This is a genomic window from Allobosea sp. GW821-FHT03A12 (genome assembly GCF_058986765.1).
On sequence record NZ_JBYSVZ010000003.1, the window covers coordinates 1069799 to 1286467 of the forward strand.

Annotated in this window: 223 protein-coding genes and 1 tRNA gene (2 of these 224 only partly in view); 106 read left to right on the plus strand and 118 right to left on the minus strand. The window is 67.0% G+C overall.

Features of this window, described 5'->3' with window-relative positions:
- The 12 genes from AC3WLC_RS12580 to AC3WLC_RS12635 form a co-directional block, all read right to left on the minus strand.
- Positions 1–31, minus strand: the beginning of a protein-coding gene (locus AC3WLC_RS12580) for a DUF1236 domain-containing protein (protein ID WP_493684246.1). The gene continues 386 nt to the left of window position 1, outside the view; 31 of the gene's 417 nt are visible here — the first part of the coding sequence; it begins with the start codon at positions 29–31; its stop codon lies beyond the left edge, outside the window.
- A 177-nt stretch (positions 32–208) separates the two neighbouring features.
- Entirely contained in the window at positions 209–655 is a 447-nt protein-coding gene (locus AC3WLC_RS12585) for a DUF1236 domain-containing protein (RefSeq protein ID WP_346361298.1), read from the minus strand.
- Positions 656–759: 104 nt separating this feature from the next.
- The gene (locus tag AC3WLC_RS12590; protein ID WP_493684247.1) at positions 760–1305 is read right to left on the minus strand and encodes an ureidoglycolate lyase; all 546 of its coding nucleotides are present in this window, start codon (positions 1303–1305) and stop codon (positions 760–762) included.
- A 79-nt stretch (positions 1306–1384) separates the two neighbouring features.
- Entirely contained in the window at positions 1385–2356 is a 972-nt protein-coding gene (locus AC3WLC_RS12595; protein WP_493684248.1) for a tripartite tricarboxylate transporter substrate-binding protein, read from the minus strand.
- A 65-nt stretch (positions 2357–2421) separates the two neighbouring features.
- Positions 2422–3924: a tripartite tricarboxylate transporter permease gene (locus AC3WLC_RS12600; RefSeq protein ID WP_493684249.1), complete on the minus strand. Its 1503-nt coding sequence runs from the start codon at positions 3922–3924 to the stop codon at positions 2422–2424.
- Positions 3925–3927: 3 nt separating this feature from the next.
- Entirely contained in the window at positions 3928–4446 is a 519-nt protein-coding gene (locus tag AC3WLC_RS12605) for a tripartite tricarboxylate transporter TctB family protein (protein WP_493684250.1), read from the minus strand.
- Positions 4446–5435, minus strand: coding sequence for a LysR family transcriptional regulator (locus AC3WLC_RS12610; RefSeq protein ID WP_493684251.1), 990 nt, complete (start codon positions 5433–5435; stop codon positions 4446–4448). Before AC3WLC_RS12610 ends, AC3WLC_RS12605 begins: the two co-directional genes overlap by 1 nt.
- A gap of 233 nt (positions 5436–5668) precedes the next feature.
- Positions 5669–6610 carry a DMT family transporter gene (locus tag AC3WLC_RS12615; RefSeq protein WP_493684252.1) on the minus strand — a complete coding sequence of 314 codons (942 nt, stop codon included), beginning with the start codon at positions 6608–6610 and terminating at the stop codon, positions 5669–5671.
- Positions 6611–6695: 85 nt separating this feature from the next.
- Entirely contained in the window at positions 6696–7358 is a 663-nt protein-coding gene (locus AC3WLC_RS12620; RefSeq protein ID WP_493684253.1) for a glutathione S-transferase family protein, read from the minus strand.
- 172 nt (positions 7359–7530) lie between these two features.
- Positions 7531–8688, minus strand: a complete 1158-nt coding sequence (locus AC3WLC_RS12625) for an acyl-CoA dehydrogenase family protein (RefSeq protein WP_493684254.1) — start codon at positions 8686–8688, stop codon at positions 7531–7533.
- A gap of 113 nt (positions 8689–8801) precedes the next feature.
- Complete coding sequence (locus AC3WLC_RS12630; protein ID WP_493684255.1) at positions 8802–10514, minus strand: GGDEF domain-containing protein; 1713 nt, start codon at positions 10512–10514, stop codon at positions 8802–8804.
- A 169-nt stretch (positions 10515–10683) separates the two neighbouring features.
- Positions 10684–13698: a PAS domain-containing sensor histidine kinase gene (locus AC3WLC_RS12635; RefSeq protein ID WP_493684256.1), complete on the minus strand. Its 3015-nt coding sequence runs from the start codon at positions 13696–13698 to the stop codon at positions 10684–10686.
- A 255-nt stretch (positions 13699–13953) separates the two neighbouring features.
- Between AC3WLC_RS12635 and AC3WLC_RS12640 the strand changes: the two genes are divergently transcribed.
- The 6 genes from AC3WLC_RS12640 (at position 13954) to AC3WLC_RS12665 (ending at position 17215) form a co-directional block, all read left to right on the plus strand.
- A complete protein-coding gene (locus AC3WLC_RS12640) occupies positions 13954–14349 on the plus strand; it encodes a phasin (protein WP_092155557.1) in 396 nt (131 codons plus the stop codon).
- A 162-nt stretch (positions 14350–14511) separates the two neighbouring features.
- Complete coding sequence (locus AC3WLC_RS12645) at positions 14512–15573, plus strand: hypothetical protein (RefSeq protein WP_493684257.1); 1062 nt, start codon at positions 14512–14514, stop codon at positions 15571–15573.
- 126 nt (positions 15574–15699) lie between these two features.
- Positions 15700–15776: transfer RNA gene (locus AC3WLC_RS12650), tRNA-His, on the plus strand.
- Between the two features lie 104 nt (positions 15777–15880).
- Complete coding sequence (locus AC3WLC_RS12655; protein WP_493684258.1) at positions 15881–16285, plus strand: RidA family protein; 405 nt, start codon at positions 15881–15883, stop codon at positions 16283–16285.
- Positions 16286–16422: 137 nt separating this feature from the next.
- On the plus strand, positions 16423–16851 hold the full coding sequence (locus AC3WLC_RS12660; RefSeq protein ID WP_091831716.1) for an Hsp20 family protein: 429 nt from the start codon (positions 16423–16425) through the stop codon (positions 16849–16851).
- 109 nt (positions 16852–16960) lie between these two features.
- Positions 16961–17215, plus strand: coding sequence for a BQ00720 family protein (locus AC3WLC_RS12665; RefSeq protein WP_091831714.1), 255 nt, complete (start codon positions 16961–16963; stop codon positions 17213–17215).
- A 10-nt stretch (positions 17216–17225) separates the two neighbouring features.
- Here AC3WLC_RS12665 and AC3WLC_RS12670 read toward each other — a convergent pair whose 3' ends face one another.
- Entirely contained in the window at positions 17226–18008 is a 783-nt protein-coding gene (locus AC3WLC_RS12670) for an alpha/beta hydrolase (protein ID WP_493684553.1), read from the minus strand.
- Between the two features lie 127 nt (positions 18009–18135).
- Here AC3WLC_RS12670 and AC3WLC_RS12675 point away from each other — a divergent pair, with 127 nt between their 5' ends.
- Both AC3WLC_RS12675 and infC read left to right on the plus strand, forming a co-directional pair.
- A complete protein-coding gene (locus AC3WLC_RS12675; protein WP_493684259.1) occupies positions 18136–19359 on the plus strand; it encodes a glycosyltransferase in 1224 nt (407 codons plus the stop codon).
- A gap of 87 nt (positions 19360–19446) precedes the next feature.
- Positions 19447–19989, plus strand: a complete 543-nt coding sequence (infC, locus tag AC3WLC_RS12680; protein ID WP_092155826.1) for a translation initiation factor IF-3 — start codon at positions 19447–19449, stop codon at positions 19987–19989.
- A 98-nt stretch (positions 19990–20087) separates the two neighbouring features.
- On the opposite strand, the gene AC3WLC_RS12685 is transcribed toward infC, so the two are convergent.
- The 6 genes from AC3WLC_RS12685 to AC3WLC_RS12710 all read right to left on the minus strand — a co-directional run bounded on the left by AC3WLC_RS12685 (position 20088) and on the right by AC3WLC_RS12710 (position 25177).
- Positions 20088–20381, minus strand: a complete 294-nt coding sequence (locus AC3WLC_RS12685; RefSeq protein ID WP_493684260.1) for a GYD domain-containing protein — start codon at positions 20379–20381, stop codon at positions 20088–20090.
- A 144-nt stretch (positions 20382–20525) separates the two neighbouring features.
- Positions 20526–21158 carry an aspartate/glutamate racemase family protein gene (locus tag AC3WLC_RS12690; protein WP_493684261.1) on the minus strand — a complete coding sequence of 211 codons (633 nt, stop codon included), beginning with the start codon at positions 21156–21158 and terminating at the stop codon, positions 20526–20528.
- A gap of 9 nt (positions 21159–21167) precedes the next feature.
- Positions 21168–22190 carry an amino acid ABC transporter substrate-binding protein gene (locus AC3WLC_RS12695; protein ID WP_493684262.1) on the minus strand — a complete coding sequence of 341 codons (1023 nt, stop codon included), beginning with the start codon at positions 22188–22190 and terminating at the stop codon, positions 21168–21170.
- Positions 22191–22248: 58 nt separating this feature from the next.
- A complete protein-coding gene (locus AC3WLC_RS12700) occupies positions 22249–23586 on the minus strand; it encodes an aspartate aminotransferase family protein (protein WP_493684263.1) in 1338 nt (445 codons plus the stop codon).
- Positions 23583–24476: a MurR/RpiR family transcriptional regulator gene (locus AC3WLC_RS12705; protein ID WP_493684264.1), complete on the minus strand. Its 894-nt coding sequence runs from the start codon at positions 24474–24476 to the stop codon at positions 23583–23585. The genes AC3WLC_RS12700 and AC3WLC_RS12705 overlap by 4 nt, the downstream gene beginning before the upstream one ends.
- A gap of 110 nt (positions 24477–24586) precedes the next feature.
- A complete protein-coding gene (locus AC3WLC_RS12710) occupies positions 24587–25177 on the minus strand; it encodes a TetR/AcrR family transcriptional regulator (RefSeq protein ID WP_493684265.1) in 591 nt (196 codons plus the stop codon).
- A 116-nt stretch (positions 25178–25293) separates the two neighbouring features.
- Between AC3WLC_RS12710 and AC3WLC_RS12715 the strand changes: the two genes are divergently transcribed.
- The gene (locus tag AC3WLC_RS12715) at positions 25294–26502 is read left to right on the plus strand and encodes an MFS transporter (protein ID WP_493684266.1); all 1209 of its coding nucleotides are present in this window, start codon (positions 25294–25296) and stop codon (positions 26500–26502) included.
- A gap of 83 nt (positions 26503–26585) precedes the next feature.
- Here AC3WLC_RS12715 and AC3WLC_RS12720 read toward each other — a convergent pair whose 3' ends face one another.
- Entirely contained in the window at positions 26586–27623 is a 1038-nt protein-coding gene (locus AC3WLC_RS12720; protein ID WP_493684267.1) for an amino acid ABC transporter substrate-binding protein, read from the minus strand.
- A 278-nt stretch (positions 27624–27901) separates the two neighbouring features.
- On the opposite strand from AC3WLC_RS12720, the gene rpmI reads away from it, so the two are divergent.
- Together rpmI and rplT are read left to right on the plus strand one after the other, a co-directional pair.
- The gene (gene rpmI / locus AC3WLC_RS12725) at positions 27902–28102 is read left to right on the plus strand and encodes a 50S ribosomal protein L35 (protein ID WP_091831700.1); all 201 of its coding nucleotides are present in this window, start codon (positions 27902–27904) and stop codon (positions 28100–28102) included.
- A 28-nt stretch (positions 28103–28130) separates the two neighbouring features.
- The gene (gene rplT, locus AC3WLC_RS12730; protein WP_057187775.1) at positions 28131–28505 is read left to right on the plus strand and encodes a 50S ribosomal protein L20; all 375 of its coding nucleotides are present in this window, start codon (positions 28131–28133) and stop codon (positions 28503–28505) included.
- Positions 28506–28668: 163 nt separating this feature from the next.
- Here the strand turns inward: rplT and AC3WLC_RS12735 are convergent, their stop codons facing one another.
- The 4 genes from AC3WLC_RS12735 to AC3WLC_RS12750 form a co-directional block, all read right to left on the minus strand.
- A complete protein-coding gene (locus tag AC3WLC_RS12735; RefSeq protein ID WP_493684268.1) occupies positions 28669–29430 on the minus strand; it encodes an LOG family protein in 762 nt (253 codons plus the stop codon).
- Positions 29431–29523: 93 nt separating this feature from the next.
- Entirely contained in the window at positions 29524–30150 is a 627-nt protein-coding gene (locus AC3WLC_RS12740) for an SCO family protein (RefSeq protein WP_493684269.1), read from the minus strand.
- Positions 30147–30662 (minus strand): hypothetical protein, encoded by a 516-nt coding sequence (locus AC3WLC_RS12745; RefSeq protein WP_493684270.1) that lies wholly within the window; start codon positions 30660–30662, stop codon positions 30147–30149. Before AC3WLC_RS12745 ends, AC3WLC_RS12740 begins: the two co-directional genes overlap by 4 nt.
- A gap of 4 nt (positions 30663–30666) precedes the next feature.
- Positions 30667–31248, minus strand: a complete 582-nt coding sequence (locus AC3WLC_RS12750) for a hypothetical protein (RefSeq protein ID WP_493684271.1) — start codon at positions 31246–31248, stop codon at positions 30667–30669.
- Here AC3WLC_RS12750 and pheS point away from each other — a divergent pair.
- The 7 genes from pheS to AC3WLC_RS12785 all read left to right on the plus strand — a co-directional run bounded on the left by pheS (position 31247) and on the right by AC3WLC_RS12785 (position 39714).
- A complete protein-coding gene (gene pheS, locus AC3WLC_RS12755; RefSeq protein WP_493684272.1) occupies positions 31247–32329 on the plus strand; it encodes a phenylalanine--tRNA ligase subunit alpha in 1083 nt (360 codons plus the stop codon). The genes AC3WLC_RS12750 and pheS overlap by 2 nt on opposite strands.
- A gap of 30 nt (positions 32330–32359) precedes the next feature.
- The gene (locus tag AC3WLC_RS12760; protein ID WP_493684273.1) at positions 32360–33547 is read left to right on the plus strand and encodes a glycosyltransferase; all 1188 of its coding nucleotides are present in this window, start codon (positions 32360–32362) and stop codon (positions 33545–33547) included.
- The gene (pheT, locus tag AC3WLC_RS12765; protein ID WP_493684274.1) at positions 33544–35967 is read left to right on the plus strand and encodes a phenylalanine--tRNA ligase subunit beta; all 2424 of its coding nucleotides are present in this window, start codon (positions 33544–33546) and stop codon (positions 35965–35967) included. The genes AC3WLC_RS12760 and pheT overlap by 4 nt, the downstream gene beginning before the upstream one ends.
- A 226-nt stretch (positions 35968–36193) precedes the next feature.
- Complete coding sequence (locus AC3WLC_RS12770) at positions 36194–37096, plus strand: alpha/beta fold hydrolase (RefSeq protein ID WP_493684275.1); 903 nt, start codon at positions 36194–36196, stop codon at positions 37094–37096.
- On the plus strand, positions 37093–38172 hold the full coding sequence (locus tag AC3WLC_RS12775) for a tartrate dehydrogenase (RefSeq protein ID WP_493684276.1): 1080 nt from the start codon (positions 37093–37095) through the stop codon (positions 38170–38172). The genes AC3WLC_RS12770 and AC3WLC_RS12775 overlap by 4 nt, the downstream gene beginning before the upstream one ends.
- 72 nt (positions 38173–38244) lie before the next feature.
- On the plus strand, positions 38245–38949 hold the full coding sequence (locus tag AC3WLC_RS12780; protein WP_493684277.1) for a TerC family protein: 705 nt from the start codon (positions 38245–38247) through the stop codon (positions 38947–38949).
- 21 nt (positions 38950–38970) lie between these two features.
- Positions 38971–39714 carry a TerC family protein gene (locus tag AC3WLC_RS12785; protein WP_493684278.1) on the plus strand — a complete coding sequence of 248 codons (744 nt, stop codon included), beginning with the start codon at positions 38971–38973 and terminating at the stop codon, positions 39712–39714.
- A 4-nt stretch (positions 39715–39718) separates the two neighbouring features.
- Here AC3WLC_RS12785 and AC3WLC_RS12790 read toward each other — a convergent pair whose 3' ends face one another.
- Positions 39719–40333: a 4'-phosphopantetheinyl transferase family protein gene (locus tag AC3WLC_RS12790; protein ID WP_493684279.1), complete on the minus strand. Its 615-nt coding sequence runs from the start codon at positions 40331–40333 to the stop codon at positions 39719–39721.
- A 256-nt stretch (positions 40334–40589) separates the two neighbouring features.
- On the opposite strand from AC3WLC_RS12790, the gene AC3WLC_RS12795 reads away from it, so the two are divergent.
- From AC3WLC_RS12795 to AC3WLC_RS12825, 7 genes are all read left to right on the plus strand, one after another.
- On the plus strand, positions 40590–41294 hold the full coding sequence (locus tag AC3WLC_RS12795) for a hypothetical protein (RefSeq protein WP_493684280.1): 705 nt from the start codon (positions 40590–40592) through the stop codon (positions 41292–41294).
- Positions 41295–41469: 175 nt separating this feature from the next.
- Entirely contained in the window at positions 41470–43557 is a 2088-nt protein-coding gene (locus AC3WLC_RS12800; RefSeq protein ID WP_493684281.1) for a hypothetical protein, read from the plus strand.
- 67 nt (positions 43558–43624) lie between these two features.
- Complete coding sequence (locus tag AC3WLC_RS12805) at positions 43625–44953, plus strand: hypothetical protein (protein WP_493684282.1); 1329 nt, start codon at positions 43625–43627, stop codon at positions 44951–44953.
- Positions 44954–45219: 266 nt separating this feature from the next.
- Positions 45220–45951, plus strand: coding sequence for an AzlC family ABC transporter permease (locus AC3WLC_RS12810; RefSeq protein WP_493684283.1), 732 nt, complete (start codon positions 45220–45222; stop codon positions 45949–45951).
- Entirely contained in the window at positions 45938–46255 is a 318-nt protein-coding gene (locus AC3WLC_RS12815; RefSeq protein ID WP_493684284.1) for an AzlD family protein, read from the plus strand. The genes AC3WLC_RS12810 and AC3WLC_RS12815 overlap by 14 nt, the downstream gene beginning before the upstream one ends.
- 164 nt (positions 46256–46419) lie before the next feature.
- Complete coding sequence (locus AC3WLC_RS12820) at positions 46420–47286, plus strand: branched-chain amino acid aminotransferase (RefSeq protein ID WP_493684285.1); 867 nt, start codon at positions 46420–46422, stop codon at positions 47284–47286.
- A 121-nt stretch (positions 47287–47407) separates the two neighbouring features.
- Entirely contained in the window at positions 47408–48388 is a 981-nt protein-coding gene (locus tag AC3WLC_RS12825) for an NAD(P)H-dependent flavin oxidoreductase (protein WP_493684286.1), read from the plus strand.
- Between the two features lies 1 nt (position 48389).
- Here the strand turns inward: AC3WLC_RS12825 and murJ are convergent, their stop codons facing one another.
- Positions 48390–49916, minus strand: a complete 1527-nt coding sequence (gene murJ / locus AC3WLC_RS12830) for a murein biosynthesis integral membrane protein MurJ (protein ID WP_493684287.1) — start codon at positions 49914–49916, stop codon at positions 48390–48392.
- Positions 49917–50108: 192 nt separating this feature from the next.
- Positions 50109–51143, minus strand: a complete 1035-nt coding sequence (locus AC3WLC_RS12835) for a glycosyltransferase family 2 protein (RefSeq protein ID WP_493684288.1) — start codon at positions 51141–51143, stop codon at positions 50109–50111.
- Between the two features lie 91 nt (positions 51144–51234).
- Here AC3WLC_RS12835 and AC3WLC_RS12840 point away from each other — a divergent pair, with 91 nt between their 5' ends.
- Both AC3WLC_RS12840 and AC3WLC_RS12845 read left to right on the plus strand, forming a co-directional pair.
- Complete coding sequence (locus tag AC3WLC_RS12840; protein WP_493684289.1) at positions 51235–52062, plus strand: ChbG/HpnK family deacetylase; 828 nt, start codon at positions 51235–51237, stop codon at positions 52060–52062.
- Between the two features lie 134 nt (positions 52063–52196).
- A complete protein-coding gene (locus AC3WLC_RS12845; RefSeq protein ID WP_493684290.1) occupies positions 52197–53894 on the plus strand; it encodes a methyl-accepting chemotaxis protein in 1698 nt (565 codons plus the stop codon).
- Positions 53895–53958: 64 nt separating this feature from the next.
- Here AC3WLC_RS12845 and AC3WLC_RS12850 read toward each other — a convergent pair whose 3' ends face one another.
- Positions 53959–54558, minus strand: a complete 600-nt coding sequence (locus AC3WLC_RS12850; protein ID WP_291680586.1) for a superoxide dismutase — start codon at positions 54556–54558, stop codon at positions 53959–53961.
- Positions 54559–54841: 283 nt separating this feature from the next.
- On the opposite strand from AC3WLC_RS12850, the gene AC3WLC_RS12855 reads away from it, so the two are divergent.
- Positions 54842–56329 (plus strand): hypothetical protein, encoded by a 1488-nt coding sequence (locus AC3WLC_RS12855; protein WP_493684291.1) that lies wholly within the window; start codon positions 54842–54844, stop codon positions 56327–56329.
- On the opposite strand, the gene AC3WLC_RS12860 is transcribed toward AC3WLC_RS12855, so the two are convergent.
- Complete coding sequence (locus tag AC3WLC_RS12860) at positions 56326–58467, minus strand: S9 family peptidase (protein WP_493684292.1); 2142 nt, start codon at positions 58465–58467, stop codon at positions 56326–56328. The two genes, AC3WLC_RS12855 and AC3WLC_RS12860, sit on opposite strands and share 4 nt — an antisense overlap.
- A gap of 397 nt (positions 58468–58864) precedes the next feature.
- Here AC3WLC_RS12860 and AC3WLC_RS12865 point away from each other — a divergent pair, with 397 nt between their 5' ends.
- The 3 genes from AC3WLC_RS12865 (at position 58865) to AC3WLC_RS12875 (ending at position 60821) form a co-directional block, all read left to right on the plus strand.
- A complete protein-coding gene (locus AC3WLC_RS12865) occupies positions 58865–59281 on the plus strand; it encodes a Ros/MucR family transcriptional regulator (protein WP_346357212.1) in 417 nt (138 codons plus the stop codon).
- Between the two features lie 317 nt (positions 59282–59598).
- Complete coding sequence (locus tag AC3WLC_RS12870; RefSeq protein WP_493684293.1) at positions 59599–60018, plus strand: helix-turn-helix domain-containing protein; 420 nt, start codon at positions 59599–59601, stop codon at positions 60016–60018.
- Positions 60015–60821 carry a DUF6456 domain-containing protein gene (locus tag AC3WLC_RS12875; RefSeq protein ID WP_493684294.1) on the plus strand — a complete coding sequence of 269 codons (807 nt, stop codon included), beginning with the start codon at positions 60015–60017 and terminating at the stop codon, positions 60819–60821. Before AC3WLC_RS12870 ends, AC3WLC_RS12875 begins: the two co-directional genes overlap by 4 nt.
- A gap of 94 nt (positions 60822–60915) precedes the next feature.
- Here the strand turns inward: AC3WLC_RS12875 and AC3WLC_RS12880 are convergent, their stop codons facing one another.
- Both AC3WLC_RS12880 and AC3WLC_RS12885 read right to left on the minus strand, forming a co-directional pair.
- On the minus strand, positions 60916–61341 hold the full coding sequence (locus tag AC3WLC_RS12880; RefSeq protein ID WP_493684295.1) for a SufE family protein: 426 nt from the start codon (positions 61339–61341) through the stop codon (positions 60916–60918).
- Between the two features lie 90 nt (positions 61342–61431).
- Positions 61432–61713 carry a hypothetical protein gene (locus AC3WLC_RS12885; RefSeq protein WP_493684296.1) on the minus strand — a complete coding sequence of 94 codons (282 nt, stop codon included), beginning with the start codon at positions 61711–61713 and terminating at the stop codon, positions 61432–61434.
- A 351-nt stretch (positions 61714–62064) separates the two neighbouring features.
- On the opposite strand from AC3WLC_RS12885, the gene AC3WLC_RS12890 reads away from it, so the two are divergent.
- Genes AC3WLC_RS12890 through AC3WLC_RS12900 form a run of 3 tightly spaced genes read left to right on the plus strand, consistent with a single transcriptional unit; the run spans position 62065 to position 64785 of the window.
- On the plus strand, positions 62065–63870 hold the full coding sequence (locus tag AC3WLC_RS12890) for a sensor histidine kinase (RefSeq protein ID WP_493684297.1): 1806 nt from the start codon (positions 62065–62067) through the stop codon (positions 63868–63870).
- An 18-nt stretch (positions 63871–63888) separates the two neighbouring features.
- The gene (locus AC3WLC_RS12895; RefSeq protein ID WP_493684298.1) at positions 63889–64440 is read left to right on the plus strand and encodes a hypothetical protein; all 552 of its coding nucleotides are present in this window, start codon (positions 63889–63891) and stop codon (positions 64438–64440) included.
- 9 nt (positions 64441–64449) lie between these two features.
- Positions 64450–64785, plus strand: coding sequence for a DUF1491 family protein (locus AC3WLC_RS12900; protein ID WP_493684299.1), 336 nt, complete (start codon positions 64450–64452; stop codon positions 64783–64785).
- Positions 64786–64788: 3 nt separating this feature from the next.
- On the opposite strand, the gene AC3WLC_RS12905 is transcribed toward AC3WLC_RS12900, so the two are convergent.
- Positions 64789–65913 carry a hypothetical protein gene (locus AC3WLC_RS12905; protein ID WP_493684300.1) on the minus strand — a complete coding sequence of 375 codons (1125 nt, stop codon included), beginning with the start codon at positions 65911–65913 and terminating at the stop codon, positions 64789–64791.
- Positions 65914–66092: 179 nt separating this feature from the next.
- On the opposite strand from AC3WLC_RS12905, the gene AC3WLC_RS12910 reads away from it, so the two are divergent.
- From AC3WLC_RS12910 to AC3WLC_RS12930, 5 genes are all read left to right on the plus strand, one after another.
- Complete coding sequence (locus AC3WLC_RS12910; protein WP_493684301.1) at positions 66093–66293, plus strand: hypothetical protein; 201 nt, start codon at positions 66093–66095, stop codon at positions 66291–66293.
- Entirely contained in the window at positions 66290–67057 is a 768-nt protein-coding gene (locus AC3WLC_RS12915; protein WP_493684302.1) for a hypothetical protein, read from the plus strand. Before AC3WLC_RS12910 ends, AC3WLC_RS12915 begins: the two co-directional genes overlap by 4 nt.
- 138 nt (positions 67058–67195) lie before the next feature.
- Entirely contained in the window at positions 67196–68245 is a 1050-nt protein-coding gene (corA, locus tag AC3WLC_RS12920) for a magnesium/cobalt transporter CorA (protein WP_493684554.1), read from the plus strand.
- A 172-nt stretch (positions 68246–68417) separates the two neighbouring features.
- A complete protein-coding gene (locus AC3WLC_RS12925) occupies positions 68418–69725 on the plus strand; it encodes a dicarboxylate/amino acid:cation symporter (protein ID WP_493684303.1) in 1308 nt (435 codons plus the stop codon).
- 61 nt (positions 69726–69786) lie between these two features.
- A complete protein-coding gene (locus tag AC3WLC_RS12930; RefSeq protein WP_493684304.1) occupies positions 69787–70686 on the plus strand; it encodes an amino acid ABC transporter substrate-binding protein in 900 nt (299 codons plus the stop codon).
- A gap of 180 nt (positions 70687–70866) precedes the next feature.
- Here AC3WLC_RS12930 and AC3WLC_RS12935 read toward each other — a convergent pair whose 3' ends face one another.
- The 7 genes from AC3WLC_RS12935 to AC3WLC_RS12965 form a co-directional block, all read right to left on the minus strand.
- Positions 70867–71517, minus strand: a complete 651-nt coding sequence (locus AC3WLC_RS12935; RefSeq protein ID WP_493684305.1) for a hypothetical protein — start codon at positions 71515–71517, stop codon at positions 70867–70869.
- Entirely contained in the window at positions 71514–72089 is a 576-nt protein-coding gene (locus AC3WLC_RS12940) for a DUF1214 domain-containing protein (RefSeq protein WP_493684306.1), read from the minus strand. The genes AC3WLC_RS12935 and AC3WLC_RS12940 overlap by 4 nt, the downstream gene beginning before the upstream one ends.
- Before the next feature lie 30 nt (positions 72090–72119).
- Positions 72120–74333, minus strand: a complete 2214-nt coding sequence (locus AC3WLC_RS12945) for a transglycosylase domain-containing protein (RefSeq protein ID WP_493684307.1) — start codon at positions 74331–74333, stop codon at positions 72120–72122.
- Positions 74334–74495: 162 nt separating this feature from the next.
- Positions 74496–75278, minus strand: a complete 783-nt coding sequence (locus tag AC3WLC_RS12950; protein WP_493684308.1) for a class I SAM-dependent methyltransferase — start codon at positions 75276–75278, stop codon at positions 74496–74498.
- A 31-nt stretch (positions 75279–75309) separates the two neighbouring features.
- On the minus strand, positions 75310–76107 hold the full coding sequence (locus AC3WLC_RS12955; RefSeq protein WP_493684555.1) for an ABC transporter ATP-binding protein: 798 nt from the start codon (positions 76105–76107) through the stop codon (positions 75310–75312).
- Positions 76104–77204 carry a FecCD family ABC transporter permease gene (locus AC3WLC_RS12960; protein WP_493684309.1) on the minus strand — a complete coding sequence of 367 codons (1101 nt, stop codon included), beginning with the start codon at positions 77202–77204 and terminating at the stop codon, positions 76104–76106. Before AC3WLC_RS12960 ends, AC3WLC_RS12955 begins: the two co-directional genes overlap by 4 nt.
- The gene (locus AC3WLC_RS12965) at positions 77201–78343 is read right to left on the minus strand and encodes an ABC transporter substrate-binding protein (protein WP_493684310.1); all 1143 of its coding nucleotides are present in this window, start codon (positions 78341–78343) and stop codon (positions 77201–77203) included. Before AC3WLC_RS12965 ends, AC3WLC_RS12960 begins: the two co-directional genes overlap by 4 nt.
- Positions 78344–78526: 183 nt before the next feature.
- Between AC3WLC_RS12965 and AC3WLC_RS12970 the strand changes: the two genes are divergently transcribed.
- The 8 genes from AC3WLC_RS12970 to AC3WLC_RS13005 all read left to right on the plus strand — a co-directional run bounded on the left by AC3WLC_RS12970 (position 78527) and on the right by AC3WLC_RS13005 (position 85811).
- Positions 78527–79021: a YcgN family cysteine cluster protein gene (locus tag AC3WLC_RS12970; protein ID WP_346357232.1), complete on the plus strand. Its 495-nt coding sequence runs from the start codon at positions 78527–78529 to the stop codon at positions 79019–79021.
- Between the two features lie 184 nt (positions 79022–79205).
- Positions 79206–81890, plus strand: a complete 2685-nt coding sequence (gene ppdK / locus AC3WLC_RS12975; protein WP_493684311.1) for a pyruvate, phosphate dikinase — start codon at positions 79206–79208, stop codon at positions 81888–81890.
- A gap of 107 nt (positions 81891–81997) precedes the next feature.
- The gene (locus AC3WLC_RS12980) at positions 81998–82696 is read left to right on the plus strand and encodes an HAD family hydrolase (RefSeq protein ID WP_493684312.1); all 699 of its coding nucleotides are present in this window, start codon (positions 81998–82000) and stop codon (positions 82694–82696) included.
- A gap of 28 nt (positions 82697–82724) precedes the next feature.
- Positions 82725–83069 carry an MmcQ/YjbR family DNA-binding protein gene (locus AC3WLC_RS12985; protein WP_493684313.1) on the plus strand — a complete coding sequence of 115 codons (345 nt, stop codon included), beginning with the start codon at positions 82725–82727 and terminating at the stop codon, positions 83067–83069.
- A gap of 215 nt (positions 83070–83284) precedes the next feature.
- Positions 83285–83494: a cold-shock protein gene (locus tag AC3WLC_RS12990; RefSeq protein WP_291675242.1), complete on the plus strand. Its 210-nt coding sequence runs from the start codon at positions 83285–83287 to the stop codon at positions 83492–83494.
- A 195-nt stretch (positions 83495–83689) separates the two neighbouring features.
- A complete protein-coding gene (locus tag AC3WLC_RS12995; RefSeq protein ID WP_493684314.1) occupies positions 83690–85192 on the plus strand; it encodes a DEAD/DEAH box helicase in 1503 nt (500 codons plus the stop codon).
- A 74-nt stretch (positions 85193–85266) separates the two neighbouring features.
- Positions 85267–85536, plus strand: a complete 270-nt coding sequence (infA, locus tag AC3WLC_RS13000) for a translation initiation factor IF-1 (protein WP_057187732.1) — start codon at positions 85267–85269, stop codon at positions 85534–85536.
- Between the two features lie 5 nt (positions 85537–85541).
- Positions 85542–85811, plus strand: coding sequence for a hypothetical protein (locus tag AC3WLC_RS13005; protein ID WP_493684315.1), 270 nt, complete (start codon positions 85542–85544; stop codon positions 85809–85811).
- A gap of 257 nt (positions 85812–86068) precedes the next feature.
- Here the strand turns inward: AC3WLC_RS13005 and AC3WLC_RS13010 are convergent, their stop codons facing one another.
- The 5 genes from AC3WLC_RS13010 to AC3WLC_RS13030 all read right to left on the minus strand — a co-directional run bounded on the left by AC3WLC_RS13010 (position 86069) and on the right by AC3WLC_RS13030 (position 89779).
- Positions 86069–86689 (minus strand): hypothetical protein, encoded by a 621-nt coding sequence (locus tag AC3WLC_RS13010; protein ID WP_493684316.1) that lies wholly within the window; start codon positions 86687–86689, stop codon positions 86069–86071.
- A gap of 248 nt (positions 86690–86937) precedes the next feature.
- Positions 86938–87243 carry a hypothetical protein gene (locus tag AC3WLC_RS13015; RefSeq protein ID WP_493684317.1) on the minus strand — a complete coding sequence of 102 codons (306 nt, stop codon included), beginning with the start codon at positions 87241–87243 and terminating at the stop codon, positions 86938–86940.
- Between the two features lie 98 nt (positions 87244–87341).
- Positions 87342–88385 carry a phosphate ABC transporter substrate-binding protein PstS gene (gene pstS, locus AC3WLC_RS13020; RefSeq protein ID WP_493684318.1) on the minus strand — a complete coding sequence of 348 codons (1044 nt, stop codon included), beginning with the start codon at positions 88383–88385 and terminating at the stop codon, positions 87342–87344.
- Positions 88386–88563: 178 nt separating this feature from the next.
- Complete coding sequence (locus AC3WLC_RS13025) at positions 88564–88770, minus strand: CsbD family protein (RefSeq protein WP_493684319.1); 207 nt, start codon at positions 88768–88770, stop codon at positions 88564–88566.
- 94 nt (positions 88771–88864) lie between these two features.
- A complete protein-coding gene (locus AC3WLC_RS13030; protein ID WP_493684320.1) occupies positions 88865–89779 on the minus strand; it encodes a LysR family transcriptional regulator in 915 nt (304 codons plus the stop codon).
- A 128-nt stretch (positions 89780–89907) separates the two neighbouring features.
- Here AC3WLC_RS13030 and AC3WLC_RS13035 point away from each other — a divergent pair, with 128 nt between their 5' ends.
- The 3 genes from AC3WLC_RS13035 (at position 89908) to AC3WLC_RS13045 (ending at position 94539) form a co-directional block, all read left to right on the plus strand.
- A complete protein-coding gene (locus tag AC3WLC_RS13035) occupies positions 89908–90873 on the plus strand; it encodes an MBL fold metallo-hydrolase (protein WP_493684321.1) in 966 nt (321 codons plus the stop codon).
- Positions 90874–91025: 152 nt separating this feature from the next.
- Positions 91026–91307: a hypothetical protein gene (locus AC3WLC_RS13040; protein WP_493684322.1), complete on the plus strand. Its 282-nt coding sequence runs from the start codon at positions 91026–91028 to the stop codon at positions 91305–91307.
- 439 nt (positions 91308–91746) lie between these two features.
- A complete protein-coding gene (locus AC3WLC_RS13045) occupies positions 91747–94539 on the plus strand; it encodes an autotransporter family protein (protein ID WP_493684323.1) in 2793 nt (930 codons plus the stop codon).
- 146 nt (positions 94540–94685) lie between these two features.
- Here the strand turns inward: AC3WLC_RS13045 and AC3WLC_RS13050 are convergent, their stop codons facing one another.
- Both AC3WLC_RS13050 and AC3WLC_RS13055 read right to left on the minus strand, forming a co-directional pair.
- Complete coding sequence (locus AC3WLC_RS13050; RefSeq protein WP_493684324.1) at positions 94686–94877, minus strand: hypothetical protein; 192 nt, start codon at positions 94875–94877, stop codon at positions 94686–94688.
- A gap of 470 nt (positions 94878–95347) precedes the next feature.
- Complete coding sequence (locus AC3WLC_RS13055; RefSeq protein WP_493684325.1) at positions 95348–96616, minus strand: cell wall hydrolase; 1269 nt, start codon at positions 96614–96616, stop codon at positions 95348–95350.
- Positions 96617–96848: 232 nt separating this feature from the next.
- On the opposite strand from AC3WLC_RS13055, the gene AC3WLC_RS13060 reads away from it, so the two are divergent.
- On the plus strand, positions 96849–98522 hold the full coding sequence (locus AC3WLC_RS13060; protein WP_493684326.1) for an acyl-CoA dehydrogenase family protein: 1674 nt from the start codon (positions 96849–96851) through the stop codon (positions 98520–98522).
- Positions 98523–98537: 15 nt separating this feature from the next.
- On the opposite strand, the gene AC3WLC_RS13065 is transcribed toward AC3WLC_RS13060, so the two are convergent.
- The 4 genes from AC3WLC_RS13065 to AC3WLC_RS13080 all read right to left on the minus strand — a co-directional run bounded on the left by AC3WLC_RS13065 (position 98538) and on the right by AC3WLC_RS13080 (position 102135).
- Positions 98538–99056 carry a winged helix DNA-binding protein gene (locus AC3WLC_RS13065; protein ID WP_493684327.1) on the minus strand — a complete coding sequence of 173 codons (519 nt, stop codon included), beginning with the start codon at positions 99054–99056 and terminating at the stop codon, positions 98538–98540.
- Between the two features lie 205 nt (positions 99057–99261).
- Positions 99262–100248, minus strand: coding sequence for a TRAP transporter substrate-binding protein (locus tag AC3WLC_RS13070; RefSeq protein ID WP_493684328.1), 987 nt, complete (start codon positions 100246–100248; stop codon positions 99262–99264).
- A 34-nt stretch (positions 100249–100282) separates the two neighbouring features.
- Positions 100283–101587, minus strand: coding sequence for a TRAP transporter large permease (locus AC3WLC_RS13075; RefSeq protein ID WP_493684329.1), 1305 nt, complete (start codon positions 101585–101587; stop codon positions 100283–100285).
- Complete coding sequence (locus AC3WLC_RS13080) at positions 101587–102135, minus strand: TRAP transporter small permease (RefSeq protein ID WP_493684330.1); 549 nt, start codon at positions 102133–102135, stop codon at positions 101587–101589. The genes AC3WLC_RS13075 and AC3WLC_RS13080 overlap by 1 nt, the downstream gene beginning before the upstream one ends.
- A 232-nt stretch (positions 102136–102367) precedes the next feature.
- On the opposite strand from AC3WLC_RS13080, the gene AC3WLC_RS13085 reads away from it, so the two are divergent.
- Positions 102368–105967 carry a hydantoinase B/oxoprolinase family protein gene (locus tag AC3WLC_RS13085; RefSeq protein ID WP_493684331.1) on the plus strand — a complete coding sequence of 1200 codons (3600 nt, stop codon included), beginning with the start codon at positions 102368–102370 and terminating at the stop codon, positions 105965–105967.
- An 80-nt stretch (positions 105968–106047) separates the two neighbouring features.
- Here AC3WLC_RS13085 and AC3WLC_RS13090 read toward each other — a convergent pair whose 3' ends face one another.
- Entirely contained in the window at positions 106048–106473 is a 426-nt protein-coding gene (locus AC3WLC_RS13090) for a type II toxin-antitoxin system VapC family toxin (protein ID WP_493684332.1), read from the minus strand.
- Entirely contained in the window at positions 106470–106715 is a 246-nt protein-coding gene (locus AC3WLC_RS13095; protein WP_493684333.1) for a type II toxin-antitoxin system VapB family antitoxin, read from the minus strand. Before AC3WLC_RS13095 ends, AC3WLC_RS13090 begins: the two co-directional genes overlap by 4 nt.
- A gap of 160 nt (positions 106716–106875) precedes the next feature.
- Between AC3WLC_RS13095 and AC3WLC_RS13100 the strand changes: the two genes are divergently transcribed.
- Positions 106876–107571, plus strand: a complete 696-nt coding sequence (locus tag AC3WLC_RS13100) for an SDR family oxidoreductase (RefSeq protein WP_493684334.1) — start codon at positions 106876–106878, stop codon at positions 107569–107571.
- A gap of 5 nt (positions 107572–107576) precedes the next feature.
- Here AC3WLC_RS13100 and AC3WLC_RS13105 read toward each other — a convergent pair whose 3' ends face one another.
- On the minus strand, positions 107577–108194 hold the full coding sequence (locus AC3WLC_RS13105) for a LysE family translocator (RefSeq protein ID WP_493684335.1): 618 nt from the start codon (positions 108192–108194) through the stop codon (positions 107577–107579).
- Positions 108195–108285: 91 nt separating this feature from the next.
- On the opposite strand from AC3WLC_RS13105, the gene AC3WLC_RS13110 reads away from it, so the two are divergent.
- From AC3WLC_RS13110 to AC3WLC_RS13120, 3 genes are all read left to right on the plus strand, one after another.
- A complete protein-coding gene (locus tag AC3WLC_RS13110) occupies positions 108286–108870 on the plus strand; it encodes a GNAT family N-acetyltransferase (RefSeq protein WP_493684336.1) in 585 nt (194 codons plus the stop codon).
- 143 nt (positions 108871–109013) lie between these two features.
- Entirely contained in the window at positions 109014–110690 is a 1677-nt protein-coding gene (locus tag AC3WLC_RS13115) for a methyl-accepting chemotaxis protein (protein ID WP_493684556.1), read from the plus strand.
- 67 nt (positions 110691–110757) lie between these two features.
- A complete protein-coding gene (locus tag AC3WLC_RS13120) occupies positions 110758–111849 on the plus strand; it encodes an ATP-dependent DNA helicase (protein ID WP_493684337.1) in 1092 nt (363 codons plus the stop codon).
- Here the strand turns inward: AC3WLC_RS13120 and AC3WLC_RS13125 are convergent.
- Entirely contained in the window at positions 111833–112303 is a 471-nt protein-coding gene (locus AC3WLC_RS13125; protein ID WP_493684338.1) for a hypothetical protein, read from the minus strand. The genes AC3WLC_RS13120 and AC3WLC_RS13125 overlap by 17 nt on opposite strands.
- Positions 112304–112698: 395 nt before the next feature.
- On the opposite strand from AC3WLC_RS13125, the gene AC3WLC_RS13130 reads away from it, so the two are divergent.
- On the plus strand, positions 112699–113883 hold the full coding sequence (locus AC3WLC_RS13130; RefSeq protein WP_493684339.1) for a MalY/PatB family protein: 1185 nt from the start codon (positions 112699–112701) through the stop codon (positions 113881–113883).
- Positions 113884–113896: 13 nt separating this feature from the next.
- Here the strand turns inward: AC3WLC_RS13130 and AC3WLC_RS13135 are convergent, their stop codons facing one another.
- The 3 genes from AC3WLC_RS13135 to AC3WLC_RS13145 all read right to left on the minus strand — a co-directional run bounded on the left by AC3WLC_RS13135 (position 113897) and on the right by AC3WLC_RS13145 (position 116039).
- A complete protein-coding gene (locus AC3WLC_RS13135) occupies positions 113897–114646 on the minus strand; it encodes an SDR family oxidoreductase (protein ID WP_493684340.1) in 750 nt (249 codons plus the stop codon).
- Positions 114647–114726: 80 nt separating this feature from the next.
- The gene (locus tag AC3WLC_RS13140) at positions 114727–115479 is read right to left on the minus strand and encodes an anti-sigma factor (protein ID WP_493684341.1); all 753 of its coding nucleotides are present in this window, start codon (positions 115477–115479) and stop codon (positions 114727–114729) included.
- Complete coding sequence (locus AC3WLC_RS13145) at positions 115476–116039, minus strand: sigma-70 family RNA polymerase sigma factor (protein ID WP_493684342.1); 564 nt, start codon at positions 116037–116039, stop codon at positions 115476–115478. Before AC3WLC_RS13145 ends, AC3WLC_RS13140 begins: the two co-directional genes overlap by 4 nt.
- Positions 116040–116244: 205 nt before the next feature.
- Between AC3WLC_RS13145 and AC3WLC_RS13150 the strand changes: the two genes are divergently transcribed.
- The 3 genes from AC3WLC_RS13150 (at position 116245) to AC3WLC_RS13160 (ending at position 119877) form a co-directional block, all read left to right on the plus strand.
- Positions 116245–117033 carry a DUF4394 domain-containing protein gene (locus tag AC3WLC_RS13150; RefSeq protein ID WP_493684343.1) on the plus strand — a complete coding sequence of 263 codons (789 nt, stop codon included), beginning with the start codon at positions 116245–116247 and terminating at the stop codon, positions 117031–117033.
- 139 nt (positions 117034–117172) lie between these two features.
- Positions 117173–118636 carry a DUF1800 domain-containing protein gene (locus AC3WLC_RS13155; RefSeq protein WP_493684344.1) on the plus strand — a complete coding sequence of 488 codons (1464 nt, stop codon included), beginning with the start codon at positions 117173–117175 and terminating at the stop codon, positions 118634–118636.
- A gap of 2 nt (positions 118637–118638) precedes the next feature.
- On the plus strand, positions 118639–119877 hold the full coding sequence (locus tag AC3WLC_RS13160) for a DUF1501 domain-containing protein (protein WP_493684345.1): 1239 nt from the start codon (positions 118639–118641) through the stop codon (positions 119875–119877).
- 102 nt (positions 119878–119979) lie between these two features.
- On the opposite strand, the gene leuD is transcribed toward AC3WLC_RS13160, so the two are convergent.
- From leuD to AC3WLC_RS13185, 5 genes are all read right to left on the minus strand, one after another.
- Entirely contained in the window at positions 119980–120582 is a 603-nt protein-coding gene (gene leuD / locus AC3WLC_RS13165) for a 3-isopropylmalate dehydratase small subunit (RefSeq protein WP_493684346.1), read from the minus strand.
- 44 nt (positions 120583–120626) lie between these two features.
- On the minus strand, positions 120627–121085 hold the full coding sequence (locus AC3WLC_RS13170; RefSeq protein ID WP_493684347.1) for a metallopeptidase family protein: 459 nt from the start codon (positions 121083–121085) through the stop codon (positions 120627–120629).
- Positions 121085–121330, minus strand: coding sequence for a hypothetical protein (locus tag AC3WLC_RS13175; RefSeq protein ID WP_493684348.1), 246 nt, complete (start codon positions 121328–121330; stop codon positions 121085–121087). Before AC3WLC_RS13175 ends, AC3WLC_RS13170 begins: the two co-directional genes overlap by 1 nt.
- A 26-nt stretch (positions 121331–121356) precedes the next feature.
- Positions 121357–122775, minus strand: coding sequence for a 3-isopropylmalate dehydratase large subunit (gene leuC, locus AC3WLC_RS13180; RefSeq protein WP_493684349.1), 1419 nt, complete (start codon positions 122773–122775; stop codon positions 121357–121359).
- A gap of 90 nt (positions 122776–122865) precedes the next feature.
- Positions 122866–123042 carry a hypothetical protein gene (locus AC3WLC_RS13185; protein WP_291675146.1) on the minus strand — a complete coding sequence of 59 codons (177 nt, stop codon included), beginning with the start codon at positions 123040–123042 and terminating at the stop codon, positions 122866–122868.
- Between the two features lie 151 nt (positions 123043–123193).
- Between AC3WLC_RS13185 and AC3WLC_RS13190 the strand changes: the two genes are divergently transcribed.
- Positions 123194–123592: a hypothetical protein gene (locus AC3WLC_RS13190; RefSeq protein WP_493684350.1), complete on the plus strand. Its 399-nt coding sequence runs from the start codon at positions 123194–123196 to the stop codon at positions 123590–123592.
- Between the two features lie 104 nt (positions 123593–123696).
- Here the strand turns inward: AC3WLC_RS13190 and kynA are convergent, their stop codons facing one another.
- Entirely contained in the window at positions 123697–124545 is an 849-nt protein-coding gene (gene kynA / locus AC3WLC_RS13195; RefSeq protein ID WP_493684351.1) for a tryptophan 2,3-dioxygenase, read from the minus strand.
- Positions 124546–124645: 100 nt separating this feature from the next.
- Between kynA and AC3WLC_RS13200 the strand changes: the two genes are divergently transcribed.
- Both AC3WLC_RS13200 and AC3WLC_RS13205 read left to right on the plus strand, forming a co-directional pair.
- Complete coding sequence (locus AC3WLC_RS13200; protein WP_493684352.1) at positions 124646–125857, plus strand: aminotransferase class V-fold PLP-dependent enzyme; 1212 nt, start codon at positions 124646–124648, stop codon at positions 125855–125857.
- Between the two features lie 55 nt (positions 125858–125912).
- A complete protein-coding gene (locus tag AC3WLC_RS13205; RefSeq protein ID WP_493684353.1) occupies positions 125913–126326 on the plus strand; it encodes a hypothetical protein in 414 nt (137 codons plus the stop codon).
- Between the two features lie 17 nt (positions 126327–126343).
- Here the strand turns inward: AC3WLC_RS13205 and AC3WLC_RS13210 are convergent, their stop codons facing one another.
- From AC3WLC_RS13210 to rplS, 4 genes are all read right to left on the minus strand, one after another.
- A complete protein-coding gene (locus AC3WLC_RS13210) occupies positions 126344–127384 on the minus strand; it encodes an HlyD family secretion protein (RefSeq protein ID WP_493684354.1) in 1041 nt (346 codons plus the stop codon).
- Positions 127381–129021, minus strand: a complete 1641-nt coding sequence (locus tag AC3WLC_RS13215) for an efflux MFS transporter permease (protein WP_493684355.1) — start codon at positions 129019–129021, stop codon at positions 127381–127383. Before AC3WLC_RS13215 ends, AC3WLC_RS13210 begins: the two co-directional genes overlap by 4 nt.
- Positions 129018–129467 carry a MarR family winged helix-turn-helix transcriptional regulator gene (locus AC3WLC_RS13220; protein ID WP_493684356.1) on the minus strand — a complete coding sequence of 150 codons (450 nt, stop codon included), beginning with the start codon at positions 129465–129467 and terminating at the stop codon, positions 129018–129020. Before AC3WLC_RS13220 ends, AC3WLC_RS13215 begins: the two co-directional genes overlap by 4 nt.
- A gap of 270 nt (positions 129468–129737) precedes the next feature.
- Entirely contained in the window at positions 129738–130130 is a 393-nt protein-coding gene (rplS, locus tag AC3WLC_RS13225; protein WP_092159431.1) for a 50S ribosomal protein L19, read from the minus strand.
- A gap of 174 nt (positions 130131–130304) precedes the next feature.
- Between rplS and AC3WLC_RS13230 the strand changes: the two genes are divergently transcribed.
- The gene (locus tag AC3WLC_RS13230; protein ID WP_493684357.1) at positions 130305–131048 is read left to right on the plus strand and encodes a sulfite exporter TauE/SafE family protein; all 744 of its coding nucleotides are present in this window, start codon (positions 130305–130307) and stop codon (positions 131046–131048) included.
- Between the two features lie 65 nt (positions 131049–131113).
- Entirely contained in the window at positions 131114–131902 is a 789-nt protein-coding gene (locus AC3WLC_RS13235; RefSeq protein WP_493684358.1) for an SDR family NAD(P)-dependent oxidoreductase, read from the plus strand.
- On the opposite strand, the gene AC3WLC_RS13240 is transcribed toward AC3WLC_RS13235, so the two are convergent.
- Positions 131899–132762, minus strand: a complete 864-nt coding sequence (locus tag AC3WLC_RS13240) for an NmrA family NAD(P)-binding protein (RefSeq protein ID WP_493684359.1) — start codon at positions 132760–132762, stop codon at positions 131899–131901. The two genes, AC3WLC_RS13235 and AC3WLC_RS13240, sit on opposite strands and share 4 nt — an antisense overlap.
- 90 nt (positions 132763–132852) lie before the next feature.
- Here AC3WLC_RS13240 and AC3WLC_RS13245 point away from each other — a divergent pair, with 90 nt between their 5' ends.
- The 3 genes from AC3WLC_RS13245 to AC3WLC_RS13255 all read left to right on the plus strand — a co-directional run bounded on the left by AC3WLC_RS13245 (position 132853) and on the right by AC3WLC_RS13255 (position 137565).
- Complete coding sequence (locus AC3WLC_RS13245) at positions 132853–133197, plus strand: winged helix-turn-helix transcriptional regulator (protein ID WP_493684360.1); 345 nt, start codon at positions 132853–132855, stop codon at positions 133195–133197.
- A gap of 215 nt (positions 133198–133412) precedes the next feature.
- Positions 133413–135491, plus strand: a complete 2079-nt coding sequence (locus AC3WLC_RS13250; RefSeq protein WP_493684361.1) for an elongation factor G — start codon at positions 133413–133415, stop codon at positions 135489–135491.
- 355 nt (positions 135492–135846) lie between these two features.
- Positions 135847–137565, plus strand: coding sequence for an AMP-binding protein (locus tag AC3WLC_RS13255; protein ID WP_493684362.1), 1719 nt, complete (start codon positions 135847–135849; stop codon positions 137563–137565).
- A 75-nt stretch (positions 137566–137640) separates the two neighbouring features.
- Here AC3WLC_RS13255 and AC3WLC_RS13260 read toward each other — a convergent pair whose 3' ends face one another.
- From AC3WLC_RS13260 to dapF, 3 genes are all read right to left on the minus strand, one after another.
- The gene (locus AC3WLC_RS13260) at positions 137641–138210 is read right to left on the minus strand and encodes a hypothetical protein (protein ID WP_493684363.1); all 570 of its coding nucleotides are present in this window, start codon (positions 138208–138210) and stop codon (positions 137641–137643) included.
- Between the two features lie 73 nt (positions 138211–138283).
- Entirely contained in the window at positions 138284–139561 is a 1278-nt protein-coding gene (mtaB, locus tag AC3WLC_RS13265; protein WP_493684364.1) for a tRNA (N(6)-L-threonylcarbamoyladenosine(37)-C(2))-methylthiotransferase MtaB, read from the minus strand.
- The gene (gene dapF, locus AC3WLC_RS13270; protein WP_493684365.1) at positions 139561–140445 is read right to left on the minus strand and encodes a diaminopimelate epimerase; all 885 of its coding nucleotides are present in this window, start codon (positions 140443–140445) and stop codon (positions 139561–139563) included. Before dapF ends, mtaB begins: the two co-directional genes overlap by 1 nt.
- A gap of 171 nt (positions 140446–140616) precedes the next feature.
- Between dapF and AC3WLC_RS13275 the strand changes: the two genes are divergently transcribed.
- Positions 140617–141453 carry a GyrI-like domain-containing protein gene (locus tag AC3WLC_RS13275; protein ID WP_493684366.1) on the plus strand — a complete coding sequence of 279 codons (837 nt, stop codon included), beginning with the start codon at positions 140617–140619 and terminating at the stop codon, positions 141451–141453.
- A gap of 60 nt (positions 141454–141513) precedes the next feature.
- Here AC3WLC_RS13275 and AC3WLC_RS13280 read toward each other — a convergent pair whose 3' ends face one another.
- From AC3WLC_RS13280 to AC3WLC_RS13300, 5 genes are all read right to left on the minus strand, one after another.
- Entirely contained in the window at positions 141514–142572 is a 1059-nt protein-coding gene (locus AC3WLC_RS13280) for an MBL fold metallo-hydrolase (RefSeq protein WP_493684367.1), read from the minus strand.
- A 53-nt stretch (positions 142573–142625) separates the two neighbouring features.
- Positions 142626–143225: a class I SAM-dependent methyltransferase gene (locus AC3WLC_RS13285; protein WP_493684368.1), complete on the minus strand. Its 600-nt coding sequence runs from the start codon at positions 143223–143225 to the stop codon at positions 142626–142628.
- A gap of 10 nt (positions 143226–143235) precedes the next feature.
- Positions 143236–143862: a LysE family translocator gene (locus AC3WLC_RS13290; protein ID WP_493684369.1), complete on the minus strand. Its 627-nt coding sequence runs from the start codon at positions 143860–143862 to the stop codon at positions 143236–143238.
- 98 nt (positions 143863–143960) lie between these two features.
- Positions 143961–144380: a hypothetical protein gene (locus AC3WLC_RS13295; RefSeq protein ID WP_493684370.1), complete on the minus strand. Its 420-nt coding sequence runs from the start codon at positions 144378–144380 to the stop codon at positions 143961–143963.
- A gap of 67 nt (positions 144381–144447) precedes the next feature.
- Positions 144448–145035, minus strand: coding sequence for a CAP domain-containing protein (locus AC3WLC_RS13300; protein ID WP_493684371.1), 588 nt, complete (start codon positions 145033–145035; stop codon positions 144448–144450).
- Between the two features lie 90 nt (positions 145036–145125).
- On the opposite strand from AC3WLC_RS13300, the gene AC3WLC_RS13305 reads away from it, so the two are divergent.
- The 7 genes from AC3WLC_RS13305 to trmD all read left to right on the plus strand — a co-directional run bounded on the left by AC3WLC_RS13305 (position 145126) and on the right by trmD (position 150560).
- Positions 145126–145509, plus strand: coding sequence for a YybH family protein (locus tag AC3WLC_RS13305; RefSeq protein ID WP_493684372.1), 384 nt, complete (start codon positions 145126–145128; stop codon positions 145507–145509).
- Positions 145510–145748: 239 nt separating this feature from the next.
- Complete coding sequence (gene ffh, locus AC3WLC_RS13310; RefSeq protein ID WP_493684373.1) at positions 145749–147320, plus strand: signal recognition particle protein; 1572 nt, start codon at positions 145749–145751, stop codon at positions 147318–147320.
- A 31-nt stretch (positions 147321–147351) separates the two neighbouring features.
- The gene (rpsP, locus tag AC3WLC_RS13315; RefSeq protein WP_291673750.1) at positions 147352–147705 is read left to right on the plus strand and encodes a 30S ribosomal protein S16; all 354 of its coding nucleotides are present in this window, start codon (positions 147352–147354) and stop codon (positions 147703–147705) included.
- A 96-nt stretch (positions 147706–147801) separates the two neighbouring features.
- A complete protein-coding gene (gene rimM, locus AC3WLC_RS13320; RefSeq protein ID WP_493684374.1) occupies positions 147802–148329 on the plus strand; it encodes a ribosome maturation factor RimM in 528 nt (175 codons plus the stop codon).
- Entirely contained in the window at positions 148319–148990 is a 672-nt protein-coding gene (locus tag AC3WLC_RS13325) for an HAD family hydrolase (protein ID WP_493684375.1), read from the plus strand. The genes rimM and AC3WLC_RS13325 overlap by 11 nt, the downstream gene beginning before the upstream one ends.
- A gap of 177 nt (positions 148991–149167) precedes the next feature.
- Positions 149168–149803: a type B chloramphenicol O-acetyltransferase gene (gene catB, locus AC3WLC_RS13330; RefSeq protein ID WP_493684376.1), complete on the plus strand. Its 636-nt coding sequence runs from the start codon at positions 149168–149170 to the stop codon at positions 149801–149803.
- Positions 149804–149864: 61 nt separating this feature from the next.
- Positions 149865–150560, plus strand: a complete 696-nt coding sequence (gene trmD, locus AC3WLC_RS13335; RefSeq protein ID WP_493684377.1) for a tRNA (guanosine(37)-N1)-methyltransferase TrmD — start codon at positions 149865–149867, stop codon at positions 150558–150560.
- 84 nt (positions 150561–150644) lie between these two features.
- Here the strand turns inward: trmD and AC3WLC_RS13340 are convergent, their stop codons facing one another.
- The 4 genes from AC3WLC_RS13340 to AC3WLC_RS13355 form a co-directional block, all read right to left on the minus strand.
- Positions 150645–151028, minus strand: coding sequence for an ACT domain-containing protein (locus AC3WLC_RS13340; RefSeq protein WP_493684378.1), 384 nt, complete (start codon positions 151026–151028; stop codon positions 150645–150647).
- Between the two features lie 307 nt (positions 151029–151335).
- Positions 151336–151755 (minus strand): rhodanese-like domain-containing protein, encoded by a 420-nt coding sequence (locus tag AC3WLC_RS13345; RefSeq protein WP_493684379.1) that lies wholly within the window; start codon positions 151753–151755, stop codon positions 151336–151338.
- 74 nt (positions 151756–151829) lie between these two features.
- Positions 151830–152429, minus strand: a complete 600-nt coding sequence (locus AC3WLC_RS13350; protein WP_493684380.1) for a sugar O-acetyltransferase — start codon at positions 152427–152429, stop codon at positions 151830–151832.
- Positions 152430–152478: 49 nt separating this feature from the next.
- Positions 152479–153681, minus strand: coding sequence for a pyridoxal phosphate-dependent aminotransferase (locus AC3WLC_RS13355; protein ID WP_493684381.1), 1203 nt, complete (start codon positions 153679–153681; stop codon positions 152479–152481).
- Positions 153682–153908: 227 nt separating this feature from the next.
- Between AC3WLC_RS13355 and AC3WLC_RS13360 the strand changes: the two genes are divergently transcribed.
- A complete protein-coding gene (locus AC3WLC_RS13360; protein ID WP_493684382.1) occupies positions 153909–154724 on the plus strand; it encodes a transglutaminase-like domain-containing protein in 816 nt (271 codons plus the stop codon).
- A gap of 12 nt (positions 154725–154736) precedes the next feature.
- Here AC3WLC_RS13360 and AC3WLC_RS13365 read toward each other — a convergent pair whose 3' ends face one another.
- The 5 genes from AC3WLC_RS13365 to AC3WLC_RS13385 all read right to left on the minus strand — a co-directional run bounded on the left by AC3WLC_RS13365 (position 154737) and on the right by AC3WLC_RS13385 (position 155946).
- Positions 154737–154940: a hypothetical protein gene (locus AC3WLC_RS13365; RefSeq protein WP_493684383.1), complete on the minus strand. Its 204-nt coding sequence runs from the start codon at positions 154938–154940 to the stop codon at positions 154737–154739.
- Positions 154937–155071 (minus strand): hypothetical protein, encoded by a 135-nt coding sequence (locus AC3WLC_RS13370; RefSeq protein WP_493684384.1) that lies wholly within the window; start codon positions 155069–155071, stop codon positions 154937–154939. The genes AC3WLC_RS13365 and AC3WLC_RS13370 overlap by 4 nt, the downstream gene beginning before the upstream one ends.
- Before the next feature lie 216 nt (positions 155072–155287).
- Positions 155288–155521, minus strand: coding sequence for a hypothetical protein (locus AC3WLC_RS13375; RefSeq protein WP_493684385.1), 234 nt, complete (start codon positions 155519–155521; stop codon positions 155288–155290).
- Positions 155522–155525: 4 nt separating this feature from the next.
- Entirely contained in the window at positions 155526–155756 is a 231-nt protein-coding gene (locus AC3WLC_RS13380) for a hypothetical protein (protein WP_493684386.1), read from the minus strand.
- A 10-nt stretch (positions 155757–155766) separates the two neighbouring features.
- Positions 155767–155946 (minus strand): hypothetical protein, encoded by a 180-nt coding sequence (locus tag AC3WLC_RS13385; protein WP_346357311.1) that lies wholly within the window; start codon positions 155944–155946, stop codon positions 155767–155769.
- Positions 155947–156078: 132 nt separating this feature from the next.
- On the opposite strand from AC3WLC_RS13385, the gene AC3WLC_RS13390 reads away from it, so the two are divergent.
- Positions 156079–156558: a YaiI/YqxD family protein gene (locus AC3WLC_RS13390; protein ID WP_493684387.1), complete on the plus strand. Its 480-nt coding sequence runs from the start codon at positions 156079–156081 to the stop codon at positions 156556–156558.
- 5 nt (positions 156559–156563) lie between these two features.
- Here the strand turns inward: AC3WLC_RS13390 and AC3WLC_RS13395 are convergent, their stop codons facing one another.
- A complete protein-coding gene (locus AC3WLC_RS13395; RefSeq protein WP_493684388.1) occupies positions 156564–157544 on the minus strand; it encodes a hypothetical protein in 981 nt (326 codons plus the stop codon).
- Positions 157545–157745: 201 nt separating this feature from the next.
- Here AC3WLC_RS13395 and AC3WLC_RS13400 point away from each other — a divergent pair, with 201 nt between their 5' ends.
- The 3 genes from AC3WLC_RS13400 (at position 157746) to AC3WLC_RS13410 (ending at position 161366) form a co-directional block, all read left to right on the plus strand.
- Entirely contained in the window at positions 157746–158720 is a 975-nt protein-coding gene (locus AC3WLC_RS13400) for a Bug family tripartite tricarboxylate transporter substrate binding protein (RefSeq protein ID WP_493684389.1), read from the plus strand.
- Between the two features lie 134 nt (positions 158721–158854).
- On the plus strand, positions 158855–160159 hold the full coding sequence (locus AC3WLC_RS13405) for an NAD(P)H-dependent oxidoreductase (RefSeq protein WP_493684390.1): 1305 nt from the start codon (positions 158855–158857) through the stop codon (positions 160157–160159).
- An 85-nt stretch (positions 160160–160244) separates the two neighbouring features.
- On the plus strand, positions 160245–161366 hold the full coding sequence (locus AC3WLC_RS13410; protein WP_493684391.1) for a PQQ-dependent sugar dehydrogenase: 1122 nt from the start codon (positions 160245–160247) through the stop codon (positions 161364–161366).
- A gap of 107 nt (positions 161367–161473) precedes the next feature.
- Here the strand turns inward: AC3WLC_RS13410 and AC3WLC_RS13415 are convergent, their stop codons facing one another.
- Genes AC3WLC_RS13415 through AC3WLC_RS13430 form a run of 4 tightly spaced genes read right to left on the minus strand, consistent with a single transcriptional unit; the run spans position 161474 to position 163231 of the window.
- On the minus strand, positions 161474–161776 hold the full coding sequence (locus tag AC3WLC_RS13415; RefSeq protein WP_493684392.1) for a hypothetical protein: 303 nt from the start codon (positions 161774–161776) through the stop codon (positions 161474–161476).
- Between the two features lie 31 nt (positions 161777–161807).
- Positions 161808–162569, minus strand: a complete 762-nt coding sequence (locus tag AC3WLC_RS13420; RefSeq protein ID WP_493684393.1) for a class I SAM-dependent methyltransferase — start codon at positions 162567–162569, stop codon at positions 161808–161810.
- Between the two features lie 3 nt (positions 162570–162572).
- Entirely contained in the window at positions 162573–162929 is a 357-nt protein-coding gene (locus tag AC3WLC_RS13425) for a DMT family protein (protein WP_493684394.1), read from the minus strand.
- A gap of 41 nt (positions 162930–162970) precedes the next feature.
- Positions 162971–163231 carry a SemiSWEET family sugar transporter gene (locus tag AC3WLC_RS13430; protein ID WP_137884256.1) on the minus strand — a complete coding sequence of 87 codons (261 nt, stop codon included), beginning with the start codon at positions 163229–163231 and terminating at the stop codon, positions 162971–162973.
- A 144-nt stretch (positions 163232–163375) separates the two neighbouring features.
- Here AC3WLC_RS13430 and AC3WLC_RS13435 point away from each other — a divergent pair, with 144 nt between their 5' ends.
- The 5 genes from AC3WLC_RS13435 to leuB all read left to right on the plus strand — a co-directional run bounded on the left by AC3WLC_RS13435 (position 163376) and on the right by leuB (position 167088).
- A complete protein-coding gene (locus tag AC3WLC_RS13435) occupies positions 163376–164557 on the plus strand; it encodes a lytic murein transglycosylase (protein ID WP_493684395.1) in 1182 nt (393 codons plus the stop codon).
- Positions 164558–164625: 68 nt separating this feature from the next.
- Positions 164626–165012: a RidA family protein gene (locus AC3WLC_RS13440; protein WP_493684396.1), complete on the plus strand. Its 387-nt coding sequence runs from the start codon at positions 164626–164628 to the stop codon at positions 165010–165012.
- An 85-nt stretch (positions 165013–165097) separates the two neighbouring features.
- Positions 165098–165316 (plus strand): hypothetical protein, encoded by a 219-nt coding sequence (locus AC3WLC_RS13445; RefSeq protein WP_493684397.1) that lies wholly within the window; start codon positions 165098–165100, stop codon positions 165314–165316.
- Complete coding sequence (locus AC3WLC_RS13450) at positions 165313–165885, plus strand: Fic/DOC family protein (RefSeq protein ID WP_493684398.1); 573 nt, start codon at positions 165313–165315, stop codon at positions 165883–165885. The genes AC3WLC_RS13445 and AC3WLC_RS13450 overlap by 4 nt, the downstream gene beginning before the upstream one ends.
- Before the next feature lie 93 nt (positions 165886–165978).
- Positions 165979–167088, plus strand: a complete 1110-nt coding sequence (leuB, locus tag AC3WLC_RS13455) for a 3-isopropylmalate dehydrogenase (protein WP_493684399.1) — start codon at positions 165979–165981, stop codon at positions 167086–167088.
- Positions 167089–167270: 182 nt separating this feature from the next.
- Here the strand turns inward: leuB and AC3WLC_RS13460 are convergent, their stop codons facing one another.
- From AC3WLC_RS13460 to AC3WLC_RS13500, 9 genes are all read right to left on the minus strand, one after another.
- Positions 167271–168995 (minus strand): ABC transporter ATP-binding protein, encoded by a 1725-nt coding sequence (locus AC3WLC_RS13460; protein ID WP_493684400.1) that lies wholly within the window; start codon positions 168993–168995, stop codon positions 167271–167273.
- 96 nt (positions 168996–169091) lie between these two features.
- Positions 169092–170141: an ABC transporter ATP-binding protein gene (locus AC3WLC_RS13465; RefSeq protein WP_493684401.1), complete on the minus strand. Its 1050-nt coding sequence runs from the start codon at positions 170139–170141 to the stop codon at positions 169092–169094.
- Positions 170138–171724 carry an ABC transporter permease gene (locus AC3WLC_RS13470; protein ID WP_493684402.1) on the minus strand — a complete coding sequence of 529 codons (1587 nt, stop codon included), beginning with the start codon at positions 171722–171724 and terminating at the stop codon, positions 170138–170140. The genes AC3WLC_RS13465 and AC3WLC_RS13470 overlap by 4 nt, the downstream gene beginning before the upstream one ends.
- Positions 171725–171746: 22 nt before the next feature.
- Complete coding sequence (locus AC3WLC_RS13475) at positions 171747–172760, minus strand: iron ABC transporter substrate-binding protein (protein WP_493684403.1); 1014 nt, start codon at positions 172758–172760, stop codon at positions 171747–171749.
- 350 nt (positions 172761–173110) lie between these two features.
- A complete protein-coding gene (locus tag AC3WLC_RS13480; protein ID WP_493684404.1) occupies positions 173111–173386 on the minus strand; it encodes a hypothetical protein in 276 nt (91 codons plus the stop codon).
- Positions 173387–173432: 46 nt separating this feature from the next.
- On the minus strand, positions 173433–175391 hold the full coding sequence (locus AC3WLC_RS13485; protein ID WP_493684405.1) for a bifunctional 2',3'-cyclic-nucleotide 2'-phosphodiesterase/3'-nucleotidase: 1959 nt from the start codon (positions 175389–175391) through the stop codon (positions 173433–173435).
- Between the two features lie 178 nt (positions 175392–175569).
- Positions 175570–176409 (minus strand): HTD2 family dehydratase, encoded by an 840-nt coding sequence (locus AC3WLC_RS13490; RefSeq protein WP_493684406.1) that lies wholly within the window; start codon positions 176407–176409, stop codon positions 175570–175572.
- 201 nt (positions 176410–176610) lie between these two features.
- The gene (locus tag AC3WLC_RS13495; protein ID WP_493684407.1) at positions 176611–177768 is read right to left on the minus strand and encodes an acyl-CoA dehydrogenase family protein; all 1158 of its coding nucleotides are present in this window, start codon (positions 177766–177768) and stop codon (positions 176611–176613) included.
- A 7-nt stretch (positions 177769–177775) separates the two neighbouring features.
- Positions 177776–178918 carry a CaiB/BaiF CoA transferase family protein gene (locus tag AC3WLC_RS13500; RefSeq protein ID WP_493684408.1) on the minus strand — a complete coding sequence of 381 codons (1143 nt, stop codon included), beginning with the start codon at positions 178916–178918 and terminating at the stop codon, positions 177776–177778.
- 216 nt (positions 178919–179134) lie between these two features.
- On the opposite strand from AC3WLC_RS13500, the gene AC3WLC_RS13505 reads away from it, so the two are divergent.
- From AC3WLC_RS13505 to AC3WLC_RS13535, 7 genes are all read left to right on the plus strand, one after another.
- Positions 179135–180430, plus strand: a complete 1296-nt coding sequence (locus AC3WLC_RS13505) for an ABC transporter substrate-binding protein (protein ID WP_493684409.1) — start codon at positions 179135–179137, stop codon at positions 180428–180430.
- A gap of 141 nt (positions 180431–180571) precedes the next feature.
- On the plus strand, positions 180572–181477 hold the full coding sequence (locus AC3WLC_RS13510) for a branched-chain amino acid ABC transporter permease (protein ID WP_493684410.1): 906 nt from the start codon (positions 180572–180574) through the stop codon (positions 181475–181477).
- Positions 181477–182430 carry a branched-chain amino acid ABC transporter permease gene (locus AC3WLC_RS13515; protein WP_493684411.1) on the plus strand — a complete coding sequence of 318 codons (954 nt, stop codon included), beginning with the start codon at positions 181477–181479 and terminating at the stop codon, positions 182428–182430. Before AC3WLC_RS13510 ends, AC3WLC_RS13515 begins: the two co-directional genes overlap by 1 nt.
- Positions 182427–183176, plus strand: coding sequence for an ABC transporter ATP-binding protein (locus AC3WLC_RS13520; protein WP_493684412.1), 750 nt, complete (start codon positions 182427–182429; stop codon positions 183174–183176). Before AC3WLC_RS13515 ends, AC3WLC_RS13520 begins: the two co-directional genes overlap by 4 nt.
- 3 nt (positions 183177–183179) lie before the next feature.
- Positions 183180–183875, plus strand: coding sequence for an ABC transporter ATP-binding protein (locus tag AC3WLC_RS13525; protein WP_493684413.1), 696 nt, complete (start codon positions 183180–183182; stop codon positions 183873–183875).
- Positions 183876–183913: 38 nt separating this feature from the next.
- Positions 183914–185347 carry an aldehyde dehydrogenase family protein gene (locus AC3WLC_RS13530; protein ID WP_493684414.1) on the plus strand — a complete coding sequence of 478 codons (1434 nt, stop codon included), beginning with the start codon at positions 183914–183916 and terminating at the stop codon, positions 185345–185347.
- Positions 185348–185453: 106 nt separating this feature from the next.
- Positions 185454–186182: a class I SAM-dependent methyltransferase gene (locus tag AC3WLC_RS13535; protein ID WP_493684415.1), complete on the plus strand. Its 729-nt coding sequence runs from the start codon at positions 185454–185456 to the stop codon at positions 186180–186182.
- Positions 186183–186185: 3 nt separating this feature from the next.
- Here AC3WLC_RS13535 and AC3WLC_RS13540 read toward each other — a convergent pair whose 3' ends face one another.
- The gene (locus tag AC3WLC_RS13540; RefSeq protein WP_493684416.1) at positions 186186–186740 is read right to left on the minus strand and encodes an Lrp/AsnC family transcriptional regulator; all 555 of its coding nucleotides are present in this window, start codon (positions 186738–186740) and stop codon (positions 186186–186188) included.
- A gap of 48 nt (positions 186741–186788) precedes the next feature.
- Between AC3WLC_RS13540 and AC3WLC_RS13545 the strand changes: the two genes are divergently transcribed.
- Positions 186789–187982 (plus strand): MFS transporter, encoded by a 1194-nt coding sequence (locus AC3WLC_RS13545; protein ID WP_493684417.1) that lies wholly within the window; start codon positions 186789–186791, stop codon positions 187980–187982.
- 3 nt (positions 187983–187985) lie between these two features.
- Here the strand turns inward: AC3WLC_RS13545 and AC3WLC_RS13550 are convergent, their stop codons facing one another.
- Positions 187986–189110, minus strand: a complete 1125-nt coding sequence (locus AC3WLC_RS13550) for a zinc-dependent alcohol dehydrogenase family protein (protein ID WP_493684418.1) — start codon at positions 189108–189110, stop codon at positions 187986–187988.
- 74 nt (positions 189111–189184) lie between these two features.
- On the minus strand, positions 189185–190147 hold the full coding sequence (locus AC3WLC_RS13555; RefSeq protein ID WP_493684419.1) for a LysR family transcriptional regulator: 963 nt from the start codon (positions 190145–190147) through the stop codon (positions 189185–189187).
- A 204-nt stretch (positions 190148–190351) separates the two neighbouring features.
- On the opposite strand from AC3WLC_RS13555, the gene AC3WLC_RS13560 reads away from it, so the two are divergent.
- A complete protein-coding gene (locus tag AC3WLC_RS13560) occupies positions 190352–191338 on the plus strand; it encodes an MBL fold metallo-hydrolase (RefSeq protein WP_493684420.1) in 987 nt (328 codons plus the stop codon).
- Here the strand turns inward: AC3WLC_RS13560 and AC3WLC_RS13565 are convergent.
- A complete protein-coding gene (locus tag AC3WLC_RS13565; protein ID WP_493684421.1) occupies positions 191305–191742 on the minus strand; it encodes a winged helix-turn-helix transcriptional regulator in 438 nt (145 codons plus the stop codon). The two genes, AC3WLC_RS13560 and AC3WLC_RS13565, sit on opposite strands and share 34 nt — an antisense overlap.
- A gap of 89 nt (positions 191743–191831) precedes the next feature.
- Between AC3WLC_RS13565 and AC3WLC_RS13570 the strand changes: the two genes are divergently transcribed.
- Positions 191832–192821, plus strand: a complete 990-nt coding sequence (locus tag AC3WLC_RS13570) for an NADPH:quinone reductase (protein WP_493684422.1) — start codon at positions 191832–191834, stop codon at positions 192819–192821.
- Positions 192822–192896: 75 nt separating this feature from the next.
- Here the strand turns inward: AC3WLC_RS13570 and AC3WLC_RS13575 are convergent, their stop codons facing one another.
- The 7 genes from AC3WLC_RS13575 to AC3WLC_RS13605 all read right to left on the minus strand — a co-directional run bounded on the left by AC3WLC_RS13575 (position 192897) and on the right by AC3WLC_RS13605 (position 199712).
- A complete protein-coding gene (locus tag AC3WLC_RS13575; protein WP_346361492.1) occupies positions 192897–193634 on the minus strand; it encodes an ABC transporter ATP-binding protein in 738 nt (245 codons plus the stop codon).
- A gap of 228 nt (positions 193635–193862) precedes the next feature.
- Positions 193863–194606 (minus strand): ABC transporter ATP-binding protein, encoded by a 744-nt coding sequence (locus AC3WLC_RS13580; protein WP_346361493.1) that lies wholly within the window; start codon positions 194604–194606, stop codon positions 193863–193865.
- Positions 194603–195616, minus strand: a complete 1014-nt coding sequence (locus AC3WLC_RS13585; protein ID WP_493684423.1) for a branched-chain amino acid ABC transporter permease — start codon at positions 195614–195616, stop codon at positions 194603–194605. Before AC3WLC_RS13585 ends, AC3WLC_RS13580 begins: the two co-directional genes overlap by 4 nt.
- Positions 195613–196491, minus strand: a complete 879-nt coding sequence (locus tag AC3WLC_RS13590) for a branched-chain amino acid ABC transporter permease (RefSeq protein ID WP_493684424.1) — start codon at positions 196489–196491, stop codon at positions 195613–195615. The genes AC3WLC_RS13585 and AC3WLC_RS13590 overlap by 4 nt, the downstream gene beginning before the upstream one ends.
- Before the next feature lie 111 nt (positions 196492–196602).
- Positions 196603–197739, minus strand: coding sequence for an ABC transporter substrate-binding protein (locus tag AC3WLC_RS13595; RefSeq protein WP_493684425.1), 1137 nt, complete (start codon positions 197737–197739; stop codon positions 196603–196605).
- 65 nt (positions 197740–197804) lie between these two features.
- Entirely contained in the window at positions 197805–198680 is an 876-nt protein-coding gene (locus AC3WLC_RS13600) for a shikimate dehydrogenase (RefSeq protein WP_493684426.1), read from the minus strand.
- Positions 198681–198797: 117 nt separating this feature from the next.
- Complete coding sequence (locus tag AC3WLC_RS13605) at positions 198798–199712, minus strand: LysR family transcriptional regulator (protein ID WP_493684427.1); 915 nt, start codon at positions 199710–199712, stop codon at positions 198798–198800.
- 152 nt (positions 199713–199864) lie between these two features.
- Here AC3WLC_RS13605 and AC3WLC_RS13610 point away from each other — a divergent pair, with 152 nt between their 5' ends.
- Together AC3WLC_RS13610 and AC3WLC_RS13615 are read left to right on the plus strand one after the other, a co-directional pair.
- Positions 199865–200320 (plus strand): hypothetical protein, encoded by a 456-nt coding sequence (locus AC3WLC_RS13610; protein WP_493684428.1) that lies wholly within the window; start codon positions 199865–199867, stop codon positions 200318–200320.
- A 12-nt stretch (positions 200321–200332) separates the two neighbouring features.
- Entirely contained in the window at positions 200333–201565 is a 1233-nt protein-coding gene (locus AC3WLC_RS13615) for an HlyD family secretion protein (RefSeq protein WP_493684429.1), read from the plus strand.
- Positions 201566–201695: 130 nt separating this feature from the next.
- Here the strand turns inward: AC3WLC_RS13615 and AC3WLC_RS13620 are convergent, their stop codons facing one another.
- The 3 genes from AC3WLC_RS13620 to AC3WLC_RS13630 form a co-directional block, all read right to left on the minus strand.
- Complete coding sequence (locus tag AC3WLC_RS13620) at positions 201696–203291, minus strand: bifunctional aspartate transaminase/aspartate 4-decarboxylase (protein WP_493684430.1); 1596 nt, start codon at positions 203289–203291, stop codon at positions 201696–201698.
- A gap of 17 nt (positions 203292–203308) precedes the next feature.
- On the minus strand, positions 203309–204994 hold the full coding sequence (gene aspT / locus AC3WLC_RS13625) for an aspartate-alanine antiporter (protein ID WP_493684431.1): 1686 nt from the start codon (positions 204992–204994) through the stop codon (positions 203309–203311).
- A 214-nt stretch (positions 204995–205208) separates the two neighbouring features.
- Positions 205209–205895 carry a GntR family transcriptional regulator gene (locus AC3WLC_RS13630; RefSeq protein ID WP_493684432.1) on the minus strand — a complete coding sequence of 229 codons (687 nt, stop codon included), beginning with the start codon at positions 205893–205895 and terminating at the stop codon, positions 205209–205211.
- A 242-nt stretch (positions 205896–206137) separates the two neighbouring features.
- Between AC3WLC_RS13630 and AC3WLC_RS13635 the strand changes: the two genes are divergently transcribed.
- The 6 genes from AC3WLC_RS13635 (at position 206138) to AC3WLC_RS13660 (ending at position 211912) form a co-directional block, all read left to right on the plus strand.
- Positions 206138–207166 carry a 4-hydroxythreonine-4-phosphate dehydrogenase PdxA gene (locus AC3WLC_RS13635; protein ID WP_493684433.1) on the plus strand — a complete coding sequence of 343 codons (1029 nt, stop codon included), beginning with the start codon at positions 206138–206140 and terminating at the stop codon, positions 207164–207166.
- A 62-nt stretch (positions 207167–207228) separates the two neighbouring features.
- Entirely contained in the window at positions 207229–208224 is a 996-nt protein-coding gene (locus AC3WLC_RS13640) for a tripartite tricarboxylate transporter substrate binding protein (RefSeq protein ID WP_493684434.1), read from the plus strand.
- 92 nt (positions 208225–208316) lie between these two features.
- On the plus strand, positions 208317–208805 hold the full coding sequence (locus AC3WLC_RS13645) for a tripartite tricarboxylate transporter TctB family protein (protein WP_493684435.1): 489 nt from the start codon (positions 208317–208319) through the stop codon (positions 208803–208805).
- Between the two features lie 22 nt (positions 208806–208827).
- Positions 208828–210345, plus strand: coding sequence for a tripartite tricarboxylate transporter permease (locus AC3WLC_RS13650; RefSeq protein ID WP_493684436.1), 1518 nt, complete (start codon positions 208828–208830; stop codon positions 210343–210345).
- A gap of 75 nt (positions 210346–210420) precedes the next feature.
- Positions 210421–210954, plus strand: a complete 534-nt coding sequence (locus AC3WLC_RS13655; RefSeq protein WP_493684437.1) for an O-acetyl-ADP-ribose deacetylase — start codon at positions 210421–210423, stop codon at positions 210952–210954.
- 40 nt (positions 210955–210994) lie between these two features.
- Positions 210995–211912, plus strand: coding sequence for a dihydrodipicolinate synthase family protein (locus AC3WLC_RS13660; protein WP_493684438.1), 918 nt, complete (start codon positions 210995–210997; stop codon positions 211910–211912).
- A 45-nt stretch (positions 211913–211957) separates the two neighbouring features.
- Here the strand turns inward: AC3WLC_RS13660 and AC3WLC_RS13665 are convergent, their stop codons facing one another.
- Both AC3WLC_RS13665 and AC3WLC_RS13670 read right to left on the minus strand, forming a co-directional pair.
- On the minus strand, positions 211958–212092 hold the full coding sequence (locus AC3WLC_RS13665; protein ID WP_326873459.1) for a hypothetical protein: 135 nt from the start codon (positions 212090–212092) through the stop codon (positions 211958–211960).
- A gap of 69 nt (positions 212093–212161) precedes the next feature.
- Positions 212162–212512 carry a VOC family protein gene (locus AC3WLC_RS13670; RefSeq protein ID WP_493684439.1) on the minus strand — a complete coding sequence of 117 codons (351 nt, stop codon included), beginning with the start codon at positions 212510–212512 and terminating at the stop codon, positions 212162–212164.
- Between the two features lie 248 nt (positions 212513–212760).
- Here AC3WLC_RS13670 and AC3WLC_RS13675 point away from each other — a divergent pair, with 248 nt between their 5' ends.
- Complete coding sequence (locus AC3WLC_RS13675; RefSeq protein WP_493684440.1) at positions 212761–213996, plus strand: MFS transporter; 1236 nt, start codon at positions 212761–212763, stop codon at positions 213994–213996.
- Positions 213997–214025: 29 nt separating this feature from the next.
- Here AC3WLC_RS13675 and AC3WLC_RS13680 read toward each other — a convergent pair whose 3' ends face one another.
- Positions 214026–214442, minus strand: coding sequence for a hypothetical protein (locus tag AC3WLC_RS13680; RefSeq protein WP_493684441.1), 417 nt, complete (start codon positions 214440–214442; stop codon positions 214026–214028).
- Positions 214439–214690 carry a type II toxin-antitoxin system prevent-host-death family antitoxin gene (locus AC3WLC_RS13685; RefSeq protein WP_493684442.1) on the minus strand — a complete coding sequence of 84 codons (252 nt, stop codon included), beginning with the start codon at positions 214688–214690 and terminating at the stop codon, positions 214439–214441. Before AC3WLC_RS13685 ends, AC3WLC_RS13680 begins: the two co-directional genes overlap by 4 nt.
- Positions 214691–214884: 194 nt before the next feature.
- On the opposite strand from AC3WLC_RS13685, the gene acuI reads away from it, so the two are divergent.
- On the plus strand, positions 214885–215871 hold the full coding sequence (acuI, locus tag AC3WLC_RS13690; RefSeq protein ID WP_493684443.1) for an acrylyl-CoA reductase (NADPH): 987 nt from the start codon (positions 214885–214887) through the stop codon (positions 215869–215871).
- Positions 215872–215874: 3 nt separating this feature from the next.
- Here acuI and AC3WLC_RS13695 read toward each other — a convergent pair whose 3' ends face one another.
- Positions 215875–216669 carry the 3' portion of a Bug family tripartite tricarboxylate transporter substrate binding protein gene (locus AC3WLC_RS13695; protein ID WP_493684444.1) on the minus strand. Its footprint extends 180 nt past the window's final position, so the window shows 795 of its 975 coding nt (coding positions 181–975); its start codon lies off the right edge, out of view — the gene reads right to left on this strand; its stop codon occupies positions 215875–215877.

Below are 216669 nucleotides of genomic sequence, written 5' to 3' on the forward strand. Positions count from 1 at the left end.
GAGCGGCAGCAAACAGAATCCGCTTGATCATGATCGACCTCCGATATCTGCGTAGCCCCACAGCGAGAATGCGTGTCGCTTGCGGCAGTTCCGTGCTTCGGCAATCACAAAAACGCGAATGGCCCGCCCCGTTGCCGGGGCGGGCCTTGCGATCCGGGGATGGTCACTCAGGTCGTGATGACGCGAGCAGCCAGCGGACCTGCCTCGATCATTCAATGATCTGGACGATGCGGCGGGTCTGCGGCTCGACCAGCACGGCGCGGTTGTTCACCACCGTGTAGCGATAGCCGCTGGCGCGCTCGCCGAACTCGGCCGGCACCTCGCGATAGACCACGCCCTGCTGCGGCAGCACGGTGCCTACGGCGACCGGCTCGGCATAGGTGTAGGACGGCACGCGCTGCTCGACCACATAGGTTCGGAAGCGCGGGGCGTTGTCGCCGATCACCGCGCCGGTGAAGCCGCCGACCACGGCGCCGCCGACGCCGCCGACCACCGCGCCGACCGGGCCGCCGACCACGGCGCCACCGACGGCACCGGCGGTCGCGCCGCCGACGATGCCGCTGGCCGCGCCGCCCTGGGCGCCGTCAGGATTCTGGGCAAAGGCCGCCGCCGGAACGATGGCGAGGGCGGTGACGAGAGCAAGCTTCTTGAACATGTCCGTTTTCCTTCCAGAGTGGAAACCTCGGAGGGAGGAACGGGAAGCTACCGGGCTGGGTTCCGCCGTATCGGTCACAAGCTGTGAACGATCGTGACCAGCAGCTACGGATTCGGCTTTTTGAACAAGGCGTTGACGTCGATCACGATTTCGATCCCAGCGGCTCGAAAATCGCAGACTTGCGTGCGTTCCGGCATGCGTCCGGGGTTGTCGAACAGCTCGCTGACCGTCGCCTCCTCCGACAGGAACAGGAAATCGGCATGGCTTCCATGCTCGGGATAGGCGTCGATCGCGTGCCAGGTGCCGCGATGGAACAGCACGCCTTCGCCGTCGAGCCGGAAGGCGCACAGCGACTCGGGCACCGGCGGCGTGTCGGACGGTTCGGCGACGACGATGATGGCGGGCGGGCCACCGAGCGGCTGGCGCGCTTCGGTGACATGCAGATGCCGCTCGACCAGCGCGACGATGAAGGGGCGTGCATGGTAGCGCACGATCTGCAGCCGCGGCCGGCTTTCGGCGGCGAAAGGCTGGATCCAGATGTCGTAGCCTTCGCGGCCGGTATCGCGCGCTCCCGCGGGAGACAGGACGCGGCCATAGGGGGCAAAGGCTTCGGTGGAGATCGGGGAGACGGGCAGGGGGATGCGGCGCATCTGCGCATCGTAGAACGTCGCCGCCAAAAGAAAACGGCGGGCCGAAAGCCCGCCGTCCGCAAGTCCATGCGCGGTGCGCTTACTGCTTCGGCGCGGCGGCGAGCACCGGCGAGAGCTTGTCGGCATCGCGCTTGATGATGGCGGCGAAGCCGGCCGGGGTCCGCTCTTCCTTGGTCGGCATCACGGTGCCGAGATCGAGCAGGCGCTTCTTGACGCCCTCGTCGTTCAGCGCCTTGTCGAGCGCGTCGACCAGCTTGTCGACGACATCCTTCGGCAGGCCCTTCGGCGCCGCGATGCCGTTCCAGGCTTCGATCTGGTATTCGGGCAGCCCGGCTTCCTTGGTGGTGGGCACGTCTGGCAGGGCAGGGGAGCGCTCCGCCGAGGCGATAGCATAGGCCTTGATCGTGCCAGCCTTGATCTGCTCGGCGACGCTGACGATCTGGTCGCACATGAAGTCGACCTGGCCGGAGACGAGATCGTTCAGCGCCGGGCCGGTGCCGCGATAGGCGACCGAGTTCAGCTTCGGCACGCCGAGCTGACCCTTGAGCAGGGTGCAGGTCGTCCACGACACCGAGCCGACGCCGGCATGGGCCTCGTTCACCTTGTCGGTGTTGCCCTTCACATAGGTGACGAACTCCTTGAGGTCCTTCGGCGCGAAGGCCTTCTTGGCGACGATCAGGATCGGCGTGCCGCCGGCGAGGCCGATCGTCGTCATGCCGTTGATCGGGTCGTATTTCAGGCCGGGGTAGGTGGCCGGCGCCGCGGAGAAGGTGCCGAGGTGTCCCATCGCGATGGTGTAGCCGTCCGGCGCAGCCGACACCGCGCGAGCGATGCCGGTGGTGCCGCCGGCGCCAGCGACGTTCTCGACCACGATCTGCTGGCCGAGCGTCTTCGACATGTTCTCGCTGACGATGCGGGCGATGATGTCGGTCGGTCCGCCAGCGGCGAAGGGCACGATCATGGTGATCGGCCGCTCCGGATATTTTGACTGGGCCTGTGCCGGCAGCGTGAAGGCGAGCGCTGTGGCAAGACCGAATATGAGTTTCTTCATGATCAATCTCTCTCCCTTGAAATGATGTGGCGAGAATGCCGGCGCCGGGGCGCCAGGCAACCCCGTCATTCGGTGAAGACCTCGTCGCGCTTTTTCGACATCGACGGCAGCAGCGCGATGACGAGGATGGCGACGGCGACCAGCAGCAGACCGGCCGAGATCGGCCGCTCGATGAAGGTCATGAACGAGCCGCGCGAGATGATCAGCGCCTGCCGGAGCTTCTCCTCCATCAGCTTGCCGAGCACGAAGCCGAGCAGCATCGGGGCGGGTTCGAAGCCGAGCTTGATCAAGAGGTAGCCGAACAGGCCGAACAGTGCCGTGAAGGCGACGTCGACGGGCTGGTTGTTCACCGAGTAGATGCCGATCGAGCAGAAGATCAGGATCGCCGGGAACATCAGCCGGTAGGGCACCTGCAGCAGCTTCACCCAGACACCGACCAGCGGCAGGTTGATGATCAGCAGCATCAGGTTGCCGATCCACATCGAGGCGATCATGCCCCAGAACAGGTCGGGGTTCTTGGTCATGACCTGCGGGCCGGGGATGATGCCGTGGATCGTCATGGCGCCGACCATCAGCGCCATCACCGCATTCGGCGGGATGCCGAGGGTGAGCAGCGGGATGAAGGCGGTCTGCGCGCCGGCATTATTGGCCGATTCCGGTCCGGCGACGCCCTCGATCGCGCCCTTGCCGAAGCGCGAGGGATCCTTGGCGAGCTTCTTCTCGATCGTGTAGCTCGCGAAGGGCCCGAGCACCGCGCCGTTGCCGGGCAGGATGCCGAGGATGCCGCCGATGAAGGTGCCGCGCAGGCACGGCGCCGCCGACTGCTTGATGTCGTTCCAGTCCGGCAGCAGCTTGCCGATCTTCGACTTGACCACGTCGCGCGCTTCCGGGTTCTCCAGATTGCGCAGCACCTCGGCGAAGCCGAACACGCCCATCGCCAGCACGGCGAAGTCGATGCCGTCCGAGAGCGGCGGGAAGCCGAAGGTCATGCGCTCCTGGCCGGTCTCAAGGTCGGTGCCGATGGTCGAGAGCAGGAGGCCGAGCATGATCATGCAGAAGGCCTTGAGGATCGAGCCGCGCGCCAGCACGACCGCGAAGCACAGGCCCATCACCATCAGCGAGAAGTATTCGGCCGGGCCGAACAGCAGCGCGAGCCGGGTCAGCGGCGCACCGAGCGCGGCGATGATCACGGTCGCGACGCAGCCGGCGACGAAGGAGCCGATCGCGGCTGTGCCGAGCGCGACGCCGGCGCGGCCCTGCTTGGCCATCTGGTGGCCGTCGAGGGTCGTGACGACGGCGGTGGCCTCGCCGGGGATGTTGACCAGGATCGCGGTGGTCGAGCCGCCGTATTGCGCGCCGTAATAGATGCCGGCGAGCATGATCAGCGCGCCGACAGGGTCGAGCCCGAAGGTGATCGGCAGCAGCATGGCGATGGTGGCGACCGGGCCGACGCCGGGCAGCACGCCGATCAGCGTGCCGACCAGGCAGCCGACGAAGCAGAGCGCGATGTTCTTCAGCGTCAGCGCAACGCCGAAGCCGAGCGAGAGGTGTGCGAGCATCTCACTCATGGATCAGATTCCCAGCAGCCAGGGCGCCAGCGGGATCGGCAGACCCAGCGCGTATTTGAACATCAGGGCGCAGCCCGCCGTCATCGCGATCGCGAAGATGATCAGCTCCTTGGGCTTCACATCCTCTGCCGCGAGGCCGGAGATGATCACGACCAGCGGGCCGGAGACGAGCATGCCGAGCTGCGGCACTTTGAGCGGGCCGATCTCGAAGCCGCGGATGGTCAAGCCGAACACGACCGCCGCACCGAGCACGAAGATCACGCCGCGCCAGGACCAGCCGGCGAGCTTCTCGCCATTGTAGCGCAGCGAGTTGAAGGCGAGCAGCGCGCCGAGGCCGGCGCAGATCCAGGCGAAGGCCTTGGGCAGCATGCCCGGGCCGATCTGGCGCAGCGTCCCGGTCGGAAGGTCGCTCGACAGGATGAGCGCCAGCCCGGCGAGCGCGATCATGAACAGGCCGGCGGCCAGGTCCTGGGTCGAACGGACGCGCCAACCTCGCGCGGCCTCGATCTTGTTCAGACTCATCAATGTCCTCCGGCTCGGGTGGTTGCTGTGCGGATGGCAGGTTTCCTGCCACGCCCGTTGACGCTGAACGGCAGGACGTGGCCCTCGTCGATCAGGGTCACGCTCTCGCGCAGGATGGCGAGGAAATCGTCGCGGGCGGCGAGCTTCTGGTGCGGGCGCCAGGCGACGCCGACGAGCGCGCCGGGCGGCGGCGGGTCGAGCAGCGCGCCGCGCAGGCGCCGCATGGTGACTCCGGGAAAGCTCAGCCGCGAGACCCAGTCCGGCGCCAGCGCCATGCCGAGCCCGGCTGCGACCGCCGACATCATCGCCGGCTTCTCGGTCGCCTCGATGGTGACGTTGGGCACCGCGCCGACGCTCTCGAAATAGGCCATGACGAGGTCATAGGCGAAAGGGCGGATGCGCTTGGAAGGCACGACGAAGGGCTCGCCGACCAGGTCCTGCATGGTCAGGTACTCGCGCGCGGCCAGCGGATGGCTCTCGCTCAGCACCACGATCGGCCGCTCGACGCGCAGGATCTCGAAGGCGCAGTCGGTCGGCTTGCGGGGCGGGCGCAGCAGAGCGAGGTCGAGCTTGCCGGCCTCCAGCATCTGCACCAGCGGCGCCGTCATCGCCTCGACGAACTTGATCTCGATGCCGGGATGGCGTGAGCGGAACGTCACCAGCGCTTCCGGCACGAAGCTCGACGAGGCCGCGTCGATCGCGCCGACACGCAGCACCTTGCTGGAAGCCAGCGACGCCTCGCGCACCGAGCGCGAGGCGCGTTCCATCCGGACGAGGATAGCCTTGGCCTCCTCGAGCATGATCAGCCCGGCGCGGGTGAGCGCGACCTGCCGGGTGGTGCGGGTCAAAAGGCTGACGCCGAGCTCGTCCTCGAGCGCGCTGATCTGGCGTGAAAGGGCTGGTGGTGCGAGGCCGAGCCGCTCGGCCGCCCGGCCGAAATGCAGCTCTTCCGCCACCGCGATGAAGCATCGCAGTTGCCGCAGGTCCATGGTTGTCGCGCTCCCCTCTGGCGTATCGCTTTTTGTGATATCTGCCAGTCGTTTCGGTTATGCCCTTTAGCGCCTGGCGCCAGTTTTGCGACCCTAGAGCAATTCATAATTTATTGGCAACAAAGCCCGCGACAATGAACGCGGCATCCACAGAGGTGAATACCGCTTCAGCATCCGGGCAAAGTCGTAGTGAATTGATTTTTCGGGAGTTTATGGGTCTTGGCTGAGGCCGGTCAAGCCGTCGGGGCGTCCGCTCGCCTCGTGCTCCACAATCCGGCCACGCGGCCGTCGATCAGGGCGAGTCCGACGAAGATCGCGGCCATGCCGGCGAAATGGCGCGGCAGCAGCTCTTCGCCGAGCAGACCGGAACCAAGCAGGATGGCGCTGACCGGGATCAGGAAGGTCACCAGCATGACATTGCTCGCCCCGGCAGCGCGCATGATCCGGAAGAAGATGATGTAGGCGAGCGCTGTCGAGATCAGCGCAAGGCCGATTGCGGCGAGAATAGCCTGCTGCGAGGGCATCGGCAGCGTCCAGGGCGGGTGCAGGACAAAGACGATGGGGACGATCATCACCGTCGAGGCCGTGAGCTGCCCGGTGGCGGCGACCAGCGGCGGCATGCCGCGGAAACGCCGCCCGAACAGGCCGGAGAAAGCGTAGGAGACGGCGGCGAGGATGCAGGCGAGCTGCGCCGCGAGGTTGGAGCCGAGCCCTCCGAGCGCATCGGGGCCCATCAGGATGCCGACGCCGATCAGGCCGGCGAGGACGCCTCCCAACTTCAGCCCGGTCGCTTTCTCGCTGGCGAAGCAGTGCATCACCAGCACCGAGAAGATCGGCGTGGTCGCGTTCAGGATCGAGGCGAGGCCACTGGCGATCTGCTGCTGCCCCCAGAGGAACAGGCTGAACGGGATCAGATTGTTGAGGATGCCCATGCCGAAGAAGGCGAGCCAGAGGCTGCGCCCGACCGCCATGGAGTGGCCGGTGATCCGCACCACCAGCAGCAGGGCCAGCGCCGCCAACCCGACGCGGACCTGCACGACGGCGAAGGGCGGCCATTCCGCCACGGTGAGCTTGTTGAAGAAGAACGAGCCGCCCCACAGGATCGAGAGGGCGATTAGCAGGAGCCACTCGGTCGGGCCCATGCGGAGCGAGGGAGCAGGAGTCGGCTGTGTCATGGCGCAATCTGTCCTCGCAGGGCGGGTCATCCTGCGTCAGTAGGCGGCCGGGCAGGGCCCGGCCACCCGATTTCCGCCAAGCGCCTCAGGCTGGCTCAGCGTCGCGCAATGCCCACATCGCCTTGAAGGCCGGGCGCTGGTGCAGCTTGTCGAGCCAGGCCTTGACGTTCGGAGCGGCGTCGAAGAGCTGCGTCGCCGGCTTGGCGTAGCGGATGATCTCGGCGGTGTTGATGTCGGCCACGGTGAAGCGCCCGCCCATGACATAGCCGTTGCCGTCCGCCAGCGTCTTGTCGAGCACGGCGAATGGCGCGGCGAGTGCCTCAAGTGCCTTGCCGACGAGGGCCGGATCGCGCTTCTCCGGCGGATAGGCGGCGAGATGGTAGGTCAGGTTGAGCGCATGGGTCTCGCATTCGGTCGCGGCCCAGAGCGCCCACATCGCGGCGAGCCCTTCCTCCTGGACGTCCTTCGGCGCGACCGGGCCGCCATGCTTGCGGGCGAGGTAGAGGTTGATCGCCAGCGATTCATGCATGACGAAGCCGTCATCGTCGATCGACGGGATATGGCCGTTCGGATTGACGACCATGAACTCGGGGCTGCGGGTATGCACGGGCGCATCGGCCGCCTTCGGGTCGGGCAGGCGATAGGCCTGGATCACCGGCACGTGCTTGAAGGTGATGCCGAGCTCGTTGGCGAGCCAGACGTTGCGCGTCGCGCGCGAGCGATAGCAGCCATAGATGGTCAGTGACATGGGCAGGATTCCGGCGGGCGGGAAGGGGCTCCGAATCCGGCGGATGCGGAGAAGAAAATTCTATAGCATCGGACCGAAAAGTGGAATCCGCTTTTCGGGCAAATCCGATGCGATAACAATGTGCTAGATCATCGTGATCGCGTCCGTTCGAACGCGCGATGATCTCGGAAGCTCAGCCCAGCTGACGCAAGGTCTCGCGGGCAATGATCAGCCGCTGGATCTCGGAGGTGCCTTCGTAGATTCGGGTGATGCGGGCGTCGCGCGCATAGCGCTCGACCGGGAAGTCGCGGCAGTAGCCGGCGCCGCCATGGATCTGGATCGCCGCGTCAGTGCAGCGATGCGCCGCCTCCGAGGCGAAGAGCTTGGCCATCGAGGCTTCCTTGGCGAAGGGCTCGCCGCGATCCTTCTTCGCGGCAGCGTCGAGGATGAGCAGCCGCGCCGCATGCAGGTCGAGCTCGCGGTCGGCGATCATCCACTGCAGCCCCTGGAACTCCGAGATCGCCTGCCCGAACTGCTTGCGCTCGCGGGCATAGGACTTGGCGGCGTCCATCGCGGCGCGGGCGATGCCGAGCGAGACCGAGGCGACGCCGATGCGCCCGCCGGCGAGCTCGCCGACCGCAACGCGGAAGCCGTCATTCTCCTTGCCCATCAGATTGGCGGCAGGAACGCGCGCACCATCGAAATGGATCGTGTTCGTCGCCGAGCCGGTCTGGCCCATCTTCTTTTCGGCCTTGCTGACGCTGACCCCTGGCGTATCGGCCGGCACCAGGAAGACCGAGATGCCTTTGCCCTTGGGGGCCTCAGGGGCGGTCACGCCCCAGACCACGAAGAGCCCGGCATATTCGCCGGAGGTGATGAAGATCTTCTGGCCGTCGAGGACGTAGTCGTCGCCGTCGCGCCGGGCACGCAGCTTCATGCCGGCGGGGTCGGAGCCTGCTCCGGCCTCGGTCAGGCAGAAGGCGCCGGCCGGATAGGTGCCGTCGGCGAGCTTGGGCAGATAGGTCGATTTCTGCGCCTCGTTGCCAACGGCCTGGATGACTTCCCCGACCATGTTGGTGACCGAGGTCGTGACCGCCGTCGAGGCGCAGGCGGCGGCGAGCTCCTCCAGCGCCAAGGCGAAGGAGACGGTGCCGGCTTCGGTCCCGCCGAACAGCCCCTTGACGTTCAGCGCCATGAAGCCGTTCTCGGCGAGCAGCCTGAGGTTGGCGAGGAACTCGTTCCGGCCCTCGCCGCGGTCGAGCCGCTCGGCCAATGGCGCCAGCCGGTCGGTCGCGAGCTTGCGCGCGCTCTCGCGGATGAGCTCTTCCTCCTCGGTCAGGGCAAAATGCATGGCGGCTGCTCACTCATCGGGGACGGAAACCCCGACCTTAGAGCGCGCGGCGATGGCCGCCAATGCGCGACAGCGCCCGCCGGGGCGTGCGCAGGCGGGCGCTGTGGCTCCGTTCAGGCGGCCGGGCGCGCGACCACGCGATTGCGGCCGGCCGCCTTCGCCTCGTAGAGCGCCTGATCGGCGGCTTCGACGAGATCGAGCCAGCTCCCGGCTGCCGGGACCATTGCGGCGACACCGAAGCTCGCGGTCACGTCGAGCGGCGCGCCGTTGTCGAGTGTGAAGGGCCTGGCGAGGAGGGCGCTCCTCAGGCGTTCCGCGATCTGGTCGGGCTTCGCCGTTGGGTCGGGCAGAATGACGGCGAATTCCTCGCCGCCGAAGCGGGCGATGATGTCGGTCGGTCGCAGGGCCGCCTGCAGCCGGCGGGCCGTCTCCTTCAGCACCTCGTCGCCGGCGACATGGCCGTAGCGGTCGTTGATGCCCTTGAAATGGTCGATGTCGAGCAGGATCAGCGGCAGGGGCTGCTGCGCCGGGCGTTCGGCCAGCAGGCTCGCCGCCCGCTGTTCGAGGGCGCCGCGGTTGAGGATTCCAGTCAGCCCGTCCGTTTCCGCCAGTTGCCGGAGCTGGGCGGTCAGCCTCAGTTTTTCCTGATCGAGCGCGTCACGTTCGATCAGCTTGCTGCGTAGCGTATCCAGCGCCTTGAACAGGCTGCGGACTTCACCGCGCGCCCCAGGCGCGACGTAAGGCTGCCCTGTCTTGCCTGCCGCCAGGGCCATGACGGCGTCGCGAGCCGAGAGCAGCGGACGGAACAGCAATGTCTGGCTGGCGGCGACGAGGACGAGCTCGAGCAGTAGGGCGATCAGGGTGATGGCGCTGATGATGATCAGGAGCTGGCGCGCATGCTCACCATCGGCCTTCGTCCGCGCCATGGCGGAGTCCAGATACATGTCGCGCAGCCGTTCCAGCGAGGCGAAGGTCGGCACGATCTGGTTGGTGAAGCTGATCGTGTCGAAGCCGTAATTGCCGTCGCGGCCAGTGGCGAGGATGTCGCGATAGATCGCCATGCCCCGGCCGAAGAAATCCTCGTTCACGGCGCGCCGCATCGCTGCGATCTGCGGATCGGAGTTCTCGCCGCTCTGCTGCTCGACCAGTTGCCAGAAGCCGAGCACGCGGCCATAGGCGATGTCGTGCGCCGTGCGCTGCTCGGGGGTGATCGGCAGGCGCGCCGCGATCGAGGGGATGATGTTGGAGCCCATGCGGCCGACCTGCTCGCGAATGTCGCTGAGCATCCGGGCGATCAAGGCGGTGCCGACGAGATGGTCCGATGCGGTCGTGTTGAAGTCGCCGATCGCGGCGTCGACCAGCGCCTGAGCCGTGTCGACGACGGCGAACATCGCCTGGACGACGTCGCGGAAGTCCTGCGGTTTGCGGGCTTGCAAGGGCTGGCGGTCAAGGGTGTCGGCCAGTTGCCGAGCATGGGCCAGCGATCGTCTCGTCTCGGCCAGCTGCCGCGAAAAGCCGAGGATCGCGGAGAGGCGGTCCAGCGCCGCGTCGGTATTGGCTCGGAAGCTGGCGAGGCGCTTGCGCGAGGGACTGTCGCTGCCCGGCTCCTCACCGAGCACGCTGTTGACCGGGCCGCGCTCGGCCGAGAGATGGTTCACGGCGCGCATCACCAGCTGGAAATGCTCGAGCCGCGTCTCGCTGAGGCGGGTGGCCCGGAGCTCGCGGTAATAGGTCGTGATCAGGATCGCGCCGAGAACCACGGAGCAGCCGAGGATCACCGCGAGGGCCGCCCAGAATCGGTAGCTCAGACTATGACGCTTCGACATGCTGTGACCGGCACGAGTTCGACGCTCGCTTTGCGAGCGTGTCGACGCCGTCGAGCCGGATGGACACATGGTGTCCGCCCGGCTCCAGCTACGGCATCCTCGAAAGCTGTGTGGTGCCTTCCTTAAGATTCTGCTTCCGTCGGCCCGCGTTCCGAGCCGCTTGGCGCAGTCAGCTCGCCAGCACTCGCTGCGGCGGGAAGGTGACCTCGACCAGCGTGCCTTCCTTCTTGACGCTGGTGATGGAGAGCGCCGCCCGGTTCGCTTCGACCAGCGCCTTGGTCAAGGGCAGGCCAAGGCCGGTTCCGCCGGACTTGCGCGTCGTCGGCACCTGCCGGAACGGCTCCAGCGCCAGCTTGATCTCGTCATCGTCCATGCCGATGCCGGTGTCGCGGACCCGCAGGATCGCCTCGCCCTGGTCGCCGAGCGCGGTCGAGACGATCACCTGTCCGCCGGCATCGGTGAACTTCACCGCATTGGAGAGCAGGTTGATCACGATCTGGCGCAGCGAGCGCTCGTCGGCGACGACCGGCGGCAGCTTCGGCGCCAGCCCCGAGCGCAGCACGACGCGGCCACGCTGCGCCTCCGGCTGGAGCAGGTTCACCGCCGACAGCGCGATCTCGTTGAGATTGACGCTGCCGAAGTCGAGGTCGAGCTTGCCGGCCTCGATCTTGGCGAGGTCGAGCAGATCGTTGACCAGGCTGATGACGTAGCCGCCGGACTGGTGGATGTCGCGCAGATATTCCTTGTAGCGCTCGTTCTCGATCGGTCCGAAGCGCTCCTCGGCCATCACCTCGGCAAAGCCGATGATGGCGTTGAGCGGGGTGCGGATCTCGTGGCTGATCTTGGCGAGCACGTCGGATTTCTGCGCGCTCGCCTTCTCGGCCGCCTTGCGGGCCTCGACCAGCTCGCCTTCGGTCTTCTTCCAGGCGGTGATATCGCGCAGCACCGCGCAGAACTTGCTGTCCGGCCCCTCGGCGATGCGGCCCATGGTCATGAACAGCGGGATGCGCCCGCCCTGGCGCACGCGGCCGATGACCTCGCGGCCATCGTTCATCAGCGAGGCGACGCCGCCGCCGATCAGCCCGTCCAGATAGTCGAGCGCCGGCGAATGGCTTTCCGGCGCGAAGAGCAGGGTGAAGAGCTCGCCGGCGACCTCGCGCTGGTCATAGCCGAACAGCGCCTCGGCGCTCTTGTTGAGCGCGAGGATGCGTCCGCGCCCGTCCACGGTGACGACGCCGTCGGTGGCGGTGTCGAGCATGGCGGCGAGCTCGGAGACGCGAGCGTCGTTCGCCTGCCCCTCCAGCCGGAGCTGCTCGAGGCGCGAGGCGGCCTCTTCTTCTTCTGCCGCGAACTCGGCCGCGAGCTCCTGCTCCTCGGCCTCCTCCGGCGTCAGTATCTTGAGGTCGCCGCCCGGGACGCTGTTGCGGAAGGCCATCAGCGTCGCCGCCTCGCCTTGCCAGCTCACGCTGGAGAGCCGGCCGTCGACGCTGATCAGCCCGCCCTTGCGGTCGACCAGGATCATCGCGCCGTCGCTGCTGTGGCTCACGCCCCTGATCAGCTTGCTGACGCCGCCCGCCGCAGTGAGATCGTCGAGATCGGCATAGTCCAGCAGGTCGAGCAAGGTGCGGTTGGCGTAGAGCGCGGTCTCGTCGCGATTGACCAGCACCGCGATCGGCAGGCGGTCCAGGATCTCGGCATGGGCGTTGGCGACGCGTGCGCGCCGTTCCGAGGTCGCGGGCGGCGACGGAGCCGCGGCCGCTGTGACGGTGGGCTCCTCCTTCGCCTCGTTCGCGTCCTTTTCCCGCACGCGCAGCGGCGTTGCGGCCGGCAGGCGCGGCTCCCCGGGCTCGTTCTCCTCGCCGGCGATGCGGGCGCCGAGCGCCTTGGCGATCTCGCGGAAGGCGTTGCGCTCGGCCGAGGAGAGCAGGGTCTTCGACGGTTCGAGCACCGGGCGGACGGCAGCCAGATGGCCGTTGCGCAGCGGCACGACATTGGCCGCCGGCGCCTCAGGAGCCGGCTGTGGCGGCTCGCTCGCCTCGGGGGTATCGCCACTGTCTTCGGCTTGCTCCGCCAGGGCGTCGTCGATCGAAGCCGTGGGCTCGGCCTGCACGTCCTGGGCTTCTGCCGGCGCAGTTGCTTCAGCGGGTACGTCCGCATCAGCCGGTTCGCGGTCAGTCTCGCCCTCGTCGACCTCTGCGCGAGCCGACTCAGCCGGCATCGCCTCGACGGCTTCGTTTGAAGGAGCAGCAGCCGCGGTGTCTTCCACAAGAGCCGCGACCGGCAGTTCTGCCGCCGGGACATCGATCTCCGGCGCTGCGGACGCAGCTTCTTCTTCCGGCGCTTCCCGCTCGGGAAAGGCCTCGTTGGCTTGCGAGCGCGTCAGGCCGAAGCCGCGAAAGCCGGCGGGATTGCGCTCGCCGTCGAACAGCGGAAAGCCCGAGAGCTCGACACGCGCGCCTTCGGCGGGGGACACGCGCCACAACACCGCCCGGCCGCTCCAGGTCGAGGAGGTCGCGAGGCGCGTCGCCAAGTCGCCATCGAGGTCGACGATGTCGCTCGCGAGCAGTGCGGGCCAGTTGCGCCCCTGTGTGGTGCACGCAGTCTCGGGGCCGACGAGCTCGGCGAAGTCCTGCGACAGGCTGACCAGCGTCCCGTCGAGATCGCTTTCCCAGAGGAAGCGTAGATTGGCGCGGCGTTGCCGCATAGGTGATTCGGCTTCGGCACCCGTCGCGGGCGATGCCGTCGCGGGCACAGCAGAGGAGGGCGCGCCAGCTGCCGGCTGGGCCAGCGCGTCCTCCTTCGGAACGACGATGCCGAGGCGGCGCAATTCGGAAGCGGTGACGCCGATGGCGAGCGCCGGACCGGAACCGGTCTCGACACGCTTGCAGCCGCAGGTCACGAGCCCCGCCAGCGAGGCGCCGAGCCGCAATCTTTCCAGCCTCAGTGCCGTCGGCGAGGCAAGTCCGCCGGCGAGCAGGCGCAAACGCTCGCGCGTCGCTGCCGGCAGCCGCGCCGCTCCGCCGAAGGAGTCGAGCAGCGCCCGGCCGCCGGCATTGGCGAAGGCCGGCGCATCGGCGCCGGCTGGCCAGAGCAGCAGTGCCCCTTGACCGGCGAAGCCCGCGAGTGCGGGATCCTGCGCCAGGGCGCCGGCAAGGCCGTTCCAATCCTGTCCGGATTCGCTCATTCCGCTCCGCTCATCTGCTGGCGACTCCAGCCCGCGCGAATATACCTAACAAATCTTTAATAGACGCGCGAGCAGGGCGAATCCATGTGGGAACCTGCCCTCTCCCCTGACGTTTCCAAACAGCGTTAATATGCCCCCGCTGCCTTCTCGCGGGCGGCATTGTCATTGCACTGCAATAATGATATTGCAGTGCACAATAGCGGCGCGACGTCGGAGACGGCGCGAACGCCAGGCTCGGTCGCAGGAGGACCCACCATGGACGGCAAGCTTCCCTACGAAGTTCCCACCGAGATGCGCGAGTTCGCCGAGAAGAGCGTCGACCAGGCCCGCAAGGCGTTCGACGGCTTCATTGGTGCCGCCCAGAAGGCGGTCGACAGCGCTCACGGCTCGGCCGAGTCGGCCCGCGTCAACGTGCAGGACATGACCAAGAAGGCGATGTCCTATGCCGAGAACAACATCGCGGCGGCCTTCGATCTCGCCGACAAGCTCGTCAAGTCGAAGGACATGAACGAGGTGCTCCAGCACCAGTCCGAATTCCTCAAGGCCCAGATGGCCGCGCTGCAGACGCAGCTCAAGGACGTCGGCACCAGCGTGCAGGACGCCGCCAAGAAGGCGGCCGAGACCGCCGCCAAGGCGACCAAGCTGAAGTGAGGCCTTGAGCGCCGCGGGCGCGGAGCAGGCTTTCACGACGAAACGGCCGGGCGCCGGCGCATGATTCTGCGAGCGGTTGATACATCCCGCCGGAGCATGCCCGGGGTCCGGTTTTGTCGATCGCGCAGGCGCGCCCTGCCGGAACCGTGAAGGAGAGATCCGATGGCTAAGCAGACTATCCCTGGCAAGGCGCCGATCAGCCTCGCGCCGGTCAAGGCCCTGAGCGAGCCGAAGCCGGCTGCGCCGGTCGTGCCGGTCAAGGCTCCCGAAGCCAAGCCGGCGGAAGCCGCGCCGGTGGCGGCGGTGAAGCCCACGGCCGCGCCTGTCGCAGTTGCGCCCGTCGCCAAGGCCGAGGCCAAGCCCGCTGCCATCGTTCCCCAGTCCGCCGCTCCCAAGCCCGCCGCTCCCGTGCCGGCTGCCCCGCAGCCCATCGCTCAGCCGGTGGCGAAGCCTGCTGCCGTCGTGGCTGCGCCCGTCGCCAAGGTGGAGGCTGCCGCCGCTCCCAAGCCCGCCGCTCCCGTCGCGACCGCCCCGCAGCCCGTCGCCCAGCCGGTGGTGAAGCCGGTTGCCGTGGCTGTCCCGGCGCCCGCAGCGAAGCGTGCTGCCGATTCTGCCAAGCGCGTCGCGCCGCAGAAGACCAAGGTCGCGAAGCCGGCCGCCAAGGTCGCCGCTCCTGTCGCAAAGATCGAAGCCGGCAAGGCCGCGGCTGCGAAGCCTGCGCTGACCAAGCCGGTGGCTGTGCCGGCGCCGGCCAAGCGCGTCGCCGAGCCGGTCAAGGCGCAGCCCGCCCCCGCCAAGGTCGAGCCGGTTGTGGTGAAGCCGGTGGCTCCTGTCGCCGCAAAGCCCGCTCCCGCGCCGGCCAAGCTGGTCGAAGTCACTCCGCCGGCCAAGCCGGCTGCTGCGCCTGCCGTTGTCGCGCCCGTGCTCGCCAAGCCGGTCGAGGCGACGAAGCCGGTCGCCATCCCCGCTTTCCCGGCCATCGCCTGGCTCCAGCCGACGCTGGCGCTGACGCGCGCCTTCGGCGCGGTCCAGGCCAAGGTGCTCGACCATGCCTGCGCCGAGCTGAAGGCGACGCTGGGGGAGGTCGAGACGCTGGCGCGCACGCAGAGCGCCGCGGACGCCGTCGCGCTCCAGGCCAAGGCCTTCCGTCGCAGCTACGAATCCTTCGCCGCCCATCTCGGCGATCTCGCCGCGACGGCCCGCCAGGAGCTGCCGCGCCGTTGATTTCGAAAGCCGGCGTGGTTTTCCACGCCGGCCTGCATTTCGCCGTTGCATTCGGCGAGGCGTGGCACTAGGTTCCGCGCCGTCCCCGGACCGCTTCCGAGCGCCGCGACACAAGGCGCAAGCCGTGCAGCCATAGCTCAGTTGGTTAGAGCGCTAGATTGTGGATCTAGAGGTCCCCCGTTCAAGCCGGGGTGGCTGTACCATCTTCCTCCTCCATTCCCATCGTTCCCGAGATTGCGCGCCGGCCCTGCGCTGGCCTAGCTTGCCGCGCCGCGCGGCATAGCGCCGCCAGCTTCGGGAGTGCTCCATGCCCAGCAAGATCGATCTCCTCAATCCCGCCTCGCTCTCGCCGCCGACGGGCTATTCGCATGTCGCGATCGTCAAGTCGGAGCGGCAGATTCATGTTTCCGGCCAAGTCGCATTCGATCCCATGGGCAAGGTGGTCGGGGAGGGCGACATCGCCGCCCAGGCCGAGCAGGTCTACGCCAATCTCGCCGCCGCCCTGGCCGCCGCCGGCACCGACTTCACCAAGGTGTTCAAGCTGGTGACCTATGTCGTCGGGCTCTCCACCGAGAAGGCGGTCGCCGTGCGCAAGGTCCGTCTGAAATACCTCGGCGAGGGTCCCTATCCGGCGAGCACCATGGTCGGCGTCACCGCGCTCGTCGATCCACGCCTGCTGATTGAGATCGAGGCGATCGCGGCGCTCGATTGAGGCGCCGCCCGCAGGACTTGCGGCAAGCCAACCCGCTCGCCATATCTCGGTCACGCGGTTGGGTTCGCCTTTCGCGTGCGGGGTGCTGCGCAAGCGGGCTCCGATAGTTCCAGAGGCGCCTTTCAAAGGGCTTCGTGATGACGCGTCCGCCTAGCCTGTCGCATCCCTTCCTGCTCGGCTTCGACGATATCGAGCGGGCACTCGACCGTGTCGCCAAAGGCGCCGGCGATGGCTATCCGCCCTACAATATCGAGCGCATGCCGCGCACGGAGGATGAGCCCGACAAGCTCAGGATCACGCTCGCGGTGGCCGGGTTCTCGCGCGACCAGCTCGAGATCACGCTGGAGGAAAACCAGCTGACCATCCGCGGCCGGCAGGTCGACGACAAGACGCGACACTTTCTGCATCGCGGCATCGCCGCGCGGCAGTTCCAGCGCTCCTTCCTGCTCGCCGACGGCATGCAGGTCCTGGGGGCTGATCTCTCCAACGGGCTGCTCGCGATTGATCTGGCCCGTCCGGAACCGGAACGGCTCGTCCGGCGTATCGATATCATGAGCCGCGACTAGGCCCCTGAGGGCTACAGAAGGTCTTTACGAGGGGGCATGCGGTTTGCCTTCCGTTCATGATCAAGGATGCACAATCAAACCGCCTCGCACTGCTCTGAAGGAGGGCGCGATGACTGAGACCAGAAACAACCCTCTGACCACGGCCGAATTCGCCGCCCTCGGCAACGGCCAGGTCGCCTATCTCAAGCCGATCATGTCGGATGAGTTGGCCCGCATTTTCCCGCAGGCCCCGGACATCGAGCCTGGCCTGCAGCTCTTCGCGCTGCTCGCGGCCGATGGCGCACCGATCCTGGTGACCGATTCCCGCGAGGCCGCGACGGCCAATGCCTGGGAGCACGATCTCCGGATGGTCAGCCTGCACTGACCCGAACTGTCTATGCCGTCGCGGGCGCGATGCCCTCGACGGCGGCGACGAGGCGGGCGATGTCCTCCGGCGTCGACAGGCGATGGTCGCCGTCCTTGATCAGGGTCAGCACGACCGGATCGTGCGGCAGGTGCTCGATCAGCCTGAGCGCCTGGCCATAGGGCACATCGGGATCCTTCATTCCCTGCAGGATGTGGACGGGGCAGCCGGTTTCGAGCGGCTGCCCGAACAGGAGATGACGCCGCCCGTCCTCGATCAGCGCGCGTGTGATCGGCATCGGCTCCGGCGAGTATTCCGACGGCCGCTGCCAGACGCCGTCCCTGATGATCGTCTCGCGGATCGCCTCCGGCATCTGCGCCCACATCAGCTCTTCGGTGAAGTCGACCGCCGGCGCGATCAGCACGAGGCCGGCCGGCTGCAACCGCGGTGCGGTCATGCGCAGTTTCAGCGTCGTCAGAAGTGCGACCCAGCCGCCCATGGAGGAGCCGACCAGGACGGCGGGACCCTGCGCGTGGGCGGCCAGCACCGCCTGCGCATCCTCGATCCAGTGCGACATCGTCCAATCGGCGAACTCGCCACTGGATTCGCCATGGCCGGCATAGTCGAAGCGGATGAAGGCGCGCCCCGTGCGCTCCGCCCAGGCGGCGAGCGCCTCAGCCTTGGTGGCGCGCATGTCCGAGCGCAGGCCGCCAAGCCAGACCACCGGCGGGCCCTTGCCGGCCAGCGCCAGCACCGCGATCTCGCGGCGCTCGCTGCCGGTCCCGACGCTCAGAAATTGCGGCTCAGGCCTCATCACTCTATTCTCTCCTGTGATGAACCGGGCGAAAGCAGGCATCGCGTGCTGCAATCCCGCCCGATTTAGTGATCATCACGACCTCGATAGCATCGGCGAGTCGCCAAGCAGAAGGCCCATTCAAGCAGTGAACACCTCCCTGCGTTCCGGCGCGCAACTCTCCCTGCCGTCGACCGAGACGCATCCGCTGGCCGGGCGCACCGTGCTGCAGATCATCCCGGAGCTGGAGGCCGGTGGCGCAGAGCGCACCGCTGTCGACATCGCCGCCGGGCTGACCGAGGTCGGCGCGCGGGCGCTGGTCGCGACGGAGGGTGGGCGGCTCGTCGCCGAACTGCAGGCCAAGGGCGGCATCTGGCTGCCATTTCCGGCCGCAGCCAAGAACCCGGTCTCGATGCTGCTCAACGTGCGCACCTTCGCGCTGCTCTGCAAGCGCGAGCGGGTCGAGCTCGTCCATGCCCGCTCGCGGGCGCCGGCCTGGGTCGCGCTGGCGGCGACGCGAGCGCTGAAGCTGCCCTTCGTCACCACCTATCACGGCTCCTACAACGCCCGCTCGTCTGTGAAGAACCAGTACAATTCAGTGATGGCGCGCGGCGACGTCGTCATCGCCAATTCCGGCTACACCGCCGACCTGATCCGCGCCCGCCATCCCTTCGCCCGGGACCGCATCCGCGTCGTCCATCGTGGCACCGATTTCTCTTCCTTCGCACCATCGGCTGTGAGCCCGGAGCGGATCAGCGCCCTGCGCAGTGCCTGGGGCGTCGAGCCGCATCAGCGCATCGTGCTGCTGCCGGGCCGGCTCACTAGCTGGAAAGGCCAGAAGGTGCTGATCGAGGCGGCGCGCCAATTGCGCGATGCCGGGGACGAGGACACCGCCTTCATCCTCGCCGGCGATGCGCAAGGGCGCGATGGCTATGTCCGCGAGCTCGACGACGCCATCGCCAAGGCCAAGCTCGAAGGCCGGGTCCGCCGCGTCGGCCATTGCTCGGACATGCCGGCCGCTTTCCTGGCCGCTGCGGTCGTCGCTGTGCCCTCGACCGAGCCGGAAGCCTTCGGCCGCGTCGCCGTCGAGGCGCAGGCCATGGGCACTCCGGTCGTCGTCTCCAATCTCGGTGCCGTGCCGGAAACGGTGCTGGCGCCGCCGCAGGTCGCGCCGCAGGAGCGCTCCGGCTGGCATGTCCCGCCCGATGATGCGGCGGCGCTCGCAGAGGCTCTGCGCGAGGCGCTGGCGCTGCGCCCCTCCGCCCGCGATGCGCTGGCGCGCCGCGCCCGGCTGCATGTCGAGCGCCACTTCTCATTGGCCTCGATGGTCAATGACACACTCGATGTCTATTGCGCCCTGCTCGGGCGCTGAACCCGTCTGATCCATTGACAACGCTTCGCGTTGTGCAATGTGTCTCACCAACGGCGCGATGCGCGCCATTCACAGGAGAATACAGCCATTCGTCGTCCCTTCCGTGCCGCACCAGCCCCCGTCAAGGACGGTCCCCGCGCCAACCGCGACATTCGTGGCGTCCGCGACGTCCAGCTCATCGATGATACCGGCGCCAACCGTGGCGTGGTCTCGTTCTTCGAGGCGCTCAAGATTGCTGAGGACGCCGGTCTCGATTTGGTCGAGATCGCCCCCAATTCTGTGCCGCCCGTCTGCAAGATCCTTGACTATGGCCGCTTCCGCTTCCTCGAGCAGAAGAAGGCGTCCGAGGCGCGCAAGAAGCAGCGCACCATCGAGATCAAGGAAATCAAGCTTCGCCCCGGCATCGACAAGCACGACTACGACGTGAAGATGAAGGCGATGCACGGCTTCTTCGAGGAAGGCGACAAGGTGAAGGTCACCCTGCGCTTCCGCGGCCGCGAGATGGCGCACCAGGACCTCGGCGTGAAGGTGCTGGAGCGGGTCAAGGCCGACACGGTCGAGGTCGCCAAGGTCGAGAGCGACTGGCAGCTCGAAGGCCGCCAGATGGTCATGGTGCTCGCGCCCCGATAAGGCGCGGGGCCTGCGCGCCGCGCTTATGGCGTCGCATTCGGATCTGCCTTCCACCAAGCCCGGCCGTCTCGGCCGGGCTTTGTCGTTTCGTCGGTGTGCTAGCTGACGGAGCGGATGATCTCGCGATAGGTCGTCTCCGGGAACGCCTTCAGCGTTTCCGAGCGGACATTGCCGAGCATGGCGAGCCGCAGGCAGAAGCGCGCCTGCGCCGCATCGTCGGGCGCCTCGCAGACCAGGACCATGTCGTATGTGCCCATGGTCATGAAGAAGGCTCTGAACTCGCCGCCCATGTCTTTCAGCACCTGCTTGGCCGCATCGAGGCGGTTGGGCGAGTCCTTGAGGTTGCGTGCGCCCTGGTCGGTCCAGTTGAGCAGCATGATGTAGGTGGTCATGGCGCTTCTCCCCGAAAGGCCCGGCCTTTCGTCGGAAGCTGCCTACGGCGGCCCGCTTGTCGCCGTGCGGTTCCGGATGGGCCGTTGACCATCCGCCGGGCCTGCCTCGCCACTCTAGCACCGCCGGCGGATAGCGGGCAGCGCCTATGGGTTGAGCAGCCGCTTGAGTTTCCTCACTGCGCTGTCCGGCGTCGTCAGGACCGGCTTGCCTGTCGCTGCCGCGACCGCCGGAGCCGCCCGCGCCAGGCTGAACTGCGCCAGCGCGACCGCGTCGCACTCCGCCAGATCGCGCGCAGCCAGTCCCGCCAGCCGGTCGTGCTCGGCTGCGTCGCCGCGATCGAGCGCGGCGAGCGCGCCCTCCGCCAGCTTCGGCGTGACCGTCAGCGATTCCGGAAATTCGGGCGGCATCGATTGCAGCGACGGCCCGAAACTGGCGAGGAGGCCAATTCGGCCGCCGATCGCCATGGCTTCCTCGATCATCGCCTCGTTCGGCTTCAGCACGGGAAGAGGTGACAGCGCGCGCTGCACCGCCTCGATGCAGGGCCCGAAGGCCGAGCAGGTGAAGAGGACGCCGTCTGCGCCGGTGGCGCGTGCATAGCTGGCTAGACTCAGAAAGCGCCCGGTCATCGCCTCTGTGATCCGCCCGTCGCGGGCGAGATCGGCCGAGAGGCTGTCGTCGAGCAGGTTCATCAGCGTGGCCTCTGGCCACAGCCGCGCGAACGCCGCCTCGATTGGAGGCGGCGAATGGCGCAGCGCATGGATCAGCGCGATCCGCATGATCAGCCCTTACCGGATCGGATGCGGATATTGCAGCCCGCCACGCGAGGCGAGGTCGTTCAGACCGCGCTTCAACTGCAGCTTCGAGCCCGCACCGACATTGCGCTCGAAGCTCTCGCCGTAATTGCCGATATGTTTGATCACGCGATAGGCCCAGTCATTGCTGAGGCCGAGGCCCTCGCCGAACTTGCCCTCGACGCCGAGCAGCCGCTTGATCTCGGGATTGCCCGATTTCAGCTGCTCGTCGACATTGGCCTTGGTCACGCCGAACTCCTCGGCGTTGAGCATGGCGTAGTGCACCCATTTCACCAGCGCGACCCAGCTCTCGTCGCCGCGCTTCACCGCCGGGCCGAGCGGCTCGCGCGAGATCAGCGTCGGCAGCACGACGAAGTCGTCGGGCTTGGAGAATTTCAGCCGCTCGGCGGCAAGGCCCGAAGTGTCGGTGGTGAAGGCGTCACAGCGCCCGGCCTCCAGCGCCTTGACGCCCTCCTCATTGGTGGCGAAGCCGATGATCTCGTATTTCAGCTTATTGGCGCGGAAGAAGTCGGCGAGGTTGAGCTCGGTCGTCGTGCCTTGCGTCACGCAGATCGAGGCGCCCTCCAATCCCTTCGCTTCGGCGACCCCGAGCGACTTGCGGACCATGAAGCCCTGGCCGTCGAAATAGTTGATGATCGGCCAGGACATGCCGGCTGAGGTGTCGCGCGACATCGTATAGGTCGCGTTGCGGGCGAGCATGTCGACCTCGCCCGACTGCACCACGACGAAGCGCATCTGCGGCGTGGTCGGCACGAACCTGACCTTGTTCGGGTCGTTGAAGATCGCCGCGGCGACGGCGCGGCACAGATCGATGTCGAGCCCGTCCCAGCGCCCGTCCGGCCCCTGGATGCCGAAGCCGGGCAGGGCGATGTGGTTGCCGCAGATCAGTTCGCCGCGCGCCTTGACGCGGTCGAGCGTGCCGGTCTGGGCACTCGCCGCGCTGGTAAAGCCGAGCGCGGCGAGCCCGGCCAAAGCCACATGTTTCAGTCGTTTCATGATCGTTCCCCTGTTGTGGAAGTACCGGGCTCTTGCCGGCCCGGATCGTGGTGAGCCTTCAGGCCGGTCGGGCCGAGGCCAAGGTCGCATCGAGCGCGTCGCCGAGCCGCTCGACGATGGTGTCCACGGTCGCGGCGTCGATGATGAAGGGCGGTGCCAGCAGGACATGGTCGCCGGCGGTGCCGTCGGCCGTGCCGCCCATCGGGTAGATCAAGAGGCCGCGCTCCTGCGCCGCCTGCTTGATCCTGGCGTTGAGCTTCAGGGCCGGATCGAAGGGCGTCTTGCTCGAGCGGTCGGCGACGATCTCGACGCCCCAGAAATGGCCGCGCCCACGGATGTCGCCGACATGATGGTGATTGCCGAAGCGCTCGCGCAGGCGCTGCTCCAGCCGCGCGCCCTGCCTGCGGACATTGGCGAGCAGGTCGTCGCGCTCGATCACCTGCTGCACCGCCAGCGCGGTGGCGCAGGCGAGGGGGTGGCCGACATAGGTCTGGCTGTGCGGGAAGATGCCCGAGCCCTGCCTGACCGCTTCGACGACCCGCTTCGAGGCCAGCATGGCGCCGATCGGCGCATAGCCGCCGCCCAGTCCCTTGGCGATCGCCATCAAATCGGGCGCGATGCCTTCCTGCTCGCAGGCGTGCAGCGAGCCGGTGCGGCCCATGCCGCTCATCACCTCGTCGAGGACCAGCAGCACGCCATGACGATCGCAGATCTCGCGGATGCGCTTGAAATAGCCGGGCGCGGCCGGCACCGCGCCGAGCGTCGCGCCGACCACCGTCTCGGCGACGAAGGCGCAGACCGTTTCCGGCCCGAGCTCCAGGATCTTCGCCTCGAGCTCGTCGGCCATACGCAGCCCGTATTCCTCGCTGGTCTCGTCGGCGCGGCGGCCGCGATACTCATAGCAGGGCGAGATATGATGGCCCTGCATCAGCATCTGCTCGAAGGGAGCACGATCCTTCATCCGCCCGCCGACCGAGAGCGCGCCGAGCGTGATGCCGTGATAGCTCTGCTGCCGCGAGATGAAGTTGACTCGGCTTCTCTCGCCCTTCTCCACGAAATAATGCCGGGCCATCTTCAGGCAGGCTTCGATCGCCTCCGAGCCGGAGCTGCAGAAATAGACCGACTCCATCCCGGCCGGCGCCCGCGCAATCAGATGGTCGGCGAGCTCTTCGGCTGCGTCGGTGGTGAAGAAGCTGGTGTGGGCGTAAGCGAGCTTGTCGATCTGCGCATGCATCGCCGCCAGCACGTCGGGATGGGCGTGGCCGAGGCAGGAGACGGCAGCCCCGCCCGAGGCGTCGATATGCTCGCGCCCGTTGCGGTCGCGCAGCACCATGCCCTCGCCGCCGGTCGCGGCCGGATAGCTCTTGTTCAGCATGCGATGCAGGATGTGGCTCATCGATGGCCTCGCCTGATGGATTTGGGGGTGAGGAAGGTGCCGGCCGCGTCGAGGGCGGCTTCATGGCGGGCGATCGCGTCGAGCGCGGCCTTGCCCTTGCGCGCGGTCATTAGCGCCGCCAGGCATTCGACCGCGGCGAAAGCCGGCGTCATCGTGTGGAAGAAGGACGGCGTCTCGGTCCGGACCAGCAGCGCGACGTCGGCAATGGCGGCGAGCGGGGAGAGCGCGCTGTCGGTCAGCGCCACCACCTTCGCTCCCCGTTGCTGCGCAATTTCGGCGGCCTGCACGGTCAGGCGCGTATAGGGGGCGACCGAGACGGCAAAGAGCGCATCGCCCGGGCCGATCCGGCGCAGCGCGTCGATGCCGCGCCCGCCGGCGCCGTCGGCGAGTACGGAGCCGGCGCCGATCAGGTCGCGGATATAGTCGAGCATAAAGGCGGCCGGGAAAGCCGAGCGCAGGCCGAAGCAGAATACAGTCTGCGCCTCGCTCAAGAGGTCAGCGGCTTGCTCGAAGCGGGCGAGCGCAAGCGGCTCGCGCAGCGCTTTCAGATGCTCGGTCAATGCCGCGAACATGTCCTGTGCGATCGCGCTCGGGCCTTCCTCGCCATGGCGCTGCATCAATTCGCCGGCGCGGCCGGCAAAACCCTCCGGTCGCCGCCGCAACGCTGCCGCGTGGACGGCACGGAGTTCGTCATAGCCCTTGAGGCCGAAGCGTTGCGCCAGCCGGGTGAGGGTGGCTGGCGACAGGCCGGCGCGCTTGGCCTGCTCGCGCGTCGTCAGCAACGCGACATCGGCCGGATGATCGAGCACCCAGCGCGCCGCCGCCTGCAATTGCTGCGGCAATTGCTCGAAGCTCTCGGTGAGGCTCGCCGTCAGGCCGGGCTTGTCCATGCGGTGGACGTTAGCAGGGGAGATTAGAATCTGAAACAGATTCTTTGGCATAGTCAGATTGAAACATTTGTTTCACATTGTGCGACGCCTGTGCAGACACCGAGCCCTGCTCAGCTCCGAACCAGCAGCCCGTCGAGCATCAGGTTGAAGGCCTCGATCGCCTTGCGCGAGGTCGCTTCCGGCTCGGGCGCGTTCGCGATCCATTGGGCGGCGTATTGCGTCGCGCCGGCGATCAAACGTGCTCCCGCCTCGGGATCGATCGGGGTGATGACGCCACTCTCTGCCAGCGTTGTTAGGCTCTCGGTCATCGAGCGGATGCATTCGCTGAGTGTCGGCCAATCCCAGGGATCGCCGAGCACGGCCGGCCCGTCGCGCAGCATGATCCGCTGAATCTCGGGATCGAGCGCCAGCTCGATGTAGGCTGTGCATTCGTCGCGAAAGCCGGTCCAGGGATCGGACGCCTTCGCCGAGACCGCCTGCATATGCGCGTTCATCTCACCGTCGATCTCGGCGATTACGGCCACCAGCAGGCCCTTCTTGTCGCCGAAATGATGGTAGAGCGCCCCGCGCGTCAGCCCGGCCGAGGCGGTGAGATCATCCATCGAGGTCTCGGCATAGCCGACCGTGCCGAAGGCGGCGCGCGCCGCGGCGATCAGCTTGGCCCGCGTCTCGGCAATCATCTGGCTGCGCGGCTTGCGCATCGTCCATACCCCTTTCGCATACGGCGCGTATGTGAATTGACATACGCTTCGTATGTAATTATTCATGTCACATACGCAACGTATGTCAATTACGCTTTGATGTGACGGAGACGTCCATGCCTAACCCCTATCGCGAGATTTTCCGGGCCCCCGGCACGATCGGCTTCTCGGCCGCCGGCTTCGTCGCCCGCCTGCCCCTGTCGATGGTGACCATCGGCATCGTCACCATGCTGTCCCAGGCGCGAGGCGAGTACTGGCTCGCCGGCGGCGTCGCCGCGACCTTCGCGCTGTCCAATGCGCTGATCGCGCCGCAGATCTCGCGGCTGGTCGATCGCCATGGCCAGAGCAAGGTGCTGATCCCCGCGACGCTCGCGACGATCGTCGCGCTGATCGGGCTGATGCTGGCGACCCGCTTCGAGGCCCCGATCTGGGTGCTCTTCCTCTTCGCCGGCCTCGCCGGCCTGGAGCCGAGCATGATGGCGATGGTGCGCGCTCGCTGGACCGAGATCTATCGCGGCACGCCGCAGCTGCGCACCGCCTTCGCCTTCGAATCGGTGGTCGACGAGATGGTCTTCATGGTCGGCCCGGTGCTGGCGATCGGCCTCAGCGTCGTCTGGTTCCCGGAGGCCGGGCCGCTCGCGGCAACGATCCTGCTTGCCGTCGGCATGGCCCTATTCGTGGCGCAACGCGCGACCGAGCCGCCAGTGCATCCGCAGGGCTCCGATAGCAGCGGCTCGGCGATCCGGTTGGTGCCGGTGCAGATCATCGCGCTGCTGATGGTCGCGCTCGGCGCGGTCTTCGGCACGGCCGAGGTCACGGCGGTCGCTTTCGCCGAGGCGCAGGGCAACAAGGCGGCGGCGAGCCTTGCGCTCGCGGCCTACGCCGCCGGCTCCTTCATCACCGGCCTCGTCTTCGGCGCGCTGCGTCTGCGCCTGCCGCTGACCACGCAGCTGCTGCTCGCGATCGGCCTTGCCGCCGCGACGACGCTGCCGCTGCTGATCGTCTCCTCGCTCTGGATGCTGGGCGTCGTGCTCTTCATCGCCGGCGCCTCGATCTCGCCGACCGTCATCGTCGCGATGGCGCTGGTCGAGCGGCACGCGCCGCCCTCGAAGCTGACCGAGGGCATCACCTGGGTGATGACCGGAATGGGCGTCGGCATGGCGCTCGGCTCGGCCCTGTCGGGCTGGCTGATCGACACCTATGGCGCACGCAGCGGCTTCTACGTCTCGGTCGCCGGCGGCTTCTCCGCACTGGCGATCGTCGCGGCCGGGTTCTGCATGCTCACTGAGCCGCGCCGGGAAGCGGCGAGGGCATGGACGGGCTGAAGGCGAACTGCGCCTGAAGCCCCAGCCCATTAAAAAGGGCGGCCTCCCGGAAGGAGGCCGCCCGATCTGTCTGCAAGGTAAGCTCAGCGGATCGGCGGGGCGTATTGCAGCCCGCCCTGCGACCAGAGCTTGTTGACGCCGCGCGGCAGCGGGTTGCGGCTCTGGGCGCCGAAATGGCGCTCGAAGCTCTCGCCGTAATTGCCTACCGCCTTGACGATCCGCACCACCCAATCATTGGTCAGGCCGAGCGACTCGCCGAACTTGCTCTCGGCGCCGAGCATGCGGCGCACTTCCGGGTTCTGCGAGCTCTTCGCCAGTTCCTCGGCATTGGCCTGGGTGACGCCGAGCTCCTCGGCATTGATCAGCGCGAACACGGTCCAGCGCACGATGTCGAACCAGCCCGTATCGTTCTTGCGGACCCAGGGGCCGAGCGGCTCCTTGGAGATCACCTCCTGCAACAGGATGTGCTCGTCCGGCTTCTGCAGCTTGTTGCGCGTGCCGGCGAGCGAGGAGAGGTCGGTGGTGTAGGCGTCGCAGCGCCCGGCCTCGTAGGCGGCGACCGTCTCTTCCAGCGTGGCGAAGGCGACGGTCTCGAACTTGATGTTGTTGGTACGGCCGTAGTCGGCGAGGTTGAGCTCGGTGGTCGTGCCCTGCGCGACGCAGACCGAGGCGCCGTTGAGCTCCTTGACCGTGTTCACGCCGAGCTTCTTGCGCAGGATGAAGCCCTGGCCGTCGTAATAGTTCACCGCCGTGAAGCTCAGGCCCTGGCCGATGTCGCGGCTCAGCGTCCAGGTGGTGGTGCGCGCCAGCACGTCGATCTCGCCCGATTGCAGCGCTACCAGCCGGTTCTTGCTCGACAGCGACAGGTATTGCGCCTTGTCCTGGTCGTTGAAGATCGCGGCCGCCAGCGCGCGGCAGACATCGGTGTCGAAGCCGCTCCAGACGCCCTTGTTGTCCTGCAGCGAGAAGCCCGGCACGCCTTCGCTGGTGCCGCAGATGATATGGCCGCGCGCCTTGATCCGGTCGAGGGTCGACTGGCCGCCACCCTGGGCGAAGGCGGACACGGCGGAGGCGGCCACGAGCGCAAGGCCCGCAGCCAGGCTGAGGAGGGGTGTCTTCACGGTGATTGTCTCCGGCGGGAATGCGGCTGCGATGGTTGGAAACCGTTACAGTTATATGACGAATTTCAAACGGCTGCGAAGGCGGCCGGTGTCAGGCTTCTGCTCCGGAAAGCGGATTTCGCTACAGCTGCAGGCTCTTGCCAGCTCCAGGCTTTTCTGTCATAGGCCCCACCTTCGATCGCCCGGCTGATAAGGGCTGCCGTGGCGGTCGTACTTTGCTTCCCAAAGCAAAATTGAAGCGGCGCATTGTTCGCGCTCGCGACCTATGAGGAGCTGAAATGCCCAAGATGAAGACTAAATCGGCCGCCAAGAAGCGGTTCAAGGTCACCGGAACCGGCAAGGTGCTCTACGCCCAGGCCGGCAAGCGTCACGGGATGATCAAGCGGACCAACAAGCAGCTCCGCAATCACCGTGGGACGAACGTTCTTTTCGAAGGCGATGCCGCCAACGTGAAGAAGTACTTCCTCCCCAACGGCTGACGTCCCCTAACTTTTCCGGAGATCAAACATGGCTCGCGTGAAACGGGGCGTTACGTCCCACGCCAAGCACAAGAAGACATTCAAGGCCGCCAAGGGCTTCTATGGCCGCCGCAAGAACACGATCCGCGCCGCCAAGGCGGCCGTCGATCGGTCGATGCAGTACGCCTATCGCGACCGCAAGAACAAGAAGCGCACCTTCCGCGCGCTCTGGATCCAGCGCCTGAACGCTGCGGTGCGCGAGCACGGCCTGACCTATTCGCTGTTCATCGGCGGCCTCGCCAAGGCGGGCCTCGAGCTCGACCGCAAGACCCTGTCGGCCCTCGCGATCGACGACGCTGCCGCCTTCGCTGCGGTGGTCGAGACGGTCAAGGGCGCGCTCGGCGCCGAGGCCAAGGCCGCCTGAGCGGACTGACCTCAACGGAATACGAAAGGCCGGCGGAAACGCCGGCCTTTTTGTTTGGGCTACTGCTTTGCCGTCATTGCGAGCGTAGCGAAGCAATCCAGGAGGACCTGGCGCCGTGCCGCCCCTGGATTGCTTCGTCGCCGTGCTCCTCGCAATGACGACGCTACGTCTGCACCTTGTCCACCGCCTTCGGCGTCCAGCTCTCGCCGGCACCATCGACGATGCGCTGATAGGCCTCTTCGGGGCTGTCGGCATAGCAGAACAGCTTGAGGTCCTCCGGCCGGATGAAGCCCGCCTCGGCCATCCGGTCGAGATTGATCAGTCCCTGCCAATAGGCGCTGTCGTAGAGCACGATCGGCACCGGCGGCATCTTGCCGGTCTGCACCAGCGTCATGATCTCGAAGAGCTCGTCGAGCGTGCCGAAGCCGCCGGGGAACACGACCAGCGCCGCCGCCCGCATCGCGAGGTGCATCTTGCGCATCGCGAAATAATGGAAGCGGAAGGTCAGGTCCGGCGTCGACCAGGCATTCGGCTCCTGCTCGTGCGGCAGGGTGATGTTGAAGCCGATCGAGACCGCGCCGGCCTCCGTCGCTCCGCGATTGGCCGCCTCCATGATGCCGGGGCCACCGCCAGTGGCGATGACGTGGCGCTTGCCGCTCTCCTTGCCGTCGAGCGCACCGCCGCGCTCCGAGGCGATCCGGGCAAAGCTCCGCGCCGCCTCGTACCAGGGATTGCCTTCGCGCACCCGCGCCGAGCCGAACACGACGATGGTCGAGACGATGCCGCGGGCGCGCAAGGCATCCTCGGCCTTCTGGTATTCGAGCATGAAGCGCGCCCCGCGCATCGAGTCGCCGAGCAGGAAGTCCTGGTCGAGTGCGGCGATCCGGTAGGAGGGTGAATTCTTCTGGGCGCTGTTGTCGGGCATGATGGCCTCCGGCTGGCGCGTCGTCCGTTCGACCGGAGCTGGTCGAACGGTCTGGCCCGCGCCGACTCAATCAGCTCTATCTGCCCCGACTCATTATGGTCTCGACAGGTATTTGTGCAGCACCGCCGTCATGCGTTCCGGCGATGTCCCGTGTGGCAGCAGGGTCAGGAAGCGGCCATCGGGACCCATCAGATAAGTCAGGGAGCCGTGGTCGATCGTGTATTCCCCCACTCCGTGATGCGCTTGCGTCAGCTTGCGGCGGTGGACCTTGTAGGCTTTCGCGGCGGCTGCGATCTCGGCCTCGCTGCCGGATAGTCCGATCAGCCGTGGGTGGAAGTTGGCGACGTAGGTCGCCATCACTGCAGGCGTGTCGTTGATAGGATCGACGCTGATGAACAGCGACGTGATCTGTTCGGCGAGCGGGCCGAGCCCATCGAGAGCCCCGGCGATCACCGGCAGGTCGACGGGGCAGGTGTCGGTGCAGTGGGTGAAGCCGAAATAGACCAGCATGAAGCGGCCGCGGAAGTCGGCGTCGGTGACGCGCTTGCCGGTGTGGTCGGTCAGCGCGAACGGGCCGCCGAACTGCGCCGCCAGCGGATCGGGCGCTGCGCTTGCGGTCGGGGAGGCGGGCGCCGCCTTGTGGTCGTGGCCGAAGGCTCTCGTCGTCAGCGTCATGCCCAGCCCGACGAAGAGGTTTCGGCGTGTAATACGTGCGCTCACGGCTTCGGTTTCGGCTGGAGACCCTTGATCCCGAACGGCCCGTCCGCGGCGATGATCCGGTTCGCCTCCGGATCGGCGCGCCACCATTCCTCGGCCTTGCCGTTCTTCGCCTCGAACTCGATCTTGAAACGCTCGGCCGCGATCCAGTCCTGGTCCGGTCGCTCGCGCAGACGCTGGACGAAGAACAGGGTCACCGCCGGGTTCTCGATCAGCAGGCCGTCGGCCTCGATCTCGCGGCCGCAATAGGGTGCAAGGTCGCTGGTCGCCCCGGCGAAATCGATGTTCGATTTCGCCACCAGCCTGAATGTGCCGTCGGCGAGCAGCAGACCCAGTTGCCGTTTGCCGCCGCCGCAATCGGGTACGCAGCGGCCCTTGAGTTGGCAGAGCGCATCGACGACGCGACCTTTCAGCACGGCCTGCTTCTCATGCGGGATGTTCCAGGGCTCGGCAGCAATGACGGGCCCCGCCGCCAGGCCGGCTGCGATGATTAGTGCCTTGAGGCTGCCTCGCATGGCTTCAGTTCCCGAACGGCTGGATGCCGTGTTCCTCCTGCGTCATGGTGATGACGCCCTTGTCGTCGGCGATGCGATCCACCAGCAGGTACTTCACCCCGTCGCGCTCCAGCAATTCGCCATCGACCGTGACCTCGTGCGTCGCCATCTTTGCCACGCGCGGATTTCCGGCGCTGTCCTCGTCGTCGCCGATCTTCAGGATCAGGTAGAGATTGCCACCGGCGTCGCGGATCGCGACCGGGATGCCGCCGAGCGCGCACCAGATCGCGCATTGATGATGGGCCGTGCCCTTGGCGAACATCAGGCCGCTGATCGTGCACCAGCTGTCGCTGATCTCGCCGGTGACGGTGACGCGCTGGCCGCTCTGCTGGGCCGATGCCGGAAACGCGGCAGCGAACAGGCCGGCAAAAGCCGTGGAAAGAAGCACGCTTCGCCGAGCTTGAGACAAGATTGTCATCTTTGCACGCGATCCCGGAATTCGGGTGGCATTTCCGTGCTGGCGAGATGCTTTGCCAGCACGATTGCCCCTAGCCTCACCGCCGCCGACACCATAGAAGATGCCTCGCAAACGGACCAGAGCAGGCATGAACGACATCGACACCCTTCGCGATTCACTTGTCGGTGAGATCGAGGCGGCGAGCGACGAGGCGGCGCTCGAGCAGCTGCGTATCGCGGCGCTCGGCAAGTCCGGCTCGGTCTCCGGCCTGCTGAAGACGCTCGGCACGATGACGCCGGATGAGCGCAAGGAGCAGGGGCCGCGCATCAACGGCCTGCGCGACACCGTCCAGCAGGCGATCACCGCCCGCAAGGACGCGCTCGGCGAGGCGGCACTGGAGGCCAGGCTGGCGAGCGAGCGGCTCGACATTTCGCTGCCGGTGCGCGAGGGGCCGGAGGCGCGCGGGCGCATCCACCCGATCAGCCAGGTCATCGACGAGATCACCGCGATCTTCGGCGACATGGGCTTTGCCGTAGCGGAAGGCCCCGACGTCGAGACTGACGACCTCAACTTCACCAAGCTCAATTTCCCGGTCGGCCATCCGGCGCGGGAGATGCACGACACCTTCTTCTTCGCGCCGGACGCCAATGGCGAGCGCAAGCTGCTGCGCACCCACACCTCGCCTGTCCAGGTGCGCACGATGATGTCGCAGGAGCCGCCGATCCGGGTGATCTGCCCGGGCCGGACCTACCGCATGGACTCCGACCAGACCCATACGCCGATGTTCCATCAGGTCGAGGGGCTCGTCATCGACAAGAAGACCCATTTCGGCCACATGAAATGGGTGCTGGAGGAGTTCTGCAAGGCGTTCTTCGAGGTCGAGGGCGTCAAGATGCGCTTCCGGCCGTCCTTCTTCCCGTTCACCGAGCCGTCGGCCGAGGTCGACATCCAGTGCTCGCGCAAGGACGGCGAGATCCGCTTCGGCGAGGGCGACGACTGGCTCGAAATCCTCGGCTGCGGCATGGTCCATCCGAACGTGCTGAGGAATTGCGGGCTCGACCCGGATGTCTACCAGGGCTTCGCCTGGGGCATGGGCATCGACCGCATCGCCATGCTGAAATACGGCATGCCGGATCTGCGGCCCTTCTTCGAGGCCGATATCCGCTGGCTGTCGCATTATGGCTTCCGTCCGCTCGACCTGCCGACCCTGACCGGCGGTCTGACCTCTTAAACCTCCAAGACTGTCCGAAAGGGGAGACGCATGAACGCGGCGCAATGGGCCGGACTGATCGCGGCGCTGATGGTCGCCGCCAATCTGGTCTGCCTGGGCATCGCCTTCGTGCGCCTGCGCCGCAAGCAGGCGCCGTCGCGCCTGCAGAAGCTGGCGCCGCCGGTGACGATCGTGCGCCCGGTGCGCGGCATCGAGACCTTCAGCCGGGAGACGCTGACCTCCGGCCTCGAGCTCGACTATCCCCACTACGAGACGATCTTCTGCGTCGCCGATGGCCATGACCCGATCGTGCCGCTGATCGAGGAGCTGATCGGAGTCTATGGCGCCGATCGCGTCCGCCTGATCGTCGGCGACGTCGCGGTCAGCGCCAATCCCAAGCTCAACAACTGCGTCAAGGGCTGGGAGGCGGCGCGCCACGACTGGGTGATCCTCGCCGATTCCAACGTGCTGATGCCGAAGGACTATGTCCAGCGGCTGATGGCCTCCTGGCGCGAGGACACCGGGCTCGTCTGCTCGACCCCGGCCGGCTCGCGGCCAGGCTGCTTCGGCGCCGAGGTCGAATGCGCCTTCCTCAATACCTTCCAGGCGCGCTGGCAATATGCCGGCGAGGCGCTCGGCTTCGGCTTCGCCCAGGGCAAGTCGATGCTCTGGAACAAGCCTTTCCTCGACGCCAATGGCGGCATCGCCGCGCTCGCGGCCGAGATCGCCGAGGATGCTGCGGCGACCAAGCTGGTACGCAAGGCCGGCAAGCATGTCCATCTCGTCGGCCAGCCCTTCGAGCAGCCGCTCGGGCCACGCAACCTGCGCGATGTCGTGCAGCGCCAGTTCCGCTGGGCCCGCCTGCGCCGCGTCACCTTCCTGCCGTTCTTCGCGCCCGAGATCCTGGTCGGACCGCTGGTGCCGGCCGTGCTCGCCGCCTTCGGCGCGCCGGCCTTCGGCTTTCCCGCCTGGCTGGGCGTGCTCGCCGTGCTGGCGCTCTGGTATGCCGGCGAGATCGTGCTGGCCAGGAGCGTCGGCTGGTTCGTCAACTGGCGGACGCCGCTGGCCTATCTGGCGCGCGATCTCGCTTTCCCCGGCATCTGGGCCTATGCCTTCGTCGCGCGCGAAGTCAGCTGGCGCGGCAATGCCATGAAGATCAAGGCCGATGGCGAGGACGAGCTCAATCAAGCCGTCCCGGCGCTCTCGACAGTCACGATGCGTAGCGACGGAAGACCATGAAGTTCACCCTCTCCTGGCTCAAAGAGCATCTCGACACCACCGACTCGCTCGACACCATCACCGAGACGCTGACCCGCGTGGGGCTCGAGGTCGAAGGCGTCGAGGACAAGGCCAAGGCGCTCAGCGCCTTCACCATCGCCTATGTCATCGAGGCCAAGCAGCACCCGAATGCCGACCGGCTGCGCGTCTGCATGGTCGACACCGGCTCGGGTGAGCCGGTTCAGGTCGTCTGCGGCGCGCCCAATGCCCGCACCGGCATGAAGAGCGTGTTCTCACCGCCCGGCACCTATATCCCCGGCAAGGACATCACCCTCGGCAAAGGCGTGATCCGCGGCGTCGAGTCGAATGGCATGCTCTGCTCGGCCGCCGAGCTGCAGATCTCCGAGGATCATGACGGCATCATCGACCTGCCGGCGGATGCTCCGCTCGGCCAGCCCTACGCGACCTATGCCGGCCTCGACGATGCCGTGATCGAGATCGCGGTGACGCCGAACCGCGCCGATGCGCTCGGCGTTGCCGGCATCGCGCGCGACCTTGCCGCCGCCGGCCTCGGCACCATCAAGACCGCGCCGGTCGAGCCGGTGCGCGGCGCCTTCCCGTGCCCGGTGGCGCTCAAGCTCGATTTCGCCGAGGAGGACCGCAATCTCTGCCCGGTCTTCGCGCTCAGGCTGGTGCGCGGCGTCAAGAACGGCCCGTCGCCGGAATGGCTGCAGGCGCGCCTGCGCGCCATCGGCCTGCGCCCCATCAATGCGCTGGTCGACATCACCAATTTCATGACATTCGACCGCAACCGGCCGCTGCACGTCTTCGACGCGGCCAAGGTCAAGGGCGATCTCGTCGTGCGCCGCGCCAGGGATGGCGAGGAGGTGCTGGCGCTCGACGGCCGGACCTATGCGCTCACCTCCGACATGGTCGCGATCTGCGACGACAACGGTGTCGAATCGATCGCGGGCGTGATGGGCGGCGAGCATTCCGGCTGCGACGAGAGCACCACCGACGTGCTGATCGAGAGCGCGGTCTGGAACACGCTCAACATCGCCCGCACCGGCCGTGCGCTCGGCATCAACTCCGATGCCCGCTACCGCAACGAGCGCGGTATCGATCCGGACTTCACCCGTCCCGGCCTCGACATGGCGACGCAGATGGTCATCTCGCTCTGCGGCGGCGAGCCCTCCGAGGTCGTCTTCGCCGGCGAGTTGCCCGACAGCCCTGGTGCAATCGACTTCCCCTGGTCCGAGGTCAAGCGCCTGACCGGGCTCGACCTGCCTCAGGTCGAGATGAAGCTGGCGCTGACCTCGCTCGGCTTCCACGTCTCCGGCGCCGGCGACCGCGTCAAGGTCGCGCCACCGTCCTGGCGCGCCGATGTCGAGGGCAAGGCCGATCTGGTCGAGGAGATCCTGCGCATCGCCGGGCTCGACAGGGTCGCGCCTGCGCCGCTGCCGCGCATCAAGGGCGAGGTGATCAAGCCGGTCCTGACCGTGCTGCAGAAGCGCACGCGCGCAGCCAAGCGCCTGCTCGCCAGCCGCGGCCTGGTCGAGGCGGTGACCTGGTCCTTCATATCGCACGCCGCGGCCAAGCTCTTCGGTGGCGGCTCGCGCAAGCTCGTGCTCGCCAACCCGATCGCGGCCGATCTCTCCGACATGCGGCCGTCCTTGCTGCCGGGGCTGATCCGCTCGGCCCAGGCCAATGCCGATCGTGGCTTCGGCGATGTCGCCCTGTTCGAGGTCGGCCAGGTCTTCCAGAGCGACGAGCCGGAAGGACAACTCATCGCCGCCGCCGGCCTGCGCCGCGGCACCGCGAAGCTTGAAGGCGCCGGCCGTCATTGGGACGGTGCGTTGAAGTCCGTCGACGCTTTCGACGCCAAGGCCGATGTGCTCGGCCTGCTCTCCGGCCTCGGCGTTCCCGTCGGTGGCCTGCAGATCGTCGCCGGCGGTCCGGCCTGGGCCCATCCCGGCCGCTCTGCCACGCTGCAGTTCGGCCCCAAGGGCGTGATCGGCGCCTTCGGCGAGGTGCATCCGCGCGTGCTCAAGGCGCTCGACGTCAAGGGACCGCTGGTCGCCTTCGAGATCCATCTCGATGCGCTGCCGCTGCCCAAATACAAGCCGACCAAGGTCAAGCCGAAGCTGGTGCTTTCGGACTTCCAGCCGGTGACGCGCGACTTCGCCTTCATCGTCGACAAGGCGGTGGCGGCGGGCGAGATGGCCAAGAGCGCCCAGAACGCCGACCGGGCGCTGGTCTCGGATGTCGGCGTCTTCGATCTCTATGAGGGCACGGGCGTCGAGCCGGGCAAAAAGTCCGTGGCGCTGGCGGTGACCTTGCAGCCGACGCAGAAGACGCTGACCGACACCGAGATCGAAGCCGTCGCAGCCAAGATCGTCGCCGAGATGGCCAAGCGCTACGGCGCCGTGCTGCGCGGATAAGGACCGTCCTGGTCGGCCTTGAGCCGACCATCTCAGGCCGGAAAGGGCGCCATCTGGCGCCTTTTTTGTTATGAGATTCCCGGGTCTACGCTTTGTTTCGCCCGAGAATGACGCCTGGAGCAGCCCGCACCGTTCCCGTTATTGACCAGAATTATGAAATAATCGGCGCAAGAAATCGGTTGAAAATACGGGTATCGGCTCTGATTGTTGCAATCCGAGAGGCCTGATGTCGCTGACCGAGCTCCCTGTCGCGGACGATCTGTTTCCCGGCTTCCGGCTGCTCGATGTCGCGACGACGGGTGCGCGCATCCGCGTCCGCACCGGCGGGGAGGGGCCGCCGCTACTGCTGCTCCACGGCTATCCTCAGACCCACATCATGTGGCGGCGCGTCGCGCCGGCGCTCGCGCAGCGCTTCACTTTGGTCTGCCCGGACCTGCGCGGCTACGGCGATTCGCAGAAGCCGCCGAGCGCGGCCGATCACGCGCCTTATTCGAAGCGCGCAATGGCGCAGGACATGGCCGAGGTGATGAGCGCGCTCGGCCATGAGCGCTTCTGCGTCGGCTCGCACGACCGCGGCGCCCGCGTCGGGCACCGGCTGGCGCTCGACCATGGCGAGCGGGTTCTGAAGCTGGCGACCCTCGATATCGCGCCGACGCGTGAAATGTATCGCGACACGAGCGATGCCTTCGCCCGCGCCTATTGGCACTGGTTCTTCCTGATCCAGTCCGCGCCGATGCCGGAGCGCATGATCGGCGCCGATCCGGAGTTCTATTGGACGAGCCGGCGCGCCTCGGACATGAAACTGTTCGAGCCGGCGGCGCTCGCCGAATATCTCCGCTGCTTCCGCGATCCGGCGATGATCCATGCCAGCTGCGAGGACTATCGCGCCGCGGCGACGATCGACATCGCCCATGACGATGCCGATGGCGGCAGGAAGGTCGCCTGTCCGCTGCTGGCGCTCTGGGGCGAGCGCGGCGCGGTCGGCAAATGCTTCGATGTGCTCTCCCTTTGGCGCGAGCGCGCTGCCGATGTGCGTGGCCACGCCTTGCCGGGTGGGCACTATCTCGCGGAAGAATTGCCTGATCTCGTCGTCCAGGAATTCACCGCCTTCTTCGGAGAAGCCGCATGAGCCGCACCAACCGCGTCTATCGCATCGCCGCCATCGCCGGCGACGGCATCGGCAAGGAGGTCATGCCCGAGGGCCTGCGCGTGCTCGAGGCGGCTGCGAAGAAATACGGATTCGAGCTCCGGCTGGACGAGTTCGATTTCTCCTCCTGCGACTACTACGCCAAGCACGGCAAGATGCTGCCGGACGACTGGAAGGAGAAGATCGGCGGCCATGACGCGATCTTCTTCGGCGCCGTCGGCATGCCCGCCCAGGTGCCGGACCATATCTCGCTCTGGGGCTCGCTGCTGCTGTTCCGCCGCGAGTTCGATCAGTACGTCAACCTGCGCCCGGTGCGGCTGATGCCGGGCGTTCCCGGCCCGCTGGTCGGCCGCAAGCCCGGCGATATCGACTTCTTCGTCGTTCGCGAGAACACCGAGGGCGAGTACTCCTCGGTCGGTGGGCGCATGTATGGCGGCACCGAGCGTGAGATCGTCATTCAGGAGACGGTGATGAGCCGCGTCGGCGTCGACCGCGTGCTCAAATACGCCTTCGAGCTGGCGCAGCGCCGGCCGCGCAAGAAGCTGACCTCGGCGACCAAGTCGAACGGCATCTCGATCACCATGCCGTATTGGGACGAGCGGGTGAAGGAGATGGCCAAGAACTATCCCGACGTCGCGGTCGACCAGTACCATATCGACATCCTGACCGCGCATTTCGTGCTCAACCCGGACCGCTTCGACGTGGTCGTCGCCTCCAACCTGTTCGGCGACATCCTCTCCGATCTCGGCCCGGCCTGCACCGGCACGATCGGCATCGCGCCATCCGGCAACATCAACCCGACCGGCGAGTTCCCGTCATTGTTCGAACCTGTGCACGGCTCGGCGCCGGACATCGCCGGGCAGGGCATCGCCAATCCCGTCGGCCAGATCTGGTCGGGCGCGATGATGCTCGACCATCTCGGCGAGCATGAAGCGGCCAAGGCGATCGAGGCGGCGATCGAGCGCACGCTCGGCGATGCCCGCACCCGCACGCGCGATCTCGGCGGTAGCCTAAAGACTGAGGCCGCCGGCAAGGCGATCGAGCAGGCGCTGGCTTGACGACAACGCTGGCGCTGACCACAAGCAGTGATCGGCGCCGAAAAGACGTAAGACTAAAGGAGGAGGAACAAGGTGCCCGATCTGACGTTTTCGCTGCTCGACGCTGCGCTCTGGGGCAAGCTCTTCGAGATAATCGCGCTCAACATCGTGCTGTCTGGTGACAATGCGGTGGTGATCGCACTTGCCTGCCGGGCGCTCGCGCCCGAGCAGCGCGCCAAGGGCATCGCGCTCGGCGCCGGCGTTGCTGTGCTGCTGCGCGTCGTCTTCACCGTGCTGATCGCCTCCCTCCTCAACATGCCGTTCCTGCACATCGTCGGAGCGATCCTGCTGGTCTGGATTGCGGTCAAGCTGATCATCGAGGACGGCGAGAGCGACGAGAATGCCGTCGCCGCGAGCAGCAAGCTCTGGAAGGCGGTGCAGACCGTCGCCATCGCCGACATCGTCATGAGCCTCGACAACGTGCTCGCCATCGCGGCCGTCGCCAAGGATTCGATCCCGCTGCTGGTCGGCGGCCTGATCATCTCGATCCCGCTGATCGTGCTCGGCGCCTCGCTTATCACCTCGCTGCTGACCCGTTTCCCGATCCTGGTCTGGGCCGGCGCCGGCCTGCTCGGCTGGGTCGCGGGCGAGATGTTCGAGAGCGACCCCTGGCTGGTCGCCAAGCTCGGCGAGACGCTGACCCATCAGCTCGAATATCCGGCCGCGATCCTGGGCGCCCTTCTGGTGCTTGGTCTCGGCTATTTCCTCAAGCAACGCCGGCCAGACCCGGCACACTAAGAACAAGGGGCCGACCGACCTATGGATTTCGCATCTTCCGCCTTCTGGACGTCGTTGCTCCAGATCATCTGGATCGACCTCCTGCTCTCCGGCGACAATGCGGTCGTCATCGCGCTCGCAGTGCGTTCGCTGCCGGAGAAGCAGCGCAAGGTTGGGATCTGGCTCGGCGCCGGCGCCGCAGTGGGTCTGCGCATCATCTTCGCGGTGGTCGTGACCTACCTGCTCGCCGTGCCCTTCCTGAAGGTCGTCGGCGCGCTCCTGCTGTTCTGGATCGCGATCAAGCTCGCCAAGGGTGAGGAGGAGGCGCACAGCGATATCGCGGCCAGCGACAATCTCTGGAAGGCGGTACGCACCATCGCCATCGCCGATGCGGTGATGAGCCTCGACAACGTGCTCGCCATCGCTGCGGCGGCCCGTGGTCATTTCGAGCTCTTCATCTTCGGCCTGCTGCTGACCATCCCGCTGATCATCTTCGGCGCCCGCATGCTCTCGACCGTTCTCGAGCGCTTCCCGATCCTGATCTGGCTCGGCGCCGCGCTGCTCGGCTGGATCGCCGGCGAGATGCTGCTGAGCGACATGGCGGTGCTGCAATGGCTGCAGGCGAACATGCCGAACTGGGTCGTGAGCGTGCCGCCCTCCGACGTCAACCCGATCGGCCTCCTGCCGGCCAAGGCGCCATTCTATACGGCGGCGATCCTCGGCGCGCTGGTGGTGGTCGTCGTCGGCTACCTCCTGAAGAAGAAGCCGGTCGACCAGCCGGGCTGAAAAATCAGGCTCGATCCAGGACAATGAATGCGGCGGCCATGGTTTCATGGCCGCCGTTTTTCGTGAGCCGGACGAAACCACTCGCTGTGCGGCCGTCCTGCTTATCGGAGACGACGAAACGTTCCGAGCCATCGAGGTGAACTGCGAAGCTTTCGGGCGCGCGGATGAAGCCGGTGCCGAGCGCTTTCACATAGGCCTCCTTGGCGCTCCAGAGCTGGGCGAAGGCGAGAGGCCGGGCAGGGGCAGGCAGGTTTTCCAGCCAGCGGCGCTCGGCGGGGTGCAGAGCGGCAAGGGGCGGCTCGCTTGCGAGCGCAACCCGCTCGACATCGATGCCGACCGGCCGATGTGCCAGCGCGATCGCGACGAGGCCGGTTCTGGTCGCAAGAGAGAGGTGCAAACCCGAGCCACGCGGGCGAACGATCAGCGGTCGGCCCGCCGGCTCATGCCCGATCTCGACAGCATCGTCCGGCAGGCTGAACTGCCGTGCCAGCACCTTGCACGCCACAGAGCGTCGCAAGGCGGAACGCTCCGGCAGGTTCGCAGGGTCTGCCTGCGTCGCGATCAGCCATGCGGCCGGCAGGGCAGGGGCCGTCTCGTCGATAGAGGAGAGCCAGAGCATGGACGGGTTCTAGCGCGGCGGTCGCCGCTTGTCCCACTGCCGACGGCCTCTCACCGGCTTGCATGGGTCAGAGATCCATGACGTTGACGTAACTGTAAGGCGCTGCACGAAAGCGTCTCAGATCTCAACAAATTCAACTCTGTATAACCTCACTCGATTGTTGACGACGCAAGGTCAGTCATGACGATTGATGTCATACGCCTTGCCGAACTGCGCAGGGATCTGTCTTGGCTTGATTATTGGGGGGATGACGAAGGTGGATCAGGCTATTCTCGAACGCAGACGTTATATCGGGCTGGGTGCAGCGGGCGCCGCGATCGGGCTCATCGCCGGCATTGTTGCTCGCCCGACCTTCATGGGCATCAAGATCCCCCTTTCGGTCATCACCAGCAAGTATCCCGGGGATGTGCCGTTCAAATCGGAGCTGCTGACCCATCTCGGCCTCTATCTCGCCGCCGGAGCCGGCATCGGCCTGGTGGCGGCGTTCGCCCTGATCTCGATGTCGCGGGGCACGACCGCGGCTCCGGCCCGGGCGGAGGCCTTCGACAGCAAGAAATGGCAGACCCTGGTCGAGATCGACCCGGAGATCGCAGCGCAGGTGAAGCGGATCGCGCCATTCGGCCAGGTCTATGTCGACGAACTCGCGGAGAAATACCTGTCGATCGGCGACAAGGCCTATCTCGGCCAGATCGCTGATGCCGTTGCAGCGCGGGCGGAAAGTGCGCTGGCCGAGAAAAAGGCGGCCCGAGAGAGTTCGACCAACGAATACATGGGTTACGGCTATCGCTACGACGCTGACAATCGCTTCTGGGGCGAGATCAAGGCCGGCTCCGGTGATTTCCGCGCCTTCATGACCGAAGGCATGTTCCGGACGGCCGTCAGCAACTACGTCTCGCGCGGCGCACCGCCGATCGAGGCGAGCGCCCTTGTCCAGGCAGAGCCTGCTGTCCCCACGGCATAGCGGCGCTGGAACAGTTTTCGCCGCTCGATCAAGTCGGGTGAATGTTCGGCCGCATCGGCTGCCCGCGCCCGCGGGCAGCCTCCTCACAATCCCGCAGGATCGGTTCAATACTGCAACTGATTGGCGACGGGAAGCTGCGGGTGGGACGCCTTATCGTCGATGACAGGAGAAATCCATGCTGGGGGGAATTGTCGGCCGGTCGGGCCTGCTCGCGCTTGCGGGCATCGTGTTCACGGTCACCACCGCTTCGGCGCAAGGCTGGGGGCCTGCTACCGGCGACGAGAAAAACGCCGCGCAGGGCTGTGCCGTCATGCCCGGCGACGAGTACGTCTGCACCTTCGTGCGTTGCGATGCCAAGGGCAGCCTGAACTTCTATGCGGCCGCGCCGGGGCCGGACATCACGGGCAACGTGGTGATGGACATCGATGGCCAAAGGTTTCCGATGACCTTCCGGGGGCCCGGCTCTCCGCACCTGGCCCATACGAACAAGGCCGATGCCCCTTCGCCCGGTTTCTTCGCGGCCTTGAAGACCGGGAAGATCCTGAAGATACGGGATGCCGGGCTCAAGGCCGGCTACGACACGATCCCGCTGCGCAATGCCGATCGTGAAATCGGTCGCCTCGGGACGATATGCGGTATCGCCGCGGCGGCGCAGGCGCCCGCTCCAGCAGCCGTAGAACAACCGCGACCGGGAGCTGCCGAAGGCGCAGCCTTCTGCAAAGCCAACCTCGCCTCCGCGCCTCCCGGCATGATGCTCGGCGAGGTCGAGCAGTTCTGCACCTGCATGGGCGTGCAGGAGACCGCCATGTTGAGGGGCGACATGACCGACGCGGCCAAGGCGTCCCTGCGGCCGCAATTGCAGCAGATGTGCGTCGCGATCGTCCGCAATCAGGCGCAGGCACCGGGGCAGGCCGCTGCACCGGCGGTGCCTTCCGCCACACCTCCGGCGCCTCCGGTCGCGATCCAGCCCGCCCCGGCGGCCTCGCCAAGCGATGCTGGCGTGCCCAGGAACCCGTTTTTCGGCCTCTGGGCCGAGAGCCAGAGCATCTGCGCCGAGGCGGGTGGTAACGACATTCCTGACGTCGACGGCTTCGTCTTCATCGGCGAGAAGACTTCGTATGATCGCCACAGCCGTTGCCAGATCACCGGGATGAGCGGAGGTGCGCAGGAGCGAGCCTACAATCTCTCATGCTCTGGCGAAGGCGAGGCGAAGAAGTTCAGCGACAGGATCAACTATGCCCTTCTGGCATCCAACGTCATCGAGCGGAGGCGAGCGTCCGGGCCGTCGCTGAAGCTGACGCTCTGCACGAGGGACACGCCCGGCTGGGTCAAGCAGGTCGGCCGCTCGCTGTTCAAGATCGTCGAAGCCCCGGCCCAGGCGCCGACGCCCATGCCGGTCGAGAAGCACAGGGCGTTGACGATCGCGAGCAATCAGGGCGGCGCGCCGATCGCCTATGTGCGGGCGATCCCCAGTCAGGAGATGGCGGAGTCAGGGGAGACGCCGCCTCCGCCCAAGGTCGAAGCCCTGCTGCTCTATTGCCGCGCGAAGGACAGTGTCGGGGCCCGCGTGCTCTTCAAGCCGGGCGTGCGCGAGAGCGTCGTCAGCATCGGCTCGGCGGGCCATCGCGACGATTTGAAGCTCGATCAGAACGGCGCCGTCACGAATTTGGACCGCTGGACGTCGTTCGTGAAGAAATCGGAGTTCTTCGAACGGAAGCCGGACATCGCCTCCGGCCCGCTCCATGTCGAGCTCGACCTTCCCAAGAAAGGGAGCCGAAACAGCATGGCGTCGGATCCCGGCGGCTCGGTCAGCCTTGCCGGGCTGACGTCGGCGCGAGCCCGGATGCGGGCCTTGTGCTCGGATGCGATCACCAGGGGAGCGCCTGCCGGCAGCTACGACACCACCGGCATCGACGGCTTTCCCGAGGAGGCGCTGGTCGTCCCTTCTCCCGGACAGGCTTCGGCCGTGGCGCCACAGCCCAAGCCCGCCGCGCCGGCGCTGGGCGAAGCCGAATGCCGCGCTTTGCTGAAGCGTACCGGCGACGCCATGATGCCCAGGATGCAGCAGCTCATCCCGGCGCTGAACAACGTCTCCTCGCCGGCGCAATTCTGCAGCGCGTCGCGGCAGACCGTCGCCTTTCACAACGAGGTCAAGCAGAGGATCGCGGCCTGCAGCGCCCATGGTTTCGTCAAGAAGCTGATCGGCGAATCGAACACCGCCATCAGCACCGCCCGGGCGCAGATGCGGCAGGTCGGTTGCTAGGAATTGTCTGTGATGTGCGGAGCGGAGATCGGGCGAGGCCCGGCGCCGCGCCGCCTTGGATCGGGGGATGTCCATGGTTGGGCGCACGACCGGCCGTTTCGGCCTGCTCTTGCTCGCAGGCTGCCTTTTCGCGGCTGGCGCCGTCACGGCCCAGACGTCGCCGTCCCCCCGACCGGACGATCTACGCCGAAAGGTGACTGAGGGCACCGAATTCTGCCGGAAGACCCTCGCCTCGGCCCCGCCCGACATCAAGATCGGGGAGGTCGAGGAGTTCTGCGCCTGCATGGGCGTCCAGGAGGCGGCGATGGGCGAGATGGCCGAGGCCGGCAAGGTCTCGCTCCGGCCCCAGCTGCAGCAGATGTGCGTCGGCACCCTGCGCAGCAGGCAAGGGCAGGGTGCCGCATCGCCAGCTCCGGCCGTGACGCCGGCAACACCGACTCCCTCGGGGCCGGCGCCGATGACGGCCGAACCGCCGCAGACGGCGCCTCCTGCGGCGCCGGCCGTCACCCGGTTCGAGGCCTGGTCGCTCACCACCAATCGTGCCGGGGCGCCAATCGCCTATGTTCGGACTGTCGCTTTCCAAGACGTTCCCAGCGCGAAGGCACCGCAGCCGGCGCCCGCGGTGGACGCTTTCATCATGTACTGCCGGGCAAAGGATGCGATCGGCCTTCGGGCCCTTGCCAAGCCGGGTCTTCGCCTCGATCGCGTCGAGTTCGTCATCGGGGGCTGGGGGATGATCGTGAAGCTCGGCGCGAACGGTGTCGCGAATCCCAAGGATTGGACGCAACTGGTCAAGGACCTCGCCGAGGCCGACAAGCACAACCCGCCACCCGATCAGCGCCAGAACTTCGATCCCTACATCGAGTTCCAGCTGTCTCGCCAGCAGAATGGCCCGTTCGGGGGGCGGGTGAACGTCGACGGCATCGGCGCAGCGCGAGTGCGGCTGCGCACCTTGTGTGCCGATGCTGCCGCCACGGGCGGGCCGGTCGGAAATTTCGATACGACCGGCATCGAAGGTTTCCCCGATGAGACGACCATCCCCACCGCACCGAACAGGACGCCTGCCGGCGTTTCGGTCGTTGCGCCGAGGGCACCTGCGGTGGAGGCGAAGCCGAAGGCCACGCCAGACTGTGCAGCCGCCTTCGAGCGAAACTACGCTGCCTTGCGGCGGAAGGAGCTCGACCTGGCAGGGCAGACCGGCGCGGTCATGCAAACTCAGCCGCGCTTCTTTTGGGATTTCTGTCCGATTACCCGGCAGGAGATCGCCGCGGCAAAGCAGATACTTGCTGCGGCAAATGCCTGCCCGTCTCATCGAAACGCTGCCGGGATCAAGTCCCAGGCCCTCGCCAAGCTTGCCAAGCGCCAGGCGGAACTGCAGCGCCCCCGGTGCATGTAGCCCGCACCATCCCGGCCACCCCGCGAGGACATATGCTTCAGCGGTCCGGATTCGGATCGCCGAAGCGCCGCAGTTCCGCCGTCGTCGCGCTCTGCGTTGCCCTTGACGCCGCTTTACTGACCGGCTGCAACACTTTCGAGAAGATCGCCAGTAAGCGCTTCCTGGGCCTGTCGTGCCGGCAACGGGGCCTTGCGCAGGCTCCTGTCGCGTCCTGGAGCGGTTTTTGCTAGCCAGCCGTGATCCACGGCGAAACTGCCCCGAGGCCCATGCCTTCCTCCGACGACAGATCCGAGCCGCAACCTGCGGCCCAGCTCACCCTGGCCGGCATGCGGCTCGGCTTGCGCCGCGTCTCCGTGCTGATGCCGGGCGTGATCGTCTTCGCCGTCGCCTTCGGCGCCGCCGCCTCGGCCAAGGGCCTCAGCCTGTTCGAGGCGGTGCTGATGAGCGCGCTGGTCTATGCCGGCGTCTCGCAGCTCGTCGCCATGGAGCTCTGGCGGCCGGAATGGACCTGGGGCGCGATCTTAGCGCTCGCGTTCGTGACGGCCACGGTCAACGCCCGCACCATCTTGCAGGCGGCGTCGCTGCAGCTCTGGTTCGCGCGCTATCCCTGGTTCGTGACCGCCTTCCAACTCTCCTTCTTCACCGACGCCAACTGGCTGGTCGGCACGCGCTATCATGGCGAGGGCGGACGCGATGTCGGTGTCGTGCTCGGCGCTGGCCTGGCGCTCTGGGTCGTCTGGGTCGCCATGACGGTCCCGGGCTATCTGCTCGGCACCCTCGTCGCCGATCCCCGCAAATACGGGATCGACATGGTCATGCCGATCTTCTTCGCGGCGATGATCGTGCCGCTCTGGCGCGGCAAGCGCGCCGCGCTGCCCTGGATCATCGCCGGCATCGTCGCGCTCGTCACCGCGCGGCTGGTCGATGGCTATGCCTTCATCATCGTCGGCGCACTCTCCGGCGCCGTGGCGGGAGCCTTGCTCGATGACCCTGCCTGAACCCGGAAGCTGGGGCCCCTATCTCGCCATCCTCGGCATGGCGCTGGCGACCTACCTCTGCCGCATCTCCGGCGTCGTGCTGATGAGCTTCATCCCGCTGACACCGCGGGTGCGGCGCGGGCTCGCCGCCCTGCCGGGCTCGATCGTGGTCGCGACCGTGCTGCCGCTGATCGAGCGGCTCGGCCTCGCCGCTGGGCTCGCACTGCTCGCGGCGATCGCCAGCATGGTGATCAGGCGCAGCGAACTGCTGGCGCTCGTGACGGGCATGGTGGTGGTCGCGCTGATGCGAGCGGCCGGCTTCTGAGGTCGGGGCGCGATCGCGCAGGCGTGTGAGCGAAGTCGTGCCTGCCGCGGCGATCCATCACTGGCTACGATCGCACCCATCACAGCAATCGTTCGCCGGCCTGTTGACGCCGCTTTGCCTGCGGCAGACGGTGCCGGCCGGAACCTTATTGAGCGGAGCGCATGATGGCCTGGTATTCGCAGACTTGGACCTGGTTCGACGGTGAATGGCGCGAGGGCAATCCCGGCATCATGGGGCCGCGCACCCATGCCGCCTGGCAGGCCTCCTGCGTCTTCGACGGCGCCCGGCATTTCGACGGCGTCTCGCCCGATCTCGACCGGCATGCCGCGCGCGTGAACCGTTCCGCTCTCGCGCTCGGCCTTAAGCCGACCGTCTCGGCCGAGGAGATCGTGGCCAAGACGGCCGAGGGTGTGAAGAAATTCACCAGCGGCACTGCGCTCTACGTCAAGCCGATGTACTGGGCCGAGGCGGATGGTCCCTCGACCATCATCGGCGACCCGGAATCGACCCAGTTCGCACTCTGCCTGTTCGAGGCGCCGATGGGCGATCCCGGCAAGGGCTTCTCGGTGACCAAGGGCGCCTTCCGTCGCCCGACCCTGGAGAATGCGCCGACCGACGCCAAGGCCGGCTGCCTCTACCCCAACAATGCCCGCGTCCTGCGTGAGGCCAAGGGCAGGGGCTTCGACAATGCGCTCGTGCTCGACATGCTCGGCAATGTCGCCGAGACCGGCACCTCCAACATCTTCCTCGCCAAGGACGGTGTGGTGAAGACGCCAGCTCCGAACGGCACCTTCCTGAACGGCATCACCCGCCAGCGTACCATCGGCCTGCTGCGCCAGGCCGGCGTCACCGTCGAGGAGACGACGCTGCGCTATGAGGATTTCGAGCAGTCCGACGAGATCTTCTCGACCGGCAACTACTCGAAGGTGATCCCGATCTACAAGATCGACGATCGCGAGCTGCAGCCCGGCCCGATGTTCCGCAAGGCGCGCGAGCTCTACATGGACTTCGCCCACAGCAAGGGCGCCTGATAAGCAATCCTCGAAGAGGATTGCGTATTCCGCTCGTTGGACATCACGCAAGTGCATGATGTCCAACGATGGATAAAGCCGGCATCGCGAAGCGACTTGCCGGATTTCAGACGAGGCTTCCATGGCCCGGCTTGCCACCCGCCTGACCGAGCGCCTGGGGATCGAGCATCCGATCCTCTCGGCGCCGATGGCCCTGGCGGGCGGCGGGGCGCTCGCCGCCGCTGTGACCCGCGCCGGTGGGCTCGGCCTGATCGGCGGCGGCTATGGCGACGCTGGTTGGCTCGCCACGCAATATGCCGCCGCCGGCAATACTCGGACCGGCTGCGGCTTCATCACCTGGTCGCTGGCGAAGCAGCCGCAGCTGCTGGGTGAGGTGCTGGCCCGCCAGCCTGCGGCGCTGATGCTCTCCTTCGGCGATCCCACGCCTTTCGCCAAGGAAATCGCGGCGGCCGGCGTGCCGCTGATCTGCCAGTGCCAGAGCCTTGCCCATGTCCGCACTGCGCTTGAAGTGGGCGCGGCGATCATCGTCGCGCAGGGCGCCGAGGCCGGCGGGCACGGACACAGCCGCGGCACCCTTCCGCTCGTGCCGGAGGTCGCCGATCTGCTGGCGCGTGAAAGTCCGGACACGCTACTGCTCGCCGCCGGCGGCATCGCCGACGGACGCGGCCTTGCCGCGGCGCTGATGCTGGGCGCTGACGGCGTCCTGGTCGGCACGCGCTTCTGGGCGAGCCGCGAAGCGCTGGTCCATCCCAATCATCATGCTGCGGCGCTGGCCGCGAGCGGCGATCAGACGGTGCGCTCGGCGCTGCCCGACATCGCCCGCCGGCTCGACTGGCCGAAGCCCTTCGACATCCGCGTCAGCGACAACGCCTTCATCGCGACATGGCGCGGCCGCGAGGCTGAACTGCGCGCCGCGATCGAGGAGGAGGCGCCGGCCTATCGCGAGGCCTTCATGGCGGGCGATCTCGACAAGGCGGCAGTGGTCTTCGGCGAGGCGGCGGGGCTGATCTCGGACATTCCGTCGGCGGGCGAGATCGTCGCGCGCATGGTCGATGAGGCGGCTGGTCGGCTCAAGTCCGGCGCCCGGTTGATCGCAGGCTGAGCTACCGCAGCAGCCGCCAGAGCCCGGCCGACCTCAATCCCCCAAGCGCGACCACGCCATAGATGCCGGCCGCGACCAGGCTGAGGATCGCGAGCGCGATCAGGCGCGGCTCGTAGGGGAACCTGATCAGCAGGCCGTAGAGCGGCTCGGCCAGCAAGCGGGCGACCAGCGCGGCGAAGCCGGCGGCGACGCCGACGATGATGATCAGCAGCGGCAAAGCGCGATCGGGATTGGTCCAGCCGCGCTTCAGCGCCAGGCCGTAGAGCGCTCCGAGATTGATCCAGGCGCCGACGGCGGTAGAGAGGGCGAGGCCCGGCGCGCCATGGCTGCGCCAGAGCAGCAGCTTCAGCCCGACATTGGCTGCGATGGCGGCGAGCGAGACCAGCATCGGCGTCGTGGTGTCGCCGCGCGCCTGGAAGCTCGAGACCTGGGCGCGGATCAGGACGATCGCCGGCAGGCCGATCGCATAGGCGAACAGCACGGCGCCTGCCGCCTGCGTCGCCGCATCGTCGAAGCGGCCGCGCTCGAACAGCGCCGCGACGATCAATTCGGGGATGGCGAGGAAGGCGGCGGCAAAGGGCGCGGCGGCGACGAGCGTCAGCGCGATCGCGCGGTTCTGCGCCGCTTCCGCCCGGGCCTCGTTGCCGTTGGCGATGGCGCGGCTCATCGTCGGCAGCAGCACGGTACCGACACCGATCGCGATCACGCCGAGCGGCAACTGGTAGAGGCGCTCGGCATAGTACAGCGCCGAATAGGCGCCTGCGGGCAGGAGCGAGGCGATGATCGTGTCGGCGAAGAGCGCGATCTGCACGCCGGCCGAGCCGATCACCGCCGGTCCGAAGGCCTTGAAGAAGCCCCTGACCTCGCCATCGAGCCGCGGCCGCGTCAGCGCCGCCGAGACGCCCGCCTGCCGCGCCGCGATCCAGAGCAGCAGCCATTCCAGCACGCCGGCGATGGCGACGCCCCAGGCGGCGGCATGGGCCGCGCTCGGGAACAGGAAGGCGACGAAGAGCGCTCCGATCAGGCAGACATTCAGCAGGATCGGCGCGGCCGCAGCAGCAGCGAAGCGGTCGACGGCGTTGAGATTGGCCGAGAGCAGCGTCACCAGCGTGACGAAGAGAAGGTAGGGGAAGGTGATCCGCGTCAGCGTCACCGCGAGGTCGAAGCGGGCGGGATCATTGACGAAGCCAGGCGCCAGCAGCCGCACCAGCTCCGGCATGAACGGGATCGCGAGCCCCGCCAGGACGATCTGGACGAGGAGGTTGAGCGAGAAGACGCGGTTCGAGAATTGCGCGGCGGCCGCTTCGCCCGATTGCTCGCGGATGCGGCTATAGGCCGGGATATAGGCCTGGTTGAAGGCGCCTTCACCGAAGATGGCGCGGAAATGGTTGGGCAGGCGCAACGCGACTGAGAAGGCGTCCATCAGCCCGCTCACGCCGAGCGTCGCCGCCAGCACGGTATCCCGCAGGAAGCCGGACAGTCGCGAGAGCAGCGTGAAGCCGCTGACGGAGAGGATTTTTCTCAGCATCGCGCCACTCGAGCCCGCCACGATCGGCGGTCCCCTTTGCAGCTAGCCGCATAGCTGCGTCGCGGGAGATGGTCCAGCGCGTGGGCCCACGCCATCCCCGTCATTGCGAGCGCAGCGAAGCAATCCAGGGGCGGCAGTGCTCTACGTCCTCCTGGATTGCTTCGTCGCTTCGCTCCTCGCAATGACGGAGCGCTACCCGATCCCCGGCGGCAGCGCGTCGCAGCGTGGGTGGGCGCTGTCGTGCCTGTCGAAGCCGACGCGCTCGCCGACCAGATAGAGCGGCCGGCGCTTCACCTCGGCGAAGATGCGCCCGACATATTCGCCGATCATCCCGAGCGAGATCAGCTGGATGCCGGAGAAGAACATGATCGAGACGATCAGCGAGGGAAAGCCGGGCAGGTCGGTGCCGAACAGCAGGGTCCGGACCATGAAATACAGGCCGGTCAGGGTCGCCACGATCGCGATCGCGACGCCGAGCCAGGTCGCGATCTTCAGCGGCACCGTCGAGAACGAAGAGATGCCGTCGAAGGCGAAGCTGAACAGCTTGCGGAAGCGGAACTTGCTCTCGCCATGGGCGCGGTCGGCGACCGCGAAAGGCACGCCGGTCGCCCGGAAGCCGACCCAGGCATAGAGGCCCTTCGAGAAGCGGGCCCGCTCGGGCAGGGCCCGCAGCGCCTCGACCACGCGCCGGTCGAGCAGGCGGAAATCGCCGGCGCCCTCCGGCAGTTCGGTCTCGCCGAAGCTGGCGAAGAGCTTGTAGAACGCCTTGGCGAAATTGCGCTTCAGCGGGCTCTCGCCCTCGCGGTCGGTGCGCTGGCCATAGACGTTGAGGAAGCCCTCGCGCCATCTCGCCAGGAAGGCGGGGATCACCTCGGGCGGGTGCTGCAGGTCGGCATCCATGATCACCACGGCGTCGCCATTGGCATGGTCGAGCCCGGCTGCGATCGCGACCTCCTTGCCGAAATTGCGGCTGAACGAGATCGCGCTGATCCGGCTGTCCTGCGCATTGAGGGCTCGCAGCGCCGCCAGCGTTCCGTCGCGGCTGCCGTCGTCGACGCAAATGATCTCCCAGGAGGCGACATGGGCGTCGAGAATTGGCTCGAGCCGTGCGACCAGCGGCGCGAGATTGTCGGCCTCGTTGTAGACCGGTACCACGATCGAGAGCTCCGGCCGCGGAGTGAGGGCCGGCGTCGTGGTGGAGGCGGAAGCGGGCGCGATCGCGGACAAGACTTTCAGGACCCTTGTTGCTCGGCTAGGGCTGTGGAACCAGCCGCAGGCTCCATATACCAGCGCTGATGAATAGGGGGTAACAGCCGGCATGATCCGCAGCTTCGTGCTTTGCGCCGATGATTTCGCCATGACCGACGGCGTCAGCCGCTCGATCCTGGAGCTGCTCGCCGCCGGCAGGCTCTCGGCCACGGGGGCGATGACCAACCGGCCGCACTGGCCACGCTTGGCCGGCGAGCTTGCAGCATTCTCCGGCCGGGCCGATCTCGGCCTCCACCTCAACCTGACCTGCGCCGCCCCGCTCTCGGCCATGCCGACCGTGGCGCCGTCGGGCAGCTTGCCGAAGCTCGGCGAACTCGCCCGGCTGGCGCTGCGCTCCGGCGCGGCGCGCGCCGAGATAGCGGCCGAGATAGCCCGCCAGCTCGACGCCTTCGAGCAGCATCTCGGCCGGGCGCCCGATTTCGTTGACGGCCACCAGCACGTTCATGTCCTGCCCGGCATCCGCCATCAGGTGCTCGATGCGCTGGCGGCCCGCTATCCGGCCGGCTCGGTCTATCTGCGAGACCCCAGCGATTCGATCGCGGCGATCCGGGCTCGCGGCATCGCGGTCGGCAAGGCGCTGACCGTCGCCGGGCTCGCCATGGGGCTGCGCCGCGCCGCCGCCCGGCGTGGCGTCCCGGTCAATCGCGGCTTCTCGGGCTTCTCCCCCTTCGACCCCCAGCGCGATTTCGCAGTCGATCTCCCACGCTTCCTCGTTCGGCCGGGGCCGGCACATCTGGTGATGTGCCATCCCGGCCATGTCGACGACGAGCTCGTCACGCTCGATCCGGTGGTCGCGACGCGCCCGATCGAACATGCGGCGCTGATGGTGTTCGCTCCGCAAGGATTGCGGATCGGTCGCTTCGCTGCTGCCGCTTGATCGCGGGTCCTGTCGCCGCGCGTGCAGGACGCGTCGACTGCAATCGAAAATTTACGCCGTTCGTTCACTCTGTGATGTGGCAGTCCCGACAGCTTGGGGATGTCGCTGTCTGGAGTCCGCGGAAGATGAGCGTGATGGCCTGGTTTCAGTCGCGGGCGCCGCGATCGCATGCGGTCGCACCGCAGTTCGGTCAGGTCGAGCGGGTGATGCGCTCGCTCAGCAGCCAGATCGCCGGGGCTGCGGTCGCCATTGTCGCCGTCGCGATCGTCTTCGTCGTGATCGCCGCCGCCCGCTACAACGAGGCCAAGACGCGCGGCGATCTCGAACAGAAGATGATGTCGCTGACCGCGATGATCGCCCATGCTTCGCCGCCGCTGATCCTGGCGCGCGACACCATCACCTTGAGCTACATCCTGGAATCGCTGAAGCGCGATCCCGATTTCGACGCCGGTTTCGTCGCCGACGATCTCGTCGCGCTCGCCTCTGCCGGCCGCAATGACGAGTCGCGCCTGTCGTTCACCCCGAACAAGCTCGGCCGACAGCTCGGGCGTGAGGCCTGGGACCTGCTCGCCGAGCAGGACACGCTGCGGCTCGAGGACAAGACCTATGTGACACAACTGCTCTCGGTTCGGGTCGGCGGCTTCAAGAAGCAGATCGGCTATGTCGCCCTGCGCTTCGACAAGACCCGGCTCATCGCCCGCTCGGCCTGGGAGCAGTTCCTGACGATCGGGATCGGCATCGCCTTGCTCGTGGTGCTCGGGCCGCTGCTCTGGATCTCGCTGTCGCGGACGATGCGGCCGCTGAAGAGCATGACGCGGGCGATCGTCGGCATCTCCGACGGCAAGCTCGACACGCCGATCGACGCGGCCGGCCGCCAGGACGAGATCGGGGCGATCGCCAGGGCGCTCGGCGTGCTCAAGCTGCGCCTCGCCGAGCGGGCGAGCCTGCAGCAGCAGCAGCTGACGACGGAAGCGGAGCGCCATAGCCAGCAGAAGCGCACCGAGGAGGCGATCGCGCTGTTCCGCGGCGAGGTCGGCGTCGCGCTCGAAGCCTTCAAGAGCAATGCCGACCGGATGGGCGAGGCCTCCGACGGCCTGGCACGGGTTGCGGCCGAGTCGTCGGAGCGCGCCGCCCGGGCCGCCCAGAACTCGCACGGCGCTTCGGCCAATGTCGAGAATGCTGCCCAGGCGGCCGAGGAGATGGGCGCGGCGATCCGCGAGGTCGAATTCCAGATCCGCCGCGTCCGCACCGAGATCGTCGAGGCGGCGTCCGCCTCCCGCGATACGGCCGGCACCGTCCAGGCTCTGGATGAGACGGCGCGGGCGATCGGCGAGGTGGTCAATCTCATCCGCGATATCGCCGCGCAGACCAATCTGCTGGCGCTGAACGCGACGATCGAAGCGGCTCGGGCCGGCGAAGCCGGGCGTGGTTTTGCGGTGGTCGCGGCCGAGGTGAAGAGCCTGGCTTCGCAGACCGCCGACGCCACCGACCGGATCGTCAGCCAGGTCGGCGCCATCCAGGGCGCGACGACCGAGGTCGTCGACGCGATCCAGAACATCGCCACACGCATGGGCGCGATCGAGAGCTTCGCGAATTCGGTCGCGACCTCGATCGAGCAGCAGGCGATCGCTACCGGCGAGATCGCCAGCGGCGTCGCCATGGCGAGCACCTCGGCGCTCTCGGTCTCCAGCGATCTCAGCGTGCTGGCGGACAGCGTCGAGGAAACCGGCCGCTCGGCCGATCAGGTTCGCCATGCCGCCGGCGAGGTCTCGGCCCAGGCGATGCGGCTTGATTCGACCGTCGACCAGTTCCTCAAGCGCGTCGCCGCTTGAGCCCGGGCGAAAACGAAACGGGGCCCCGCAGGGCCCCGTCGAAACTTACCGATCGGAATGACGATCAGGCCTTGGCGCCGTCATAGAGCTCGGCGACGTAGTCCCAGTTCACCAGGCTGTCGAGGAAGGCCTTGAGATAGTCCGGGCGGCGATTGCGGTAGTCGATGTAGTAGGAGTGCTCCCAGACGTCGACGCCGAGGATCGGCGTGCCGCCATGGACCAGCGGGCTCTCGCCATTCGGGGTCTTGCTGACGGCGAGCTTGCCGCCCTTCACCTCGAGCCAGGCCCAACCCGAGCCGAACTGGCCGACGCCGGCGGCGACGAAGTCTTCCTTGAACTTGTCGACCGAGCCAAAGGAATCGACGATCGCCTTCTCCAGCGCGCCCGGCAGCTTGCCGCCGCCATTGGGCTTCATCCACTTCCAGAAGTGGAGGTGGTTGTAGTGCTGGCCGGCATTGTTGAACACGGCCGGGTTCTTGCCGTAGGAGCCCTTGACGATCTCCTCGAGGGATTTGCCCTCGAATTCCGTGCCCTTGATCGCGTTGTTGCCGTTGTTGACGTAGGCGAGGTGGTGCTTGTCGTGGTGGTACTCCAGCGTCTCCTTCGACATGTAGGGCTGGAGGGCGTCATGCGCATAGGGAAGATCGGGCAGGGTAAAGGACATGGGGCCTCTCCTTGGGCTGTCGAAATCGCGACGTGAGAATGGCTGTAATGACGCAACGCTTGGGCAATGATTGCCCGGCGGAACACCCCGCCATTCGCCTGTTAGTTAAGCCCCTCGGCCGGCAGCGGCAACCGCCGGACCCTGAGAAATCCGGCAAGGTCGGCTTGCGACGTGCGGGGAGGGCGCGTGCAGGCCGTTTGGTTGGCAATACCGCATGGTATCGATAGGTTAACCGGCGAGGCGGCAAGCTGTCGCAGCTCGTCTCGCCCCAAAGGAGCAAGCGTTGGTCAGGCTTTTCGTGGTTCTCGGGTTCGCCCTGCTGGCGGGCGGCGCCTATGCCATCGTCGATGGCTGGCCATATCGTGTCCTGGAACGTGGCTTCACTGAAGTCATCCTGGGAGGACTGTCGCTCGTCGCGGGCCTGATCCTGCTCGCGCTCGCGGCGGTTCTCGCGGAGGTCCGCCGGCTCAAGGGGCTGGTCAGCGGCGTGATGGCAGTGGCGACGCTGTCCGAGCCGCGGGCCAACGAGCGGCCGACGCCGAGCCCGGCGCCAGCGCGCCCGGAGCCCGTGCTCGATAAGGCGCCTGAGCCCGAGGCGAAGCCTGTCGGCATCGCCACCACATTGGCCGTCGGCGCAGGTGCGGCTGCTGTGGCCGGCGCGCTCACTAGCCTGGCGAAGACCGAGGAAAAGCCGGGCGAGAAGGCCGCTGCCGACGCGGATCAAGCCGTGAAGGCGCAGGGGGACGACAGTTCCCGCTCCAATCTCGCCGAGGCGGTCGCCGAGCCGGTGCAGGCGCCGTCGACCACGGCCGGCGACATCGACGACTGGCTGCTGCCTCCGGTCTCTCCGGTGCTCGATGTCGCCCCCGCGGATGTTCGCCCGTATGAGCCAGGCGCGGACGACGAGGCGAACGAGAAGGCCGAGGACACGCAGGACAAGCCGAAGCATCTGGACACCGCCGACACCGACGAGACCTCGCATACGTCTGGCGCGAAAGTCGCTGACATTGCCGAACCGGACGCCGCGGTGGATGAGCCTGGCGCCAAGCAGGACGATGACGAGCGCGACGACACCTTCGAGCCGGAGGCCGTGCCTGCGTCGAGTTCCGAGGACCAGCTCTGGTGGCCGCGCATCGACCGCCCGACTCGGGAGGAGCCGACCTCTTCCGTCGACGATGAATTCAACGCGCTGCGCGACCAGCTCGCCGGCGTCGTCAACGCGCCCGAAGTCGAGCCGCCGCGGCGTGATCGCGGCACCCCGGACGTCGCCGAGAGCTGGATGGCGCCGCGGCCCTGGCCGCCGGTGACCCAGCCGCGCGATCCCGGCGCGCTGAGCGAGGTCGAGACCGAGCCCGCCGACAAGGCGGCGACGGAGGAGACGAATGTCGGGCACACGCCCGAGGAGAACAAGCCTTCTGTGTCCGCGCAGGAGACGGCATCCGAGTCGGAGCCGATGTCGCAGGACGTCGCCGAACCCGTCTCCGTCGAGGCGGACGCGTCGCCGGTCGAGAAAGCCGAGCCATCAGCCGACGGTGCCAAGACAGCCGATGCCAAGGCAGCCGAGGCCAAGGCAATAGAGGCCAAGCCGGACGAGGAGCCTGCGGCATCCGACGAGGGCGTGATCGGCGCCTATCAGGTCGGCGAGACGCAGTTCACCATGTTCGCCGACGGCTCGATCCATGCGCGCACGCCGGATGGCGACTATGTCTTCGCCTCGATGGACGAGCTGAAGGCCTATCTCGCCAGCGAGAAGGACAAGCTCGGCGCCTAGCTTGAGCCCGCCGTCTCATCGGCCGTGTCCCAGCCACCGCCTGCCGCCGTGATGGCGAAGGCATAGGCGAGGGCGGTCTCCTTCAGCGAGTCGAAGCGTCCGGCCGCCCCGGCATGGCCGGCGTCCATATTGGTGTGCAGCATGATCGGGCCGCCGCCGGTCATGGTCGCGCGCAGCCGCGCAACCCATTTCGCCGGCTCCCAATAGGTCACGCGTGGGTCGGCCAGCCCGCCCGTCGCCAGGATCGGCGGATAGGCTTGTGCCTTGACGTTGTCATAGGGCGAATAGCCCAGGATCGTCCGGAAGGCGGCGATGTCCCGGATCGGGTCGCCCCATTCCGGCCATTCCATCGGCGTCAGCGGCAGGCTCTCGTCGAGGATGGTGTTGAGCACGTCGACGAAGGGCACCTCGGCGATGATGCCCGCGAACAGCTCTGGCGCGAGATTGGCGACCGCGCCCATCAGCATGCCGCCGGCGCTGCCGCCTTCGGCGACGATGCGGCCGCGGCTGGTGAAGCCCTCGGCCGCCAGCATCTCGCCGGCAGCGATGAAATCGGTGAAGCTGTTGGGCTTGTTCTGGCGTTTGCCGTCGAGATACCAGCTCCAGCCCTTGTCGGTGCCGCCGCGGATATGGGCGATGGCGTAGACGAAGCCGCGATCGACCAGGCTGAGCGGCCGCGTCCGGAACGAGGCCGACATCGCTGCGCCATAGGAGCCGTAGCCGTAGAGCAGGCAGGGTGCCGAGCCATCCAGCGTCAGGTCGCGCCGGTGCAGCAGCGAGACCGGCACCCTGGCGCCGTCCTTGGCCGTCGCGAAGATGCGGCGCACGACATAGGCTTCGGAATCGTGGCCGGAGGGTACCTCCTGGCGCTTCACCAGGGTACGCGCGCCAGTGGTGAGATCATAGTCATAGGTCTCGGCCGGCCGCGCCATCGAGGCGTAAATGAAGCGCAAGCGGTCGGTCTCGAACTCGTAGCCGGCATCGACGCCGAGCCCATAGGCCTCCTCGTCGAAGGCAATGCTGCTCTCCGCTCCGCTCTTCAGGTCGCGGATGACGATGCGCGGCAGGCCCTCCTCGCGCTCCAGCCGGATCAGCCGGCCGGCGAGGCAGATATGGCTGAGAATGAGCCGGCCGCGCTTGTGCGGCACGAGATCGCCCCAGTTCGACGGCGAGGGATCGCTGAGCGGCGCGCTTACGATCTTGAAGTCTTCGGCCCCGTCGGCATTGGTCAGGATCAGCAACGCGTCATCGTGATGCTCGACGCTATATTGGCGCCCTGCCAGTCGCGGCGCGATCAGCCGGGGCTTGCCGGCCTCGTCGGCAAGATCCACAAGACTGACCTCCGAGGTCTCGTGGTCGCTGCTGGAGATCAGCAGGAAGCGGCGCGACTGGGTCTGGTCAATATCGGCGAACAGGCCGGGATCGGTCTCTTCATAGAGCAGTTCGTCCTCGCTCTGCGGCGTGCCGAGCCGGTGGCGCAGCACGCGCGTCGGGCGGTGGTCGTCATCAAGCGCGACATAGACGAAGGCGCTGGAATCGGCGGCCCAGATCATTTCGCCGGAGGTGTCGGCAATCGCGTCCGGCAGGTCCTTGCCGGTGGTGAGATCGCGTACCCGGATCAGGAAGAGCTCCGAGCCGGCCTCGTCGGCGCTCCAGGCGAGGAGGTGATGGTCGGGGCTGTGCTCGGCATCGCCGAGATCGAAGAACTCCTTGCCCTCGGCGAGGGCGTCGGCATCGAGCATGACCTGCTCGCGCCCGGCCTTGCCGCCTTCGTTCGCGCGCGGCTTGCGGCAGATCAGCGGGTGTTCGCCGCCGCGGCGGTAGCGGCTGTAATAGAGGAACGGCCCGTCCGGCTGCGGCGGCTCGCTGTCGTCTTCCTTGATGCGCCCGCGCATTTCTTTGATCAATTCGCGCTGGAGCGCCTTCGTCGATGCCATCAGCGTGTCGCACCAGGCGTTCTCCGCTTCGATATGCTTGCGGATCTCGGCGGGCAGGGTGTCGGGGTCGCGCAGCACGTCGCGCCAGTTTTCGGCGCGCAGCCAGGCATAGTCGTCGTTCAGGGTGACGCCATGGACGGTACGGCTCTGTGGGCGGATCGCGGCAATCGGCGGTGAGGCGACCTTGCCTTGGCTAGTCATGCTTGGTCTCCGGACTCGTTTGATCATTTCCAAGGATGCGATCCATATAGGGATCGTTCCATCTTTGCCGATGATGACAGGTAGAGGTCGAGGCAGACACTGACAAGGACAACCTTTTGGCGCAAATGCTGCAGCGCAAAGCGCTCTGGTTACGATCTGCGCTCACAAAATAAGCAATAATATGTCTCGGCGAATGTATTCGAATCCTTGTCAGGCCACTTGCGATATTGAAGGACATGGCTTAGACGAGTGCCGGCTGGTCCGTTTTGCATGATTCTATTCCGGCGGAAATTCGACCGTTCGTCGGCGGCGATCAGGGAGGGCGCTTGCGCCTGGAAACAGAGCTAGGAGCAGTCACCGCTACGACCGGTCAATATAACAATGGAGCAATGCCATCATGGCTGACCAAGACGGTTCCGATTTCATCGAGCTCACGGCAGATATCGTTTCCGCCTACGTGTCGAACAATTCTGTTCCTGCCTCCGAACTGCCGGCGCTGATCAGTGATGTTCACGCCGCTCTCAATCGCGTCGTCGGCGGCGCTGCACCGGTTGTGCCGGTCGAGGCGCCCAAGCCTGCCGTCGCGGTGAAGAAGTCGATCACGGCCGATTATCTGATCTGCCTGGAGGACGGAAAGAAGTTCAAGTCGCTCAAGCGCCATCTGCGTACGCAGTACAACATGTCGCCCGAGCAGTATCGCGAGAAGTGGGGCCTGCCGCCCGACTATCCGATGGTCGCGCCGAACTATGCCGAAGCGCGCTCGCAGCTTGCCAAGAAGATGGGTCTCGGCCAGCAGCGCCGCAAGCGCCGCTGATTCACCGCAGACCAAGCTGCATCGTCGCCCATGCAGTGGAGCCGCCGGCTGAGCCGGCGGCTTTTTTGTTGGGTTCGACTTCCGCGTGGGCATTTGCCGGCACGGTTGCTCGGCCGGCTCGAACGATGCGCTGAACGTGCTCCGATAAGCGATCAGAAATCTGTCATGCGCGGGGAAACCTCTCCTTCCAGAAGGGGGCCCCCGCGCTTCTCTATTCGCTGTCGCCCAGGGCCAATCGTCGCAAACCCGGAATTGTCAGGAGCCTGTCGCAACGGCTCATCGCGTGCTTGTCGCAGAAGACATAGGAATATATACCTGTGAGCGTCGCGGTTGAATTCGGGGAGGCGATGCCCGCAATGGAACATATCATGAACAATCTGATTGCCAAGCGGCAGGAACCTGTCAGCTGTGCGGCATCGGCGCGGTTGGTCGAAGCGGCTGTCTGCGGCGCGATGGGCCTGCCCGCCGGTGCTCTGCGAGCCGGGCGCGGGCCGCACAGGATCGCCTTTGCCCGTCAGCTTGCGATGTATCTGACGCATGTCGGCTTCGGTCTGACCCTGACCGAGGTCGGGGCCTGTTTCGAGCGCGACCGCACCACCGTGCGTCATGCCTGCGTCCTGATCGAAGACCGGCGCGATCTGCCGGTCTTCGACCTGGCCGTCACCGCGCTCGAGACCGGGCTGGCGCACCTCGCTGTCGGTCTGCAACTGGGGTTCGGCCCGGAGGCGGCGCGATGAATGCCGGTGACGATCGCAACCAGTCGCCGTCCCGCCTGCTGCGTCATCTGAGCGAGCCGGGTGCCTACGGCGTCGATTCTCCGCTCGGCTGTGGCCGGATCGCGCTCTACCGTCGTGGCGCCGGCGGAGCGACGCTCGGGGCCGGCTATGTCGAGGCCGCTGAGGTGGAGGCTCTCGTCGCGGCCGGTTTCGCCGGCTGGATCATCGAAGCGGGCAAGCGCCGGCTGCGCCTTGCCGGCACCGAGCCTGGCAAATCCCGCGCGACGACGACGGTGATGGTCGACGGAGAGGCGCAGCAGGTCGTGCTGGATGAGCGCGAGAGCCCGCTGCTCTGGCTCCATCGCCGTCCGGGCAAGGATGGGCAGCCCCAGATCTCGGCTGCCGAATTCGCCGCCGGCGAGCGCTTCCGCGCCGATCTGACACTGGCGCAGATGCTGCCGCGGGTGACGGTCAATTGGGATGCGGGCCTTGCCGCCGGCACCCATGCCTCGGCGCGCGGACCGGCCGAAGCCTCCGATTCCAGCCTCGCGGCGCGCCAGCGCGTGCGCCTCGCCTGCAAGCGCCTCGGCCCCGAATTATCGGGGCTGGCGATCGATGTCTGCGGTTTCCTCAAGGGGCTCGACCAGGTCGAGCGCGAGCGTAAATGGCCGGCGCGCTCGGCCAAGGTCGTGCTGCGCCTGGCGCTGGCGGCGCTGGTCGAGCATTACGGGCTCGGCGGGAAACAGGAGCGATCGGCGAGCCATGCCTGGCGCGGGCCGGACGCGCGCCCGACGATCCAGGCTCCGCCTGAACCGCGCGACTAGAGCATTTTCGAGCGAAGTGGACACCGGTTCGCGTGAAGAAATGCAACACAAAGACTTAGAGAAATTCCGCGATTCGAAGAATGGCGGAATTGCTTTAGGCGAGTGCCGCGCGGGCGTCGCTCTTGATCCGCTCCATCATGGCGCGCACGCCGTTTGAGCGCTGCGGCGTCAGATGGGCGGCGAGGCCGAGGCGCTCGTAGATCGCGAAGGCGTCGGTCGCCAGGATCTCCTGCGCGGTATGGCCGGAATGGATGGCGATGGCGAGCGCGACCAGCCCGCGCACGATATGGGCGTCGCTGTCGCCGCGGAAGCTGAGGCGCGACGCCTCGCCAGGGCCGCCCTCGCTCTTGGTCTCGAGCCAGACCTGGCTGGCGCAGCCGCGCACCTTGTTGGCGTCGCTATGCGCCTCTTCGGGCAGCGGCGCGAGCGTCCGCCCGAGCTCGATCAGATAGCGGTAGCGATCGTCCCACTCGTCGAGCAGCTCGAAATTGGTGACGATCTCGTCGAGGCTCTCGCTCATGAATTCCGCTAACGGCCTCCGGCTCATCCCGCCGGAACAAGGGGCGGGGACGGCGAAGCTCTTCGGCCTGTCGCGTGGCGAGGTCAAGCCTCAGCGGTGTCGCGGTGGCGTCTCGCTGCTGCGGGTCGCGGCATTCGCCGCCAGGGCAAGCACCCGAGCCCGGGTCTCCGGCTCCAGCCCGGCCAGAACCTCGGCGGCTTCGCGGATGCTGGCCGCGCCTTGCAGCGCCGCCTTGGGATCGATCTTGGCGAGGATGGCGATCGCGGCCTTGGCATCGACCACGAGCGCATCGGGCTCGCTCTTCGTGCCGTGCACGGGCGAGTACAGCGCGATTGCGCCGACGATCGCCAAGCTGCGCAGAAGATAGGCCATCTTACGTCCCCGTCCGGTTCCAGGCTCCCCAGCCTACGGATGAGCGAACCATAGCGCCTGGGTCGAAAGATCAGGTGTCGTCGACAGCGTCGATTTGAATCAAAGGCGGGTTATCGTCTTCAGCTTCCATTCACCTTGCCGCGAACAACAGCCTAGCCTCGGCAGGTGTGTGGCGACCTGTGCAATTTGTTGAAAAACAAAAGCTATTTCTGCCTTCGCCATGGAAGCGCCAGGTTTCCGGCTCCGCCGCTTTAAGCCCCGCTTAAACGGCAGCCGCGAGGATCGGGTCAACAAGGCGGGGCGAAAGCGCCGACGGCCGGCAGAGGTGCGCGTTTGCGGTTTTCCAGTTTGATGACGGCGGTGAGGGCGCAGGTCGCGGCGATGGTCCATCCATCGGCGCTGGCCGATTCGCTCGAGCGCATGCGTCATGAGCGCTTCATGCTGAGCAGGCTCGCCGCCTCGGTCGCGGCGCTCAGCCTGATGCCGGCCTATATCGCCTGGCGCGGCCGTATCGGCGCGCTCGAACTGCTTGTGCTCGTCGCCATGGCGCTGCCGCTGTTGGCCGTGTTCCTGCTCTCGCGCACCGGGCGGCTTGATCTCGCGCATTGCCTGTCCGGCGCCGCGCTGACCTTGCTGATCACCACGCTCGCCTGCCTGACCGGCGGGGCTGCTTCCCCGCTGCTGCTCTGGCTCGCCGCGGTGCCGGCCGAGGCGATGTTCTTCGGCTCCCGTCCCTATGTGGCGCGTGCCAGCGCGCTCGCTGTGATCGGTCTCGGCGCCGTCGTCGCCCTGCAGGGAACCGGCATGATCGCACAGCCGGCGCCCTGGACCTGGCAGGCGATGCCCGTCTTCGCCGCCGTCGCGATCCTGCATGCGGCGCTGATCACGGTCGGCTTCCTCTATCGCCGCGACGACGAATTGCGAGAGCACCGCGCCTCCGACGCCCGGGCGCAAATGATGCTCGAGCATGTCGGCGATCTCGTCACCTGGCACGATGCGGCCGGCGCCGTCGTCTTCGCCAACGAGGCCGCCCGCAACCTGACCGGAGCCGAGCCGGCAGGACTCTTCGGCCGCGGCCTGTTCGAGCGCGTCCACATCGCCGACCGGCCGCTCTTCCTGAAGGCGCTGAGCGACGCCGCCCATGGCAGCGGCCGGGCCAGCGCCTGCTTCCGCGTCCTCTTCGTCCCGGCGGGTGCCGATGGGCGCGGCACTGCGAGCCCGGTGGTCCGCTGGCTCGACCTCAGCGCGCGGCGCATCGAGCAGTCCGGCCCGCATGGCGCCGCCGCCGTCGTCTGCGTCAGCCGCGACGTCACCGACCGGCATGCGATCGATGAGGAGCGCGAGCGCAACCACGCCGAGGCGGTCAAGGCGAGCGACGTCAAGGGCCAGTTCCTGGCGACGGTCAGCCATGAGCTGCGTACCCCGCTCAACGCCATCATCGGCTTCTCGGAGATGCTGGGCGGCGATCTCGGGGTCTCCTTCAGCCCGGCGCAGCGCCAGGAATACGCCAGGATAATCCATGATTCCGGCCAGCACCTGCTCGATGTGGTCAACACGCTGCTCGACGTCTCCAAGATCGAGAGCGGCGCGATGACGATCGAGCAGGATGCGCTCGACATGGCCGAGCTCGCCGAAGATTGCTGCAATGTCGTCGCGCTCAAGGCCAGCAGCGGCACGGTCACGCTCGAACGCATCGTCGGCCCCGAGCTGCCGCAGCTGCTCGGCGACCGGCGCGCGTTGAAGCAGGTGATGCTCAACCTGCTCTCGAACGCGATCAAGTTCACGCCGCCCGGCGGGCGCGTCACGCTCGCTCTGGTGCGCGATGGCGGGATGATCGACCTCTCGGTCTCCGATACGGGCATCGGCATCGCCGCCACCGACCTGCCGCGATTGGGTGATCCCTTCTTCCAGGCCAAGTCTTCTTACGACCGCGCCCATGACGGCACCGGCCTCGGCCTGTCGGTGGTGCGCGGCCTGGTCGGCCTGCATGGCGGCACGCTCACCATCGAGAGCGCCCCCGGCAGCGGCACGCGCGTCGGCGTCCGCCTGCCGATCGGCGGTGTTGCTGCCACGAACGAGCCGGCCCGTATCGCAACCTTCGCTCGCGCGCCGCGCCGCGGCCTCGAGACCAAGCAACCCGTTCGCCTGACCGCCTGACCCGAGAGTTCAAGACCCATGTCAGCCACGCTTGCCGCCCGTGCCCGCTCCGATGCGACGCTGTCGATGCCCGTCCGCCGTCCCGCCGGCCGACGCGCCGCGCCGTCGCTGCCGGCGCGGCTGCTCCGCTGGTTCACGAAGCGCCCGGGCCGTGGCCTTATCGTGCTGCTGTTCGCGGCGGCCTCGGTGTTGATCGTTCTGAACGCGGTGCTGTTCCAGAAGGGCCGCCATCCCGCCCCGATGTTGTCGCCGCCCTCGCAATCGGCGGCGCGGCCGGCCGAGCAGCGTCGCGTCGAGACGCCGGTCGTCGCGGAGCCTACCAATGCGGCAGCCGCCCCGCAGGCAGTGATGCCGCCGGCGCGGCCCGGCACCCTGGCACCGGCTGCCCGCGACGCGGCGCCGCGTCCGCCGGCGCCGGTCGCTCCCGCCCAGCCGCGCCAGGCCCAGGCGGCGACAGTCCCGGCTCGTTCGGCTCCCGCCGCCCAGCAGGCGGCGCGCGATCCGATCGCGGACCTGATCAACGGCGCCGATATCCGCCCGCCGGCGGACATCAAAGGCCAGCGGCGCTGAGCCGCGGTCTTGCCGCGCCTGACCAGCGATTTCTGGGTTTCGGCCTATCTACGCCAGGCCGCGTTTGACAGGCTCGTCGCGGTGCTGCGCCGGCGCGGCGCGCGCGAGGCCGGCGCCATCTTCGTCAAGCTCGACCGCCTCGACGGCACCGCGGCGCTCTATGGCCCAGCTCCGCAGGCTCTGGCCGACGAGACAGGCGAGCGACGTTTCCAGCTCATCCTCGACGCCGATCCGCTCGCGATCGAGGATCGGGTCGCGCGCGAGGTGCGCTTCGACAGCGATCTCTGGCTGGTCGAGATCGAGAACCGCGCCGGCGATGCTCGGCTGGATGTCGTCGAAAGCTAGCGTTCAGTCGGCGCCGCCGCCGAGCCTGCGCCTGACCTCCTGAACGATGCTGCGGGACGGCGTTCGCTCGGCGCCGGGGCGTGCCGAGGTGCCGCTTGGGTCCATGGCGGGCTGCAGGGCGCCCGATCTCGTGCTGCGCGGCGCGATCCCACCGATCTGCTGGGCGAGCCGGCGCGCCACCGCCGGCTGCAGCGCCCGCATCAGCTCGACCAGGGCGAAGATGCGCTCGACCGAGCGGGCCGCATCATCGCCGAGCCCGATCAGGAAGCGCGTCGCATCCTCCGGGCTCGCTCCGCAGCCGATCAATGCCAGCGCGGCGAGTTGGCGCGATGAATCATTCGCCATCGCGGTCGCGAAACGAGCATCGCCGCCGAAGGCATCCGCCAGTGCGGCGAAGGCGCCATTGCGATCGGACAGTGCTGTCGCGATCAAGCCGGAGAGCCGGTCGCCGGGAAGTGTCGCCGGGCGCGGCGAGGGTGCCAGTGCCTCACGGGCCGTGGCGGCGTCGATCATGGCGAGACGCTTCTCCAGGCTCGCCTGCAGGAAGAGCGGCATCAGCTCCGATACCGGCAGGTCGGCTCGTGCCAACAGACTTGCGCCGAGGGGCGGCGTGCCGACGGCGCGCGGCAGCAGCAGGTCGAGCGCGGCATGCGGCAGCATTATCGCATCGTTCGCGACCAGCGCCGCATCGATCTTAGCGCTGTCGCAGCCCGCAAGCGTGATGCTGGCGCTGCTGGTGAGGTCGTGTCGGCCGGCAAGGGCGGTCCTGGCCTCGTCGTCGCCGTCGGCCGCGATCTCCTCGATCTCGGCCGCGGTGAGCGGCATGCCGTTGCCGATCAGCGCGGCCAGCACCTCGCCGCCGCGGGCGCGCAAGGCTGTGAGCACCTCGCGCGGCGCATGCGGCCAGCTTGCGAGCTTGCGGGCGAGGATCGTCGCCGTGGCGTCGTCGACCACCGGGATCAGGGCCTCGGCCATGGCGCGGAAGGCCTCCATGTCCTCGGGCGAGGGGCGTGGCGTCGCCAGGAGCAGATCGGTCTTCACCCGCAATGCGACCTGCCGCAGGTCGAGCCCGCCATCGCTGGCCAGCCTGGCGAGTTCGGCAAGGTCTGTGGCGATGCGGGACGGCATGGGCGATTCTCGTCGGCAAACTGCACTTTTGCGAAACTTATCCCCGATGCGTTAGCACGGCGTTAACCATGATGGCGCTTGATGGTCTTGAGGATGGCTGGCGCGATGTGTGCATGCAGCCATTCGGGCTTCCGCGTTGTCAGCGAATTGGGCGCAGGCGCCAGCAAGGGAGGCGCATCATGGCAGACGTCATTCCTTTCGCGCCGCGCAGGCGCTCAGCCAGCCAGGGGACCGCAGCGGCGGGCCCGTTTGGCCAGATCCTGTTCTTCACCGGCGTGCGCTACGAGCGCCAGCACGAGCCGGCCGCGAGCAAGCCGCCGCGGCGGCCGCGTCCCGCCGGCCGCGGTGAACGTGAGAGCCGGCGCAGGCGTCCGGGGTGAGGGCAGTCGTCGCACCTGCGGCATTGTCCTGCCTTCTGCTTGCCGGCTGCTCGACCACCGGCGATCTCGGCCGGCCCCGCCCCAACATCTTCGCCGACCAGCTTGCGCCGGCGATCGGCGACTGGAGCGCGCGCTTCCGCGGCGAGGCCTCGTCCTGGTTCCATCTGACCGACGACGAGGAGCAGTTGCGGACCCGCGCCTGGCGGCTCGTCCTGCCCGCGCATGAGAAGAGCCATTTCGAGCGCGAGGTCTCCAAGCTCGCCCATGCCCGCATCCTGCCGGTCGAGGCCCAGTCGGACGACTTCACCGCCTATCAGCGTGCCTTGGTCTCCGGCTCCTTCGCCTCGCAGGCGTCGCGCTACAACCGGCTGAGTGAGGACGCCAATGGCGACCGGCTCCTGCTCGCGCAGTTCCGCGCCAATGCCCTGCGGGTGATCAATGCCGATCGCGCGCGCCTGCGTACCCTCGACGCCTCGCAACAGCTGCCGCCCGAGCAGCGCGACCCGGCCTATGACCGCGTCGCCGAGAACGAGGGGCTGATGCTCTGGGTCTGCGAGCGTGCCCGCTTCCGGCTGAAGAGCTACCGCTATGCGCTCGAAGCCCTGGTCGTCGAGATGCCGTCGCGCGAGGCGGTCCGGGCCGAGCGTGCCATCATGGGAATGGAGAGCGAAGTCGGTCCCGCCTGCAACCTGCCGCTGATCGGCGTCTTCGGCGGCAAGGGCGAGGGCGGGCCGTCGCGGGCTCCCGTCGTCTACAAGGGTTAGCGGCTCATCCCCGCAAGCGCGCGCGTCGGTCGATCGAAAGCCGCGTCGTCCGCACTGCGAAAAATGGTTCCCATCCCGCTCGTATTAGGTCTAGCCTGCCGATCATGAGCCGGCGATCGGTGGGGTGATCGCATGTCAGTGACAAAAATCAGATTTGCGGCTTCGGCTGCAGCGGAAGCGCCCTCCGATCCGCCTGTCGATCAGGGGCATCGCCATGAGGCCGGCGTCATTGCCTCGAGCGTCTATGCCCATGGCGTGCGCATCGCCGACATCCCGATCGAGGAAGCCGGCGAATGGTCGCGCAAGGACGGCCATGTCGTCTGGATCGGGTTGTTCGAGCCCGAACCCGCGCTCCTCAAATGCGTGCAGCAGCAGTTCAATCTGCATCCTCTGGCGGTCGAGGACGCGACCAATGCCCATCAGCGGCCGAAGCTCGAGCAATATGGCGATGCGCTCTTCGTCGTCGCCCGCACCGCCCAGATGGTCGACAAGCGCATCGCCTTCGGCGAGACCCACATCTTCGTCGGCCACGGCTACATCGTCAGCGTCCGGCACGGCGCCTCGACCTCGTATACCTCGGTCCGGCAGCATTGGGAGACCTGCCCGACCTCGCTGGCCAAGGGCGAGGACTTCATCCTCTACGCCATCCTCGATTTCATCGTCGACAACTACATGCCTGTGCTCGAGGCGATCCATGACGAGGTCGAGGAGATCGAGGACAAGGTCCTCGCCAAGCCGATGACGCGGGCCGACATCGAGCGGCTCTACATGCTCAGGCGCGACCTCCTGCGGCTGCGCAATGCCGCTGGCCCGCTCGTCGAGGTCTGCCAGCGCCTGACCAATGGCAGCGTCCCACAGGTGCGCCCGACGCTGGCGCCGATGTTCCGCGACGTGACCGACCATGTCCGCACCGTGCAGGAGAAGATCGACAGCCTGCGCGAGGTGCTCGCCTTCGCCTTCGAGGCGAGCCTGCTCGTCGGCCAGAGCCAGGAGAATTCCATCACCAAGCGGCTCGCCTCCTGGGCGGCCATTCTCGCGGTGCCGACGGCGGTCGCCGGCATCTACGGCATGAACTTCAAGAACATGCCGGAACTCGAGATGCACTACGGCTACTATGTCGTGCTGGCCTTCATCGTCACCGCCTGCAGCACGCTCTACTGGCGCTTCAAGCGCAATGGCTGGCTCTGAATGGCGGCACTATCGGGCCTTTTCAATACGCTGGCCCGGCAAGGCGCTGATATGCGCGTCATTGACATCGGATACTGCAAGTTGAACCTTCTGGTTGTGATCGGCTGGCTACGCCGATAGGCGCGCCGCCGGGCACTGCATTGTTGACCTTGAGGCATGAGGGAGCGAGACAATGGCGGCCGCGGCGGAAACCAAGAAAAGACCACCGATCACCATGTATGTGCTGATCGGCATGATCCTCGGCGTCATCGTCGGCTATATGTGCAACATCAACTACCCGGACCCGAAGGTCGCCGGGCAGATCGCCGACAACATCAACATCATCACCACGGTGTTCCTGCGGCTGATCAAGATGATCATCGGCCCGCTGGTGCTCACCACGCTGATCGTCGGCATCGCCCATATGGGCGACACCTCCTCGATCGGCCGCGTCGGCATCAAGGCGCTCGGCTGGTTCATGATCGCCTCGCTGGTGTCGCTGGCGCTCGGGCTGATCCTGGCGAACCTTCTCCAGCCCGGCCACAATATCGGCCTGCCGCTGCCCGATGTCGGCGCCGCGACCAATCTCAAGACCTCCTCCTTTACGCTGAAGGACTTCATCACCCATCTCGTGCCGAAATCGGTGGCCGAGGCGCTCGCCACCAACGAAATCCTGCAGATCGTGGTGTTCTCGCTCTTCGCCGGCATCGCGCTCGCCTCGATGGGCGAGACCGGCAAGGCCCTGACCGAGATGATCGATCAGATGGCCCATCTGATGCTGAAGATCACCGGCATGGTGATGTATTTCGCGCCGATCGCCGTGTTCGCCGCCGTCGCCTCGACCATCACCACGCAGGGGCTCGGCATCCTCGTCACCTTCGCCAAATTCATGGGCTCGTTCTATCTCGGCCTGTTCCTGCTTTGGGGGCTCCTGGTCGTGGTCGGCTTCCTGATCCTGGGGCCGAGCGTCATGAGGCTCGTCAGCCTGGTCAAGGAGCCGTTCCTGATCTCCTTCTCCACGGCGAGTTCGGAGGCGGCCTATCCGAAGATGCTGGAGGCGCTCGATCGCTTCGGCGTCAGCCGCAAGATCTCCAGCTTCATGCTGCCGATGGGCTATTCCTTCAACCTCGACGGCAGCATGATGTACTGCACCTTCGCGGTGCTGTTCATCGCCCAGGCCTATGGCATCGAACTGTCCTGGGGCACGCAGATCTCGATGATGCTGCTGCTGATGCTGACCTCGAAGGGCATGGCCGGCGTGCCGCGCGCCTCGCTGGTCGTCATCGCGGCGACCCTGAACCAGTACAACATTCCCGAAGCCGGGCTGCTGCTGATCATGGGCGTCGACCAGTTCCTCGACATGGGCCGCTCCGCCACCAACGCCGTTGGCAATTCGATCGCGGTGGCGAGCGTCGCCAAATGGGAGGGGCAGCTCGGCGAGCCGATCGACGATCCGGTTGCCGCCGGAGCTTCGGGCGCTCTTGCCGGGCAGGCCGCCTGATCCGGCAGCCGCTCATCCAGGGATCACGGGGCGGCCATGCGGCCGCCCGAAAGGAGCGACGATGCGACGGCTCTTTGTCGGCCTGATCGCCGTATTCGGGTGCCTCGTCGGGACGGCGGTCTCCGCGCAGACCCAGTCGAACGCGCTCACCGGTACTCTGAAGAAGGCGCGCGATGCCGGGGCGGTGATCATCGGCTATCGCGAGGCTTCCTTCCCCTTCTCCTATCTCGACGTCAGGCGCGAGCCGATCGGCTATTCGATCGATCTCTGCCGGTTGATCGTCGACGCGATGAGCGACGAGCTCGGCCGCGAGCTGCAGCTGAAATGGGTTCCGGTCACCTCGGCATCGCGCTTCGATGCGCTGACCAAGGGCGAGATCGACCTCGAATGCGGCTCGACCACGCAGAACCGTGAGCGGCAGGGGACCGCAGCCTTCTCGCCGGTGATCTTCGTCGCCGGCACCAAGCTCATGGTCCGCAAGGATGCCGGTATCCGCTCATTCCGCGACCTGAGCGGGAAGACCGTGGTCGTGACCGCCGGCACCACCAACGAGAAGGCGATGAATGATCTCCAGGCGCGCTTCAAGACCGGCGCCACGATCGTCACCACGCCGGATCATGACCAGTCCTTCGCGCAGTTCATGGCCGGGAAGGCCGATGCCTATGCCGGCGACGACATCCTGCTCTACGGCATGATCGCGCGCGCCAAGGCCGAGGACAAGGTGATGGTGGTCGGCGACTTCCTCTCCTACGACCCCTACGGCATCATGTTCCGCCGCGACGATCCGGCGATGGCGGCGCTGGTCGACAGGATGTTCCGCACCATCGCCGAGAGCCGCGAACTCGAGCACAGCTATAATCGCTGGTTCATGCACAAGCTGCCGGGCGGAGAGCGCCTGCGCCTGCCGATGAGCGCGCAGCTGGAATCGATCTTCGGAACGCTGAGCGCGAAGCCTGATTAGCGTTCGATCGGGGTGAGACCGTCATTCCGGGGCAAGCGCGTAGCGCTTGAGCCCGGAACCCATGAACATGACGTTGCCGAACGGTCGCTGCCAATTGCCGAAGCGCCCTGACGCCGATCCCTCATGATCATGGATTCCGGGCTCGGCCCTTTGGGCCGCCCCGGAATGACGGGGCGGGCCCTAATCCGCCAGCCCGCAGGCGACGCCGGTCGCCTGCGCTTCCGCCTCGCTGCGGTCGAAGGCGCGGCGGACCACCACCCTGGCGACAACGAGCCCTTGCAGCGACGGCGAGACCACGCGCAGCTCCCGCGAGGTCTCGCCTTCCTCGTCATTGGCCAGCCGCTCGTCGAGCTGCTCCTGCGTCATCACCACGAATTCGAGCACGCCGCGGATCGCGGCCCGGTCGGTGATGGCATAGGCGACGCCGCCGCCACGGCGATGGACGGTGAGGCCGAGCGGCAGCGAGCCGGTACGCGCCACCACCCGCAGCGGACCAGCCGCAAGGTCGTAGCTGCAGACAGCGGCGACGCTGTTGGGATCGCTGTCGAGGAGGGCAGGCAGGCCCGCAGGCGGCGGCGTCACCAGTTCGGCGCGGCCGTTCGCGCCCAGCGCCGCATAGACGGTTGCCGCATCATGCGTCGCTAGGGTGGGTATACGCAGCACGGTGACGATGTGGACGATGCCGGCGAGCAGCAGTCCGGCCAGGGTCAGCAGCACGAGCCGCAGCAGGCCGCTGCCCAGCCGCGACAGAAACCGGCGCGGCGCATCCGCGTGGGTCGCCGGCGGGCGCTTCGCGGCCGGCATGACCCGGCTATCGTCGATCGCGCTCATCGGCAGTCGATCCTGGCGATGCGGGGGAGGGTGTCGGGCCTGAGCTCGCCGGCATGGCTCGATATCGGCGTGTCGTAGAGGCGCAGGCGCAGCTGGAAGCGACCTGCGGCCGGCAGCGGCAGCCAATTGCCGGCCTCGGGCGTCGCCGCCAGCACGATCCGCATGTTGCCGCGCTCGCCACGCACGATCTCGGCATCGGTGAAGCTCTCGCGCTCGACCGGCAGCTGCAGGGGGCGGCCCCGCGGGTCGGTGACGCCCAGCGACCAGCCGCGCGCCGGTGGCGTCGCCCCGCTGACGAGATAGCGGCAGCGCGCATCAAGTGCCTGCCCGGCATCGTCTTCCCCGGCAATCAACTCCAGCCCTTCGCCGGCGCCGAGCGGCAGGTGCACGCCGCGCGCCAGATAGGCCCGCATATAGGGATCGATGTCGCGCGCGCCGCTGTTCGGCCAGCTCGTCCAGGCGCCGACCTGCGCACGGCCGAACCAGGGCCGCTCCGCCACCGCGTAGCGGGCGGAGACAAGGCCGAGGCCGGCGCCGAGCGCGATCACATAGGCCAGCGGGAGGACGCGCATGGAACGATCCGGGTCCGCATGGGGAGCACGCTAGCGTATGGCGCTGAGGCCGGGCGCGGCCTCGCGGGTCCCGACCTGGACCGAGGCCCGGGCCGTCCGCGGCGTCTCGACCGCCTTGAACATCGCGCCGACCGAGGACAGCACCTCGAAGGATTTGCGCGGCATGTGGCCGGCGCTGGCGCCCGCTGCCGCGCCCGGATCGGCGGCTTTCGCTACCGCCGCCTTGGCGTCGCCCGGCTGCGGCGTCACGCCCGGGATCGGCTTCAGCTCGATGCCCTGATGCGCGAAGCCCATGATCTCCTTCCAGGTCATCGCCGGCAGCGAGCCGCCGGTCATGTTGTTGGTCTCGGAGGAATCGTCATTGCCGAACCAGACCGCGCCGACGAGGTTGCCGGTGTAGCCGACATACCAGGCGTCCTTGTAGCCATTGGTCGTGCCGGTCTTGCCGGCGCTGACGACGCCGTCGAGCGCGGCGCGCCGGCCGGTGCCGGCGGTCGGCACGGTCGAGAGCATCTGGTTCATCTCGAACGCGACCTGCGTGCTCAGCACCTGCGCCGGCGGCGGCTCGTCGCGGTCATGGCGGTAGATCTCCTCGCCGGCCGAGTTGCGGATGTCGAAGGCCGCATAAGGCTTGGCGCGCTTGCCGCCATTGGCGAAGACGGCATAGCCGGCGGCCTGCTCGATCACGGTGACCTCGCCGGCGCCGATCGGCAGCGAGACGGTGTCGGTCAGCGGCGTGGTCAGGCCCATGGCGCGGCAGGTCTCGACGATCTTCATCCGGCCGATGCGGGCGGCGCGGGCCTCGTGCGTCTCGCCGGTCGCCTTGCCGATCGCGATCGACATCTGCACCGGGATCGTGTTGATCGACTTCGCCAGCGCCACCGTCAGCGGCATCGAGCCGGCATAGGAGCGCCCGTAATTGTTCGGGCACCAGTTGCCGATGCAGACCGGCCGGTCGGTGACGATCGTGGTCGGCTTGTAGAGCCCGGCGCTCATCGCCGCCGCGTAGACATAAGGTTTGAACGAGGAGCCGGGCTGGCGCAGGCTCGACGTCGCCCGGTTGAACTGGCTCGCGCCGTAGTCGCGTCCGCCGACGATGGCGCGCACCGCCCCGTCAGGGTCCATGACCACCGTCGCCGCCTGCCGCGCGCGATACGCCGGGCCGTGCTGGCGCAGCACCGACTCGATCGCCTCGTCGGCACGCTTCTGGATCGCCGGGTCATGCGGGGTCTTGACCGTCAGCACCCGTTCCGGGCCGAGCTTGCCGTCCTCCGCGAGCTTGCGGATCTCGTCGAAGGCCCAGTCGAGATAGTAGTCCGGGCTGGCATCGCGCTTGCGGTCGATCGGCGTCGCCGGGTTGCGCCGGGCGGAATCGACCTGGCCGGCGGTCATGAAGCCGGCATCGACCATGGCGCCCAGCACATCGTTGGCGCGCGCCCGTGCCGCCGGCAGGTTGACGTGCGGAGCGAACTTGGTCGGCGCCTTGAACAAGCCAGCGAGCATTGCCGCCTCCGCCAGCGTCACGTTCTTCACCGACTTGCCGAAATAGTATTCGGCCGCCGCCGCGACGCCGAAGGTGCCGCCGCCCATATAGGCGCGGTCGAGATAGAGCTTGAGGATCTCGTTCTTGGTCAGCCGGTATTCCAGCCAGAGCGAGAGGAAGGCCTCCTTGATCTTGCGGTCGAGCGAACGCTCATTGCTGAGGAACAGGTTCTTCGCCAGTTGCTGGGTGATCGAGGAGCCGCCCTGGACCACGCCCGAGGCACGGGCGTTGACGGCGACGGCCCGGAAGGTGCCGATCACGTCGATGCCGAAATGGTCGTAGAAGCGCCGGTCCTCGGTCGCCAGTACTGCCTTGAGCAGGTGGTCGGGGAATTCCTCCAGCTTCAGCGAATCGTCATGGCGCGCGCCACGATGGCCGATCTCGGAGCCGTAGCGGTCGAGGAAGGTGACGGCGAAGACCTGGTTCTTCAGCGCCTCCTCGCGCCCTTCGCGGAAGGCCGGGATCGCCAGCATCAACATGACGATCGCGCCGGCGATGCCGACATTCAGCCCCTCGCTGGCGAATTCGGCGGCGAGCCGTTTCGGGCCGCTGACGGTCAGCCGGTCGGTGAGGCTGCGGATACGTTCATAGATCTCGCCGGCGCGGTGGCCGGCCGCATAGAGCGAGGCGTCGATCCACGAGTCGGCGCTCAGCGCGAGGCGCTTGAGACGGGTCGTCCAGCTCGCTTTCCTGAACTCCATCACGGTCGTGCGGCATCCTGAGCCTGCCGCGGGCGCGTGTCCGCGGTGTCCCGGGCCGGCCGGCGAAGACCGAGCCCGATCTCAGAAGGTAAGGGCTCGGGGCTCGGAACGGAAGTATGCGAAGGTGTGGTTGTCCGACAAAAAGGGTGTGTCGCCGAGCAATCAGCCCTTGGTGGCCAGCACTGCGAAGCGGGTCGAGGAGGCCAGCCGGAGCGCGTCGTGCAGGGCAGCGTTGCGCTGCTGCGCCCGGACCACCTGTGCATAATCGGCCGCCTCGATCCGCGAGAAGCCGGCCTGGCGCAGCATAGTGCCGAGCCGCTCGAAGCTCAGGCCCTCTCGGAAGAAGAAGCGCTTGGTGATCGAGTCGAAGGCGTCGCGATCGGCGGCGTGCGGGGTGGCGCCGGCGCGCTCGCGCAGGAAGGTCGCGGCGCGGTTGATCAGGCCCTGCAGCCAGGAGCGATTGATCCAGTCGCCGTCGATGACGAGCAGCTTGCCGCCGGGCTTGAGCACCCGGAACCATTCGGCGAAGGCCGCTTCAGGATCGGTCAGCGTCCAGACCAGATGGCGCGTCACCAGCGCGTCATAGGTCGCATCGTCGTCGAGCAGGTGCTCGGCATCGCCGGCGAGGATGCGGGCCTTGTCGCCATGCTTGGCGCGGGCGCGGGCCAGCATCTCCTCGGAGAAGTCGATGCCCGTGACCGTGTGGCCGAGCGAGAGCAGTGCGCGGGTGATCTCGCCGGTGCCGCAGGCGAGATCGAGCACCTCGCGCGGCTGCGTGCCGAAAGATTGCCGCAGCAGCGACTGGAAGGCGGCGAGCTCGGCATCCGATTTGATGGCATGGCCGACCTGGCTGTCGAAGCTGGCGGCCCGCCCGGACCAATAGGTCCGAATCTCCTCCTTGAGGGAGTAGTTGGCGCCAGGATTGGAAAGGCTGCTGTCTGACATCGGCGGTTCGTCAAGTTGAACTGGGAGGGTGTTATTCTGCCGCCTGGGCGGGAGCAAGCTGCGTATCGCCGCGGCTGCGCCTGCGGGCCGAGCCGTGGACGACAATGAAGGGCGTCTCGCCCTCGTTCGCCTCGACCCGCGCGACGACGCCGTAGACCTCTTCGAGCAAGGCCGGCGTGATGATCTCGCGCGGGGCGCCGAAGGCGGCGAGCCGGCCTTGCGACAGCACCATCACCTTGTCGGCGATGCGCAGCGCCTGGTTGAGGTCGTGGATCGCGATCAGCACGCAGATCTGCCGTTCTCGCGCCAGCCGCGAGACGAGGCTCAGCACCTCGAACTGGCGGTGCAGGTCGAGCGCGCTGGTCGGCTCGTCGAGCAGCATGATCTCGGGCCGGCGCACCAGGGTCTGGGCGATCGAGACGAGCTGGCGCTGGCCGCCCGAGAGCTCGCCGAGGCCGTGGAAGGCGAGATCGGCGATGTCGAGCGCATGCAGGGCTTCGTCGATCGCGGCGAGCTCGTCGTCGCCGACGCCCCAGGATCCGCCCTGCTTGCGGGCGAGCAGGATCGATTCGTAGACGGTCAGCACTGCATTCACCGCGGTGTCCTGCGGCAGATAGCAGGGCGTCTTGCCGGCGGAGCTTTCGACCTGAACTGCGCCGGCGCCCGGGATCAGCCCGGCGATCCGGCGGAACAGGCTCGACTTGCCGGCGGCGTTGGGGCCGATCACGGCGACGACCTCGCCGCCCTTCATCTCGGGCGTGGTGATCCCCGAGAGGATCTGGCGCTTGCCATAGGCGACGCCGACATCGCTGAGCGCGAGGCGCTTCACCATGAGCGCCTCCGGCTGGTCAGGATCAGGCTGAAGAAGAACGGCACGCCGACCAGTGCGGTGACGATGCTGATCGGGAAGATCAGCCCGGGGATCAGCGACTTCGAGACCACCGAGGAGGCCGAGAGCAGGGCCGCGCCGGCCAGAGCCGAGGCCGGCAGGAAGAAGCGCTGGTCCTCGCCGATCACCATGCGGGCGATATGCGGGCCGACGAGGCCGATGAAGCCGATCGTGCCGACGAAGGAGACCGGCACCGCCGCGAGCAGGGCGACGAGCAGCATGGTCTCGAGCCGCAGGCGCCTGACGTCGATGCCGAAGCTCGCCGCCTTCTCGTCGCCGAGCCGCAAGGTCGTCAGCGCCCAGGCCCGGCGCGCGAACAGCGGCAGGCAGAAGACGAGCACGGTCGCGGTGATGGCGAGCTTGTGCCAGTTCGCCTTGGTCAGCGAGCCCATCATCCAGAAGACGACGGCCCCCAGCGCCTGCTCCGAGGCGAAGAACTGCAGCAGCGAGAGCAGGGCATTGAAGGTGAAGACCAGCGCGATGCCGAGCAGCACCACCGTCTCGGTGGTGACGCCGCGGCGCTGGCTGAGCAGGTGGATCAGCAGCGAGGCTCCCATCGCCATGATGAAGGCGTTGAGCGGCACGATGTAGTCGATCGCGAGCGGCACGATCGAGACGCCGAAGACTAGCGCCAGCGCCGCCCCGAAGCTCGCCGCGGCTGAGATGCCGAGCGTGAACGGGCTGGCGAGCGGGTTGTTCAGCACCGTCTGCATCTGCGCGCCGGCGATGGCGAGCGAAGCGCCGGTGACGACCGCCATCAGCGCGACCGGCAGGCGGATGTCCCAGATCACGACGCGGACCGCAGCCGGGGCGGTCGAGGGCGAGATCAGCGCGTTGACCACTTCGATCACGCTGTAGCGGGCCGGACCGAGCATCAGGTCGACGATCAGGCAGACCAGCAGCACGGCGGCGAAGCCGGCGAGGATCAGCTTGCGGCGCAGCGCCAGCGCCCTGTAGGCGTCGCGGCCCTGGGCGCTGCGTGGAGCTTCCACCTGCTGGGTCACGATCTCGTCCGCGCTGGCGGGGGCCAGACTCATTTGCCCGCCTCGAGCGAGACCCAGAGGCCGGGCTCATAGGGCAGCGGCAGGAAGCGCTCGTGCAGCACTTTCATGGTCGCGCCCGGATCGACGTCCTTGAACAGATCCGGATGCAGCCACTTAGCGATCTCCTGGATCGCCACGAACTGGTAGGGGCTGTTGTAGAACTGGTGCCAGATGCCGTGGACGCGGCCGTTCTTGACCGCTGCGGTCTGCGCGAAGGCCGGGCGCTTCATCAGGTTGGTCAGCTTGCGCCGCGCCTCGGTCATATCGGCGCCGTAGCCGAGGCCGACCCAGGCGCCGCCGGGGACATAGCCGTCCCAGTTGCTGCCGGTGACGATCACGACATCGGGATTGTCGGCGACGATGCGCTCGGGGTTGACCGTGCCGAAGGTGCCGGGAATCAGCGGCTCCGCCAGGTTCCGGCCGCCGGCGAAGTCGACCATCTTACCGAAGTTCTCATTGCCGAAGGACATGCAGCAATCGTCGGAATAGCCGCCGGCGCGCTCGATCATGACGAGCGGGCGCTTGAGGTCCTTGGCACCGGCCAGGCGATCGGTCACGACCTTGATCTGCTCGGCGCGAAACTTGATGAAGTCTTCCGCCACCTGCTCCTTACCGAAGAGCTTGCCGATCAGCCGCATCGACGGCTCGGTGTGCTCGAACGGCTTCTCGCGGAAGTCGACGTAGACCACGGGGACGCCGACCGAGGCGAGCTTCTCGACCAGCTTGGCCTCGTCGCTGGCGATCTTGGCCTCGATGTTGAGGAAGAGCACGTCGGGCTTGAGCGCGATCGCCTGCTCGATGTCGAAGGCGCCTTCCTTCATCCCGCCGAAGGTCGGCAGCTTGGCGATCTCAGGATAGCGTTTCGCATAGGCGCGAAAGGTTTCGGGATCGGCCTTGCCGAGATCGTCGCGCCAGCCGACGACGCGCTTGAACGGCTCGTCCTTGTCGAGCGCTCCGACGAAATACATCTGTCGGCCCTCGCCGAGGATGATCCGCTTGACCGGTGCCTCGACCTCGACCTTGCGGCCGACGATGTCGGTGACGGTGACCTTCTCGGCCAGCGCGGGCAGGCTGGTGACCGCCAGGCCCGCGGTGATGGTAAAGGCGCGCAGCAGATGTCGGCGGGTCAGCATCGAAACGGCTCGTGAACGAGGGAATTCTTCTCTCCGTTAGGGCGATCCGTGTATTGGGTCAATTTTCATAGCTTATAATTCCTCTAAACAAAGATTAGAATAAATATAAGAAATGTGACCGGGATGCGCATGATGCGGCGGTTGCACGCTTCCCTCCATGGCTTCGCCGGGGCATAAGCGGTCATGGCCGACGCGATGACCGACAGCACGCCCTTCTGGCGCAGCAAGACGCTCGAGGAGATGACCGAGGCGGAGTGGGAATCGCTCTGCGACGGCTGCGGGCGCTGCTGCCTGGTCAAGCTCGAGGATGAGGACAGCGGCAAGATTCACGCGACCGATATCGGCTGTCGCCTGTTCGATGCCGGGACCTGCCGTTGCCATGACTACGCCAATCGCTCGAAGACGGTGCCGGATTGCGTCACGCTGACGCCGGATGCGGTGCGTACCCTGTCCTGGCTGCCGCCGACCTGCGCCTATCGTCTGCTTGGGGAGGGCAGGGATCTGCCCTGGTGGCATCCGCTCGTCTCCGGTGATCCTCAGACGGTCATCGCCGCGGGCGTGTCGGTCCGGGGCAAGGTCCACGCCAATGAGGACGAAGTCGGCGAGGAGGAGATCGTCGAGCGCATCGTCGCCTGGCCGCTGCGCTGGCCGAAGGCGGCGCGTGGCGAAAAGCGTTGAAAGCGCTCGTGCTGTGGCGACGTTGGGTCAACTTGCCACGGCATGCTCATTGATTGTTCATCCGGTTTTCGGCATGACCACCCGCGCATCCGGTGCGCTGCAATAAGCGGGTACCGCAAATGCGAAACCATGTGGGCGCGCCGGCGTTGTTGATGCCGGCGACCAACCTTGGGAAAGGCAGGCTATGGCAGGGCAGAAGTGGGTCTACACCTTCGGCGACGGCAAGGCCGAAGGCGAGGCGGGCATGAAGAACCTGCTCGGCGGCAAGGGCGCGAACCTGGCCGAGATGAGCAATCTGGGGCTTCCGGTGCCTCCGGGCTTCACCATCACCACTGAGGTCTGCACCTGGTATTACGATCACGACAAGAGCTTTCCGGCCGAGCTGGACGGTGAGGTCAAGGATGCGCTCGCCGGCATGGCCAAGCTGACGGGCAAGACCTTCGGCGACCCGGCGAACCCGCTGCTGGTCTCGGTCCGCTCCGGCGCCCGCGCCTCGATGCCGGGCATGATGGACACCGTCCTCAATCTCGGCCTCAACGACGTCACCGTCGAGGCGGTGGCCAAGGCCTCGGGCGATGCCCGCTTCGCCTATGACAGCTATCGCCGCTTCATCACCATGTACTCGAACGTCGTGCTCGACATCGACCACGGCCATTTCGAGGAGGCGCTCGAGGACTACAAGGAGCGCAAGGGCCTCAATCTCGACACCGATCTCAAGGCCGATGACTGGAAGGTGCTGGTCGGCAAGTACAAGGAGATCGTCAGGAAGGAGCTCGGCTCCGACTTCCCGCAGGATCCGCAGCAGCAGCTCTGGGGCGCGGTCGGCGCCGTCTTCTCGTCCTGGATGAACGCCCGCGCCATCAAGTACCGCGAGCTCAACAGCATCCCGGCCTCCTGGGGCACGGCGGTCAATGTCCAGTCGATGGTCTTCGGCAATATGGGCGAGACCTCGGCGACCGGCGTCGCCTTCACCCGCAATCCCTCGACCGGCGAGAACGCGCTCTATGGCGAGTTCCTGATCAACGCCCAGGGCGAGGACGTCGTCGCCGGCATCCGCACCCCGCAGGACATCACCGAGGCCGCCAAGCTCGCCGCCAAATCCGACAAGCCTTCGATGGAGAAGGCGATGCCGGAGGCCTATGCCGAGCTCTGCCGCATCTACGGCATCCTCGAGAAGCATTACCGCGACATGCAGGACATGGAGTTCACCATCCAGGAGGGCAAGCTCTGGATGCTGCAGACTCGGTCCGGCAAGCGCACCGCCAAGGCGGCGCTCAGGATCGCGGTCGAGCTTGCCCGCGAAGGCCTGATCACCGAGACCGAAGCGGTCGGCCGCGTCGAGCCCGGCGCGCTCGACCAGCTCCTGCATCCGACCATCGACACCAAGGCCGAGCGCCGCGTGCTGACCGCCGGCCTGCCGGCTTCGCCCGGCGCCGCCGCTGGCGAGATCGTCTTCACCTCCGAGGCGGCCGAGGCCGGCAAGAAGGCCGGCAAGAAGGTCATCCTCGTCCGTGTCGAGACCTCGCCTGAGGACATTCACGGCATGCACGCCGCCGAGGGCATCCTGACCACGCGCGGTGGCATGACCTCGCATGCCGCGGTCGTGGCGCGCGGCATGGGCAAGCCTTGCGTCTCCGGCGCCGGCCAGATCCGCGTCGACTACGCCAAGGGCACGATGAGCGTCGGGCCGACCACGCTGAAGGCCGGCGACTTCGTTACCATCGACGGCAGCAACGGCCAGGTGCTGCTCGGCGAGGTCAAGATGCAGCAGCCCGAGCTCTCCGGCGATTTCCGGACCCTGATGGGCTGGGCCGACAAGGTCCGCCGCCTCAAGATCCGGGCCAATGCCGAGACGCCGCGCGACGCCAAGGCGGCCCGTGAGTTCGGCGCCGAGGGCATCGGCCTCAGCCGCACCGAGCATATGTTCTTCGATGCCGGCCGCATCCTCTCCGTGCGCGAGATGATCCTGGCCGAGGACGAGAAGGGCAGGCGTGCCGCGCTCGCCAAGCTGCTGCCGATGCAGCGCCAGGACTTCGTCGAGCTCTTCACCATCATGCAGGGCCTGCCGGTGACGATCCGCCTGCTCGATCCGCCGCTGCACGAGTTCCTGCCGCAGACCGATGACGAGATCGCCGAGGTCGCCGCAGCCATGGGCACGACCGTTGACAAGCTGAAGCGCCGCGCCGCCGAGCTGCACGAGGTCAACCCGATGCTCGGTTTCCGCGGCGTGCGCCTCGCCGTCGCCTATCCCGAGATCGCCGAGATGCAGGCGCGCGCGATCTTCGAGGCGGCGGTGATCGCTGCCAAGGAGACCGGCCACCCGGTCATTCCGGAGGTCATGGTTCCGCTCGTCATGGGCGTGCCCGAGCTCGACCTGGTCAAGGGCCGGATCGATGCGATGGCGGAAGCCGTGAAGAAGGAGAGCGGCAGCGCGTTTACCTATCAGGTCGGCACCATGATCGAGCTGCCGCGTGCCGCGCTGCGGGCGGAGGAGATCGCCAAGAGCGCCGAATTCTTCTCCTTCGGCACCAACGACCTGACGCAGACTGCGCTCGGCATCAGCCGCGACGATGCCGGCTCCTTCCTCGGCTCCTACACGGCCCGCGGCTTGCTCGAATCCGATCCCTTCGTGACGATCGACCAGGACGGCGTCGGCGAGCTGGTCCGGATCGCCGTCGAGCGTGGCCGCAAGGCGCGGCCGGACATCAAGCTCGGCATCTGCGGCGAGCATGGCGGCGACCCGGCCTCGATCGGCTTCTGCGAGAGCGTTGGGCTGGATTACGTCTCCTGCTCGCCCTTCCGCGTGCCGATCGCCCGGCTTGCCGCCGCGCAGGCGGCTTTGGGGGCGATCAAGGCCAAGGACGCCTGAAACGCTCCTCGTCATTGCGAGGAGCAGAGCAACGAAGCAATCCAGGGGCGGCAGAGCTCGACATCTCCTGGATTGCTTCGCTCCGCTCGCAATGACGGGAACCAGTCGTGAAGACACTCACCACCATCGGCTTCGATGCCGACGATACGCTCTGGCAGAACGAGCAGTTCTTCCGGCTGACGGAAAATCGTTTCGTTGCCCTGCTGGGCGAGCATGGCGAGGCGGCCGAGATCTCCGGCAAGCTGCTCGAGGCCGAGAAGCGCAACCTTGCCTTCTACGGCTTCGGCATCAAGGGCTTCACGCTGTCGATGATCGAGACCGCGCTCGAGATCACGCGCGGCCAGGTGCCCCCGGCGGTGATCGGCGAAATCCTTTCGGCCGGCCGGGAGATGCTGGCCCATCCGGTCGAGACCCTGCCGCATGCGCAGGATACGCTCGCTGCGCTCGCCGGCCGCTACAGGCTAGTGCTGATCACCAAGGGCGATCTCTTCGACCAGGAGCGCAAGCTGGCGCAGTCCGGCCTCGGCGACTTCTTCGACGCGGTCGAGATCGTCAGCGACAAGAGCGCCGCGACCTATGAGAAGCTCTTCGCTCGCCATGGCGACGGGGCAGGGCGGGCGCTGATGGTCGGCAATTCCTTGAAGTCCGACATCGTCCCGGCGCTCACCGCCGGCGCCTGGGCCGCGCATGTGCCGCACGAATTGACCTGGGCGCTGGAGCATGCCGAGGAGCCGGCCGGGGAGGCGCGCTTCCGCAAGCTCGCCGATCTCGGCGGGCTGGTTGATCTGGTGCGAGAGATCGGCTGAATTCGCGCACCAGTTTCGGGAGGGGTGAATGCCGGACGACCCCGTCGAGCGCCTGCGCCGCATCTGCCTCGCTCTGCCCGGCGCCAGCGAGAAGGAGGCCTGGGGCGATCCGACCTTCCGGGTGCGCGATCGCATCTTCGCCATGGTGAAGTCTGGCGACGGCCGTTGCTCGCTTTGGTGCAAGGCGCCCGATGGCAGTCAGGAAGTGCTGGTTGGCGCCGATCCCCGACGCTTCTTCGTGCCGCCCTATGTCGGGCACAAGGGCTGGGTCGGCATGCGCCTCGATGATGGTCCCAACTGGGACGAGGTCGCGGCGATCGTGGCGCGTTCCCATGCTCTGACTGGGCCGAAACCGCGCCCTCGCCGGGGCTGACGGCCCGTTAGCTGGACCAGCCTTGCAATTTGTGCTAGCTCCACCGATGTAAGACGAGATGCGGCCGGTTCTGGCCAATCCTCCGCGCGGGTATTCCGACCGGCGGGCCACTTCAGATCCACCACACGTCGATACAAGGCCATGGCAAGGCGTCCGCGCGTCCGGTCATGGGTTCCACGAATACGCGGATCTGAAGTGCAAGGATTAGTCCCGATATGAACAAGGGCACCGTCAAGTGGTTCAACGCCACCAAGGGCTACGGCTTCATCACCCCTGAGGCTGGCGGCCCGGACGTTTTCGTCCACATCAGCGCCGTCGAGCGCGCTGGCCTGCGCGAGCTGCGCGAAGGCCAGGTCGTCTCCTACGAGCTGATCGCTGATCGCAAGACCGGCAAGTCCTCGGCTGGCAACCTCGTCGCCAACTGAAGACCTCTTTCGGGCGGGCCATCAGTGTCCGCCCGTTTCCAGACGCAGGCCATAGCCTGCGATACACGACATCCCCCGGCGCAGTGGCTAGCGGTTCGCCGGGCGGAAAGAGACCATGCGTAGACCGAGACGGCATGTCGAGGCGCTTCCGTTCACCACGTGCGCCCCATTTCGTTCGGCTCAGAAAGACCTGATTTGACCAAATTTACTGACCTCGGCCTGGCCGAGCCGCTTCTCAAAGCGCTCGCCGCCGAAGGTTATGAGACGCCGACGCCGATCCAGGCGCAGGCGATCCCTTCCATTCGCGATGGCCGTGACCTGCTCGGAGCCGCCCAGACCGGCACCGGCAAGACGGCTGCGTTCTCGCTGCCCATGCTGCACCGGCTGCTCAACCAGCCGCGGCGCATGCAGCCGCGCTCGGTGCGCGCTTTGATCCTGTCGCCGACGCGTGAGCTCTCGGCCCAGATCGAGGCCAGCATCCGCAACTACGCCCAGTTCACCTCGCTGAAGTCGACGGTGATCTTCGGCGGCGTGCCGGTCGGCAAGCAGATCCGCGCGCTCGGCCAGCATGTCGACATCCTCGTCGCGACCCCCGGCCGCCTGCTCGACCTCGTCGACCAGCGCGCCGTCTCGCTGCGCGAGATCGAGTTCCTGGTGCTGGACGAAGCCGACCAGATGCTCGACCTCGGCTTCATCCATGCGCTGCGCAAGATCGCGACGCTGATCCCGAAGCAGCGCCAGACCCTGCTGTTCTCGGCGACCATGCCGAAGGCGATCCGCGAGATCGCCCAGGCCTATCTGACCGATCCGGTCGAGGTCGCGGTCGCGCCCGTCGCCACCACCGCCGAGAAGGTCGAACAGCGCGTCATCTTCACGGAAGCCGGCCAGAAGCCGGCCTTGCTGGCGAAGACTTTGAGCGTTCCGGAAATGGAGCGCGCCATCGTCTTCACCCGCACCAAGCACGGCGCCGACAAGGTCGTGCGCCAGCTCGAGCAGGCCGGCATCAAGTCCGCCGCGATCCATGGCAACAAGAGCCAGGGTCAGCGCGAGCGGGCGCTGGGCGCCTTCCGTGACGGCGAATTGCGCATCCTGGTCGCGACCGACATCGCCGCGCGCGGCATCGATGTCGACGGCATCAGCCATGTCGTCAATTTCGACCTGCCGAATGTGCCGGAGACTTATGTTCACCGCATCGGCCGCACGGCGCGCGCCGGCGCCTCGGGCCTCGCCATCGCCTTCTGCACACCGGAAGAGCGCGGCGATCTCGCGGCGATCGAGAAGCTGACCAAGATTGCGCTCACCCCGATCGGCGATGTGCCGCATTGGGATGGCCGCACCCCGAAGAAGCCGCCGCAGAACCGCGGCGGCCGCGGCCAGGGCCGCCCGCAGAACGGGCAGCCGCAAGGGCAGGGACAGCGTCGCGACGGCCGGGGCGCCCCGTCCCATGGCCGTAACGGCCAGCGCCAGGAGCAAGGCGAGCGTCAGGCTCAGCCGCATCGCGAGCCCCGTGCGAACCAGCCGCGCCAGCAGCAGGCGCGTCCGGAGCAGCAGCGTCATGAGCGTCCGGCCCAGCGCCAAGAGGCAGGCGGCGCACGAAAAGACGCGGCTTCCGGCAAGGAAGGGCTTGGCGGCGTCGCGTTCTTGCAGCAAAGAACGGGACAACGACGCACCGGCGGCGGCGGGCGGCGCCCGAACTGACAGGCGCCGTAACCGCTGGGGCTGGGCCGCTACAGGTCTGGCCCCGCGCCGAGGACAAGACGAAGGATCAGCGAATGGCGAAAGAAGAACTGCTCGAATTCGACGGCACAGTGGTCGAGGTGCTCCCGGACGGCAACTACCGGGTGAAGCTCGACAATGACCACGTCATCCTGGCCTATGCGGCCGGCAAGATGAAGAAGAACCGCATCCGCACCATCGCCGGCGACCGCGTGGTCGTCGAGATGTCGCCTTACGACCTCGACAGAGGCCGCATCAATTTCCGCCAGAAGACCGCCAGCCCCGGCCCGATGCCGCCGCGGCCGCAGAACTTCCGTCGGCGCTGACACGCATGCGCTTCAGCCGGCCCGAGCAATTCTTCATCGCGGCCGGCATCGGGCTCGGCGCGCTTGCTTCGCTCGCGGTCAACACCGGCTGGATCGCCAAGGGTGGCTCTTTCCCGCCCTTCGTCTACGTGCTGCTGGCCCTCGCTCTGGTCGAGATCATCGCCGGCTTTGCGACGAAGCAGCCGCCCGGCACCCTGTTCTCCATGCCCGCCCGCATCCTCGCCTTCGCCCTCGGCGTCGGCGTGCTGATCCTGCTGACGGGCAGCTTGGCCTGAGCCGGCAACGACGTTTCAAACTCAACATCGTCCATTCGCGTCATGCTCGCCCTTGTGGCGAGCATCCACGTCTTGAACACCGCACGCGATCAGGGAAGCGAAGGCGTGGATGGTCGGGACAAGCCCGACCATGACGGCGAAGGGCGGCTTGCGCGACGCTTCAGCGTTGACCCCAGGCAAGAAAAAAGCCCCGGCCGAGGCCGGGGCGTGAGGTGTCTGTTACGTGGTGACAGGTACTACGAAGAAAACTCGAAAACTCAGTAGCCAGCCCTTGCCCAATGCTGCGAGCCGGGGCTGACCAGAACCTGGCGCTGGCGCGTCGCATACTCGGCCGGCACGGTCTCGTGCTCGACCCGCGAGGCGCTGACCATGACGCGGCGGCTGCGCTGGCCGTAGACGGCCGGAATGACGTCGTAGTCGACCGAGGCCGGCGAGACTTCGACGGTGCGCTGCTGATAGCCATATTGCGCGGGGACATGCACCCAGCAGCCGGTGGTCTGGCCATAGGCATCGCGGGTGACTTCCCAGCGCTTGGTCGCCGGCGAGATCAGGACCTTCTCGGAAACGGTCCGGTACTGCGCCGGGATGTGGCGGGCGACGCGGCGCTCCGGCTGGAGCACCACCTGCTCGCTGACGGTGTCGTATTGCGCCGGAATGACCCGCGAGAAGGTGCGCTCGGGGCGCACGACATAGCTCTCGTCGACGGTGCCGTAGACCGGCGGGGTCGAGACCAGCTTGTAGCAGGAGCCGCTGCCGCAAGAGCTGACCGGCGCCCGGTAGCAGGAGGAACTGGTGCAGCCACCGGCGAGTGCCGGAGCGGCGAGGCCCATCAGCGCCGTGGTGGCGAGAGCCGAAAGCGAAAGAAGCCTGAACGTCATAGCTGACCCCAACCCTGCGTTGCGCAACGCTGCCGCTGCGTCGTTGGGGTAAGAAAGCCTGAGACGATCTATGAAGACAAGGTTAACTGCAAAACAAGGTAAAATTAACCAGTTTTGCGCGGGCTGGCACCGTCTTGTCGGCTACTGAGATATGCACGGCCGGCCCAGTATTCGACCCCGTTTTCAGGCCGGCCTGCGCAGGGGCAAGCAGCAGAACCGGCCTGTCAGGAAAGGGCTTTCGACTTCGTTCAGTCGATCGCGCCGCGCTTCATGCCGAAGCCTTCGATATAGCAGCTGCAAGGCGTATTCGCCGGCGCCGGCCTGCTGGCCTCGCACGAGCCGCGTGAGGTCACGCAAGTATCGCTGAAGCGCTGGCGATAGGGCCGCTCATAGCCATAGCGCGGGCGGTCGTAGCCATAGGGCGGTGGCGGCCGGTCATAGTCGTAGCGCGGCGCCGGCCGGTAATAGGGATCGTAATACTGGGCGTTCGCGCTGGTCGCGGACGAGATCGCCGCGCCGACGAGGGCTGCGATCGCGAGGGTCCTGAACATCATGGCTATCCTCCTGGTCTCCTTGCGGCCATGGCCGCAGGCCGGATCCTGGGCAGGAGAATAGGGGGCGACCGATGAACAATGGCTGAGCGTCGAGCGTCTCAGCTGCCGGCCTTCATGTTCGCCGCCCAGTATTCCTCGACCTGCCTGACCAGCGTCGGCGGCAGCGGGACATAGCCCAATGTGGCGGCGTCGGCCGCGCCGTTCGTGAAGGACAGGCGGAAGAAGTCGAGCACCTCCTGCGTGCGGCGCGTCTGCGGCTTCGGCACCAGAGCAAAGGTGGTGGCGACGATCGGATAGGCTCCTGCGCCAGGCGCATCGGTCAGCATCAGCGAGAAATCCTTGGCCTTGACCCATTCGGCGCTCGCCGCAGCCGCCGTGAAGCTCGCCTGGTCCGGCGTGACGAAGACGCCCGCCTTGTTCTGCACCAGCGCATAGGCGAGGCCGGCGCGCACGACCTGGCCGAATTCGACATAGCCGATCGCGTTCTTGGTCGATTTCACCGCATCCGCCATGCCCTGGCTGCGCTGCGCGCCAGTGCCGACGGGCCAGGGAACCTGTGTGTTGACGCCGACCTTGTCGCGCCATTCCGGGCTCGCTTTGGCGAGATAGTCGGTCCAGTTGAAGCTCGTGCCCGAGCCGTCGGCGCGATAGATCACGCTGATCGGGGCATCCGGCAGCTTCAGCTCGGGATTCACCGCCTTGAGCGCCGGATCGGACCAGAGCTTGATCCGGCCGAGATAGATCTCGGCGAGGAGCGGGCCGGTGAAGCGGATCTGGCCGGGGCCGATGCCGTCGAGGTTCACCACCGGGGCGATGCCGCCCATCACGATCGGGAACTGGATCAGGGCCGAGCGCTGCAATTCATCGGAGGAGAGCGGGCGGTCGGAGGCGCCGAAATCGGCAGCGCGCTGGGTGACGCGGACCTCGCCGCCGAGCGAGCCGATCGGCTCGTAGTCGACGCCGATGTCGAGCGGGGTCATCTCGGCGCCGTCCGACTTGGCGACGCGATAGTTCTGCGCCCATTTGCCGATGATCGGGAAAGCGAAGCTCGACCCGGCGCCGGTGATAGGCTCGGCTGCAGCAGGTATCATGGATGAGCCGAGAAGGGCGCCGGCGATAGCCAGCCTGGCCAGGAGCTTCATCAGTCTCTCTCCCCGATCGGAGCCCGGCAGCGGGCCGTGGCGAACGGGGTGACGCTAGGGCGGGGCGGTGACGCCGCGATGACGCGTGCCCAGCTACAAAAAGACCCCGCGGGCGCCGGCCCGCGGGGTCTCTCTTCGATAGCGACACCCACTTCACAGCGGGCCGTGCTGCTACCGGTCAGTGCCAGGTCTGGCGGCCGTACCAGTCATCGACATCGGTGCGGGCCTTGTCCTTCGCGATCCCATAGCGCTCCTGGATCTTGCCTTCGAGCTGGTCGCGCTTGCCGGCGATGACGTCGAGATCGTCATCGGTCAGCTTGCCCCACTGCTCCTTGACCTTGCCCTTGAGCTGCTTCCAGTTCCCTTCGACGCGGTTCCAGTCCATCGGACGCTCCTCGTGTTTGTAATGGGTGTGCCAGAACAACGCGTGGATGACGGAATGGTTCGGCAGAAAGCCACATCGCCGTCAAATGCCGGGCCTACAGGCGCTCCTGATCGCGGCCCGCCAGCCGTGCCCGCACGCGTGGCGTTGCCCAATCCAGGAAGGCGCGGACCTTCAGGCTGCGCAGGCCGCCTGCGGCATAGGCGAGGCTGACCGGCAGCGGTGCCGGGGCAAAATCCTCCAGAACCGCTTCGAGAGTGCCCTGCCGAAGCTGGTCCTCGACCTGGTAGGACAGCACGCGCACGAGGCCGAATCCGGCCAGCGCCGCATCGATCGCCGCGGTCGTCGAGTTCACCGAGAGCCGTGCTCTGGGTTCCTCGCCGAGGGCCGGGTTGTCGCCGCGATAGCGCCATTCCGGGGTGACCGAGAAGCCACGGAAGGAGATGCCGTCATGGGCCGCGAGGTCCTCCGGCGTCCGCGGCCTGCCGCGGCGATCAAGATAGGCCGGACTGGCGCAGATCACGCGGCGGACCTCGCCGACCTTCGCCGCGATCAGCCCCCCGCCATCGAGATGGCCGATCCGCACGGCGACGTCGATATGCTCGTCGCTGAGGTTGATCTGACGATCCTCAAGATGGAGCCTGAGCGAGATCTCGGGGTTCTGCTCCAGGAAGGCGAGGGCGACCGGCATGACATGGCGCTGGCCGAACAAGGTCGAGGCTGTGAGGCGTAGTTCGCCGCGGGGCGCGCTGTATTCGCCGGCAGCGATACGCTCGGCCTCCTCGACCTGTTCGAGAATCCGCCGGCTGGCTTCAAGATAGGCCCGGCCGGCCTCGGTCAGCTCGGTGCCGCGCCGGGTGCGCAGCATCAGCTTGGCCTGCAGATGCGCTTCGAGATCGGCGATCTTGCGGCTGACGGTGGCGAGCGGCATGCGCAGCTTGCGCGCGGCCGCCGACAGGCTCCCGGCTTCCACGGTCGCGAGCAGCACTGCCATGGCGTCGAGGCGATCCATCAGCCTTCCATATTTCGGGAGGTTGTCTCCATAGTTTGTCCATAGCACCCGATCATCGGGAGGAATACGTCAATCTCCACAAGGCGCCGCTCTTGGCGCCGATGCTCGGACGAGCCCAGGAGTCGACGATGACCGGTCTTTCACGCAGGGGATTTTCGCTGGGCTTCCCGGCCCTGGCGGCGGCTGGCGCTGGCCTGTCGTCGGTCGGTCTGGCGCAGGCGCCAGCCACGGCCGAGCGCGCGGCGCCCCCGCCCTTGGCGCAGCTCAGGATCGGCCGCTTCACGGTGACCGCGCTGAGCGACGGCTATGTCGATATGCCCTATGAGTACTTCCCCGGCCGCTCAGCTGCCGAGGTCGAGGCGCTGGCGAGGGCGCAGTTCTCGGCGCGGCCCGGCGGCATCCGGATGATGTTCAACCAGTACCTGATCGAGGACGGCAGGAGCCGCACCCTGATCGATGCCGGGCCGGGCGGCACGATCGGCCAGTCGGGCAGGCTGCCTGCGGGCCTGAGCGCGCTCGGCCTCGACCGCGGCAGGATCGACGCCGTGATCGTCACCCATATGCACCAGGACCATATCGGCGGCCTCGTCGCCGGCGAGCGGGCCAATTTCGCCAAGGCCGAGATCTATGTCGACCGGCGCGAGCTGGCGCACTGGACCAGTCCGGCGACCCGCTCGGCCTCGCCCGCCTATCTCCAGAACGGCATCAAGCTCTCCGGAGAGGTGGCCCGCCTCTATCCCAAGCTGCAGGCCATCGACGGTGAGCGCGAGATCGTCCCCGGCGTCTCCATCGTCGACCTTGCCGGCCACACCCCGGGCCATATCGGCGTGCGCATCGCCGATGCCGGCCAGAGCCTGGTCATGGCCGGCGACATGCTCTTCCCGGTGGTTCACCCGGCCGGGCTGGACGTGAATTTCCTGTTCGAGCAGGACCGCCCGGCGGCTCAGGCGATGCGCACCCGCTTCTTCCAGCGTGCGGCTGCGGAAGGCTCGCTGATCGCCGCGACGCATATGCCGTTCCCGGGGCTCGGCCGCGTCGTCGCCGATCAGGGCCAGTATCGTTGGCTGCCGGCCGCCTGGGCTTTTCAGGACTAGAAGGCGCCATCCCAGGGTCATGAGCGAGGCCGGGATCAGTCCCGGCCTCGCCGCAGCAAGAAATCGGCGATCCGCTAAAATGCGAGCTAAATCCGTATCAGTCGGCCAAGGGCCTGCAGGTTAGGGAGGAGCATCACAGCCCAGAACAGGCCATGACATACTCATCGCAAGACATCACGAACGCCCTCCTGCGGATCAAGGAGGATGGGTTCGTCCTCGACAACGACGCCTTCGGCTATGCCGCGATCAGATGGGACGCCCGCCGGCTCAAGCGCGATTTGCGCGAAGCCGGCTATGCCGGCGCCGATTTGGTCCAGGGCCGGATGACGAACGAGGGCGAGTCGATCTGCTGGCTCTACAACCCCGACATGGTCGCCAAGGATAGGGTCGATCGCCTCGCCGCGGCACGGCATTCGGCGTTGTACGGAGAGTAGCTGTCGCAGCTGGACTGGTTTGGCTTGGTCTAGCCAGTCTCGTTGCGCGATCGCTTGCGTTCTACGCTGCGCGAAAAGCAGACGGAAACCGATCGGACGCCCCTCACCGGCGGAGCGCTCGCGTGTTCGTCTTATAGGCTGGGTCAACGCGATGCGTCTTGATCAGCCTGATGGCCGGGTTCGCGATGGGCTGCGCTGCCGGCTCAAGCCCTGGTAGCAGCTTCAGGTCTTCGCCCGATCGGATCGGTCCATCATCCTCGTGGAGGAGGCGCTCGGAAACACGGCGCCGGACATTCCGGAAAGCACTTTCGGGGGTATCCGCAAGATCGGAACAAATCCAGCCGCCTTCAATTGTTAGAATTCCCCTGGTGAGGCGACATAGCTATGGTTGCATCATGCCGGAATCATCCGGGGCGGTGCCAGCTATACGGGGCTCGACATGCGTAGTGGGTTCAAGGCGCGTGCAGCTGGAAAGTGCTTTCGCACGGCCAGTGTCGCAGCTTTGGCGTTTGGCTGCGGCGCAGCACCTGCGGCGCTCGCCGGGACATATTACGTCAGCAATTATACCGAGCTCGTGAATGCCGTGACTGCCGCGAATGCGAGCCCCGATGCCAGCTCCGTCATCATCCTGACCCAGAACATCAGCATGGCCGGGCCTCTCAGCTCGCCCAGCAAGAATCTGACCGTCGATACCCGCGGCTTTACGATCACCGAGAGCGCCTCGATACCGGGTACGCTGGGCTCGCACCTCACATTACAGGGCTCCTTCAAGGGAACAGATGTATCGGGCCCCGGTGCCGGTGGGGCAGGGTTCAGTCAAACCTCCCAGTCAAATCGCAGCATTATTACGAACAACGGTTCGATCACGGGCGGCTCTTCAGCGTGGGTATCCGGCGGGGTCGGGGTCTCGTTGAGCGGCGGCGGAGGCGTGTTCGTCAACAATGGCAAGGTCACGGGTGGGTTTGGCGATGTTGCAGGCGGGAGCGGTCTGACGGTCAGCGAATACACCGTGGTCAATTCCGGTACGATTGAAGGCGGTAGTACGTGGGGCTTCGGTGGAGGCGGCGTTGGCGTTGATCTTGGCGGCCCCAGCGGCGGGTCTGCTTCAAGCTTGACCAACACCGGCACCATTCGCGGCGGCTTTGCAGTGAGCAACGGCTATAATAATTTTCCGGGCGGAATCGGCGTCGCCGTTCGGAACAGCAACAGCCCCATTGTCAATTCCGGACTGATCGAGGGATGGGGCTCCTCGGCAATCATGGCCACTGGTGAAACTGTCTCGCTCAATATCGTGAACTCCGGCACGATCCGGATATACAACCCTCAGAATGGTGGCACCCAGATTGCCATCGGGTGGGCAAGCGGTGTCACCCCTACGACCGGTTCGCTCACCCTGGAATTGCAGGCCGGATCGGTCATCGAAGGCAAGGTCGTAGCGAACGCGGCCGGTGGCAATGACGTGCTGCGGTTCGGGGGCTCCGGCGACTGGAACCTCGGCGGTGGCATCGGCAGCACCGGCCAGTATCAGAACTTCGACAAATTGGAGAAGACCGGCTCCAGCACCTGGACGATCACCGACGGTGGCGATTTCTCGGGCACGACGACGATCAGCGAAGGCGGGCTGATCGTGAACGGCTCGCTCGCCAACTCGGCGGTGACGGTTGCGTCGGGCGCGCGGCTCGGCGGCTCGGGCACGGTCGGGGCGACGACGGTCGCGTCCGGCGCACGGATCACGCCCGGTAATTCGATCGGCACGCTGACGGTCAACGGCGCCTATGTCCAGAGCACCGGGGCGGTCTACGAGGTCGAGCTCGATCCGCGCACCACGAGCTCCGACCGCATCGACGTGAAGGGCACTGCCACCCTCGCCAATGGTGCGACCATCTCGGTCGTCAACTATACTGGCGGGGCCTATATCCCCGGCCAGCGTTTCACCATCCTGACCTCGACCGGTCTGACCGGCAGCTATGGCAATACCGACCTCGTCATCTCGCCCTTCCTGAGCCTGCGTAACGGCACCGATCCGACCAATGCGTATCTGACGGTAGTCCAGACGCGCTCGATCGCCAGTCTCGGCACCACTGCGAACGAGATTTCGATCGGCGGGGCCATCGACAGCCTGCCGGGCGGCAATCTCGTGCTGACCCAGCTGACCAATGCGCCGACGATCGAGTCGGCCCGTGGCGCGCTCGGCTACCTCACTGGCGAACTCCATGCCTCGGCCCGCAGCGTGCTCCTCGGCGAGAGCTGGCAGTTGCACAACGCGGTGAACGATCGCCTGCGCGCGGCCTTCGGCACGGTTGGCGCTGCTCCGATGGCGACCCTGTCCTATGGCTTCACTGCCGATCTCGCCCCCGCCGCGAAGGGGCCGATGCCGAAGCCACCCTCGATCGAGCGCTTTGCTGTCTGGGGCCAGGGCTATGGTTCCTGGGGCCGAACCGGCAGCGACGGCAATGCCGCGAGCCTCTCTCGCTCGACTGGCGGCTTCCTCCTCGGCGCCGATGCCGCGATCTTCGAGAGCCTGCGCCTCGGCGTCGTCGCCGGCTACAGCCGCAGCCGCTTCTCGGTGAACAGCCGACTCTCCTCGGGCGAGAGCGACAATTACCATCTCGGCCTCTATGGCGGCGGGCAGTGGGGCGCGCTCGGTCTGCGGCTGGGCGCGAGCTATACCTGGCACGAGGTCGCGACCCGCCGTGGTGTCGTCTTGGCTGGGCTCGGCGACCTCCTGCGCGCCGACTACGATGCCGGCACGGCGCAAGTGTTCGGCGAGCTCGGCTATCGCATCGATCTCGGCCAGACCGCGGTCGGTCAGGTCGCGCTGGAGCCCTTCGCCGGCTTGACCTACGTCATGCTGCGCAGCAACGGCTTCATCGAACGGGGTGGAGCCGCGGCGCTGTCCGGCTACAGCGACGACACCGGCCTCGGCTATGCGACATTGGGCCTGCGTGCTGCGACGACCGCTCGTCTCGCCGGCCTGGATGTCACGCTGCGCGGCGGGCTCGGCTGGCGCCACGCCTTCGGCGATGTCGACCCGAAGGCGACGCTCGCCTTCGCCGGCGGCAACCCGTTTAGCATCGCCGGCCTGCCGATCGCCCGCAACGCCGCCCTCGTCGAGGCCGGGCTCGACTTCGCGCTCAGTTCCAACACCACCCTCGGCGCCTCCTACACCGCCCAGCTTGCGAGCGACACGCAGGACCACGCCTTCAAGGCAAACCTCGCCATCAGGTTCTAGCCGCGGCAAATGCCGGCAATGTTGGCGATCGAAACCGGATACCGAGCGTCTGCTGGGTTTCGAGTTCGCCAGTGGCGGGAAGGCGCGCAGGAATGGCGCGGCACTCGGCCTCTATGGTGAATGGCTGTCGGCGTGGACGTCCGCGCCTATCGTCTCTGCTGCGTGCAGCCGGGCGTCGGGGCGTCCTGTTCGAGGGCCGCCGCCTGGCCGTCATAGTCGCTCGCCATCTCGGTCAGGCGGGCCGCGCCCTCGCTGTCACGGGCCGTGTCGGCCCAGCGGCGGCACATCAACGCCTTCACGCGCAGGGCCTGAGCCTGCCGAACTCTGTCATAGTCCATGGCGGCGCTCCAACACACCAGATCACCAACGCAGCTTGCGACCGTCAGGAGCGAAAACGCTTCGATCGCGGGAGTGATCACGCGAGCCTGAAGGGCCTGAAACGGGTTACCGTTCAAGCGGGCTTTTGGATGCACAGGCCGAAATCAAGAGCGTCGAGCTGCCGTGGTGCAACTGCGTATCGTCTTTGAGTTCACCTTACTATTTGATCGGCAAAGTACCACCGCATGTTGTCGGCAGCGTTAATGGCAAAAGCCAGCAGCGATCGCCCCGTACGTTAAGCATATTTCTCAACGAAGACTGGCGTGAACCGAAGTTCGGCGCAAATCAACCTAACGGAAATGGCGAGTGGCTGTCTAAATAGCTAGAATCGACGCGTAGCGCACGAATGTCGCCGACGTCAGGCGATGAGCGTAATCGATCGAGGCGAACGCCGAATATTGCCGTGTCGGGTGGCCAGATAAAGCGCCAGCTATGTCTGCCCCGGCCGCAGCTTGTAGAAGACGTGCCGGCCGATCGTGTCCATCTTCTTCAGCTTTCGCGCCCAGTAAGGTCTCACGTAATCAGCATGATAATGCGTGGAGGCGCCGACCTCGGCCAGGTAGGTGGTGCCATCATAGACCTCGCGGGCGATGCGGACCGCGTCGCGCCAGGGGCCGGGCTCGGTGATGCGCAGCGACTTGCCCTCGCAGGCGAAGGTGAACTGGCAGGCGAGATAGCGGCTGGCGTTCTGGTAGACCGTGCCGCAGACGCTGTTCGGGTAGAGCCCGCTCTTGACCCGGTTGAGCACCACCTGCGCCACGGCGGCGCGGCCCTGCTCGCCTTCCGAGCGCGCTTCGAAATAGACGGCTTCGGCCAGGCAGCGCTGCTCCTTGGCCATGTTCTCGGGCGCGATCAGGCTGGTGTAGATCTGCTTCTCGGCGAAATCGACGGTGCGCAGGTCCGTGGGTGTCCCCGGCGTCGATTTCGCGACGCGGCTGCGCGATTTCGGCTCGGCGGCGACCGGCGCCATCTGCATCGGCGTGGCGGAGGCGCCCCCAGCGATGCCGGTGGCTGTCGGCGTGCTGGAGGACTGGCCGAGCGCGGCGGGGACGGATGGCGTCGCGCCGTCGAGGTTTTCCGGATTCAGTTCGCCATGGCGCGGAGCGCCGTTGCTCTTCGGAACAGCCGTCGGCGAGGAATCGGACAGGGCCGGGTCGGTCACGCCCTCGTCGCGCAGGAAGGGCTCGAAGCCGAGCGGCGGTTCCTCCGGGCTTTCCAGCGCCTCGAGCGAGAAGCCGCCCGAGATCAGCCCGGGTTGGGTGTCGCCGAACACGACCTGTTCGAGCTCGCCGGGCGGGCCATTGCGGGTCAGCGTCGGGCGCAGGGACACGATCGGGTCGCCCTTGCTGCTGCGGTCGACCTGCGGGAAGGCGCTGGCCGAGCGTTTCATGTCCTCGCGCGGATGGCGCGGGTCGATCGCGAAGGTTCGCTCGGGTGTCTCGAAGGAGAGGCGGGCCGGCTGGATCAGCCTTGCATAGGCGCGCTCCGGCATATGGAAGGCGCTGGCGGCGACGAGCAGGGACGGTCCATCAGCGAGATCGGAGAGCGGGCCGGGAGCGGTGCGCGGGATCAGCGAGCCCGGCGGGCCCAGCGGCCCCGGATTCTGCCCGGCCGAGGCGGTGAAGGAGACGAGCATGCCGGCCGAGAGCGCCCAGGGGGCGACGGTCGCCAGCGCCCAGCGCAGCTTCTGCCAGCCCATTCGCTTCGATCGCCGACGCAGACGCAACGGACCTAGGCCCTCATATCGAGAAGACGAAAGACGAGTGGCCGCGAATCCGATGATGCAAATTCGCGACAGTTGGATAATCCCTTGTCAGGGTTGAAGGGGGGTTAACGGCCACCGGTTCGACACGCCAAGCTCTCCGCCAAAAGACGGCTTTCGCGATCGACGATTCTTCCCTTATGCTGCGCCGCAACAAAGGGAGAGAGACATGAACGCCACCGCCATCAAGGCTGATTCCGAAGCCAATGCCGTCGCGCTGATCGCCGCGGCGCTGCCGGGCTTCGAGACCTTGCTGGAGGAGGCAATTGCCGCCGTCAGGCAGAAGGTGCTGGTCGATGGCCGGATTTCCTCGGCCAGGCTGGAGCAGGAGCAGCACGCCGCTCACGGCCTCTCCTGGCTCGCCACCTATGTGATGGGCCTGCGCGAGCTTAAGGCCTATGGCGAGCGTCTGCAGGAAGAGGATCGCTATGGCGCGATCGAGGATTACGCCATCCGGATCGGCGCCGGCGAATACGCTGCCCAGATCTTCGGCGGCATTCCGATGAGCCAGGGCGAGATCGTCCGCCTGCCGACGCTCGGCCTCTCGGCCAAGGCCGTCGCCGCCGCCTGCTCCGACGCCGCGGAGGCGCTGATCGCCGAGGGCAATACGCCTGAGAACCGCGCCCGTTTTGTCGCGCTGTTCAGCCAGAGCCAGGGCCTCGCCAGCGTCGGCGATCCCGGCCTCGACGAGACGCTGGAGGCGATCCGCTCCGAGATGCGCCGCTTCTGCGAGCAGCAGGTGACGCCGCATGCGCATGAATGGCATCTTCAGAACGAATACATCCCGCTGCCCGTCGTCGAGCAGATGGCCGAGCTCGGCGTCTTCGGCCTGACCATCCCCGAGGAATTCGGCGGCATGGGCCTGTCGAAGGTCTCGATGTGCGTCGTCTCCGAGGAGCTCTCGCGCGGCTATATCGGCGTCGGCTCGCTCGGCACCCGCTCGGAGATCGCCGCCGAGCTGATCCTCAACGGCGGCACCGACGAGCAGAAGGCCTATTGGCTGCCGAAAATCGCTTCCGGCGAGATCCTGCCGACCGCGGTCTTCACCGAGCCCAATACCGGCTCGGATCTCGCCTCGCTGCGCACCAAGGCAGTGAAGGACGGCGACAGCTGGAAGGTCTATGGCAACAAGACCTGGATCACCCATCCCGTCCGCGCCGACATCATGACGCTGCTGGTCCGCACCGATCCGGATGCGCCGGGCTATCGCGGCCTCTCCATGCTGATCGCCGAGAAGCCGCGCGGCACGGATGCCGAGCCGTTCCCGGTCGAGGGCCTGACCGGCGGCGAGATCGAGGTGCTCGGCTATCGCGGCATGAAGGAATACGAGCTCGCCTTCGACGGTTTCGAGGTGAAGGGGGAGAACCTGCTCGGCGGCGTCGAGGGCCAGGGCTTCAAGCAGCTGATGCAGACCTTCGAGGCCGCCCGCATCCAGACCGCGGCGCGCGCGCTCGGCGTCGCGCAATCGGCCTTCGATCTCGGCCTGCGCTATGCTCAGGAGCGCATCCAGTTCGGCAAGCCGCTGATCGCTTTCCCGCGCGTCGCCGACAAGCTCGCCATGATGGCGGCCGAGCTCGTCATCGCCCGCCAGCTCACCTATTTCGCCGCCCGCGAGAAGGATGCCGACCGACGCTGTGACCTCGAGGCCGGCATGGCCAAGCTGCTCGGCGCCCGCGTCGCCTGGGCGGCGGCCGACAACGCCCTGCAGATCCATGGCGGCAACGGCTTTGCGCTGGAATACCCGGTCAGCCGCGTGCTCTGCGACGCCCGTATCCTCAACATCTTCGAGGGCGCCGCCGAAATCCAGGCGCAAGTGATCGCGCGCAGGCTGGTTGAGGGGTGACGGGAAGCCTCTGGCCTAAAGGCTCGCCGCCGCCCGCGCTGCCTGGTCGTACTGTCCCGACAGCGAGCGCATCGCGGCAGCGATCTCCGACAGGCGGGCCGGGTCGACGCCGGTCGCCAGCACTGACTTGACCAGCAGCTGCTCGCGGATCTGGGCGTAGCGCCTGCAGGCCTCTTCTCCGGCCGGTGTGATGGCGACAGTCTTTTCCTTGCCCTTGCGCCCGCTCTTCAGGAGCTTCAGGCGCTCGAGCTTCTTCAGCGAGTAGTTCACCAGATGCGTGTCCTCGATGTTGAGGACGAGGCAGATGTCGGCGAGGCGCTTGGCCTTGCCGCGGTGGTTGACGTTGTGCAGGACGAGCACGTCCATCGGCGTCAGCTCGGGAATGCCCGCCGCCGTCATGCAGCGCAGCATCCAGCGCTGGAAGGCATGCACCGTCATCGTCAGCGCAAACTCGAACTCCGACAGCGCCGGCATCGCGCCGGAGGCGAGATGGCCGGAGGAGACGATCGGGCCGAGGTCGTCGGAAGGGTGCATGCTGTCTCTTGCTGGAAGGGGCGTAGGGAACCCTCTCCTGTAAGGAGAGGGCAGGGTGAGGTGCAGGCCATTCGACCAGTTCCGCGAGCGCCAACCGCGCGGTCGAGTTCAAGCCAACGTTTTCAGTCCGAACACCTCACCCCTGCCCCTCTCCTTCCAGGAGAGGGGTTCTGTCGTGGTTCCCGCGTCGATGCGGGAGCCAGCCTCACATCTTCTTGTAGGCGTCGATGATCGCCTGGCCGTCGGCGCCGGCCTTCTTCAGCCAGTCGGCGGTCAGCGTTTCGCCGGCCTTCTTGAAGCCGCTGGCGAGCGCGGCCGACGGGGCCTGCACCTTCATGCCCTTGGCCTTGAGCTGGTCGAGATACCAGTTGGTCTTCTCTTCCCACATCTTCCAGCCGCGCGCTTCGGCCGTCGCGGCCGCCTTCAGGATCGCCTCCTGCGTCGGCTTGTCGAGCGCGTCGAAGGCCGCCTTGTTGACGAAGGTCGCGTCCTTCGGGATCCAGGCCTGCACGTCGTAGAAATGCGTCAGCGTCTCCCAGGCCTTCGAGTCGTAGCCGGTGCCGCCCGACGACATGAAGGAGTTGACCACGCCGGTCGCCAGCGCCTGCGGCAGTTCGGCGGCCTGGATCGTCACCGACTGCATGCCGAGCAGTTCGCCGAGACGGGCCGTGCCGACATTGTAGGCGCGCCACTTCAGGCCCTTCATGTCCTCGATCGTGCTGAGCTCCTTCTTGGTGTAGACGCCCTGCGGCGCCCACGGGACCATGAACAGCAGCTTGACGCCCTGGCTGTCGAGCTTCTTCTCGACCGCCGCCTTCGAGGCCTTGTAGAGCTTCATCGAGTCGGCGAACGAGGTCGCCAGGAAGGGCACCACGTCGATGCCGAAGACCGGGTCCTCGTTCTCGTGCAGCGAGATCAGCACCTCGCCCATCTGGGCCTGGCCGCTGGCGACGGCGCGCTTGATCTCGGGCGCCTTGAACAGAGCCGCGCCGGGATGGACGGTGATCTGGAGCTTGCCGCCCGTTGCGGTCTCGACGTCCTTGGCGAAGAGGACGAGGTTTTCCGAATGCGGGTTGTCGGACGGGTAGGCGGCCGGCAGGTTCCACTTGGTCTGGGCGGAGGCCGGGGCGGCGAGCGCAAAGGCGCTGCAACCCAAAGCGAAGGCGGCGATGGCGGTTCTGCGGTTGAACATGCGTCGTTCCTCTCTCTTTTGCTTGGTCTTGAACTCAATCGGGGAAAGCGAGCTTGGGCAAGTAGAGCACGATCTGCGGGAAGGTCGTGATGATCAGCACCGCGACGTTGAGCAGAATGAAGAACGGGAAGGCCGCCTTCGCAACCGTCCAGGTGTCCTTGCCGCTCATGTTCTGCAGCACGAACAGGTTGAAGCCGACCGGCGGCGTGATCTGCGCCATCTCGACATGGATGACGAGGTAGACGCCGAACCAGACCAGGTCGAACCCGGCTTCCTTCACCATCGGCAGCACAATCACCGCTGTCAGCACGATCATCGAGATGCCGTCGATCAGGCAGCCGAGGATGATGTACATGCAGGTCAGCGCCAGCACGAGCATATGCGGCGAGAGCTGCTGGCCCTTGACCCATTCGGCCAGCGCCGCCGGGATGCCGGTGAAGCCCATCGCCGCCGTGCAGAAGGCCGCGCCCGCCAGGATCAGCATGATCATGCAGGTGAGGCGGGTCGCGCTCATGATGCTTTCGAGCAATGCGGCCCAGGTCAGCGTGCCACTCCACCAGGCGAGGAAGAGAGCACCGGTGACGCCGAAGGCGGCGCATTCGGTCGCCGTGGCGAAGCCGAGGATCAGCGACAGAAAGACCGCGGCGATCAGCAGCAGGCAGGGGGCGAGCTTGGCTGACTGGCGCAGCTTCTCGCGGAACGGCATGGAAGGATCGCGCGGCGGCGTCTTTCCCGGGTTGAGCCAGGACCAGATGATGACATAGCCCATATAGAGCGCCATCACGAGCAGGCCGGGCAGGAAGCCGCCGAGGAAGACCTGCAGCACCGAGACGTTGGCGGTGACCGCATAGACCACCATCGGGATCGATGGCGGGATCAGCAGGCCGAGCGTGCCGGAGCCGGCGAGCGTGCCAAGGCTGAGGCGCTCGTCATAGCCGCGCTTCTGCAGCTCGGGCAGGGCGATCTTGCCGATGGTGGCGACGGTCGCGGCCGAGGAGCCGGAGACCGCCGCGAAGATGCCGCAGCCGACGATATTGGTGTGGATCAGGCGCCCGGGCAGCCATTGCAGCCAGGGCGACAGGCCTTGGAACATCTGTTCGGACAGCCTTGTCCTGAACAGGATCTCGCCCATCCAGATGAAGAGCGGCAGGGCGGCGAGCGTCCAGGACGCAGTCGCGCTCCAGACTGTCGTCGCCAGCACCTGGCCGATCGGGACATTGGTGACGAGGTTCATCGCCAGGAGGCCGACCAGGCTGAGGCCGACGGCGATCCAGACGCCGCTCGCCAGGATGCCGACGAGGAAGAGCAGCAGGACGAGCGAGAGTTCGGGCAGGGACATCAGACGCCTCCACCCTGCGCGACGCGCTCGACCAGTTCCTCGACGGATTTCGGTGGCTCGGGCTGGTAGGTCGGCCTGCCGCCGCGGGCGACGATGACGAACTCGTCAAGCAGTGCGATCAGCAGGATGCCGAGGCCGATCACCATGGCGAGCTGCGGAATCCAGAGCGGCACTGAAACGACGCCGGTCGACATGTCGTCGAAGCGCCAGGAATCATGGGCGAGACGCCCGGCTTGCCACGTGAAATAGCCGATGAAGGCCGATGCAACGGTGAGCGAGACCAGTTCGGCGACCTGCCGCGGCCTGCCGTGCAGCCGCTCGATCAGCAGGCCGACGCGGATCATCTCGCCGCGCTTGAAGGTGTGGGCGAGCCCGAAGAAGGCCATTCCCACCAAGGCCCAGGAGGCGAAGTCGTCGCCGGAGGGAATGTTGAAACTGATCTCGCGGCCGATCGACAGGAACATCATCAGCAGGAAGATCGCGACGAGGCTGATGCCAGAGAGCCAACCGGAGATCAGATAGAGCGCGTCGAGGAAGCGGCGGATCATGCGCGCGCCTCGTGACGATGCGTCGCCGGGCAGGGCCGCTCGGCCATGCGCAAAGCGACTGTTGCCAGGACCGGTCCTGTCATGAAAGCCTCCCCTCGATCGGCCCGGCCCCTCAGCCATGTCCCGATCACTGGCGTCGATCCTAATCGGCGAAATGAGCTTGTCAACGTTTCATCGACGATTTATCGATGAAACGTCAAAGAGCCACTATGGCCAATAATCGGGGGATCAGATGACGAGCGGCCGTTGGGACTTCTGGATCGACCGTGGCGGCACCTTCACCGACGTGATCGGCCGCGACCCTGCAGGCAAATTATATGCCCGCAAGCTGCTTTCCGAGAATCCCGGCGCCTATCGCGACGCCGCCGTCCAGGGCATCCGCGACCATTTGGGCCTGAAGCAAGGCGAGCCGATCCCGGCCGGCACGGTTGGCGAGGTCCGCATGGGCACGACGGTCGCGACCAATGCGCTGCTTGAGCGCAAGGGCGACCGCACCTTGCTGGTCACCACCAAGGGGTTCCGCGACGCGCTGCGCATCGGCTACCAGGCGAGGCCCGACATCTTCGCCAAAGAGATCATCAAGCCCGAGCAGCTCTACGACGCTGTGGTGGAGGTCGATGAACGCGTCCTCGCCGACGGTTCGGTCGAGAAGGCCGCCGACGAGGCCGCGATCCGCGCCGCCTTGCAGGTTGAGTTCGATGCTGGCTTCCGCGCCGTCGCCATCGCCTTCATGCATGGCTACCGCTACCCGGCGCATGAGCAGCTGGCAGCGAAGGTCGCCCGCGAGATCGGCTTCCCGCAGGTCTCGGTCAGCCATGAGGTCTCGCCGCTGATCAAGCTGGTCGGGCGCGGCGACACCGCCGTAGTCGACGCCTATCTCTCGCCGATCCTCGCCCGCTATGTCGCGCAGGTCTCCGAGGAGCTCGACATCGCCCGCACCGGCGCGCGGCTGATGTTCATGATGTCCTCGGGCGGTCTCACCGCGGCCGAACTCTTCCAGGGCAAGGACGCGATCCTGTCGGGTCCCGCCGGCGGCGTCGTCGGCCTCGCCGAGACCGGCCGCTCGGCCGGCTTCGACAAGGTCATCGGCTTCGACATGGGCGGCACTTCGACCGACGTCGCCCATTTCGACGGCGAATATGAGCGCGCCTTCGAGACCGAGGTCGCCGGCGTGCGCATGCGCGCCCCGATGATGCTGATCCACACGGTCGCGGCCGGTGGCGGCTCCATCCTCCACTTCGACGGCTCGCGTTTCCGCGTCGGCCCTGATTCCGCTGGCGCCAATCCCGGCCCGGCCGCCTATCGCCGTGGCGGCCCGCTCGCCGTGACCGACGCCAATGTCATGGTCGGCAAGCTAATCCCGTCCTATTTCCCGGCGATCTTCGGCCCCGGCCAGGACCAGCCGCTCGATGTCGCGACCGTGCGCGAGAAATTCGCTGCGCTCGCGGGCGAGGTCGGCGATGGCCGTTCGCCCGAGGAGGTCGCCGACGGCTTCGTCCAGATCGCCGTCGCCAACATGGCCGAGGCGATCAAGAAGATCTCGGTCCAGCGCGGCTACGACATCACCCGCTATGCGCTGAACTCCTTCGGCGGTGCCGGCGGCCAGCATGCCTGCCTCGTCGCTGACGCGCTCGGCATCAAGACCGTGCTGCTGCACCCGTTCTCCGGCCTGCTCTCGGCCTATGGCATGGGCCTCGCCGAGATCCGTGCCACCCGCACCGCGGCGCTCGATGTGCCGCTCGATGCCGAGGCGAAGGCGGCGATCGGTACGCTGGCCGACAAGCTCGGCGCCGAGGCGAAGGGCGAAGTGGCAGGGCAGGGCGTGGCCGAGGCTGACATCGCCATCCATGTGCGCGCCCATATCCGCTATGCCGGCACCGACACCGCGATCGCGACGCCCTTTGGCAGCCGCGCCGAGATGCAGGACGCCTTCCAGGCGGCACACAAAGCCCGCTTCGGCTTCATGGACGAGACCAAGGCGCTGGTCGTCGAGGCCGTCGAGGTCGAGGCCGTCGGCGGCGGCGCCCGCTTCGAGGAAGCCGCGGCTGCCGAGAACGGTGGCGAGCCTGGGGTCGCCGAGCGCACCCGCTTCTTCTCGAAGGGGCAATGGCATGATGTGGCCATCGTCCGGCGCGAGGCGATGGCGCGGGGCCAAGGCATCGCCGGCCCGGCGATCGTGATCGAGCCGAACCAGACCGTCGTGGTCGAGGATGGCTGGACCGCGAAGCTCACGGCCAAGGACCATCTCGTCCTGACCCGCAGCAAGGCACTGGTGCAGCAGGCGGCGATCGGCACCAAGGCCGATCCGGTCATGCTCGAGATCTTCAACAACCTGTTCATGTCGATCGCCGAGCAGATGGGCGTGACGCTGCAGAACACCGCCTATTCCGTGAACATCAAGGAGCGGCTCGACTTCTCCTGCGCCGTCTTCGACCAGACCGGCGCGCTCGTCGCCAATGCGCCGCACATGCCGGTGCATCTCGGCTCGATGGACCGTTCGGTCGAGACGGTGATCTCGAACAACCCGGTGATCCGTCCGGGCGACGTCTACTGCCTGAACGCGCCCTATAACGGCGGCACGCACCTGCCCGACATCACGGTCTGCACCCCGGTCTTCGACAACGAGGACAAGAACATCCTGTTCTGGGTGGCGAGCCGCGGCCATCATGCCGATGTCGGCGGTACAGCGCCGGGCTCGATGTCGCCGCTGGCGACCAATATCGAGGAAGAGGGCGTCTATATCGACAATTTCAGAATCGTCGATCAGGGCCGCTTCTGCGAGGAAGAGCTGGTCAAGCTCTTGACCGGCGCGCGCTATCCGGTCCGCAACGTCGTCCAGAACGTCAACGACCTGAAGGCGCAGATCGCCGCCAACGAGAAGGGCGTGGCGGAGCTGCGCAAGATGATCCGTTCCTTCGGCCTCGACGTGGTGCAGGCCTATATGGGCCATGTCCAGGACAACGCCGCCGAAAGCGTCGCGCGTCTGCTCACTCGCCTGCACGACAGCGAGTTCACCTATCCGATGGACCAGGGCTGCGCGATCAAGGTGAAGATCACCATCGACCGCGACAAGCGCGAGGCGACCGTCGACTTCACCGGCACCTCGCCGCAGCGCGAGGACAATTTCAACGCGCCGGCGCCGGTCACGCGCGCCGCCGTGCTCTATGTCTTCCGCGTCATGGTCGACGATGCGATCCCGATGAATGCCGGGTGCCTGCGTCCGATCAAGGTGATCGTGCCGGAGGGCTCGATGCTGGCGCCGCGCTATCCCGCCGCCGTCGTCGCCGGCAATGTCGAGGTCAGCCAGGCTGTGACCAACACGCTGTTCGGCGCGCTGGAGGCGATGTCGTCCTCGCAGGGCACGATGAACAACCTGACCTTCGGCAACGACCAGTACCAGTATTACGAGACGATCTGCTCGGGCTCGCCGGCCGGGCCGGGCTTCAACGGCACCTCGGGCGTCCACGTCCACATGACCAATTCGCGCCTGACCGATCCGGAGATTCTGGAGACGCGCTTCCCGGTCGTGCTCGAGGACTTCCACATCCGCCCGGGTTCCGGCGGCAAGGGCGAGTGGAATGCCGGCGACGGCACCAGCCGCACCATCCGTTTCCTCAAGACGATGGACTGCGCCATCCTGGCTTCGCACCGCAAGGTCCGTCCCTTCGGCATGAAGGGCGGCGAGCCCGGCGAGCTCGGTAGGACGCTGGTGCGGCGGCTTTCGGGGGCAATGGAGGAGTTAAAGCCGAGCGATCAGACCCTGCTTCAGGCCGGCGAAGCGGTCACCGTGATCACGCCGACTGCGGGTGGCTACGGAAAGCCGAAGGGCTGAAGAGGAGCAATTCGTGGCTCTGCCGTCATTCCGGGGCGCTTCGCTGCGCGACGCCCCGGAATGACAGATAGAGGTTCCGCTCAGGCCAGATCGGTCTTCGCGAAATCGTTGCCCTTGTAGAGCAGGGCCGCGCCATATTCCTTGGCGCAGGCATAGGCGAAGCAATCGCCGAAGTTGAGCTTGGCCGGGCTGCCGACCGCTCGCCCATAGCGCTTCGCCGCCTCGATCGCGGCCCGGCCGATTGCGGGCGAAATCTCGATTTCGCGTGCCTTGATGTTCGCGGCGAACAAGGCGACGCTGCTCTGAGCCTGGTCGATCAGGGACGAATCCAGTTCACGGCCTGTGTCGCGCGCCTTTTTTGCCGCCAGTGACATCACGGCCTCGAACAGGCCCGGTGGCGAGATGAGAAACGGAGCTTCGGCAGCTTCGAGTCTGTCGAGTAGAATCTCTGCATCATCCTCCCGCCCGAGGATCGCAACAATCACAGACGCATCCAGATAGGTCACGTCTCGTCCCACATTTCGTCGAGGAAGGCCTTCACGTCAAAATCGCTTTGACCCTGTCCCATCGCGTCGGCGAGGGCGAGACTGGGTGCTATCCGTTCGCGCAGCGGACGGGCGCTTTCCACCCGTTCAAGCTCCTGTTCGAGGGCGCGGCGCACGACTTCCGTCTTTGTCCGCGCGCCGGTCGCCTTCTGCAGGCGGGTCGCGAGTTCGTCGACGGCGCGGTCGCGGATGTAAAGGGACATGGATTGATCTTCATATGAATATTCACATTAGGCAAGTGAATATTCATATGAGCGATGGCGATTGCATGTCGTCGGTTCGCGCAAAGACAGCCGGCACGCGCCGCCGCTCTGGAAAGGATAGGGCGAGAGGCTTAGGTCTGAGACCAACAGGAGACCGACCATGCCCCAGACCTGGATGATCACCGGTGCCAATCGCGGCATCGGCCTGGCGTTGACGATGGAATTGCTGCGGCGGGGCGATCATGTCGTCGCCGCGGCGCGCGACCCCTGGGGCGGGGCGCTGGCGGAGCTCGCCGGTGTCCATGTCGGGCAACTGACCCCGCTGGAGCTCGACGTCACCTCCGACAAGAGCGTCGCCGCGGCCAAGCAGGCCTTCGATGGCCGGCCGATCGACGTGCTCGTCAACAATGCCGGCGTCTATGGTCCGCGTGACAGGCAATCGGCGCTCGACATGGACTTCAAGGCTTGGCGCGAGGTCTTCGAGGTCAATGTCTACGCCCCCTTACGGGTGGCGCAGGCCTTCCTGCCCAATGTCGAGGCGGGCTCCGGCCGCAAGATCGTCACCATCAGCAGCCGCATGGGCTCGATCGGCTCCAACCCGTCAGGCGCCATCGCCTATCGCTCCTCGAAGGCGGCGGTGAACATGGTGATGGTGGGTTTCGGCAATGCGGTGCGCGATAGCGAGGTCGCGGTGCTGCTCTTCCATCCCGGCTGGGTCCGTACCGACATGGGCGGCGGCGGGGCCGATATCCCGCCGACCGAGAGCGCCGCCGGGCTGATCGCCACGATCGACGCCTCCGGCATGCGCGACACCAACAGCTTCCGCAACTGGAAGGGCGAGGAGATTCCCTGGTAGGAAGCTCAGCTGCCGCGGGTCGAGGCGAGCCAGAGCCCGCCGCCGATCAGGAAGCCGCCGCTGACCTTCGACATCAGCCGGACGCGCCGCTGCGACAGGAAGCGGCCGGCGCGGCCGGAGAGGATCGCGTAGGCGCCGTCGCTGAGCGCGGCGAACAGCATCGTGGTCGCGCCCATGATCGCAATCTGCGTGGCATGGTCGCGCGCCGGATCGAGGAACTGCGGGAAGAAGGCGCCGAAGAAGACCAGCGTCTTCGGATTGCTCAGCGCGACCAAGAGCCCCTGCAGGAAGAAGCCGCCGCGCGGCGGGCGCGCCTCGATCGCGCCTTCGGCGGCCGCTCCGGCGCTGCGGTACATCTTCCAGCCCAGCCAGATCAGGTAGGCGGCGCCGGCGAGCCTGACCCAGTCGAACCAATGGCCCATCGCGGCGATCACCGAGCTCAGGCCGACGCCGACGATCGCGATCATGATCGCCAGGCCCGCCTGCGTTCCTGCCACGTTGAGAAGCCCGGCGCGGCTACCATGCCTCAGGCTGTTGGCGATGATCAGCGTCACCGTCGGGCCGGGCACGATGATGATCACCAGGCATGCGACGAGATAGGCGGCGAAGAGTTCGAGTGACATCGGGTAGCCTCCGAAGGCTTGGCGGCCGCCTTGAAGGCGGCGCGTCATTCCTCTCCTGTTTGGGCCGGCCTGTCGAGAGAGGGAGGGGCGCGTGACAGATACGGATTTCCGGACCGTCCCGCTGACGCCGGAGCATTGGCCGGCGCTGGAGGAGCTCTTCGGCCCGCAGGGGCCCTGCTATGGCTGCTGGTGCAATCATTTCCGCATGCCCCAGAGGTTGCGCAAGCCGCTGCTCGGCGAGGGCGCACGCCAGCTCTTCGAGGAACGGGTGGAGAAAGGGCCGCCGCCGGGCGTACTCGCCTTCGCCGGCAATGTCGCCGTCGGCTGGCTGCAGATCGGGCCGCGGGCGCATGTGTCGGAATGGAATAATCCGCGTCGCGCCTCGACACCGCTGCCGGATGCACCCGCGGCGGACGAGCGCAACTGGGCGGCTTCCTGCTTCTTTGTTCGCAGGGGTTATCGCGGCAAGGGCGTCACGACGGCGCTGCTCGCTGGCGGGCTCGACTTCGCCCGGGCGAGCGGCGCGCGCCTGGTCGAGGCTGCGGCGATGGACAATGCGGAGAAGCGCAGCACCGAGGGCCTCTATGTCGGGCCGGAGAGCGTGTTCCAGCGCGCCGGCTTCACCGAAGTCGCCAGGCAGAAGCCGGGACGACCGCTGATGCGTTTCATCTTATAGCGAGAGCGTCGTCGCAGGAGAATCGAAAGGGCGGTCTGTCAAGTCAAAAATTTTAGATTTTTTAGATACTTAGCTGGCTCCGTTAAGGATCTGTTTGTCTCGCATTTGCGAAAGCTCTGCCCGCTGACGAAGCGGTGAAGACGATGCGGCCGTTCGGGCTCACAGCCAAGATCACTGTCCTATTCGCGATCTTCGGGATCGCCGCCGCGCTCGGCCTTGCCAGCGCGGTCAGCGGACTCGATTCCGTTCATGAGATCGACCGCGAGGCGTTCGCCGGGCAACAACTCGCCAACAAGGCAGCGCTGCTGTCTAGCCGGGTCGCGCAGGCGTCGCTGCTCAGCCGTTTCGACGATGCGAGCGAAACCCGGGCGGTCCAGACGGCGCTCGACCAGCTCGACGAGGCGGTCGAGCTGGTCGATTCGGCGCGCGCCAACCTGATGTCGTCGCTTCCAGCAAGCCAACTCCAGGCCAACGCCTCGCTCGACCCGCGCATAAAAACCTTCATCGCCTTCCAGCGGGACATCGTCGATATCGGTCGGCGTGTCTCGCCCAAGGCTGCGCTGATCGAGGCCTCCGCCGTCGAAGCGCGCGAGAACGTCCGCCAGATCATCATGGCGACGGCGCGGCTGCGCGACGATCTCGACCGTCAGGCCGGCCTTGCCGCGAGCCGCGCCGGCGACTTGGCAAGAGAGGTCAGGCTGCGCGTGATCCTGATCGCCGCCGGCCTGCCGCTGGCTGGCGGACTGCTTGCGATCCTGCTGTTGCGGACCTATCTGACCCGGCCTTTGCGCGTGCTGATGGAGACCATCGCCAGGGTCAGTTCCTCGGATCGGGTCGTCGAGGTGCCCTATGGCAAGCGCCGCGACGAGATCGGCCAGCTTGCCCGCACCGTGCGCACGCTGAGCGAAGTCCGCGCCACATTGGTCACCCGCGATGCCGAGGCCGATCTGGCGCAGCAGCACCGGCAGCACCGAACAGATGAATTGCACCGCATTGCCCAGGAGTTCGAGGCCCGTATCGGCCGCCTGCTCGCCGATATCGGCCGGTTGAGCGAGGGGCTGCGTGCGGCGCTCGCCTCATCCGCCCTCCGTGCCGGCCAGATCTCCCACAGTGGCAACGCAGCCGCCCAGGCCGTCGCCGGAGCCGGCGACGAGGCCGAGCGCATCGCCGATGCCGCGGTGCGGCTGGAGGAGGTGGTCGAGCAGATCAATCGCGAGGTCCGGCGGGTGTCCGAGACCGCGAGCCTCGCGACCCGCGACGCCGCCGGCACGGTCGGCCTGGTCGGCCGGCTGACCGAGAATGCCGGCAAGATCCGCGATGTCGTCCAGCTGATCGAGGCGATCGCGCGCCAGACCAACCTGCTCGCGCTCAACGCCACGATCGAGGCGGCTCGTGCCGGCACGCATGGCCGCGGCTTCGCCATCGTCGCCAGCGAAGTGAAGGCCCTGGCGACCCAGACCGCCGATGCGACAGCGCAGATCTCGACCCGGATCGCGACTGTCGATGTCGCACTGTCGCAGGCCGCTCAGGCGATCATCGGTATCGCCAACCGCGCCGGTGCCGTCGAACAGGCGAGCACCGAGATCTCGACCATGGTCGCCTCGCATACCGGTCTGCTGCAGGGACTGGGCGAGACCATCGCGCGCATCTCGGTGGTCACCGGGCAGGCGGCGGCCGCAGTGACGACGATCGCCGGCGCCGGCGTGCAGACGGCGTCCCATGCCGAGCAGGGGGCGAGCGGCGCCCGCCAGCTCGACGAGCGCATCTCGGCCCTGCAGGCGGAGGCTGACGAATTCGCCCGGCGCCTGCGCGCCGCCTGAACCGGCTTGCCTTGGCCGCCCGACTCGCGGCCTTGTGCGCCATGCCCAAAAGCATCCGCATCACCCCATGAGCTGGTCGCCGCAGCAGGACGCGGCGCTCGCCGCCGTGGCCGATTGGCTCAAGGTCGGCTCGCCGCAGGTCTTCCGCCTGTTCGGCTATGCCGGCGCGGGCAAGACCACGCTCGCCCGCCACATCGCCAACGACGTCAATGGGATCGTCGTCTTCGCCGCCTTCACCGGCAAGGCAGCGCTCGTCTTGCGCAACAAGGGTTGCGAGGGCGCGCAGACCATCCATTCGCTGATCTACCGCTCGCGCGGCGTCGACGAGGAGAGCCCGACCTTCACGCTGAACCGCGAGAGCGCGGCCGCCAAGGCCAAGCTGATCATCATCGACGAGTGCTCGATGGTCGACGAGGAACTCGGCCGCGACCTGCTCTCCTTCGGCACGCCGGTGCTGGTGCTCGGCGATCCAGCCCAGCTGCCGCCGGTCAAGGGCGGTGGCTTCTTCACCGAGCATGAGCCCGATGTGATGCTGACCGAGGTCCACCGGCAAGCGGCCGACAATCCGATCGTGCGCATGTCGATGATCGTGCGCGAAGGCGGGAGGCTCGAGGTCGGCGACTATGGCGCGAGCCGGATCATCAGGCGCGCCGAGATCACGCCCGAGATCGTGCTCTCGGCCGATCAGGTCCTGGTCGGCCTCAACAAGACGCGCCGGCTCTACAATGCCCGCATGCGTCAGCTCATGGGCCATGTCGCCAATGTCCCGGCTGTCGGCGAGAAGCTGGTCTGTCTGCGCAACGACAAGAGCAAGGGCCTGCTCAATGGCGGCGCCTGGATCGTGCAGGAGTTGAAGACCTCGAAGAAGGGCCTCGTCACCATGCGGGTGACGCCGGAGGACGACACCGGCGGCAAGCCGGTCAAGGTCTCGGTCATGCCGAATTTCTTCGACGGCACCGAGGACGAGGTGCCCTGGGAGCTGCGCCGCCACACCGACGAGTTCACCTTCGGCTACGCCCTGACCGTCCACAAGGCGCAGGGCTCGCAATGGGACAACATCGTCATGTTCGACGAGGCCTTCGCCTTCCGCGAGCACCGGGCGCGCTGGCTCTATACCGGCCTGACCCGTGCGGCCGAGACGATCACGGTGGTGATGTAAGCTCAGCCAGCAGGCGGGCGCGCTCGAGGTCCTTCGGGCGCCCGAAGCCTTCGATGATGCGCTGGAGTTCGTCCCGCTCGGGGACGTAGACGGTGGCCGGGCCGATCGAGACCGCCTGCCGCGTCGCCGGCCAAACCGGGCGCCACGCATCGCCGACGCGGTGCTCGAAGCCGGCTATCAGATCGACCGGAACGGGCGGCGCCTGCCATTTGGCCAGAACATCCGATCGGAACAGCGGGTTCGGCGGAGCCGGATAAGGCTCGATCCCGATCCGCGGCAGGATCCGGCCGATATCCTCGACGCTGAGCAGGACATCGACGTCGGCGACGGTGATCGGCTTGGCGCCATGCAAGGCTGCTGCGGCACTGGCGATGATCCACCAGGGATCGCGCGCACTCTTCATGATCGCAGCGACGGAGCCGAGAGTCTCGATCAGGGGGGCAGGTAGGCTCATGAGCGGCCTATAGCACGAGTGCTTTCTCTTCTCCTGTGCGGATTCAGCCGCGAAACCGGACGAGGCGCGGGGAACCCCTCCCCCTTGTGGGGAGGGGCAGGGGTGGGGGGCGTAAAGCCTGAGCAATTCGTTGAAATTCAGAGCACCGCCGCTGCTGCCAGCTCTTCTTGCCGCCAGTCACCAGGCGGCACCACCCCCATCCCCCCAAAAGGGTGAAGGAGGAGCCCACGCTCACAGCCTTTCGCGGAGCAATCCAAACGGCGCAGGAACCGTCGCGGCGAGCCGGCGCCAGACCGTCACGGTAGATTGGAATTGCGTGAAACGCTGCTGGCGGAGAAGAATTTTCTTGGTATGCGATGGTCTCGTGCTGGCCCGGCAATGCATCGGAACCCGAGATGATCGCAGCTTCGACCTTTGACTTGCACATCGACCGCCGCGGCAGCAACTGCGCCAAATGGGACAAGATGGAAGCGATCTACGGCGTGCCGGCCTCCGACGGCATCGCCATGTGGGTCGCCGACATGGACTTTCGCCCGCCGGCCTGCGTGCAGGCCGCGGTCGAGGCGATGGCCGCCCATGGCATCTACGGCTATTTCGGCCACGAGAAGACGAACAGTGATGCGATCCGCTGGTGGATGCAGGAACGCCATGGCTGGACGGTCGAGCCGGAGGCGATCTTCACCACGCATGGCCTGGTGAACGGCACTGCGCTCTGCGTCGACGCCTATACCAAACCGGGCGATGGCGTTGTGCTGATGACGCCGGTCTATCACGCCTTCGCCCGCGTGATTAAGGCCGCCGGCCGCGATGTCGTCGAATGCCGGCTCGCGCAGGAGGCCGGCCGCTATGTCCTCGACATCTCCGCCTGGGATGCGCAGATGACCGGCAGGGAGAAGATGCTGGTCCTGTGCTCGCCGCATAATCCCGGCGGACGGGTCTGGAGCCGTGACGAGCTCCGCCAGATCGCCGATTTCTGCGTCCGCCACGACCTGATCCTGGTCTCGGACGAGATCCACCACGATCTTGTCATGCCCGGCTACAGGCACATGGTCATGCCGCTCGCCGCGCCGGAGATCATCGATCGTCTGGTGATGATGACCGCGACGACCAAGACCTTCAACATCGCCGGCGCCCATGTCGGCAACGTCATCATTCCCGATGAAAAGCTGCGCGCGCCCTTCCGGGCCCGGATGAACGCGCTCGGCATCTCCCCGAACTCCTTCGGCATGGAGATGTCGACGGCCGCCTACAGCAAGGAAGGCGCTGCCTGGGTCGATGCGCTCTCCGCCTATCTCGACGGCAATCGCAAGGTCTTCGACACGGCCATCAACGCCATCCCCGGCCTGCGTTCGATGCCGCTGGAGGCGACTTATCTCGCCTGGGTCGATTTCTCCGGCACCGGCATGGAGCCGAAGGATTTCATCGCCCGCGTCGAGAAGCAGGCGAAGATCGCGGTCAACCACGGCAACAGTTTTGGCGCCGGCGGTGACAGCTTCCTGCGCTTCAACCTGGCGACCCAGCGCGCCGTCGTGGTCGAGGCGGCCGAGCGCCTGAAACAGGCCTTCGCCGACCTTCAGTGAAGGCGGCTTCGGCTCAGAAATGCGCGAGATAGCCACCGTCGACCGGTAGCGTCACCCCGGTGACATAGGCCGCTTCCGGCGAGCACAGGAAGGCGACGGCGCCGACCAGCTCGTTCGGAACGCCCCAGCGCCCGATCGAGGTGCGCTGCGCCAGCATGCCGGCGATGCCGGGATCGGCGACGAGGCCGGCATTGGCCTCGGTCGCGAAGAAGCCGGGCGCGACGGCATTGACCGTGATGCCGCGCGGGCCGAGCTCGGCCGCGAGCGCGCGGGTGAGCGCCTCCAGCCCGCCCTTGGTCGCGATGTAGCCGGGATCGCCGGCGCGCGCGATCGAGCCGGCGATCGAGGTGATGTTGACGATGCGCCCGCCATCCGGGATGTGCCGGGCGAGCCGCCGCACCAGGTCGAAGGGCGCCACGAGATTGACCTCGAGCAAGGCCCGGAAGGCGGCGCGGTCGAGCGCATCGAGCGGCCTGCGGTCGCGCAGGCCGGCATTGTTGACGAGGATGTCGATGCGGGGATGACGCGCGAGCAGCGCATCGAGCGCTGCTGCTGTTGCCTCTTCGTCGGCGAGGTCGGCGGCGAAGGTCGAGACCGCGAGGCCTTCGGCGGCCAGCTCTCCAGCAGTGATGTCGAGCGCAGCCTGGCTGCGACCATGGATCACCACATGGGCGCCGTGCGCGGCGAGCCCCTTGGCGATCGCGAGGCCGAGGCCCTTGCCGGCACCGGTGACCAGGGCCGTTCGTCCGTCCAGATCAGTCATCGCCTTTCGCCGTCAGCCTTGCAGGTCCGCCGAGCTTGTCGCCCGGCGGCGTCCTATCGCGTCAGCATCGGCCCGATCCATCACAGCCGCTGCGAGGTCGTGCCCTTGGCGACGATCGGGCCGGTCGGGCGCCCGGTGGGCGAGCCGCTCGCCGGTTCCAGCGTGATCTCGAAGAGCTGGCCATTGCCGAGCGGCAGGTTGTCGAGCCGCAAGGGCGTCGAGCGGGCGCGGTCGATCAGGCCGACCGAGCGCGGGCCGACGGCGCGGTCCCACAAGGTCCAGATTTCCAGCGCCTTGCCGGCTGGCACGTCGATGCTCTGCAAGGGCAGCATCTCGACGCGCCCGTCGGCGAAGGTATTGACCACGGCGGCGGCGGCATTGCCCTCGGTCAGTAGCACCGCGACCATCAGCGGCTGACGCTTGGCGCGGTCGAGGGCGCCGACAAGACCGACCGCCAGCAGCACGGTCGCCAGCGCACCGGCGAAGGCGGCGCCGCGCCAGACGAACAGGCTGTTCCACCAGTCGGCGAAGCGACTGGAGCCAGCCACCGCCGGGCGGGCTGTCGCCGCCGAGGCTGCCGGCTGGATCAGGCCCGCCAGTCCGGCCTCGATCCGGGGCCAGAGATCGACGGATGGAGTGAGCGGCGTGGCCGTCGCATCGAGCGCGAAGAAGTGCAGCCGCCAGCGCTCGACCGAGGTGGCGAAATCACGATCCGTGTCGAGGCGGCGCTCGGCCTCCGCGGAATCGGCCCCGTCGAGCAGGCCGAGCACATATTCCCCGGCGAGTGCGTCACGCTCAGGCGGGCTGAGTTGGTCGTCGCGGGAGGGGCTCATCCGAGGCACTCCTTCAACGAGAGCAGCGAGCGGCGGATCCAGGATTTCACCGTGCCGAGCGGCAGTTTGAGGCGGCCGGCGATCTCGCCATGCGTCAGCCCCTGGACGAAGGCGAGCAGCACAAGGCCGCGCCGCTGCGGCGAGAGCATCTCCAGGCAGCCGCGCAGTGCGCTGGCATCAGACAGTTTCGCCATCACCGTCTCCGGATCGTCCTCCTCGCTCGCGGTCTCCTCGGCGATCGGGGTGTCGCTGGTCTCGGTCCGCTTCTCGTCGCGCAGGATCGAGAGCGAACGGTTGCGCAGGATCGCGTAGATCCAGGTCAAGCCGGCGCCGCGCTCGGGGTCGAAGCGACCGGCATGCCTGAAGATCAACACGAACGCGTCCTGCACCGCTTCCTCCGCCAGGGCCCGGCGCTTCAGCAGACGTTGCGCCACACCGAGCATACGCGGCGACTCGGCCTCGTAGATGCGGCGGAGTGCAGTTTTATCGCCGGCGGCGCAGGCGAGCAGCGCGGCTTCGATCTCGCCGGTCTGTCGCGGCTGCGTAGCGTCAGTCGCCATCCGTCTCCCCGATCTCCGGCCGTCCTCTCTCGGGTGCGGCGAGCCCATTGATACGCGATAGCGGCCGCTTTGGATGCCGTCCCAGCTTTTATTTTTTCGTTCGCATCTGGGTCGCGATCCGGCCGCTATCCGCCATGGGTGCCGCGTCAAAGCAAGCGCAGGCCGACCCTTTTTTGAGATCGCGACACGAACCGGAGGACATCACATGACCAAGGCTCGCAACCTGCTTCTCGCTTCGACCATTCTCGGCGCAGCTTTCGCCGCGACTGCTGCCCAGGCCGGCACGCTCGCCGTGCTGACCGGCGACGACACGCTCACCATGGTCGACACCGCGACCCAGAAGGCCGGCAAGTCGATGAAGGTCAGCGGCATCAACGGCAAGATCGCCGGCATCGATGTCCGCCCGGCCGACGGCATGCTCTATGCGCTCGCCACCGACGGCACGATCTACACGGTCGACAAGGCTGGCAAGGCGACGATGAAGTCGAAGATGGACACGGTGCTTCCTGCCAGCACCATGGCGACGGTCGACTTCAACCCGGCCGCCGATCGTCTGCGCGTCATCGGCGCCGACGGCACCAACCTCCGCGTCAATGTCGACGACGGCAAGACCACGGTCGACGGCAAGCTGAAATTCGCCGAGACCGACATGCACAAGGGCGAGACGCCGATGGTCGTCGCCGGCGCCTACAGCAATTCGGTCAAGGGCACCAAGGAGACGGCGCTCTACGACATCGACGGCAAGATCGGCGGGCTGCTGAAGCAGGCGCCGCCGAATGACGGCGTGCTCGGCGCCATCGGCAAGCTGGGTATGACCCCGAAGGCGATCGCCTTCGACATCGAGACGGCTGCCGATGGCAGCAACACCGGCTGGCTCGTCGCCGATGGCGGCCTCTACAAGGTCGACCTCGCCACGGGCAAGGCTGCCATGGTCGGCAAGATTGCAGGGATCAGCGCGGCGGTGCGTGATATCGCTGCGATGCCTGCGATGTGACCTGAGCGCATCCTTCAATCGGTAGGAGGCCGCCGTTCTCTAGGGAGCGGCGGCCTTCTCCGTTGGCGAGGCGGCCGGGCTTTCGCCATAGTTGCAGTGAAGTCTGTGCTTTGGCGACGCAGATGGCGGAGGCGAGGGCATGGCGGATTGGTCAGACCCGCGCTTGAGGATGCTGGCCCTGCAACGCTTCGGCCTCGGCTTGAAGCCGGGGCAGGGCGGAACGGTCGCAGATGCCCGCGAGCGCCTGCTCACGGAGGTTCGCAGCGAAGGGGCTCCCCAGCCGCGCGTCAGCTTTTCCGGCGCGGCGCCGATCGGCCGGGCGCTCTACGCCTTCGAGGATGAGGAGCGTGCGGCGCGCGAGGCAAAGCGCGTCGCCGCCCAGCAGGGCGGCGGGCAGCAAGGCATGGGGCAAAGCGTGCAGATCGCTGCCGCCTCGCCAATGCCCGGCCAGCCGCAGGGCTCGATGGCCAAACCGCCGCCACCGGAGCCGCCCTTTCCGGCAAAGGTCTATCGCGAGGAGATGGTCGCCCGCGTCCAAAGCACGCTGGAGGCCGAGACCGGCTTCGCCGAGCGGCTGGTGCAGTTCTGGTCGAACCATTTCTGCGTCTCGGTCGCCAAGGGCAATTTCGTCCGCGCCATGGCCGGCGCCTTCGAGCGCGAGGCGATCCGCCCCAACATCTTCGGTCGTTTCGAGGACCTGCTGGTCGCGGTCGAGAGCCATCCGGCGATGCTGACCTTCCTCGACAACCAGCTCTCGATCGGCCCGGATTCGCGCGCCGGCAAGCGCCGGGGCCGCGGTCTCAACGAGAACCTCGCCCGCGAGATCATGGAGCTGCACACGCTCGGCGTCTCAGGCGGCTATACGCAAGCCGACGTCACCTCGCTGGCGCGGATCATCACCGGCTGGACGGTGGTTGGACGCGACGCCCGCCTCGGTTTCCCCGGCTCCTTCGCCTTCAATCCCGGCCTGCACGATCCCGGCGGCCAGAAGCTGCTCGGCAAGGTCTACCGGCAGGAGGGCAAGGAGATGGGCATGGCGGCGCTCGCCGACCTCGCCCGCCATCCGAGCACGGCCAATTTCATCGCTCGCAAGCTCGCCCGCCATTTCGTCGCCGACGAGCCGCCGCAGGCGCTGGTCGCCGAGCTCGCCCGGGTCTTCCGCGAGACGGGCGGCGACCTCGCCGTGCTCTCGCGCGCACTGGTGACGTCGGAATCTGCTGCGACCGCACCCGCGACCAAGCTGCGAACGCCGCAGGAGTTCCTGGTCGCGTCGTTCCGGGCACTCGGCCGCAAGCCGGATTTCGGCCAGATCGCCGGGCCGCTCGGCGTGATGGGCCAGCCGCTCTGGCAGCCCTCCGGCCCGGACGGCTATCCTGATACGAATGCAGCCTGGGCGACGCCTGAGGGGATCAAGACCCGCATCGATGTCGCTGCCCAGCTCGGCCGGCAGGCGGCCGGCTCGGTCGCCGATCCGCGCACGCTGGTCGAGGAGGTGCTCGGCCCGCTCGCGTCGCCGCAGACACGGCAGGCGGTGGCGCGGGCCGAGAGCAAGCCGCAGGCGCTCGCGCTGCTGCTGATGTCGCCTGAATTCCAGCGGAGGTGAGCATGGGCGCTGACGATTGCGAACGGATGACGCCCTCGCGCCGGGCCGTGCTCGGTGCTGCGAGCGCGCTCTTCGCCTGGTCCTACATGCCAAAATTCGCCCATGCGGCGGCCGGCTCGCGCGATTCCCGCTTCCTGCTGGTGGTACTGCGCGGCGCGCTCGACGGGCTCTCGGCCGTGCCGCCGCTCAGCGATCCCGGTTATGCCGATCTGCGCGAGGGCATCGCGCTCGCCAAGGACGGGCCGGAGGCGGCGCTGCCGCTCGATGGCTTCTTCTACTTGCACCCGGCGATGCCGAACCTGGCGCGGCTCTATGCCGAGGGGCAGGCGGCGATCGTCCATGCCAGCGCCACCGGCTATCGCGAGCGCTCGCATTTCGACGGACAGGACGTGCTCGAAAGCGGGCAGGGCGGCCCGGGCAAGACCGATAGCGGCTGGCTCAACCGGCTGATCGCCAGCCTCCCGGCGGGCGAGGCGGTCTCGCGCCATGGTGCGCTCGGTGTCGGCGTGGTGCCGCCGCTGGTGGTGCGCGGCTCGGCGCCGGTGCTCGGCTGGGCGCCGCCGCGCATGGCGCGGGCTGGGGCCGATCTCGTCCAGCGCCTCGGCGATCTCTATGGCGAGCGCGATCCTGCTCTGGCGCTGGTGCTGAAGCGGGCGATCGAGACCGAATTGATCGCGACGAAGCAGGGCGCCGAGCAGCCGCGCGGCGGCGGCGGGCCGGACAGCGCCGAAGGCATGAAGCGTATCGCCGAAGGCGCCGCCCGGCTGGTCGGTGCCGAGGATGGCCCGCGCATCGCTGCGCTGGCGTTCGAGGGCTGGGATACGCATGCGAATGAGGGCGGCGCCAAGGGCCGGCTTGCAACCCTGCTCGGCGGCTTGGATGGTGCGCTCGCGACCTTCGAGAGCGGGCTCAAACCCGTCTGGAAGGACACGGTGGTGATGGTCGTCACCGAGTTCGGCCGCACTGCCCGCGTCAACGGCACAGTCGGCACCGATCACGGCACCGGCACGGTCGCCTTCCTGGTCGGTGGCGCGGTCAAGGGCAGGCGGATGATCGTCGACTGGCCGGGCTTGAAACCCGAGCAGCTCCACGAGCAGCGCGACCTCAGGCCGACCACCGACATCCGCGCAGTTGCGAAGGGGGTCGTCGCCGACCTGTTTGGGCTGTCGGGACCTGTGCTGGCCGAGAAGGTTTTTCCGGGCACCGGCGGATTGGCGCCGATGCAGGGGCTGGTGGTTTAGCCTTGGCGTCATGCTCGGGCGAAGCGTAGCGCAGATCCGAGCATCTCTTTCAGGAGATTCCCGGCTCTCCGCTTCGCTACGGCCGGGAATGACGCCCTGCGATCACGCCCAAGCCCGCCCCTTCAGCTTCTCCTCATAGGCGTCGATCTTGCTCGACTTCTCCATGGTGAGGCCGATGTCGTCGAGGCCGTTGAGCAGGCAGTGCTTGCGGAACGGGTCGATCTCGAAGCGGACCTCGCCGCCATCCGGCCCCTTGATCGTCTGGCCGACGAGATCGACCGTCAGCGTCGCGTTCGAGCCGCGATCGGCGTCGTCGAACAGCTTCTCCAGATCTTCCTGGCTGACCACGATCGGCAGGATGCCGTTCTTGAAGCAGTTATTGTAAAAGATGTCGGCGAAGCTGGTGGAGATCACGCAGCGGATGCCGAAGTCGAGCAGCGCCCAGGGCGCGTGCTCGCGCGAGGAGCCGCAGCCGAAATTGTCGCCGGCGACCAGGATCTCGGACTTGCGATAGGCCGGCTGGTTGAGGACGAAGTCGGGGTTCTCCGAGCCGTCCTCCTTGTAGCGCATCTCTGAGAACAGCGCGGTGCCGAGCCCGGTGCGCTTGATCGTCTTCAGATACTGCTTGGGGATGATCATATCGGTGTCGACATTGATCACCTTCAGCGGGGCAGGTGTCGAGGTCAGGGTGGTGAAGGGCTGCATGGCGATACTCCTGAATAGGTTTGAAGCGACTTTGAGCCGGCGGGTCAGCCCACCGCGCGCTCGATCGCGTCCATGTCGTCGTCGTCGAAGCCGAAATGGTGGCCGATCTCATGGACGAGCACGTGGGTGACGATGGCGCCGAGCGTCTCGTCATGCTCGGCCCAGTAGTCGAGGATCGGCCGGCGGTAGAGATGGATGGTGTTGGGCATCTGTCCGGTCTGCGGGGCATAGCCCTGCTGCGGCAGGCCGATCCCGGAGAACAGGCCGAGCAGGTCGAAGGGACTCTCGGCTTCGAGCTCCTTCAGCACGTCGTCCTCGGGGAATTCGGTGACGTTGATGACCAGGTCGGCGCAGAGCTTGCGAAAATCCTCGGGCAGGCGGTCATAGGCCGCCTGCGCCAGGATCTCGAACTCGGCGGTCGAGGGCGCGCGCACGCCGTCCCAGTCGAGGCTTTGCGAGGCCTCGCCCGAAGCGGCGGTCTTGATCGAGGGAACGCTGCCCATCACCAGATCTTCAGTTGATGCCCGAGCCACCAGGACAGGCCGATGAAGGCGATCAGCGAGAGGCCGCGGCCGATCCTGCGGCCCCAGAGCTCGATGTTGTCGCCTTCCGGCGCATCCTTGCCGGAGAAGTGGTCGGCCGCACGGCCCATCGAGGAGCCGAGGAAGCTCTCGGAATCGCGCTTGACGCGACCCAGCGCTTCCTTGGCCTCGTTGGCGCGGGCGGCTTCGCGGGGATCGGTGCTCATGACGTCCTCCCGCGATCCCGACCGCTTCAGCCCAGCGTGCGCACGTCGACGAAGCGGCCGGTCAGGGCCGCTGCCGCCGCCATCGCCGGCGAGACGAGGTGGGTGCGGCCGCGATAGCCCTGGCGACCCTCGAAATTGCGGTTCGAGGTCGAGGCGGCGCGCTGGCCCGGCTTGAGCTGATCGGGGTTCATGCCGAGGCACATCGAGCAGCCCGGCTCGCGCCATTCGAAGCCGGCGGCGATGAAGATCTTGTCGAGCCCCTCGGCCTCGGCCTGCTGCTTCACCAGACCCGAGCCTGGCACGATCATGCCGTAGTCCAGGCTCTCATGGATCTTCTTGCCCTCGACGATCTTGGCGACGGTGCGCAGATCCTCGATGCGGCCATTGGTGCAGGAGCCGATCCAGATCACGTCGAGCGGGATTTCGGTCATCTTGGTGCCGGCGGTCAGGCCCATATATTCCAGAGCCCGCTTCTTCGAGGCGCGCTTGACCTCGTCTTCGATCTGCTCGGGATCGGGCACGGCGCCGGTCACCGAGATCACGTCCTCGGGGCTGGTGCCCCAGGAGACGATCGGCGGCAGGTTGGCGGCGTCGAGTCGGACGATGCGGTCGAAATGCGCGCCCTCGTCGGAGCGCAGCGTCTCCCAGTAGCGCAGCGCCTCGTCCCAGGCGGCGCCCTTCGGCGCCTTGGGGCGGTCCTTGAGATAGGCGTAGCCCTTCTCGTCCGGCGCGACCATGCCGGCGCGGGCGCCGCCCTCGATCGACATGTTGCAGACGGTCATGCGGCCTTCCATGGTGAGGCCGCGGATCGCCTCGCCGGCGTACTCGATCACCGAGCCTGTGCCGCCGGCGGTGCCGATCTCGCCGATGATGGCGAGGGTGATGTCCTTGGCGCCGACGCCCGGAGCGGGCTTGCCGTCGACCTGGACCAGCATGTTCTTGGCCTTCTTCTGGATCAGCGTCTGGGTGGCGAGCACATGCTCGACCTCCGAAGTGCCGATGCCATGGGCCAGCGCGCCGAAGGCGCCATGCGTCGAGGTGTGGCTGTCGCCGCAGACGATGGTGGTACCGGGCAAAGTGAAGCCCTGCTCGGGGCCGACGATGTGGACGATGCCCTGGCGGATATCGAGCTCGTTGAAGTACTCGACGCCGAATTCCTTGGCGTTCTTGGCCAGCGCCTCGACCTGGATCCGGCTCTCTTCCTCGGCGATGCCCTTGCTGCGGTCGGTCGTCGGGATGTTGTGGTCGACGACGGCCAGCGTCTTGCTAGGCGCATGGACCTTGCGGCCGGTCATGCGCAGGCCCTCGAAGGCCTGCGGGCTGGTGACCTCGTGGACGAGGTGGCGGTCGATATAGAGCAGGCAGGTGCCGTCGTCCTGGCGGTCGACGACGTGGTCCTCGAAGATCTTGTCGTAGAGGGTGGTGGGGGCCTTGGTCGCAGTCATGGCTTCATCGCCTTCGGTATGGAAATCGGTAGCGGCCCATAAAGGGCCAGCACGCATCGCAACGGCCTGTCGCCGGCCGGACGGCCGGTCTCAGGCGAGCGTAAGGCCTGCTGCGAGCGAGGCCGTGAAGCGGCCGAAAAAGCGCCAGGGCAGGCGGGCATGGTCATGCAGCGCGGCGAAGCCCTGGGTGGTCGGAAAACGGCGCGGGTTCAGCGTGCGGCGCATCACGCGCCGGACTTCGCCCCTGTTCTGCCGCTTCACCGTCATGGCTCGCTTCTACCAGTTCCAAACTGCACCGGCAACGCGCTGGAGCTGTCGCAGCGGCAGCCGCGTAGCGCGTTCCGTGCAGGGCTGATATCTAGCTGCTCCCGCAGCGCCGCGAAAGGGCGGCTGCGCCGGCAAACGGACTGGTGATGCGATGGCGCGCTTCTTCCCCTTCATGCTGCTGGCGGTCATCGCCTATGGCGTCACCGTCGCGGCGATGGGCATCCCGCTCTCGCAGGAGCTCCTGAACTTGCGCCTGCCTTCCGGCACCGCCTTCATCCTCACGGTCAGCGAGTTGCTGCTCACCATCTCGACGGTCGTGCTGTTCTTCGAATTGATGAACGCGACCAGCGCCAAGGCGAGCTCGATCCTCAACCATGGCCTGTCCATGGTGGTGTTCATCGCCTGCGGGCTGATCTTCCTGTTCGTGCCTGGGTTCGGCACCGGCACCTTCGTGATCATCACGCTGATGTCGCTGGTCGACGTGATCGCCGGCTACTCGATCAGCATACTGACCGCCCGGCGGGACATGACTTTGGGGAACAACGAGTAGGCGCGCCGCCCGTCACTGCGAGGAGCGGAGCGACGAAGCAATCCAGAGGGCGTCGAGCGAGACCTTCTGGATTGCTTCGCTACGCTCGCAATGACGGCTGAGACCTAAAGCTCGCTGCGCAGCTGCCACAGCTCCGGGAAGAACGAGCGCTCCAGCGCGGTCTTCAGGAATTTCACCCCGCTGGAGCCGCCGGTGCCGGGCTTGAAGCCGATGATGCGCTCGACCGTCTTCATGTGGCGGAAGCGCCATTGCTGGAACTGGTCCTCGACATCGACCAACTCCTCGGCGAGCTCGTAGAGATCGAAATAGCGGTGCGTGTCGCGATAGATCGAAAGCCACACCGCTTTCACCCCTTCGTTCGCGACATGGGGCTGGCTCCAGTCGCGCTCGACGCAATCCGGGGGGACCGGCAGGCCGCGGCGGGCCAATAGCCGCAGCGCCTCGTCATAGAGGCTCGGCGCATGCAGCAAGTCCTGCAGATGGGCGTGGTGCTCCGGGTGATGCTTGTGCATCGCCAGCATGCGCGGGTCCTTGGCGCCGAGGCGGAATTCGAGCGCGCGATACTGGTAGGACTGGAAGCCGGAGGACTGGCCGAGCGCGTCGCGGAAGGCGAGGTAGTCGGCCGGGGTCATGGTCGAGAGCACGTCCCAGGCGGTGACGAGCTGCGCCTGGATGCGCGAGACCCGCGCCAGCGACTTGAAGGCCGGCTGCAGCTCATCCTCCCTGATCGCGGCGATGGCGCCGTCGAGCTCGTGAGTCGCGAGCTTCAGCCAGAGCTCCTGCACCTGGTGGATGGTGATGAACAGCAATTCGTCGGGCGCATCGCTCAACGGCTTCTGTGCCGCGAGCAGGAGGTCGAGGCCGAGATAGGAGCCGTAATCCATCCGCTCCTTGAAATCGGTCTGCATGCCCGGCTCGATCCGGCTCTGGTGATCGCCCGTCCCGCTGGTCATGATGCCGCCCTCGCTCGCCTCGCGCCTTGACTGGAGAGAGGCACAAGATATTTTAAGTTTAAAGTATTTTGTCGGATCGGCAAGGTGGCGGAGCCTGATGATGGACCAGATGACGAATGCTCCCGTAGGGCTCGGATTTCCGCCATTCGACCTCGCCGCCGAGTTCTCGCATTTCCGCCAGAACTGGCCTTCCAGCCTGCATTTCGCCGCCCACAGCCATCATTTCTGGCCGGATGCCACCCGCGAGGCGCATTTGCGCGCCTGGGACGATGCTGCCCGCCTCGTCGACGGCAAATGGCAGGAGGTGCTGGGGCCCGTCTGGCAGAAGCTCGCGCAAGGCGTGGCGCGGCATCTCAATCTGCCGGGGATCGACGGACTCGTCCCGGCCAACAACACCCATGAATTCGTCAACCGTTTGCTCTCCTGCCTGCCGCGCGAGCGCAAGCCACGCATCTTGACCAGCGATGCCGAGTTCCATTCCTTTCGGCGCCAGATCGAGCGGCTCGCCGAAGACGGCCTGATCGAGTTGACGGTCGTGCCTGCGGAGCCCTTCGCGGGCCTGGCTGAGCGGCTGGTCGCAGCGGCGCAAGCTGGCCCCGGCCCCGACATGGTCTTCGTCAGCCAGGTCCATTTCAACTCGGGCTATGCGCTGACCGATCTGGAGGCGCTGGTCGATGGCGTCTCGGCACCAGGCCGGCTCGTGGTCATCGACGGCTATCACGGCTTCCTGGCCCGCCCGACAGATCTCTCGGGGATTGCTGACAAGGCCTTCTACATCGCCGGCGGCTACAAATACGCGATGTCGGGCGAGGGCGCCTGCTTCATGCACTGCCCGCCGGGTTTCGCCATGCGTCCGCGCGATACCGGCTGGTATGCCTCCTTCGGCGCGCTCTCGGGCAAGCAGGGCGAGATCGGCTATGCCGAGAATGGCTGGCGCTTCATGGGCGCGACCTTCGACCCATCTGGCCTCTACCGCATGGGCGCGATGTTCGACTGGCTCGATGCCAGACGCCTCGACGCAGCCGCGATCCACGCGCATGCCCATGCCTTGCAGGCGATCTTCGCCGAGGGGCTGGCGAAGCAGCCCTGTGGCGTGCTCGCCCTCGAGAACTTGGTCGTGCCGCTGGATGAACCGGCGCGCGGCAATTTCCTCACCTTCCGCCATGCCGACGCGGCGACCTGGCACGAGAAGCTGACGCAGGCCGGCATCACCGTCGACCTGCGCGGCGATCGCCTGCGTGTCGGCTTCGGGCTCTACCAGACCGCGGATGATGTGAAGCTGCTGCTGGAGCGGCTGCTGACGTTGCGGTAGGCTCTGTTCCCGATCAGCTTGCACCCTGCACTGATCACGCGGACGGAGCTGACGCATGAAGACTCTGCCGGCCCTGGTGATTGCTGCCGCTCTCGCTTCGCTCACCCCCGCCTTCGCGCAGACGCCTGCCAAGGAGGTCGCTTCTGCGGCCGTGCAGAAGGAATTCGGCGACTTCATCGGAAAGTTCCGTGCGGCGCTGAAGGCTAATGATCCGGCGGCCGTCGCAGCGATGACGAAGCTGCCTTATATGGCCGACGTGTCCATCAGCGACGCGGCGCAATTCCGCGCCAAGGCCTGGCCGCGCGACTTCGGCGCGAAGAACCGCGCCTGCCTCCAGCGCGCCAAGCCGGTCTATGATCGCGACGGCAACAGGAACGAGATCTACGCGATCACCTGCGGCGGCAGCATCTTCACCTTCACCAAGACATCGTCCGGCTTCCAGCTCACGGATGTCGACGTGGCCGACTGAGCAGGTGTGGGGACGCGTCAGCGCTGCGAAGTATCGACGCTGACCACGACCGACATCCCGGGCGAGAGCTGTTCGGCCAGCGCCTGACCGGCATCGATCGCGATCCGCACCGGCACGCGCTGGGCGATCTTGACGAAGTTGCCGGTGGCGTTCTCTGGCCGGATCACGCTGAATTCGGAGCCGGCCGCTGGGGAGAAACGCTCGATCGTGCCGGTCAGCCTGGCATGGCGCAGCGCATCGACGGTGAAACTGACCTTCTGGCCGATGCGCATGCCGGGCAGTTGTGTCTCCTTGAAATTGGCGATCACCCAGACCTGGCTCGGCACCAACGCCATCAATTGCGTGCCGGCCGAGACATATTGCCCGAGCCGGGCCGAGACCTCGCCGAGGCGCCCGTCCTGCGGCGCGGTGATCCGGGTGTTCTGCAGGTCGATCTCGGCGAGATGGACGGCCGCCTCGGCGCCCTGGACCGCGGCTTCCAGCGACGCCTTGTTGACGATGGCGCTCTGCACGTCCTGGCGGGAGACGTCGACGGCGGCGTTGCTTGCCGTCAGGCCGGCCTTGGCCTGGTCGAGCGCCTGCAGGCTCTGGTCGGCATTGGTCTGGTTGACGACGCCGCGCTCGCGCAGCGGCTCGATCCGGCTCCAATTGGCCTCGGCTGTGCGTAAGGCGGCCTCGGCGCTGGCGACATTGGCCTCGCTGGCGCGCAGGCGCGCCTCGGCGGCGTGGCGGGCCTGCTCGGAATTGGCGAGCGCGGCATGCTGCGCGGCGAGGCTGGCGCGGGCCTGCTCCAGCCGCTGCTGGAAGATGCGCTCGTCGATCCGGACGAGAAGCTGGCCCTGCTTGACCGTGGCGAAATCCTGCACGGCGACCTCGGCGATGTAGCCGGCGAGCTGCGGCGCGATCACCGTGACCTGGCCGCGCACATAGGCGTTCTCGGTGGTCTCGATCGCGCTGGCGAAGGGCGGCAGCCGCCATGCGTAGAGGATGACGCTGATGCCGGCGAGGCCGACGGCGAGCGCGACATAGGTCGAGACGGAGCGGAAGATGCGGGTCATGGCTGGGGCGCGGGGGCAGGGGCGGCGGGAGCGGCGAAGCGTTCCCGCAGGCGCAGGACGGCAAGATGGGTGAGGAGGCCGATCAGCGCGCTGCCGGCGATCATCGCGATCAGCAGGAAGGCGTCGTTATAGGCGAGAACGGTCGCTTCCCGGGTCGCCTGCTGGGCGAGCAGGGTGACGCCTTCGGCCCGCGTCAGCCCGAGATCGGTGAGGACATGGCCATAGGCGCCGCCAAGCTGCTGGACGCGCTCGGCGACGAGCGGGTTGGCCAGCGAGAAATGCTCGGCGAGCTGGCTGTAGTGGAAGCTCGTCCGAAGCGTGATGAAGCTGCCGAACAGGGCCGAGCCGAGCAGGCCGCCAATGCTCTGGGTGAACAGGAAGATCACGAAGAAGCTGAGGATGTAGACCGGCCCGCGCGCCAGCGCCGGAGCGAGGCCCTGTCCCATCGCCGCCGGCAGGAACAGGGCCGAGCCATAGGCGACCAGCGCCTGGCTCAGATGGATGTCGTCTGGCCGGGTCAGGCTGGTGGCGCTGCTGTCGAGGAGCGCGCCGGTCATGATGCAGACGAGCGCCGCCGCGTAGAAGGCATTCTCCCGGCCGGGGCGCAGCAGCGCCGCGCAGGTGAAGCCGCCGGCCAGGATCGCCGCCAGGATCACGCCATAGAGTGGCAGGGTCTGCTCGTTCTGGAAGCCGAGCGCCTGGAAGAAATTCGAGGCGCCGACCGTCTGCTCGGCCAGCACGACACGGAACAGTAGCAGTACGGTGGCGTAATGCAGCGTCGCCGGGCTGGTCAGCCAGCGTATGTCGATCAGCGGGCTCTGTCGGTGCAGCTCGATGATCGCCGCCAGCATCAGGCAGAGGATTGCGCCGGCGAAGAGCCAGCCGAGCCAGGGTGCCTCCAGCCACCAATAGATCCGCCCGAGCGAGAGCGCGACGGCGATCGCGCCGAAGCCGAGCGCGATCAGCAGATAGCTCACCCCGTCGAGCGGCCCGATCACCTTGACCCGCGGCGGCGTCGTCAATGGCAGGGCGTAGACCAGGCCGAAGGCGACCAGCGCCAGCCCCATCTCGAACAGGGTGAGGCCGTGGAAACCGCCGATCTCGAGCAGCGTCGGCGAGATCAATCGCGTCACGGGAATGCCGAGGGTGGTGTTGGTCAGCGCCAGCGACAGGCCGACCGTCAGCTTCTGGCGCGGCTGCAGCGGCTCGATCATGTAGAGGAAGGCGAGCGAGGACATCGGCGCGGCGGCGATCCCGCTCATGAAGCGCACGACCAGCGCCGATTGCAGGTCGTGCACGAAGAAATTGAGCAAGGCGGCGATGACGAAGCCGGCGATGCTGATCTCGGCGAAATTGCGCAGGCCGTACTGCATCCTGATCTTGATCAGGGCGATCGAGAGCGAGACGTTCGGCGCCATATAGGCGGCGATCAGCCAGTTGGTCTCGGCCACGGTGGCGCCGAGCTCGCCCTGGATCTGGTAGACATTGGTCGTGACGAGATTGGCGCCGACCTGCTGCGTCATCGCCAGCATCGTCGCGGCCAGCATGTAGGCGAGCGCCCGCGCCCGGCTCATGCTCGCCGCCGCGGCGGGCGGCGGTGGCGCCGCAGCTTGCGGAGCGGGGGAGGGCGCGTTCATCCGGCCGCCCCGCGGTTGGCGACGATGTTCCGCGACATCCGGGAGAGCACGCGCAGGGCGATCTCCAGCTCCTCCCTGTCGACCCCATCGAGCACATCGGCGCGCAATTCGGTCAGGAAGGCAAGGATGTCCTCGGCCTGGGCCCGTGCCGCTTCGGTCAGGAACACCCGCCGGGCCCGCCGGTCGCCGGGGGCGGCGCGGCGCTCGATCATGCCGGTGCGTTCGAGCCCGTCGAGCAAGCGCACCAATGTCGGCTGCTCGATGTCGAGCAGATCAGCGAGATCGGACTGAATCGGCCCGTCGGCCTTGGCGAGCTGCATCAGCAGGCGGGCGCGCGAGAGCGTCAGCCCCATGTCGCGGGCGCGCTCGTCGACCAGCGCCCTGAGCTTGCGGTTGGCAGACGCCAGTTCGGCGGTGAAGGCGGCCTGAAGCTCCGGAGAGTCCATAGCGTTCACATAAATAGCTTGCTAATGATGCGCTTACATATCAATGCTTATAGTGCATGACAATCGCTGATCTGCCGATTTGATATGCGTCAATAGAATGCCATGCCGCGTCAGCGTCATTGCGAGCGTAGCGAAGCAATCCAGGAGCGGCAGGGCTCTACGCCCCTGGATTGCTTCGTCGCGATGCTCCTCGCAATGACGGAGGCGCGGGCAACAAAAAAACGCGGCCCGGAGGCCGCGTTCCTGAAATCCCAAAAAAGGAAGAGCGGCTTACTTGCCCTTGCTCTCGCCCTTGGCCGGCTTGGCATCGACGCGCTCGGCGATACGGGCCGACTTGCCGCGGCGATCGCGCAGGTAATACAGCTTGGCGCGGCGAACCTTGCCCTTGCGGACGACCTTGATCGAGTCGAGGTTCGGCGAATACAGCGGGAAGACGCGCTCGACGCCCTCGCCATAGGAAATCTTGCGGACGGTGAAGCTCTCGTTGAGGCCGCCGCCGTTGCGGGCGATCACGACGCCTTCATAGGCCTGGACGCGGCTGCGCTCGCCTTCCTTGACCTTGACGTTGACCTGCACGGTGTCGCCGGGCTGGAAATGCGGGATTTCCTTGCTCTCGGCGAGCTTGGCGATCTGCTCCTTGTCGAGCTGCTCGATGATGTTCATGGCTATCTCCATGGCCGTGTTCGCGCGGGTAGCGCGGGCTTTCGGCTCGCTGTTTTCAGTTGAGGGCGTGGCCATACAGCAGGCCGGCGGGTTTGTCGAGACGCCGCGATGGTCGCGCCAAGCCAGTTCCCGCTCATCTTGCGCAATGTCGTCGGCAAGGCCAGGAGATTCAGCATGCCGGCCGAGATTCTGTCCTATGCCTCGCTGTTCACCCTGGCGGTCGGGCTGATCGCCGGCACCGTCGGCGGCGTGGTCGGGACCGGTTCCTCGATCATGCTGCTGCCGGTGCTGGTCTGGTCGTTCGGGCCGAAGCAGGCCGTGCCGATCATGGCGGTGGCCGCGGTGATGGCGAATCTGGCGCGGCTCGCCGCCTGGTGGCGCGAGGTCGATTGGCGCGCCTTCCTCGCCTATGCGCTGCCTGGCATCCCGGCGGCGATGCTCGGCGCCCGTACGCTGCTGCAATTGCCGGCCGCGGCGATCGATATCGGCCTCGGCCTGTTCTTCCTGCTGATGATTCCCGGGCGGCACTGGCTTGCAGCGCGCCAGATCAGACTCGGCCTCTGGCAGCTCGCTTTGGCCGGCACGGTGATCGGCTTCCTGACCGGCCTCGTGCTCTCGACCGGGCCGCTCAGCGTTCCCGCCTTCGCCGCTTACGGCCTGAGCAAGGGCGCGCTGCTCTCGACGGAGGCTGCGACCTCGCTGTTCATCTACCTGACCAAGGTCGGGACCTTCCGCAGCTTCGGGGCGATGCCGCTCGCGATCTTCGCCAAGGGGGTCATCGTCGGCTCCTCGCTGATGCTCGGCGCCTTCATCGGCAAGGCATTGGTACGGCGCATGGACGAGCGCACCTTCCAGCGCCTGCTCGACGGGATGATGCTTTTCTCCGGCCTGTTCCTGCTGCTGGCTGCGTTTCGCTGACTGCTTCCGGCAGGCCGCCGCGGGCTGTATGCAAGCTGCAGGGTTATGGATAGCGGAGCAGCATCATGTCCGAGAGTTCGATCAAGACCGCCCTCGTCACCGGGGCCGCGCGCGGGATCGGGCTCGCGACGGCCAAGCGCTTCCTCGCCGACAACTGGCGCGTCGCGCTGCTCGACATCGACGAGCCGGAACTCGCCAAAGCGATGGCCGATCTCGACGCGCCGACCGCGACGATGTCGATCGGCTGCGATGTCGCCATGCCCGGGCAGGTCGCCGAGGCGGTCGACGCGGTGGTCGAGCGCTTCGGCCGGCTCGACGCGCTCGTCAACAATGCCGGCACGGCTGTGTTCAAGCCATTGCTGGAGACGACCTACGCCGAATGGCAGCGCGTCCTCGCGGTCAACCTCGACGGGCCGTTCCTGACGACGCAGGCCGCCGCGCCGGTGATGGCCGATAATGGCGGCGGCGCCATCGTCAACATCACCTCGATCTCGGGCCTGCGCGCCTCGACGCTGCGCGTCGCCTACGGCACCAGCAAGGCGGCGCTGGCCCATCTCACCAAGCAGCAGGCCGCCGAGCTCGCCGGGCTCGGCATCCGCGTCAACGCCGTCGCACCCGGCCCGGTCGAGACGGCGATGGCCAAGGCCGTGCACAGCCCCGAGATCCGCGCCGACTATCATGACGCCATCCCGCTCGCTCGATACGGAGCAGAGGAGGAACTTGCCGAAGCGATCTTCTTCCTGTGCAGCGATCGGGCGAGCTACATCACGGGCCAGGTGCTCGCCGTCGATGGCGGTTTCGACGCGGTCGGCATCGGGCTGCCGACATTGCGTGGCCAGCGTCGCAACCGCTAGCCCAGCAACCGGGCCAGCGCCTCCTTCAGCGTGACGCTGCCGCGGCGCATCTCGCCGACATCCTCGAAAGCGGCGCGGCCGGCATTCATCGCGTCATAGAGCCCGGCGAGCTCGCGCGCATGGCTTGCGCTTAAGCCCGCGGCGACGAGCCCCGGTTCCCATTCCTCGCGCGGCGTCGGCACAGCCATGACCGGTTTGCCGAGCAGCTCAGTCAGCGCCTGCGCCGTATCCTCCGGCGAATACTCCGCCGGCCCCTTCAGGTTGACGATACGCTCGCCGGCAAGCGGGCGAGCGAGCTCGGCGGCTGCCTGCCGGCCGACATCGAGCGCGGAGACGGTCTCGCCAGCGGCGTCGAGCGGCTGGCGCATGCTCGGCAGGATACCGTGCTCGGCGGCGACACCAAGGACGCTACCCCAGTTCTCCATGAACTCGGTGGCGCGGATGAAGGTCAGCGACGGTGCCGCCCCGCGCAGCGCCTGCTCGAAATCGTGCAGCGCCCTGACGATGCCGGTGCCCTCCGTGCGATGAGCCCCGCTCGACGACAGCGCCACGACATGCGGCACGCCGGCGCGGCGGATCGCCTCGGCGATCGCGGCGCCATTCTTTGCCGCAGCGGCGAAGACGTCCTCTGCCGCATGCGGCACCGGGTTGAGCACATAGACAGCCTCAGCGCCGGCAAAAGCCGCCGTCAGCGCCTCGATGTCATCGAGATCGGCCTTGGCCAGGACCGCGCCTTTGTCGGCCAGCGCAGCTGCGCCGCTCGGCTCGCGGACGATCGCCCTGACCGCATGACCCGCTGCGAGAGCAGCCTCCAAGGCCGCGCCGCCCGTCTGTCCCGTCGCTCCCATGATCGCAAACATGATGTCCTCCTTCGGTTGCCGAGGAGGGCATAACAGGGCAGTATCCAAAGCATAAGTACGCACAATTTTTATACCAGATTGGAGCTGAAGATGCGTCCTTCGCTCAAGGACATCCCCTATGTCTGGTGCCCGGTTGAGGCGACGATCGACGTCATCGGCGGCAAGTGGAAGGCGCTGATCCTGTTCCAGCTGACGCAGGGACCATGCCGCTTCAACGCGCTGCGCCGGCTCCTGCCGCATGTGACGCAGCGGATGATGACCCTGCAGCTGCGGGCGCTGGAGGAGGACGGCATCATCTCCCGGAGCGTGCAGGAAACGGTGCCGCCCAAGGTCGAATATGCGTTGACCGAGCGTGGCTGGGCGCTGGCGCCGATCTTCGAGGCGATGACGCTGTGGGGACAGGCGCATGGTTCGCGCCGGTCCGAGCCGGCCTGAGCCCGCGGCAACATTCCGCTTGCGCCGGCTCCGGAACGGCGCGAACCTGCCTTCCGACATCCCTCTTCGACGGCCGCCCGACCCTGTCGGGCCTGAGCGACCGCCGCCTTTCCGGCGTGGGCGCTCCATTCCCGTTCCCGCCGGTCAACCGCCGCCTCGGACGAAAAGGCCCCCAGGCCGTCATCCGCGCGCGGCCAGAACCGAAGGAGGACGACATGGCTGCGACTGCCAGCACTGGAGGAAACCCATCCGGCGTCAGAGGCAGGGGGCCGCGATGCATCGCGCTCGTCGGTCCCTTCCAGAGCGGCAAGACCAGCCTGTTCGAGAGCATATTGGAGCGTTGCGGCGCCGTCTCGCGCGCCGGCTCCGTCAAGACGAAGAACAGCGTCGGCGACTCTTCGCCCGAGGCGCGCTCGCATCAGATGAGCACCGAGCCCAATGTCGCCAGCGTCGACTTCATGGGCGAGCGCTACACCTTCATCGACTGCCCCGGCTCCGTCGAGTTCCTCCAGGAAATGCGCCATGTCCTGCCGGCGGTCGATGCCGCGGTGGTGGTCTGCGAGGCCGATGACCGCAAGGCGCCGGCGCTGGAGCTCGTGCTGCGCGAGCTCGAGGAAGCCGACATCCCGCGCTTCCTCTTCCTGAACAAGATCGACACCGCCTCGCGGCGCGTGCGCGAGACGCTCGGATTGCTGCAGCGCGCCTCGCGGACGCCGCTGCTGCTCCGGCAGATCCCGATCTGGCAGGGCAGCATCGCCGTCGGCTTCATCGACCTCGCGCTGGAGCGGGCCTTCATCTATCGCGAGCACGCGCCGAGCGAGGTCGTGCCGCTGGCGCCCGAAGAGGTCGAGCGTGAGCGCGACGCCCGCTTCTCGATGCTGGAGAAGCTCGCCGACTACGACGACGAATTGATGGAAGGCCTGCTCGGCGACATCGAGCCGCCGCGCGACCTCGTCTTCGACGATCTCGCCCGCGAGCTCAAGGAGCGCCACGTCGTGCCGGTGCTGATCGGCGCGGCCGAGCGCGGCAACGGCGTGACCCGCCTGCTCAAGGCGCTCCGGCACGAGGCACCGCCTCTGGAGGTGACGCGTGGGCGGATCGGCGTCGTCGACAGCGGCGCGCCGCTGGCGCTGATCATGAAGACTTGGCAGTCCGGCCAGGGCGGCAAGCTCTCGCTGGCGCGCGTGTTGCGCGGCCGGATGGCGGAAGGCGATGTGATCACCTCCTCCGGCGGTGTCGAGGCCCGCATTGCCGGCGTGCTCGAGCTCAAGGGCGCCGAGCAGCAGCGCCGCCCGGCGGCGGAGGAGGGCGAGACCGTCGCCTTTGCCCGGCTCGAAGGCGTCCGCACCGGCGACGCGGTCGCGGTCGGCAAGGTCCGGCCCGATGTCGTCAGCGCCGTCGCGCCGCCCGAGCCGGTTCATGCGCTCTCGGTCGGCGTCAAGGATCGCAAGGACGATGTCCGGCTCACCACCGGCCTCGCCAAGCTGATCGAGGAGGATCCGGCGCTCGCGCTGGAGCACCATCCGGAGTTCGGCGAGATGCGTCTCTCCGGCCAGGGCGAGATGCATTTGCGTGTCGCGCTCGAACGGCTCGCTGGCCGCTACGGCGTCAATGTCGACAGCGGCGCGACGCAGATCGGCTATCGCGAGACTCTGCGCGGCAAGGCGAGCGCCCGCGGCCGGCATCGCAAGCAGAGTGGCGGCCATGGCCAGTTCGGCGATGTCGTGCTCGAGATCGCGCCGCTGCCGCGCGGGGAGGGCATCCGCTTCGTCGACCGCATCACCGGCGGCGTCGTGCCGAAGCAGTACATCTCCTCCGTCGAGGCCGGGGTGCGCGATTATTGCCAGCGCGGCCCGCTCGGCTTCCCGCTCGTCGATATCGAGGTGACGCTGACCGACGGCTCCTACCATACGGTCGATTCCTCCGACATGGCCTTCCGCCAGGCGGCGCGCATCGCGATGGGGGAAGCCTGCCCACAGGCCAGGCCCGTGCTGCTGGAGCCGATCCTGGCGGTCGAGATCGTCATTCCCTCGGACGCGATGTCGCGGGCCTCGGCGATCGTCTCGGCCAGGCGCGGCCAGATCCTCGGCTATGATGCGCGGCCGGGCTGGCGTGGCTGGGACCAGATCAACGCGCTGATGCCGGAGGCGGAGATGGCCGGGCTGATCGTCGAACTGCGCTCGGCGACGGCGGGGGTCGGCTCCTTCAGTGCCCGCTTCGACCATCTCGCCGAGCTCGCCGGCAAGCCGGCGGATGCGGTGGTCGCGGCGCAGGCGATGGCTCAGGCGCGCTAGAGGCCATCCAGCCTGCCGGCGAGGTAAATTGGCCGGAACAGAAGTAAATAGACTAAAGTCTATGAACTAAAAGATGATGACGATTCCCCGGTCAGGCCGTTCCAGCCTGACCGGTTTCCGCCCGGGCGTTGCGGTGGCGCTTGGCTTGCCAGCCGGTAAAGCACTGCCATCACCCAGTTGCAGTATGAAGGTTTATATGTAAACCTTTTTGGCGGCGGGTGCTTGCGCCCGCCTTTAGGCTTGCGCAGTGTAGCGCGGGACAATCGGACGGTGCGGACCATGCCGGCGGGCAGCCGGTGTCCGCCGCGCGGCATCGACACCCGGCAACAGGGCGGGCCGCAGAGGGAGGATGAGGATGACGGCTCTTTCCGCGGTTCCGGTGGCATCGGATGCGCGCCCCTGGCTGGCGCATTATCCACCGGCCGTGCCGCCGGTGATCGACGAGGCAGGGATCGGCACGCTCGCCGACCTGATCCGCAACGCCTGCGAGGCCTACCCCGATCGCCAGGCCTTCGAGAGCTTCGGCAAGTCGATCACCTTCGCCGAAGTCGGGCGCGCGGCACGGGCCTTCGCCGCCTGGCTGCAGGCGCAGGGTTTCAGGAAGGGCGACCGCATCGCGCTGATGATGCCGAATATCCTGGCCAATCCGGCGACGATCTTCGGCACGCTGCTCGGCGGCTTCACCGTGGTCAATGTCAATCCGCTCTACACCGCCCGCGAACTGACCCACCAGCTCAACGATTCCGGCGCACGCGCGCTGGTGGTGATCGAGAACTTCGCCCATGTCGTCGAGGAGGCGCGGCCGAACCTCAAGCTCGACGCCATCATCGTCGCCACCGCCGGCGACCTGATGGGCTTCAAGGGGACGATCGTCAATTTCGTCGCCCGCAAGATCAAGAAGGTGGTCAAGCCCTACAACCTGCCGGGCGCAGTGCCGCTGAAATCGATCTTCGCCGCGCCGTCGCAGATGAGCCCGGTCGCGGTCGCGCCCGAGGACGTCGCCTTCCTGCAATACACCGGCGGCACCACCGGCGTCGCCAAGGGCGCGACGCTGACTCACCACAACGTCGCCTCCAATGTTGCGCAATGCGCGCTCTGGCTCGGCTGGGAGCTCGAAGCGCCGCACGGCCGCGACGACTATCAGCACGTCATGGTGACGGCGCTGCCGCTCTATCACATCTTCGCTTTGACCTGCTGCTGCATGTTCATGCTGCGCATCGGCGCCAAGAGCCTGCTGATCGCCAACCCGCGCGACATCGCCGGCTTCGTCAAGATCCTGAAGGGGAGCCGGTTCACGCTCTTCTCCGGCGTCAACACGCTCTACAACGCGCTCGCCAGCCATCCCGAGATCAAGGATGTAAACTTCTCGGAGCTGCGCTTCGCCATCGCCGGGGGCATGGCGACGCAGGCAGCCGTCGCCAAGCGCTGGAAGGAGGTCACCGGCCGGCCGATCATCGAGGGCTATGGCCTGTCGGAGACCTCGCCGGTCGCCTCGGTGAACCGCACCGATATCACCGAGTTCACCGGCACGATCGGCTATCCGCTGCCCTCGACCGACTTCGCCATCCGCGACGCCGAGGGCAACGACGTGCCGGCCGGCCAGCCCGGCGAGATCTGCATCCGCGGGCCGCAGGTGATGGCCGGCTACTGGAACCGGCCCGACGAGACTGCCAAGGTTATGACTGCGGACGGCTATTTCCGCTCCGGCGATGTCGGCGTCTTCCTGCCGGATGGGCAGATCAAGGTCGTCGACCGGATGAAGGACATGGTCCTAGTCTCCGGCTTCAACGTCTACCCTAACGAGGTCGAGGACGTGTTGGCCAAACACCCCGGCGTGCTCGAATCGGCGGTGATCGGCCTGCCGGATGAACATTCCGGCGAGGCGGTCACAGCCTTCGTGGTCAAGCGCGACGCGGCCGTCACCGCCGAAGAGCTGCGCGCCTTCTGCAAGGAGAATCTCACCGGCTACAAGGTGCCCAAGCAGATCATTTTCCGGGATTCGCTGCCCAAGACCAATGTCGGCAAGGTGCTGCGCCGGGCGCTGCGCGAGGAGATCGCCGCGCAGAAGGGGTGAATCCACAGCCTTCATCGTGAGGAGACCGCGTTAGGGGCCGCCTCGAAGGATGAAGGCTTCAGGAGGGAGCGGGCCTTATTCCGGCGCGTGGATCGTCGCGCGCAGGGCCTTGAACTGCGGCAGGGCGGCGGCGAGGCTGGCCGGGTCGGTGGCGCAGATCAGCGCGGTGCGGCCCTTGGCCGTCTCCAGGGTCGAGGTGAACATGCGCACATTCTGCGCGTTCGGCCCGGCCTTGGGCGTTACGATCAGCTCGACGCCGGTGAAGCCCTGGTGCTCGAACAGCTTGAAATCGGAGACGGTGCCGATCGTCTCGAACATCTCGCGATAGAGCTGCTGCCACTCCGGCCTGGTCATCTGCTCGTTGACGATGTCGCGCGTCAGCTGGGCGTTCTGCGTCGAGGGCTTGAAACCGAGCGTGCAGAGATGGCCGGTGCTGTTCACCGCCTTGGGCGTGCCGGTCTTCGAGGAGATGTCGATCGTCACGTCGAATTGCGGATGCGGCTTGCCGGCTTCCGCCTTGAAGCCGGCAGGCGGCGCAACCGAAAGCCCGCTCGCGGCGTCGCCATAGGATTGCGCGGCGGCGCCGCCGGCGGACAGGATGGCGGCGAGGGCGGCGGACAGGCGAAGCGATCTGGTCATGGTCACGGGCTAGTTCCGGATTGCGACGGCAGCGAGACGGATGAAGCGCTGCCGGCTATGGCCGGGGAGGGGAGCCCGGTCAAGCAGCCAGCAGCGATTTGCCGGCCTGGGCATGGGCAGTCACCGGCAGGATCTGGCCGGGTGCGACGCCATGGCCGAAGCGCACCAGGGTGAAGTCCTCGGCCCGGCCGGTATCGCCGCGCTCGGTCAGGACCGAGAGCGGCCGGCCGATACGCGCGGATAGATGCCGGGCATGGGCGGTCTCCGCGGCCTCCCGAAGACGGGCCGCGCGCTCCTTGATCTCGCCGCCGGCGACCTGCGGCATGCGTGCGGCCGGCGTGCCGGGCCGCGGCGAGAACGGGAAGCCGTGGACATAGGACAGGCCGCAGTCCTCGATCAGCGCGAGCGTGCGGGCGAACATCGCCTCGTCTTCGGTCGGGAAGCCGGCGATCAGGTCGGCGCCGAAGACGATGTCGGGCCGCAAGGCACGCATCTCCCTGCAGAAGACGACCGCGTCGCTGCGGCTGTGCCGGCGCTTCATCCGCTTCAGCACGAGATCGTCGCCCGATTGCAGCGACAGGTGCAGATGCGGCATCAGCCGCGATTCCCCGGCGATGAGATCGCGCAGCTCGTCGTCGATTTCGACCGCATCGAGCGATGACAGGCGCAGGCGCTTCAGCTCGGGCAGGGCGGCGAGGATCGCGCCGACAAGCGCGCCGAGCGTCGGCCCGTCCGGCCGCTCCCGGCCAAAGCTCGTCAGGTCGACGCCGGTCAGCACGATCTCGCTGGCCCCCTCGGCGACGAGGCGGCGCGCCTGCGCAACGACTTCGCCGACCTCCGCCGAGCGCGCATTGCCGCGTCCGAGCGGGATGACGCAGAAGGTGCAGCGATGGTCGCAGCCGTTCTGCACCTGCAGGAAGCCGCGCGTGTGCTGGCCGAGTGCCTGTGTGCGGTGAGGAGTGGCATCGCGCACCTGCATGATGTCGCCGACTGCGATCTTGCTGGCCGGCTCATCCTGTGCGCTGGCAACGCGCAGGCTGTTGGAGCTTGCAAGCATCCGCCAGCTCGCTGCGTCGAGTTTCTCGGCATTCCCGAGCACTCGCGCCACCTCCGGCATGGCGGCGAAGCGCTCGGGCTCGATCTGTGCGGCACAACCAGTCACCACGATCGGGCGCTCCGGCATCTCACGAGCGAGCCGGCGGATCGCCTGGCCGGCCTGGCGCACCGCCTCCGCCGTCACGGCGCAGCTGTTGATCACCGCGACGTCGGAGAGGCCGGCAGCCCGTGCCTGTCGCTCGATCGCCTCGCTCTCGACGATGTTCAGCCGGCAGCCGAAGGTGACGAGCTCGACGCCCATCAGGCGACGGCGGCGAAGAGGCCGGGCTCCAGTGCGCCCTCCCAGTCGAGCGCGGCCGGGCCGGTCATCAGCACATGGCCGTCGCTCTCGCGCCACTCGATCACGAGGTCGCCGCCGGGCAGGCTGACAGTCGCCTTGCGCTCGGAAAGCTCGCGGCGCACGGCGGCGACCAGCGCCGCACAGGCGCCCGAGCCGCAGGCCCGGGTGATGCCGGCGCCGCGCTCCCACACCCGCAGCACGATATGGTCCGGCGCCTTGACCGCGGCGAGGCCGATATTGGCGCGATCCGGGAAGATCGGGTGGTTCTCCAGCAGCGGGCCGATCTGCTCGAGATTGAAGCGATAGGGATCGTCGACGAAGAACACCGCATGCGGATTGCCCATGCTGACTGCGCAGGGCGTATGCAGGATCGGATCGTCGATCGGCCCGATCTGCAGTTCGAAGCGGCTGGTGTCGTCGAAGGGCTCGGCCAGCGGGATCTCGTCCCAGGCCAGGCGCGGCGCGCCCATGTCGACGGTGAAGACGGCCTCCGACAGCCGCGCCACCGGCAGCAGCCCGGCCTTGGTCTGCAGCAGGAGGCCGTCACGCCCGGCTTGTCCCATCTCGGGGTCGGCGGTCATCGCCCAGGCGACGCAGCGCGTGCCGTTGCCGCAGGCGCCGGCTTCCGAGCCATCGGTGTTGTAGATGCGGACATAGGCGTCGGTTCCGGACACCTTGGCGTCGTGCAGGACCATGAGCTGGTCGAAGCGGGTCTGCTCCTGGCTCGCGATCGCGCGCGCCTCGCTTTCGGAGACGACGTGCTTCGTCCCGCGCAGATCGAGCACGGTGATCTCGTTGCCGAGCCCGTTCATCTTGAGGAACCGGCGATTGGCGAGGGCGTTCATATCGTCACAAGTCCATGATGCTGGCGGTATATGAGGGCGATGCCGAAAAAATGCCACCCTTCGCGATCTTCCTGCCGTAACGGGATCGTCGTAGCTTGCGGCACGGCGCGAATCGGTCGTGTCAGCTCGGGACATTCGGGTATGCGGCAGTCGAGATTCAGCGCGCTTTTCATGGCGCTCGCCCTTGCCTATCCGGCCGCTGCGCAAACGCGCGTCGCACCGCCCACAGCCGTGGAGAGCACGCCGCTCGCCGCGCCGCCGGGAACGGCGACGCCGGCTCAGAACGCGCAGCCGGCCCAGCAGGCGCCAACACAGAGCCAGGGCGCCCAGCCGGTCCAGGCCGAGCCGCAGCCGGTGCAGCCGCCTCCGGCGCCGCAATCACCCGTGACGCCGCAGCCGGTCCAGCCCGCTCCTGCGGCGCCGGCCGAGCCGCAGCCCGTCCAGCCGCCCCCGACCTTGCCCAGCCCGCAGCCGGCCCCGCCCGTGCAGCAACAGCAGACCGGTACGCCCGATTCGAACGCGACGCTCGCCGGCAAGAAGGGCGATCCCTCCGATGTCGACGAGATTCAGCTGACGGCCAAGCCGGTGCTGCTGTTCGCCGGACAGGCGAGCTGGGACCAGGGTTTCCAGAAGCTGGCCGAGACCATCGCGCTCCTGCGAGCGGAGGCCGACAAGGCCGGTTTGAAGGTCGCGGGTCGGCCGCTCAGCCTGTTCGTCGAGACCGACGACAACGGCTTCAAGTTCGAGGCGATGCTGCCGGTCGACAAGGCGGCGACGACGCCATTGGCGAATGGCGTGCGCAACGGGCAGTCGCCGGTCGGCCGCTCCCTGCGCTTCGTCCACACCGCGCCCTATGACGACATCGATTCGACCTATGAGACGATCACGGCCTATCTCGAGGCCAAGAACATCGTCGTGAAGGACGCCTTCCTCGAGGAGTATGTCAGCGACCTCAAGGACCCCGGCGATCCGAACCTCGAGATCAACGTCTACGTCCAGCCGAAGTAAGGCAGCGCCTTTCCCGTCATGGTCGGGCTTGTCCCGACCACCCACATCACGGTCCGGCCTTCACGCTTCCCACACCAGCCCTGGCCGCATCGGCCGGAAGCGTTCCTCCGGCAGCCCCGCCTGCTCCAGCGCGATCGTGAGCGCCTCGGGCGGGCGGGTGACGCCTTCGTCGGTGAGCTGGAAGGTGCCCCAATGGTGGCCGAGCGCCTGCTCGGCCCGCAATGAGCGCATCACCTTGACCGCCTCTTCCGGGTTCATGTGGTTGTCGCTCATGAACCAGCGCGGCTCATAGGCGCCGATCGGCAACGCGGCCAACCGGAACGGACCATGCTCTTGGCCGAGCCGCTCATAGAGCGAGCCGTCATGATAGCCGGTGTCGCCGATATGGAAGAGCTTGCCGGCCGGCGTCTCGATCACGAAGGAGCACCACAGCGCCATGCGCCGGTCGAAGGCGCCGCGGGCCGACCAGTGATAGCTCGGCACCAGCGTGGTCGCGACCTTGTCCGACAGCTCCAGCCGCGCACCCCAGTCATGCGCTTCGGCCCGCATGCTAGCCTCGCGCGCCTTGACGATCACATCGTTGCCGAGCGGCATGATCATGCGCGGGTTGTCGCGGGCATGGACCAGCGCCAGCGTCTCGACGTCGAGATGGTCGTAATGGTTGTGCGTGACCAGCACGATGTCGATCTTCGGCAGGTCATTGAACGCGACGCCCGGCGCGTTCACCCGCTTCGGCCCGAAGAAGGAGAACGGGCTGGCCCGCTCCGAAAAGACCGGGTCGATCAGGATGTTGAGACCGGCGACCTGGTAGAGGAAGGAGGCGTGGCCGAGATGGACGACGCGCAAGCCCTCGACGCGGGCCGGCGGCTTGTCCTGCGGCGGCGCCTCGTATTGCGCAGGGAAGACCTCGCGCTCGCGCTTCGAGAGCTGCCAGCGCAGCACATCGGCCAGACCCTTGGTGACCGGCCGGCCGTCAGTGAAGACCAAGCCATCGAAATGGTCGCTGACCGGGCCCTGGTAATAGGGATTGCGCGAGCGCGCATAGGAGGCCCAGGCGAAGCCGGAGGAGCCGAGAAGGGCGGGGATGCCGAGGAGGCGCAGGAGCTTGCGTCGGGTCATGGCATAGTCAGGTTGTGCGCGGACCGCGCAGCGTCAAGGCCATGCCGTCCGTTTCAACACAACTTGATCGCCGTCACGTGCAGCCAGCGCGTCGACTCCTTGTCATAGCTGCCGCCTTCATCCTCCTCGATCTCGATGCGATCCCAGCCGTCCTTGCCGTAGGCCGTGCGCAGCCATGCGGCGTCCGGATAGTTGAAGAAGCGGCCGAAGCGGTCGCGGCCCTCCGCCTCGCCGGCCTTGTAGCTGGCGTAGAAGACGCCGCACGGCCGCAAGGCCCGCTGCACCCTGGCGAGGATGCCGGCCAAGGTCGAGCGCGGCACATGCAGCAAGCAGGCATTGGCCCAGACGCCATCGAAGGCCGCATCCGCCGCAAGGTCTTCGAACAGCAGCACCGAGACCGGCCGGCGCAGGCGCTTCTGCGCCTCGGTTGCGAGCTCGGGCGAGCCGTCGGTCGGGGTGACGTCGAGGCCGAATGCGAGCAGGGCTTCGCTATCCTGCCCGCCGCCGCAGCCGAGTTCGAGCACCTGGCCGCCGGCGGGCAATTGCTCGGCGAAGCGTCGCAGCCGCGCCTCGCCGAGTTTGCGGGCGCGCCCGGCATACACCTCGGCTTCGGCTCCGTAGAAGCCGAGCGTGTCCGCGTCACGTTCGCTCATGCCTGATGTCTCAGTTGCTGCCCGAGCGCACCGCGACGGTGGCGATGCCGGCTCCGATCAGCAGCGTGCCGCCGGCCTTGTTGAACAGGCCGATGGCGCGGGGATTGCCGACGAGGGTGCGGGCGCGCGAGGCGATCAGCGCGTAGCCGAAGGCGTTGGCGAAGGCGAGGGTGATGAAGGTCGCCTCGAAGATCAGCATCTGCGTCCAGAAATCCGCTTTCGGATCGAGGAACTGCGGTAGGAAGGCGACGAAGAAGGTGATGCTCTTCGGGTTGAGCGCCGTCACCAGCCAGGCATGGCCGAGCATCTTCAGCGCCGAGGTCGCGTCCCGGCGCGGCTCGGCATCGAGGCTGCCGCCGGCGCGGAAGAGCTTGACGCCGAGATAGATCAGATAGGCCGCGCCCGCCCATTTCAGCGCGGTGAAGATCGTTGCGGAGGCGGCCAGCAGCGCGCCGACGCCGAGCATGGACAAGGTCATCGCGGTGAAGTCGCCGAGCGCGACGCCGACCGCCATCGGCAGGGCGGTGCGCCAGCCCTGGCCGAGCGCGTAGGAGATCACCAGCAGGATGGTCGGGCCGGGGATGACGAGGAGGACGGCGGTGGCGGCGGCGAAGGCGGCCCAGGCTTCGAAGGTCATGATGTGAAGGCTCCGCTAAAAACCAGAGCCATCACCAGAGCGGGGCGCTTGTAAAGCGGAAATTTTGGCGGCGCCCGGCGCCGCCATTCTCGGCCTGGTCAGCGGCCGGCACCGTTGATGATGCGGCAGAAGGCGGTACGAATATAGGCTTCGTCGGAGACCTGGCCGCTCTGGAGCTGGTAGAAGATCTCGACGATGGTCCCGTTGCCGGCCTTGCGCGCGGTTCCCTGAAGGCGCTGCAGCCGGCCCGAGCCTGCGCCGTCCTTGAAGCCCGTCACGGTCCCTTCCTCCTGATCGACCGTGACGTCCGAAAAGCCTTCCGCGGCCATGCCGCGCTTCAGCCCGTTGAGCGCCTTGGCCGGAGCGGCTTTGACGATGCCGGAGGCGCGGTAGTTGATCCCCGTCAGGAAAGGCTCGCCGCCTGCCGCGAATGTCTTCTCGCAGCTCTGGGCGAGGGCGCCGGTAGTGCCAGAGAGCAGGAACAGCGCGACCCCGGCACAGGCAATAGTCGTCTTCATCGTTCTCAATCCCATCTCGAATCGGCGGCGCCGACAGCGCCGCGCATTTGTCGATGTCTGGGCCGGTTTAGAGCGGCGCGCCCCAGCGGAAGGTCGTCGTCCCGCTGCCACGCACCGGCACCAGCGGTCCCGCCGACATTTCCTGTCGCTTCTCCGGATCGCCTGCCAGCACCAGCGTCCACCAGGCGCCGTAGCGGGTCTGCGGGTTCTTCGCCAAGGCGATGCCGATGCGCGTCGCCTGCGGCATCGAGAGATTGGCCTCGTGGCCGGACGATTTCTTCCAGCCGTCGAAGGCTTCCTGTGTCGAGTAGTAGCCGGCGCCGAGATTCTCCGCGGCGCGCACCGTGTCGAGGCCGGCGGCATTCACGCGGGAATTGAAGCTACCGGCGGCGCTGTGGGAGAGGTCGTCGCTCGCCGCCATCGCATCGGACTGGTGCTGGGCCATCGCGGTCAGCGTCGAATCGAGCCTGACAGGGCCGAGACCCTTGCCGGCGCGATAGGCGTTGAGGATGCGCACCGCCTCGGCCGGATCGGCCTTCACCGCGGCGAGGCGCTCGATCTTGCGTGGGCTCGGCGCCGTGGTTTCGCGCTGCGTCCCGGCGCAGCCGGCCAGAAGCAGGGCGATGAGGAGGGCTGCGCCCGAATGTCTTGTCATGCGATCGATCTCGGCATTTGCTGTCGCCCGATAAGCCGGGGCGGGGAAAGTTGGGCGCGCTTACCGCAGCCCCAGCCGGGAGAAAACCCCATGAGCGATGACGAACAGGCGATCCGCGACCTCGTCGAGACCTGGATGAGCGCGACGAAGGCGGGCGACGCCGCGGCCGTGCTCGACCTGATGAGCGACGACGTGGTCTTCATGGTTCCCGGCGCCGAGCCCTTTGGCAAGGAGGCTTTCGCCGCCGCGCTGAAGGGGCTGGGGATGATGACGATCGAGGGCCGCAGCGACATCCATGAGCTCGCGGTGCTCGGCGACATCGCCTATCTGCGCAACCAGATCGAGATGACCGCGACCGCGCCGGACGGCAAGGCGACCCGCCGCTCCGGCTGGACGCTGACCATCCTGCGCAAGGGATCGGACGGGCGCTGGCGGCTCTCCCGCGACGCCAATCTGCTGACGACGCAGGAGTAGGGGCGAGGCCTCTTTTCCTGCGCGAGCTTGACTTTCGCCGCATTTGTCCGCTTTAACGCGCGCATTCGTTTCGCCGACATCGCCGAAACCTCATCCGCCGACCGGGCCGCTCACCGAGCTGCCATGAGCCCGGAGGTCAACGCCCGACAGCGCGTCTGCGCCCTCGGGCGCGAAACCGTTTGGCGGTAATGTAGGATTTTGCGGTCGATGCCGGCAGACAAGGATAGGGCATCCGCCGCATGTTCGGCACGCTGAGCGACAGACTTTCCGGCATCCTCTCGGGCCTGACCCGCAGGGGCGCGCTGACCGAGGACGACGTCAACGCCGCGCTGCGCGAGGTGCGCCGGGCGCTGCTCGAGGCCGACGTCGCGCTCGAGGTCGTCCGCTCCTTCACCGACAAGGTGCGCGAGCGCGCCGTCGGTGCCGAGGTGCTGAAGTCGGTCACGCCCGGCCAGCAGGTCATCAAGATCGTCAACGACGTGCTGATCGACACGCTCGGCGGCGAGGGTGAGGGCATCACCTTCGACGCCGTGCCGCCGGTGCCGATCCTGATGGTGGGTCTGCAGGGCTCGGGCAAAACGACCTCCACGGCGAAGATCGCCAGGCGCCTGACCGACCGGGACAAGAAGAAGGTCCTGATGGCCTCGCTCGATACGCGCCGCCCGGCCGCGATGGAGCAGCTCGCCATCCTCGGCAAGCAGGTCGGCGTCGAGACGCTGCCGATCGTCGCCGGCCAGTCGGCCGTGCAGATCGCCCGCCGCGCCGTCGAGGCCGGCAAGCTCGGCGGCTACGACGTCGTCATGCTCGACACCGCCGGCCGCGTCACGCTCGACGAGGCGCTGATGGCCGAGGTCGCCGAGGTCAAGGCGGCGACCAATCCGCATGAAGTCCTGCTCGTCGCCGACGCGCTGACCGGCCAGGACGCGGTCAACACGGCGCGGGCCTTCGACGGCCGCGTCGGCCTCACCGGCATCGTGCTGACCCGCATGGACGGCGACGGCCGCGGCGGCGCCGCGCTCTCGATGCGCGCCGTCACCGGCAAGCCGATCAAGCTCGTCGGCACCGGCGAGAAGACCGACGCGCTCGAGGATTTCCATCCCTCGCGCGTCGCCAATCGCATCCTCGGCATGGGCGACATCGTCGGCCTGGTCGAGAAGGCGGCGGCCACCGTCGACGCCGACAAGGCCCAGGCGCTGGCGCAGCGCCTCGCCAAGGGCAATTTCGATCTCGGCGACCTGCGCACCCAGCTCCAGCAGATGGAGAAGATGGGCGGCCTCGGCGGGCTGATGGGCATGCTGCCCGGCATGGCGCAGATGAAGAATCAGATCGCCAACGCCAAGATGGACGACAAGGTCATCGCCCGGCAGATCGCGATCATCAACTCGATGACGGCGGCCGAGCGCCGCAATCCCGACCTGCTCAAGAACAGCCGCAAGAAGCGCATCGCCGCCGGCTCCGGCACCTCGCCCGAGGCGATCAACAAGCTGCTCAAGATGCACCGCCAGATGGCGGACATGATGAAGCAGATGGCCCGCCAGAAGGGTGGCATGCTCGGCAAGCTCGGCAGCATGTTCGGGCTCGGCGGCGGCGGCATGCCGGCCGGCATGCCCGACCCCTCGAAGATGGATCCCGCCCAGCTCGCCGAACTGCAGAAGCAGCTCGGCGCCGGCGGCGGCATGCCTTCGCTGCCCCCGGGCGGCTTCCCCGGTCTGCCCAAGGGCGTCACCCCGCCCGCCGGCATGATGCCGAAATTGCCCGGCCTCGGCAGCGGTCTGCCCGGCCTCGGCAACAACCCGTTCAAGAAGAAGTAATTCTACCGCTCGAACCAAAGGAAGAAGAGCAATGTCCCTGAAGATCCGCCTGACCCGTGGCGGCGCCAAGAAGCGCCCGTACTACCGCATCGTCGTCGCCGACGCCCGCTCGCCGCGCGATGGCCGCTTCATCGAGAAGATCGGCGCCTATGACCCGATGAAGGCCAAGGACTCGCCGGAGCGCGTCGTGCTCGACCTCGAGAAGGCCAAGGCCTGGATCGCCAAGGGCGCCCAGCCGACCGACCGCGTCCTGCGCTTCCTCGACGCCGCCGGCGTCGCCAAGCGCCCGGCCCGCAACAACCCGAACAAGGCTGTTCCCGGCGACAAGGCTAAAGAGCGCGCCGAGAAGAAGGCCGAGAAGGCCGCCGCCCCCGCGGCTGAGTGAGCGGACTGCCGTCATGCTCGGGCTTGACCCGAGAATCTCTTGTCCGGAGATGCTCGGGTCAAGCCCGAGCATGACGGCCTGTGGTCTGGAAGCGTGATGGCTGATAGCGACGACCTCGTCCTGCTCGGCATCGTCGGCGCGCCGCATGGCGTGCGCGGTGAGGTCCGGATCAAGACCTTCACCGCCGATCCGCTGGCGCTCGCCGAATACGGCCCGCTCGTCGACGAGAAGGGCCGGCGCTTCGAGATCGCCGACATCCGTCCCGCCAAGGAAGTGGTCGTCGCCCGGCTCAAGGGCGTGACCAGCCGCGAGGGAGCCGAGCTCCTCAACGGCGTCAAGCTCCATATCGAGCGCTCGCGCCTGCCGGCGCCCGAGGACGAGGACGAGTTCCTGCAGGCCGACCTCGTCGGCTGCAGCGTCATCGGGCCGGACGGCGCCGTCCTCGGCACCGTCACCGCCGTCGCCAATTACGGCGCCGGCGATCTCATCGACATCGAGACGCGCGATGGCCGCTCGGTGCTGATGCCGTTCACCAAGGCCTTCGCGCCGCGCATCGACATCGCCGCCAAGCGCATCGAAGCCCTGCCTCCCGCCGGTCTATTCGAGGATGACGATGCTGCCTGAGACGCCGGCCAAGGGCCTGATCTTCGACATGGACGGCACCATCGTCGACAATATGCGCTACCACGACGACGCCTGGGAGGTCTGGTACCGCAAGCACGGCCTGCCCTTCGAGCGCGCGACCTTCTCGGCCCGCACCGCCGGCATGGCGATCTCCGACATCATCGGCCCGCATTTCCCCGGCGCCGACGCGGCCGAGCTTGATCGGCTCGCCGAGGAAAAGGAAGGGCTCTACCGCGAGACCTACGGCCCGCTCGTCAAGCCGCTCGGCGGATTGATCGACCTGCTCGATCGGGCGCGCGACCATGAGGTCCCGATGGCGGTCGGCACCGCCGCCGCGCCGCCGAATATCGCGCTGATCCTCGACACCCTCTCGCTGCGCCAGCGCTTCGCCACCATCGTCTCGCCGAGCCAGGGCTTCCCCGGCAAGCCGCATCCCGACATGTTCCTGGCGGCGGCCGAGCGCATGGGCGTCGCACCGGCCGACTGCATCGTCTTCGAGGATGCGCCGAACGGCGTCGAGGCGGCCCGCCGCGCCGGCATGCGCGCGGTCGCGGTGCTGACCATGCTGCCGGCCGAGGCTTTCACCGCCTTCGACAATGTCATCGCCAGCGTCGACGACTATGCGGCGCTGAACGGCAATCCGGCGCTCGCCTTCGCCTGACCGGCGGTTTAGGCTTCCCACTCCATGAAGCAGGCTCACTGTACCAGCTCCATCGCGTTCCCCTGATCTGAGGCGGGACGCAAGACCGGACGGGCATCGGCAAGGCCGATCGCCCGCGTTTTCCTGTGTCTTTCGGCCGGCGGCTCCCGCGAGAGCGCCAGCCATTGCGAGCTGAACATGACCAATTTTTTCGAGAGCCCGTTCAAGGGCATTCCGCTCACCGAGCAGGTGCGCCATCCCAACATCATCGCCGGGCGCTACAGCTATTATTCCGGCTACTATCATGGCCACGGCTTTGACGACTGCGCCCGTTTCCTGCTGCCGCATGAGGGCGCCGACCGGCTGATCGTCGGCAGCTTCTGCTCGATCGGCTCGGGCGCCGCCTTCATCATGGCCGGCAATCAGGGCCACCGGAACGACTGGGTCAGCACCTTCCCGTTCCACTACGTCCCGGATGAGCCGAACTTTGCCGGGTCGCGCGACGGCTATCTTCCGGCCGGCGACACGGTCATCGGCAACGATGTCTGGATCGGCTCGGAAGCGATCATCATGCCCGGCCTCACGGTCGGCCACGGGGCGGTGATCGGGACGCGGGCGCTCGTCACCCGCGATGTCGAGCCCTATGCCATCGTCGGCGGCAATCCGGGCAAGCTGATCCGCAAGCGCTTCGACGATGAGCGGATTACACTGCTGCTCGAAATGGGCTGGTGGGACTGGAGCGAGGAGCATCTGCGCGATGCGATGGCGCTGCTGACCAGTGGCGATATCGAGGCCCTTCACGCCTATTGGTGCGAGAGCGTCCGCCAGGCTTGAGGCTGTGTAGGCGGCCGCGCTCGACTGGTGACGCGGCCGCCATTTCATGCCAGCAGAGGCCATGACCTTCCGCGCCAGCGTCCTCACCCTCTATCCCGAGATGTTTCCCGGCCCGCTCGGCGCTTCGCTGGCGGGAGAGGGCCTGCGCACCGGGCTCTGGTCGCTGGAAACGCATCAGATCCGCGAGCACGGCATCGGCCGCCATCGTAATGTCGACGACACCCCGGCTGGTGGTGGCGCCGGCATGGTGCTGCGCTGCGACGTGCTTGCGGCGGCGATCGACGCTGCGGTTCCGGCTGATAACACCCGGCCGCGCCTGCTGATGTCGCCGCGCGGCCGGCCGCTCAGCCAGCGCATGGTGCGGGACTACGTTGCCGGCGAGGGCATCGTCATCGTCTGCGGCCGCTTCGAGGGCGTCGACGAGCGCGTCATCGAGGGACGCGGCCTGATCGAGGTCTCGGTCGGCGACTACATCCTCTCCGGCGGCGAGATGGCGGCGATGGTGCTGCTCGACGCCTGCGTGCGCCTGATCCCCGGCGTGATGGGCAAGGAAGCCTCCGGCACCGAGGAGAGCTTCGAGAACGGTCTGCTCGAATACCCGCACTACACCCGCCCGCGCGAATGGGAGGGCAGGGGGCTGCCCGAGGCTCTGCTTTCCGGCGACCATGCCCGAATCGCCCGTTGGCGGCGCGAGCAGGCGGAGCAGATCACGCGGGAGAGAAGGCCGGATCTGCTTGGCGATCGGGAGCGTTCCTGAAGGGCCTCAGCCCCCCTTCTGGGTCTTAGCGTTGCCGTCGACCGCCCAGCGTCCATAGGCGAGTGCGGTTCCGCTGGCGGCTGATCAGGCCAGCCTGTGCCCGGCTTCGACCAGCAACGCGCACGCCTTTTCGAAATCGGTCGCTTTCACCAGCAGATGATCGCCGTCGAAGGTCGAAACCACGAAGATGCCGATGCCGTTGGTCGAGAGAGGCTCGATCACCGACAGGACGATGCCGGTTTCATCGAAGGCGAACGGCCCTTGCAGCTTGAGGCAGGACCAGCCGTCATCTATGCGCGCATCGCTTGGTATGCGATCCTGCCGGCAGACGATCGAGAGCTCGTCATCGCTGCGGCTGATGCTGACGAAGCCATCTCCATCGGCCCAAACCGGAATCGGATCGGACGAGTCCAGCCGGGCCACGCCGTAGGCACCGTCCAAGGCTTTGAGTGTGACGCGAGATGCCATGTGCGACGTAACCTTTCCTGATGAGACTGTTTTCTGGAGAGCCATTGCGCTGGCCGGAAGGCCGGCGATGCCAGGCAACAAAAAACCCGCCGACCGGGAGGTGGGCAGGTTGCGGTAAATTCTTCGACACTTGGAGGAAGGGCTAGTGCCCTCTGAGCTCTCGTCGTCGCGGAATCGGCACGCCCCGCTGCAGGCTGACGCAGCGTCGGCGTCGGACGATGTTCGTGAGGCACTGGCCAGGGGGCATGACGCGAGCATGTGGCCGGCGATCCACCGCGTCAATCGGCCGGTTGCGAACGTAGGCTCCTCAAGGCCCGACCACCGGCAAGTTCTCGCTGAGCCAGCCCTTGTCCCTGGGATTGCCGAGCAGCCCGCCGCGGACATCGACCAGGTTCGTCCAGCCGTGCCCGACGAGCTTCTTCTGCAAGGTCGAGGTCCGGTTGCCGGTCCGGCAGATCAGTGCGATCGGCTTGCCGGGATGGTCGAGCTTCAGCGCCGCCAGCCTGACCTCGAAGGCGCTGCCGGTCATGTCGAGCTTGATCGCGCCCTCCGGCAAGCCGGTATCGGCCCATTCCTCGGGCGTGCGGATGTCGACGAGGACGAGCTTGCCGGCTTTGGCTGCCTCATGCGCCTCGCGGACGGAGAGCGAGGGCAGGGGCGTCTGCGCATTGCCGGCGGCTGGCAATGTGCAGCTGAAGGCGAGCATCAGGAGGGCGCGGCGGTTCATATCAGGGCGCTACCTGAAGGCGCGGGCGCGGGCAACTCACGAAGCCAGGATAGCGATTGGGCCCAGCCCACCGCTCACGGCCGCGAAGAGAGAAACCCGGTCTTGTCGGCGTCGGTGATCGCGCGCAGCACCTTGCAAGGGACACCGGCTGCGATCACCCCGGCGGGAACATCGCGTGTCACGACGCTGCCGGCGCCGATGATCGCATCGTCACCGATCGTGACGCCCTGCATGATCTGAACGCCGCCGCCGACCCAGACCCGGTTGCCGATCGTCACCGGCCTGGCATAGCAGCCGCCGGCGACGCGCTCGGCCGGATCGATAGCGTGGTTCGACGTGTAGATACCGACGCGCGGGCCGAGCAGGACGTTGTCACCGATGGTGATCTCGGCGCCATCGAGCATGACGCAGTCGAAATTGGCGTAGAAGCTGCGGCCGATGCTGATGTTGAAGCCGAATTCGCAGCGGAAATTCGGCTCGAAATGCGCGCCGGGACCGACATCGCGCAGGAATGCGCGCAGCAGTGCCTCGCGCTCCACCTGCGGCTGGCCGAGGCTGCGGTTATAGGCATCGGTCAGGGTAACGGCCCGCGCCCGCGCTGCGATCAGCTCGGGCGTGAGATCGTCATACATGCGCCCCGACAGCATCAGGGCGCGCTGGTCTTCCAGTGTCATCGCGGATCAGGGCGAGGCCGGCAGGCGAACCGCCGGCCTCTGTCCAATCTCAGCGCAGCTCGGCGCAGAAGCGCTGGATGCGGCGGCAGGCCTCTTCCAGCTTCTCGTCCGAGGTGGCGTAGGAGATGCGGAAGTTCGGGCCGAGGCCGAAGGAGGAGCCGTGCACGGCCGCGACCGCCTCGTTCTCCAGCAGGCCCATGACCAGATCCTCGTCGGTCTCGATCTTTTTGCCGTTCGGCAGCGTCTTGCCGATCAGCTCCGAGCAGTCCGGATAGACGTAGAAGGCGCCTTCCGGCGTCGGGCACTTCAGGCCGCGGGTCTGGTTGAGCATGGAGACGACGAGGTCGCGCCGACGCTCGAACGCCTTCTTGAACACCGGGATATGCTCCTGCGTGCCGTCGAGCGCTTCGACCGCGGCCCATTGCGAGATCGCCGAGGTGCCCGAGGTCTGCTGGCCCTGGACCAGGTCCATGGCGTTGATCAGGTGCTGCGGGCCGGCTGCGTAGCCGATACGCCAGCCGGTCATGGCGTAGGACTTCGAGACGCCGTTCATGGTCAGCGTGCGCTCGTAGAGGCCGGGCTCGACCTGCGCCGGGGTGACGAATTTGAAGTCGCCATAGACCAGGTGCTCGTACATGTCGTCGGTCAGCACCCAGACATGCGGATGGCGCATCAGCACGTCGGTCAGCGCCTTCATCTCGGCATGGGTGTAGGCGGCGCCCGACGGGTTCGACGGCGAGTTCAGGATCAGCCACTTGGTCTTCGGCGTGATCGCAGCCTCCAGATCGGCCGGCTGGAGCTTGAAGTTGTTCTGGATCGTGGCTTCGCAGAAGGTCGGGGTACCGCCGCAGAGCGCGACCATCTCGGGATAGCTGACCCAGTACGGCGCGACGCAGATGACTTCGTCGCCCGGGTTCAGCGTGGCGAGCAGGGCGTTGTAGATGACATGCTTGCCGCCGGTGCCGACGATGGTCTGGCTGGCCTTGTAGTCGAGGCCGTTCTCGCGCTTCAGCTTGCGAGTGATCGCCTCGCGCAGCTGCGGAATGCCGGCGACCGGCGTGTACTTCGTCTCGCCGCGGCGGATGGCGGCGATCGCCGCCTCCTTGATATTGTCCGGCGTGTCGAAATCGGGCTCGCCGACCGAGAGCGAGATCACGTCCTTGCCCTGCGCTTTCAGATCGCGCGCCTTCTGCGTGATGGTGATGGTCGCAGACGGCTTCACGCGCTTCAGGGCGTCGGCAAGGAAAGCCATGATCCAGATCTCCGGGAGGGCAATGGCGCCCATCGCGGGCGCGGGGCGTGGTTTAGGCCCCCGGGGCGGGCACTGCAAGCGAGACTGCTTGATATCGGCCAGAAACGACAGGAATGGCAAAGTGGGTGGGGAGCCCTGGGCCGTATCGCCTTGGCCCGAAACGTGCTTGGTGGAGGACGCTGGGGAGCCGAACGATAACAGCGCGCTGACGCGCAGAAGGCCCGCGCATGAAACTCCGGATCGGCTACGAGCTGGACTACGTCTTTCCACAGCCGACCCCGATGGTCCTGATGCTGCACGTGCATTTCAGCCGGGTCTCGGATCTCGCCATGCCCGACCATATGCGCATCCAGCCGCCGGTGCCGGTCACCGCCTATCGCGACGGCTTCGGTAATTGGTGCAGCCGCCTGGTGGCACCGCAGGGCATCATGCGCATTTCCGCCGATGCGGTGATCAGCGATAGCGGCCTGCCGGAGTCGTTCGATCGCGCGGTCGGGCAGGTGCCGGTGGAGCGCCTGCCTGAAGAGTGCCTTGTCTTCCTGCTCGCCAGCCGGTTCTGCGATAGCGATCGCCTGCTCGATCTCGCCTGGGAACTCTTCGGCCATACCCAGCCGGGTGCGCCGCGGGTTCAGGCGATCTGCGACTTTGTCAACCAGCGCATCGCCTTCGACTATATGGACGCCAGCGTGACCCGCAGCGCTTCCGAGGCCTACCGTGAAGGGCGCGGCGTCTGCCGCGACTATGCCCATCTCGCCATCGCCTTCTGCCGGGCGATGAACATCCCGGCGCGCTACTGCACCTGCTATCTCGGCGATGTCGGCATGGAGCCGCCCTATCCGCCGGGCGATTTCGCCGCCTCCTTCGAGGCCTTCCTGGATGGCGGCTGGCAGATGTTCGACCCGCGCAATAATGTCCCGCGCATCGGCCGGGTGCTGATCGCACGCGGACGCGATGCCGCCGATGTCGCCATCGCCACCACTTTCGGGCCGAACACGCTGACCGGCTTCAGGGTCTGGACGGACGAGGTCAGCGAGGCGGCCTGAGGCCGCCCGGCCTCAGGTGTCGAAGAGCGGGGCAGCTTCGGCCTTTTTCTTCGCCCGCAGCGGCGTCTTGCGGGCCAGGCCCTTGCGGTTCGCCGGAGTGGCGCTTGCACCCTCCGGCTCCGGTTCTGCCGGTGCGGTGGCGACAGCTTGCGCAGGGGCCGGCTGCGGCGCCGGTTTCTCGGGCTGGGCCGGGTCGATCGTGCGGAAGCGGATCATTTCTTCTTCGGCCCCGCCGCTGCCTTGGCGACGGCCGATGCGAAGCCTGCCGGAGGAGTCGCGCTCGCCTTGGGCTTGACCTGCTTGGGTTTCTTGGCCTCGCGATTGCCGCGCTGCTCGCCTTTTGCCATGTCTCGTCTCCTTCGGTCGGAATGACAGGCATCGCCGCTTCGGATCGAAGCGGCTTGAACCTGCGCTGGTCGGGACGGCTGCGAGCTTAGGTCATGGCGGCCGGCTCCCGGCTGCCGCGGCCGGCCCGCGGAAATCGGGCCGTCAAGTCGAAGCAGATGCCGAGCCTAGGGCAGAGTCGCGGCAAGAGCACGCGCTTTCTTCGCGAAGCCGCCAGCTCAGGCGGCCTCGCGCAGGCGCTCGCGGCGTCGCTGCACGGTCGCGACCGCGACGGCGTTCCAGCGTGGCCGCCCGAAGCAGGGAAAGCCACGCCGATTGAGGCGGCGGGCGATGTCGGCCGGATCGGTGACGCCGACCTCGACGAGCTGATCGATCAGCGCGCCGGCGGCTTCCAGGAAGATGGCGAGCAGCGCCCTGTCGAGGTCGCGGCTCGCCCGGTCTGCTGCCTGCATCCCGTCAATGGACGCCCAGGCCATAGCTCGGCTCGACTCCGTTCGGGGAGAACAGCACGGCATTGGGGTGGCCGCCCTCCGACAGCGCGAAGCGGACCGCGTCCTTCTGGTTGCGGAAGATGCCTTCGCTGCGGCCTTCGAGGTCTCGCGCGACCCAGAAGCCGTGGCTCGACTGGCCGACCAGAAAGAGATGGCTCTCGCCGTTGAGCGGCTGCAGCGGCTTGAATTGTCCCATGGTCGCGTCCTCAGTTCGGCAAGGCGAACCAGGCGCGCAGGCCGATGAAGGCGGCGGCGGCCAGTGCGAACACGGCGAGCGCGACCATCTCGGCACAGAGGATTCCGACGACCGGGCGGCGGCTGGCGACGCTGTCATAGACGGCGCGGGCGCGGCGCTGCTGGCTGGTGCGGAACAGGGAAGTGTTCATCGACATATCGACCTCCATCGATGCCGATGATGTAGGTCCGCCCCCGATAAGACCGCCATGCGGAAGGCGTCGGCGCGCATAAGGCCGGCATAAAGGCTTGCGCAGGGGCCGTCCGGCTGCGATGCCGGCGCCATGGACGCTCCCTCGAACACCATCGTGATCTATGTCGACGCCGACGCCTGCCCGGTGAAGCCGGAGGTCTATCGCGTCGCCGAGCGGCACAAACTCCAGGTCTTCGTCGTCGCCAACAGCTTTCTGCAGGTGCCGCGCGAGCCCTGGATCGAGCGCGTCGTCGTGCCCGGCAATTTCGACGCCGCCGACGACTGGATCGCCGAGCGCGCCCGCCGCGGCGCGATCGTCATCACCGCCGATATCCCGCTCGCCGATCGCTGCATCAAGGCCGGCGCCGATGTGATCGGCCCGACCGGCAAGCCCTTCACCGAAGCCTCGATCGGCATGGCGCTGGCGACGCGCGACATGATGGAGGACCTGCGCGCCATGGGCAGCGTCAGCGGCGGGCCGAAGCCCTTCTCGCAGAAGGACCGCTCGGCCTTCCTGCAGGCCCTGGACGTCGCGGTGCAGCGGCTGAAGCGGGCGGGGTTCTCTGCCTAATCTAACTAGGGAACTTGCCCCGGCTGCAGGAGCTTGGGCAGGAAGCCGGCGGCCAGCAGCAGCCGCTTCTGACGTGGAGACACTTCGTTCAGGCTGCGGCGGAAGTCGATCCTGTGCACATACATCCAGCCGAGCTTCATCGGTGTCTGCCGGCGCAGGCGCGAAATCCACGGCGTGGCGTCATGATCGGTCACGACGGTTCCGCCGCCCATGATCGAATAGTATCGCCCAAGCGTCCGGCCATATTGCGCAGTGTCCTGCTGGGCTCTGGGCAGGGTGAGCGCGTAGGATCGATCGATATGGTCGAACACTTTCGAGCCGGGATCGCGGAGCCAGTGGCCGACCTCGTGCGCGGCCGCGAACTGGCCGGTCTTCCCACCGATCCCGCGCGCCCGGCCTGCCCTGAAATTATGCTCTCCGAACTGGACGCTTTCGTCGGTGATGCGGGTCATCCGGTCCCGGAAATTCGCGCCCGGATTGGCCAGATGCGCGACCTCGATGACGGCATGGCTACCCGCACCGGCCGGCTGCAGATCGATCTCGAGCACACCGGCGACATGCGCCGGCACTTTGGGATTGCCGATCAGTTGCCAGAAATCGGCGTCGCTCAGGCTGTCGCCATTCTCGGTCGGGAGGAACACCATCTGGTTGTTCCAGACGGTCTCGACGATGTGCTTGAAGCGCTTGGTGAAATACTGCCATTCGCTGGCGAGCCAACTGCGACAGGGGACGGGTTGGCCGCCGGCGTCGACGACACTGCCGTGTTTGAAGTCGTCCTTGCTCGCGGCCAGATGGGATGGGGGGAGCGGTCCCGCAGGCGATCCCGGAATGCTGGAGGCATGGCGGGTTCTTGCCCACGCTGTCGAGGGGTCGAGGGGAATGAGCGTCACCTTCAACCTGATGCGGAGCTGCGCGGGTTGTCCCGTTCCCGCACGGTCGAAGAACGAGTCGTAGTTGGGCTCGAGGATGAAGGGCCGGATCGCCATTTGGTCACCTGCACTTTGGGAGCAGATTGGAGCGGACAAAGTCTCGCCCGAGGCACGGCTATCGGCGCCAGCCTAGCAGTAGTGGCACGACAGCGCCACGCTGCGCATGTGGTGAGCGGCGGGCGGCTGGACGAATTGGGACGTTGCCCCTAATCCTGCCGCGAAAGCCAGCCTCTCAAACGGGCTCCCGGGAGGAAATCCATGTCGCTGACCCGCCGTTCCACGCTCGGCCTCCTCGCCGGCGCCGTCTTCGCTCCGGCCATCGTCCGGGCGCAAAGCTATCCGTCGAAGCCGATCACGCTGGTCGTGCCCTATCCGGCCGGCGGGCCGACCGATGCGATCGCGCGTTTCGTCGCGCAGGACCTCTCGACCTCGATCGGCCAGAACGTACTCGTCGACAACCGCGCCGGCGCCTCGGGGGCGGTCGGCACCCGCGCCGTCGCGCATGGCGCCGCCGACGGCCACACCTTCATCTTCGGCAACAATCAGACGCACGGGAACAACATGTTCCTGCTGAAGGATCCCGGCTATGACGCGGTCAAGGATTTCGCGCCGGTTGCCGGCGTCGGCGCCTTCGAGCACGCCTTCGTGGTGCGCAGCGACCTGCCGGCCAAAAACATCAAGGAGCTGATCGCGCTGGCCAAGGCCGATCCCGGCAAGCTCAACTATGGCTCGACCGGCGTAGGCTCCGGCTCGCATCTCGCCATGGAGCTGTTCATGCAGCGCACCGGCATCAAGATGACGCATGTGCCGTTCCGCGGCGCGGCGCCTCTGGTGCAGGAGATCATCGGCGGGCGCATCGACATCGCCAATTCGACGCTGCCTTCGGTGCTCGAGCAGATCAATGCCGGTACGCTCAGGGCGATCGCGCTGGCGAGCCCGGAGCGCAACCCGCGCGCCAAGGATATCCCCACCCTGCGCGAGCAGGGCGTGACCGATGCCGACGCCGACAGCTGGGCCGCCTTCTTCGCCCCGGCAGCGACGCCGGCGCCGATCCTCGACACGCTCTCCAAGGCAGTGCTGGCCTCGATCGCCAAGCCCGCGATCACCGAGCAGATCCTCAAGCTCGGCTTCACCCTCAAGGTTCGTGATCCAGCCGCCTTCCGGCCCTATCACCAGCAGGAGATCGCGACCTGGGAGAAGATCATCAAGGAAGCCGGCGTGAAGCCGGAGTGAGCCCGGGCGACCGTCATTCTCGGACGTAGCGAAGCGAAGATCCGAGAATCTCGGAAACGCCAGGGCGCCTTCTCGTCCTGAGATGGTCGGCTCAAGGCCGACCATGACGACCTCGATAAGCCGGAGCCTTTCCCATGAACCTGATGCCCAAGCTCGCCGCCCGCGCCGAGGCCGGCCGCCCCGTCCGCTGCGCCCTGATCGGCGCCGGCAAGTTCGGCTCGATGTTCCTGGCGCAGGTGCCGCATATCGCGGGGCTGGAGGTCGCCGCGATCGCCGATCTCGATCCCGAGCGGGCGAAGAATGCTTGCCGCACCGTCGGCTGGGACGAGGCCCGCATCGCCGCCACGCACTTCGTCGATAGCGGCGTCACCGCGGCGGAGATGGACGGCGTCGAGGTGGTGGTCGAGGCGACCGGCCACCCCGCTGCCGGCGCCCGCCATGCGCTCGCGGCGATCACGGCGAGGCGCCATGTCGTCATGGTCAATGTCGAGGCCGATGTGCTGGTCGGTCCCGTCCTCGCGGCCAAGGCCAACGCGGCGGGCGTGGTCTATTCGATGGCCTATGGCGACCAGCCGGCGCTCGTCGCAGAGATGGTCGACTGGGCCCGTGCGACCGGCTTCACCGTCGCGGCCGCCGGCAAGGGCACGAAGTACCTGCCGGCCTATCACCGCGTCACGCCGGACGAGGTCTGGAGCCATTACGGGCTGACGCCGGAGGCGGCCAAGGCCGCCGGCATGAACCCGCAAATGTTCAACTCCTTCCTCGACGGCACGAAATCGGCGATTGAGATGGCGGCGATCGCCAATGCCAGCGGGCTCGACGTGCCGGCTGACGGCCTCGCCTTCCCACCCTGCGGTGTCGACGATCTCGCCCATCTCCTGCGGCCGAAGGCGGTCGGCGGCCAGCTCGACCATGACGGCATGGTCGAGGTCGTCTCCTCGCTGGAGCGCGACGGCCGGCCGGTCTTCCGCGACCTGCGCTGGGGCGTCTATGTCGTGCTGAGGGCGCCGAACCCCTACGCCGCCGCCTGCTTCAAGCAATATGGCCTGCCGACCGATTCCACCGGCCTCTATGCGGCGATGTACAAGCCCTTCCACCTGATTGGACTCGAGCTCTCGCTCTCGGTGCTGAACGCAGCCCTGCGCGGCGAGCCGACCGGCACGACCAAGAGCTGGCGTGGCGATGCGGTCGCGACCGCCAAGCGCGACCTCAAGGCCGGCGAGATGCTCGATGGCGAGGGTGGCTACACCGTCTATGGCAAGCTGATGCCGGCTGCCGCCAGCCGCGCAGCGAAGGCGCTGCCGATCGGGCTGGCGCATGGCGTGACGTTGAAGCGCGACGTCGCCGCTGGAGCAGTGGTCACCAGTGCCGATGTCGCGCTGGACGAAACGTCACAGATCGTCTCACTTCGGCGTGAGCTCGAAGCAACCGGCGGCTGAATCGTGCATTCTTCCTAAGCTGTTCGTCTCGGATCGCCGCCGCTTCGCGACGTGTCCGGGACGACATCGTGATTAGGAGATGTCGATGCGTTCCGTTCTCGCTGCTGCCCTTGCCCTGACCCTCGCAGCCGCGCCCGCCACAGCACAGCAGCGCTACCCGTCGAGCGCCGGGGAGCTCGCGGTCGAGACGGTGGCGAGCGGGCTGGAGAACCCCTGGGGCCTCGCCTTCCTGCCTGACGGACGCATGCTGGTGACGGAGCGGCCTGGCCGCCTGCGGCTGGTCGGCAGCGATGGCAAGCTCTCAGCCCCGATCTCTGGCGTGCCCAATGTCGTGGCACGCGGGCAGGGCGGCCTGCTCGATGTCGTGCTCGACCCGAACTTCGCCCAGAACCGCTATCTCTACCTCTCCTTCGCCGAGCCGCGCGCCAACGGCAACGGCACCAGCGTCGCCCGCGCCCGCCTCAGCGCCAACGGCACTGCGCTGGAGGGCTTGAGCGTGATCTTCCGGCAGATGCCGACCATTGCCAGCAACATGCACTTCGGCTCGCGACTGGTCTTCGATCGGACCGGTGCCCTCTTCGTCACGGTCGGTGACCGCTACAGCCAGCGCGACCAGGCGCAGAACCCGGAGAACCATCTCGGCAAGATTCTGCGCATCAAGCCCGAAGGCGGCGCGCCTGCCGATAATCCGAAGAAGCCGGGCTGGGCGCCGGAGATCTGGTCGATCGGCCACCGGAACGTGCAGGGCGCCGCGCTCAACCCGCAGACCGGCCAGCTCTGGACGGCCGAGCACGGCGCACGCGGCGGCGACGAGATCAATACGCCCAAGGCCGGCCTCAACTATGGCTGGCCGGTCATCACCTATGGCATCGACTATTCCGGCGTGAAGATCGGTGAGGGCACGGCCAAGCCCGGCATGGAGCAGCCGCTGTTCTACTGGGATCCGTCGATCGCGCCGTCCGGCGCCGCCTTCTACACCGGCGATAAGTGGCCGGCCTGGAAGAACTCGCTCTTCGTCGGCGCGCTTGCCGGCCAGCTGCTGGCGCGGCTCTCGACCGATGGCGAGAAGGTTACCGGGGAGGAGCGACTACTGACCAACCTCGGCGAGCGCATCCGCGACGTCCGGCAGGGGCCGGACGGCTTGCTCTATCTGCTCACCGACGATTCCAGCGGCAAGATCCTGCGAGTCAGGCCGGCACTGCGCTGAGCCAGCCGTCATTGCGAGCGTAGCGAAGCAATCCAGCGGCGGCAGCGCTCGACGCCCCCCTGGATTGCTTCGTCGCTATCGCTCCTCGCAATGACGGTAAGGGCTCGTTACGGCCCGCAATCCCATTCGCGCTCGACGACGAAGACCTTGCGGGTCGCAAGATGTCCGTTCGTGTCGTAGAGATCGCCGACATAGTACTCGGTACCGGCCGCGTCGCGCACGCTGCGGTCGACCTGCAGCGACCAGCCATAGCCGACCCGGTTTCCGCCCTTCCAGTCACGGTGCGGATTGCCGGTCGAGGCCGAGGCGAGGATGCGGGCGCGCTCGTCGCTTGGCGAGCAGGTCGGTCCGGCAAGAGCTGCATTCGACAGAGCGGCGAGGCAAAGGGCGAGCGTCATCGGCTTGAGCAAGGCAGGCATCCTTCGGGCAGTCCGGGCAGAATCAGGTGATCTCGGCGAGCCGCGTATCGAGCGACAGAACGAGGCACCAATGTGGCTCGAAGTCGGCTCCCAGCGGCCAGATCTGCTCCTTGAAGATCGTCAGCATGACCGCCTGATAACGCTCGAACCAGTGGCGCTGGCAAAGCACGAACTTGGTCGCGCCGACAATGGTCTCCCGGTCGATGATGCACAGCGGAACGATACCGGGATTGGCGGCGAGATAGTCCTGCACTGCGACCATCAGCGTCGGGTAGCCGGGGTGCAGCATGTCGTCGAGCACGATCAGCCCTCCCTCGGAAAGGCAGGCGGTGGCGAGCGCGAGGTCCTTGCTCAAGGCTGCGCGCGAATGCTCGCCATCGACATGGATGAAGCGCAGCTTCTCGCCGCCTGCATGGCCGATCAGCTCGGCCGGCGACATCGCGCCGGCATCGGCCTTGATGGTGACCCGGCGCTCCGGCCCGATGCCATGCTTCAGGCAGTTCGCCTCGAACCGGCCCTTCACCTCGGGGTTCGGCCATTCGAAGATGTCGATGCCGAGAGCGATCTCGCCGGGCTCGAGTGCATGGGCCAGCGCGATGAAGAAGCGGCCCTCGAAAGCGCCGATCTCGGCGATCGGCCCGCCGACGCCTTCTTCCGTCTGCAGCCGCAACAGCCGCGCGCAGATCGCGGCCGCAAAGCGCGAGGACATGCCGACGACGCTGTCATAGCCCTCGGCGAGATAGGCTTCGACGGCAGGATGGCCGGAGTGCGGGATCGGCGCCATCGCTTAGCCCTTGGCGTGGAAGATGAAGAAGGCGCCGGCCGCGATCAGCGCGAAGCCGATGGCGTGGTTCCAGGTCAATTGCTCCTTCAGCCAGAACACCGAGAAGCCGGCGAAGACGCAGAGCGTGATCACCTCCTGCATCGTCTTCAGCTCGGCCGCCGAATAGACGCCGGAGCCGATCCGGTTGGCCGGCACGGCGAGCATGTATTCCGGCAGCGCGATCATCCAGCTCACCATGATCGCCAGCCAGATCGCCGTGCTCTTGTAGGAGAGGTGGCCATACCAGGCGAAGGTCATGAACACGTTCGAAGCGATCAGCATGCCGATCGGCAAGAGATGGGCGGTGCTGAGAGCTGGCATGGCAGGGTCCGGAATTGTGCAGGATCGGCGGGATGAACGACTCAGCCGTAGCGAAGTTTCATCGTCAGGATGACGAGCACCAGCGCGAGCGTCACCGTATTGGCGCCGATCAGCGGCCAGGAGGCGATCAGCACGCCATAGATCAGCCAGAGCACGATGCCGGTGGCGAACAGCGCCTGCGTCCACAGCGAGATGCCGCTGGTGTCGCGGGTGCGGATCGTCTGCCAGGCCTGCGGCAGCCAGCAGAAGGTGGTCAGCAGGGCGGCGCAGAAGCCGAGCGCTTCGATGGCGGCGGTGGACATGCGGGCCTGCGGCGATTCGCGCGGGAAGGGGAACGCGCAAGACATAGCCGGTTTCGGCGCTTCGTGCTCGGCAGGCGTCGCATGGTTAACCTCCGTTAACCGCAGCGCCCTAGTTTTGCGTCAATCCTGCGATTCGGTGGACCTATGCGCGCTTCGATCCTGGCTTTGCCTTTCCTGCTCCTCGCCGCGACCGGTGCACGGGCTGATTTCGACTCCTGCGTCGCCGGCCTGCGCTCGGCGGCTGCGGCCAAGGGCGTCTCCGGCGCCACCTTCGACCGCGCCATGGCGGGCGTCACGCCCGACATGAAGGTGATCGAGGCGATGAACAACCAGCCGGAGTTCAAGACCCCGATCTGGGATTATCTCGGCACGCTCGTCGACGACGAGAAGGTCGCCGAAGGGCGCTCGATGATGCGCCAGCATGCCTCGACCCTCGCCGCCGCCGAGCAGCGCTTCGGCGTCGACCGCCACACGATCGCGGCGGTCTGGGGCGTGGAGAGCGATTTCGGCAAGGCGCGGGGCAAGATGCCGCTGGTCCAGGCGCTCTCGACCGGCGCCTGCCTGGCGCCGCGCCGCAACGCCTTCTTCAAGGGCGAATTGATCGCCACCCTGCAGATCATCGAGCGCGGCGATGTCCGCCCCGAGCGGCTGTTCGGCTCCTGGGCCGGCGCCTTCGGCCATACCCAGTTCATCCCCTCGACCTATATGCGGCTCGCGGTCGACGGCGACGGCGACGGAAGGCGCGACCTCGTCGATTCCATTCCCGACGCGCTGCATTCGACCGCCAATTTCATGGCCAAGGCCGGCTGGGTCACCGGCGCGACGTGGGGTTACGAGGTCCGCGTGCCCGGTGGCTATTCCGGCGGAACGGGGCGCAATCCGAAGCGGCCGGTGTCGCATTGGGCGAGCCAGGGCATCGTCAAGTTTGACGGCTCGGCGCTCTCCGGCTCCGGCAATGCCGGCCTGCTGATGCCGGCCGGTCGCAACGGCCCGGCCTTCCTCGTCTTCAAGAACTACGACGCCGCCTACAGCTACAACGGCGCCGATTCATACGCCCTGGCGATCTCGTTGCTCTCCGACCGCCTGCGCGGCCGGCCGGGCGTGCAGGGCGAGTGGCCGACCGACGACCTGCCGCTGTCGCGCGAGCAGCGCCGCGAACTGCAGCGCCTGCTGATCCAGCGCGGCTACAATGTCGGCGAGCCCGATGGCGCCGTCGGTGCGCTGACCCGGGCTGCGATCAAGGAGATCGAAGGCAAGATCGGCATGCCGCAGACCGGCCGCCCCGGCGAGAAGGTCCTGCGCGCGCTAAAGGGCGGGCGGGTCTGACGCAGGAAACGGGTGGGCTGCGGCGCACCCGCTCGGCAGAGGACGGGGTTCATCCTCGGAGCCCTGTCATGACCCGCCATCTCATCTCCACCGGCTCGCCCTTCGAGCGCGCCTTCGGCTATTCGCGCGCAGTCGTCGACGGCGATCTTGTCTTCGTCTCCGGCACGACCGGCTACGACTACGCCACCATGATTCTGCCGGAAGACGCCGCCGAGCAGGCGCGCAACATCTTTCGCACGCTTGAGGCAGTGCTGGCCGAGGCCGGCTCCAGCCTCGAGCAGGTGGTGCGGGCCCAGTATTTCGTCGCCGATCGCAGTTATTGCGAGCCGGTGCTGGCCGTCTGCGGCGAGGTCTTCCGCGAGATCCGGCCGGCAGGGGGCATGTATATCGTCGCCGGCCTGCTCAAGCCGGAGATGAAGGTCGAGATCGAGGTCACGGCGCGGCTGAAAGGCTGATTTGATCGAAATCCATGCTCTTTCCGGTGGCGGATAGCTGGTCTCATGTTGGCGGCCGGCGGCCATTTCGGCTAGAATTGTCGCCATGGATCGCAAGCGCGACAAGCCAAGGCACGATGCGGCCGCAGCCACGGAGCGGCGGCTCGTCGCCATGCATCTGCAGAGCATGGAGGGCAATCCGCTGGATGCGGACGATGTCGCCATGTTCGAGATGTTCGAGCGGGAAGGCTGGTCTAACGAGAAGCGTCTCGATCATATTCGCAAGAAGGCACTGGCGGCGGCCCTAGCGCCTGCCGCCGAATGAGCGACCCTGAATACTGCTATCCACCCGACCATGTCGTTCTGAGGAACAAGCTCGGCCTGCGCGACGCCGCAGTGCTCGATCGTTTCGAACGTCGCGCAGTCACGCATCGGATGATCGAGGGCGTTCCCGAAGGGCAATTCGACCTCACGCATCTGCGCGCCATCCATCGCCATCTCTTCCAGGACATTTACGACTGGGCCGGCGACGTGCGGACGGTCGAGATCGCCAAGGGCGGCAGCCAGTTCCAGTTCCGACGCTACATCGCCACCGGCATGGCTGACGTGCACCGGCGCCTGGTCGCATCCGACTATCTGAGGCGGCTCGTTCCGGCCGATTTCGGCGCCCGCGCCGGTGAGATCATCGGCGATGTCAACTACATCCATCCGTTCCGCGAGGGGAATGGGCGCACGCAGATGCTCTATCTCGAACAGCTCGCCGCCCAGGCCGGCCATCGGCTCGATCTGCGGATGATCGTGCGAGACGAATGGATGGCCGCGTGCATCGAGGCGCAGCGCGGGCAATACGCTCCACTCGGATCCTGCATCCGCAAGGCGCTGCTCGTGCCCTGAGAGCAGGGCGGCTTCGCATCGGCATGCTTGCACCTTGCGCCTTGCGCCCCTAATCAGCCGGCGACGCATTCCGCGAGACGTGACGAGGCTCCCATGGCGAACCACAAGCTCCTGCTGCTCCCCGGTGACGGCATCGGCCCCGAGGTGATGGGGCAGGTTGAGAAGATCGTCTCCTGGTTCGAGAAGCAGGGCCTCGGCTCGTTCTCGCTCGAGCGCGGCCTCGTCGGTGGCATCGCCTACGACACCCACAAGGCGGCGATCTCGGAAGGCGACATGAAGCTCGCCCAGGAGGCCGACGCCGTGCTCTTCGGCGCGGTCGGTGGCCCGAAATGGGCTGACGTGCCCTATCAGCACCGCCCCGAGGCCGGTCTGCTGCGCCTGCGCAAGGATCTCGGCCTGTTCGCCAATCTCCGCCCCGCGATCTGCTATCCCGCGCTGGCCTCGGCCTCGTCGCTGAAGCCGGAGGTCGTCGAAGGCCTCGACATCCTGATCGTGCGCGAGCTCACCGGCGGCGTCTATTTCGGCGAGCCGAAGGAGATCGTCACCCTGGAGGACGGCTCCAAGCGCGGCGTCGACACCCAGCTCTACACCACCGGCGAGATCGAGCGCATCTGCGCCGTCGCCTTCGAGCTGGCGCGCACCCGCCGCAACAAGGTCTCCTCGGCCGAGAAGCACAACGTCATGAAGACCGGCGTGCTCTGGAAGCAGACGGTCACCGCCCAGCATGCTCGCGACTACAAGGACGTCGAGCTCGAGCACGTACTGGCCGACAACTGCGCCATGCAGCTGGTGCGCTGGCCCAAGCAGTACGACGTCATCGTCTGCGACAACCTGTTCGGCGACATTCTCTCCGACGTCGCGGCGATGCTGACCGGCTCGCTCGGCATGCTGCCCTCCGCCTCGCTTGGCGCCGAGGATCCGGCGACCGGCAAGCGCAAGGCGCTCTATGAGCCCGTGCACGGCTCGGCGCCCGACATCGCCGGCAAGGGCCTCGCCAATCCGATCGCGATGATCGGCTCCTTCGCCATGGCCCTGCGCTACTCCTTCGGCGCCGGCGAGGCGGCCGATCGGCTCGAAGGCGCGATCGCCGACGTGCTCGGCGCCGGCACCCGCACCAAGGACATCGCGGCGCCGGGCGCCAACGCCGTCTCGACCACCGAGATGGGCGACGCCATCGTCAAGGCGCTCGAAGCGCGCGGCTGAGGTTCACCGTCATTCCGGGGCGCTGCGCAGCAGCGAGCCCTGAATCGATGAACACAACACTGTTCCAGCTCGTCATGCTCGCCCTTGTGGCGAGCATCCACGTCTTGAACACCGTCTTCAATCAGCGAAGACGTGGGTGGTCGGGACAAGCCCGACCATGACACCGTAGGCCGTTCAGCCCCTCAGCTCGCCCGGCCGCCATACTGCGCTTCGTGCAGGCGCCGGTAGATGCCCGGCCGTTGCACCAGCTCCTGATGCCGTCCCTGCTCGGCGACGCCGCTTTCGTCGATGACGATGATGCGGTCAGCGTCCTGGATCGTCGCCAGGCGATGCGCGATCACCAGCGTGGTCCGACCCTTCGACAATTCGGCGAGCGAGGCCTGGATGGCGCGCTCGGTCTCGGTGTCGAGCGCCGAGGTCGCCTCGTCGAGGATCAGGATCGGCGGGTTCTTCAGGAACATCCGGGCGATGGCGAGGCGCTGCTTCTGGCCGCCCGAGAGCTTGACGCCGCGCTCGCCGATCACCGTGTCGAGCCCGTCAGGCAAACGCGCGATCATCTCGTCGAGCCGGGCGCGCCGGGCGGCCTCGACGATCTCCTCCTCCGAGGCGGTCAGCTTGCCATAGGCGATGTTCTCGCGCAGCGTGCCGGCGAACAGGAAGACGTCCTGCTGGACGATGCCGATCTGGCCGCGCAGCGAGGCCAGCGTCATCTGGCGGATGTCGATGCCGTCGATCGCGATCTGCCCACCCTCGACATCGTAGAAGCGCGGCAGCAGCGAGCAGATCGTCGTCTTGCCGGCCCCTGACGGCCCGACGAAGGCGATGGTCTCGCCGGCGCGGATCGTCAGGTCGATGCCTTTCAGGATCTGGCGGTCGGGTGTGTAGCCGAAGCTGACGTTCTCATAGGTGATGTCGCCCTTGAGGCCGGAGACGGCGATGGCGCCCGGCATATCGGCGATGTCGGGCCGCGTGTCGAGGAATTCGGTGTAGCGCCTGAAGCCGGCGATTCCCTTCGGATAGGTCTCGATCACCGAGTTGATCTTCTCGATCGGCCGGAAGAACACCGTCACCAGCAGCAGGAAGCCGACGAAGCCGCCGGCGCTGAGATCGCCGATCAGCACGTAATAGGCGCCGGCGATCATCACCGCCATCTGGGTCAGGCGCATGCCGAAATAGGAGAGCGAGGTCGAGGCCGCCATCAGCCGGTAGGCATCGAGCTTGGTGCGGCGATAGCGCTGGTTGTCGACCGCGAACAGGCTGCGCTCGTGCTCCTCGTTGGCGAAGGCCTGGACGACGCGGATGCCGCCGACATTCTCCTCGATGCGGGCATTGAACGAGCCGACGCTGCCGAACAGTTTTTGCCAGTTCGCCGTCATGCGTCGGCCATAGCGGCTGGTCAGCCAGGCGATCAGCGGCACGATCATCGCGGTGATCAGCGCGAGTTGCGGATGCACCATGAGCATCAGCGCGAAGGCGCCGATGAAGGTCATCACCGCGATGAAGAGGTCCTCCGGCCCGTGATGGGCGACCTCGCCGATCTCTTCGAGGTCCTTGGTCAGGCGCCCGACGAGATGGCCGGTCTTCTGGTTGTCGAACCAGCCGAAGGAGAGCTTCTGCAGATGGTCGAACGCCTTGCGGCGCATCTCGGTCTCGATGTTGATGCCGAGCATGTGACCCCAATAGGTCACCACCACCATCAGGCCGGCATTGACCAGATAGATCGCCAGCAGGCCGAGCGAAGCCATCACGATCAGGCTCCAGTTCCCACTCGGCAGCAGCTGGTCGACGAAGAGCTTCACCGCGATCGGGAAGCCGAGCTCAAGCAGGCCCGACACCACGGCGCAGCCGAAGTCGAGCAGGAAGAGCCCGCGATGGGGCCGGTAATAGGCGAAGAAGCGGGCGAGCATGATGGGCGGGCCTTAGCATGCGGCTCGAAGGCCGGCCACGTGGCTTGGCGGTGAGGCGGCGTTGCTTGTGCCGCCTGATCCGCCAGCCGCGGGCGCCTAGTCGCGCATCGGAGGGGTTTGCTGGTCGAACACGTAAGCCGGGCCGACGACCTCGAGCGCGACCTTTCCGCCGGGCGAGGGGATGTCGATGCCGGAGATGCGCAGCCGTAGCGGTGCCTCGGTGGCAGCGTCGAGCGCGATCGTCACGACCGCGCTGCCGCCGCCGAATTCGACATCGCTGACGGTGCCGGTCGCGCCTGTCGCCGCCAGTCGAACCTGCTCCGGGCGCAGCATGATCTGCGCCTTGCCCTCCGGCGCACCAGCCGGCACTGCGATCTCGCCGAGCTGGCAGCACGCGCGCCCGGCCGCGATCTCGGCGTCGAGGATGATGGCTTCGCCGAGGAAGCGGGCGATATCGGGGTCGACTGGGGCGGCATAGAGGTCGCGCGGCGGGCCGGCCTGGACGAGTCGCCCCTCGCGCAGGACGACGAGATGGTCGGCGAAGGAGAGCGCCTCGGCCTGGTCGTGCGTGACCAGGAGCGCGCCGATGCCCTGGTCGCGCAGCAGGGCGACGACCGAGCGCCGCATCGCCTCGCGCAAGCCCGTGTCGAGCGCCGAGAACGGCTCGTCGAGCAGCATCAGCCGGGGCTTGCGCGCCAGCGCCCGGGCGAGGGCGACACGCTGCTGCTGACCGCCAGACAGTTGATGCGGCCGGCGTTCCGCCATTGCTGCGGGGAGTTCGACGAGGTCGAGCAGCCGTGCGATCTCGGCCTCGCGTCCGGCGAGCCCGCGCGGCAGGCCGAAGCCGATATTCTCGGCGATGCTGAGATGCGGGAAGAGCGAGCCGTCCTGCGTGACCACGCCGATCTCGCGCTTATGGGCCGGGACGCCGGCCACGCCGTCGACCAGCAGGTCGCCGTCCAGCCTGACGCGGCCGGCATCGGCCTGCTCGAAGCCGGCAATGATCCGCAGCAGCGTCGTCTTGCCCGAGCCGGAGGCGCCGACGATGGCGCTGCGGGCGCCGGCCGGCACGGTGAAGCTGACATCCTTCAGCGCCCGGACCGGGCCATAGCCCTTGGACAGGCCTTCGATGGCGATCGCGGTCATTGCGCTTGCGCGCTCCGCGCTTGCCGGTGGAGCAGGATGGTCATGGGCAGCGACAATAGGATCATAAGCAGCGCGTAAGGCGTCGCGGCGACATAGTCGATCTCGGCGGTGAGCGACCAGAACTCGGTCGCGAGCGTGCGCGTGCCATTGGGGGCGAGCAGCAGCGTCGCGGTCAGTTCGGTGGTGATGCCGAGCCCGACCAGAGCCATCGCGGCGCCGACGCCGGGGGCGGCGAGGCGCAGGGTCACCTGGGCCACGGCCTGCAGCGGCGTACGCCCGAGCGCCGCGGCGGCCCATTCGAGCTCGACCGGAGCCTGCGCCAGACTGCCGCGCAGGCCGATCAGCGCGCGCGGCAGGAAGACCAGCGCATAGGCGAGCACCAGCATGGCGCTGGTCTGGTAGAGCGGCAGCGCCACCCTGACCGTAATCGTCACCAGCGCCAGCGCGATGACGATGCCGGGGAGCGAGCCGACATAGACATGGCAACTTTCGAGCCGGCGCTGCCACGGCCCGGGATTGCGCACGCAGAGCCAGGCGATCGGAACGGCGATGATGGTGGTGGCCAGAGCGCCGGCGGCGGCATAGGCAATGGTCGTGCCCAGCGCCGCCAGCAGTTCCGGCACGCGCCAGGCCTCGGCACCACCGAGGATGAGCCAGCGCCCCAGCGTATAGGCGGGCACTCCGAGCGCGAGCGCGGCATAGGCGAGCGGCAGGCACAGGGCCGGCAGCGTCCAGCCGCCGAGCTGGCGCGGCGGCATTGCGCGCGGCGCGCCGGAGCCGACCCGGGCGTAGCGCTCGCGTCCGCGCAGGGAGCCGTCGAGCAGCAGCAGGCCGAGGCAGCAGAGCACCAGCACGCCTGCCAGCATGTTCGCGGCCGGGCCGTTATAGGAGGACTGAAACTGGTCGATGATCGCCGTCGCGAAGGTGTCGAAGCGGATCATCGCGAAGAGCCCGTATTCGGACAGCAGGTGCAGGCCGATCAGCAGGGCGCCGCCGCAGAGGGGCAGCCGCAGCTGCGGCAGCACGACCTCCAGGAAAACCCGGGCGGGGCTGCGTCCGAGCGCGGTCGCGACATCCTCGAGCGCCGGGTCGAGCCGGCGCAACTGCGCCACCACCGGCAGGTAGATGAACGGCGAATAGGCCAGGACGGAGATCAGCGTCGCGCCGGGCAGGCCCTGTAGATGCGGCACGAAGCTCGCCCACGCATAGCCCTGGACGAAGGCCGGCAAGGCAAGCGGCGCGACCGCGAGCCAGGACCAGAGCCGCCGGCCGGGCAGGGCCGTACGCTCGGTGAACCAGGCGAGCCCCAGGCCGAGCCCGATCGCCAGTGGAATGGTGCAGACTTCGAGCAGCGCGGTGTTCAGGAGCAGCTCGGCGACGCGAGCCCGGAAGACCAGCTGCGCCACGGTCTCCGTGCCGGTCTGGATCGTGATCGCGACCAGGAAGCCGAGCGGGATCAGGCAGACGAGCGCGACCAGACCTGCCAGGCCGGTCATGAGCGCCGGCGCGCGCGGCGACAGGCGGCGCAGCGGCTGTTGCTGCCGCGCCGTCTGATGTGTTGCTGCCGGTGAGGCGATGCTCATCTTGAGAACGCGGCCGGTCTCGTCAGAGCAGTCCGGCCTTGGTCATCAGCCCAGTCACGGCCTTGCTGTCGAGCTTGGATGGATCGAGCGTCGGCCCCTGCAGATCCGGGATCGGCACCAGTTTGGGGTTTGAGGCCGCGCCCTTGGCCACGGCGTATTCGAAGGAATCACCGGTCTTCAGGATGTCCTGGCCGCCCTTGCCCGCGACCCATTTGACGAAGGCCTCGGCCTCGGCCTTGTGCTTGCTGGAGGCGAGCACGCCGGCGCCGGAGACGCTGACGAAAGCGCCCGGATCCTGGTTCTTGAAATAGTGCAGCAGGACATTGCCGCTGTTCTCAGCCGTCTTCGCCTGATCGCCGAAATAGTAATAGTGGTAGATCACCGCACCTTCGACCTCGCCGGTGTTGACCGCCTTCATCGCAACGCTGTTGCCGCGATAAGCCTTGAAGTTCGCCTTCATCGCGGTGAGCCAGTCCGAGGTCGCAGCCTCGCCCTTCAACGCCAGCATGGCGCCGACGATCGCCTGGAAATCGGCGCCGCTCGGCGAGGCCGCCCAGCGGCCCTTCCACTCGGGCTTGGCGAGATCCATGATCGACTTCGGCAGCTTGTCGGCGCTGAGCTTGGTCTTGTCGTATGCGAAGACGGTCGAACGCGCCGCGACGCCGAGCCAATGGCCATTGGCGGGGCGATAGCCCTCCGGCACCAGATCGAGCGTCGCCTTGGAGAGCGGCGCGAACAGGCCGGCATTGTCGACCAGCACCATCGCCGGCGAGTTCTCGGTGATGAAGACGTCGGCCGGAGAGGCCGCGCCTTCCTGGACGATCTGGTTGCCGAGCTCGGTGTCGCCGCCCTTGCGCAGTGTCACCTTGATGCCGGTCTCCTTGGTGAACGCTTCCGACCAGGCCTTGGTCAGGCTCTCATGCTGGGCGTTGTAGACGACGATCCCGTCCGGGCTCGGGGTCTGGGCGTGCACGGCGCCAATGCTGAAGGCGCCGAGCGCGAGCGCGCCGGCGAGAGCCTTGAGAGAGAAGGTCATGGAGAGCCTCGAATTCTGCGGCGAAAACAGTTTTCGTCGGCTGGATGCTTAGGCGCCGTAAAATGATGCTGTCAACGACAGTCGTCATTCTTTAGAATGAGAACAAACTAGCGCTGATAGCGTGGTATTACGACATTCGTCTTAGGTGCCGACCATCTGCGATCTACGCTCTTGCCCCGGCTTGAGCGAGGGCGATCGGCGGTGGGGAGGCGCAGTCGCTGCTGATCGAGGCGGCTACGCGTCGCCGTCATCAGGTCGTCGGGGACAGCCCGGATACGGTTCCGGCGGCGCGGCGGAGGTACCGATCTTACCTCGTTGACGCGTTCGTGATGGTCGTCACGATTGCCCCTTTATTCGCAGAGGGCGGGCATGATGAGACTGGCTCTCACGATCGGCATGGCAGCGCTGCTTGCCGCGTTTCTCAACGGGTCGGTATCTGCACAGGAGGGCTGCAAGCAGGTTGCCAGCTCCTGCTCGGCGATCTTCAGAGACTGCGAGCAGAAATGCAACAAAGCCGGCAGCAACCCGTCGGCCTGCGTTGCCCGCGTCTGCACGCCGCCGCTCGCTGGCTGCAAGTCGAATGGCGTCTGGCGCAGCGTCCAGAGCGGCTCGGCCTGCTGGGCCACGAAGAACAGATCCTGAGCGGCGGCCGATACGCTTCCGAGCGGAAGGCTAGCCGCCGAGTCGGTACTTCACGAAACCCTCGCCGGCATCGCCGACCGGCTGCGCCTTCAGCGTCTCCGGTTTCTTGCTCACGGCGGCTGGGGAGGTCGGGAAGGTGACGTTGACGCTCGCCGGCAGCGGCTTCAGCGACCAGTTGTTGTCGGCGGCCGGGTTGATCGTCTTCTTCTCGATGATGTAGCGCACGATCACGTCGCGGTTGAGGTCGGGCGCCTCCAGCACCAAAGTCGTCTTGGTGCCCGGGAAATTGCCGCCGCCGGAGGCGCGGTAATTGTTGGTGACGATGATGAACTCCGCCTTCTCGTCGATCGGCTTGCCCTGATAGGCGAGGTCGACGATACGGTGAGCGTCCGGCGCGACCAGCTTGCCGTCGCCGTCATAGCGCGAGGCTTGAGTCACATCGATCTGGTAGCTGACGCCGTCGATCACGTCGAAATTGAAGGCCGGGAAGCCGGGATTGATCAGCGGCTGCTCTTCGGTCTTGGCCAGGTCGATATGGTTGAAGATGCCGGCCGAGCGCTCCAGCCATTCGCGGATCTGCGCGCCGGTGACTTTCACGATCTGCACCGTGTTGGGGTAAAGATAGATGTCGGCGACGTTCTTGATCGCGATCGGCCCGGCCGGGATGTCGGTGAAGAAGGCCGGCCCGGCGCGCCCGCCCGACTTGAACGGAGCGGCCGCCGAGAGCACAGGCAGGTCCTTGTGCGGCGTCTGCGCCATCAGCGGCTTGGCATAGGCAATCTGCGCCTCCGCCACGATCTGCACCGACGGGTCGTCGGCGACGAGGGCGAAATAGCTGTTGATCGGGGCGCTCGTGGTGCCGACCGGCTCGCGCATATACGTCAGCGTCGCCTCGTGGTCGGCCTTCACTGTCGCCAGTACGGCCGCTTCGACCTCGGCCTTCGGCACGATCTTGCGGTCGGGCGTGCGCTCATAGATCGGCTTGGGATCGACCTTGAAGTCGGCGATGCGCCAGCGCCCGTCGCGCTTCTCCAGCTCGAGGTCGACGATGCCGACATGCGAGCCCCAGAAGCCGGGCTGGCAGGCTGGCTTGCCATGCAGCGAGCCCTTCTTGTTGTCGACGCCGGGAATGTTGTCGAAGGCCTTGCCGCCGGGGAAGACGAGATGCTGGTGGCCGGTCAGCACGACGTCGATGCCGTCGAGCTTGGCAAGGTGCAGCGCCGCATTCTCCTCGCCGCCCTTGCGCTCGCCGCCGGCGATGCCCGAATGGCAGAGTGCGATAGTGAGGTCGGGATGGGCCTGAGCGATCTCAGGCAGGTATTTCTGCGCGGCATCGACGATGTCGGTCGCGGTGACCTTGCGGTCGAGATTGCCCTTGTCCCATTGCATGATCTGCGGCGGCACGAAGCCGATCACCGCGATGTTGAGGACATGCTTTGTGCCGGCCTCGTCCTCGAAGCTCTGCTCGAAGATGCGCCAGGGTTCGATCAGCGTGCCGCCGCCGACCCGGTCGACATTAGCGCAGATGATCGGGAACTCGGCGCGGGCGAGGCCGTGTTCGAGGAAGTCCAGGCCGTAGTTGAATTCGTGGTTGCCGAGCGTGCCGCACTGATAGGGCAGGGCGTTCATCGCGGCGATCATCGGATGGGTCTCGCCGGCCTTCAGCCCCTTCTTGTAGGCGACGAAATCGCCGAGCGAGGAGCCCTGCAGGAAGTCGCCATTGTCGAAGAGCAGGCTGTTCTTGGCCTCGGCCTGCGCCGCCTTGATCAAGTTCGCCGTCTTGGCGAGGCCGACCGTGTCGTCGGGCGCGTCGCGGAAATAGTCGTAAGGCACGACGTTGACGTGGAGGTCGCTGGTCTCCAGCAGCCGCAGCTTGAGCTTGGCCGGTGTTTGCGCCGCCAGCGGGCCGGAAAGCGCACCGGCCGCGGCGATGGCGGCCCCGGCCTTGAGCGTGTCGCGGCGGCTGAAACGGGGGGCGCGGTCCATCATCGGCTCCTGAAGCGAGGTGCTGGCAGAGACGCTAGCACCATGGCAGGACCGTGACACGGGGATAAACGTCATGCTCGGGCTTGACCCGAGCATCTCAGGCCGGAGGAGGCTTCTATCGGCGCCTTCTCGTCATGGGATTCTCGGATCTGCGCTTCGCTCCGTCCGAGAATGACGCTGTTCAGCGGCTCAGGCCCTCCATCCGCACGCGCCCATCGGCGCCTTCCGTCCAGGCGGCGATGGCGCCGTCGTCCAGCCGCTTCGCCTTCACCTGGAAGGCCTCGCCGGCGATCAGCGGCGCGAGCCCGCGATAGTCGAGCCGGATCGGCTTGCCGCCGGAGAGGGTGGCGATGATGTTCATGATCAGCGTCGCCTGGATCGGCCCGTGCACGACGAGCCCGGCATAGCCCTCGACACCGGTGACATAGGGCTGGTCGTAATGGATGCGGTGGCTGTTGAAGGTGATCGCCGAATAGCGGAACAGCAGCACCGGATCGGCCTCGACCGTCCAGGTCAGGTCGGCTGGGCGCGGCTCGGCTGGGGCAGCGGTTGGCGGCGGCTCGGTGCCGGGCTTGGCTGCCTCCCGATAGACGATGTTGTGGCGCTCGCGCAGCGCGACGCCACGGGCCGTGACGAGCTCATGGTCGACCGCGACGAAGCAGAGCGGGCCAGTGCGGCCGTCCTTGTAACTGACGTCGCCGATGGTCGAGCGGCGGGTGACCTCGTCGCCTGTCCGCAAGGGCGCGATCGTCTCGATCCGCCCGCCGGCCCACATCCGCCGTGGCAGCGCGACCGGCGGCAGGAACTCGCCCTTGGCGGCATGTCCGTCCGCGCCGAGCGCCGCCATCGGCGAGATCGGCGGGGCGAGGCACCAGTGCAAGGCGAGCGGCGCTTCGCCTTGGGCATAAGGCGCGAGATGCGGCGCGAAGGTCGCCTCATAGCTGGCGACGAGCCGGGGCGTGATCAGGTCGGAGGCCTGCTCGGCCTTGCCGATCCAGGACTTCAGATGGTCGATGTTCATGGTGCCTCCAGAGAGGAAAGGCGCGGGAAACCCTCTCCTGTAAGGAGAGGGCAGGGTGAGGTGTGGGAGATCGGACCAGCTCCGCGAGCGCCAACCGCGCGGTCGGAGTGAGGCTCACGATTCCGCTCCGAACACCTCACCCCTGCCCCTCTCCTTCCAGGAGAGGGGTTCCCCGCGCCCTTGCGGTTGGTGTTGCAGGATTCAATAGCTTCTCGGCATGCCGAGTACGTGCTCGGCGAGATAGGACAGGATCAGGTTGGTCGAGATCGGCGCGACCTGGTAGAGCCGCGTCTCCCTGAACTTGCGCTCGATGTCGTATTCCTCGGCGAAGCCGAAGCCGCCATGGGTTTGGATGGCGGCATTGGCCGCTTCGAAGGAGGCGTCGGCCGCCAGCATCTTGGCCATGTTGGCCTCGGCGCCGGGATTGGCGCCGGCCTCGTAGAGGCGGATCGCCTCGCGCACCATCAGTTCGGCGGCGCGCATATTGGCGTAGGCGCGCGCGATCGGGAACTGGATGCCCTGGTTCTGGCCGATCGGCCGGCCGAAGACCTGGCGCTCTTTCGCGTAGTTGGAAGCCTTGTCGATGAACCACTTCGCATCGCCGACGCATTCGGCCGCGATTAGGATGCGCTCGGCATTCATGCCGGAGAGGATGTAGCGGAAGCCCTTGCCGTCCTCGCCGACGAGGTTGGCCGCCGGCACCCTGACATTGTCGAAAAAGACCTCGGTGGTGGCGTGGTTCATCATCGTCCGGATCGGCCGGATGGTGAGGCCGTCCTTCAGCGCCTCGCGCATGTCGAGGATGAAGACCGAGAGCCCGTCGGTGCGCTTTTGCACCTGGTCGCGCGGCGTGGTGCGGGCGAGCAGCAGCATCAGGTCGGACTGCGCCGCCCGGCTCGTCCAGATCTTCTGGCCATTGACGATATAATGGTCGCCTTCGCGCCGCGCGGTGGTGCGCAGCGCCGTGGTGTCGGTGCCGCTGGTCGGCTCGGTGACGCCGAAGGCCTGCAACCTGAGCTCGCCCGAGGCGATCCTGGGCAGATAGCGCTGCTTCTGCTCGGCGCTGCCGTGCCGGAGCACGGTGCCCATCACATACATCTGGGCATGGCAGGCGCCGCCATTGCAGCCCTGGCGCTGAATCTCCTCCATGATCACCGCCGCGGCCGAGAGGGAGAGACCGGCACCGCCGTATTCCTCCGGGATCAGCGCCGAGAGGAAGCCGCTCTCGGTCAGCGCCGTGACGAACTGCGTGGGATAGGCCATCTCACGGTCGAGCTTGCGCCAGTAATCGCCGGGGAAATCGGCGCACAGCTTGGCGACCGTCTCGCGGATGTCGGTGTGATCGTTGGCTGTCGTCATGCTCATCTCAGGCTGGCCGCGCTGCTTTCGCCGCGAATTCCCGGCGCAACGCTTCGTCATGTTCGCCGAGGCCGGGCGGCGCCCGCATCGGCACACGCTTGCCGTCGACCAGCACTGGCGGCGCCAGCACCTCGACGGGGCCGTTCGGCGTCGGGACCGGCAGGGCCGTCACAGCCGGATGGGCGATCAGATCGGCCATCGTCGAGACCGTGCCATAGGCGATGCGGGCAGCGTCGAGTTCGGCAGCGGTCTCGGCGTAGGAGCGGGTGATCAGGATCGCCTGGATCGCGGCGTCGAGGGCAGGGCGGTTGCGCACGCGCAGCACATTGCTGGTGAAGCGCGGGTCGTCGAGGAGACTAGCATTCCGCAGCACGTCGCGCGCCAGGATCTGCCATTCGCGCTCGCTCTGGATCGAGATCAGCACCTCGGCATCGGCGAGGCGGAAGACGCCATAGGGCGCGATCGAGGGGTGGGCGAGGCCGAGCCGGGGCGGCTCGATCCCGCCATAGCGCCGCGTCAGATAGGGGACGTTCATCAGGTCGGCGATGGTGTCGAACAGCGAGAGCTGGATGCGCGAGCCCTCGCCGGTCCGCCCGCGCCGGATCAGCGCCTCCAGGATCGCGGCATAGGCGGCGTTGCCGGTGGCGATGTCGGCGATCGAGATGCCGATCCGCGTTGGCCCGGAGTCAGGGCTGCCGGTGACGGCGGCAAGGCCGGCTTCCGCCTGGATCAGGAGGTCATAGGCCTTCTTGGTGTAATGCGGCGTGCCCGGCGCATAGCCGGATATGTCGCAGGTGATCAACTTCGGATGGCGCTGGCGCAGCGCCTCGCTGCCGATGCCGAGGCGGTCGGTGGCGCCAGGCGCGAAGTTCTGGATGAAGACATCGGCCTCGGCGAGCATCGCCTCGACCAAGGCAAGGTCCGTCTTGTCCTTGAGATCGACCCGGCAGGACTCCTTGCCGCGATTGATCCAGACGAAATAGGAGGACAGGCCCGCGGCATAGTCGTCATAGCCGCGCGAGAAATCGCCTTCCTCGCGCTCCAGCTTGATGACGCGTGCGCCGGCATCGGCGAGCCGGCAGCTCGCCAGCGGAGCGGCCACGGCCTGCTCCAGCGCCACCACCAGGATTCCGTCAAGAGCATTGGTCATCAGTCAGTCGCGCGCCTTCCGTTCCGCGCGAGAGATCGTCGTCGGCCTGACGAAGTCAAATAGCGTTTCGCGATGGCGGCCATAGCGCCCGGCTCCATAGAAAAACCCTATGGCCTTCATCGCTTTATCCTTCTTGTCCGACTGCGGGGTCTATGCGCCCCTTTTTGCCGGACGAGGCGCCGCTCAAGAGCGCCCAGCTGTTCAGGGAGGATGCTCATGAAGACGATGAAACTGGCGCTGGCCGCGCTGACCGGCACGCTGCTCGCAGGCTCAGTGCTGGCGCAGGACAAGCCGAAGGAACTAGTGGTCGGTATTGCCACCTTCCTGTCGGGGCCGGCGTCGGTGTTCGGCGTTCCCGGCCGCAACGCCGCCGACCTCCTGATCGCGGAGATCAACGCCAAGGGCGGCGTGCTCGGCGTGCCGCTGAAACCGGTCTATGTCGACGAGGGCGCCGGCACCAACCAGCTGCTCTCCGAATATCGCCGCGTCGTACAGGAACAGGGCGCGCAGGTAATGCTCGGCGCGATCTCGTCCGGCTCCTGCAACGCGCTCGCCCCGGTCGCCGAGGATCTCAAGGTCGTCAACGTGATGTGGGACTGCGGCACGCAGACCATCTTCGAGGACGGCAAGTGGAAATACTCCGTCCGCACCCAGGCCCATGCCGGCGCCGAGATGATGGCGACGCTGCTCTACCTGATGAAGGTGAAGCCCGACTTCAAATCGGTCGCGGTCGTCAACCAGGACTATGCCTGGGGCCGCGAATCCTGGGCGCTGCTGCAGGCCGGCCTCAAGGCGCTGAAGCCCGATGTGAAGGTCGTCGCCGAGCTCTTCCCAAAATTCGGTGCGCCCGATTTCTCGACCGAGATCACCCGGCTCTCGGCGCTGCGGCCCGATGTCGTGATCTCGACCTCCTGGGGCGGCGATCTCGACACCTTCGTGCAGCAGGCGGCGGCGCGCGGCCTCTTGAAGCAGTCGACCTTCGTGCTGCCGCTGGCCGAAAGCTCGCTGGAGCGGCTTGGCAATGTCCTGCCCGAGGGCGTGATCATCGGCTCGCGCGGCGACCATTACTGGCGCCATCCGAAGCACAAGGACGCGCCGGAGATGCAGGCCTTCGTGAAGAAGTACAAGGACAAGACCGGCGTCTATCCGATCTATCCGACCTTCCACATGCAGCAGGCACTGACCGGCCTGGTGAAGGCCTATGAGAAGGCCGGCGCCGGCGGCAAATGGCCGAGCAAGGAAGAGGTCATCGCCGCCTTCGAGGGGCTGGAGTTCAAGTCGCTCACCGGCACGATTACCATTCGGCAGGACCATCAGGGGCTGGAAGACCAATTGCTCGGCACCACCAAGCGCGTGCCGGAATTCCCCTTCGCGGTCTACGACAAGATGGCGCTCTATCCCGGCAAGCTGGTGACCACGCCGCTCGGCGAGAAATCGCTCGACTGGTTCGCCAAGGTGAAGCCCGATCTCGTCACCGACAAGTCGATCGAGAGCTTCGACTACGCGAAGTGAGCGATCAGCCCGAGCTCCTCGTCATTGCGAGCGTAGCGAAGCAATCCAGCAACGCGCTCTGCTGCCCTGGATTGCTTCGTCGGCTTCGCCTCCTCGCAATGACGGCGAGGGGCCTCGGTCAACACCTGAAGAACGGACCGCATGCCTCCTGAAATGCTCCTCCTCGCCGCGCTCGACGGCCTGGCCTATGGCTCGCTGATCTTCCTGGTCGCGGTCGGGCTGTCGCTGATCTTCGGCGTGCTCGGCATCGTCAACGTCGCCCATGGCTCGTTCTATGCGATCGGCGCCTATGTCGCGGCGGCGGCCGTGCTCGCCCTCGGTGCCGCCGGCCTGCCGACCTGGCTCGCCTTTCCGGCTCTGCTGCTCGCGGCGGCGCTGGTCGGCATCCTCGTCGGTGGCCTCGTCGAGATCGCCCTGCTGCGCCGGGTCTACGGCAAGGAGGAGGTGCTGCAGCTGATCGTCACCTTCGCCGTCTTCATGATCCTGGAGGACGCGCAGAAGGTCGTCTTCGGCGTACAACCCTATTTCGCCAACGCCCCGATGAACTGGCTCGGCACGGTCGAGGTCTTCGGCATCTTCTACACCACCTACCAGCTCATCCTGATGCCGCTGGTCGCAGCTGCGGTGCTGCTCGGCCTGCGCTTCTTCCTGCGCCGCACCAGCTTCGGCCGTGCCATCGTCGCGGTGACGCAGGATCGCGAGGCCGCGACCGCGATGGGCATCGACGCGGCGCGGGTCTACCTGATCACCTTCATCATCGGGGCGTCGCTGGCGGCGCTCGGCGGGGCACTCGCCTCCGCGACGACCTCGCTGACCCCCGGCATCGGCGCCGGCACGCTCGTTCTCTCCTTCGCGGTCGCCGCGACCGCCGGGCTCGGCCGGATCGAGGGTGCGGCGGTGGCGGCGCTGCTGATCGGCCTCGGGCGCTCGGCCGCAGTCTATTTCGCGCCGGAATTCGACGTGCTGATCCCCTATCTCATCATGATGCTCGTGCTGCTGGTCCGTCCGCAGGGCCTGTTCTCGACCGTGCAGACGAGGAAGGTCTGATGGCGCGCCAGCTCGTCTTCGGCCTCGCGCTGATCGCGGCGCTCGCGGTCTTCCCACTGTTCTCGCCCTGGTCGACGGTGATCCTCACTGTGGCCCTGTGCGAGGGCCTTGCGGCGCTCGGCATCATGGTGCTGCTGCGCGCCGGCCAGGTCTCCTTCGGCCACGGCCTGTTCTTCTCGTTCAGCGCCTATGCCGTCGCCTTCCTGGCCGCGGCCAAGGTCGGGCATGAGGCGCTGATCCTGATCCCTGTCGGCATGGCCGCCTCGGGCCTACTCGCCGCGATCGTCGGCCTCTTCGTCGTGCGCTACCGCGCGATCTTCTTCGGCATGCTCAACCTCGCTATCTCGATGGTGTTCTTTTCGCTGCTGGAGAAGCTCTTCCCGATTACCGGCGGCGCCGACGGCAAGCGCGTGCCGCGGCCGACCTTCGCCGGCATCGAATTCGGCCGCGAGCAGTTCGAGCTCGCGACCTTCTACGTCACGCTGGTGCTCTGCATCCTCGCCGCGCTCTTCGTCGCCCGATACCTGCTCTCGCCCGGCGGCAAGGCGCTGGAGGCGATCAAGTCGAACGAGACACGGCTTGAATATCTCGGCGTCTCCCCGCGCAAGGTGCTCTACGGCGCCTATCTGCTCTCCGGCCTGCTGGCAGGTCTGGGCGGCGCGATCATCGCGCTGGTCTCCGGCCATGTCACGCCGGAGCTGGCCTATTGGGTGCGCTCGGGCGAGTTCGTCTTCATCGCGATCCTCGGCGGCATCGGCGGCGTCGCCGGGCCCTTCTTGGGCGCGCTGATGTTCCAGATCATCCGCGGCTATGCGGCGGTCTATGCGCCCGAGACCTGGCATGCCGTGCTCGGCGTGATGCTGCTGGTCATCATCTTCTTCGCGCCGGCAGGGCTCTACGGCATCGTCGCGGGGAAGGCTGGCAAACCGCAGCGCGAGGAGGGCGGGCGATGAGCGGCGTCATCCTCGAGGCGGACGACCTGCATTTGCGCTTCGGCGGCGTGCAGGCGGCGAACGGCGCCTCGCTCAAGGTCGCGGCCAACGAGCGCATCGCCATCATCGGCCCGAACGGCGCTGGCAAGACCACCTTCATCAACCTCTGCACCGGCTATCTCAAGCCGCAATCCGGCCGCGTCGTCTTCAACGGACAGGACGTCACGCGGCTGTCGCCGCAGGCGATCACCCGCCTCGGCATCGGCCGCTCCTTCCAGATCCCGCAGCTCTTCCTCGACAACACCGTGATCGAGAACCTCCTGCTGGCGCTCTCGGCGCGCGAGAGCTCGTGGTCGCCCTTCCTTGCAATGCTGCGCCACCCCAAAGCCGAGGAGATGTGGGCGCTGCTGGAACTAGTCGGGCTGAAGGAGACCGGCAACCGCATCGTCCGCGAATTGCCGGAGGGCATGCGCAAGCTGATCGACATCGCCGTCGCGCTCGCGCTCGAGCCTAAGCTGATCTTCATGGACGAGCCGACCAGCGGCGTGTCATCGACCGAGAAGTTCCAGGTGATGGACACGCTGACCCGCGTGCTCGATGCCCGCGCCACCACGGCGGTCTTCGTCGAACACGACATGGACGTGGTTGCGCGCTACGCCAACCGCGTCGCGGTCTGGACCGGCGGGCGCATCGCCCATCAGGGCACGCCGGAGGAGATCCTCAGCCATCCGGAGGTGCGCGAGACCGTGATCGGGGTGGGAGTCTAGCTCATGCTGGAAATCAGGGAGCTCTCGGCCGAGATCGAAGGCGTGCAGGTGCTGCGCCGTGCTACGCTGTCGCTGGAGGAAGGTGCGACCGTCGCCCTGATCGGCCGCAACGGCGCCGGCAAGACCAGCCTGCTGCGCGCCATCATGGGCTTCATGACGGTCACCGGCGGCGCGATCAGCTTCGACGGCAAGTCGCTCGATACGGTGAAGGCGCATGAACGGCCGCGCCTCGGGATCGGCTATGCGCCGGAGGATCGCCGGCTGTTCTCGACCTTCACCATCGAGGAGAACATCCGCCTGCCGGCCGAGGTGATGAAGCTCGGCGAGGCCGAGATCATCAGGCGGCTGGAGCGCATCTATGCGGTGCTGCCCGAGCTCGCCGATCTGCGCCAGCGCCCTGCCGCGGGGCTCTCCGGCGGCCAGGGCAAGATGGCGGCTCTTGCCCGGGCGCTGATGGTCGGCAGCCGCGTCATCCTGCTCGACGAGCCTTTCCAGGGCCTCGCCCCGGTGCTGGCCAACCGCTATGCCGCAGCCCTGCGCGCCTTGCGCGACAGCCATCCCGACATCGCCTTGCTGATCACCGAATCCAACCCCAGTCTGCTGCGCAACTTCGCGGCTAAGGCTTATGCGATCGAGCGCGGCGAGGTCAGCGAAACGCAATTGGCCGAAAGCTCGCTCGCCGCGGCCGGGCTGCATTGAACAGGATCGAGACGGCCTCGCCGTAGACGGAGATCATCATGACCCAGCATTTCATCAACGGCCGGCACGTCGCCGGCCGCACCGGCGAGACCATGGCGGTGCTCGCGCCGGCGACCGGCGAGGAGTTCACCCGCATCGCCTGCGGCACTGCCGAGGATATCGACGATGCGGTGCGGGCCGCCCGTGCCGCCTATGAAGGCGCCTGGGGTAAATTGACCGCCGCGGAGCGCGGCCGGCTGATCTCGAAGCTCGCACTCAAGGTCCAGGACCATTTCGACGAGCTGGCGCGGATCGAGGCGCAGGACACCGGCAAGCCGATGGCGCAGGCCAGGGCCGATATCGAGGCGACCGTCCGCTATTTCGAGTTCTATGGTGGCGCTGCCGACAAGGTTCACGGCCACATCATCCCGTTCCTCAACGGCTACAATGTCAGCGTCGTGCACGAGCCCTATGGCGTCACCGGCCATATCCTGCCCTGGAACTATCCAGCGCAGATGTTCGGCCGCTCGCTGACCGCCTCGCTCGCCATGGGTAACGCCGTGGTGCTGAAACCCGCCGAGGATGCCTGCCAGACGGCGCTCCGTCTCGCCGAGCTCGCCACCGAGGTCGGCTTCCCCGATGGCGCGATCAACATCGTCACCGGCCGTGGCCATGAGGCGGGCGAGGCGCTCTGCCGCAATCCCGGCGTCGGCTTCATCTCCTTCACCGGCTCGCCACAGGTCGGCCAGATCATCCAGAAGGCCTGCGCCGACAACTTTATCACCTGCACGCTGGAACTCGGCGGCAAGTCGCCGCAGATCGTTTTCGACGATGCCGATTTCGACGCAGCCGTGCCGATCGTCTGCAAGGCGATCGTCCAGAACACCGGGCAGACCTGCTCGGCCGGCAGCCGCGTGCTGGTGCAGAGAAACGTCTATGACGACTTCGTCGGCGCCGTCGCCAGGCAGTTCTCCCAGCTGCGCGCCGGCACGCCCGAGATGGACCTTGATTGCGGCCCGGTGATCAACGCCAAGCAGCGCGGCCGGGTGCAGAGCTTCGTCGACCAGGCGCGCGAGCAGGGCATCCCGGTCCTCGCCGAGGGGGCGATCGCCCAGGGCGTGCCGAATGGCGGCTTCTATGTCACGCCGACCCTGTTCGGCCAGGTGCCGCGCGGCAATCGGCTGGAGCAGGAGGAGGTTTTCGGCCCGGTCCTCGCCGCCTTCTCCTTCGACGACGAGGAGGATGCGGTGAAGCTCGCCAACTCCACGCCCTATGGCCTCGTTGCCGGCGTCTGGACCAATAATGGCGGGCGCCAGCAGCGCGTCGCCAAGCGCGTCCGTGCCGGCCAGGTCTTCATCAACGGCTATGGCGCCGGCGGCGGCATCGAACTGCCCTTCGGCGGCACCGGCAAGAGCGGTCATGGCCGCGAGAAGGGCTTCATGGCGCTGGAGGAGTTCGCCGTCGCCAAGACGATTGTGCACAAGCACGGGTGAGGCGGAACGAGTGGGTCGCGGCCAGGTTGTTCACCCTTAGGGAGTAGCTTGGGATCGTAAGCGAACAGGTCTTGCGCCCCTTCGCGAGCGCAAGCATTGATTTGTCATGGACATCCGGCCTGCTGGCGATACCGTCGATATCCTGGAGAAGTTGCTTGCGCCGCTGCAGGGCCGGCGCATCCTCGACATCGGCTGCGGCCGCGGCAACCTGCTGCAGGCGCTGGCTGAACGTGGCGCCAGCGTTGCCGGGCTCGATCCGGACGAGGCCGTGCTGGAGATCGCGCAGGCGCTCGTGCCGAAGGCCGCGCTGAAGCAAGGCTGTGCCCAGCTCCTGCCCTGGGGCGATGCCAGCATGCATGCCGCGCTCTTCCTCAACAGCCTGCACCATATTCCGGTGCCGGACATGCTGCTGGCGCTGGAGGAGGCCGCTCGCGTTGTCGGCAAGGGTGGCAGCGTGATCGTCGTGGAATCGCTGTCGGAAGGCTCGTTCTTCGACACGCTGCGGCTGATCGAGGACGAGACCGAGGTCCGGCAGGCGGCACAGGATGCTATCGTCAGGGCGAGGCGCCGCGGCATCGTCAGCGAGATCAGGCAAGTCGAGTACGACCGGATCGAGACCTTTCCCGATGCCGAGGCCTTTATGGCGCGCGCCGTGACGATCGACCCGTCGCGAGAGGAGCGGGCGCAGGCGGCGCGCGGCAAGTTGATCGCCCGCTTCGAAGCGCTCTCGGAGCATGAGAAGGGCGGCTATGTCCTGCACCAGCCGCTGCGGCTGCATCACCTCAAGGCGCCGTTCGCCGCGAAGCCGGCAGGCACCTCTGCGATGTTCGGTTGAGGCTCAGCCCGCGCCGGCTAAGGCCGGCAGTCGAGGGTCCTTCACCCGTCCCGGCCATTCGCCGGTGATGCCGGGCTGGACCGGCCGCTCCAGATAGGTCGAGAGCACGACATAGCTGCGCGTCGCGGTGACGCCGGGCACGTCGTAGATCTTCGCCAGCAGGCCCTCTAACGCATGGGTGCTCTCGGTCCGCACTTTCAGCATCATGCAGGTATCGCCGGCGACCGAATGGATCTCCTCGACCTCGGGATGGGCCTCGATCGCCAGCAGCGTCGTCGTCTTGCCCCAGCCGGTGGTGTCGACATGGACGAAGGCGAGCAGCGTCTTGCCGGTCGCCTCCGGCTCGATCAGTGCCGCCATCCGCTTGATGACGCCGGAGCGCCGCAACCGCTTCACCCGCTCATGCGCCGCCGGCGGCGACAGGCCGACGCGTTCGCCGAGCTCGGCATAGCTGACCGTCGCATCCTCGACCAGGACGCTTAACAGCTTTCGGTCCATCGCATCGAGTTCGCGCTCGGACCCGCGGCTCCGCCGAACGCCATCTGTTTTTTCGAGCATTCGCCGATCTCCGATTGAACCTGAATTTCATTCGGTCATTCTGTCGAAATGACGAATGAAAATCAAACCACCTCGGATACGGCTCGCATCCCGGCCGCGGCCTATGCGCTCTGCCTGTGCATCGGCCTCGTCGGCGCCAATTCGCTGGCGCTGGGGCCGATCGCGCCGCGTGTGGCGGAGAGCTTCGCCAGCGGCGTGCCGGCGGTGATGACGGCCTCGGCCGCCTTCGGCATCGGCACGGCGGCGAGCGCCTTGCTGCTGGCCGGGCTTATCGACCGCTTCGGTGCGGGCCGGGTGCTGCGCTATGCGCTGCTCGCCTTCCTGGCCGCTCTCGCGGCGAGTGGGGCGGCGCCGGTGCTGCCGGCCTTCGTCGGCGCACAATTGCTGGCGGGGATCGCGGCTGGCCTCGCGCTGCCGTCGATCTATACGCTTGCCGCGCTGGCGGCGCCTGCGGGCCGCGAGAGCGACACGCTCGGCATCGTCCTGTTCGGCTGGACGCTGAGCATGGTCGCCGGCGTCTCGCTCTCGGCGGTGATCGCCGATCTCCTGGGATGGCGCATGGTCTACGCCATCGTCGTCATCGCTGGTCTCGCCGCCATGGCAGGGACCACGAAGCTGACGGCTGGCGGCGACCCGACCGGACGCGCCGCGCCGTCGCCGCTCTCGGCTCTGCGCGTTCCCGGCATCGCACCGCTGCTGCTCGCCTGCGCCGCCTTCATGGCCTCGTTCTACGGCGTCTACGCCTATGTCGGCGACCATCTCCATCGCGGCCTCGGCCTGCCGGTCAGCGCCGGCGGCCTTCTGGCGCTCTGCTACGGCCTCGGCTTTGGCGCGACGACCTTCCTCGACCGCTGGATCGACCGGCTCGGACCGGCTCGCCTGCTGCCGTTGTTCTTCGCGGTGGTCGGCGGCGTCTATCTGGTGATGACGGCCGCCTCGGCCTCCTACCCGGCGCTGCTCGCCGTCGTCTTCTTCTGGGGCATGGCCAACCATGCGGCGCTGAACGTGCTGATCCTCCGGCTGGGCGCGCTCGATCCCGGCCGCCGCGGCGCGATCATGGGCCTCAACAGCGGCGTAACCTATCTCGCGCTCTTCGCCGGGACGACGGGCTTCGGGCCGCTCTATGCGAATGCCGGCTTCCCGGCGCTGGCCGGGCTTGCGGTGGTGCTGATGCTGGTCGCGGCCGTTGCGGCAGCGCTTGCTCCCCGGAGCGCAACGGCGAGCAATCAACCCGCCGCCTGAGCTTCACATCTGGATGACGTGCCGGATCGTCCGGCCTTCGTTCAGCGCGTCGAAGCCCTCGTTGATGCCGTCGAGCGGGCTGGAGCTGGTCCAGAGTTTGTCCACAGGCATCCGGCCGCGCTGATAGAGGTCGATGAAGCGGGGAATGTCGCGCACCGGGATGCAGGAGCCGACATAGGAACCCTTCAGCGTCCGCTCCTCGCCGACGAGCCTGACCGGCGCCAACGCCATGGTATGCGCGGGGTTGGCGAGGCCTGCCGTCGTCGTCGTGCCGCCACGCCGCGTGATCTGGTAGGCGAGCTCCAGCGCCTTCGCCGAGCCGGCCATCTCCAGCCCGTGGTCGACGCCGCCCCTGGTGGCGGCGCGGATCGCCTCGACCACATCGGGCGCACCCGCATTGAAGGTATCGGTCGCGCCGAGCTCGCGGGCGATCCTGAGCTTCTCGTCCGAGAGGTCGACGGCGATGACGCGCGAAGCGCCGCAGGCGACGGCGCCGAGCAAAGCTGAGAGGCCGACGCCGCCGAGCCCGACGACAGCCGCCGTCTCGCCGGCGCGGATCTTGGCGGTGTTCACGGCAGCCCCAACGCCGGTCAAAACGGCGCAGCCGAAGAGCGCTGCGATCTCGTGCGGGATATCGGCCTCGATCTTCACCAGCGAATGGCGCGACATCACCGTGTGCTCGGCGAAGGCGGAGACGCCGACATGGTGGTTCACCGGCTTGCCGTTCTGCGAGAGCCGGCGCCCGCCGGCCATCAGTTCGCCGACGCCATTGGCGGCGTTGCCAGGCTCGCACAAGGCAGGGCGGCCCTCGCTGCACGGCGCGCAATGGCCGCAGGAGGGCACGAACACCATGACGACGCGATCGCCCTTCTTGAGGTCGGTGACGCCGGGGCCGACCTCCTCGACCTCGCCGGCAGCCTCATGGCCGAGCACCATCGGCACCGGGCGCGGCCGGTTGCCGTCGATCACCGAGAGATCGGAATGGCACAGGCCCGCGGCGCGGACCCTGACCAGCACCTCGCCCATTGCCGGCGGGGCGAGCTCGACCTCCTCGATCCGGAGCGGCTTCGACTGCGCATAGGGCGCGGTGACGGGGCTGGCGTGCAGCACGGCGGCGCGGGTCTTCAAGGCGTGTCCTCGTGAGCTGATTTGCCGGGGAGTGTTCGGCCCCGGCCTGCCGCCTGTCAAAGACGAAATCCCGATCAGCCGTATAAGGCAGGCGGATCGGTCTCGTCGCCGAGCGTCGCGGTCCAGCGCTCGTCGGCGACGAGGCCGCGCAGGATCTCCCAGGAGAGTTGGCCGATGGCGCGGGCTGCGGCCGTCATCGGCCGCTCGGTCGAATAGGCGAGATAGACCTTGCGATAGAGCGAGGGCTCCTCCAGCGGCCATGTCCGGAAGATGCCGGCCTTCTCCTGCGTCCTGACCGCCATGCGCGGCAGGATGCTGTAGCCAAGGCCGCGCTCGGCCAGGCGCTTGATCTGCGAATAGGATTCGATCTCGACCGCTGCATGGACGGTGGCGTTGATGCCGGCCGCTGCCTCGTCGATCTGGTCGCGCAGGCCGTGGCCTGGCCCGGGCAGGATCAGGTCGAGCCCGGCGGCCTCCGTCAGCGTCACCGCCTTGCCGGCAGGCGTCTTCAGCGCCGTCAGAGCCGGGATTCCGAACAGGCAGAGCTCCTCGGTCAGGACGTGGTGGATGCCGAGCCCCTTCGGGTCGGAGGTCGAGTAGATCACCGCGAGGTCGACCTCGCCCTTGCGCAGCCAGTCGAGCACGAAGCCGCTCATCGCCTCGGCGACGCGGATGCGCACATCCGGAAAGCGCTCCTGCGTCGCCTCGATCAATGGCACGCTGAACTGCTCGCTGACCGTGCCAGGCAGGCCGATACGGACCTCGCCGGCCGGCGCCGCCTGTTCACCCCGGACGCTGTCGCGCAGTTCGGCGAATTCGGCGAGGATGATGCGGGCCTTGGCGAGCAGGCGCTCGCCGGCCTCGGTCGGCTGGACGCCGCGCGTTCCGCGATGCAGCAGGGCGACGCCGAGTTCGTCCTCCATATGGCGCAGATGCTGGCTCAGCGCCGGCTGCGCCACCCTGAGCTTGAGCGCCGCCTTGGAGAATGAGCCCTGTTCGACGATGGCCGTGAAATAGCGCAACTGGCGCAGATCCATCGTCGCCCGATCCCCCGATGATGCTGTTTCACCGCTGCCGCGAGCAGCGGCAGCTTTCTGTTATGCAGACTAGAGCGAAGCCTTATTGGCCGTCCACTCCGCAGGCGTGCATCTTTCCCCTCCGGCAAGGCCTGACGCGACACGAGGCCGCCCGGCGAAGAAGACGGCGCCCGACGCCGCTCCCCTTTCATCCGGAGGAACGCCATGTCGAACCTGCTCATCCCGTCCACCAGCCGCCGCGGCTTCCTGTCCGGTGCGGCCGCAGTAGCCGCTGGCGCGGCCTTGCCCGGCGGCGCTTTCGCCAAGGCCCCGCTCGCGAACAGCCAGGTGCCCTATTACTATCGCTTCGCGCTGGGCCAGGCCGAGGTCACGGTCGTCTCGGATGGGCCGCTGCCGCTTGGCGATCCCGGCTCCAGCTTCCTCGGCTTGCCGAAGGAGCAGGTCTACGGCCTGCTCGAGACGAATTTCCTGGCCAGGGACAATGTCGTGCTCGAGCAGAATATCCCGATCGTCAATTTCGGCGACCGGCTGGTGATGTTCGACACCGGCATGGGCTTCTCCAAGGCCTTCGGCCCGACGACCGGGCGGGTGCTGAAGAGCATGCAGGAGGCCGGCATCGACCCGGCCTCGATCGACGCGATCGTCTGCAGCCACGCCCATATCGACCACACCGGCGGCATCTGCTCGGCCGAGGGCAAGCCCCACTTCCCGAATGCGCAGATCTATATCAGCCAGGTCGACCATGATTACTGGCTCGACGACGCCCGGCTCGGCACGCCGTTCAAGGCTTTCGGCGACCACGCCCGCGCAAACTTGCGTCCCGTGCGCGATCGCATCGTCTTCTTCAAGGACGGGCAGGAGTTCCTGCCAGGCATCACCGCGATCTCGGCGCCCGGCCACAGCCCCGGCCACACCATCTTCAACGTCTCCTCCGGCGGCAAATCCTTCGTCTTCCTCGGCGATCTCACCCATCACCCGGTGCTGCTGACCGAGAATCCGCGCGTCGAATTCGCCTATGACTGGGACCCGAAGATGTCGGTGCAGTCGCGGGTGAAGCTGCTCACCATGCTGGCCGAGCAGAAGACGCCGGTGATGTCCTACCACTTCGCCTGGCCGGGCTTCGGCAACCTCGCCAAGGCCGGCGACGGCTTCCGCTACTATCCCGCTGCGATGCAGATGCTGCGCGGCTGAGCTGACCCCCCCCCAGGCTCAGCCTCGGCAGCGTCCATGCGCGCCTGGAAGCTCTGGCCCCAGGCGCGCATGGCGAGCAGCACCGGCTCCAGCGATTGCCCGAACTCGGTGAGCTCGTATTCCACCTTGGGCGGCACCTCCGGATAGACGATCCGGCGCACCACGCCGTCCGCCTCCAGCTCGCGCAATTGCAGGGTGATCATCCGCGGCGTTGCGCGTGGCGTCAGCCGGCACAGTGCATTGAAGCGCAGTTTCCCGCGCAGCAGCTGGAACAGCAGCACCGGTTTCCAGACCCCGCCGATCACCGACAGGGTCGCCTCGACGCCGCAGCCCGTGCGGGCCGCCGGCTCACGCCGCGGCCTCGTTGCGGTGGCATGAATGGGCTCAGAGACACTTACATCCATGATAGTACATGTTCTCTTTGTACGTACTTGTGCCGAGTGAGCTATGACGACACTTGCCTGCTTCCGCAACCACGCAAGGAAGCACGGCAGTGAAGGCAGCATGGTATCAGCGCAAGGGACCGGCGAACGAGGTCCTCCAGGTCGGCGAGCAGCCTCAGCCGGTCGCCGGCCCAGGCGAACTACTGGTCAGGGTCCGTGCCAGCGGCATCAACCCATCGGACTGGAAGGGACGCGCCGGCTGGCTCGGCCGCGACCAGATGCCGTTCCCGCTGGTCATTCCGCATCAGGACGGAGCGGGGGAGGTGGTCGCCGCCGGCTCGCCCGAACTGGAGAGCCGCATCGGCGAACGGGTCTGGTTCTACGAGGCATCGCTCGGCCGGCCCTTCGGCGGCGCGGCCGAGTATGTCGCGCTGCCTGCGCGGCAGGTCCAGCCGCTGCCGACCGGGGTCTCCTTCGAGGAAGGCGCCGCTCTCGGCGTGCCGGCGATGACCGCGCATCGCTGCGTCCTCGCCGACGGTTCGGTGGCAGGAAAGGCCGTGCTCGTCACGGGTGGCGCCGGCGCGGTCGGCCGCTATGCGATCCAGTTCGCCAAGCAGAGCGGGGCGCGAGTGATTACGACGGTCAGCCGCGAGGAGCAGGCTCGCTCGGCGAAGGCGGCCGGTGCCGATCTCGTGCTCAATCGCCACAATGACGATCTCGCGGCGCGTATCCGCGAGTTCACCGGCAAGGAGCGTGGCGTCGACCGCGTCGTCGAGGTCGCTTTCGGCGCCAATCTCGACCTGACCATGCAGGTGCTGGCGCCGCGCGGTGTGATCGCGACCTATTCATCCGATGCGGTCGCCGAGCCCGTGCTGCCCTATTGGCCGCTGCTCCAGCTCGATGCCGCGATCCGCTTCGTGCTGGTCTATGTCATGGACGCGGCCGCGCATGACGAGGCCGCGGTGGCGATCGGGGAGGGGCTCCGCGGCGGCTGGCTCAGCCACGAGATCGCTGCGCGCTTCCCGCTCGACGAGATCGCGCAGGCGCACGAACTGCTCGAGAGCGGCCGCGCAGTCGGCAAGGTCGTGGTGACCAACTAGTCGATGAGCAGCGGGCGCGACGCCGTCTCGCCCGCTGCTCGAAATGGCCAGGTCTGAGCTGATGACGCGGCGCCCTCAGGCCGCTTCCGTCATCGCTCCGCCGAGGAAGAGTTGGGCAACGCGGGGATCGGCGAGAATGGTGGCTGCCGGGCCCTGCATGCGAGTTTGGCCGAGCTCCAGCACCAGGCCTTCGTCGGAGATTTCCAGTGCCGAGCGGGCATTCTGCTCGATCATCAGGATGGTGACGCCCTTGGCTCTGAGCTCCTTCAGGATGTCGAAGGTCTCCTGCACCAGCATCGGCGAGAGGCCGATCGAGGGCTCGTCGATCAGCACGAGCTTGGGGTCGAGCAGCAGGCCGCGCACGATCTCGAGCTGCTTCTGCTGGCCGCCGGAGAGGGTCGAGGCCTGGACGTCGGCCTTGGCCCGCAGCGACGGGAACCGGTCGAGCGCCGCTTCGATCCGCCTGGGCATGTCGGTGATGTGGCTGCCGGCCGCGACCGCGCCGAGCTCGATATTGTGGCGTACCGAGAGCTCTGGGAAGATGTTGCGGCCCTGCGGCACATAGCAGATGCCGGCCTCCAGCAGCTTGCGCTGGTTCCAGTTGGTGATCTCCTGGCCTTCCAGCCTAATATGGCCCTCGCGCACCTTGAGCAGGCCGAAGATCGCCTTGAACACGGTCGACTTGCCGGCGCCGTTGGGGCCGATCACCGTCGTGATCGCGGCGCGCGGCACTTTGAACGTCGTGCCGTTGAGGATGGTCATGGCGCCGTAGCCGCCGACCACGCCGTCTAGTTCGAGGATGGGGGTGGTCATGATGCAGCCTTCCAAGTGCGCGGGGACGATGGTCGAGGCGGCGCTTCCCCTCCCCCTTGTGGGGAGGGGATAGGGGTGGGGGTGGCTCGGCTTGGTGCGCGGCTGGAGAATGCCGCGCTGGGTATGCGGGCGGGCACTATCCGGATTCCGCGCATACTCCACGTCGACCCCCACCCCCAACCCCTCCCCACAAGGGGGAGGGGGGTGCGCGCTGCGGGTTCCATCGCGCTAGTGCCCCAGATAGGCTTCGATGACCGCCGGATTGGCGCGGACCTCGGCCGGGGTGCCCTCGGCCAGGACCTTGCCTTCGGCCAGCACGATGACGCGCGAGCACAGCGACATCACGAAATCCATGTTGTGCTCGATCACCACGAAGGTCGCGCCCTGCTCGGCATTGATGGCGCGCAGGCGCTCCTTGAGATCGCCGAGCATGGTGAGATTCACGCCGCCGGCCGGCTCGTCGAGCAGGACGAGGCGCGGCCCGGCCATGAAGGCCATGGCGGCGTCGAGCAGCTTCTGCTGACCATAAGAGAGCCCGCCCGCCTTGGCGTCCGCGAGATGGCCGAGCTTGAAGAAGCCGATCATCTGCTCGGCCTTGGCCGAAAGCCCGGCATCGCGCGCGCCGAAGAAGCGCGACAGCATCGTGCCTTCGTGCTCCTGGCCGGCCAGGATCAGGTTCTCGCGCACCGACAGCTCGGGGAAGACCTGCAGCAGCTGGAAGGTGCGGCTGACGCCGAGCCTGTTGAGCTCGGAGGGGCGCATATTGGTGACGTCGCGCCCGTCGAGCTTGACCGCGCCCTCGGTCGGTTCGAGCTGGCCGAGGATGCAGTTGAACAGGGTCGACTTGCCGCAGCCATTGGGGCCGATGATGCCGAGGATCTCGCCTTCATTGACCTTGAAGGAGACGCCGTTGACCGCCTTGATGCCGCCGAAGGCCTTGTGGAGGTTCGAGACTTCGAGGACCTGGTTCATCGGCTGCCTCCCGTCTTTCCGGTCAATCGATTCCAGCCGCGTTCGAGCAGGCCGCTCATGCCTTGCGGGCAGGCGATCAGCAGCAGCATGACGATTCCCGCGAAGATGATCAGGTAGAGAGAGCCGGCAAAGCGCAGCCATTCCGGCAGCACAACACCGAGCAGCGCCCCGATGAACGGCCCGAGCAGGTAGCCGGCCCCGCCCGCGACCACCATTAGCAGCAGGAAGAAGCTCTGCGACAGCGAGAAGGGCGAGGGGTCGATGAACTCGACGAGCGGCGCATAGAGCGCGCCGGCAAAGCCCGCATAGGCCGAGCCGATCGCGAAGGCGAGCAGCGTGTACATGCGGGTGTCGATGCCAAGACTCGCCGCGCGGATCGGATTCTCGCGCAGCGCCGTGAAGGCGCGCCCCCAGGGCGAGCGGATCATCCACCAGAGCACCACGGCGAGCAGGAAGGTGACGACGACGACGAAGCGATGGAAGGCGAGCGCGCCGTCGAGCTTGAGCCCGAAGAAGCTCGGCCGCGGGATGTTGGAGAGGCCGAAGACGCCGCCGGTCAGCCATTGCTCATTGCGCAGCACGAGCCAGATCAGCGTCGAGAAGGCCAGCGTCACGAAGGCGAGGTAATGCGCCTTGACCCTGAGCGCCGGGAAGCCGAGCACGAGCCCTACCGCGAAGGTGAGCAGGCCGGAGATCGCGAAGGAGGCGTACCAGTTCAGCCCGACCTTGCTGGTCAGCAGCGCGGTCGCATAGGCGCCGATGCCCATGAAGGCGGCCTGCGCCAGCGATTTCAGGCCCGCATAGCCGAGCGTCAGGTTGAGACCCATCACGGCGACGCTCATCACCAGCCAGAGCGAGAGCACATAGGTGCCGTAGCGGCCCATGCCGGAGGGCGCGAACCAGAGGATCACCGCGGCGGCGGTGAGCGTCAGCAGCGTGCCGTCGACGAAGCCGGGGAGGGGCAGGCGGCGCGTCGCCGGGGCGGCGCCGTGGGTGGCGGGCGCGGTCATACCCGGCGCTCCTCTTTGCGGCCCATCAGGCCTTCCGGCTTGACGAGGATGACGACGACGAGCAGCACCAGCGGCACGGCGAGCCGGTAGGATGTCGAGATGTAGGCTGCCGCCAGGCTGTCGACGATGCCGACGATCAGCCCGCCGACGAGGGCGCCGCGGACCTGGTTGAAGCCGCCGACGATCGCCGCGATGAAGGCGAACAGGCCGATCACCTCGCCATTGGAGAACTTGGCCAGGTAGATCGGCGAGATCAGCACCGAGGCGACGACGGCGAGCGCCGCGTTGATCACGAAGGTCAGCAGCACCATGCGCTCCACCGGTATGCCGAGGATGCGCGCCACCGTCGGATTCTGCGCCGTCGCCTGCATCTGGCGTCCGAGCCGGGTGCTGCCGACGAACCATTGCAGCAGGCCGATGACGCCGAAGGCGACCGCGATGATCGCGACATGCTGCAGCGAGATCGCCGCGCCGAACACCGAGATCGTCTCGGTCGGAACGAAGGAGGGGAATTTCTGCGCCTCGGCCGAGAAGCCGTCCTTGGCGCCTTCCTTCATGATGATCGACAGCGCCATGGTGGCGATGGCGAGCGGCAGGACGCCGTGCCGGATCATCGGATCGACCACCGCGAGCTTGAAGCCGACGCCGAAGATCAGGATGAAGGCGGCGATGCCGATCAGGGCTCCCAGCCAGATCGGCGCGCCGAACAGCTTGATCGCGAGCAGCACCAGCACCGCCGGCAGCATGACGAACTCGCCCTGGGCGAAGTTGATCGTCTGCGAGGTCTGCCAGACCAGCGTGAAGCCGATCGCGGCGAGCGCATAGATCGCGCCCGTGGCGATGCCGGCGATGAGATAGGCGAGGAATTCGGCCATGGCTTTGCTCGCTCGGTTTTGTTGAGCGTCATGGTCGGGCCTGACCCGACCATCTCTGGACGATGAGATTCTCGGGTCGGCGCGCTGCGCCGCCCGAGAATGACGTGCTTGTTACGGGTTGATCTTCGGCAGGGTCGCCGTGATCACCTGCTTGCCGTCCTTGACCTCGGCGAGGAAGCTCTCGCGGTCGAGGTCGCCGTTCTTCTCGATCGTGGTCTCGATCAGGATGCCCGGCTCGTCCGAGGTCTTGATCGTCGCGCCGCGCAGCGTGTCGGCGACGCCCTTCTTGTCGAACTTCTTCTGCTTCTCGGTCGCCCATTTGACCATGTAGACGGCCATGTAGCCCTTCATGCCGTTATGGTCGGAGACGTAGTTGTACTTGGCCTGGAACTTCTTGCCGAACTCCTGGAAGGCCGGGATCGGCGCGTCGATCGAGAGGCCGACATGGCCCTTGACGCCATTGGCGGCGTCGCCAGCGAGCTCGATCACCTTGGCGCCGAGCAGGGTCGTCTCGCCGACCATCGGCTTGGTGATGCTCTGCTGCTTGGCGGCGCGCAGGAAGCGGGCGCTCTCCTCCTCGTTCAGATAGACGAAGATCGCGTCGGCATTGGAGTTCTTGACCTTGATCGCGTCGGCGGCGAAGTCGGCCTGGCCCTGCTCGGTCGCGATGTCGGCGGCGAGCTTGATGCCGGCCTTCTCCAGTTCGGGGATGATCGCGTCGCGGCCGCCCTTGCCGAAGTCGTTGTTGACCCATACGACGGCGACGGAGCCGGCCTTGACCGTGTCCTTCAGATATTTGGCGATCTTCGGCATCGCCGCGGTCTGGCTCAGCGAGGTCCGGAACAGGTATTCGTTGCCCTGCTTGGTCAGGCCGGCCGCCTCGCCGCCGACGAGCTGGGCGATCTCGGCGCGCTGGGCGATCTGCATGGAAGCGCCGATCGGGCCGGAGAAGACCGGGCCGAGCACGGCATAGGTGCCCTCGTCGATGGCGCGCTGCACGGCGGCGCGAGTGTTACCCGGATTGGTCTGGGTGTCGTAGTGGACGATCTCGATCTGCTTGCCGAGGATGCCGCCCTTGGCATTGATGTCGGCGACGGCGAGGTCGATGCCGTTCTTCCAGTTGGTGCCGGCGGTCGCGCCCGCGCCCGAGAGCTCGACGACGTCGACCAGCTTGACCTTGTCCTGCGCCAGGGCCGGCAGGCTGACAGCCATGCCGAGTGCGGCAGCGATGATCCAATGCTTCTTCATGCTCGTTCCCTCCACTTATCCCTAGTGTCTCAAATCCCCGCCCGGTGATGCCCGGGTCGTCTTGCTCAGGCCGCGTGCTCGCTTGTCTCGCCCGACGCGGTCACCGAGTCGAAGGCGGCGCCGATTACCGCTTCCGACGCTTCCAGCCCGGTGAAGAGCCGGAAGGCGTCGACCGCCTGGTGAATCGAGAGCTCGCGTCCGGTCATCACCGTTGCGCCGGCCTTTTGCGCCGCTTTCAGCAGCGGTGTCCAGAGCGGGTGATAGACCGCGTCCGCCACCCATTGCGAGGCCTGGATCGCACCGGGCTCGATCGGGATGCCGCGATCCGGCAGCATGCCGATCGGCGTGCCGTTGACGATGCCGGCGGCGCCCTCGGCCGCCTCCTCGGCGCTGCCAGCGATCTCGACGTTCGCCCGCGTGCCGAGAAGCCCGGCCAGCGCTTCGGCCCTGGTTCGATCGACATCGCAGAGCCGCAGGCGGGTGACGCCGCAATCGGCAAGCGCGAAGGCGATCGCCTTGCCGACGCCGCCGGTGCCGATGATCGCGACCGGCTTGTCGCCATCCTGCCGGCCGAGCCGGCGATAGGCGGTGGCGAAGCCCGAGGCATCGGTGTTGTGGCCGGTCAGGCGGCCATCGTCGACGACGATGGTATTAACCGCACCCATGGCCGCAGCCTGCTCGGACAGTCCGTCGAGCAGCGGCACGACCGCTTCCTTGTAGGGGAAGGTGACGTTGATGCCGGAGAAGCCGAGCCGGCGGATGCCGTCGAGCATGGCGGCGAGGTCGTCGCGCCCGGCGCCCTCGGTCTCGATCAGATGGTAATGCGCCTCGATCCCGGCCGCACGTGCCGCGGCTTCCTGTGTCGTCGGGGTCGCCGAATGCGCGATCGGGAAGCCGATCAGCCCGAGCAGCACCCGCTTGCTCTTCCTGGCGATGACCATGGTCGGTATTCCATCCCCGTCACGGCCCGTCTCGGCGGGCTTGCGCATGAGCCTGCAGCTAAACCGATTTGAGGCCGTAACGCGATAACCAATTCGTCGCTGCCGCCTAACTTGATGTTATCTTTCGGCGGCTAGCCGCGGCGAAACGACCGCGTTCATCTCCTCGCGCAGCAATTTCACGAAAGTCTCGGCATAAAGCGAGAGCGCCTTGTCGTTCTTCATCGCGACATAGGTCTGGAAGCGGGTCGGTTCTTCGATCGGGATCGTGGCGATGCCCTGCATCGAGCCATGGGCGACGGTGAATTGGTCGATGATGGCGATGCCTAGGCCGGCCCGCACCAGCGAGCAGACCGTGGTGCCAAAGCGTGCCTTGATCGCCATCTCGTAATGCAGGCCCTGGCGCTGGAAGATCTCGCTCATGATCCGGCCATAGGGGTCGTTCGGGTCGATGCCGATCAGCTGGTGCTGGACGATCTCGCGGGCCGAGATGCTGCTGTAGCCGGCGAGCGGATGGTTCTGCGGGACGATGCAGAGCAGCTCGCCCATGGCGAGAGGCGTGAAGTCGAGGCCGGGGTGATCCAGCTTGTAGCTCATCGCCACGATCTCGCCCTTGCCGAGCAGGAGATAGTCGAGCGCCTCCTCGATCTTCAGGATGTTGATGTCGATGCGCAGGTCGGGATGCTTGCGCCTGAGGCGCTCGATCGCGCGCGGCACCATGACATGGCAGATGCTCGGCACCGAGCCGAGTTTGAACTCGACATCGCCGCCGCGCTCGATCCGCGCCAGCATCGAGTGCAGGTCGTCGACCTTGCGGTAGACGCCGTTGATCTGCTCGAAGATGTCCTTGGCTTCTGGCGTCGGCACATAGCGGCCCTGCCGGCGCTCGAACAGCTTGAGCCGGAGCGAGCGTTCGGTGTGCTTCATCAGCCGGCTGATGCCAGGGGCGGAGACATTGAGGAGCTTCGCCGCGCCGGCGATCGTGCCGGTGATCATGATCGCCCGGATCACCTCGATCTGGCGCAGGGTGAGCATGGAGGGCGTGTCCTCGCCGGCTTCTTGCACTCAACGGAAGCGAGCGCCGCCGCCCTGTCAAGACGGTACGCATTGCCCGTTGGGGCTGATTGACTCCGCCAGGTTTTGGTCGTCACCTTCCTCTACGTCGTCGACCGATCCGGGGGGATCAAATGGCTGAACAGGTTCACCCGGCGGCGCCACATCATTTGCCGTCGTTCATAACCGATCCGGGCGGCACGGACACCCTGATGGTGGTCGCGGCGATCATTCTGCTTGCTGCCGTGCTCGGTGTCGGCCTGCTTTTCCTCCGCCTGCACACGCTGCCGGAGCGCATGGCGCACAAATCCCACAAACTGCAGTTCGAGATTGTCGCCGTGCTCGGGCTGCTCGCCTTGTTCACGCATATACATCTCTTCTGGGTCATTGGCCTGCTGCTCGCTTTGATCGACGTTCCCGACTTTACCGGTCTCTTCGGCCGCATGGCCGGCTCGCTCGAGAAGATCGCGGGCATCGCGCCCGGCCGTGGCGGCGACGCGGCGTCCGATATCGAGCACGGCATCGCCCCGTCTGATGGCAAGCCAGCGCCTCAGCCGATCGCGGCCGCCGTGCCGGCCGGCCAGCATTGAGGGGACGAGGCGATGCTCGAACTCCTCGTCTGCGCGCTTTTCACCATCTTCCCCGATTATCTCTACCGCCGCTACGGCCAAGGCAGGCGGCTGGGCAAGGAGATCACGCTCTATTCGGTCTGGTTCGAACTGCGCTGGGGCATCGTCACCTGCGTGATGCTGACGGTCGGGCTGATCACGGTGATCTTCTACAATCACCCCTCGACGACCAATGCCACCGTGTTCTTTCGTAGTGTTCCCATCATCTCGGAGACGAACGGCCGGGTCGCGCAGGTGCATGTCGGCACGAGCGGGAAGGTGGAACAGGGCGCGCCGATCTTCACGCTCGACAGCACCAGCCAGCGAGCGGCGGTCGAGACGGCGCGACGCAAGCTCGCGGAGGTCGAGGCCGAGCTGGTGGTCGCAAAGGCCGATATCCTGACCTTCGACGGCAAGATCCAGGAAGCCAAGAGCTCGCTGCAGCAGGCATTGGACGAACTGCAGACCAAGCGCGAATTGCGCCGGCGCAACGACGACATCGTCGCGACCCGTGAGATCGAGAAGCTCGAGAACCTCACGGCCGGGCGCGAGGCGGCGCTTGCCGCCACGACTGCGTCGCAGGCGGCGGCTCAGACGAAGATCTCGACCCTGCTTCCGGCCGAGCGCGCCAGCGCCGAGGCCGCGCTGGCGCAGGCCGAGGTCGAGCTGAGCAAGACCGTGGTGCGGGCCGGCTTCAACGGACATATCGAGCAGTTCACGCTGCGGCCCGGCGACATCGTCAACCCATTCATGCGCCCCGCCGGCGTAATCATCCCGGAAGAGGCTGGCCGCGGGCGGCTTCAGGCCGGCTTCGGGCAGATCGAGGCGCAGATCATGAAGGTCGGCATGGTCGCCGAAGTCACCTGCATCTCGAAGCCCTGGACGGTGATTCCCATGGTGGTGACCGGTGTGCAGGACTTCATCGCTGCCGGCCAGGTCCGCAGCGGCGATCAGCTGATCGATGCGCAGCAAGTGGTGCGCCCGGGAACGATCCTGACCTATATGGAGCCGCTCTATCCGGGCGGGCTCGACGGGGTGACGCCGGGGTCGAGCTGCATCGCCAACGCCTACAGCAACAACCACGACATCATCGCCGACAAGAACACTGGCACGTTGCGGCGCATCGCCTTGCATGCGGTGGATGCGACCGGACTCGTGCATGCGCTTCTGCTGCGCATCCAGGCGCTGGTGCTGCCGATCCAGACGCTGGTCTTCAGCGGGCATTGAGGCCAGCGGGCGGGCTTCCCGCCAAGGCAATGACGGCGGGTACGGCAGCCGCGCCGCCGGGGATCCGAGGGATCGCCGGCGTTCTCCCATCGTCGTCGTGCGATGCAGATGCGAGGCGCTGCGGAGCGCCTTACTTCCGGCCTTTCTTCTTGTACTGGGCATAGAATTGGTCGGCCATGCTGCGCAAGGCCCGGCCGATATTGGCGTATTCGTACTCGTTGAGATTGGCGAGCGAGGCGCGGCCTGCCGGCTGCTTCGTGCCGAAGCCGCGGCCGGGCAGCAGCACGATCCCGGTCTCGTCGGCGATGCGGAACAGGAAGTCGCCCGCGGCCGAGCGCTCCAGCACCCATTTGGCGAAGTCGTCGCCATAGAGCTTGCGCGAGATCTCCTCGAGGTCGAGCAGGGTGTAGTAGTCGACCGCGTTCGGGTCGCTGTCCTGCTCGATGCCGAGCTCGCGATAGAGCGCGGCCTCGCGCCGACGGATAAGCTTCTTCAGCTCGGCCTTGTAGCTGTCGTTCTCGTCCATCAGCGCGAACAGCGAGAACAGCACCATCTGGACCTGCTGCGGCGTCGAGAGGCCCGCGGTGTGGTTGAGCGCCACAGCCCGGCTGTCGGCGACGATGCGGTCGATGAAGCGCAGCGAGCGCACATCGGGCAGGAGCGAGCCATAGCGATGGTCGAGCCCCTTCTTGGCCTTTTCGGGCAGAGCGTCGAGCGCGCCGTCGAAGACGTTCTGCTTGTGCGTGGCGATGACGCCGAGGCGCCAGCCGGTGGCTCCGAAATATTTCGAGAACGAGTAGACCAGCATGGTGTTCTGCGGGCAGGTCGCGAACAGCGAGCGGAACTCGTCGGCGAAGGTGCCGTAGACGTCGTCGGTCAGGATGAACAGATCCGGTCGGTGCTCCCTGACGATCGCGGCGACGCGATCAAGGCTGCGGTCGTCCATCTTGACCGAGGGCGGATTGCTCGGGTTGACGCAGAAGAAGATCTTGATCGCCGGATCCTTGAGCTTGTCGAGTTCCTCGTCCGGGAATTGCCAGCCCTTGGCCGGATCGGCGTTGATCGCGACTTCGACGAGACCGTACTCCTCGAGCTCGGGGATCTCGATATAGGGCGTGAACACCGGCAGGCCGATCGCGACCTTGTCGCCGCGCTTCAGCAGGCCGTTCTGCTTCATCGTGTTGAAGATATAGGCCATCGCCGCCGTGCCGCCCTCGACGGCGAAGAGGTCGATGCTGCCGGCCGGCAGGAAGCCGCCGATCATCTCCTTGACGATGTACTGCTTGACGATCTCCTCGCTGATCCGGAGCATCCGCGGCGGCACCGGATAATTGCTGCCGAGGATGCCCTCGACCATCTCGTGCAGGAAGTCGGAGGCCGGGAGCCCGAGCTGGTCGCGGACATAGCTCAGGGCCCGGCCGAGGAAGACGACGCCCTGCTGGTCGCGGTGCTCGGCGGTGAAGCGCTCGAACCGGCCCTCGATGCCCTCGATCTTCGGCAGGCCGCCGACGCCGTTCTGCATGTAGGAATAGGAGAGCTCTGCCTCCGCGACGGCGAACAGGCCGAGCCGGAAGAAGGCGCGGCGGGGCAGGGTGGCCAGGAAATTCGGATTGCCGCGACCAGCATTGAGCATCGTACGGTTCGCCTTGCCGGCGGCCAGCTTGATCAGTTCGTCCTTGAGTTCGAACGGGCTGAGCTTGGCGTATTTCGAGTAATCGGTGGCCATGGCAAACTCCGATCGGTTCAGGCGAAAGCGACGACGAGGGGTCCGAGGAGGGTCAGGAAGACGTTGGCGAGGGCGTAGGTGATGGCGAAGGGCGTGGTCGGGATCGAATTCCCGGCCTTGTCGAGAATCTCGCCGAAGGCGGGGTTGGCGCTGCGCGAGCCCGACAGCGCGCCGGCGAAGATGGCGGTGTTGTCGTAGCGCAGGACATAGCGGCCGAAGACCATGGTGATCAGCAGCGGCAGCAGCGTCACCACGACGCCGATCAGGAAGATCGACAGGCCCTTGTCGGCGATGGTGCTGACCGCCTGCAGCCCGGATTGCAGGCCGACCACGGCGACGAAGCCGGCGAGGCCGAGATCGCGCAGCAGTGTCGAAGCGGCGGTCGGCAGGTTGCCGAGCGTCATGTTGCGGCTGCGATACCAGCCGAAGGCCAGACCCGAGAGCAGGGCGCCGCCGCCGCTGCCCAGGGTCAGCGGGATGTCGCCGAGCCGGACCACGAGAAGGCCGATCAGCAGGCCGACGACCAGGCCGAAACCGTGGAAGACGAAATCGGTCTTGTCGCTCGGGATGATGATGCTGCCGACCTGCCGCGCCACGCGCTGCACGTCCTCGGCGGTGCCGTAGAGCGTGGCGACGTCGCCCGGCTCAATCACCGTCCCGGCTTCGAGCGGCAATGCGGTGCCGGCCCGCTTGACCGCGACCACATAGACGCCGTGACGCAGGTCCGCCGCGGTCGAGGCTCGGATCTCGGCGACGGTGCGCTTGACGAAGTCGGCGGCGGTGACCGCGACGTCGCGGGTCACGACGACGACATCCATGCCTTCCGAGGATTCGAGTTCCGGGCCGAGCTGCCGCGACAGCCCGACCACGCCGGAGCGGCGCCCGACCAGGAGGATGATGTCGCCGGCCTGGAGCTTGAGCGACGGCTCCGTACCAATCAGCGTGCCGCCGCGCTTGATGCGCTCGATGCTGATCGGCTGGGCGCTGGCACCCTCGATCTCGGCGACGCTGCGACCGGCGGCGGCATCGATGCGATAGATGCGCCCGACCAGATCGGGCGTCGCCGCATATTCGCCGACGCCGTAGCTGCGCGCTCCGACGAGCAGCTCCGCCTCGGCCTTGATCGCATCGTCACGGATGCTCCGGCGCATGAACCAGGGCAGGATGTTGACGCAGACGATGATCGCGCCGAACGATCCGAAGATGTAGGTGACGGCATAGCCGATCGCGACATTGGCCTGCAGGCGCTGGGTCTCGTCGGCGGCGAGGCCGAGCTTGCCGATCGCGGCGCCGGCCGTGCCGATGATCGCCGACTGGGTCAGCCCGCCGGCCGCGATCCCGGCGGCGAGGCCCTTGTCGAGGCCGAACATGCGCGCCAACACCACGACGGTGATGAGGCCACTGACCGCCAGCACGGTCGCCATCGCGATCTCGCGCAGCGATTGGCGGCCGAGCGAGCGGAAGAATTGCGGGCCGCTCTCATAGCCGACTGCATAGATGAACAGCGCGAAGAGGACGGACTTGATGCCGTTGTCGATGGAGACGCCGACCTGGCTGATGATCACGGCCACCAGAAGCGAGCCGGCGACACCACCGAGCTGGAATTTCCCGAACTGGAATTTGCCGACCCAGTAGCCGATGGCCAGCGACAGGAAGAGGGCAATCTCGGGCGATTGGGCGAACAAGGCGTGCAGCCAGGACATAGGCGCTCCCTCGACATCGAAGTCTTCGGAAACCAACTCGTCTGCTTGCTGTTATTGACTTAAATGATAACCGTTCTGATTGAACTCAAATATATTAAGCAACCATCACGCGCGGTGTCCAGCGCGTTCATCCGCCGGCTGAGCAGCCGCCGTCGCGTCAGCAGCGGCGACCACGCCCTCCGATATATCTCGCGGCTCGAAAATAGGTGTCGGCTCAGAGCACGTCGCGCACGCGCACTAGCGTCGAATCCATGTGCTTGCCGATGATGGCCGCCAACGCCTCGCCGTCGCGCTTCAGCAACGCCGCGATCATCTCCTCATGCTCTGCCACGGCGCCGGCCCATTTCTCCGGGCCCTCATTGCCGACAAAGCGCAGGCGCTTGATCCTGGCTTGGAGCGTGCCGTGCATCTCGACCAGCACGTCGTTGCCGGAGCCGGCGACGATTGCGCTGTGGATCGCCTGGTTGAGCTTGAAATAGTCGAGCCGATTGCGCGCCTGGTAGAGCTCCATCATCTCGTCGTGCAGCGCCTTGATCGAGGCGATGGCCTCGTCACTCGCCTGCGCGCAGGTCATCCGGCCGCCGAGCTGCTCGAGCGTCTTCAGCACTTCGAGTATCTGCAGCAGGTCCTGCGCCGAGAACTTGCGCACGATCGCGCCCTTGGCCGGCTGGATCTCGACCAGTCCCTCGCTCGCCAGCGTCTTGATCGCCTCGCGCAGGGGAGTGCGCGAGACGCCGAGCTGCGCCCCGACGGCGCCTTCGTTGATGCGCTGGCCGGGCGTCAGCCGGCCTTCGATGATCATATCGCGCAGCCGCTCCAGTACCTCCTCATGGAGAGTGCGGCGCGTGATGCGCGGATAGAGGTCCTGCGCCTCGCTCGACATGCCGGCCTCGTTCGTCATCGCGGCTCTCCTTTGTCTTCTGTACGGCATGGCGCTTTCGCGCTGTCAACGCGAGCAGCCCGGCGCGGACGGCGACCTCCCGACCGGAGGCAACCTCGCCTGTGGACAGGCGAAGCCGTCGCCGGATTCGCGGTAGAGTAGTGCGATCTGGTTATGCTGCATACAGCATACTTGCGTTGGTCGTCTGCACCATGATAGGCGAAAGCCAAGCAGCCGGTCGAAGCCGGCCTCGGGAGGACGAGATGGACACGAACGCTTCCTTGCCGGTGATCGCGGTCGCGATGGGCGACCCCTCCGGCATCAGCCCCGAACTCACCGCCCGCATCCTGGCCGAGCCCGATCTCAGCGAGGCCGCACGCTACGTCGTCTTCGGCGACTACCGCCTGTTCCAGCTCGGCGCCGCCGATGCCGGCCTGACCCCCGACCTGCATGTCGTCGGCGAGGGTGACGCCCTGCCGGCCGATGCCGGCAAGCCGGTCTTCGTCGATCTCAAGAACCACGATCCGGCCGATCTCCAGCGCGGCAAGGCCACCCTCGCTGGCGGCAAGGCCGCGACCGACAACTTCCGCCGCGCGCTGCGGCTCGCTGCGTCCGGCAAGGCCGATGCGGTGTTCTTCACCCCCTTCAACAAGGCGGCGATGCGCTTCGCCTATCCCGGCTACGACGACGAGATTCGCTTCGTGCGCGACGCGATCGACTTCGAGGGGCCGGCCAGCGAGTTCAACGTGCTGGAGAAGCTCTGGAACGCCCGTGTCACCTCGCATATCCCGCTCTCCGAGGTCGCCCAGAACATCACCCAGGAGCGCATCCTGCGCGCCCTCGACCTGGCCGAGAAGAATCTGCGCGCCGCCGGCTTCAACCCGCCGCGCATCGCGGTCGCCGGCATCAACCCGCATGCCGGCGATGGCGGCAATTTCGGCCGCGACGAGATCGAGACGATCGAGCCGGCGGTGAAGACGGCCAAGGCCAGGGGCTATGTGGTCGAAGGGCCTTTCCCGTCCGACACCGTCTTCCTGCGCGCCAAGAACGGCGATTTCGATGCCGTGCTGACCATGTATCATGACCAGGGTCAGATCGCGATGAAGCTGATGGGCTTCGACCGCGGCGTCACCTTGATCGGCGGCTTCCCGTTCCCGATCTGCACCCCGGCTCATGGCACTGCCTATGAGATCGCCGGCAAGGGCATCGCCAATCTCGGCGCCACCCGCGCGGCATTGTCGCTCGCGATCAAGATGGCGAGCGAGGGCAAGGCGGCGCGCAAGGCCGCCTGAACGCCCAGCCCAGCGGCCGAGAAGAGCCGCTCCGTTTCAACGACTATTCAGGGAGAGACAGCATGAAACGTTTCTGCATCGCGGCCGGTGTCGCGTTCGCTTCCGTCATCGCAGCGGTGGTTCCGGCTGCCGCCTGGCAGCCGACCAAGCCGATCGAGTTCGTCGTGACCTCGGGGCCCGGCGGCGGCACCGACAACTTCGCCCGTATCGTCCAGTCGATCATCACCAAGCACAAGCTGATCGAGCAGCCGGTCGTCGTGCTCAACAAGGGCGGCGGCAGCGGCGCCGAGGGCTATATCTACGGCAAGGGCGCCAAGGGCGACGCCCACAAGGTCGTCTTCGGCACCAACAACGCCTATCTGCTGCCCTATGTCGCCAAGCTCGGCTACAAGCTCTCCGACCTGACGCCGGTCGCCTCGCTGGCGCTCGACGAGTTCCTGATCTGGGTGAAAGGGGATGCTCCCTTCAACGACGCCAAGGCCTATGTCGAGGCGGCCAAGGCCAAGCCCGGCAGCCTGAAGATGGCCGGCAGCCAGTCCAAGGACACCGACCAGACGCTGACCGCGATGATCCAGGAGGCGACCGGCGCCAAGTGGATCTACGTGCCCTTCCAGGGCGGCGGCGCGGCTGCGACCCAGCTCGCCGGCGGCCATGTCGACTCCAACACCAACAATCCCAACGAGAATATCGGCCAGTGGAAGGCCGGCCAGGTGAAGCCGCTCTGCGTCTTCTCGCCGGTGCGCCTCGCCAAGAGCGAGCCGATCCATGACGGCAAGGGCTGGGGCGACATCCCGACCTGCAAGGAGGCCGGCCTGCCGCTCGAGGCTTTCCAGATGCCGCGCACCGTCTGGCTGCCGGCCGAGGTCCCGGCCGACGCCGTCGCCTTCTATGCCGACGTGATGGAGAAGGTCAGCAAGACCCCGGAATGGGCCGAGTTCATCGCCCGCACCGCCCAGACCGCTCGCTTCATGAAGGGCAAGGAACTCACCGACTTCGTCGCCAAGGACGAGGCCGCCAACGCCAAGGTCTTCAAGAGCGAAGGCTGGGTCGTCAACTGACCTGAATGGGTCGAAATCAGATCATCCCGGGCGGGCGCAGCTCAGCCCGGGATGATCGTTCAGAACATCGTTTACATTCAGGAGGAGCGCCGATGATCAGCCGTTTCCAGGCCGAGATCGCGACAGCGCTGGCGACGCTCGCCTTCGGCCTCATCATCGTCAATGGCGCCCGCGAGTTCGGCATCGGCTGGGACTCGTCCGGGCCCCAGCCCGGCGCCTTCCCGTTCTATTGCGGCCTGCTGATCGCGCTCGCCAGCGCGGGCACGATCGTGACCACGATCGGCCGGCGCATGGGCGGCTCGGCGGCACTGGCCGGGGTCTTCCTCGACAAGGAGCAGGGCAAGCGCGTCCTCTCCTTCTTCCTGCCGATGCTTGCCTTCGTCATCCTGACCGTCACGCTCGGCATGTATGTCGCGATGCTGCTCTATCTCGTCTTCGCGATGCGCTTCCAGGGCCGCTATGGCTGGCTGCCTTCGCTTGCGACGGCGATCGGCACCGCCGCCTTCTTCTATTTCGGCCTCGAGAAATTCGCCCAGGTCGGCCTGCTCAAGGGGCCGGTCGAGGCGATGCTCGGCCTCTGAACCAGCGAGTTGGACGGTTTCCATGGAAAACTTCGCCTCGCTCCTCCACGGCTTCCAGATCGCGCTGACCGCCCATCACGTCGCGCTGATGTTCGCCGGCGTGCTGCTCGGCATCCTGGTCGGCGTCCTGCCGGGCCTGGGCGCGCCCAACGGCGTCTCGCTGATGCTGCCGCTGACCTTCTCGATGGACCCGGTCTCGGCGATCATCCTGCTGACCTCGCTCTATTGGGGCGCGCTCTTCGGCGGCTCGACCACCTCGATCCTGTTCAACATCCCGGGCGAGCCGTCCTCGGTCGCCACCACCTTCGACGGCCATCCGATGGCCAAGCAGGGCAGGGCGACCGAAGCGCTGTCCTTCGCCTTCCTCTCCGCCGGCATCGGCGCCATGGCCGGCGTCATCCTGATCACGCTGCTCTCGGGCTGGGTCGCGCGCTTTGCGCTGAAATTCTCGTCGCCGGAGTATTTCGCGGTCTATTTCATGACCTTCGCCAGCTTCGTCGGCCTCGGCGGCGCCTCGCCGCTGAAGACCATCGTGTCGATGGCGATGGGCTTCGCCTTCGCCTCGATCGGCATGGATTCGGTCTCCGGCAATGTCCGCCTGACCTATGAGTTCGACGTGCTGCTCGCCGGTGTCAGCTTCCTGATCGCGGTGATCGGCCTCTTCGGCCTCGGCGAGCTCCTGCAGACCATGGAGGAGGGCCTGCGCTTCGACGGGGTCAAGGCGAAGGTCAGCCCGCGCGATGTGCTCGCCACGGCGCTGAAGCTCCCGCGCTACTGGCTGGCGCTGCTGCGCTCCAGCATCATCGGCATCTGGATGGGCATCACCCCGGGCGGCCCGACCGCGGCTTCCTTCATGAGCTACGCCATGGCCAAGCGCTCCTCGCGCAATCCCGATAAATTCGGCAAGGGCGAGCCCGAGGGCGTGATCTCGCCTGAGACGGCCGACCATGCTGCCGGCTCCTCGGCGATGCTGCCGATGCTGGCGCTCGGCATTCCCGGCTCGGCGACCGCCGCCGTGATGATGGGCGGGCTGATGATCTGGGGCCTCAACCCCGGCCCGATGCTTTTCGTCGAGCGGCCCGATTTCGTCTGGGGCCTGATCGCCTCGATGTATCTCGGCAACGTCGTCGCGGTCATCGTCGTGCTCGCGACCGTGCCGCTCTTCGCCTCGATCCTGCGCATCCCGTTCTCGATCATCGGGCCGGCGATCGTCGTGGTCTGCTTCATCGGCGCCTATACCGTCGCCAACAAGGAGTTCGACATCTGGCTGGCGCTCGCCTTCGGCATCGTCGGCTATCTCTTCAAGAAGCTCGACTACCCGATCGCGCCGCTCGTGCTGGCCATGGTCATCGGCGACAAGGCGGAGGACGCTTTCCGCCAGTCGATGATCTTCAGCCAGGGCTCGCTCTCGATCTTCTGGTCGAACGCCCTGGTGGCGAGCCTGATGGCGATCGGCCTGGCACTGCTGCTCTTCCCGCTGATCGGCTCGACGCGGCGCGGCATCCGCAAGCTGGTGACCGCCCGGGCGGCCAAGGCCTGAACCAGACGCACTGCCGGAGCCTGGATGCCGACGCTATGGTGATCCGTCCAGAACCGAGCCGAGGGCGGATCGCCGATGACAGGATCGAGACTGCGCGCCATCCAGGCCAACATTACCACGCTTGCCGTCGACGCCATCGTCAATGCCGCGAACACCTCGCTTCTCGGTGGCGGAGGGGTGGACGGTGCGATTCACCGCGCGGCCGGTCCCGAGTTGGTGTTGGAATGCCGCAATCTGCATGGCTGCAAGACCGGCGATGCCAAACTCACCAGAGGTTATCGATTACCGGCACGCTTTGTTATCCACACGGTCGGGCCGGTCTGGCAGGGCGGCGGCAAAGGCGAGGCGGAGCTGCTCGCCTCCTGCTATCGCCGTTCCCTGGCGGTTGCCGCCGGGGCAGGCGCGCGAACTATCGCCTTTCCGAGCATCAGCACCGGCATCTACGGCTATCCGATCGCCGCCGCCGCAAAGATCGCCGTGGCGACGGTGGCGGCCGCCCTGAAGGCGAAGCCCGATTTCGACGAGATCACCTTCTGCTGCTTCTCGCCCGAGGACCTCGCAATCTATCGGCGCGAGCTTTCGGAAGCTGGCGAGCCGCAGGCGCAATGAATTTCACCCGTCTCCATCAACGAACAACCGAGGCCTTGCCATGAGCGAACCCTATAAGGGCATCATCCCGATCGCGCCGACGATCTTTCACGAGAATGGCGACCTCGACCATGACGGCAATCGCCGGGTGATGGACCTGATGGTCGACCAGGGCGTCGACGGCATCTGCATCCTCGCCAATTTCTCCGAGCAGTTCCTCCTGACCGACGCCGAGCGCGACGAGGTCATGCGGCTCTCGATCGAGCAGGTCGCCGGCCGGGTGCCGGTCTGCGTCACCACCTCGCACTTCTCGACCCGCATCGCGGCGCAGCGCGCCAAGGCGGCGGCAGATGCCGGCGCCAAGATGCTGATGATGATGCCGCCCTATCACGGCGCGCTGCTCAAGGCCGACGAGCAGGGGATGATCGAGCACTTCAAGATCGTCGCCGACGCCTGCGGCATCCCGATCATCCTGCAGGATGCGCCGCTCTCCGGCGTGACCATGACGGTGCCGTTCATGGTGCGTCTCAACAAGCAGGTGCCGCTGGTCCGCTACTTCAAGATCGAGGTGCCGGGCACGGCGGGCAAGCTGCGTTCGCTGATCGAAGCAGGCGGCGATGCGATCGTCGGCCCGTTCGATGGCGAAGAGGCGATCACGCTAATGGCCGATCTCGACGCCGGCGCCACCGGCACCATGACCTCGGCGATGATCCCCGACCTGATCAAGCCGATCCTCGTCGCCCATGCCGCGGGCGACCGCAAGCAGGCGGCGGCGCTCTATGCCCGCGTTCTCCCCATCATCAACTATGAGAACCGCCAATGCGGCCTGCGCTCGGCCAAGGCGGTGATGAAGGCGGGCGGCGTGATCAAGTCGGATGCCGTCCGTCACCCGCTGACACCGCTGCATCCGCAGACGCGCGAAGGTTTGCTCGAGCTCGCGCGCGAACTCGATCCGCTCGCCCTGCGCTGGGGCAAGTAGCCCAGCTTGGTCCTGCTGCCCGCCGTCAAAAGCGGGCAGCGATCGTCAATAGGCGCCGATGCCGCCGGAGGGCGGCGGCAGGTTGCCTCTGCGATCCTTGGTGATGAACTCCGGCGTCACCAGAAGCATCCGGGACAGCCAGGAACTGTAGGCGGCAAGCAACTCCATGACGGCACGCATAAGACGCCTCCACGATTGCGGAGGCGATCCTAGCATGAAAATGCGCTGTTTGCCGGCGAATTCTGCAGGTCAGCCCTTCGTCCAGACTGCCAGCTCATAGCCGTCCGGGTCGGCGAAGTGGAAGCGCCGGCCGCCGGGGAAATCGAAGGCCGGCTTGACGATCCGGCCGCCTGCGGCCTCGACGCTCGCCTGCACGGCCGCGAGGTCGTCGGCATAGAGGACCACCAGCGGGCCGCCGGGCCTCAGCGTGCCGATCGTGGTGAAGCCGCCCTCCAGCCGGCCGTCGGCGAAGGCGCAGTATTCCGGGCCGTAGTCCGTCATCGTCCAGCCGAAGGCCTTCTCGTAGAAGGTGCGGGCGCGCGGGATGTCGGCGACGACGAATTCGACATAGTCGATGCGGCGGTCATTACTCGATGGCACGGGCAGTCTCCTTGCGCTCTTTCGATCTGATTTTACTCGGCATCATCGCGCCGGCGCTGTCGGCTCCTGGCAGCAGCGGCCGAGGACGCATCGTGTAGTGTGGCCAACCGGATTTTTCACTTCTTCGCAGTGTCCAGGGCGCGAATCCCCATGCAATCCTGTGATGTGCAACGTAACGGAAACGCGTTGGCATGCGCGGCCTGCACGCCCTATCGTGCAGACACACGATTCCCGCTCCGGAGCCCGTCATGACCGCAACCGCCAGGCGCGGCTACGCGCCGGAGATCATCGTCGCTGCCGGCTGTCTGATCGCGCTGATCAGTTTCGGCCCGCGCGCCAGCGCCGGCCTGTTCCAGCTTCCGATGATCTCCCAGTTCGGCTGGGGGCGCGACACCTTCAGCCTGGCGCTGGCGATCCAGAACCTGCTCTGGGGCCTGGGCGCACCCTTCGCCGGTGCGCTCGCCGACCGGTTCGGCATGGTCAAGGTGCTGTGCGTCGGCGCGCTGCTCTATGCCGCCGGCCTGGTGATGATGTCTTATGCCTCGACGCCGATGCAGCTGCATCTCGGCGCCGGCGTGCTGATCGGCTTCGGGCTCTCGGCCTGTTCCTTCAACCTGATCCTCGCCGCCTTCGGCAAGCTCCTGCCCGAGCAGTGGCGTCCGCTCGCCTTCGGCGCCGGCACCGCGGCCGGCTCCTTCGGCCAGTTCCTGTTCCCGCCGATCGGTAACATCCTGATCGAGACGCTGGGCTGGCAGCAGGCGCTGATCGTCTTCGCCTTCACCTTGCTGCCGGTGATCCCGCTCTCGGTGATGCTGGCGACCCGTGGCGCGAAGCAGCCGGCGGCTGCGCCCGGTGTGGTCGCGGCGCCGAACCAGAGTATCGCGCAGGCGCTGGCCGAGGCGTTCAAGCACCGCTCCTATGTCCTGCTGGTGCTCGGCTTCTTCACTTGCGGCTTCCAGCTCGCCTTCATCACCGTGCACATGCCGGCCTATCTCAAGGATACCGGCCTGCCGGCCTGGGTCGGCGGCTGGACGCTGGCGGCGATCGGCCTCGCCAATGCGGTCGGCTCGCTCGGCTCGGGCTGGCTGACGGCCCGCATGCCCAAGCGCCATCTGCTCGCCTGGATCTATCTCGGCCGCGCCATCGCCATCGCCGCCTTCATCCTGCTGCCGCCGAGCCCGACGACCGCGATCGCCTTCGGCATCGTCATCGGCGTATTCTGGCTCTCGACGGTGCCGCCGACCTCGGCGCTGGTCATGCTGATGTTCGGCACCAAATACATGGCGATGCTCTACGGCTTCGCCTTCTTCTCGCACCAGGTCGGGGGCTTCCTCGGCGTGCTGCTCGGCGGCATCCTCTACGAGCAGTTCGGCTCCTATAACATCGTCTGGTGGCTCTCGGTCGCGCTCGGCGTCGCCTCGGCGCTGATCAACCTGCCGATCGTCGAGAAACCGGTCGCGCGCACCGCGGCGCAGCCGGCCTGACCAAAAGCGCTTCGGCGCTGCCCACTCGCTCAGCGCCGGCGGTCGACGCCGTGCGCTTTCGAGCGGCGACGGACGAATTCCTGCATGAGCGGCAGGAAGAAGGCCCGACTGAAGCGCCCGATCGGTGGCTCCGGCTCCAGATAGAACGACTGGCCGATGATGTCGGTGTTGTAGTCGTCGAGCGTGATCCAGAGGCGCAGCGCAGCGTCGAGGCCGGCCCGGCGCTTTTCCATATCGGGTATCTCGACGGCGAAGCGCTCCGGTCCGGGCGGCTGCGACGTGATCGGGAAGAGGACGAGCAGATCCTCGCCCTTGGGGCGCTGGAGGCGAAAGCCGACCGCTGTCGGTCGCTGCTTGCGGCCTTCGGTTTCGCCGCGCAGCGCCTCCCGCGACCAGAGATAGGGGAAGCGGATGACGGAGCCGGACTGGATGTCCGCGAAGCTCACCACTGCTCACCGTCCTGTTCGTAGCGGGAGAGTTCGGTCCTGATCTCCTCGAACAGCTCGTTCGGCATGGTGTCGAGGGTTCCTGTCGTCCGCGTATCGCTTCGGGCGCGCAGGCGCTCGTAGTCCTCGATGCTCATCAGCACGAAGCGGGGCTTGCGGTGCTGCGTGATGGTGACGGGCTCCCGGCTGGCGGCATGGGTCACCGTGCCGATCTGCTGCGTCAGCTCGACCGTGCTGAACTTGCGCATAGCTCGCTCCAAATCTCATAAATTCTAGAATATTCATATATTCTAGATAAAGCTGATCGACAAGTGAGCCGCTGGCGGAAGCTGGGACAATGCCGCATCCCGGCTTGGCGAATTGCCGGAGGCTTGCCGCTTGCAGGCGGCGGCCGGGCGCGCCACTCCTAGGGAAAGTCAAATAGCTTCCCGGGAGTGAGTTCATGTCGACCTTCAAGGCCCTCATCGCCAGCAAGGGCGAAGCCGGCACCAGAGTCGCCTTCGGCGATTTCGCCGAGGCCGACCTGATGGAAGGCGACGTCACGGTCCGCGTCACCCATTCGACGCTGAACTACAAGGACGGGCTCGCCATCACCGGCCGCGCCCCGGTGGTGCGGCGCTGGCCGATGATCCCGGGCATCGATTTCGCCGGCCGGGTCGAGACCTCCGACCATCCCGAGTTCAAGCCGGGCGACCTCGTCATCCTCAATGGCTGGGGTACGGGCGAGACGCATCTGGGCGCCTATGCCCAGAAGAGCCGGGTCAAGGGCGACTGGCTGGTGCCGCTGCCCGAGGGCATGACCCCCGCCGAAGCGATGGCGATCGGCACTGCCGGTTATACCGCCATGCTCAGCCTGCTGGCGCTGGAGCGTTACGGCGTGAAGCCTGCCGATGGCCCGGTCGTCGTCACTGGTGCCGCGGGCGGCGTCGGCTCGGTCGCGACGGCGCTGCTCGCCAAGGCCGGCTGGCATGTCATCGCCTCGACCGGTCGGCCCGAGGAGGCGGATTATCTCAAGGGCCTCGGCGCGGCCGAGATCATCGACCGCAATGAGCTCTCCGGTCCGGGGCGCCCACTGGGCAAGGAGCGCTGGATCGCCGGCGTCGACGCGGTCGGCTCGCACACGCTAGCCAATGTCCTGTCGATGACGAAGTATGGCGGGGCGGTCGCCGCCTGCGGGCTGGCGCAGGGCATGGACCTGCCGGCCTCGGTCGCGCCCTTCATCCTGCGCGGCGTGGCGCTGCTCGGCATCGATTCGGTGATGTGCCCGAAGCCGCGCCGGCTCGAAGCCTGGGCCCGCCTCGCCCGCGATCTCGATCGCGACAGGCTGGCGGCGATGACCACGACGATCCCGCTGGAGGATGTGGTCGAGACCGGCCGCGCTCTGCTCGACGGCAAGGTGCGCGGCCGGGTGGTCATCGAGATCGGTTGAGGGTTACTCGATCCGGATCTGCGCCTTCTCGACGACCGGCTCCCATTTCTTGATTTCGGCCTCGATGAAGGCGCGGAAGGCGTCCGGTGTCATGCCGAGCGCGATGATCTTCTGCGCTGCCAGCCGCTCGCGGATCTCCGGTGTCTCGAGGATGCCGCGCACATCGCGCGAGACCTTCTCGACGATCTCCTTCGGCGTGCCGGCGGGGGCGGCGAGGCCATGCCAGGCGGTGACGTCGAAGCCGGGCAGGAACTCGCTCAGCGCCGGCAGGTCCGGCATGAAGCTCGCGCGCTGCGGGATCGAGGTCGCAAGCGCCCTGAGCTTGCCAGCCTCGACATAGGGCCAGGCCACGGCGGCGCCATCGAGCGCGACGTCGAGCTGGCCGCTGAGCAGGTCGACCATCATCGGGCCGGAGCCACGATAGGGGACATGGGTGAGCTTGGTGCCGGTCGTCTGCTGGAACAGCTCCATGCCGACATGCAGCGAGGTGCCGATGCCGGAGGAGCCGAAGTTCAGCGCGTTCGGCTTCTGCTTCAGCAGCGCGATGAATTCCGGCACGGTCTTGGCCGGCACCTTCTCCGGATTGACCACGAGGACGTTCGGCGTGATCGCGAGCTGGCTGACCGGCGCGAAATCGCGCAGCGGGTCATAGGCCAGCTTCTCCTTGTAGAGCCATTTGTTCATGCCATGGCTGCTGGCGTTGATCAGGCCGAGCGTGTAGCCGTCCGGCTTGGCGCGGGCGAGCGCGGCGACGCCGATATTGCTGCCGCCGCCGCCGATGTTCTCGATCACCACGCC

What these genes read in the sequence shown, in the direction of transcription:
- AC3WLC_RS12585 (WP_346361298.1), bottom strand. Translation starts at nt 655, where the DNA reads ATGTTCAAGAAGCTTGCTCTCGTCACCGCCCTCGCCATCGTTCCGGCG.
- AC3WLC_RS12590 (WP_493684247.1), bottom strand. Translation starts at nt 1,305, where the DNA reads ATGCGCCGCATCCCCCTGCCCGTCTCCCCGATCTCCACCGAAGCCTTT.
- AC3WLC_RS12595 (WP_493684248.1), bottom strand. Translation starts at nt 2,356, where the DNA reads ATGAAGAAACTCATATTCGGTCTTGCCACAGCGCTCGCCTTCACGCTG.
- AC3WLC_RS12600 (WP_493684249.1), bottom strand. Translation starts at nt 3,924, where the DNA reads ATGAGTGAGATGCTCGCACACCTCTCGCTCGGCTTCGGCGTTGCGCTG.
- AC3WLC_RS12605 (WP_493684250.1), bottom strand. Translation starts at nt 4,446, where the DNA reads ATGAGTCTGAACAAGATCGAGGCCGCGCGAGGTTGGCGCGTCCGTTCG.
- AC3WLC_RS12610 (WP_493684251.1), bottom strand. Translation starts at nt 5,435, where the DNA reads ATGGACCTGCGGCAACTGCGATGCTTCATCGCGGTGGCGGAAGAGCTG.
- AC3WLC_RS12615 (WP_493684252.1), bottom strand. Translation starts at nt 6,610, where the DNA reads ATGACACAGCCGACTCCTGCTCCCTCGCTCCGCATGGGCCCGACCGAG.
- AC3WLC_RS12620 (WP_493684253.1), bottom strand. Translation starts at nt 7,358, where the DNA reads ATGTCACTGACCATCTATGGCTGCTATCGCTCGCGCGCGACGCGCAAC.
- AC3WLC_RS12625 (WP_493684254.1), bottom strand. Translation starts at nt 8,688, where the DNA reads ATGCATTTTGCCCTGACCGAGGAGGAAGAGCTCATCCGCGAGAGCGCG.
- AC3WLC_RS12630 (WP_493684255.1), bottom strand. Translation starts at nt 10,514, where the DNA reads ATGTCGAAGCGTCATAGTCTGAGCTACCGATTCTGGGCGGCCCTCGCG.
- AC3WLC_RS12635 (WP_493684256.1), bottom strand. Translation starts at nt 13,698, where the DNA reads ATGAGCGAATCCGGACAGGATTGGAACGGCCTTGCCGGCGCCCTGGCG.
- AC3WLC_RS12640 (WP_092155557.1), top strand. Translation starts at nt 13,954, where the DNA reads ATGGACGGCAAGCTTCCCTACGAAGTTCCCACCGAGATGCGCGAGTTC.
- AC3WLC_RS12645 (WP_493684257.1), top strand. Translation starts at nt 14,512, where the DNA reads ATGGCTAAGCAGACTATCCCTGGCAAGGCGCCGATCAGCCTCGCGCCG.
- AC3WLC_RS12655 (WP_493684258.1), top strand. Translation starts at nt 15,881, where the DNA reads ATGCCCAGCAAGATCGATCTCCTCAATCCCGCCTCGCTCTCGCCGCCG.
- AC3WLC_RS12660 (WP_091831716.1), top strand. Translation starts at nt 16,423, where the DNA reads ATGACGCGTCCGCCTAGCCTGTCGCATCCCTTCCTGCTCGGCTTCGAC.
- AC3WLC_RS12665 (WP_091831714.1), top strand. Translation starts at nt 16,961, where the DNA reads ATGACTGAGACCAGAAACAACCCTCTGACCACGGCCGAATTCGCCGCC.
- AC3WLC_RS12670 (WP_493684553.1), bottom strand. Translation starts at nt 18,008, where the DNA reads ATGAGGCCTGAGCCGCAATTTCTGAGCGTCGGGACCGGCAGCGAGCGC.
- AC3WLC_RS12685 (WP_493684260.1), bottom strand. Translation starts at nt 20,381, where the DNA reads ATGACCACCTACATCATGCTGCTCAACTGGACCGACCAGGGCGCACGC.
- AC3WLC_RS12690 (WP_493684261.1), bottom strand. Translation starts at nt 21,158, where the DNA reads ATGCGGATCGCGCTGATCCATGCGCTGCGCCATTCGCCGCCTCCAATC.
- AC3WLC_RS12695 (WP_493684262.1), bottom strand. Translation starts at nt 22,190, where the DNA reads ATGAAACGACTGAAACATGTGGCTTTGGCCGGGCTCGCCGCGCTCGGC.
- AC3WLC_RS12700 (WP_493684263.1), bottom strand. Translation starts at nt 23,586, where the DNA reads ATGAGCCACATCCTGCATCGCATGCTGAACAAGAGCTATCCGGCCGCG.
- AC3WLC_RS12705 (WP_493684264.1), bottom strand. Translation starts at nt 24,476, where the DNA reads ATGGACAAGCCCGGCCTGACGGCGAGCCTCACCGAGAGCTTCGAGCAA.
- AC3WLC_RS12710 (WP_493684265.1), bottom strand. Translation starts at nt 25,177, where the DNA reads ATGCGCAAGCCGCGCAGCCAGATGATTGCCGAGACGCGGGCCAAGCTG.
- AC3WLC_RS12715 (WP_493684266.1), top strand. Translation starts at nt 25,294, where the DNA reads ATGCCTAACCCCTATCGCGAGATTTTCCGGGCCCCCGGCACGATCGGC.
- rpmI (WP_091831700.1), top strand. Translation starts at nt 27,902, where the DNA reads ATGCCCAAGATGAAGACTAAATCGGCCGCCAAGAAGCGGTTCAAGGTC.
- rplT (WP_057187775.1), top strand. Translation starts at nt 28,131, where the DNA reads ATGGCTCGCGTGAAACGGGGCGTTACGTCCCACGCCAAGCACAAGAAG.
- AC3WLC_RS12735 (WP_493684268.1), bottom strand. Translation starts at nt 29,430, where the DNA reads ATGCCCGACAACAGCGCCCAGAAGAATTCACCCTCCTACCGGATCGCC.
- AC3WLC_RS12745 (WP_493684270.1), bottom strand. Translation starts at nt 30,662, where the DNA reads ATGCGAGGCAGCCTCAAGGCACTAATCATCGCAGCCGGCCTGGCGGCG.
- pheS (WP_493684272.1), top strand. Translation starts at nt 31,247, where the DNA reads ATGAACGACATCGACACCCTTCGCGATTCACTTGTCGGTGAGATCGAG.
- AC3WLC_RS12750 (WP_493684271.1), bottom strand. Translation starts at nt 31,248, where the DNA reads ATGCCTGCTCTGGTCCGTTTGCGAGGCATCTTCTATGGTGTCGGCGGC.
- AC3WLC_RS12760 (WP_493684273.1), top strand. Translation starts at nt 32,360, where the DNA reads ATGAACGCGGCGCAATGGGCCGGACTGATCGCGGCGCTGATGGTCGCC.
- pheT (WP_493684274.1), top strand. Translation starts at nt 33,544, where the DNA reads ATGAAGTTCACCCTCTCCTGGCTCAAAGAGCATCTCGACACCACCGAC.
- AC3WLC_RS12770 (WP_493684275.1), top strand. Translation starts at nt 36,194, where the DNA reads ATGTCGCTGACCGAGCTCCCTGTCGCGGACGATCTGTTTCCCGGCTTC.
- AC3WLC_RS12775 (WP_493684276.1), top strand. Translation starts at nt 37,093, where the DNA reads ATGAGCCGCACCAACCGCGTCTATCGCATCGCCGCCATCGCCGGCGAC.
- AC3WLC_RS12785 (WP_493684278.1), top strand. Translation starts at nt 38,971, where the DNA reads ATGGATTTCGCATCTTCCGCCTTCTGGACGTCGTTGCTCCAGATCATC.
- AC3WLC_RS12790 (WP_493684279.1), bottom strand. Translation starts at nt 40,333, where the DNA reads ATGCTCTGGCTCTCCTCTATCGACGAGACGGCCCCTGCCCTGCCGGCC.
- AC3WLC_RS12800 (WP_493684281.1), top strand. Translation starts at nt 41,470, where the DNA reads ATGCTGGGGGGAATTGTCGGCCGGTCGGGCCTGCTCGCGCTTGCGGGC.
- AC3WLC_RS12805 (WP_493684282.1), top strand. Translation starts at nt 43,625, where the DNA reads ATGTCCATGGTTGGGCGCACGACCGGCCGTTTCGGCCTGCTCTTGCTC.
- AC3WLC_RS12810 (WP_493684283.1), top strand. Translation starts at nt 45,220, where the DNA reads ATGCCTTCCTCCGACGACAGATCCGAGCCGCAACCTGCGGCCCAGCTC.
- AC3WLC_RS12815 (WP_493684284.1), top strand. Translation starts at nt 45,938, where the DNA reads ATGACCCTGCCTGAACCCGGAAGCTGGGGCCCCTATCTCGCCATCCTC.
- AC3WLC_RS12820 (WP_493684285.1), top strand. Translation starts at nt 46,420, where the DNA reads ATGGCCTGGTATTCGCAGACTTGGACCTGGTTCGACGGTGAATGGCGC.
- AC3WLC_RS12825 (WP_493684286.1), top strand. Translation starts at nt 47,408, where the DNA reads ATGGCCCGGCTTGCCACCCGCCTGACCGAGCGCCTGGGGATCGAGCAT.
- murJ (WP_493684287.1), bottom strand. Translation starts at nt 49,916, where the DNA reads ATGCTGAGAAAAATCCTCTCCGTCAGCGGCTTCACGCTGCTCTCGCGA.
- AC3WLC_RS12840 (WP_493684289.1), top strand. Translation starts at nt 51,235, where the DNA reads ATGATCCGCAGCTTCGTGCTTTGCGCCGATGATTTCGCCATGACCGAC.
- AC3WLC_RS12845 (WP_493684290.1), top strand. Translation starts at nt 52,197, where the DNA reads ATGGCCTGGTTTCAGTCGCGGGCGCCGCGATCGCATGCGGTCGCACCG.
- AC3WLC_RS12850 (WP_291680586.1), bottom strand. Translation starts at nt 54,558, where the DNA reads ATGTCCTTTACCCTGCCCGATCTTCCCTATGCGCATGACGCCCTCCAG.
- AC3WLC_RS12860 (WP_493684292.1), bottom strand. Translation starts at nt 58,467, where the DNA reads ATGACTAGCCAAGGCAAGGTCGCCTCACCGCCGATTGCCGCGATCCGC.
- AC3WLC_RS12865 (WP_346357212.1), top strand. Translation starts at nt 58,865, where the DNA reads ATGGCTGACCAAGACGGTTCCGATTTCATCGAGCTCACGGCAGATATC.
- AC3WLC_RS12875 (WP_493684294.1), top strand. Translation starts at nt 60,015, where the DNA reads ATGAATGCCGGTGACGATCGCAACCAGTCGCCGTCCCGCCTGCTGCGT.
- AC3WLC_RS12880 (WP_493684295.1), bottom strand. Translation starts at nt 61,341, where the DNA reads ATGAGCGAGAGCCTCGACGAGATCGTCACCAATTTCGAGCTGCTCGAC.
- AC3WLC_RS12885 (WP_493684296.1), bottom strand. Translation starts at nt 61,713, where the DNA reads ATGGCCTATCTTCTGCGCAGCTTGGCGATCGTCGGCGCAATCGCGCTG.
- AC3WLC_RS12890 (WP_493684297.1), top strand. Translation starts at nt 62,065, where the DNA reads ATGACGGCGGTGAGGGCGCAGGTCGCGGCGATGGTCCATCCATCGGCG.
- AC3WLC_RS12895 (WP_493684298.1), top strand. Translation starts at nt 63,889, where the DNA reads ATGTCAGCCACGCTTGCCGCCCGTGCCCGCTCCGATGCGACGCTGTCG.
- AC3WLC_RS12905 (WP_493684300.1), bottom strand. Translation starts at nt 65,913, where the DNA reads ATGCCGTCCCGCATCGCCACAGACCTTGCCGAACTCGCCAGGCTGGCC.
- AC3WLC_RS12910 (WP_493684301.1), top strand. Translation starts at nt 66,093, where the DNA reads ATGGCAGACGTCATTCCTTTCGCGCCGCGCAGGCGCTCAGCCAGCCAG.
- AC3WLC_RS12925 (WP_493684303.1), top strand. Translation starts at nt 68,418, where the DNA reads ATGGCGGCCGCGGCGGAAACCAAGAAAAGACCACCGATCACCATGTAT.
- AC3WLC_RS12930 (WP_493684304.1), top strand. Translation starts at nt 69,787, where the DNA reads ATGCGACGGCTCTTTGTCGGCCTGATCGCCGTATTCGGGTGCCTCGTC.
- AC3WLC_RS12935 (WP_493684305.1), bottom strand. Translation starts at nt 71,517, where the DNA reads ATGAGCGCGATCGACGATAGCCGGGTCATGCCGGCCGCGAAGCGCCCG.
- AC3WLC_RS12940 (WP_493684306.1), bottom strand. Translation starts at nt 72,089, where the DNA reads ATGCGCGTCCTCCCGCTGGCCTATGTGATCGCGCTCGGCGCCGGCCTC.
- AC3WLC_RS12945 (WP_493684307.1), bottom strand. Translation starts at nt 74,333, where the DNA reads ATGGAGTTCAGGAAAGCGAGCTGGACGACCCGTCTCAAGCGCCTCGCG.
- AC3WLC_RS12950 (WP_493684308.1), bottom strand. Translation starts at nt 75,278, where the DNA reads ATGTCAGACAGCAGCCTTTCCAATCCTGGCGCCAACTACTCCCTCAAG.
- AC3WLC_RS12960 (WP_493684309.1), bottom strand. Translation starts at nt 77,204, where the DNA reads ATGAGTCTGGCCCCCGCCAGCGCGGACGAGATCGTGACCCAGCAGGTG.
- AC3WLC_RS12965 (WP_493684310.1), bottom strand. Translation starts at nt 78,343, where the DNA reads ATGCTGACCCGCCGACATCTGCTGCGCGCCTTTACCATCACCGCGGGC.
- AC3WLC_RS12970 (WP_346357232.1), top strand. Translation starts at nt 78,527, where the DNA reads ATGGCCGACGCGATGACCGACAGCACGCCCTTCTGGCGCAGCAAGACG.
- ppdK (WP_493684311.1), top strand. Translation starts at nt 79,206, where the DNA reads ATGGCAGGGCAGAAGTGGGTCTACACCTTCGGCGACGGCAAGGCCGAA.
- AC3WLC_RS12985 (WP_493684313.1), top strand. Translation starts at nt 82,725, where the DNA reads ATGCCGGACGACCCCGTCGAGCGCCTGCGCCGCATCTGCCTCGCTCTG.
- AC3WLC_RS12990 (WP_291675242.1), top strand. Translation starts at nt 83,285, where the DNA reads ATGAACAAGGGCACCGTCAAGTGGTTCAACGCCACCAAGGGCTACGGC.
- infA (WP_057187732.1), top strand. Translation starts at nt 85,267, where the DNA reads ATGGCGAAAGAAGAACTGCTCGAATTCGACGGCACAGTGGTCGAGGTG.
- AC3WLC_RS13005 (WP_493684315.1), top strand. Translation starts at nt 85,542, where the DNA reads ATGCGCTTCAGCCGGCCCGAGCAATTCTTCATCGCGGCCGGCATCGGG.
- AC3WLC_RS13010 (WP_493684316.1), bottom strand. Translation starts at nt 86,689, where the DNA reads ATGACGTTCAGGCTTCTTTCGCTTTCGGCTCTCGCCACCACGGCGCTG.
- AC3WLC_RS13015 (WP_493684317.1), bottom strand. Translation starts at nt 87,243, where the DNA reads ATGATGTTCAGGACCCTCGCGATCGCAGCCCTCGTCGGCGCGGCGATC.
- pstS (WP_493684318.1), bottom strand. Translation starts at nt 88,385, where the DNA reads ATGAAGCTCCTGGCCAGGCTGGCTATCGCCGGCGCCCTTCTCGGCTCA.
- AC3WLC_RS13025 (WP_493684319.1), bottom strand. Translation starts at nt 88,770, where the DNA reads ATGGACTGGAACCGCGTCGAAGGGAACTGGAAGCAGCTCAAGGGCAAG.
- AC3WLC_RS13030 (WP_493684320.1), bottom strand. Translation starts at nt 89,779, where the DNA reads ATGGATCGCCTCGACGCCATGGCAGTGCTGCTCGCGACCGTGGAAGCC.
- AC3WLC_RS13035 (WP_493684321.1), top strand. Translation starts at nt 89,908, where the DNA reads ATGACCGGTCTTTCACGCAGGGGATTTTCGCTGGGCTTCCCGGCCCTG.
- AC3WLC_RS13040 (WP_493684322.1), top strand. Translation starts at nt 91,026, where the DNA reads ATGACATACTCATCGCAAGACATCACGAACGCCCTCCTGCGGATCAAG.
- AC3WLC_RS13045 (WP_493684323.1), top strand. Translation starts at nt 91,747, where the DNA reads ATGCGTAGTGGGTTCAAGGCGCGTGCAGCTGGAAAGTGCTTTCGCACG.
- AC3WLC_RS13050 (WP_493684324.1), bottom strand. Translation starts at nt 94,877, where the DNA reads ATGGACTATGACAGAGTTCGGCAGGCTCAGGCCCTGCGCGTGAAGGCG.
- AC3WLC_RS13055 (WP_493684325.1), bottom strand. Translation starts at nt 96,616, where the DNA reads ATGGGCTGGCAGAAGCTGCGCTGGGCGCTGGCGACCGTCGCCCCCTGG.
- AC3WLC_RS13060 (WP_493684326.1), top strand. Translation starts at nt 96,849, where the DNA reads ATGAACGCCACCGCCATCAAGGCTGATTCCGAAGCCAATGCCGTCGCG.
- AC3WLC_RS13065 (WP_493684327.1), bottom strand. Translation starts at nt 99,056, where the DNA reads ATGCACCCTTCCGACGACCTCGGCCCGATCGTCTCCTCCGGCCATCTC.
- AC3WLC_RS13070 (WP_493684328.1), bottom strand. Translation starts at nt 100,248, where the DNA reads ATGTTCAACCGCAGAACCGCCATCGCCGCCTTCGCTTTGGGTTGCAGC.
- AC3WLC_RS13075 (WP_493684329.1), bottom strand. Translation starts at nt 101,587, where the DNA reads ATGTCCCTGCCCGAACTCTCGCTCGTCCTGCTGCTCTTCCTCGTCGGC.
- AC3WLC_RS13080 (WP_493684330.1), bottom strand. Translation starts at nt 102,135, where the DNA reads ATGATCCGCCGCTTCCTCGACGCGCTCTATCTGATCTCCGGTTGGCTC.
- AC3WLC_RS13085 (WP_493684331.1), top strand. Translation starts at nt 102,368, where the DNA reads ATGACGAGCGGCCGTTGGGACTTCTGGATCGACCGTGGCGGCACCTTC.
- AC3WLC_RS13095 (WP_493684333.1), bottom strand. Translation starts at nt 106,715, where the DNA reads ATGTCCCTTTACATCCGCGACCGCGCCGTCGACGAACTCGCGACCCGC.
- AC3WLC_RS13100 (WP_493684334.1), top strand. Translation starts at nt 106,876, where the DNA reads ATGCCCCAGACCTGGATGATCACCGGTGCCAATCGCGGCATCGGCCTG.
- AC3WLC_RS13105 (WP_493684335.1), bottom strand. Translation starts at nt 108,194, where the DNA reads ATGTCACTCGAACTCTTCGCCGCCTATCTCGTCGCATGCCTGGTGATC.
- AC3WLC_RS13115 (WP_493684556.1), top strand. Translation starts at nt 109,014, where the DNA reads ATGCGGCCGTTCGGGCTCACAGCCAAGATCACTGTCCTATTCGCGATC.
- AC3WLC_RS13120 (WP_493684337.1), top strand. Translation starts at nt 110,758, where the DNA reads ATGAGCTGGTCGCCGCAGCAGGACGCGGCGCTCGCCGCCGTGGCCGAT.
- AC3WLC_RS13125 (WP_493684338.1), bottom strand. Translation starts at nt 112,303, where the DNA reads ATGAGCCTACCTGCCCCCCTGATCGAGACTCTCGGCTCCGTCGCTGCG.
- AC3WLC_RS13130 (WP_493684339.1), top strand. Translation starts at nt 112,699, where the DNA reads ATGATCGCAGCTTCGACCTTTGACTTGCACATCGACCGCCGCGGCAGC.
- AC3WLC_RS13135 (WP_493684340.1), bottom strand. Translation starts at nt 114,646, where the DNA reads ATGACTGATCTGGACGGACGAACGGCCCTGGTCACCGGTGCCGGCAAG.
- AC3WLC_RS13140 (WP_493684341.1), bottom strand. Translation starts at nt 115,479, where the DNA reads ATGAGCCCCTCCCGCGACGACCAACTCAGCCCGCCTGAGCGTGACGCA.
- AC3WLC_RS13145 (WP_493684342.1), bottom strand. Translation starts at nt 116,039, where the DNA reads ATGGCGACTGACGCTACGCAGCCGCGACAGACCGGCGAGATCGAAGCC.
- AC3WLC_RS13150 (WP_493684343.1), top strand. Translation starts at nt 116,245, where the DNA reads ATGACCAAGGCTCGCAACCTGCTTCTCGCTTCGACCATTCTCGGCGCA.
- AC3WLC_RS13155 (WP_493684344.1), top strand. Translation starts at nt 117,173, where the DNA reads ATGGCGGATTGGTCAGACCCGCGCTTGAGGATGCTGGCCCTGCAACGC.
- AC3WLC_RS13160 (WP_493684345.1), top strand. Translation starts at nt 118,639, where the DNA reads ATGGGCGCTGACGATTGCGAACGGATGACGCCCTCGCGCCGGGCCGTG.
- leuD (WP_493684346.1), bottom strand. Translation starts at nt 120,582, where the DNA reads ATGCAGCCCTTCACCACCCTGACCTCGACACCTGCCCCGCTGAAGGTG.
- AC3WLC_RS13170 (WP_493684347.1), bottom strand. Translation starts at nt 121,085, where the DNA reads ATGGGCAGCGTTCCCTCGATCAAGACCGCCGCTTCGGGCGAGGCCTCG.
- AC3WLC_RS13175 (WP_493684348.1), bottom strand. Translation starts at nt 121,330, where the DNA reads ATGAGCACCGATCCCCGCGAAGCCGCCCGCGCCAACGAGGCCAAGGAA.
- leuC (WP_493684349.1), bottom strand. Translation starts at nt 122,775, where the DNA reads ATGACTGCGACCAAGGCCCCCACCACCCTCTACGACAAGATCTTCGAG.
- AC3WLC_RS13185 (WP_291675146.1), bottom strand. Translation starts at nt 123,042, where the DNA reads ATGACGGTGAAGCGGCAGAACAGGGGCGAAGTCCGGCGCGTGATGCGC.
- AC3WLC_RS13190 (WP_493684350.1), top strand. Translation starts at nt 123,194, where the DNA reads ATGGCGCGCTTCTTCCCCTTCATGCTGCTGGCGGTCATCGCCTATGGC.
- kynA (WP_493684351.1), bottom strand. Translation starts at nt 124,545, where the DNA reads ATGACCAGCGGGACGGGCGATCACCAGAGCCGGATCGAGCCGGGCATG.
- AC3WLC_RS13200 (WP_493684352.1), top strand. Translation starts at nt 124,646, where the DNA reads ATGGACCAGATGACGAATGCTCCCGTAGGGCTCGGATTTCCGCCATTC.
- AC3WLC_RS13205 (WP_493684353.1), top strand. Translation starts at nt 125,913, where the DNA reads ATGAAGACTCTGCCGGCCCTGGTGATTGCTGCCGCTCTCGCTTCGCTC.
- AC3WLC_RS13210 (WP_493684354.1), bottom strand. Translation starts at nt 127,384, where the DNA reads ATGACCCGCATCTTCCGCTCCGTCTCGACCTATGTCGCGCTCGCCGTC.
- AC3WLC_RS13215 (WP_493684355.1), bottom strand. Translation starts at nt 129,021, where the DNA reads ATGAACGCGCCCTCCCCCGCTCCGCAAGCTGCGGCGCCACCGCCGCCC.
- AC3WLC_RS13220 (WP_493684356.1), bottom strand. Translation starts at nt 129,467, where the DNA reads ATGGACTCTCCGGAGCTTCAGGCCGCCTTCACCGCCGAACTGGCGTCT.
- rplS (WP_092159431.1), bottom strand. Translation starts at nt 130,130, where the DNA reads ATGAACATCATCGAGCAGCTCGACAAGGAGCAGATCGCCAAGCTCGCC.
- AC3WLC_RS13230 (WP_493684357.1), top strand. Translation starts at nt 130,305, where the DNA reads ATGCCGGCCGAGATTCTGTCCTATGCCTCGCTGTTCACCCTGGCGGTC.
- AC3WLC_RS13235 (WP_493684358.1), top strand. Translation starts at nt 131,114, where the DNA reads ATGTCCGAGAGTTCGATCAAGACCGCCCTCGTCACCGGGGCCGCGCGC.
- AC3WLC_RS13240 (WP_493684359.1), bottom strand. Translation starts at nt 132,762, where the DNA reads ATGTTTGCGATCATGGGAGCGACGGGACAGACGGGCGGCGCGGCCTTG.
- AC3WLC_RS13245 (WP_493684360.1), top strand. Translation starts at nt 132,853, where the DNA reads ATGCGTCCTTCGCTCAAGGACATCCCCTATGTCTGGTGCCCGGTTGAG.
- AC3WLC_RS13250 (WP_493684361.1), top strand. Translation starts at nt 133,413, where the DNA reads ATGGCTGCGACTGCCAGCACTGGAGGAAACCCATCCGGCGTCAGAGGC.
- AC3WLC_RS13255 (WP_493684362.1), top strand. Translation starts at nt 135,847, where the DNA reads ATGACGGCTCTTTCCGCGGTTCCGGTGGCATCGGATGCGCGCCCCTGG.
- mtaB (WP_493684364.1), bottom strand. Translation starts at nt 139,561, where the DNA reads ATGGGCGTCGAGCTCGTCACCTTCGGCTGCCGGCTGAACATCGTCGAG.
- dapF (WP_493684365.1), bottom strand. Translation starts at nt 140,445, where the DNA reads ATGAACGCCCTCGCCAATCGCCGGTTCCTCAAGATGAACGGGCTCGGC.
- AC3WLC_RS13275 (WP_493684366.1), top strand. Translation starts at nt 140,617, where the DNA reads ATGGCGCTCGCCCTTGCCTATCCGGCCGCTGCGCAAACGCGCGTCGCA.
- AC3WLC_RS13280 (WP_493684367.1), bottom strand. Translation starts at nt 142,572, where the DNA reads ATGACCCGACGCAAGCTCCTGCGCCTCCTCGGCATCCCCGCCCTTCTC.
- AC3WLC_RS13285 (WP_493684368.1), bottom strand. Translation starts at nt 143,225, where the DNA reads ATGAGCGAACGTGACGCGGACACGCTCGGCTTCTACGGAGCCGAAGCC.
- AC3WLC_RS13290 (WP_493684369.1), bottom strand. Translation starts at nt 143,862, where the DNA reads ATGACCTTCGAAGCCTGGGCCGCCTTCGCCGCCGCCACCGCCGTCCTC.
- AC3WLC_RS13295 (WP_493684370.1), bottom strand. Translation starts at nt 144,380, where the DNA reads ATGAAGACGACTATTGCCTGTGCCGGGGTCGCGCTGTTCCTGCTCTCT.
- AC3WLC_RS13300 (WP_493684371.1), bottom strand. Translation starts at nt 145,035, where the DNA reads ATGACAAGACATTCGGGCGCAGCCCTCCTCATCGCCCTGCTTCTGGCC.
- AC3WLC_RS13305 (WP_493684372.1), top strand. Translation starts at nt 145,126, where the DNA reads ATGAGCGATGACGAACAGGCGATCCGCGACCTCGTCGAGACCTGGATG.
- ffh (WP_493684373.1), top strand. Translation starts at nt 145,749, where the DNA reads ATGTTCGGCACGCTGAGCGACAGACTTTCCGGCATCCTCTCGGGCCTG.
- rpsP (WP_291673750.1), top strand. Translation starts at nt 147,352, where the DNA reads ATGTCCCTGAAGATCCGCCTGACCCGTGGCGGCGCCAAGAAGCGCCCG.
- rimM (WP_493684374.1), top strand. Translation starts at nt 147,802, where the DNA reads ATGGCTGATAGCGACGACCTCGTCCTGCTCGGCATCGTCGGCGCGCCG.
- AC3WLC_RS13325 (WP_493684375.1), top strand. Translation starts at nt 148,319, where the DNA reads ATGCTGCCTGAGACGCCGGCCAAGGGCCTGATCTTCGACATGGACGGC.
- catB (WP_493684376.1), top strand. Translation starts at nt 149,168, where the DNA reads ATGACCAATTTTTTCGAGAGCCCGTTCAAGGGCATTCCGCTCACCGAG.
- trmD (WP_493684377.1), top strand. Translation starts at nt 149,865, where the DNA reads ATGACCTTCCGCGCCAGCGTCCTCACCCTCTATCCCGAGATGTTTCCC.
- AC3WLC_RS13340 (WP_493684378.1), bottom strand. Translation starts at nt 151,028, where the DNA reads ATGGCATCTCGCGTCACACTCAAAGCCTTGGACGGTGCCTACGGCGTG.
- AC3WLC_RS13345 (WP_493684379.1), bottom strand. Translation starts at nt 151,755, where the DNA reads ATGAACCGCCGCGCCCTCCTGATGCTCGCCTTCAGCTGCACATTGCCA.
- AC3WLC_RS13350 (WP_493684380.1), bottom strand. Translation starts at nt 152,429, where the DNA reads ATGACACTGGAAGACCAGCGCGCCCTGATGCTGTCGGGGCGCATGTAT.
- AC3WLC_RS13355 (WP_493684381.1), bottom strand. Translation starts at nt 153,681, where the DNA reads ATGGCTTTCCTTGCCGACGCCCTGAAGCGCGTGAAGCCGTCTGCGACC.
- AC3WLC_RS13360 (WP_493684382.1), top strand. Translation starts at nt 153,909, where the DNA reads ATGAAACTCCGGATCGGCTACGAGCTGGACTACGTCTTTCCACAGCCG.
- AC3WLC_RS13365 (WP_493684383.1), bottom strand. Translation starts at nt 154,940, where the DNA reads ATGATCCGCTTCCGCACGATCGACCCGGCCCAGCCCGAGAAACCGGCG.
- AC3WLC_RS13370 (WP_493684384.1), bottom strand. Translation starts at nt 155,071, where the DNA reads ATGGCAAAAGGCGAGCAGCGCGGCAATCGCGAGGCCAAGAAACCCAAG.
- AC3WLC_RS13375 (WP_493684385.1), bottom strand. Translation starts at nt 155,521, where the DNA reads ATGCAGGCAGCAGACCGGGCGAGCCGCGACCTCGACAGGGCGCTGCTC.
- AC3WLC_RS13380 (WP_493684386.1), bottom strand. Translation starts at nt 155,756, where the DNA reads ATGGGACAATTCAAGCCGCTGCAGCCGCTCAACGGCGAGAGCCATCTC.
- AC3WLC_RS13385 (WP_346357311.1), bottom strand. Translation starts at nt 155,946, where the DNA reads ATGAACACTTCCCTGTTCCGCACCAGCCAGCAGCGCCGCGCCCGCGCC.
- AC3WLC_RS13390 (WP_493684387.1), top strand. Translation starts at nt 156,079, where the DNA reads ATGGACGCTCCCTCGAACACCATCGTGATCTATGTCGACGCCGACGCC.
- AC3WLC_RS13395 (WP_493684388.1), bottom strand. Translation starts at nt 157,544, where the DNA reads ATGGCGATCCGGCCCTTCATCCTCGAGCCCAACTACGACTCGTTCTTC.
- AC3WLC_RS13400 (WP_493684389.1), top strand. Translation starts at nt 157,746, where the DNA reads ATGTCGCTGACCCGCCGTTCCACGCTCGGCCTCCTCGCCGGCGCCGTC.
- AC3WLC_RS13405 (WP_493684390.1), top strand. Translation starts at nt 158,855, where the DNA reads ATGAACCTGATGCCCAAGCTCGCCGCCCGCGCCGAGGCCGGCCGCCCC.
- AC3WLC_RS13410 (WP_493684391.1), top strand. Translation starts at nt 160,245, where the DNA reads ATGCGTTCCGTTCTCGCTGCTGCCCTTGCCCTGACCCTCGCAGCCGCG.
- AC3WLC_RS13420 (WP_493684393.1), bottom strand. Translation starts at nt 162,569, where the DNA reads ATGGCGCCGATCCCGCACTCCGGCCATCCTGCCGTCGAAGCCTATCTC.
- AC3WLC_RS13425 (WP_493684394.1), bottom strand. Translation starts at nt 162,929, where the DNA reads ATGCCAGCTCTCAGCACCGCCCATCTCTTGCCGATCGGCATGCTGATC.
- AC3WLC_RS13430 (WP_137884256.1), bottom strand. Translation starts at nt 163,231, where the DNA reads ATGTCCACCGCCGCCATCGAAGCGCTCGGCTTCTGCGCCGCCCTGCTG.
- AC3WLC_RS13435 (WP_493684395.1), top strand. Translation starts at nt 163,376, where the DNA reads ATGCGCGCTTCGATCCTGGCTTTGCCTTTCCTGCTCCTCGCCGCGACC.
- AC3WLC_RS13440 (WP_493684396.1), top strand. Translation starts at nt 164,626, where the DNA reads ATGACCCGCCATCTCATCTCCACCGGCTCGCCCTTCGAGCGCGCCTTC.
- AC3WLC_RS13445 (WP_493684397.1), top strand. Translation starts at nt 165,098, where the DNA reads ATGGATCGCAAGCGCGACAAGCCAAGGCACGATGCGGCCGCAGCCACG.
- AC3WLC_RS13450 (WP_493684398.1), top strand. Translation starts at nt 165,313, where the DNA reads ATGAGCGACCCTGAATACTGCTATCCACCCGACCATGTCGTTCTGAGG.
- leuB (WP_493684399.1), top strand. Translation starts at nt 165,979, where the DNA reads ATGGCGAACCACAAGCTCCTGCTGCTCCCCGGTGACGGCATCGGCCCC.
- AC3WLC_RS13460 (WP_493684400.1), bottom strand. Translation starts at nt 168,995, where the DNA reads ATGCTCGCCCGCTTCTTCGCCTATTACCGGCCCCATCGCGGGCTCTTC.
- AC3WLC_RS13465 (WP_493684401.1), bottom strand. Translation starts at nt 170,141, where the DNA reads ATGACCGCGATCGCCATCGAAGGCCTGTCCAAGGGCTATGGCCCGGTC.
- AC3WLC_RS13470 (WP_493684402.1), bottom strand. Translation starts at nt 171,724, where the DNA reads ATGAGCATCGCCTCACCGGCAGCAACACATCAGACGGCGCGGCAGCAA.
- AC3WLC_RS13475 (WP_493684403.1), bottom strand. Translation starts at nt 172,760, where the DNA reads ATGACCTTCTCTCTCAAGGCTCTCGCCGGCGCGCTCGCGCTCGGCGCC.
- AC3WLC_RS13485 (WP_493684405.1), bottom strand. Translation starts at nt 175,391, where the DNA reads ATGATGGACCGCGCCCCCCGTTTCAGCCGCCGCGACACGCTCAAGGCC.
- AC3WLC_RS13490 (WP_493684406.1), bottom strand. Translation starts at nt 176,409, where the DNA reads ATGAACATCGACCATCTGAAGTCCTGGATCGGCAAGGCCGAGCAGGCC.
- AC3WLC_RS13495 (WP_493684407.1), bottom strand. Translation starts at nt 177,768, where the DNA reads ATGACGACAGCCAACGATCACACCGACATCCGCGAGACGGTCGCCAAG.
- AC3WLC_RS13500 (WP_493684408.1), bottom strand. Translation starts at nt 178,918, where the DNA reads ATGACCAATGCTCTTGACGGAATCCTGGTGGTGGCGCTGGAGCAGGCC.
- AC3WLC_RS13505 (WP_493684409.1), top strand. Translation starts at nt 179,135, where the DNA reads ATGAAGACGATGAAACTGGCGCTGGCCGCGCTGACCGGCACGCTGCTC.
- AC3WLC_RS13510 (WP_493684410.1), top strand. Translation starts at nt 180,572, where the DNA reads ATGCCTCCTGAAATGCTCCTCCTCGCCGCGCTCGACGGCCTGGCCTAT.
- AC3WLC_RS13515 (WP_493684411.1), top strand. Translation starts at nt 181,477, where the DNA reads ATGGCGCGCCAGCTCGTCTTCGGCCTCGCGCTGATCGCGGCGCTCGCG.
- AC3WLC_RS13520 (WP_493684412.1), top strand. Translation starts at nt 182,427, where the DNA reads ATGAGCGGCGTCATCCTCGAGGCGGACGACCTGCATTTGCGCTTCGGC.
- AC3WLC_RS13525 (WP_493684413.1), top strand. Translation starts at nt 183,180, where the DNA reads ATGCTGGAAATCAGGGAGCTCTCGGCCGAGATCGAAGGCGTGCAGGTG.
- AC3WLC_RS13530 (WP_493684414.1), top strand. Translation starts at nt 183,914, where the DNA reads ATGACCCAGCATTTCATCAACGGCCGGCACGTCGCCGGCCGCACCGGC.
- AC3WLC_RS13535 (WP_493684415.1), top strand. Translation starts at nt 185,454, where the DNA reads ATGGACATCCGGCCTGCTGGCGATACCGTCGATATCCTGGAGAAGTTG.
- AC3WLC_RS13540 (WP_493684416.1), bottom strand. Translation starts at nt 186,740, where the DNA reads ATGCTCGAAAAAACAGATGGCGTTCGGCGGAGCCGCGGGTCCGAGCGC.
- AC3WLC_RS13545 (WP_493684417.1), top strand. Translation starts at nt 186,789, where the DNA reads ATGACGAATGAAAATCAAACCACCTCGGATACGGCTCGCATCCCGGCC.
- AC3WLC_RS13555 (WP_493684419.1), bottom strand. Translation starts at nt 190,147, where the DNA reads ATGGATCTGCGCCAGTTGCGCTATTTCACGGCCATCGTCGAACAGGGC.
- AC3WLC_RS13560 (WP_493684420.1), top strand. Translation starts at nt 190,352, where the DNA reads ATGTCGAACCTGCTCATCCCGTCCACCAGCCGCCGCGGCTTCCTGTCC.
- AC3WLC_RS13565 (WP_493684421.1), bottom strand. Translation starts at nt 191,742, where the DNA reads ATGGATGTAAGTGTCTCTGAGCCCATTCATGCCACCGCAACGAGGCCG.
- AC3WLC_RS13575 (WP_346361492.1), bottom strand. Translation starts at nt 193,634, where the DNA reads ATGACCACCCCCATCCTCGAACTAGACGGCGTGGTCGGCGGCTACGGC.
- AC3WLC_RS13580 (WP_346361493.1), bottom strand. Translation starts at nt 194,606, where the DNA reads ATGAACCAGGTCCTCGAAGTCTCGAACCTCCACAAGGCCTTCGGCGGC.
- AC3WLC_RS13585 (WP_493684423.1), bottom strand. Translation starts at nt 195,616, where the DNA reads ATGACCGCGCCCGCCACCCACGGCGCCGCCCCGGCGACGCGCCGCCTG.
- AC3WLC_RS13590 (WP_493684424.1), bottom strand. Translation starts at nt 196,491, where the DNA reads ATGGCCGAATTCCTCGCCTATCTCATCGCCGGCATCGCCACGGGCGCG.
- AC3WLC_RS13595 (WP_493684425.1), bottom strand. Translation starts at nt 197,739, where the DNA reads ATGAAGAAGCATTGGATCATCGCTGCCGCACTCGGCATGGCTGTCAGC.
- AC3WLC_RS13600 (WP_493684426.1), bottom strand. Translation starts at nt 198,680, where the DNA reads ATGGTCATCGCCAGGAAGAGCAAGCGGGTGCTGCTCGGGCTGATCGGC.
- AC3WLC_RS13605 (WP_493684427.1), bottom strand. Translation starts at nt 199,712, where the DNA reads ATGCTCACCCTGCGCCAGATCGAGGTGATCCGGGCGATCATGATCACC.
- AC3WLC_RS13610 (WP_493684428.1), top strand. Translation starts at nt 199,865, where the DNA reads ATGGCTGAACAGGTTCACCCGGCGGCGCCACATCATTTGCCGTCGTTC.
- AC3WLC_RS13615 (WP_493684429.1), top strand. Translation starts at nt 200,333, where the DNA reads ATGCTCGAACTCCTCGTCTGCGCGCTTTTCACCATCTTCCCCGATTAT.
- AC3WLC_RS13620 (WP_493684430.1), bottom strand. Translation starts at nt 203,291, where the DNA reads ATGGCCACCGATTACTCGAAATACGCCAAGCTCAGCCCGTTCGAACTC.
- aspT (WP_493684431.1), bottom strand. Translation starts at nt 204,994, where the DNA reads ATGTCCTGGCTGCACGCCTTGTTCGCCCAATCGCCCGAGATTGCCCTC.
- AC3WLC_RS13630 (WP_493684432.1), bottom strand. Translation starts at nt 205,895, where the DNA reads ATGACGAACGAGGCCGGCATGTCGAGCGAGGCGCAGGACCTCTATCCG.
- AC3WLC_RS13635 (WP_493684433.1), top strand. Translation starts at nt 206,138, where the DNA reads ATGGACACGAACGCTTCCTTGCCGGTGATCGCGGTCGCGATGGGCGAC.
- AC3WLC_RS13640 (WP_493684434.1), top strand. Translation starts at nt 207,229, where the DNA reads ATGAAACGTTTCTGCATCGCGGCCGGTGTCGCGTTCGCTTCCGTCATC.
- AC3WLC_RS13645 (WP_493684435.1), top strand. Translation starts at nt 208,317, where the DNA reads ATGATCAGCCGTTTCCAGGCCGAGATCGCGACAGCGCTGGCGACGCTC.
- AC3WLC_RS13650 (WP_493684436.1), top strand. Translation starts at nt 208,828, where the DNA reads ATGGAAAACTTCGCCTCGCTCCTCCACGGCTTCCAGATCGCGCTGACC.
- AC3WLC_RS13655 (WP_493684437.1), top strand. Translation starts at nt 210,421, where the DNA reads ATGACAGGATCGAGACTGCGCGCCATCCAGGCCAACATTACCACGCTT.
- AC3WLC_RS13660 (WP_493684438.1), top strand. Translation starts at nt 210,995, where the DNA reads ATGAGCGAACCCTATAAGGGCATCATCCCGATCGCGCCGACGATCTTT.
- AC3WLC_RS13665 (WP_326873459.1), bottom strand. Translation starts at nt 212,092, where the DNA reads ATGCGTGCCGTCATGGAGTTGCTTGCCGCCTACAGTTCCTGGCTGTCC.
- AC3WLC_RS13675 (WP_493684440.1), top strand. Translation starts at nt 212,761, where the DNA reads ATGACCGCAACCGCCAGGCGCGGCTACGCGCCGGAGATCATCGTCGCT.
- AC3WLC_RS13685 (WP_493684442.1), bottom strand. Translation starts at nt 214,690, where the DNA reads ATGCGCAAGTTCAGCACGGTCGAGCTGACGCAGCAGATCGGCACGGTG.
- acuI (WP_493684443.1), top strand. Translation starts at nt 214,885, where the DNA reads ATGTCGACCTTCAAGGCCCTCATCGCCAGCAAGGGCGAAGCCGGCACC.